Raw genomic sequence first — 230686 nt, 5'->3', positions numbered from 1 at the left:
ATTAATGTCACTTCCCATTTCTCTTCTAGTAGTAACTTCTATTCCATAACTTTTCAATATCTCTGCGAAATTATCTATAGACTTCTTTGTAGATCTTTTAAAAGTATTTTCCTTTATCTCATTTACAGGTATCAAATTGACATGACAAAGCATTCCCTTTAATAATTTACCTAATGATTTTGCATCTTCTTTAGTATCATTCACATCTTTTACTAATGCATATTCAAATGTAATTCGCCTATTAGTTTTGCTTATATAATACTTACATGATTTCAATATTTCATCAATAGTGTATTTATTAGCTATAGGCATAATCTCTTTTCTCTTCTCATCACTAAATGCATGCAAAGAAATTGCAAGTGTCGTACTAAACTCTTTATCTGCCAACTCATATATCTTAGGTACAATTCCACATGTAGATAATGTTATATGCCTTTGCCCAATATTTAGTCCATAATCTGCTGAAACTATTTCTAAAAATTTCACAACATTATCATAATTATCTAAAGGCTCTCCGCTTCCCATAAGTACAATATTTGAAATTCTCTCATTAATATAATTTTGTACCACAAGAACTTCTGATAAAATTTCCCCACTTGATAAATTTCTCACTCTACCATTAATAGTAGATGCACAGAATTTACACCCCATTCTACAACCAACTTGAGTTGATATACATATAGAATTTCCATGTTTATATCTCATAAGTACACTTTCAATTAAATTTCCATCTTCAAATCCTAACAAGAACTTTTCTGTTCCATCTATCTCTGATTTGTAAACTTCTATTATATTAGGCAAACTAATAGTAAAATTTTCTTCTAACTTTGTGATTAATGACTTAGGTATGTTTTTCATACCATTGAAGTCATTAATCCCTTTATAAATCCATGATAATATTTGTTTTGCTCTAAATGCATTTTCATTATTCTCTTTCATCCAAACCTTAAGTTCTTCTAATGTATAATCTAATAAATTATTCATTTATTCACCTACTGTTATTTTTTTTGTAATTTAGCCACAAAGAATCCATCCATTCTTTCATTAGGCATAATAGTTAGAGAACCATCCTTATTGTATACTAGGTTATCTTGCTTACCAACAAATACTTTCTTAATTTCACAATCTTTATATTTATTTAAGAACCATTCTATATTTTCTTCATTTTCTTCCTTATTTAATGTACAAGTTGAATAAACCATAATTCCACCACGCTTTAAATATTGCCAAGCGTTCTCCATTATATCTCTTTGAATTGGTATTATTTGTCTTAAATCTGTTCTTTTCTTATTCCATTTTATTTCAGGTTTTTTCCTTATTATACCAATCCCAGAACAAGGAACATCTATTAACACCCTATCACTACATGAAATTAAATCTGCATTCAGCTTAGTAGCATCATTAATATTGACTTCAACATTAGTAATTCCAAGTCTATCACAATTATCTTTTATTAATCCAAGCTTAGATTCATGTACATCAAACGCTAGTACTTTACCTGTATTTTGAAGTATCTCTGAAATATGTGTAGTTTTTCCACCTGGAGCACTACATAAATCTATAACCTGCATTCCCTCTTCTAATTCCAATAAAGGTGCTATAAGCATTGCACTTTCGTCTTGAACTGTAATTTTTCCTTCTTTAAACAAAGGATTATTTTCTATAGACTTACCACCTTTTATACAAATTGCTTCTGGGCAAACAGAACCATCTTCGATATTATATTCCATTTCCTCAAGCTCATCATAAACATCATCATAATTAGATTTAAGTTCATTAACTCTAATACTAACTGTAGGAATCTGATTTAATCCAGTCATTATTTTTTTTGCAACATTCTCTCCGTATTGTTTTATTAAAAGTCTTATCATCCAAGGTTCAAACGAAAATTTATATGCATATTCATCAATTTTATTTCCTGGGACATTAATGTCATCAGGATTTTTAGTAAAACTTCTAAGTATTCCATTTACTAATTTAGAATCACTTTCAGATATTTCCTTAGCTTCCTCAACTGCTTCATTGCAAGCTGCGTAACTTGGGATCTTATCCAAAAAGTTCATTTGATATATTGCTACTCTTAAAATATTTAAAATATTTTTATTCATTAAATTAATATCTTTAATGAAATTTGCAATAATTATGTCTAATGTTTTTTTTCTTCTTAACACTCCATATACAATTTCAGTAAGTAAAGCCTTATCCTTATCCGATAATTCTACTTCATTTAACTCCTTCGAAAGAACTATATTCGAATATCCACCTTCATTTAAAACTCTGTTTAATATTTTTACTGCTAATTTTCTACAATTCATAATCTACCTCTTCTTAATCATCTTTATTGCTAATAGCAATTAATCTTATTAGTTGTGAGACTGCCATTAATGTTGCTGCTACATAAGTCATTGCTGCAGCATTTAAAACTTTTTCTGCGCCTCTAGTTTCATCTCCATATAATATTCCTCTAGACTTTAAAATACTTAAAGCTCTAGTGGATGCATCAAATTCAACTGGTAATGTAATTAGTTGAAATATTACTACAAGTGAAAATAAAAGTATTCCCAAAGTAGTTAATCCTTTAAATCCTAAAAATATTCCTAAAAAGAACAATATCCAAGATAAACTTGAGCCTAAATTTACAACTGGAACTATTGAATTTCTAATAGTTAATGGTTTGTATTCTTCTTTATGCTGAATTGCATGCCCTACTTCATGTGCTGCTATTCCTGCTGAAGATATTGTTGATCCAGAGTATACCTCTGGAGATAATCTTAATATTTTACTCGAAGGATCATAATGATCTCCAAGTTTACTATTTATAACTTCTATTCTAACATCCCAAAGTCCAGCTTCATCTAACATCATTCTTGCAATTTGCTGTCCTGTATAACCATTAACAATTCTAACTTTACTATATTTTTCGTAATTTGAATTAACTTTAGTTTGTGCCCAAAATGAAATTATAATTGCTGGAATTAATATTATCATTGTAGGATCAAAAATTGAATATAAAGGCATTTAACACCCCTCCATTATCCTAAAATTATATTCTTCTCTATTTCATGACCATTAATATATTGTTCTATAGTTAGTGGTTTGCCATTAGGGAATTGTACTTTCTTTATCATAAGTACACTATCATTACATGCAACCTTGATTCCATCCTTACTAACATCTAAAATTGTTCCAGGTTCTTTTATGATTTTTTCATTCAAAACTTCCGTTTCATATATTTTCATTCTTTCACCTTTATATTGTGTATAAGCAATAGGCCAAGGATTTAAACCTCTTACTAAATTGTGAATTTCTTTTGAAGTCTTATTCCAGCATATACTAGCAATTTCTTTATTTAGCATTTTTGCATAAAAAGTTTCATCTGTTTGTTTTTCAGGTTTTATTGTATTATTTACAATTCCTTCTATGCTTTTAACTAATAAATCTGCGCCTCTTACCATTAGAATATCATGTAATTCTCCAGATGTCATATTTTCCGGAATATTTATTTGATCCTTAAGAAGCATATCTCCAGTATCTAAACCTATATCCATAAGCATTGTTGTATTTCCTGATACTTTTTCGCCATTAATTATAGCCCAATTCAAAGGAGCTGCTCCCCTATACATTGGTAATAATGAAGCATGCAGATTTATACATCCGTACTTTGGTATATCTAACACTTCTTTAGTTAATATTTGACCAAACGCAACTACAATTATAAAATCTGGTTTTAATTCTTTTAACTTTGCAATTAATTCACTATCATCTTTAAGCTTTATAGGTTGATATACTGGAATTTCATGCTTTAACCCTTCCTCTTTAATTGCTGAATAAGCCATTTTCTTTCCTCTTCCCTTTGGCTTATCAGGTTGAGTTAATATTGCCGTAACATCATATTTTTCAATTAATTTCTTTAATGACGGAACTGCAAATTCAGGAGTACCCATAAATACTATGTTCATTTCAAATCACCTCCTATTATGACAAATTTATCTTTTTACTCTGTCTATAAATAAAGTCCCGTTTAAATGATCATTTTCATGTAAAATAGCTCTTGCCAAAAGTTCTTCAGCTTCTATTTCAAATTTTTCTCCCTTTTCATTCAAAGCTGTAGCTTTAACATAATTAGGTCTAACAACTTCTTCGCTTTCTCCTGGTAAACTTAAGCAACCTTCTTCATCTGTTTGTGTTCCATCAGTTTCTAGAATTTCAGGATTTATAAATACTAGTGGACCTTCTCCAATATCTATAACAAATAATCTCTTTAATATTCCAACTTGTGGTGCTGCAAGACCAACTCCATCTGCATCATACATAGTTTCTTTCATATCCTCAATTAAAGTTAATAATCTTTTATCTATTTCATCAACTTCTCTACATTTTTTTCTTAATATTGCATCTCCATATTTTCTTATATTTCTTAATGCCATTTTTATGTTCCCCCTACATCATATTATTCGGATTAATGTCAATACTAACCCTTATTTCATTATATACACTCTTATTTAATTGATAAAGTGTATCTTTCACTTTTTCGCTAAACTCATCATTAAAATGACCTTTTATTATCACTTGCCATCTATAGTTATCCTTTAATTTGGTAATAATGCAAGGTACTGGTCCAAAAAGCGAAACTCCATTACATTGTAAATTATTTGAATCTACTATTAATTTTTTCAAATTCTCTTCTAAAGTATACATGAATTTCTTTAGTTTTTCCTCAAATTTCGATGAAACATTAATCAATAATATTTTACCAAAAGGAGGATTTTCCATCAACCTTCTAATACTTATTTCTTCCTTAAATAATCCTTCGTAGTTTTCTTCTTTTGCATATTTTAAACTATAGTGATTTGGAGTGTAACTTTGAACTATTACCCTCCCCTCATCTTTTCCTCTACCTGCTCTTCCTGCAACTTGAGTTATTATTTGATATGTTCTCTCCGCCGCTCTATAATCAGGTAGATTTAGAGACATATCTGCCGCAAGCACTCCTACTAAAGTTACGTTTTTAAAATCCAAACCTTTTGATACCATTTGAGTTCCTATTAAAATATCCGCTTCTCCATTTTTAAATGAATTGTAAATAGATTCATGTGAATTTTTATGTCTTGTAGTGTCTACATCCATTCTAAGAACTCTTGCCTTTGGAAAGTATTTCTTTACTTCCTGCTCAACTCTCTCTGTTCCCGCTCCAAAAAATTTTACGTATTTACTTTTACACTTTGGGCATGTATTAGTAACTTTTTCTGCTCGACCACAATAATGACATATTAAATATCCATTTTTGTGATATGTCATTGAAACATCACATTCTGGACATTTGAACACATAACCACAGCTTCTACACGATATAAAAGTTGAGTACCCTCTCCTATTTAAAAATAAGATAGCCTGCTTTTTATTTTTCAGAATCTCTTCAATTCCTTGTGAAAGTTTTCTACTAAATAATGATAGATTTTTATTTTTTAGTTCTTCTCTCATATCTACTATTTCCATATGAGGCATTTTCCCACCATTAACTCTGTGTTTCATTTCTATTAATTTATATTCTCCTATAAGAGCTTTATAATAACTCTCAATACTTGGAGTCGCTGAACCTAGAACTAATTTACACTGCTTAAGTTCACATATAAATTCGCTTACTTCTCTAGTGTGATATTTAGGATTATGATCTGACTTATATGTATTTTCATGTTCTTCGTCAATTATAATAAGTCCAAGATTTTGAAGTGGCAAAAATAATGCACTTCTGGCCCCTATTACGAGTTTAGCTTTCCCCTGTTTAACCCTATACCATTCATCAAACCTTTCACCATCACACAGTCTGCTATGAAATAAAGCTACATCCTCTCCAAATCTTGCTTTAAATCTTTCAATCATTTGTGGTGTCAATGAAATTTCTGGTACCAATACAATTGCACTTTTACTTTCGTTTAATGTTTCTTGAACTAACCTAAGATATACTTCAGTTTTTCCAGAGCCAGTTACTCCTTTTACTAAATATTTTCGTGCATTATCATTTAGAATTGTACGTAGACAATTTTCCTGCTCTTCAGTTAATAATTTTTTTTCATCACTTTCATATTTTCGTGTATTGTATCGAAACACTATTTGTTCTTCAACCTTCAAAATTCCTTTATCAATTAATTTGTTTAATGAATATATAGAAAAATTCTTGTTTTTTGTAATTTCAGCTTTAGTATAAATGCCATTGTTATTCATTATAAATTCATATAATTTTATATAATTTTCCTTTTCAAGTTCATCATTAGTAACTTTTCTATTAATCCCAACAACCTTTTTCTTTTTACTAGTTGAACCTTTCATAATTCCAACTGGAATCATAAGTCTTATAGCATCAATAAATTTACAAAGATATTTTTTTCTCAAAAACTTAATTATAGATATATCATCCTCAGTTAACATTGCGTCTTGGTCACATACATCTAAAATTTTTTTCACTTTATACTTTATCTCTATATCTCTATCATCTATTATTGAAAATATAAAGCCCTCAACAGGTTTATTTCTCATTCCAAATGGTACCTTAACTCTAAACCCGATACTTATATTTTGTAATAATTCATAAGGGATTTCATATGTAAAAGGCCTATCTACTTCTAATGCATCACTATTTATAATTACTTCAGCATACATACTTCTTTCCCCCTTACAAATAATTTATATCACATACTTTAATAATATGATATACTAATATTTTTTCTCTCCACATATTCTATTACTTAAGCAATTTAAATTCAAATTACATTACCTTTATAATTTAATATATATTATACTAAAAAAAAGCTGTGACATGTTCTCTTTAAACTCATTCTTCTTATATATAATTCAATCTATCAATACTTCTAAAGCTAGATTTAATCAGAATTTCAAGTTTATAAAATCCCATATTTCCCCATACAAATGAGAAAGAAGCGCAAATTTTAGCGCTTCTTAAGGATAATGTCAAACAAATTGCTTGCGATCTTCTCTTTGCTCATCTTATCTAGCTCTGTTTCTTGTTTTTCAGATAAAATTATTACCTTATTATCTTCTGATGCAAATCCAGTATCACTTGAAGTTATATCATTTGCTACAATATAATCCAAATTTTTTCTTTCAAGCTTAGATTTTGCATTTTCTTTTAAATTCTCACTTTCTGCAGCAAAACCGACCAAAATTTGGTTTGTTTTTCTTTTTCCTAATTCCATTAAAATATCATTATCTCTGATAAATTCTAGATATAAGTCATTATCGCCTTTTTTTATTTTTTGAGTACTATAATTTTTAGGCTTATAATCAGCAACTGCTGCTGACTTAATTACTATATCTGCACTCTCAAAACGCTTTATAACTTCACTTTTCATTTCCTCATTAGTTGAAACACGAATTACATCAATGTTTTTTGGTGGTTCTAAAGAAGTAGGCCCAGAAATCAATGTTACGTTAGCCCCTCTATTTCTTGCTTCTTTAGCAATAGCATATCCCATTTTTCCACTAGATCTATTAGTAATGAATCTAACTGGATCAATAGCTGCTATAGTTGGTCCTGCAGTTACTATAATGTTTTTATTAATCATATCTTTTTTTTCATTAAGTTCCATCAAAACCTTATCTACTATAATTTCTGGCTTTTCGAGTTTTCCTTTTCCGCTTGTGCCACAAGCAAGTCTTCCTTCAGCTGGTTCAACAAACTCATATCCTAACGCCTTAAGTTTTTTAATATTTTCTTGAACTATAGGGTTAGTGTACATATTTGTATTCATAGCTGGAGCAAAAATCACTTTTGCTTTAGTCGCCATTATTGTAGTTGAAAGCATATCATCAGCAATACCATTTGCTACTTTTCCTATTATATTAGCAGTAGCAGGTGCTACTAAAAATACATCTGCTTTTTCTGCTAAACTAATATGTTGAATTTCCCAAGCTTTTGGTTCTGCAAACATATCTTCTGTAACCATATTCTGACTTAATGATTGAAAAGAAAGTGGAGTTACAAATTTAGTTGCTGATTCTGTCATAATAACATTAACATTAATATCTTTTTTTACTAGCAAACTAACAATTTCTAACGCTTTGTAAGCAGCAATTCCTCCACTTACCCCCAGAACTACATTTTTTTTCATCTTATTCAAGACCTTCTTTTACTACTTCATACTTAATCGCATTTTCATTAACTTCGTTAATGGCAATTGTTAAAGGCTTATTTGAATCTATTTCCACCTTTGGATTAGAGCCCTCAATTATTTGTCTAGCTCTTTTTGAAGTTAAAATTACTAATGAATATCTGTCTTGTGTCTTTTTTAATAAATCCACTACTGATGGATTAATCATAGAGTTGTTCATGTATTATACCCTCCTTAGAATCTAATATACTATGTTTTATTCTATCTACTCTGCACTTTTCAGCGCATACTATTGATTCCAGTTTTTCAACTGCTAAATCCACTTCATCATTTACTACTGCATAATTATACCTAGAAACAAAATTTATTTCTTTATATGCAGATTTGAATCTTTTCATTAAAGATTCTTGAGTTTCACTTCCTCTTTTGATAATTCTTTGCTTTAATTCTTCCATTGATGGTGGAAGTATAAATATAAAAACGCCCTCTTCTGTGTTTTCTTTTACTTTTAATGCGCCCTGTATATCTATTTCTAAGATAACATCTTTTCCACTTTCTAACACTTCTTCAACATTAGACTTTGGAGTTCCATAATAATTATCATATACTTCTGCATATTCTAAAAAATCATTTACTTCTATTTTCTCTTTAAACTCTTCTTTAGACATAAAATAATAATTGATTCCTTCTACTTCTCCATTTCTTGGAGATCGTGTAGTTGCTGATACTGATAAAGCTACATCTGGATGTCTATCTAAAAACTCTTTACATATTGTACCTTTTCCCGCACCTGATGGTCCTGATATAACTATTAATAATCCTCTTCCCTTATTTGTCATTATTCATCAACCTCATCAACAACTTCATCTTTAGTAGCTAATCTATGAGCTACTGTTTCTGGTTGAACTGCTGACAAAATAACATGATCACTATCTGTTATTATAACAGCTCTAGTTCTTCTACCATATGTAGCATCTATTAGCATCCCTCTATCTCTTGCTTCTTGAATAATTCTCTTAATAGGTGCTGATTCTGGGCTTACAATTGCGACTAATCTGTTTGCGGAAACTATATTTCCAAATCCTATATTTATTAATTTAATTCCCATTTTTATCCTCCTAATTATTCAATATTTTGAACTTGTTCTCTTATTTTTTCTATTATATTTTTTATTTCAATTACCTTGTTTGTCATGTCTATATCTGCTGATTTAGATGCTATTGTATTAGCTTCCCTATTCATTTCTTGAATTATAAAATCTAACTTTCTTCCTATAGGTTCATTTAACTCTAAAGTACTTTGCATTTGATTCAAATGACTTTTAAGTCTAGTAATCTCTTCATCTACAGCAGCTTTGTCTGAAAGTATTGCAACTTCAAGAGCAATTCTACTCTCATCTATATCTACTCCCGACAATAATTCTCCTAATCGTTCTTCAAGTTTTTTCTTATAATTCTTAGGAATATTATCCGATACTTTTTCAATTTCTTCAACATTATTTTTTATAATATCTAGCTTTAATAAAATATCTTCCTTTAGTTTTTCACCTTCCCTAATTCTCATTTCCTCCATAAGATCAAGCGATGATTCAACTAATGGTACTATTTCACTAAAGATATCTTCTAAATTTTCTTCTTGTTCTGCCAATGTGATTACATCTGGAAATCTAGCTATTTTACATGTAGATACATCATCAATTGTATTTAATTGCTCTTGAATTTGTTTTAAGCAATCATAATAACTTTTTGCAAGTTCCATATTTAAAAGTACTTTTCCAGCATTATTTGCATAATTCTTATAATTAATAAAAACATCTACTTTCCCTCTATTCAATCTTTTACTAATTATATTTCTTATTTTTTCTTCTAGTGCAAACATCATTTTAGGCATTCTAATATTGATATCTAAATATCTATGATTCACACTTTTCATTTCTATTGAAAAACACATATCTTTTCCTTCTTCACTTTGTGCTCTTCCAAAACTAGTCATGCTTTTTATCATATTACTATACACCTCCTTTAACTAACCTTTTGATCAACAAGTCGATAAATAAAGCATAATTAATTTATCTATTCATGTCAATATTTTGTTCACACTTTGTTAACATTTATATTTTATTAATTATTTTTAAACAAAAAAGCTGCTTTCATTAATTTAAAAGCAACTTCTTTATAAATCTATGTATTATTCAAATAATATACTTTTCAAAAATTATATTATATATGTTTTTTCATAAATCAATTCATTCATTATAGAAAAAATAATTTTAACAAGAATATTATCGCTAGTATTATCATTACTATAGATACTTTTTTCTTATCTTCTTTTTTCTTTACAAAAAATATATTATAAACTACATTTATAAACACATAAGCTAATACCCCAATAGTTAATCCATCACCAATACTATATGTAAGTGGCATTAAAGCAATTGTAAAAAACGCTGGGAGCCCTTCTGTTATTTCATTAAAATCGATATTTTTAACTGATCCAAGCATTAAATATCCAACATAAATTAAAGCTGGTGCAGTTGCGCATGATGGAATAGATATAAAAATTGGTGAAAAAAACATCGCTATCAAAAATAATACACCTACCACAATTGCAGTCCAACCTGTTTTGCCGCCTTCTTCAACGCCTGTAGAACTTTCAACATAAACTGTTATAGCAGAAACTCCAAGACAGGCTCCTACAGTAGTTCCAACTGCATCTGTTAATAACGCCCTACCTGCATTTGGTACATTTCCATCCTTATCTAAAAGCCCTGCTCTTGAACTAACTCCAACCAACGTTCCCACGCTATCAAAAAAATCTACAAATAAAAATGTAAATACTGCAGTTGCAAAAACCATTATGTCACTTGGATTAAGTAAATATGAAAAATTCACTTTGCCGGCAACAGGAAAAATACTTTCAAATTTAAATATTCCATTTGGTAAATAAATTCCAAGTTCTGCTGCAACCGTTGGGTTAATCATTGCATATCCCCAGGCAAGTAGTGTACTAACTACAATACCAATTAACATGGATCCTTTTACTCTTTTTTTATCAAATACTGCAATTATCACTATTCCAATACAAGTGATTAATACTGTTGGAAGTGCAAAGTGTCCTAATGCTAAATAAGTCGAATCACTTTTCACAACTAATCCACTTCCTGTAAACCCTATAAATGCAATAAACAGTCCAATTCCTGCTGTTACTGCATATTTCATATTTAATGGAATAGCATTTACTACCCATTCACGTATTTTACATAATGACATTAAAATAAATATAATACCTTCTACAAATACTGCTGTTAAAGCTATTTCCCATGAAATTCCTTTACCTAAAACAACTGAATATGCGAAATATGCATTAAGCCCCATACCTGAAGCCAATGCAAATGGTAAGTTGGCGAATATTCCCATAAGAATTGTAGTGAAAGCTGCTGATAAACACGTTGCTGTTACAAGTGCTCCCTTATCCATTCCCGTTTGTCCTAATATATTAGGATTTACAGCTATTATGTACGACATTGTTAAAAAAGTTGTAATACCTGCTATGATTTCTTTTTTGAAATCAACATTCTTATTAGATAAAATTTCTAATAATCGTCTCGCTTTTTTTTCTTTTTGCATTTTATTACCTCCAAAATAGTTTAAACAAAAATAGTCAATACGAATTATATACTAACCCGAACTGACATACTTTGTTAATCGTCGTACTCATAGCGAGATATTTAAGGTATCTTGTAGAAACTTGCGAACCATATTATCACAATTATATGAGTTGTCCTTTTTACGAATATTATTATATATTTCACGTCGAATGTTGTCAACTTAATTCTAGTTATTTTATGTGCCAATTACGAATGTTACGATTAATAATCATTATATAATTAGGATTTTTTTATATTTTCGTATTTTTACTAAAATATTGCTCAGATTTTATTTTAAATACTACTTGATAAAAAAATTATTATTATATAGATTTTATTCTAATACTTTTTTAAAGTAAATAAAAAACTCCCAGAATTTAATCCAGGAGTAGCAATATCATAAATTATTTTTGGCAGGTCGGCGTATCCTGCATCTCTGATTACTAAGTTATATAGCGCGTGAGGAGCCTTTTCTCACCTCAAAAAATCATCATTCAATTCATTTTTATAATATACTTTCTTTCATTTCGATGCAATTAATTTCTACTAATCTATTTTTATATATTCTTGCATTCATTTTTGAAATTGTGATAGGATACATGGTAGCAACATAAATATACTTATCCTCTAAATCTATTTCCAATCCTAACAGCAAAATAACATTATCTATTTTTTTTACTAGTTCAAGAGAACCTCCATTTCCTCTTTTGTAGTCTAATCCAACATATTCAGGCGCCTTAATTATTTTTTCTATCGTATCTATTATATTATCTTTTATTTTTTTTGTGAGTTGCCTGCCATGTCTTTTTTTTATATGATTTATCACTCCTGGAGAGGCATAAACGGTTCTTGAAAAATCCGGCTCTAAGAGCTCACTTATAGAGATTTTTATTTTACCAACTTTCTTATAAGCCTTATACTCTCTTCTCATAATACCCCTCATTTATATCCTTTTTTTTATTATATATAAATCATTAATATCTTTCTACTTAAACTATGTAAAAAATCATATTCTTTAACTTTAGAAACATATATAAAATGCACAACTTGCAACTTACAATTATAACTTTAAAGCTAATTTTATTACTCTTATAATATAATTTGAATGTCATTAAATGCATGTTTATAATATAAACACCATATATAAATATTTACGCATTCACTTATTTACTAAAATTCATAAACATTCTATCTCCAATTATTAATTGCAGGATACTTATTGTGCATTATATAATAATAATTTCAGGAATTCTAAACCACATGCTTTTTAAATTAATCTTTTAAAGAATTATGCAAATCAATCCTCCATTACCTTCATTAATAATCTTTTGGAGAGTCTTTTGAATTTTAACTTGAACATCTTCCGGCATTTTATATAATTTATTTTGAAGTCCTTCCTTTACTAACAGCTCGAGTGACTTTCCAAACATATTACTTTGCCAAAGAAGAGCTGGATCTGTTTCAAATTGTTCTAATAGTCCTTTAACAAGTTCTTCTGATTCTTTTTCAGATCCCATTATTGGGCTTATTTCTGTCTTTATATCGCATTTGATAAAATGTAGACTTGGAGCACTTGCTTTTAACTTCACTCCATATTTACTACCTTGCTTAACTATTTCTGGTTCCTCAAATTTCATTTCTGAAAGTTGAGGGGCAACCAACCCATATCCAGTCTCTCTTACATCTTCTAAAGCACCCTTCACCTTATCATATTCACTCTTAGCATAAGTTAAATCTTTTATTATCGATAATAAATCACTTTCTGAATTAACCTCTAAATTACAAATTTCACTAAGAATCTTATAGAATATTCCATCCTTAGGTTTCATAAGTACTTGTGCCACTCCATTACCCAAATCAACTTGTTTTATTGCAGCTGTCCCCATAAATTCTTCATCTTCACAACTGTCCAAGCAATATTTAATATCTCTAACTTTTGAAATGTCGTGGCTCATATCCATAATTATGTTGAAAAAGTCTTTCTTTAACCAATGACTTCCATCCAATTTTTCTACCCATTCTGGCATATCTATATTTATTTCCTTTATAGGAAATTCTTTAAGTACATGTTTAAATAGTTCTTCAATATCTTCTTCATTCATATTGTAAACATCCATAATTTGTACTGAAACATTGTATTTTTTCTCCAATTCCTTCTTCAATACTTTAGTTTCCTGTGAATTAGGTTTATTGGTATTAAGTACAACTATAAATGGCTTATTTAAAGATTGAAGTTCAGAAATAACTCTTTCTTCTGCTTCTACATAATCTTCCCTATCTATTCCTGTTATACTACCATCAGTTGTTATTACAAGTCCTATTGTTGAATGATCATTTATAACTTTTCTTGTCCCAATTTCAGCCGCATCTTCAAATGGTATTTCATAGTCATACCAAGGGGTATGAACCATTTTACTTTCTTCACCTTCTAAGTACCCTAATGCTCCTTTGACAATATATCCTACACAATCAACCATTCTTACTTTAAATTTAATTTCATCACCTAAATTTATCTCAACAGCTTCATTAGGTACAAACTTAGGCTCTGTTGTATGAATGCTTTTCCCTGATCCACTTTGTGGAAGTTCATCCTTTGCCCTCTCCTTTTTATAGGTATTATCAATCTTTGGTATTACCATTAAATCCATAAACTTCTTAATAAATGTAGATTTTCCTGTTCTAACTGGTCCTACAACTCCTACATATATGTCTCCCTGGGTTCTATCTGCTATATCTTTGTATATGTTAAAATTATCCACGTGATTCCCTCCTATATTCTTTTTACCAATATATATATATTCATGAATATCTTAAAATATACAGTTTATAAAAAAGAAAAAGGTCTTAAAATAATTTTATCTTACTAATATTTTAGATAAAATTTATTTTAAGACCAACATTAAAGTTTAGAATACTTCATTTTTCTTGTCTCTATTCATAAGTTCATCGATAACTTCTTTTGGATTTCTACCTTCAAATAGAACTTTGTATAATCCATCTGTTATAGGCATTAATATATCTTTTTTTTCTTTTAATTCATAAAAAGCTCTACATGCCTTTACACCTTCAACTACCATTCCAACTTCATTTATAGCTTCATCAACAGACATTCCTTCGCCTATTAATAGTCCAGCTTTTCTATTTCTCGAATGCTTAGATGTGCATGTTACTATCAGATCTCCCATTCCAGTTAATCCATAGAATGTTTCAGCTCTACCATCAAGTGCCATTCCTACTCTGCTAATTTCTTTCATGCCTCGTGTAATAAGAGCTGCTTTGGTGTTATCTCCATATCCAAGTCCATCTATAATACCCGCTGCTAATGCTATTATATTCTTTACAGCTCCACCAATTTCCACACCAATTATGTCATCATTAGTATATATTCTTAAATATGAAGTCATAAACAAATCCTGTATATCTGCTGCATATTCCATATTTTCAGAAGTACTAACAAGAGTAGTCGGAAGCTTAAGCGCAACCTCTTCTGCATGACTTGGACCTGATAAAACAACTACTGGATTTTTAAGTTCTTCTTCTATTACAACTGATAATCTTTTATTGCTTCCTTCTTCAATTCCTTTAGCAATTGATATTATCGGTACATTTTCAGGTATCTTTCCTTTTATTTTTTCACACATGTTTCTAATAACATGTGAAGGTACTGATAATATTATATAATCAGCACCTTCAATTGCTTTATCAATATCGTTAAAAGCTGTTACACTTTCTGGAATTATTAAGTTTTTCATATACTTTTCATTTGTTCTTTTACTATTTATTTCATCAACAACATTTTTATCTCTGTTGTATATGTTAATAATATTATTTTTCTCCGCAAGTAGAACAGCTAAGGAAGTTCCAAAACTTCCGCCTCCTAGAAAAGTAATTTTACTCATAATTATTCCTTTCTCGCTCTATATTCAATTTGAATTCCTGTACCCTTAAAATCAAAACTATCTCTTAATTGATTTTCCAAATATCTTTCATATGAAAAATGTCTTGCATTAACATCATTTACAAAGAATACAAACTTTGGTGGTCTTGTTGCAACCTGAGTAGCATAATAAATCTTCATTCTCTTTAAAGCTACAATAGGTGGTTCTTTCATTAGAACAGCCTTGCTTATGACATCATTTAAAATTCCTGTTGAAATTCTCTTGTTATAATTGTCATAGCAATATTTAGCCAATTGTAAAACTCTATTTGTTCTTTGTCCTGTTAAAGCTGAAATAAATAAATATTCAGCATAACTTAAGAACTTTAAATTTCCTTGTAATTCCTTTTTAAATTTATCTAATGTTTTGTCATCTTTTTCTATAAGATCCCATTTATTAACAATAACCATAATAGCTTTTCTCATTTCATGAGCATAACCTATTATCTTCTCATCCTGTTCAGTTATACCTTCTTGAGCATCGATCATCAATATACAAACATCTGCTCTTTCAATAGCAGCATATGTTCTTACAACACTATATCTTTCGATTTCCTCTTTTACTTTACTCTTTCTTCTAAGACCAGCAGTATCTATTAAGATGAATTTTCCTTCTTCTGTTTCTAAATAACTATCTATTGCATCTCTTGTAGTCCCTGGCACATCAGAAACTATAACTCTTTCTTCACCAAGTAACTTATTAATCAAAGATGATTTTCCTACGTTTGGTTTACCAATCATAGCTATTCTTATGTATTCATCCTCTTCTTCGTCATATATAGATTGATCAAAGTTTTCTACTACTCTATCAAGCATATCTCCAAGACCTAAACCTTGTGAAGCTGATATAGTTATTGGGTCTCCTATACCTAAATTATAGAATTCCCATGCATTATCTTCTTCTTTTAAGGAATCAACCTTATTTACAACTAGAACTACGGGTTTCTTGCTTTTTCTAAGCATTGTAGCTACTTCATGATCTGCTGCTGTCAATCCTTCTTTACCATCAACAATAAATACTATTACATCCGCAGTTTCTATTGCTATATTTGCTTGTCTTCGCATTTGTTGCACTATGATATCATCTCTTTCTGGCTCAATACCACCTGTATCTATCATAGTAAATGTATGATTAAGCCATTCAGCTTCTGCATACACCCTGTCTCTTGTAACTCCTGGTGTATCTTGTACTATTGAAATTCTTTTTCCTGCCAATCTATTAAATAATGTTGATTTTCCAACATTAGGTCTTCCAACCATAGCAACTATTGGTTTAGCCATTAAATTTCCTCCTCTTTATATTCGTTAAGTTTTTGAATTAGATCTTCACCTGTATAATCCACTACTATAACCTTCACATCTAAAGCAGTTTCAATATCTTTAATTTTCATATCATCTAACATAATCTGTTCACTCGAATCTGCTAATTCATATCCTTTTCTAAACATATTATTTGACATTATTAAATATTTACTATTTATTATGCCCTTCATCTGATCTATTATATCTGTCCCTGTTAAAAGTCCAGCTATAGTAATTGTATCTCCAAAATAATTATTTATTATTGGGTAAACATCTAACTTTATCTTAGGATTTTTATTTTTAATTTTTTTACTAGCTTCAACTATCTCTTCATAAGCTAATGTTCCTGTAACAACAGAAAAACTTCCACTCATATTGATATCTAAATCTTCCAAACTATTATCAATTTCATCTCTAAAGCATCTAACCATTCCTATTCCATCTTCAATCTGATGATAATCATCATAGAATTCTTGCTTAGGAATTTCTTCACCTGCAACAATATAAAATTCATCAGATAATCTAACAAATGGTTCTCCAATTTCTTTCATATATGTATCTTGAAGCTCTTTTACTCTTTTAATTTCCTCAATTGATTCTTCCTTAGTATATGTATTTACATGTTTAAGTCCTTGTCTAAACTTTGTTATACCTATAGGAACTACTGCTACATCTGAAATTTGTGGATATAGAGTATATAAATCCTTAATTGTTTTCTTTAACTCATTACCATTATTTATTCCTGGCACAGAAACTATTTGTGCATTCATAACAATTCCTGCATCTGATAATCTTTTCATTCTTTCAAAAACATTTCCTGCAAATTTATTATTTAACATTTGAACTCGAAGTTCTGAATTAGTAGTATGTACAGATACATTTATAGGACTTATATGATATTTAATTATTCTATCAATATCTTCGTCCTTCATATTAGTTAATGTTACAAAGTTACCTTGTAAAAAAGATAATCTTGAATCATCATCTTTAAAATATAGTGTTTCTCGCATACCTTCAGGTAACTGATCTATAAAACAAAATATACAATTATTACTGCATCTTTTAGCTTTATCCATTATTCCGCCGCCAAATTCTATACCTAAATCTTCACCGTATTCTTTTTCAACTTCAATTTCCCATACTTCTCCACTGGATTTCTCTATTTCCAATATAATTTCTTCATCTGCGGATAAAAATTTATAATCTATAATATCATCTATTTCATTATTGTTAATAGATAATAATATATCATTTGGTTCTATTCCAACCTCTTCTGCAATTCCTCCAGATATTACTTTTGTTATAATATTTTTCATTTTTTCACTCCTAATTATAACATACTATCCTTGTTATATTACATTAATAGCATAACTAAGTCAATAAATGCATAGTTATTAATTTATATATAATTTTTTATAATATAAAAAAGAGCTACGTTAAAATCATTTTTGTGAAATATTGTTATTTACTAAATTAACATATAAATAAAATTTATATTTCACATTTTAATTCTTAACACAACTCTTTTGATTAATACATTTACTTTCTTTACAATCTAATTATGTTGTAAGCTTATTTATACTCTGAAAGATAATCGTTATTAAACTTTTATTCATTTAAATCTGTATACACTCCATTTTTAGAAAATATAGTCCACTCACAAATATTAGTTACATGATCTGCTACCCTTTCCAAATACTTTATAACAAATAATAACTGAGTTCCCTTATGAATCAAACTATCATCTAATGTTATTGCATTAAGTACGGCATTAAATAAAGATTTATATAACTCATCTATCTCATCGTCTTTTTCGCAAATTTTATACGCCATACTTTCATCATCTTTAATATAAGCATCTATAGATAAACCTATCATTTCTCTAACCTTTTTTTCCATTCTCCACAGTTCATCTATTCCATCCTTAAATACATTTACATTTCCATTTATTCGTCTTGTTATTTTGCATATATCAACTGCATGATCTGCCATTCTCTCTAAATCTGTTACTATCTTTGATGCTGTAAATACTTTTCTTAGATCAGTCGCCACAGGTTGCTGAGTTGCAATAAATTTAATGCATTCTTCCTCAATTGTTTTTTGCATTTCATCAACCTTATCATCGCCCTTTATAATTTGCTCAGCCTTATCCAAATCAAAGTTTTTTAAGCAAATCATACTCTCGTAAATTTGTTTTTCCACTAAACTTGTCATATTTACTAATTCTCTATTTATAGTTTTAACCCTAGCATCTTGAGATTCCCTTGTCATATTTGTTCTCCCTTCTTAACCAAATCTACCAGTAATATAGTCTTCTGTTCTTTTATCTTTTGGATTATAGAATATATCCTCGGTTTTGCCATATTCAACAACCTCTCCACTTAAGAAAAATGCAGTTTTATCAGCTATTCTTCCAGCTTGTTGCATATTATGAGTTACTATTATTACTGTATATTGTTTTTTTAACTCTTCCATAAGTTCTTCCATTTTTCCTGTTGATATAGGATCTAAAGCTGATGTCGGCTCATCCATAAGAATCACTTCCGGAGAAACAGCTAATGTTCTTGCAATACAAAGTCTTTGCTGTTGACCACCAGACATTCCAAGTGCACTCGATTTTAGTCTATCTTTAGTTTCATTCCAAAGCGCTGCTCCCTTTAAACTTTTTTCAACTATTTCATCTAATATTTTCTTATTTTTAATTCCATGTATTCTAGGTCCATAAGCAATATTATCATAAATAGACATTGGAAAAGGATTCGGTCTTTGGAATACCATTCCAACTCTTTTTCTTAGGTGAATCTCATCATAATCTTTATATATATCTTTGCCTTCAAATAGAACTTCTCCTGTTATTTTTACAATCTCTATCAAATCATTCATTCTATTTAAAGTTCTAAGATATGTTGATTTCCCACAGCCTGAAGGTCCAATAAGTGCTGTGACTTCATTTTTATTTATAGACATATTTATATTTTTTAGCGCTTGATTGTCTCCATAATATAGACACAAATCTTTCGTTTCTATTATATTCATCATTGCCTCCTATTTGCCACTATACGATTTCATTAATTTATTTCCAAGTAATCTTGCTCCAATATTGAATAAAAGAACTGCAATTATAAGTACTGCGGCCGTACCATTTGCTATTTGAGCTGCATCAGGAACTATACCTTCTGAATTTAGCTTCCATATATGCACTGCTAAAGTTTCAGCAGGTCTAAAAAGGGAAAATGCCGATCTGCTTCCACTTAGACTTATTTCATTAAAATTTAAATTCTTTGAACTTAATCCTGCAGTATATAAAAACGCAGCTGCTTCTCCAAATATTCTTCCTGCTGCCAATATAATACCTGTCAATATTTCTCCCATCGCTGTTGGCACTGTTAGTTTTGATATAGTTTGCCACTTTGTTGCTCCAAGTCCAAGGGATGCTTCTTTAACTCTCTTACTTGCTGCTATAATAGCACTTTCAGAAATTCTAGTCATAGATGGTATATTTAATATGCTTACAGATAAAGCCCCTGCAAGTATCGAATATCCCCAATTAGCCATATTAACAAAAACTAATAATCCAAACATACCAATTACTATAGAAGGTAATGAAGACATAGTCTCAAGAGACATTCTTATAAAATTAAGTAAAGGACCTTGCTTAGCATACTCCGCTAAATAAATACCAGCTCCAACTCCAATCGGAACCGTAATTATTAGAGAAACCACTAGCATGTAAAAAGAATTAAATAATTGTGGAGCAATTCCCCCTCCAGTTCCTGTAAGCTTAGGATTTCCAAACAAAAAAGAGGGTTTTAACATACTGCCACCTTTATATAATATATATATAATAAATGCTCCTAACAAAGCTACTATAAAAGCACTTATTGCATAAAATATAACTGTTGCAATTTTATCTATTTTTTTAGCATCCACTATACTTCACTCCTTCTTTCTATCATTCTTACTATTAATATAAATATAAAGGAAATTACAAGTAAAATTAATGCTAATGTCCATAATGCATCATTCCATGCAGTCCCACCAACTGTATTTGCCATATCCATTGTTATAATACTTGTTAATGTAGCCATTGATGAAAAAATACTATCTGGAATTTTTACCGTATTACCAATCACCATTTGTACTGCTAAAGCCTCACCAAAAGCTCTAGCTATTCCAAGTACAACCCCTGTAAGTATTCCTGATTTCGCTCCTGGAATTATTACCCTTGAAATTGTTTGCCATCTTGTAGCACCTAATCCATAAGATGCTTCAATATGACTTTCAGGTATTGTCTTTATAGCATCTATTGATAATGTTGCTATAGTTGGTAATATCATAATTGCAAGTACTAAAACTCCTGCCAATAATGAAAATCCCATTCCACCAAAATTTCCTTTAATAAATGGTACTAATATTGAAATACCTACCCATCCATAAACAACTGAAGGTATTCCAACTAATATTTCTAAAGAAGGCTTGATTATCTTTTTACCAAATTTGCTAGAGATAACATTCACAAAGATTGCCAAGGCAATGGCAATAGGTGCACTTATAATTACTGCACCTATTGATACCAAGGTTGAACCTAAGATGAAAGCTAGAGCTCCAAAGGAAGGCACTGCACCTTTGTTCGGATTCCAATTATTTTTAAATAAAAACTCTGAAACACTATATCCATCATTTACAAAAATTCTTATTCCTTTTGAAGCAATAAATACTATTATTGCTATTGTTATCAATATTATTAATATCCCACATAGTGCTGCAAAGCCTTGACCTAAATACTCATTTTTAAGCCTTTCCTTTAAACTTCTTTTTTCCATCCTCTACTCATCCTTTAATTGAATTATTTTACTTTCATTTCACTTCCTGAAATAAATCCCAAATTATTTATACTATCACTATTATCACTGCTTGTTACAAAGTCAATGAAACTCTTAGTTGCTCCTGTTGCTTCTCCTTTAGTATACATATGTCCCCATGACCAGAATTTATATGAACCATCAGTAATATTTGCCTTGTCAGAAGATACACCATCAATTTTTACTAATTTTAAAGCATCTTGAGCCTCTTTAGTTTGCATATATGCTAATCCTAAATAACTTATTGCACCATCATTTTGCTTCATAGCACTTAATACTGCACCATTTGAATCTTGAGTTACTCCAAGAGAATCCTTTTCTAATTCTTTATTGCCACCAAGTATTGTTTTTTCAAAAGTTGCTCTTGTTCCAGATCCAGCTGTTCTGTGTATTAATAATATTTCTTTATCAGGACCTCCAACTTGTTTCCAGTTAGTAACCTTTCCTGAGAATATGTCTTGAATTTGAGCTGAAGTTAAATTATCAATACCAAGTGATTTGCTTACTGCAACTCCAAATCCTTGTGCTACTACTTTATGATCAACCAATTCCTTAGCTTTATCTGCATCAAGTTTTTCTTCAGCAAATATATCGGAATTACCTATGTTTACTGTACCATCAAGAACTTGCGTAAGACCTGTTCCAGATCCCCCTGCTTGTGCACTTACTTCTACATTAGGATTTTTATCATTAAACTTTTCAACAGTTTGTTCCATTAATGGCAGCAATGCGGATGAACCACTAATTGTTATTGATCCACTTACATCTGTTTTATCACTTGTTTGCGATTGATTATTTTGTGCTTGATTTGATGAGTTGCCACATCCAACCATAGCTCCACCTATCATTGTTAATACCAAAGCACTAACCATAAACTTTAAAGTTCTTTTTTTCATTTTAATTCCTCCATCAATAAATTCGTTATTATGTTGGTTACTTTTTTATTTTTTCCTTATGATTTTATAATATACTCTTTCAGTTAATAATTTATTAGATAAATGTTAAATTATATTGTAAGTATGTTAATAAAATTTAACATTTATTAAAATTAAACTTCTAAGATTGATAAATCTTTAAGTGGCTACACTGTAATTATAATAAGATCTCTTATCCAAAATTAAGATTAACTAAAACTAGCCAAAGCCATCCTCTTAGCAGTTGTCTTTCTTTTAACAATAAAGCAAATAATAAAATATTAAGTCCAAGTAAATATTTACTTGGACTTAATAAAATAATAATTATTTAATTGTTATATTTCAAATTTTGTTCTAACTATATATATATGGAATTTTCACTTTAAAAGTTGTTCCTTCCCGTAGTTCACTTTCAACACAAATATCACCATTAAATGTTTTCACTATATGCTTCACAATTGCCAATCCAAGACCTGTTCCACCTTTTTTCCTTGATTTATCAACTCTATAAAAGCGCTCAAATATTCTTGGCACATCTTCTTTTGGTATTCCTATTCCATTGTCAGTTACATTTAAATGATAATATCCATCACTACTACTATAGCTTAATATCTTTACTTTTCCTTTATTATCTTTTGAATACTTTATAGCATTTTCAATTATATTTAATCCTAATTGATAAAATTTATCTCTATCTCCTAATATAAGCTCACTATTACTATCTTCAAATTCTAGCATTATATCTTTACTTGCTGCAGTTTTTTTCATAATATTTAATACGTCATCAATTACATCACCTGGTAAAAATTCTTCTACATCTGCGACCAAATTACTTTCAATATTTGACAATATTAATATATCGTTAATTAATCGTGTTAATCTTTCCGCCTCTTTATCTATTATATCTAAAAACTTTTCTCTAGTTTCATTGTCATTTACAAATCTCAAAGTTTCAGCAAATCCCTTAATAGATGTCAAAGGCGTTTTCAATTCATGAGATACATTTGCCACGAATTGGCTTCTCATAAGCTCAACCCTTTTCATATCTGTAATATCTTGAAATGTTATAACCTTTCCTATATTTTCTCTTCCATTGATCATTTCAGATTTTTTAATTTTCAAATCTCTTTCTATAGGATGAAGTATTTTTATTTCCTTATCATTCTCATCTTCCTCAGCAATGAAACTACTTATATCATAATCTGTTATATAATCAGATAAACATTGTCCTATAATATTCTTTTTTATTCCAAGAATTAACTCTGCACATGGATTAATTGATATAACATTATTATTATTGTCTACTGCAACAACTCCACTATCCATGCTGTTTAATATAGATTCTATTTTATTTTGCTTTTCTATAACCTCGTAAATTTTTATTTGCAATTGCTCAGCCATATTATTGAAACTACTTCCCAAACTGCCAAGTTCATCATTTGTTTTTACATTCGCTCTTATTTTATAATCTCCATTAGCCATTTTAAAAGTTACACTTTCTAGTTCTTTGACTGGCTCTATTATTCTCCTGACCAGCCTTAATGATAGGAATATCGAAAATAGAACAACTATAAATAAAATTAATAAATAAGATTTAATGTTCTCTTTTTGCAAAACTGTTATTGTTTTTATAGGCACTGCACTCCTAATAATTAGATTATTATCTAATCTAGTAGCATAATACATAAGCTTAACTTTTATAGTATCACTATATCTTGTTGCATAACCCTCACCGTTTTCCATAGCTTCTTTAATTTCTGACCTATCTTTATGATTTTCAGTACTTTTTTCTTCATTATCATACAACACATTTCCATCATTATCTATAAGAGTTAATCTTATACCCATATCATTAATCTTTATATTTGGCATTTCATCAATTTTAGTTTCAATATTATCACCAAATTGAGAAATTAAATTATTAACATTTCTAAGTTCCTCTTTTGTATTTTTTATTTGCTGCATATTTATTTCTATAATAAATGATGATGTCAAAATTAATATTACAAACAGAACTGTTATCATAATTAAACCTAATATCTTATTTTTCATAACTAATCCATAGGATTAAACCTATACCCTACTCCTCTTATAGTTTCAATAAACTTGGGATTTTTGTCATCTTGCTCAATTTTCTTTCTAAGGTATCTAATATGAACGTCTACAGTTCTTGTTTCCCCTATATACTCATATCCCCAGATTTTATCCAATAACACTTCTCTTTTAAGAATTTTCCCTTTATTTTTTACTAATATTTGTAAAAGTTCAAATTCTTTTAAAGTTAAATCAATTTTTTTCCCATCAACATAAACTTCATGACGCTCAAAATTTATTTTAAGATTTTGAGAATCGTAAACTTCCTCATCTTCTATATCAAACGTATTAGTTCTTCTAAGTACTGCTTTAGCTCTCGCAAGCAACTCTCTAACCGAAAATGGTTTTGTGATATAATCATCTGCCCCAAGTTCTAATCCTAATATTTTATCCAGTTCTTCACCCTTTGCTGTTAACATGATTATAGAGGTTTTCTGCATATTCTTATCTCTTTTAATTTCTTTACATACTTCAAATCCATCTATTCCTGGCAACATTAAATCTAACAAAAGCAAACTTGGATTTTCACTTTTTGCCATTTTTAATGCATCTATTCCATTATTAGCTGTAATCACTTCATATCCAGCATTAAGCAAATTAAATTTTAATAACTCAACTATGTGTTCCTCATCATCAACTATTAGTATTTTCTCATTAGCCACATTGCTTCCCCCTTAGCGTAAAATAATAAAAGAAAACATTCTTCCATATGCTCCTTCTGATTTTCTATATGAATGTAACTTTATATCATCACTACAATACGTACATAAATCTATACTATTTATATTATGTTCTTCTACACCTGCTCTTTTTAAATCAGATATTATGCAAATTTCCAAATTAAGATTCCTACCATTAAACATATTATTTTCTTCTATGTTATTTTTCTTTTGGATAAATTTTTCTTTCAATTCCTCAGATACTTCATAACAACATTTTCTTATGTGTGGTCCTATATATGCAATAATATCTTTCCCATCAGTATTAAATCTTTCTTTCATTTTTTCAATGGTTTTAAATGTAATTGATTCAAAAGTTCCTCTCCAACCACTATGAATTGCGGCAGCTGCACCATTTGCTTGATCGAATAATATAACTGGTACACAATCAGCAGTAAATACTCCAATAATAACGTTCTTTTCATTTGTTATTATTGCATCCCCTTCCTCATTTTTAATATTATCTATATTTGATTTATACTCCAATACCTTATCACTATGAATTTGTTTAAGATATATCACATCATCTACATTAAATTCTTTTTGTAAAGAGTTTATTTCATTTATCCCTTCTTCTGTATTTCTATTAAAACTCCTATTCATTTCAGCATTTGTAAATACAACTTCAAAATTATTACAATCTATCACAGTGAAATCTTTTTGTCTATCTAATGATTCTAATTTTAATTTTTTCATTATATATCCTCCCAAATTTATTATAAAAGTATTATTAATATTTTTATAATAAAATAATACAATTTTTAATCTAAATAAATATGAACTTAATACTTCAAGTAAATTTATCCTGCTATATTAATATTAACATTCTCTTGACGATTTAGCACTTTTCTTAACCAAAGTTTAACTTATATCTAACATTTTTTAGACATAAATATAAATACATACTCTAAAGTTTAAATTTAAAAGGATATTGAATTAGAATTTTCAATATCCTTTTATACTATGTTATAAGATTTTTTATCTCTTCCAGGAAAGTATTTATATCTTTAAATTGTCTATACACTGATGCAAATCTTACATAAGATATTTCGTCTACTTCCTTTAATCTAATCATAACCATTTCGCCTATATCCTTTGATGGAATTTCTGTAAGCATACTATTTGATATTGTTTTCTCAATATCATATGCCATATCTTCAATCTGTTTTCTTGATACAGGCCTTTTTTGGCACGCAATAATTAATCCATTAATTATTTTTTCCTTATTAAAATTTTCTCTAGTCAAATCTTTTTTAATTACCAAAATAGGAAAATCCTCTATTTTTTCATAAGTAGTATATCGTTTAGAGCATTTTAAGCATTCTCGTCTTCTTCTAATTGTAGTATTATCATCTGTTGATCTAGAATCAACAACTTTGCTTTCTTCAAACCCACAAAATGGACATTTCATTCTATTGATCACCTCTTTGCTTTCGTATATCATATAATCTAATAACATTATACATATATTTTTAAAATCTGGCTATATATTGTTCTCATTCCCTTCATCTTTTGTTTTCACCAAGATAACATCTGTTCCAATCTTAATTATGTCCTCCCACAAAATTTCCTTTTCCTCTTCTTTTCCGAACCAAGATTTTATTTCTCCCGGTAAAATTAATGATAGTATTTTATTTTTGTCACAATCTATTTTAAAATCTTTTATAAAACCAATTTTAGAGCCTGTCAAAATATCTATTACTTCCATGTTTCTCATAGCGTTAAGTGAATGCAATTCAAGTTCCATATTTATCCCTCCCATAATACTAACTAACATTATTATATGATTACAAACAAAATTTAATTACCAGCTATATTCCGTAAATAAAAAAACTGATATTTTAAAATACCAGTTCTTTTACTCATATTATTTTTATACATGTTTTCTCATATGCTTTAAAGCAGTTTTTTCTAATCTTGAAACTTGTGCTTGTGATATACCTATTTCATCTGCAACTTCCATTTGAGTTCTTCCACTAAAGAATCTTAAATTTAAAATTAATTTTTCTCTATCTGTAAGTTTTTTCATTGCCTCTTTTATTGAAATGTTTTCAAGCCAACTTTCATCTGTATCCTTTGAATCACTAATCTGATCCATAACATATATTGCATCGCCTCCATCATGGTAGATTGGCTCATATAATGATACTGGATCTTGTATTGCATCTAATGCAAATACTACATCTTCCCTTGGTAATTCGAGTTCGTGTGCAATTTGCGAAACAGTGGGTTCTTTATTATTATCCTTTATAAATTTTTCTCTCATTATCAAAGCTTTATAAGCAATATCTCTAAGCGATCTGCTTACTCTAATAGAATTATTATCTCTTAAATATCTTCTAATCTCTCCAATTATCATTGGAACTGCATAAGTTGAAAATTTAACATTTTGTGATAAATCAAAATTATCTATAGATTTCATCAACCCAATACAACCAACTTGAAATAAATCATCAATATTTTCTCCTCTATTATTAAAACGTTGAATAACACTAAGTACTAATCTTAAATTCCCCTTTATAAAAGTTTCTCTTGCGCTTTTATCTCCTGACTTCATTTGTAGAAGAAGTTGTTTTTTTTCTTTTTCTTTAAGTATAGGAAGTTTTGAAGTATTAACGCCACATATTTCTACTTTGTTAATTATCACAAGTATCAACCCCTTCGAAAGTAATAATCCATTGCATTAAACATTATTTCCGATAGGCAATACTTTTATACTTAAAGACAACCTAAATCATTCTACTTATTTCTTTTTTTAGTCTTTTAATTATTTTTTTCTCCAATCTAGATATATAAGATTGCGATATTCCAAGCATGTCTGCTACCTCTTTTTGGGTTTTCTCTCTCGTTCCATTTAATCCAAATCGAAGTCTAACTATTTCTTTTTCTCTCTCATTCAAACTTTTTAATGCCATGAGCAATAACTGTTTATCAACTTCATCTTCTATCAAATTATATACTGTATCATTTTCAGTACCCAATATATCTGATAATAGTAACTCATTTCCATCCCAATCAATATTTAAAGGTTCATAAAATGAAATTTCAGCTTTTATTTTACTGTTTCTTCTTAAATACATCAATATTTCATTTTCTATACATCTGGATGCATAGGTTGCAAGCTTAATTTTCTTTTCTGGGTTAAATGTATTTACGGCTTTAATTAAACCTATAGTACCAACTGATATAAGATCTTCTACATATACTCCCGTATTTTCAAATTTTCTAGCTATATACACTACTAATCTTAAATTTCTTTCTATCAGTATACTTCTAATTGTTTCATCTCCATTATTTAATTTGTTTACTAATTCTTCTTCCTCATCTTTTGATAATGGTGGTGGTAGCGCATCATTTCCTCCAACATAATATAGCTTTCTTCTAAATATTTTAAATTTACATAGTAACCTATTGAAAAATAGAATCAGTTTTTCCATAAATATCCCCCTCTATACTATGCCTCTTGGCAATAGCGCATTAAACTCATTTTCTCCGCTCATTTTTTCTTTACACGGACATATTATTGCGTCTATTAATCCATAAGCAAAATTTTTATTCTCAATTTTTATATTATTAACTCTTATCCCTTTTAAATTACCTCCATATCCTATTGAATTATATGGTATAGAATATGTATTTTTGCCTTCAAATCCTATATCACTTATTATATTTTCTTCAATAAGAATACATGGAAGATTTGTAATTGGTTCTCTAAGTTCATTCCCTGTATCTAAAAAACCATTTAAACAATATTTCTTATCACCGATAATAAATTGTACATTAAAATTATAATTACTAACAAAAATTCTCTCCCTTACATAATCAGCAATTCTAGTATAGATAATATATATGCTCATTGTGCCTATCATAATATACTTAATTGAATACTTCTGTATTTCAAATGTATTCCCTAATATATATATATTTTGCTTTAGTGAAAATAAAAAACATATACCACTAAGCATAAATGTCACTCCTAAAAATACTCCTAATAACTTAATCATATTTATTAAGTTTGTTTTTCCATATGCTATTCGTAACATTATGCAAGCTATCAATATTTCAAAAGGTATAATTCTAAAAAAGTAAAGCCCTGGAACAATTACTACTACTGTGTACATTCCTCCAATAAAACTAGAAGTAATTAATAAAATTAATTTACTTTTATGTTTTATAACTCTCATAGTTAAAGTTAACAAAAATAAATTTACGATGAAATTTTCTAAAATTAAAACATCCACATAAATTATCATGTTAAATCCCCCTATCTGTTTAAACTTTATTATAGACTTATTTCTCTTAAAAATTTGTCGCAATCACATGGATTAAACTTATTTTTTAATTTTCTTTTTTTTCATATATTTACATTTTAATTAACTTTATTCCATTCAAAACTAATTTAATATTAAAAATATTTTTTATTAGATATCTTTGATAAAGTGAATAAAAAAAGATGCGGTTAATTTACCACATCTTTTCTTATGTTATTCTAATGTTTTTTTTGCCTTCTTAAAAAAACCGGTATGTCTAAATCATCTGATTCGTAGCTATTTGAATTTGTTTCTGGTTCCTTTTGCTCAACAGTAGCTGCTACTTCTTGTTTTATAACTTCTTGTACCTGTGTTTTTTTAACTTCTTCTAAGGTTGAACCACCACTAGCATTTTCACTTTCAAATCCCGTTGCTATTACTGTAATTCTTATTTCTTCAGTAAGTGTTTCATCAATTACTGCTCCTACAATTATGTTTGCATCTGGATCAACAGCTTCACGAACAACATCTGCTGCATCATAAACTTCTAATGCTCCAAGATCTGCACCACCAGTAAAGTTTATAATAACATCTGTAGCTCCATTTATTGATGTTTCTAAAAGTGGAGATGATATCGCTTGTTTAACAGCATCTTGAGTTCTTGTGTCGCCTTTACCAAAACCTACTCCCATATGAGCTAATCCTTTATCAAGCATTACAGCTTTTATATCAGCAAAATCAGCATTAATTACCCCTGTTATTGTAATTAAATCTGAGATTGCCTGTACTCCTTGTCTTAAAACTTCATCTGCTAATTTAAACGAATCTAACAATGTTGTTTTTTTATCAGCCATTGTAAGCAATCTTTCATTAGGAATAATAACTAATGTATCAACCTTTTCCATTAAATTTTCAATTCCCATTTCAGCGTGTCTCATTCTTCTTTTACCTTCAAAAGGGAATGGTTTTGTAACAACACCGACAGTTAATATGTCCATAGATTTAGCTATTTCTGCAACAACTGGAGCAGCTCCAGTTCCTGTTCCACCGCCCATACCAGCAGTAATAAATACCATATTAGCACCCTTGATTGATGCTGTAATTTCTTCTCTACTTTCTTCAGCTGCTTTCTTTCCTATTTCAGGATTAGCACCAGCACCTAATCCTTTAGTTAGTTTTTCTCCAATTTGAATTTTTTGATCTGCATTAGAAAGCAATAATGCTTGCTTATCTGTATTTATTGCAATAAATTCAACATTTTTTAATCCTTCTACTATCATTCTATTTACGGCATTACTTCCACCGCCACCGCAACCAATTACTTTTATGTTGGTTAATTCTTGCATATCTGCTTCAAAATCTAACAAAACAATTCCTCCCTTTAGAAAATCTTCTCGAAAAAGCATTTAATCTTTTTTAAAACATGATTTCCGCTTTCATTATTGTGTAAATTTTCTGTTTCACTTATTTTTTTACTTTCATCAATTGGAACTTTACTATTATCTCCTAATAAATTTAATCTATCATACACTTCTTTAACTATTGCTAAAGAAGTTATATTTTCTGAATTTTTTATTCCTAAATCAGTTTTTGTTATAACCTTCGTTTTTCTTTCAAAGATATTATCAACGGTTTCATTTATGTCCTCAAAATAGCTTACTCCATCTCCATATAAAATTATACTACAAATTCTATCATAATGACCAGTCTTTTTTAACTGTATATTAACATGATTTAAAATTTCTTCAATTCTAGCATTTGTAACTTCATAAAATAATTTTCTAGATATATCTATAGTTCCAACTCTAATCTTATCCGGTATAGAATTATCTGTAAATAAAGATTTACAATTTCCTGCATATATTTTTTTTATATTGTCAGCCTCTAAAAATGAAAATCCACCACAAATAGCTAAGTCATTAGATATATTATTCCCACCTACTGATATATTACTTATATTTTTAATAATATTACCACTAAATAGTGCTATATCAACTACTCCTGCTCCTATATCAACTAAAGCTATCTCACCCATAGCATTTTTATCATTCAAAAAAACTTGTTTTCCAGATATTACATTCAACTTTATATATTTAACATTATAGTTAGTTCCCTTAAATAATTCGTAATATTTTTGTATTTCTTTACCCTCTGCAATTATAAAAGTAAGATTTAATTCAAGTTTTTTTCCTTTCCAATTTAATATTTCTTTATGCATCACCTTTCCATCTAATACATAAAAATTTATTAATGAATCTATTACAATTTCATCATCATTTATTGCAATATTTTTTTTACCTTTTTCTAAAGCTCTTCTTAAATCTTTTCCTGTAACTTTTTCATCCTTCAAGCCAATCTCCACCGTAGTTTCAGTAATTCTAACCTTTCTTGAAGAAATGCCAATAGATACATCTTTTATATTTCTTCTTGTTTTCTCTTCCAAAGTCTTAAGTAAATCATTTACAGTAACTCTACATTTCTCAATATCAGTTAATAATCCCTTTTCTACACCTGCAGATTTGCAAAACTCAACTCCCAATATCTCAATTTCATCATCTTTACCTTTAACTGCCATAGCTGCTGATAACTTTTTACTACCAATGTCTAATGATGTAATTATCTCTTGTTGCATGATTACTTCTTTCCCTTCCCGCCAGAAAAAATCTACTGATAAAAATATATTCAACATATTTATCAAATTTCCTCTTTTAATTATGAACTAAAATAAAAAAATTATTTTATTTTATAATATCACTAAAACTATGTACCAATTTTTAATTAAATAATATTTGTTTTTATAAAAACTAAAAATAAGCGGTATGTTTTTTTGACCATTATTTTAATAATTTACACATGAACATTTCTATAAATCTAAAGTTCCAATAACCACTCAAAAAACACATATCACTTATTTTTATAATTATACACATAACTCTGAATTACAATTACTTTTTGTATATTTAAGTAAAACTTTGAGGTTTGTTTCATAAAACATTATATCACTCAATTTTTTGTAAATAATTCTTTTTTTAATTTTTTTAAAGCTTTTTTTTCTATTCTAGATACATATGATCTAGAAATTCCTAAACTTATCGCAATTTCTCTTTGTGTTTTACACTTTCCATCTATTAATCCATACCTCATTATTAAAATAGAACTTTCTCTTTTTGTTAAAGATTCACCTAATTTTTTATATAAAGCCCTAACTTGTAAATTATTTTCTACTTTTTCTAAAACACAATCTTTTTCACTGCTCAATATGTCCATAAGACAAAATTCATTTCCCTCTTTATCAACACCAATTGGGTCCTGAAGGTAAATTTCACCCTTTTGCTTTTTATTATTTCTAAACAACATTAAAATTTCATTTTCAATACAACGCGAAGCATAAGTTGCTAGTCTAGTTCCTTTACTAGAATCAAATGAATCTATAGCCTTTATTAATCCAACAGTTCCAATTGATATTAGCTCATCTACATCTTTATTCGGAAATGAATATTTTTTTACAATATGCGCCACTAATCTTAAGTTTCTTTCTATTAACACATTCTTAGCATTTTTATCTCCTTCTTTAAGTTTTTTTAAATACATTTGTTCTTCACTTTCATCAAGAGGCAAGGGAAACGTATTACTACTTGTTATATATCCCGTCAAAAAAAATGAATTGCACACTAGGTCTATTAAACCATTTAATATAAACACCTTTTTCCTCCATAACAGTGCTTGATATTATAATATGTTTAAATTCAGAAAAAGTTGCTTATTCATTTTATTTATCCCACATTTAATTTCTGTACTATATCTTTAAACACTGGTGCTGCTGTATCTCCGCCTCCTAAATCTTCATTATCTCCATTCTTTGTTGTTGATTCTATATTAGGTGTAAATACTACCATGGAATATTTTTTTCCACCTACACTAAAAAATCCAACAAACCACCCATGTGTCTCTTTATTGCTGCCGGTTGCTGACCCTGTCTTACCACCTATATCTAAATTTGGTGAGTATGCTTTTATCCCAGTTCCTTTTTTAACAACTTGTCTCAATGAATTCTGTATTAATTTTGCTGTAGTTTCACTATAAATTCTTTTTTCATCAGTTTTAAATTCTTTAATCATATTATCGTCTTTATCTAGTATTCCCTCAACTAAATATGGCTTTACATAAACTCCATTATTGGTTATCGAATTTATACTTCCCAACATTTGAACAGGAGTTACATTCATACATTGTCCTATTGATATATTATTCATTCCTGATGACTCACTTGGTTTTACACCTTTTGATTCATTTACATTTCCACTATCTAAATTTAAAACTTTATCATATAATCCTTGCTCCTGCGAATATTTCATTAAATTATCATATCCGACCTTTGATCCTATTTCTGCAAAGATATCGTTGCATGATTTCTCAAATGCTTGCTCAACTGTTAATTTTCCATATGCTTTTTTATCTATTTTGCCTGTAGCAACAAATGTATCATCAATATTTACTAATCCCATGTCTAGTGCAGCACCTAATGTAATTGATTTATATATAGATCCTGGTTCATATCCTATTTGTTGTATTCCTAAATTTATATTAGCTTCACTTTCATCCTTTTGTACCATAGCTCTTATTTTTCCAGTATCCGCTTCCATTATAGTAACACCTATATTGCTTAAATAAGAGTATTCATCTTTATTTAAAATCTCTCTTATTTTATCTTCCATATCCTTATCTATTGTTAATTTTACATTTCTATTATTATCACTTACGTTTACTTGTTGTTTTGCATATACTGCTCTATCATCTAAATAAAATTCACTTTTTGGTTTCTCATTATATTGAAGATAACTATAAAGTTCATCTTCTAAAGATCCTTGCTCCTTATCATTATCTAATATTGTTGAAAGCATGCTACTGACACTCCACGCTTTCTTTGTATCTACTTCATCGCGAACATAAGTGTATATCCCCTTTATATTTTTTAATTTATTAATTTTATTATATGTATCTTCTGAGATATCATAATATATCTTTCCACTTTGTTTCATTATTTCTGTATAATTAAAGTTTGGATTTTCAGATTTCATTATAAAATTTAAAGCCATTAAATCTTCTAATGTTTCTTCATAATTGTTTAAAGTAAAAGGCTTTGTATCTATTACTAACACATATTTTTTATTATATTTCATTAAATCTTTCCCATTTGTATCTAAAATCATATAACTCATATTACTTATATTTTCTTCCTGGTGATTTTGATATGATCCTTGTACTTTTTCAGAAGGATATACTTGTAGTATATATAATCTTGTAGTTAAAATAATTATAACTGTAAGAAACACCGATAAAACGTGTAATAATCTTCTTTTTCTATCAAATTTCTTTGTAAAAATATTAAAACACCTCCCTTTAGCTAAATTGTAGCCTTAGGAATGGTGTTTTATTCATAAATATTTATATTTTATTTTACATTTAAACATATTTAAAACAACAAATAATCATCGTAAAAAATATACATTGAATTTTCAACTTGTTATTGTTCCTAGATTTAAACTGATAAAGTTTTATTTTCTTTTACTAACATGTCATTCTTTTGCAATGGTTTATCAACTTTCACCTTAAAAATCATATGTGCTCTATTAGCAACATTTGTCTCAACATTTTTTTCCACATCAAACATGTCTGAAATTTTTATTTTAAAGTATGGAGATTGTGCTCTTAGCACTTCAATTTCATCACTTTCAAATACTCTATTTTTTTGAAGAATTGTTGCTACTTGAGTTTTTTCATCATATTCTTTAACAATTCCTACAATTTCATAATCTCTAACATATGATGATTCATCATAATTCTGTTCTCCGCTTTTTCCTAAGAAGAATCCTGTATGATACTGCCTATGACTTACTTTATTTAATATATCCATCCATTCTTGCTTAAATTCAAACTTATCTGGATTCTCCCAGTAGCTATCTAAAGCTTCTCTATAGGCCTTAACAACTGAAGCCACATAAAATTCACTCTTCATTCTACCTTCAATTTTAAATGAATATATTCCACTCTTAACAAGTTCAGGTATATAATGAATCATGCACAAATCTTTAGAATTCATTATGTATGTACCATTATCGTCTTCTATTACTGGATAATATTCTCCTGGTCTAGTTTCTTCCATTAAATGATATTTAAATCTACATGCATTTGCACAGATACCTTTATTTGCATCCCTTCCAAGCATATAATTTGATATTAAACATCTTCCTGAATATGCAATACACATTGATCCATGTACAAACGCTTCTATATCACATCCTTCAGGAATATTAGAAGTTATAGTATTTATTTCATTAAATGTTAACTCTCTAGCTAACACTACTCTCTTTACTCCTAGATCATACCAAAACTTAGTTGCAACCCAATTCACAGTATTCGCTTGCGTGCTTAAGTGTAATTCTAATTTGGGTGCCACCTCTTTAGCTATAGAAATTAATGAAGGATCCGCCACAATTATGGCATCTATCCCTAAATCATATAACTCCTTAATATAATCTCCTGCACCTTTTAAATCATGATTTCTTGCAAAAACATTTAAAGTTACATATACTTTTTTTCCTCTATCATGACAATATTTTATTCCTTCTACCATTTCTTCATTTGTTAAATTATTTGAAAAAGCTCTTAAATTAAGCTTACTACCACCAAGATATACTGCATCTGCTCCAAAATCTATTGCTATTTTTAATTTTTCTAAATTTCCAGCTGGTGCTAAAATTTCTGGTTTTCTCATTTTTGCTTACCTCCTCTTTGTAACTGCAATTCCATCACCCATAGGTATTACAGATGTAATTAATTTTTCATCTTGTGTAACCATATCTAAATATGTTCTCATTCTTTTAACTATAGTTATTTTTCTTCTCTTAACTAATTCCTGTGATGCAACCATTCCTCTAAACAAAACATTATCTGCTACAATTATTCCCTCTTGACTTAGTAGCCTTAAACAATGAGGTAAAAAATGATTATAATGTCCTTTACCTGCATCCATAAATATAAAATCAAATGGCTCATTTAGTTTTTCTAAAATTTCTAAACAATCACCTTTTTCAATTTTTATTTTATGACCTAAATTAAATTTTTCTAAATTAGATGTTGCAAGTTCTATCATTTTTTCATCACGTTCAATTGTTATAATTTCAGGTTCTGTTCCTGCTGCTTCATACATTAATATTGATGAAAAACCTACTGCAGTGCCTAATTCTAATATTCTCTTTGGTTTTTTCATACTTGTCATAAATTCTAAAAATACACCTGTTTCTTTTTGAACTATAGGAACACCATTTTCCCTTGCAAGATCTTCTATTTCTTTTAATCGACCCTCTCTATTAGGGATTAAACCTCTAATGTAATCTTCCATATAGTCATATGTAATTTTACTCATTAATTTCCTCCAAAAATTTAATATCCTAATTCTTTCTTTTTATTTAAGAAGTCATCATAGTTATCAGTAAAATAATGCGAACCATCTTTTTGCAATATATAATATATATAATTTGTTTTTGCTGGTAATAAAGCAGCTTTAATAGATTGTATTCCCGGGTTACCTATAGGACCTATTGGTAAGCCTTTATACTTGTAAACATTATACGGCGAATCTATTCCTAAATGTTTGTTTAACACTACATCTACATGATATCCTAAAGCATAAATTACTGCAGCATCAACTTGTAACTTCATATCCTTTTCTAGTCTATTGTAAATTACAGATGAAATTAAAGGTCTATCTGAATCTACTCTAGCTTCTTTCTCTACCATAGATGCTACAGTTATTATTTTTTCTATATCTTCATCTTTTATTTCACTATTAGTATCATTCTCTACTTGTTTCATAACTTGCTTAAATCTATTCAGCATCATACTAATTATATAATTTGCATCCGATTCATTTGCAATTAAATATGTATCTGGATATAAAAATCCTTCTAAATTATATCTTTTATTATCATTCTTTTTGACAAAATCAGGTACGTCATAATTTTTTACTGCATACAAAAATTCCTTTTTGCTGCATAATCCTTTTGCTTCTACAGTTTTTGCAATATCTTCTATTGAATACCCTTCTGGTATTGTTAATTTTACTAACGATTTATTATCATCTGTATTTTCTAAGGAATTTATTAATTCATCTAATGTAGTATCTGTTTCTATTTGATAAATTCCTTCGTTTAGTCTTATATTTTTTTTATCTATACTTAACTTTACCTTTAGCAAAAGTTTATTTGATAGTTTATTTTCATCACCTAGTCTGTTCAATACATCATAAAAGCCTTCGCCTTGTTTAACTTCTATAATAATTTTATCTTCATCGCATTTTAACGGCCTTTGTATTACTTTATTATAAGAAATTATAAAACTTAATGCTATAATAGCTAAAAAAAGTATAAATAATACTATTAGCCTTCTAGATGGTTTAAATTTCTTCATAAATTTTCTCCTAATACAATTAAAGTAAATAGCCCAAAAGACTATTTACTTTTAATTATAATTAATTTAATTAGAGTTTAAAATATTATATCAAAAATTATTTTTTATTTCTACTGATCATTCTTCTTCTTTCAGCAGCATCTAATACTCTTTTTCTCATTCTAATGTTTTCTGGAGTAACTTCAACTAATTCATCAGCATTTATGAATTCTAAACATTGTTCAAGAGTCATTTCGATTGGTGGTGTTAACTTTAACGCATCATCAGCTCCTGATGATCTTGTATTAGTAAGTTTTTTACCTTTACATACATTTATTTCAATATCTTCTGCTCTTGCTGAAACACCAACAATCATACCACCATATACTGGAACACCAGCACCTATAAATAATTGTCCTCTTTCTTGAGCATTATATAATCCATATGCTATTGAGTCGCCTGCTTCAAATGAAACAATTGATCCTCTACTTCTTCCTGGAATTTCACCTTTATATTTTTCATAGCTATCAAATACATGGTTCATTATTCCATTACCTTTTGTATCAGTCATGAATTCATTTCTAAATCCAATAAGTCCTCTAGCTGGAACCTTAAATTCTAATCTTGTATATCCATTTACTGCTGATGTCATATTAACCATTTCAGCTTTTCTAGGTCCTAATTTTTCCATAACTGGTCCCATGAATTCTTCTGGAACATCAATTGTTAAGTATTCAATTGGTTCTTCCTTATGGCCATTTACTTCTCTAAATATAACATTAGCTTTTGAAACTTGGAATTCATACCCTTCTCTTCTCATTGTTTCTATAAGAACTGAAAGATGAAGTTCTCCTCTTCCTGAAACTTCAAAACAATCTGGAGTAAGTTCATTTACTCTTAAACTTACATTAGTTTCAAGTTCTTTCATTAATCTATCTCTTAAATGTCTTGAAGTTACAAATTCTCCTTCTTGACCTGCAAATGGTGAATCATTTACCATAAAGTTCATGCTAAGAGTTGGTTTATCAATTTCAACAAATGGTAATGCTTCTGGTGCTGTAGAATCTGCTATAGTTTCACCTATATTTGCATCAAGAACACCACTTAATGCAACAATATCTCCCATTCCTGCTTCGTCTGTTTCTACTCTTTTTAATCCATTATATGTAAATAAACTACTGATTTTATAATTAGCTGTTGTTCCATCTTGTCTAACTAATGTAACAGTTTGATTTTTCTTAACTTTTCCTCTATGAATCTTACCAATTGCAATTTTTCCAACATATTCATTTGTATCTAATGTAGTTACAAGCATTTGGAATGGTTCATCCATATATCCTTCTGGTGGTGCAACATGCTTTAATATAGTTTCAAATACTGGTGCCATATCATTATTTGTATCTTCTACATTATATTTAGCGAATCCTTCTCTAGCTGATGCATAAAGAATTGGGAAATCTAATTGTTCATCATTTGCACCTAGTTCTACGAATAAATCAAATACTTCATCAATAACTTCTGTTGGTCTAGCATCTGGTTTATCAATCTTATTTATTATAACTATTGGTTTAAGCCCTAATTCTAATGATTTCTTAAGAACAAACTTTGTTTGTGGCATTGGTCCTTCATAAGAATCTACAACAAGTAAAACTGAATCAACCATTTTAAGTACACGTTCTACTTCTCCACCGAAATCAGCATGTCCTGGAGTATCTACAATATTAATTTTAACTCCATCATGCATTACTGCAGTATTCTTTGAAAGTATTGTAATTCCTCTTTCTTTTTCTAAATCATTAGAATCCATTACTCTTTCTTCTACTTTTTCATTACTTCTAAAAACATGACTTTGCTTTAACAAAGCATCCACTAAAGTTGTTTTACCGTGGTCAACGTGCGCGATGATCGCAATATTTCTTATATCTTGTCTTTTAATTAACTCCATTTTAATTCCTCCAAACAGTATTTAAACTGTGAATTTTCTTTAAGATTAGTTTATCCTCAGTCAAGTTTATAAATAAGTAAAAATTTAAGTATATCTTGTAAATAAAGTACATATTATTTAATTTATATTACTTGTTAAATAAACTTGCCAATACTTAATGTAAACCTATAACTGTTTTTTTCCAAAAGAAAATTGGATACATAAAGTACCCAATTTCCTACACAACTATTTATAATAGTACTCTTTCCACAAAAAAAAGTCAAGTCAATTCCAAATTAATTATAAACTTAGCAATTTAAAATTCCATGATAATTGGTAATATCATCGGTTTTCTCTTAGTCTTTTCATAAAGAAATTCTCTAAGTTCATCTCTCATTTTAGATTTCAATGTTGCCCAATCAGTGATTTGCTTTTCTTCACAATCTCTTAATACAACTTTAACAATTTCTCTTGCTTCATCCATGAGTCCTTCTGATTCTCTTACATAAACAAATCCTCTAGATATTATATCTGGTCCAGATACAACTCTACCTGTTTGTTTTTCAATTGTAACAACAACCGTTAAAATACCGTCTTGAGAAAGATGTTTTCTATCCCTTAATACAATATTTCCAACATCACCGACACCAAGACCATCAACAAAAACTTGCCCTGAAGTAACAGTACCATTTTTCTTAATATAATTTCTTGCTAACTCGATGACATCTCCATTTTCAGGAATCAATAAATTCTTTTCTGGTAATCCAAGTTCCATTGCTAATTCACCATGTTTTTTCAAATGTCTGTATTCACCATGAACCGGTATAAAGAATCTTGGTTTAACCAATGAGTGCATTAATTTCAATTCCTCTTGGCACGCATGACCTGAAACATGAATCTTCTCTGAAGAATCATATATAACTTCAGCGCCTTTTTTAAAGAGTTGATTTACAACTTTTGAAACAAATTTTTCATTTCCTGGAATTGGTGTAGCTGAAATAATAACTGTATCTCCAGGCACTACATTAATTTTTCTGTGTTCTGATGCTGCCATTCTAGCCAATGCTGACATTGGTTCTCCTTGGCTGCCTGTTGTTATTATTACGACTTTTTCATTTGGATATTTTGAAATTTGATCAACAGGAATAAGTACATCTTTTTCAAGAGTAATATAACCTAGTTCTATTGCCACTTGAACAATATTTTCCATACTTCTTCCTGATACTGCTACTTTTTTATTATGAGCCTGAGCTGCTGTAATAATTTGCTGTATCCTATGAACATTAGATGCAAACGTAGCAACTATAATTCTCCCATTTGCTTTATTAAATAATCTTAGGAAAGTATCACCAACAACTCTTTCTGTCATAGTATATCCTGGTCTTTCAACATTTGTTGAATCGGCCATCATAACTAGAACACCTTTTCTTCCCAATTCTGCCAATCTTGCAAAATCCATCATTTCTCCATCAATTGGAGTGTAATCAATCTTAAAGTCTCCTGTATGAAGTACTACTCCAAGAGGTGTATGAATTGCAATTGCAACTGAATCAGCAATTGAGTGATTCGTTTTTATAAATTCTACTGAAACACTGCTTAATTTAATTATGTCTTTTGGTTTTACTCTTATTAATTCTGTTGAACTTAGTAAACCGTGCTCCTTTAACTTTGTTTCAACTATTCCAAGAGTAAGTTTAGTACCATAAACAGGAACATTTAGCTGCTTTAACACATATGGCAATGCTCCTATATGGTCTTCATGTCCATGAGTTAAAAATATTCCTTTAATTTTTTCCGAATTCTTTAGAAGATATGAAATATCCGGTATTACAATATCTATTCCAAACATATCATCATCTGGAAATTTCAATCCACAGTCTATTATTACAATGTCTTCCTTGTATTCAATAGCTGTTATATTTTTTCCTATTTCGTTTATACCACCAAGAGGAATTATTTTTATCTTCGCTCTTTCATTTTTCATATTTCCCCTCCTTTTTTCTATATTATTTTATAAACAAAGGCTCTTTCTAAAAATATAAAGTCCTTTTATTCATCATTTAGCTTTTTTTGACATTCTTCACATATACCATAGAACTTTACACTATGGTCTAAAATTTTAAATTTATATTGTTGCTCAATTTCTGTTTCAAGTTCTTCTAATAAATCATCTTGAACTTCTGATACTTTATGGCAAATGTTGCATACAAGATGATGATGTCTATGTGTTTCATCAGAATGCACAATTTCATATCTGCTACATCCATCATTTAAATCTAATCTAGATATAACTCCAAGCTCTTCTAATAAAATAATAGTTCTATATACTGTCGCCAATCCTATTTCAGGACAGTTTTGTTTTACTTCATCATATATTTCTTCTGCAGTTAAATGCTTACCTTCATTCTTAATAATTGCATCAACAATAGATCTTCTTTGAGGAGTTAATTTATAACCCTTTTTTTTTAAATCTTCTTTTAAGGCATTCATATCAATTAAATTTGGTTGATCCATATATAACACCTCACCTAATAATTATTTGTATTAAATTTATATTGTGAAATAATCTTCTAAATTTCAAGACTATTTCACAATTATTTCAATTTATATCTACTCCTCAAATAAACCGTCTTCATTCATAAGAGTATCATAAGTTTCTAATACCATTGCAAATTCATCATCATCATCTTCTAGTGCTACAAACACTTCACTACCATCTTCATCTTTAAAAATTTTAAAAGCATATGCCTCATCACTATCATCAAATGCTGGTGTTGCAACTATATATTGACCTTTTAATTTTTCTATTTCAAAGTATATTATAACCTCAAACTTAACGTCATTTCCGTCTTCATCAGGTATATACACATATTTTGCGTTTTTATCCATATTTTTTTCCTTCCTTTATCCACTTATGTATGTAGCACCATTCTATTATTATAATAAAATGTTAAAAATAACTGCTAATTATACACAATCTATATAATAATATTTATACAACATATTATTATTTTCATCTTTAAATTTATTTATATTCAAAGATTGTCATTAAAATCAAATTATAATATCATAACAATTTAACTTTAAGATGATTTTATCTTGAAATCATATCTAAGTATCCTTGAAGTATATATGTTGATGCTATTTTATCTACAATCTTCTTTCTTTTATTTCTTGATAAATCAGCTTCTAACATAGCTTTGTGTGCTGCAACAGTAGTTAAACGTTCATCCCAAAACTTTATTTCTATGTTTAATTTTTCTTTTATCAACTCTCCAAAAGCCATTGTAATTTCTCCAGATGGTCCTATTGTTCCGTTCATATTCTTTGGAAGTCCAATTACTATAACTTCAACATTATATTCATCACAAAACTTTTTCACTTCTTCAATATCTTTTTCTTTATTAGTTCTTCTTATTGTAGTTAAACCTTGTGCAGTAAATCCTAACGGATCTGAAACTGCTACTCCTATAGTTTTTGATCCTACATCTAGTCCAAGTATTCTCAAATTTCAGCACCTCTTAAAAATTAAGAGTGCCCGTTCTAAACGGGCACTCTCTACTTTATCTCTAAATAAGATTTTATAACTTCTTCTAGTATCTCATCTCTTTCGAGTTTTCTTACTAAAGCTCTTGCTCCGTTGTAATTAGTAATGTAAGTAGGGTCTCCTGAAATCAAATATCCAACTAATTGATTTATAGGGTTATATCCTTTTTCTTTTAATGAATTATAAACCTCTGTTAATATTGTTTTTGTAAGATCTTCTTTATTCTTAGTAAAATCAAATTGCATTGTATGTTCAATATTATTACTCATAACACGGCTGCCTAATGCAGCTCACCCCCTTACTTTGTATCTAAGGAAACGATATCCATATTTATTATTAACTTTATATTTAAAATATATTCACTTAATCTATACTTAGATTATACTCTATATTACCTAAAAAGTATACTATTTTGCCAAAGTTTCAACTATTTTATAAGATTCGCTAATAGCTTCTTTTATTTTTTCTGGTAATTTTCCACCTGCTTGAGCCATGTCTGGTCTTCCACCACCACCGCCTCCAAGAATAGCGGATACTTCTTTAATCAACTTACCACAATGAGCTCCTTTAGCCACTGCATCTTTAGTTGCCATCGCGCAGATAATAACTTTCCCATTGTTCTCACTCATAAGTAAAACTATGCTATTGTCAACCCTATCTCTTACTTTCTCGCAAACCTCTCTCAATGCATCTGCATCAACGTCTTTTAATTCATATGATATTACATTAATATCTTTTATAGCTTTTGCTGATACTATTATATCATCTATTCCCATTGATGCAAACTTAGCCTTTAAAGCTACTATTTCTTTTTCCTTTTCTTTTAATTCCTTAACTTGTTGATCAAGCTTACCTAAAACTTCTTTTTCTGAACATTTTAATTTATTTGAAATTTCTTTTAATAAATCTTTCTTTTCATTCACAAGATTATAAGCTTCTTTGCCGATTACAGCTTCTATTCTTCTGGTTCCTGCTGCAATTCCACTTTCTGATACAATTTTAAACAATCCTATCTTACCTGTATTGTCTATATGTGTACCACCACATAGTTCCTTTGAATATTCTCCAGCCATTACCACTCTAACCTTGTCAGAATATTTATCATCAAATATTCCTATTGCTCCAGTATTCTTAGCTTCTTGAAGATCCATAACCTTTGTTACAACAGGAGTTACACTTGTGATTGCTTCATTAACTAACTCCTCAACTTTAATAATTTCCTCTTCTGTCATTCCTTCGAAATGAGAAAAGTCAAATCTTAATCTATCACTACTTACATATGATCCTGCTTGATGTACATGGGAACCAAGAACTTCAACTAACGCTCTATCTAATAAGTGAGTTGCAGTATGATGTTTCTTTATACTTTCACGTCTTTCTTTATCTACTTCTAAACTCACTTTATCATTAACTTTAACTTCACCAGACAAAACTTCAGCAAAATGAATTATTTTTCCACCAATGTTTTTCTTAGTATCAACTATCTTAGCTTTAAAGCTGTCATTGAATATATAACCAGTATCACCTATTTGTCCTCCCATTTCAGCATAGAATGGAGTGATATCAGTAACTATAATAGCTTTATTCCCTTCAGTTATACTATCTACAAAATCTTCACCTTCAATTAGTACTTTAACTTCTGCTGTCAGCTTATCATTTTCATATCCATCAAAAATAGTTTCAATATCTGCACCTATAGAATCTGAAATTTTTACGTCTGCTCCCATATAATTAGATGTCTTTCTTGCGCTTCTAGCTCTTTCTCTTTGAATTTTCATTTCTTCATGGAAGTCTTCTTCTTTTAAAGAGAGCCCTTCATCTTCCAATATTTCTTTTGTTAATTCCATTGGAAATCCAAATGTATCGTATAACTTAAATGCATCAGCACCTTTAAGAACTTTCTCATTATTTTCTTTTAATTCACTTATAAATCCATTTAAAATTTCCATTCCTGAATCTAAAGTTTCTCTAAATTTATCTTCTTCTATTTTTATTACCTTTTTAATATATTCTTTTCTCGACAATAATTCTGGATATGCACTACTACAATCTCTAATCACTATATCACATAAATTACAAAGGAACGCATCTTTGATTCCTAAAGTTTTTCCATGTCTTGCTGCTCTTCTAAGAAGTCTTCTTAAAACATATCCTCTTCCTTCATTAGATGGCATTATATCGTCTGAAATCATAAATGTTATAGATCTTATATGGTCAGTTATAATTCTTAAAGAAACATCACTCTTATAATCTTCTCCATATTTAACCTTTGCAATGTTACCAACTTCTTTTAATATGTTTTCTAATGTATCAATTTCAAATATGCTATTTTTATTTTGCATTACAACAGCAAGTCTTTCAAGTCCCATTCCTGTATCTATATTGGTACTTGCAAGTTTTTCATAATTGCCTTTTCCATCTCCGTCAAATTGAGTAAACACAAGATTCCACACTTCAATAATTTTATCTGCATCTGATAATTCTACAAATTCTTCTGCATTAGCAGGAACTTCTTCTGTTCTACTAAAATGAATTTCTGTACATGGACCACAAGGACCAGCACCATGCTCCCAGAAGTTATCTTCTTTGCCTAATCTGAATATATGAGTTTTATCTACATCTGTAAGTGTAGTCCAAAATTCATATGCTTCATCATCATCTAAATATATTGTTACATATAATTTTTCCTTAGGAATCTGTAAAACTTCTGTTAAGAATTCCCACGCCCATGGAATTACTTCCTTTTTAAAATAGTCTCCAAAAGAAAAGTTTCCAAGCATTTCAAAAAAAGTACCATGTCTACTTGTTATCCCTACATTCTCAATATCTCCAGTCCTTACACACTTTTGGCAAGTTGTAACTCTTGTTCTTGGCGGTTCTTGTAATCCTGTGAAATAAGGCTTTAACGGAGCCATTCCTGCATTAATTAGTAATAAACTCTTATCATTTTTTGGAACTAGCGAAAAACTATCTATCTTTAAATGTCCTTTACTTTCAAAGAACTTTAAGTAAGCTTCTCTCAAGTCATTTGTTTTTGTAATTTTCATAAATATTCCTCCATGTATGTAATTAGGGATAAGAAAAAACTACCAACTTCAAAGTGCAATATATATTACGGTCAAAAACAAAATATATCTACATAATAACAATTATTACTTGAATATATTAGTAAAGTATAACCTCTAAATACATCAGCATACTAACTTAGCATTTTTGAACATCCCTTGTATATAAAATCAAAAATTATCTAAACAAAATAAAAAGCTTTCTCCCTAAAAAAAATAAGGGACGAAAGCTAAAATTCCGCGGTACCACCCTAATTATGTATAAATTTATACATCACTTAGTAATTTATAGCTCCTAGGTAGCTTCGAAGTAATATAGCAAGAAGTTTTCACCATCCACTTCCTCTCTTAGTGTCTACACTAAATCTACTTTTCCTATTCATCGCTTAATATTTTATTATTTTATTATTTTATCAAAATTATATTTCATATAAATAATTATGTCAATATCCAACTTTATTACCTACATTATTCTTAATTTAACTTTATTTTTAAATTTTGTTAATTATTGATTATGTTTTAAACTTTTAAAACAAATAATAATTTATATCATCATATAGGACTTTTAACATAACAGCGATAGGCACAACCAATATCATTCCTACAAAACCACCAAGTTTATCTCCTATTAATAATAATATTATTATTACAAACGGATGTATATCAGTGCTATCCCCAGTTATCTTAGGGCATAAAATATTTCCCTCTATCTGCTGAATTATAAACATTCCCAGAACAATCCAAAGTGCTTTAATAGGTGAATCGAGAAGTGCTACTACTACTGCGGGTACAGCACCAAATATTGGGCCAAAATATGGTATTATATTAAATATTGCATTTAATATTGAAATCCATAATGGAAATTTAACTCTAAATATTATGAGTAAAATAAATGTTAGTACTCCTATAAACCCACACAATAACAGTTGACTTGCAATATATCTTGTTAATATTTTATCTATATCATTTAAAATTTTTTTAACTATCGTTCTTTTTTCTGTTGGCAATAGTAATAAAACCTTATTATATATTCTATCACCATCGCAAAGAAAATAATACATCATAATAGGAACAATAGCAAAAGTTATTAAATTACTACTAATTTTTATAAGATTATTTATAGCATTTTCAGAAAAATTCGCTAAAATCAAATTCCCTTTTTCTAAGATTTCATTATATAGTGTATTAGCTCCAGGAATATGCGCCAAATTAAATTTTTCATATATGCCTTCTAAAAAACTTTCTATATTATCAAATATATTGCTTACGTTTGATATCTCTGTAAATAATGTTGGCATTATTGAAATAATACAAGTAATGCACATCCCAATTATCATCAATATAACTAATATAGATGCTGCTCTCTTACTAAGTTTAAATTTAGCTTCAAAAATACTTCTAATAGGATTTAATGTGTACGCTAAAACAAAAGATATTAAAATAATATTTATAGTTGTTTTTATCGAACTATTAAAATAATACAATGTAATAAGCCCTAAAATGCATAATAAAATTATTATTAGTAAAATTGTTTTATGCTTTCTTACTTCCATGATAACTTTCAATATTATGAGGCATAGATTTAAACAAAACGCCCTCATTTCCTGTATATAATATGTATTTTTCTCCCAATATGCATCTATTTAATAGAATTATTTCCTTCCCCTTTATCATCTTATCTATTAATCCTGAACTTATTACTATACCTTTTATTGAATAATCTTGTTTATCTATTATCAAGTCCTCCAATACTCCTTTTACACTTCCTAATGTATCTATAACCTCCATATCCTTGATTTCTTTAAATTCTAATCCATTATCTTTTTTTATATCATTTATAATTACATCTTCACCTATATCTATAACATCTTCCATGGCAACATAATCTTTCTTAGAAAACAAAACATGATTTGATATTTTAAAACCCAAAATTTTTCCCAAATAAAAATCTATATACAAATCTTCTATTGTTCCGATTTTTTTACCATCAACATTATAAACTTTTTTTAAATAGAAATCTCTAGTTTTAAACATTATTTCCCTCCATGATTTTAATACTTATATATTACCCATTAAAAAGGAAAATAATTCTTTTTAAGATAAAAATAAATTTCACAATTTATAATAATTTGCCTGTAATTTAACAAAGCCACCTCAAATTTCTTCGAGGTAGCTTTGTTAAATTATAACATCAATATAACTTTAAAGTATACTTTCGATTATTCCACCACCAACTACAATCTCTCCATCATAAAACACAACGGATTGACCTTTAGTTATTGCTCTTTGCTTTTCTTCAAAAGAAACTTTAACTCTTCCATTCTCTAATGGATAAAGGACAGCCTTTGCAGGCTTAGCAGAATATCTAATCTTAGCTTCAACTTTCATTTCTTTTTCTAATTTATCAAAAGGTATAAAGTTAACATCGGTTGCTATTAAATCGGTTTTGAATACTTCATCTTCTGATCCTATTATAACTTCATTAGTTTTTGCATTTATTCCAGTTACAAAAACCGGCCTGCCAAGCGCAAGACCAAGTCCTTTTCTTTGTCCTATAGTATAATATACAATTCCTTTATGTTTTCCAAGTATATTTCCATTTCTATCAACAAAATTTCCCATTCTAACTCTATCAGGTTTTGATTCCGAAATATACTTTCCATGATTATTATCAGATATAAAACATATTTCTTCACTATCTTTTTTATTATGAACAGCTAAACCAATTTCTTTGGCTATTTCTCTTATTTTAGTTTTTTCATAATCACCACAAGGCATTAATGTATGTGCTAATTGATCTTGTGTAAAATTATATAAAGCATATGTTTGATCTTTACGATCGTCATCAGATCTAATCAAAAGATATCTACCATCACGCTTCTCAATTTTAGCATAATGACCTGTAGCAACATAATCTGCACCTATTCCTCTAGCTCTTCTTAAAAGTTCATCAAATTTTAGATGTTTATTACACTCAATACAAGGGTTAGGCGTTTTTCCATCTATATATTCTTGAACAAAATAATCAATAACTTTTTCTTTAAAATAATCCCTAAAATTTAAAACATAAAAAGGTATATCTAATTTATCACATACTCTTCTTGCATCTTCGACAGCTGAAAGGGAACAGCATCCCCCTTCACGTTCTTCGAATTCCTTGTCTTCTTGCCAAATCTGCATTGTCGCTCCGATAACTTCATATCCTTGCTCTTTCAATAAGTATGCTGCAACAGAACTATCTACTCCCCCACTCATACCTACTAAAACTTTTTTCTTCATATTTTCACCTATTATTCTCCATGTACCATATCATGTAAGTCATCGCCATGTTCTTCCATTGGCTTTGCTTCTAAACCATTGTTCACTCTATAATCATTTATAGCTTTATGAATAGCTTCTTCTGCAAGCACTGAACAATGCATTTTTACTGGTGGAAGCCCATCTAATGCTTCTGCTACAGCTTTATTAGTTAATTCCCATGCTTCATCTAAAGTTTTTCCTTTAATTAATTCAGTTGCCATTGATGATGATGCAATAGCTGATCCACAACCAAAAGTCTTAAATTTAACATCTTTAATGATGTTATCTTCAACCTTTAAGTATATTTTCATTATATCTCCACACTTAGCATTTCCTACTTCACCCACACCATTTGCATCTGGTATTTCTCCAACATTTCTTGGATTTTGGAAATGTTCCATTACTTTTTCACTATATATCATATTAATTTTCCCCTTTCTTAATGAAGTCATCCCATAATGGTGACATATTTCTTAATCTTTCAATAATTGGTGGTACAACGTCAAGCACGTAATCTACATCTTCTTCACTTGATCCTTCACCCATTGTAAGTCTTAATGATCCATGAGCAATTTCATGCGGAAGTCCTATAGCAAGTAATACATGAGATGGGTCTAACGATCCTGATGTACAAGCACTACCACTTGATGCACATACCCCCTTAAAATCTAGTGATAGAAGAATAGATTCTCCTTCAATAAATCTAAAGCATACATTCACATTACCTGGTAATCTTTTATCTCCTCTTGGTCCATTTAATCTAGTATATGGAATCTTTAAAAGACCATCCATCAACTTATCTCTTAAAGCAGTTAATTTTTTCATATGTTCTTCTAAATTATTATGAGCAAGTTCTATTGCTCTACCAATACCTACAATAGATGCTATATTTTCTGTTCCAGCTCTTCTATTTCTTTCTTGAGCTCCACCATGAATTAAATTATCAATTTTAATTCCTTTTTTAATATATAATACACCTATTCCCTTAGGTCCATAAATCTTATGCCCTGCTAAAGATAGCATATCTATATTCATTTCTTTAACATCCACTGGTATATTTCCAACCGCTTGCACCGCATCTGTATGGAAAAATACTTTCTTTTCCTTACAAATCTCACCGATTTCTTTTATTGGTTGGATTGTTCCTATTTCATTATTAGCAAACATAATAGACACTAATATTGTTTTATCAGTTATAGCATTTCTTAAATCATCTAAATTTATGAATCCTTCTTCATCAACATCTAGATAAGTGACATCGAATCCATTCTTCTCTAAGTATTGGCAAGTATGAAGAACTGCATGATGTTCTACTTTTGTTGTTATTATATGATTTCCTTTATTTTTGTGAGCAGAAGCAATTCCCTTGATAGCCCAGTTATCTGCTTCCGAACCACCACCTGTGAAATAAACTTCATCTGGTAAACAATTTAATGCTTTTGCAACTTGCTCTCTAGCTTTATCTATAGCTTTTTTTGTTTCTCTTGATATTCCATAAAATGAAGATGGGTTTCCAAACTTTTGAGTGAAGTAAGGTAACATTTCTTCTAGCACTTCAGGCTTAACATAAGTTGTAGCCGAATAGTCCATATATACATTTTTCATAATTATTCACTCCTATCCGCAATCTTGATACCAATATTATTTTTCTTAATTTCTTCATAGTCATCTAGTATGTCTTGCAATGTTATTGAATTCATGACACCATCTATGCTATTTTTAATCTTTTCCCACACTGCTTTTGTTGCACAGCAATCTGAGCTCTCACACTCAACGCCATCAATGCAGTCTGCTATTTCAATTGGCCCTTCTAAAATAGTCATAATATCGCCAACCGTTATTTCCGATGGTGGCTTACATAAAACATATCCACCTTGAGCCCCTCTTATACTTCTTATAATATTTGCACGTCTAAGAGGGCTAAATAGTTGTTCTAAATAGTACTCAGAAAGATTTTCTCTCTTTGATATTGTTTTTATTGAAACAGGGGCATCACCATAATTAGATGCTAAATCAACCATAGCCCTAACTCCATATCTTCCTTTTGTTGAAAGTTTCATTTTCCTCACCCCTTTTTATATTCGATAATAATTTTCATTTATATCTTACCAAAGTACTCGGCTTTTGTCAAACATAATTATTATTTTTTTATTTCTGTCCAATATTTCCTTATACTTTCTTCATATTTATTATGTTGTTCCTCATAATAAACTCTGTCTTTTAATTCTTTTGGTAAGTATTCCTGTTCTACATAATGATTTTTATAATCATGCGGATACTTGTATCCTCCAACTCCAAGCTTCGCTGCTCCTGAATAATGTGCATCCTTCAAATGCATAGGTACGTCTCCAAAATTAATGTTTTCTAAATCATTCATAGCAGAATTAATTGCTAAATAAGCACTATTTGATTTAGGAAGAGTTGATAAATATATAACTATTTCTGATAATATTATTCTCGCCTCAGGTAATCCCACCTTTAACGCTAATTCCACTCCTGAATTAACAACCGATAATGCACTTGGTGAAGAAAGCCCTATATCTTCTGCTGCAATTACACACATTCGTCTAATTATACCCGTTAAATTTCCACCTTTAATTAATCTAGCCAAATAATGAACTGCTGCATTTGCATCACTACCTCTAATACTTTTTTGAAGTGCACTTAATAAATTATAAAATTCATCTCCGCTACTATCACTTCTCATATTAGACTGACCCAAACTTTCTATATATTCTTTTGAAATCTGCCTAACTAATTTGACCTGAGAATTTATTCCCAATTCTAAAATATTATACGCTTTTCTATAATCCCCTTGTGAAATATCTGAAATATATTTAAGTGCTTCATCTGAATACTCAACTTCAATTCCTTTATCTATTAATTTTCTTATGGATTTTTCAAGACCAACTACAATATCAGACGCTTCGAGCGGCTTAAATTGAAATATATTACACCTACTTATTATAGCTTTATGTATAACAAAATATGGGTTTTCAGTTGTACTTGCAATTAAAGTTATTCTTCCATCCTCAATAAACTCAAGTAGTGCTTGTTGTTGTTTTTTATTAAAATGTTGAAGCTCATCTATGTATAAAACCACTCCAGTATAACTAATCAAATTATCCATATTATTAGTTATGTCTTGAATATCTTTTACTGATGCAGTAGTAGCATTTAACTTATAAAACTTTTTATCAACATAATTAGCCATTATATTGGCTAAAGTTGTTTTTCCAGTGCCAGGTGGTCCATAAAATATACAGTTACATATATTCTTGCTATTTATCAAATTGTATAATGGCTTTCCTTTGCTTAGTATATGTTGTTGCCCAACAAAATCTTCTAATTTAGTTGGTCTCATTGAGTCTGCCAACGGTCTCATATTATCACCTCTTTATGCCATTATAATTACATTCAAATCGTATTTTATATATTTTTAAAAATAATAAAGTTTTCCAAAAATTATTTATTTCTAAGATTCCTAAATAAGTAACATTATAGCATAAAAACTATATTATTTTGATAATTTTATGTAAATTTCTAAAAAAGATTAAATTCATGTCCAATTTTTTACACACATTGGTGCTGAACTTTATTTTTAACTATAAGCAGCCAAAGTTATTTTACTAATTGAGAAAATTTCATAATTAAGTTAATTGTAAGTTTATATTTATTATGTGATAAAAAGCATAAAAATAACAAGTCAATATTTAATAAAGTTTATTTTCCAGCCTCTTAGATCCTATAATGCTTATAAAATCATCTTATATTTTTAGTTTTTAATTATAAATTTATAAAAAAAGATTGCACAATAAATTTATTTAATGAAATTATATAAAACTGATACTTTATTTATTAAACAGCTCATTATAAATACTGTTTATACAAAAAAATTTATAAAATTTCATTAAATTAAATTACGCCAATCTATAACACTAAATAATTCAATTTATATTATAATTATATTGGTAACGATCTATGTCCTATGCCTATAACAACCTCATCCAAATGTAATAATCCAATACTTAAAAATATGCAAACAGATATATGTTCTCCACCTCTTGCAATACCAATTTTCCCTCCAACATTTTGTCCGCTAGCTTTGTTAGATATTTGAATTATCGCATCTCTTGTTGCTCCTATTACAGCTCCTTCATGTAAATGTTCTTCCCTAATCAATCCGTTCCTTTTAGATGCAACCAAAGCACTCTCTAATATTTTAGATACAGATGAATTAATATTACCTCCTATATTTACTGCTGTAACTTTTATACCTTTTTGTGAATATATCTTTTTAAATTCATCTTCTTCACTTCTATCGCATACCGCCATTTTTGTAGCAATCTTAGCAATTTTTGTACTATTACTTTCCATATATGAGCACCTCCAATTAGACATAAGCAAAAATAATAAACCAAAAATGCGATGCATATAACGCGTTAGACAAGGATATAAATTTAGCTCATAGCGGTTCCAATTAGCTAAATTTGCTTATAAACAGATAACCAAAAGTAATGCTCGAATTTTTATATTTGGTTAGCAGAATTTTCACACATTGCAATCTTTGATTTTGTGCGAATCGCTTACTCAGCGAGCATATGCAAGTCGGGCTTTCTTTATATGATGCAGAATAAACAAGCATACTGGTATATTATTTTTTTATTGTACCTTAACTCTATATATTATTATATCACACGAAAATTTAAAAAACATTTACAAAAAAAGATATAAAATTTAAGATAAATTTCTTAAATTTCATACCTTTTCTTTATAACATAAAAATATAAGTTATAATTTCATTAATAAAAATTTCCCATTTTTCTAAACTTATTATATCTTTCATTAACTAAAGAGTCTAAGTCCATTTTTCTTAATTCCCCTAAAGAATCTATTAAGCATTTTTTCATAAACTCAACAGTCTTAAGTGGATTTTTATGCGCTCCACCTCTAGGTTCTTTAATTATATCATCAATTATATTGAAATCTTTTAAATTCTTAGCAGTAATTTTCATAACTTCTGCTGCTTCTTTAACTCTAGTAGCATCTTTCCACAATATCGATGCAAATCCTTCTGGCGAAAGAACTGAATATATTGAATGTTCTAACATAAAAACTCTATCAGCAACTGCTAAAGCGAGTGCGCCGCCACTGCCACCTTCACCAGTAACTATTGATATAACAGGTGTCTTTATTCTACTCAATTCAAAAAGATTATTTGCTATAGCTTGACCTTGGCCTCTTTCTTCTGCACCAAGCCCTGGAAATGCACCTGGAGTATCAACAAAACAAATTATAGGTCTTTTAAATTTTTCAGCCTGCTTCATAAGCCTTAGCGCTTTTCTATATCCCTCTGGATTTGGCATTCCAAAGTTTCTTTCTATATTTTCAGAAGTATTTGAACCTTTTGTTATCGCTATAACTGTAACATTTATATCATTAAGAGATGCTATTCCGCCAATTATAGACTTATCATCTCCAAATGCTCTATCACCATGAAATTCAATAAAATCTTTAAACAGATTATCTATATAGTATTTACCTGTTGGTCTGTCTTTATGCCTTGCAATTTCAACACTATCCCATGCTACAGAACTAACTGTAATAAAATCTTTATTCATAATTTCTCACTCCATGTAAAATAAGAATTTTATATATACATGCTCTCATATCTTTTCTTTGAACAATGGCATCAACAAATCCCTTCTCAAGTAGGAATTCTGCCTTTTGGAAATTATCTGGGAGACTTTCTTTAATTGTATTTTCGATTACTCTTCTTCCTGCAAATCCAACTAATGCATTAGGTTCACTTAAAATAATATCACCTTCCATGGCAAAACTTGCAGTTACTCCGCCAGTTGTTGGATCTGTTAATACAGAAATATATAAAAGTCCTGCTTGATCATGTCTAGCTAATGCTGCACTCACCTTTGCCATTTGCATAAGTGAAAAAATTCCTTCTTGCATTCTAGCTCCACCAGATGTGGTGAAAATAATAACTGGTAACTTTTGTTCTGTAGCATATTCAATCAATCTAGTGATTTTTTCTCCTACTACAGTTCCCATACTTCCCATCATAAAAAAGCTATCCATAATCGCACAAGCCACTTCTATACCGTTTAGTTTCCCAATACCAGTAACAACTGCTTCTGAACTTTCTGTTTTAGATTTACTTTTCTTCATTTTCTCTTCATATCCTTGGAAATTAAGAGGATTTGTTGTTTTTAAATCCTTCCAAAGTTCTTTAAAAGTATCTTTATCAAAGAAAATTTTTATTCTTTCTTTTGCGTTTAATCTAAAGTGATGACCACAATTTGTGCAAACGTATTTTGAATTTTCTAAATCCTCATAATAAATCATACCGTTACAATTATCGCATTTTGTCCACATACCAGAAGGAATATTAGGCTTCTCTTCTGGTACACTTTTTTTTAATGCTGACGGCTTTACAGTTGCATATTGCCTTTTTATAAACAAATCCTTAAGCATTCTTCTTCACCATCTTTTCTGCTAAAAATGAAGTATCGTATTCTCCCTTTAAGAATTCTTCACTTTCAAGTATAGAAAGTTCAAAATTAATATTAGTTTGTACTCCGCCTACTGCAAATTCAGATAATGCCCTATTCATTTTAATAATAGCTTCATTTCTATCATTTCCAAAAGTAATTACTTTAGCTATCATAGAATCGTAACAATGAGGTATTTTATATCCGCAGAATATAGCTGAATCTATTCTTACTCCCATACCACCTGGTAAACAAAGTTCCTCGATTTTACCAGGACAAGGTCTAAAATCATGATCAGGATCTTCTGCATTTACTCTACATTCTATTGCATGGCCTTTAAGCTTGATGTCTTCTTGTGTATATCTTAGTTTTTCTCCTGAAGCTATTCGTAGCTGTTCTTTTACCAAATCTACACCAGTAATCATTTCAGTTATTGGATGTTCTACTTGTATTCTAGTATTCATTTCCATGAAATAAAAATTGTTATCTTTATCGAATAAAAACTCTATAGTTCCAGCATTTTTATAATCTACTGCAAGAGCTGCTTTCTTAGCAATTTCGCCCATCTTAGAACGTAATTCTTCAGTCAATACATTAGATGGTGCTTCTTCTAAAACCTTTTGGTTTTTTCTTTGCATTGAACATTCTCTTTCACCTAAATGTATTACATTCCCATATTCATCAGCTAATATTTGAAATTCAATATGTTTTGGTTTTTGAACAAACTTTTCTAAATATAAATTGTCATCACCAAAACAAGCTTTTGCTTCAGCTTTAGCAGTTTTAAATCCCATTAAGAATTCTTCATCGTTATTCGCAATTCTTATTCCTTTTCCACCGCCACCTGCAGATGCTTTTATCATTATAGGATATCCAATTTCCTTAGCTAACTCCAAAGCATGTTCTTCGTTTCTTATTTCTCCTTCATATCCTGGTACTACAGGAACTCCAGAAAATTTCATAATTTCTCTAGCCTTAGCTTTATTTCCTATAAAGTCAATAGTCTCATGATCAGGTCCTATAAATTTTATATTGCATTGCCTACACATCTTTGCAAATTTAGAGTTTTCTGATAAAAAACCAAATCCAGGATGTATAGCGTCAGCTCCAGTTAAAACACATGCACTTAAAATATTAGTTATATTCAAATAACTGTCTTTAGGCATTGCTGGACCAATACATACAGCTTCATCTGCTAATTGTGTATGAAGTGCTTCTTTATCTATTTCAGAATAAACAGCAACTGTACGTATTCCCATTTCTTTGCAAGCTCTAATTATTCTAACAGCAATTTCTCCTCTGTTTGCAATTAGCACTTTTTTAAACATTTCTATCACCTATCCTATAGCAAATAATATTTCAGCTTCACAAGCCACTTTACCATCAACTGTTGCTATTCCTTTTCCAATTCCAATAGGTCCCTTAAGTTTTATAATTTCGCAATATAAATCTAATCTATCTCCTGGTACTACTTTATTTTTAAATCTTACTTTATTAGTACCTGCAAATAACGGAGTTTTTCCTTTAAACTTTTCCATTGAAAGAATAGCAACCGCGCCTGCTTGTGATAATGCTTCAATTTGCAAAACACCAGGCATAATTGGTTCATTTGGGTAATGACCTTGGAAAAATGCTTCATTCGCAGAAACATTTTTATATCCTCTTACAAACATTTTGTCTTCAATATCCATTTCAGTTACTCTATCTATTAATAACATTGGATATCTATGAGGCAAAATTTCTTTTATTTCTTTTATATTAAGCAATTTCTATTCCCCCTTAATTTTGAATAATGGCTGTCCGTACTCTACCATATCTCCATCATTAACTAAACATTTGACAATTGTTCCATCAAATTCACTTTCTATCTCATTCATAAGCTTCATGGCTTCAATTATACAAATAATTTTTCCTTTAGAAATCTCATCTCCAACTTTTACAAATGCTGGGCTTTCAGGAGAAGCTGATGAATAGAATGTTCCTACCATTGGTGAAGTTATAACACTTGTGTTTTCATCATCTTCTTTTTCTTGAGCAACTTCTTTTTCGACTTTTTTTACTTCTTCTTTTTTTACAGGAATATTTTCTGAAGTTGCTATTGAAACAACAGGACTATTAATAGTTTTTGTATTATTTAAATTAGTATCACTAACTCCCCTGTTAAATGACTTATCCATTTTTATATGATCATTCCCATTAGAAAGTTCAAAAAATGCTAAATCTGAAGAGTTGACTAAATTTATAAGTTCTTTAATATTTTCAAATTCCATGACTTAACCTCCTGACTATTCATTCCACTTTTTTAAAACTAAAGTTGCATTATGACCACCAAATCCTAATGAATTAGTTAAAGCATATTCTGCATTTTGCTTTCTTCCAACATTCGGTACATAATCTAAATCTAATCCTTCATCAGGTGTTTCATAACCTATTGTTGGCGGAATAAACCCTTCTTGAAGAACCTTTGCACATATTATTGTTTCAATAGCTCCCGCTGCACCTAAAAGATGACCTGTCATTGATTTTGTAGAAGATATTGGAACCTCAGTATTTTCACCAAACACTTTTTTTATTGCTGCAGTTTCAAATTTATCATTTAATTGTGTTGAAGTTCCATGTGCATTTATATATGAAATATCTTCTGGTTTAATTCCTGCTTCCTCGATAGCATCTACCATTGCTTTTGCTGCGCCACTACCATCTGGTGCAGGTGATGTTATATGATAAGCATCACAAGTTGAACCATATCCTACAACTTCTGCTATTATATTCGCACCTCTAGCTTGTGCATGTTCTAATGATTCAAGTACTACAAGTCCTGCACCTTCACCCATTACAAATCCACTTCTATCTTTATCAAAAGGAATAGACGCTTTCTTTGGATTATTGTCTGTATTTAATGCCTTCATGCTATTAAATCCTGTAACTCCTAATCTAGTTATAGGCGCTTCTGCTCCACCAGCAAGCATTACATCTGCATAACCATGTTTTATTAATCTAAATGAATCACCAATATTATTTGTACCAGTAGCACATGCAGTTACTACTGATGTACAAGGTCCTTTTAATCCATATTTAATTGCTACATTTCCTGCTCCTAAATTTATTATTGTCATAGGAACAAAAAATGGAGATACTCTCTTAGATTTTCCAGTAGCTATTTTACTAGCTTCAGTTTCAATAGTTTCAAATCCACCTATTCCAGATCCTAGCATAACTCCGAATCTATCCAAATTTTCTTTTTCTAAATCTATTCCAGAATTTTTTATAGCTTCATCTGATGCAACTAAACCAAATTGAGCAAATCTATCTAATCTCTTTGACTCTTTTTTACCTATTAATGTATCAGCATCAAAATCTTTAACTTCTGCCGCAATCTTTACATCAATTAAATCTTGATCTATTAAAGTAATGAAATCTATTCCTAATTTGCCTTCTTTAGCATTATTCCAAAATGTATTAACATCATTTCCTATAGGAGTTAGTGCTCCCATTCCTGTAATAACAACTCTTCTTTCCATAATCCTACTCTTCCTCCATTACATTAACATTCCACCGTCAACTTGGATAACTTGACCTGTAACATAGTCTGAAGCTTCACTTGAAAGAAAAGCTACAACATTTGCAACATCTTCTGGTTTTCCTAATTTCTTAAGTGGTATGTTTTTCTTAACTTCTTCTTTATATTTATCTCCTAAAGATTCTGTCATATCAGTTTCAATGTAACCTGGTGCTACAGCATTGACATTAATTCCTCTTGATCCAACTTCCTTCGCAAGAGATTTTGTCATACCAATTACCCCTGCTTTAGAAGCCGAGTAATTTACTTGACCAGCATTTCCTGAAATTCCAACTACTGATGAAAGATTTATTATCTTCCCATGTTTTTGTTTAACCATGATTGGAGTAATGCATTTTAAACAATTAAATACTCCTTTTAAATTTATGTCAATAACAGTATCAAAATCTTCTTCCTTCATTCTAAGAATTAATGTATCCTTAGTAATTCCAGCATTGTTTACCATGATATCTATGCATCCAAACTTTTCTTTAGCTACTGATACAAGATTTTCCACTTCATCTAATTTAGAAATGTCACCTTTTACACTTATAACATCTACACCCATATCTTTTATAAGATTTTCTACTTCCTTGACTTCTTTTTCGCTACTTCTATAATTTAAAACTATATTCGCACCAAGTGATGCTAATTTTAATGCGACTGCTTTTCCGATTCCTCTTGCTGCACCTGTAATAACTGCACATTTTCCTTTTAGCATATAATTGTCTCCTTCTCTTTTAAAACATTTTATTACATATTCTATAAATCCAAAAAAATTAATCTATAATTCCAAAATTTTATGCTTTTAACTTGTTGATTGTATTATCTAATGATTGCATATCTTCAACATTTAAAAGATTAGCACTCTTATTTATTTTCTTAACAAAACCTCTCAATGCTTTTCCAGGTCCAACTTCAATAAATGTATCTACTCCACTATCAATCATATGATTTATAGTCTTTTCAAAAAGCACTGAAGATCTTATATGTCTTTTTAATAAATCTTTAATGTCATCATTTTTATCATATGGAAGTCCCTTAACATTTGAATATACTATTTTATTTACTTCTCCAATATTAGCAGTTTTTATAGTATTATAAAATTCTTCACTTGCTTGTGCTAGTAATGAACTATGGAATGGACCACTAACTTTTAATGGTATTCCTAATCCCCCAAGCTCTTTCGCAATTTTAACTGCTTCTTCTACAGCTTTATTTTCTCCCGAAACAGATACTTGACCTGGGCAATTGAAATTAGCACCTTCTATTATACCAAATTTTCCAGCTCTATCTAATAGTTCTTTTAATTTTTCATCATTTAACTTTAATATAGCAGCCATTGTTCCTAATCCTTCTGGCAATGCACTACCCATTATTCTTCCTCTTTCTTTTACAAGTAATAATCCATCTTCTAAAGAAAGTGCTCCTCCATATATTAATGATGAATATTCACCTAAACTAAGTCCTGCAGTATAATCAGCACTTATTCCATTAATCTCTAATGCTTTTAATGCAATAAGTGAAGCAACAAGAATCGTTGGTTGTGCATTTTCTGTTGCAGTTAATAATTCCTCAGGTCCTTCAAACATTAATTTTTTTATAGGCATATCTAAAATTTCTTCACTTTTATCCAAAATCGCTTTACATTCTGATATATTTTCACAAAGTTCCTTAGCCATTCCAACAGTTTGAACTCCTTGGCCTGGAAAAAGAAAAGCTGTTTTACTTTTATTCATATTTACCTCCAAATAGTTTAAATCTTTCTTCTGCTCCCTTAAACAATTCTTCGATTATTTCTTTACTTGTTTGTTCTTTATTAATTAAACCTGCAATTTGCCCTGACATAAGTGACCCATTATCTACATCGCCTTCTACAACTGCTTTTCTTAATGCCCCTATTCCAAGTTTTTCAATTTCTTCAACTGGCATTCCTTCTTTTTCTAACTTTAAATAAGTTCTTGCAAGTTTGTTTCTAAGAACCCTCACTGGATGTCCTGTACATCTTCCAGTAACTTCTGTATCTATATCATTTGCTTTTAATATTTTGTCTTTATAATTTTGATGAACTGTACATTCTTTTGCTACTAAAAATCTTGTTCCAACTTGAATCCCTTCAGCTCCTAACATAAATGCCGCAGCTACTCCTCTGCCATCTCCAATACCACCTGCTCCTATAACTGGCACATTAACTGCATCTACAACTTGTGGAACTAAAGTCATTGTTGTTAACTGACCTACATGACCTCCTGATTCAGTCCCTTCTGCAATAATTGCATCTGCCCCTGCTTTTTCCATTCTTTTAGCAAGCGCAACTGATGCTACTACTGGTATAACCTTTATATTATGTTTTTTCCATTTTTCCATAAATTTTCCAGGACTACCCGCACCTGTTGTTACAACTGCAACCTCTTCTTCACATACTAAATCTGCTATCTCATCTGCATTTTCTGCCATTAACATTATGTTTACTCCAAATGGCTTATTAGTTAACTTTTTAGTTTCCTTAATTTGTTCTCTTACCCATTCTGTTGGTGCTGCACCTGTTATTATTCCAAGTCCACCTGCTTCACTTACAGCTGCTGCTAACGATGCATCTGCAATTCTTGCCATACCACCTTGAAATATAGGGTATTTTATTTTTAATAGTTCACATACTCTATTTCTTTCCATAAAAAGTTCCTCCTGCCACTAACAATATAACAACATTATCAAATGTTGCATTTACTACATTTAATGGAATAATTTTATTTTAAATCTGACCATATTATAGGATTATATATCTACAATAATAAATAGATTTTACTATTATAAAATTTATTTATCAATCTAATTGCTAAAAATTCAAAATAAGTTCATATTTGGACTAAAAAAACACGTTTATTTTTTATTTTTTTCTACATATTCTACTGCATCTTTTATAGTCTTTAATCCTTCAACCTCTTCAATTTGTATATCATATTTTTCTTCAAGTTCAATTACAATTTGAAATAAATCCAAAGAATCAGCTCCTAATTCTTCAAATGTTGTTTCTAATTTAACTTCATCCTTTTCATTTCCCAATTGTTCACATATAACTTCTCTTATCTCTTCAAATAACATGATATCCCCTCCATAATTCCATTTATATAATAATCATTTTGATTTATATTTACATTTTTACCATTCTAACAGTGTAGATCCGTAAGTTAATCCCCCACCAAATGCAACCAAAATAATTTTATCTCCTTTTTTTAACAGACCTTTTTCATACATTTCATTTAATGCTATTGGAACTGTTGCTGATGATGTATTAGCAACTTTATCCAAATTTATATAAAACTTATCTATATTTAAATTTAATTTTGCAGCTGCTAATTCTATAATTCTAGAATTTGCTTGATGAGGAACTATATATTTAATTTCTTCTAATGAAATATTTGTATCTTTAATAACTTCATTTACAGCTTCTTCTATTGCACCTACTGCAAATTTAAATACTTCTCTTCCATTCATTTTTATATATTTATCTTTTAATATTTTTTCTTTAGAAAAAGGAGTATCAATGTCTGGCCCACCTATAGTCAGTGCATTCCCTTTCTTTCCATCTGCTCTTAAATATGATTTAATAATACCTTTTGTTTCACTTTGTTTCAATACAGCTGCTCCGCCGCCATCACCAAATAAAATGCAAGTTCCTCTATCCGTCCAATCTGTTACTTTAGAAAGAACTTCAGCACCAACCACTAAAGCATTTTTATAGTTCATAGAATTCATCAATCCCTTTGCTATTTCCAAGGCATATACAAACCCTGAACATGCAACACTTATATCAAAGCAAGCTGCCTTATCTGCATCTAAGTTACTTTGCACTAAACACGCAGCTGATGGAATAAACATATCAGGACTAATAGTTGCAACTATTATCAATTCCAAATCTTTTGCATCAACTCCTGCTCTCTCAAGTGCAATTTTAGCTGCTTTTGTAGCTATATCAGAAGTATTTTCTCCTTCTGAAATTCTTCTTTCACTAACTCCTGTTCTTTGAACTATCCATTCATCATTTGTTTCAACAAGTTCACTTATTCTATCGTTAGTAACTACTAAAGAAGGTAGATAAGCTCCAATCCCAGCAATTTTAACATTATTCATAGTTTTCTCCTTTTACTATTTCAATTCATATTTTTCTTTAAAGAAATTATTTATTTTATTTAAAGAAGAAATTAGCATTTTTTCCTCCATTTCACTTAATCCATCTATTGATGTATTAACCATATCTTCATGAAACTTCTCATGGAGTCTAAATGCTAATTTCCCCTTTTTTGTTAGTTTAACTAATACAACTCTTCTGTCTTCTTCTGTTCTTTTTCTTTCTACATACTCTTTTTTGATTAATTTACTAATCGCAGTTGTTAAAGTACCTACAGTAATTTTCAATCTTTGAGCTACTTCCGACATAGTCCTTTCATTATACATTCCAATAGCCTCTATTGTATGCACTTCTGTAATGGAAAGATCTGAAAGTACACCATTTTTCAAAGCATATTCTTCGATTTGTAAGACATCACTAAATAACTGCACCAACAAGTCATTAATCACTGTTCTTCTTATATCCATTCACTCTTCCTCCACCCATCAATGAGACTATTTTTATCATAATAAAATAACATTGGTGCAAAAATATTTTAACATCAAATATTTTGATAATCAAAATATACTACACCAAAAATAAATTGTCAATGTTTTCTTCTTTTCCGTCAAAACCCTAGCTATCTTTTAAATTTAAGGTATATCTGTTATAATAAATAAAAAAAATCACCTAATTTTATATTTAACATAAGGGGGTGTACATACCATGACTAGAAAACTAATTTTAACTACAGTTTTGATGTTAAGTCTTACAACAATGGTTGGTTGCAACTCAACAAAACCCGAAAGTAATACTAGCTCTAATAGTAGTAATGCTCCTGTGCAACAAGAAAAATCAGATGATTCAACTTCTTCTGTAACTTCTGACACTAATACTAACACTAAGCCTAAAGAAGAAGAAAAAAAAGAAGAGACAAAAATCAACAAGGTAAAACTTTCAATTTACAATGTTAATGTTGATACTTTAGAACCTAACGAATGTGGTACTATTGAAGTTGATGAAAACTTAAGTTTAGAAAGTAAACTTAAAGCACTTTCCAAAGCTGTGTCCGAAAAAAATTTCAACAAATTACCTATCGAAATTAAATCTATCGATACTAAGAATAGCAAGAAAATAGCCACAATAAACTTAGTTGATAATGGTGCCAATAAATGGTTACCTAAATTTCAAGGCTCTACAGGTGGCACCTTAACCGCAAATACTCTAATAGAAAATTTTCTTCAATCAAACAACAAATCCAATCTAAAATGGATTGACGGCGTTAGATTTTTATACAACGGCAAAACTATAGATTATGAACATGTAGGTGATTTATCTAATATTCAATATAGAAATTAAAGAACCTTAAAAAGGACAAGTTTTTATAAAAGCTTGTCCTTTTTACGATTTTTAGCGTTTTTGTCTGAATTAATCGCCAAATTATACCAACGATAATACTAATGCAAAAATTATAAATATAATTCCCATAGCAATTAATTTACACAATACTCCAAATATATTTTGTATATCATTTATTTCAACATTTTCTAACTCTTCCGCCTTATATATTAATGTAACTTTATCACCAATTTTATATATTTTATTGCTATTGACAGCATCATACGTTATAGTTCTAATTGCCCCATTTTCTGCCTTAAATCTTATTATTGGTTTATAAACTGTTATATATAGAATTTCTTTTTCTTCACTTATAGACGCTTCGATTTTTTTTTCAAAATCTACAACTTCACCTTCAGTTCTTACCCCTGTTCTCAATAATTTTAATTTATCTATAAAAATCATAATTCCAAGTATTATAAATGTAATTCCAATAGAAATTAATAAAATGCTCACCATAAACATTCCCCCTATACATATATATGAGATGTTTATTGCATTGTTAATAATTTTTTAGAATATTTTCATTAAATAAGTTTATTTTATTTTTAGTAATATTAATAAAATAGATAATTATAAATATAATAAATTTGCATCAAAATAAAAAATATCTACTATTATATATAAGCATATCAGCATTAAAACACAAAGATTTAAAATAAAAACTTTACACCTTATAAAAATACACTCATTAATTAATTTGCACTATTTAAAATTTAAATTTTTTATTAATTCCAACGCCCTATTTTTCTTATTAGTTTTTCATATAAAAAAGATTGTATTTTTTTATTGTTTTATGTTTATTACAAATTTCTAATTGAAAAGACTTTTATATTCTTCAAGTCTCCTTATAGGATTTAATTCCTCATCTTTTTTCATATAATCTAAAAATGATTCGTCTAATTCTATACACTTCTTTATATCTTCAAATGCCAATAAAACTTCTCCTATGTTTACATAAAAACATGCCCTATTGTAATATAAAAAACCTTCATCTTTATTTTCTGTTATACCTTCATTAATTACCTCTATAGCTTTATAAAACTCTCCATTTTCTCTATATATAACAGCTAAATTCAAATAACTATATGGATATTTAGGATTTATTTTTATTGATCTTTCATAACACTTAATACTATCATATGTGGAATTTAATTTATTTAAAATAACTCCTTTATTAAAAAATATCTTATAATTATTAGAATCTATTTTTAATGCTTTATCAATATATAATAACGCTTCTTCATTATTATCTAACTCTTCTAAAATGCACGCCAAATTAGCATATGCCCATAAATCTGTTTTATTCAATTCTATAACTTTTTTATAATTTTCAATAGCTTTATTTTTTTCACCTAATTCATCATATATATTAGCTAGAAAAAAATATCCTTTATCATAATTTGGATCTTTTTCGATTGCTTTTTTATAATATCTTTTTGCCCTATACAATTCATTATTTTCATCATAAATTACAGCTAATCCATAGTAAGCTCTAGCATCATCTTCATCTAATTTCAGTACTTCAAAATACTTTTCTTCCGCCTCATTTTTCAATCCAATCTTATCATATATTAAAGCCATATCCATCAGAAGTTCAATGTCATCTTTTCCAATTTTCAAAGCATATGCTTTTTTATAGAAACTAAGTGCTTTTAACAAATTCTTTTCTATCTTTGAGTTTCTTGCCATATTTAAATAATTAATGTATAAATAATTTTTATTTTTCATTATATTGTTTCACCTTTATTATTTTTAAATGAATAAAATAAATTTTAATTTTTTAGTAGTTATTAAATCTAATAATATTTTAATTTAATACATTATGCTATTTTTTTATTTTATTCTCTTAATATTTATATTTTACTACATTTATTTATCAGCTATATTAATGTAGATATTTTTACAATATCATAATTATTTTTTTATATCAACTATGATAATCCAATTTTTCTTTGGACTGTTTGACTACAGATTGTTTTAAATAAAAAACAAAAAAATAAGTCATATAGATATTAATATTTTTTCTTATCTAGATAACTTATTTTTTATGTTTGTAACTTTTAAATAATGTCTGTTTTTTACATATGTGTTCCTATATCTGTTCTACAATATGCTCCTTCAAATTGAACATACTTAATATTATTGTAAGCGTCTTTTCTAGCCTCTTCAGTATCTTTTCCAAGACCTATAACCGATAATACTCTGCCACCATTAGTCTTTAAAATACCATTTTCAAATTTAGCACCTGCCAAAAACACCTTATCTTTAACTTTTTCATCTATCTTTATTTCATAGCCTTTAGTGAAATTACCTGGATATCCATTAGATGCTAGAACAACATTAATGCAAACTCCATCTTTCCACTTTATTTCTATTTTATCTAGTTCTTCTCTTAAAGCTGCTTCTATAACTTCTACTAAATCACTTTCCATTAAATAAAGAACTGATTGAGTTTCAGGATCTCCCATTCTTACATTATATTCTAAAAGATACGTTCCTTTTTTAGTTATCATAATTCCAAAGAATATAATTCCCTTATAATCAAATCCCTCTTCTTTAATTCCATTTAATGTTTTAGCCATTATATTCTCTTCAAACTCTTTCATTACCGCTTCTGTAACATACGGATTTGGGGCTAAAACTCCCATTCCACCTGTATTTGGACCTTTACCACCATCAAAAATTTGCTTATGATCTTTTCCTGATATAAATGGAATTATTGTTTTCCCGTCTGTTATAGAAAGAATTGAAGCTTCTACCCCTTCTAAGAATTCTTCAATCACTATAGTTTGGCCTGCACCATTAAATATATCCTCTACCATATATGATTTTACAGCTTCTTCAGCTTCTTGTTTATTAGCACATATAGCAACACCTTTACCTGCTGCAAGTCCATCAGCTTTAACAACTGTTGGATATTCACAAATTTCTAAATATTTAAGAGCTTCATCTACATTAGTAAATGTTTCATATTGAGCTGTTTTAACTCCATATTTTTTCATAAATTCCTTAGAAAAACTCTTACTACCTTCAAGTTTTGCACCATTTTCAGCTGGTCCAAATATTTTTAATCCTTCTTTTTTAAATTTGTTTACTATACCCTTTGTTAAAGGATCTTCTGGTCCTACTACAGTAAGATCTACATTTTCATTTTGTGCAAATTTAACTAATTCATCAATATCAGTGATGTTTACATTTTCACATTTATTTTCAATTGCTGTACCACCATTACCTGGTGCAACAAATATTTTTTCTACCTTTTTACTTTGTGCAAATTTCCAAGCTAAAGCATGTTCTCTACCACCGGAACCAATTAAAAGAAGTTTCATAAATACATACCTCCAAAATTTTAATTATTATCTTTTTGAATATAGCTAGAAGAAATTACTTAAATTAATTCTAACATTTTTAATCCCTATATAAATGAAGAAAGTCCTACGAAATTTTAGATTACTCTTTCTAAAAACATCGTAAGATTTTTATTCTTCATTTTAGTTTGTAGAATTAAAATGTACCTTAATATATATTGCAAAAATAAATTACAGTAAAATAAATATAACAAGTTAATTTTAATCAAAAATTTATATTGAAATATATATATTAGTAAACTTTATTATTAATGTTTAAAATGTCTGTATCCTGTAAATACCATCGCAATTCCATGTTCATTACAAGCATCTATTGATTCTTGATCCCTCATAGATCCACCTGGTTGAATTATAGCTTTAATTCCATATTGAGCTGCTTGATCTACAACATCTCTAAATGGGAAAAATGCATCAGATGCAAGTATAGTAGCACCTTTTCCTCTTCTTAACGCATCTTCTGTTGGCCAAATTCTATTAACTTGACCTCCACCAATACCTAATGCGATTCCATTATGAGCAACTACTATAGCATTTGATTTAACATACTTAACTACTTTCATACCAAATAATAAATCTTTCATTTCTTCATCAGTAGGTTTAGATTCTGTTACAACTTTTATTTCTTCAATTAATTTGTTATCTTCTTCTTGAACCAGCATTGCTCCATCCACTGTAACCATATATTTATCAGCTTTTGGAGTATTATTGAACTTAAGAACTCTTAAATTCTTCTTTGTCTTCAATACTTCTAAAGCATCTTCATCATATTCTGGTGCAGCTATAACTTCTAAGAAAATCTTAACCATTTCTTCTGCAGTTTTCTTATCTACTTTTCTATTAAACGCAACAATTCCACCAAATATTGAAGTTGGATCTACTTCATACGCTTTCATATAAGCTTCATAAGAATGCGTTCCAACTGCAACACCGCAAGGTGTATTATGTTTTAATGCACAGCATGATGGTTCATCAAATTCATTAGCACATTTCCAAGCTATATCAACATCTTTAAAATTATTATAAGATAATTCCTTACCATTTAAAGTCTCAAAAGTATTCATTGCACCATCACGCATTGTTGAAGAATAAACAGCTGCACTTTGATGTGAATTTTCACCATATCTAAGACCTTGCATCTTCCTATATGAAACCGAAAGATATTCTGGATATTCTTCATCATCTAATAAGAAATTAGAAATAGCACCATCATATGCACTCATAAGATTAAATACCTTACCAGCTAATCTCTTCTTAGTTTTTAAAGAAGTTTCTCCATTTGATTCAATTTCATCCATAACAACTTTATAGTCATTTTTATCACTAATTACTACAACATCCTGGAAGTTTTTAGCTGCAGCTCTAAGCATTGTAGGGCCACCAATATCGATAAATTCAACCTTTTCTTCAAATTCTAAATCTTCTTTAACTTTTTCAAAGAATGGATAAAGATTTACAACTACATAATCTATAGTATGAATATCTCTACCTTTTAATGTATTCATATGTTCTTCATTATCTCTTATCGCTAATATTCCTGCATGAACTAATGGGTGAAGAGTCTTAACTCTTCCATCTAACATTTCAGGAAAATTAGTAACTTCATTAATTTCAATTACTTCTAAACCATTTTCCTTTAAATATTTATAAGTTCCCCCTGTTGATACAATTTCAACATCTTTAGATACTAGGAATTTAGCAAAATCTAAAACTCCATCTTTATCAAATACACTTATTAAAGCTCTCTTTTTCACGAAAAGGCCTCCTCTTATTCTTCTATCTTAACTCTACCATCACTAACTTTTACTTTACCTTCGCTAAGTAATTTTATTGCTTTAGGTAGTATTATATGCTCTTTTTCTAGTATTCTTTTTTGAAGAGTTTCCGCATCATCTTCAAAATAAACTGGAACAGCTTCCTGAAGGATTATAGCACCTCCATCCACTTCACTATTTACAAAATGAACAGTACAACCTGAAAATTTCACTCCACTCTTAATTACAGCTTCATGAACTTTTAATCCATACATATTAGGTCCACAAAAAGATGGAATTAATGATGGATGAATGTTTATTATTTTACCTTCAAATTCTTTTAATATTTTTCCATCTAAGATTGATAAAAATCCTGCAAGAACTATTAAATCAACTTTACCTTTTGTTAATTCTAATATTTTATCTGAGGATTTTTCTTTATACTCTTTCCTGCTAACAACAAATGTGTCTATATTATGTTTTTTAGCTCTTTCGAGGGCATAAATGCCCTCTTTGCTGCCTATAACCATTTCTATTTTAGCATTAATGTATTTACTCTCTACTGCATCTATTACAGACTGAAGATCTGTTCCTCCTCCTGAAGCTAAAACTGCTATTTTAAACAAACACCTTCACCTCCAGATGTTACATATCCTATTTCATAAGCCTTTTCACCCATTTCTACTAAAGCTTTCTTAATAGATTCAACATCCTTCTCTTCAACAGCAAGAACAAATCCTATTCCCATGTTGAATGTATTATACATATGATCCTTATCTACACCTTTTTCAACTATTCTCTCAAATATTGCTGGTAATGGATATGAATCCTTGTTAATTACAGCAGTAAAATCTGCACCATTAAACATTCTTGGAACATTTTCAATAAATCCACCACCTGTAACATGTGCCATTCCTTTAATATCAAAGTTTTCTAATAACTTAAGTATTGGTTTAACATATATTTTAGTTGGTGTAAGTAATGTTTTCCATACTGGTTCTCCATTAAAATCCTCGTTTAAATCTGGGAATACCTTTCTAACAAGTGAATATCCATTAGAATGAATTCCAGAAGATGCAATACCAATTAGTTTATCGCCTTCTTTAATATTGCTACCATTTATAATCTTATCTTTATCTACTATACCAACTGCAAAACCAGCCATATCATATTCGCCTTCATCATAAAATCCTGGCATTTCTGCTGTTTCCCCACCAATTAATGCACAATCAGAATCAAGACATCCATCAGCAATTCCCTTAACTAAATCTGATGCAACTTCAGCTTCAAGCTTTCCGCAAGCAATATAATCTAAGAAAAATAATGGCTTTGCTCCGTGACATAATATATCATTAACACACATAGCTACACAATCTATTCCAACTGTATCATATTTCTTGTTCTTAAATGCTATTTCAAGCTTTGTTCCAACTCCATCAGTTCCTGAAACTAAAACAGGTTTTTTATATCCTTCTGGTAACTCTACCATTCCTGCAAAACTACCAAGACCATTTAGAACATATTCACTCATTGTTCTAGCTGCATATTCCTTTATTAATTTTACTGATCTATATCCTTCTTCTATATTAACTCCGGCTTCTTTATAAGTAATCATTTATTAATCCTACCTTTCAAGATCTTTTGATATTTCTTCTATTGGCGTTGCTACTGGATAAACACCATTAAAGCATCCCATGCAGAATCCTTCTCTATCTTCACAGCTCTTATATACTCCAGTTTCACTTAAGTATCCTAAATAATCTGCTCCAATCATATCTCTGATTTCTTCTACAGTATGGTTTGCAGCAACAAGTTCACTTCTATAAGGTGTATCTATTCCAAAATAACATGGATATTTAACGCTTGGTGATGCAATTAAGAAACTAACTTCTTTTACTCCTGCACGTTTAAGCGATTCAATTAAATGCTTTGAAGTAGTTCCTCTTACTATTGAATCATCAATAAGTATAACTCTTTTTCCTTCCAAGTTTACCTTTAGCGGATTTAATTTTACTGCAACTGCTCTTTCTCTTATTTCCTGAGATGGTGATATAAATGTTCTTCCTACATATCTATTCTTGATAAATCCAGTATCATAAGGTATTCCAGAAGCTTTTGCATATCCTATGGCAGCTGGTATTCCCGAATCTGGAACCGCAATAACAACATCCGCATCTAATGGGTGTTCCTTAAATAACTGTTCTCCTGCTTTTACTCTTGTTGTATGAACTTCAAGTCCATCAATTTTTGAATCTGGTCTAGCAAAATAAATATATTCAAAAGCACATGTTTGACATTTAGTATTTTCAGAATATCTATATGAATTTACTCCTTGTTCATCTATTATCACTATTTCTCCAGGTTCTATATCCCTTACATATTCAGCACCTATTGCATCTAAGGCACAACTCTCCGAAGCTAGTACATAGCCTTCTTCTATTTTTCCTAAACAAAGTGGTCTAATTCCATGTGGATCTCTAGCTCCAATCAACTTGTCTTTCGACATGATAGTTAATGCAAATGATCCTCTAACAGCTGACATAGCATCAATTACTGCTTTAGCAAAACCTTTTTTAGCACTTCTAGCTATTAAACAAGCGATTACCTCTGAATCTGTTGTAGTATGGAAAATTTGTCCTCCATCTTCAAGCAGTTCTTTTATAACATCAGCATTTACTAAAGTTCCATTGTGAGCCATAGCTATTGGTCCCATTTTAGATGAAACTAATATAGGCTGAGCATTTTCAATGCCTTTTCCTCCAGCTGTTGAATATCTTACATGACCCACAGCTATGCGTCCCTTTAATTTTTCTAAATCTTCTTGCTTAAACGCCTCTGTAATAAGACCTAAACCTTTATGTATATCAATTTTTTCTCCATTTGCAACTGCTATTCCTGCACTTTCCTGTCCTCTATGTTGAAGAGCATAAAGTCCGTAATAAGTCATTGATGCAACATCTATAGTATTATTAGCATAAACGCCAAATACTCCACATTCATCTTTAAATTTGTCATTACTTGGATCCATTATTAATTCAAAATTTGAATTATTCATTTATACAATCCTTTCGTCATTTATTATTTTAGGCATATGAAAAAAATAATAGACCAAAGATGCGACGCTTATTTAGTGTCAGTCAAGAAAGTAAAATCAGATCATAGTGGTGCTATTAGTTGATTTTACTGACGCAGTATGACGCAAAATAGACAAGCATACTGGTCTATTATTTTTTTATTGTGCCTTAGTTTATAATACACAATATATAGTTAAGGCTAAAATCTCCGTAGAGAAAAATCAAGTGCTAAAATCAGAGATTTATGTTCGTATTTCCCTACGGAATTTCTAAAAAATTTTATTTAAAAATTATTTGTTCTTAATTACTTATTCTAAATATTGAAAGTTTCATAAACACTATTTAGAAATTCTCTTTAAAATTTCAACATAGGCATCTTTAACATTACCTAAATCTCTTCTAAATCTATCTTTGTCTAACTTTTCTCCTGTAGTTGCATCCCAGAATCTACAAGTATCTGGTGAAATTTCATCAGCTAAAACAATTGTTCCATCACTACATCTACCAAATTCAATCTTAAAGTCAATTAAGTTGATATTTTGTGCTGCAAAAACTTCTTTTAATACATCATTGATTTTTGCTGTCATATCAAGAATTGTATCTATTTCTTCAAAAGTCGCTGCACCAATTGCTACTGCATGATAACTATTTATTAATGGATCTCCTAACTCATCATCTTTATAAGAAAATTCAAATACTGTAGTTTTAAGTTTATATCCTTCTTCAAGACCTAATCTCTTAGCCATACTACCAGCTGCAACATTTCTTACGATTACTTCAAGTGGTACTATTTCAACTTTTTTGCATAGTTGTTCCCTATCACTTAGTTTTTTAATAAAATGAGTTTTTATACCCTTTTTTTCTAATAGTTCAAATAAGATTGATGTGATTTCATTATTCATAACACCTTTATCTTCGATTTGACCTTTCTTTTCTCCATTAAATGCTGTTGCATCATCTTTGTAATATACTATTACTTCATCAGCCTTGTCTGTTTTATATATCTTCTTTGCTTTTCCTTCATATAACATTTCTAATTTTTCCATTATAGTTCTACCCCTTCCGCATTGTCCTCAATAAATTTTTTCTTCATATTTATTCTAAATTCTTTTAATTTATTTTTTAACTCTTTATTATTAACTGATAACATTTGAACTGCTAGCATCCCTGCATTGTAACTATTATTTATTCCAACAGTTGCAACTGGAATTGATTTTGGCATTTGTACTATGGAATATAGTGCATCTACACCTTCTAAAGCAGCTTTAACTGGAACTCCTATTACAGGAAGTATTGTTTTTGAAGCAATTACTCCTGGCAAATGAGCTGCAAGACCTGCTCCCGCAATTATAACTTGGCATCCTGCTTCCTCAACTTCTTTTAAAGTTTCTTCTAATTTTTCTGGCACTCTATGAGCTGATAAAACAAATGCTTTATATGTTACTCCAAATTCTTTTAAAGCATTAGCTGCACCTTTCATAACTTCTGTATCAGATTTACTTCCAAAAAATATTGCTACTTCCACAAAAAGACCTCCTATTATTTAAAACATCTAATGTATATTTACACTTCAAAATAATTTCAAATGTTTTTACTTCTTACATTCTTGTGAAGAATAAATATTCTTATATTCTTAGAATTTTATGATATGCTCTACAGAATATCTTGAATTTTTCATTGGTTTATTTGAAGTATTCAACTCCAGCTTTAAAAATCTTTTGATCAAAATCTCCCGGAATATTCCTATAAACATTTTCTCCAATTCTTTCTGAGTGAGCCATCTTACCTAACACTCTTCCATCTGGGCTTGTAATTCCCTCTATTCCATACATTGAACCATTTGGATTAAATGGCATATCTAATGATACATTTCCATCAAAATCAACATATTGAGTCGCTACTTGACCATTATCTATTAATTCTTTAATTAAGCTTTCTGGTGCAACAAATCTACCTTCACCATGTGAAATTGCAACTGAATGTATATCTCCAGCTTTTACTTCACTAAACCAAGGTGATTTATTTGAAGTAACTCTTGTTCTTATTATCGAAGACATATGTCTGTTAATATTGTTATAAGTTAATGTTGCCATATCCTCTTTTATATCAACTATTTCCCCATATGGTACTAATCCTAATTTAATTAGCGCTTGGAAGCCATTACAAATACCTAATGCTAATCCATCTCTATTCTTAAGAAGTTTCATTACTGCGTTACTTATTTTTTTATTTCTAAGAGCATTTGCAATAAATTTACCAGAACCATCTGGTTCATCACCTGCTGAGAAACCACCTGGAATCATAAGTATTTGAGCACTATTAATTTCATTTGCTAACCTGTCTATAGACTCATTTAACGCTTCTTTAGTAATATTTCTAAATACTACTTGTGAAACCTCTGCGCCTTCTTTTTCAAAAGCTCTAGCGCAATCATATTCACAGTTATTTCCTGGGAATATTGGAATTACAACCTTTGGCTTCGACGCTTTAATTTTAGGTAACTTCCAAATCTTCACTTCTGTTAAAGGTGTTTCTATTTTTTTACCTGTATCAGGTGTTTTTATTCCAAATACTTTGTTTAATTTTTCTTCATAGACATTTTCTAATTCTTCAATATTTAAATTCAAATCAAATTGCTTTGATGTTATTTGAGCAGAAGCTGTTGTTTTACCTATTACTTTGTATAAACAGTCCTTAAATGTTTCTTCTACATTTACCGCATTCTTAACTTCTACTACTAAGCTTCCATAATTTAATCCGAATAAATCTTCTTTTGTTACATTTTCAATTTCTGCTCCGATTCTGTTTCCAAGTGTCATCTTAGTAATTGCTTCTGCAACTCCACCAAACTTAATTGATGATGCTGATATTACCTTCTCTTCTTGGATTAATCTATATAAAGTTTCTAAATTGTTCTTAAACTTATCAATATCAATTGTTCCATTTTCTAATTTTTCAGTTTGCAATAAGACTAAAGTAGAATCATTTTTCTTAAATTCTGGTGATATTATCTTACCAGCCTTTTCAACTCCTACTGCAAAAGATACTAGTGTTGGAGGTACATCTAAATCCCCAAAACTTCCTGACATAGAATCCTTACCACCTATTGCTGGAATTCCAAGTTCCATTTGAACTTCATAAGCTCCAAGTAATGCTGCAAATGGTTTTCCCCATCTCTTAGGATCAACGCCTAACTTTTCAAAATATTCTTGGAAAGTTAATCTTGCTTTTCTGTAATCTCCTCCCATAGCTGTAAGCTTAGTTACAGATTCAACTACTGAATAATATGCCATGTGATATGGACTCCACATACCAAGATTTGGATTGAATCCAAATGTCATTATTGTAGCATCCTTACTTTCTCCGCCAAGTACAGGTATTTTGGCTGCCATGCCTTCTGCTGGTGTCTTTGCATATTTACCTCCAAATGGCATAAGCACTGTTCCACCGCCAATTGTTGCATCAAATCTTTCAGATAATCCTTGTTGTGAAGAAACATTTAAATTCTTTAATGTATTAATCCATTCTTCCTTAACATTTATCTCTGCTACTGTATATGGATAAGCTTTTGGTGATTCAACAACTACCTTAGTTTTTTGAGTAGCCCCATTTGTATCTAAGAAAGTTCTCTTTAAATCAACGATGTTCTTTCCTCTCCAGAATAATCTTAATCTATCAGTATCTGTAACATGTGCAACTAAATTAGCCTCTAAGTTTTCTTCATTTGAAAGTCTTATAAATTCATCTGCATTTTCCTTAGTTACAACCACGGCCATTCTTTCTTGCGATTCTGAAACTGCAAGTTCTGTTCCATCTAAACCTTCATATTTCTTTGGCACTTTATCTAAATCTATATCTAAACCTCTGCAAAGTTCTCCAATTGCAACTGAAACCCCACCTGCACCAAAATCATTACATCTCTTAATCATTTTAGCTACTTTTGAATTTCTGAATAATCTTTGAAGTTTTCTTTCAGTAGGTGCATTACCTTTTTGAACTTCTGCTCCACATTCATTTATTGAATCTACAGTGTGTTCTTTAGATGAACCTGTTGCTCCACCAACACCATCTCTTCCTGTTCTTCCACCAAGTAAGATAATTACATCGCCTAATACAGGTTCTTCTCTTACTACATTTTCCTTTGGTGCTGCTGCAATAACTGCTCCTACTTCCATTCTCTTAGCTGCATAATTTGGATGATATACTTCTCTTACTTCTCCTGTTGCAAGACCAATTTGGTTACCATATGAGCTATAACCATGAGCTGCTCCTAATGTTATTTTTCTTTGAGGGAGCTTTCCTTTTAAGGTATCTTTAACTGGTACTGTTGGATCTGCTGCCCCTGTAACTCTCATCGCTTGGTATACATAAGTTCTTCCTGATAATGGATCTCTTATAGCTCCTCCAAGACAAGTTGCTGCTCCACCAAAAGGTTCAATTTCAGTTGGATGATTATGAGTTTCATTTTTAAACATTACTAAGTAATCTTCAATACCATTATTGGTTTCAACTTTTACATTAATAGAACAAGCGTTTATTTCTTCTGAGATATCTAAATCTTCAAGTTTTCCTCTTTTTCTAAGTTCCTTCATAGCTATTACAGCCATATCCATTAAAGTTTTATTCTTTTCTTTATCTTCATAAACATATTCTCTTGATTTTATGTATGCTTCATAACTTTTCTTTATCGGTTCTGTAAATACACTATTTTCAATTTGTACATCTTCTAATATAGTTGAAAAAGTTGTGTGTCTACAATGATCTGACCAATATGTATCTATTACTTTAATTTCAGTTATACTTGGATCTCTTTCTTCTTTCTTAAAATAATCTTGTATCATGACAAGATCATCAATACTCATCGCTAATCCTTGTTCACTGTGAAAATCTTTTAATTCTTCCAATGCTTTTTTTGTGAATCCCTCTAAGATTAGAACATCTTTAGGCATGTTTGATATTGATGATAAATCTTTGCTATCTATATCTACTTCTCTTGAATCAACTGGATTTATGTAATAACTCTTAATTTTTTCAATATCACTTTGTGAAATGTTTCCTTTTAATACTACTATTTTAGCTGTTTTTATTTCAACTTTATCTTTTGCTGTTAAAAGAGCTAAACACTCAGACGCTGAATCTGCTCTTTGATCGTATTGACCTGGTAAATATTCTACACCAAAAGCTACTTCTCCTTCATTAGTTGGTAATTTTGATTCGTAAACTATATCTACTGTTGCTTCAGAAAAAATTGTATGTAATGCTTTCTTGTAATACTCTTCGGATATATCTGAAATAATATACTTATTAACAATTCTTATATCTTCTAAGCCGATCACTCCTAAGTTTTCTTTAAAATCATTTAATAAACTTTGAGCCTCAACATTAAATCCTTTTTTCTTTTCAACGAATACGCTTCTAATATCTAACATCTTAATTCCTCCAAAATATCATGAGATTTAGCTTAATCATTACATCATTGTAATAGCGAATATTTATTCGTTACACTTCATTAACTTTCGTATCTATATTCTAAGATTATCATCTAACACGTACATTGTCAACTAAATTCATATTGTTTTTTCTTTATTTCTTTATTTTACCGAACTTAATCTCGTTTTTTTAATAACATAATTCGTATATTTAATTTTTCTTTTAATTATCGCCAACAATAACCGACTTATGATTTTTCTAGAACTTAAAAACCACAAGTATTTTTTTATATAAATTAACAAGATTAAATTTATTTATGATATATATGTTTCTGCAATGTAATAAAAACATTGTCTCAATATAATAGTAATTTTTGCAGCTTAGGCACACGAAAAAAAATAATAGACCAAAGATTCGTAGAATATTTCGCGTCACACAAGGAGGCGAATTCTGCTCATAGCGGGTCTATTAGCAGAATTTGCCGACGCAGTATGACGCGAAATATACACGTATACTGGTCTATTATTTTTTTGATTGTGCCTTAACAAAATATAACAATCCAATACTAATCATAGAACTAGTATTACCAATAACTTAACAATTACTACAAAAAAAAATTACTATAAAAGTATAAAGTTTAACTCTTATAGTAATCTTTTAATCATAATTAACTCTATAAATATTTTAGTTCACTAAGTGCCGTTGTAAAAAACAACAATCACAGAAGACACCATATCTAATAGCAGAATCAAAACAGAAAAATCAAACTTAATTATTTATACATAATTAAGCTCACTCCAATTAAATTTATATAAAAAGAAAGGGCCATAAGAATATCTTATGGCCCTATAGTCTACTATCTGTCGAAGTTTCTATTGTTTCTTTGTTGCTTTCTAGCTCTTCTACAATCTGGACATCTAACTGGATCGTTGTCAAATCCTTTTTCTTTGTAGAATTCTTGTTCTCCAACTGTGAAAATGAATTCCTTTCCACAATCTTTACATACTAAAGTTCTATCTTCCATTATAAAAATCCTCCCTTTTTCCAAAGACATAACCCGATACTAGACCCAATCTCTGAAACAGAGGCGAATGTACAGTATTGATTAAATCTTGAATTATCTTACTCTTTAAGAATACCACACTTTATTCTATAATTCAACACAAATCATAATAAAAATTTTATAATTTTAAACCTTCTCATTTTAAAATTAATTAAAAAAAGTATATAATTTTTAAATTTTTTTAACTTTTTTTCGAATTTAGCATTTTATAATCTTCTATAACGCAATCAATACCTCATTATCATATATTGTAAAAATAACAATAGAACAAACACTTATTGATTAAACATTAAAATGCTGAATTTATTGTTTTGTATCTAAAGCATTTATTCAACTTTTATATTTTATAAAATCAAGTGCTTGTTCTATTAAAGTTTTTATCTATAAAACATCTTCAAATAAATAACAAATCAATCTGTCTGCCTATTTCCAATTATGATATGTCAGTAAATTGACTTAATGAACTCGCTATGAAGGCACTTCCTCGCCTTACCTAATGAATAATATACATAGCAAATTGGACGTGTTATTTATTTTCACCCTCATAATATTATTCAAAAATTATCCCTTCTTGAAGTTGTCCTTTATTCATAGAAACTATTCTATCAGCTATCTTTTTTGCAAAGTTCATATCGTGAGTTATAATCATCATACTCATGCCCTTTTCACTGAGACTTTTTATTAAATTAGCTACTTCTTCCGTCAATCCTGGATCTAACGCCGATGTCGGCTCATCAAAGCACATTATCTTTGGTTCCAATACAAGTGCTCTTCCAATTGCAACTCTTTGTTTTTGACCTCCTGATAATTCAAAAGGATAATTTCCTTTTTTATCTACTAATCCTAAAAAACCAAGAGTTTCTTCTGCTTTTTTCACAGCTTGCTCTTTTGAACATCCTAATACTCTTTGAGGTGCTTCTATTAAATTTTCCAGCACAGTCATATGCGGAAATAAATTATAATTTTGAAATACAAAACCTACATCTTTTCTTATTTCTTTAAGCTCCTTTTTATCCACATATTTTCCATTTTTGCATAATAACTTATCGTTAATTTCTATATCGCCTTCATCACAATGTTCTAATGCATTTACACACCTAAGTAATGTAGTTTTTCCTCCACCAGATTGCCCAACAACAACTAAAATTTCTCCAGTTCTTACTTCAAGGTCTACACCTTTTAAAACTTCTATATTTTTAAATTTCTTTTTTATTCCTCTAACCTTAAGCATTTATGTTCCTCCAATTTATTCATAGTAATTATACTTCTGTTCCACTCTTTTTAATATCTGACTTAAAACTGCTATTACTATTAAATATACCGCACCAACTATTACAAGTGGCATCAATGAAACATCTCTATTTGCTGCAATTTTTCCAAGCTTAAGTAATTCATCTAATCCCAATACATAAACCAAAGATGTATCTTTTACTAAAGTAGTTATTTCATTTGCAACAGGTGGAAGTACTCTTTTAAATGCCTGTGGAAGTATTATTCTAAAAAATGTATCTTTAGTAGTTAATCCTAAAACCTGCGCTCCTTCTATTTGACCATTATCAATAGACATTATTCCTGCTCTAAATATTTCGCCAAAATACGCTCCATAATTTAAAGTAAAAGCTAAAATTGCTGCTGGAAATCTATCAAAGGTAATTCCAACTATAGGCAATCCAAAAAATATAACAATGATTTGTAACAATAACGGAGTTCCTCTCATTATAAGTACATATACCCCACTTATTTTACTTAGCATTAGAGATTTCGAAACTCTCATTACCGCTACAAGTATTCCAAGTGGAATCGATAGTGTTAATGTTAATGCAAAAATTTCTAATGTTACCTTAAGCCCCTCTAATACTTGAGGCATTAATTCTAAAATATAACTCAAAGTTATTCCTCCTCTTTATTGTTCCAAAAAAACCACATCTATTATCCTAAGATATTATTTAATAACAATATCTTGTCCAAACCATTTTTTTGATATTTCTGCTGCTTTACCATCTGCAATAACTTGATCTAAAGCATTATTAAATGCATCTACAAACTTAGTATCGCCTTTTCTTATTCCCACACCATATTGCTCTTGACCAAAGTTATCTTTCAATATTTTATACTTTTCTTCGCCTCTTGCTTTTATATAATATCTAGCTAAGATTTCATCTACAACAATGGCATCTAATCTTTTTGCTTCTAGATCCATTAAAGCATCATTATTATCTGCAAATGTAACAAGATTTCCACCATTAAATTTTGACATTATGTTATCTTTATCATTTTCAACAGCATCTACTGCAGTAGATTGATCTTGTGCTCCAACTTTTTTCCCTGCTAAATCTTCTTTAGTATTTATAGAAGAATCAGCTAAAGTTACTATTACTTGTGTATTATTCAAATATGGCTTTGAAAAATCAACTTTTTCTTTTCTTTCATCATTAATTGAATATCCGTTCCATATTAAATCTATATTTCCATTCTTAAGTTCACTTTCCTTCATACTCCAGTCAATAGCTTGAAATTTAATTTTTTTATTAAGCTTCTCACCAACTGCTTTTGCAAGGTCAACATCAAATCCAACTAATTCTCCACTATCATCTTTAAATCCCATTGGTACAAATGTATCATCTAAACCTATTACCAATTCATCTTTATCTAATGTACTTGCTTCTGCTTTAGAATTACCCGATTTATTTGCAGCTGAATTTCCACCACATGCTACTAAACTTGTTCCTAAAGTAACTACAACTCCAACAATAGCTAACTTTTTAAGTAATTTATTTATCTTCATAATTATTTCCCCTTTGCATCGCTTTTTCTATTCACTACTTTATCATACTAAAGTAAAAGAATCAAGCATTTTTTCTGTTTTCTTTCATGTATTTCACCTACTAAATTAAATTGAGAAAAAACAATATATAATCTATAAATTATATATTGTTTTTTCTCATCCTCGTCTAAAAAAAGTCTAACAAATACATATTAATTCTGAATTTAATCTTTATTATGTTATTTTCCTACTCTATTTAATGCATTTTCTAAGTTATTCATATGAGATGTAAATTCATCTACTGTATCAGTAATTTTAGTTTCATCAACAGGATTTTCAAAACTATCTGATTTTTCCTTTGCATCATTAACTTTTTCATTTACTTTATCAAGTTCATCCGATATGTCATCAAATTTAGCTTTTATATCCTCACTTTTCCCATCAACATCAGCATCATTTATTGCATCAGTTAATTCATCAGCCTTATCATTTAATTCATTCATCATTCTTGTAGTATCACTGTCAACTTCATCTGCCTTGTCCGAAATCTTTTTAGGCGTAGATTTCAACTTATCCATTAGATCTTTCATTTTTTCTGAATTAAATACTTCGTTGACTTTATCACCTGATGGTTTTTCATCAGTATTTTCTTTTGTTTGAATTATATAATCATCTTTAAAACTACATCCAAATAAAGAAAAAGATAATACCATGCACATTAATATACTAACTATGTTTTTTTTCTTCATTTTTTCACCTCAGCTGTTTTTTATACTGATAAGTATATATTAATACTTTTTTTTCACTATTTCAACACAGCTAAACAAAGCAAGTTTTATCACAAATTCTCTTAGTAACATTCAGAAAATAACAAATCCATTTACCTGTCTATTTTTTATCATAGAAATCTCGACTTGAATTTGCTCACTGAGTAAGCGATTCACAGCAAATTTGACTTGTTATTTATTTTCATGCTCCTTAATTAAATCTTTCATTAAAGTTATTTTTTATTTCTAAATATGAACAAAAACAACAAATAGCTATATTTATCTATTTGTTGCTTAATTATTTTTCTTATATTTATTTGTTTATAACGCCTTTTAATGTATCCGCTATTGCAGCTATATTTCCTAGTGATGACAATGTCTCATTTGGTAATATAAGCTTATTAGCAGGACTGTTCGCCATTTCCTTAAGCGCTTCAATTTGTTTTAATGCAATAACTCGCTCATCAGTACCAGATTCTATAATGGCGGTATTTACTTTCCTAATAGCTTCAGCTTCTGCAATAGCAATTTGTTCTATTGCTTTAGCTTTACCTTCTGCTTCTAATAATTGAGATTCCTTTAATCCTTCAGCTCTTCTTATATTTGCCTGCTTTTCTGCTTCTGCTTTTAAGATTTGAGACTGTTTTTCACCCTCTGCTTTTTCAATTTGCGATTGCCTCAATCCTTCCGCCTGAAGAATCATAGCTCTCTTATCTCTTTCAGCCCTCATTTGTTTTTCCATAGCTTGTTGAATTTCAGCCGGTGGTATTATATTTTTAATCTCTACAGAAAGTATTTTTATACCATAAGCATCAGTAACTTCATCTATAATACTTAAAAGATCTAAATTTATTTTGTCTCTTCCTGACAATACTTCATCCAATGTCATGTTTCCAATTATATTTCTCATATTTGTTGTTGAAGAGTATACTATTCCCGATTTAAAATCCTCTATATTATAAACAGCATCTCTTGGATTTAACAATTTATAAAAAATAACATTATCAACAGAAATTTTAACATTATCTTTAGTTATAACTGATTGTGGTGGCACATCTAGTATTTGTTGTTTTGTTGATACTCTTCTTCTCACAAAATCTACAAATGGTAATATAAAATGCCATCCTGGCTCCAAAATCCTATCAAATTGCCCAAACCTTTCTACTACATATAAATATCCTGTATTTACAATTTTAATTGACGATAACACTACTATTAATATCAATATTAATAGTACTCCTAGTATTACTAGTAAAGCCATTTCCAACTCCCCCTATGCTTTTTTTATTTTTAGTTTAATACCTTCAATCCCTGTAATAACAAATTTTTCACCTGGATGTATTACCTCCCCTTCATTTATTGCAGTCCAATATTCTCCATTAACTTTAATCTGAGCTTTATCAGAAATTTCATTTTCACTCTTCATTACTTTTCCAATATAAGTTTCTTCCATAAGTAATGTTTTTTTACACATACGTATATTTTTATTCTTCAGTATTGGATATCCTATTATTAATGCCACGATACTTATTATTGCAAAAATTATTATTTGCATCATAAATGACATTCCAAATATTCCACATATAGCTGCTACTATAGCACCTATAGAAAATAACACAAAACAAAAGTTACTGGTTAATATATCTATAACAAATGTACAAATTACAATAATTAACCAAAATACAAGCAAATTCATATTATCGCCTCCCCCTATCAGTAATAATATTCTCATATTGCTTTTTTTAGTATTAATTCTAATTAATTTTATTACATATATAATTTTCAAATGTATCTTATTTATTTTAAAATTATTCCAAATCCAATTTCTATAAATATATGTTATTACTATACATAAAAATATCTAAATCTTGACGATAATAAAGAAAAAGATTACTATAAAGTGAAAAAGCATACCAAAATTATCAATGTTATACATAACTAAATTATAATAGTTAGTTTAAATAAATTTATTTCACCAAGTAAAAGTAAATTATGTATAAAAAATTTTAAAATCGTAATTTAAGAATTTATTGCTAGAAGGAGTGATTATATGGACTTTATTAAAGTAGCGGCTGCCTGTCCCAAAACTAGGGTTAGTGATGTTGATTATAATGTTGACAATATAATTAAATGTATAAATGATGCAAAAAATAAAGGAAGTAAATTTATAGTTTTTCCAGAACTATGCGTTACATCTTATACTTGTGGTGATTTGTTTTTACAAGAATATCTATTAAACAAATCATTATATGGAATCAAGGAAATATTATCTGCCAGTAAAGATGATGATATGCTAATTGCAATCGGTGCTCCACTTATTTCAAATAGCGTTTTATATAATTGTGCTTTTCTTTTATTCAAAGGATCTATTTTAGGAATAGTCCCAAAATCTTATATTCCTAACTATAGCGAATTTTATGAAAAAAGATGGTTTACTGAAGGAATCTCTATAGAAAATGATATAATTGATTTACCTTATCAAAAAAACATTCCATTTGGTACAAATTTAATTTTCTCTTCTAATGTAGCTAATTTTGGAGTTGAAATCTGTGAAGACTTATGGGTAGCAATCCCACCAAGCTCTTACCTTTCTCTTATGGGTGCTCATATAATTGGTAACTTATCAGCCTCTAACGAATTAGTAAGTAAGATGGATTATAGAAAAAACCTTATCGCAAATCAAAGTGCTCGAACTATGTGCAGTTATATTTATGCTTCTGCTGGAGTTCATGAATCTACAACTGACGTTTTATTTAGCGGACATCTATTAATAAGTGAAAATGGTTCTTTATTAAAAGAAAATAAAAGATTTCAAAGAGATAATGAAGTCATTTATTCTGAAGTCGATGTATTTAAATTAAAATCTGAGAGAATGAAAAATCTTAGCTTTAGAGATTCTTCTAAAATGATACATAAAAAACCACATTTAATCGAATTTGAGTTTAGTAATACTTCATTAAAAAGTTTTGATAGATTTATCGATAGACATCCATTTGTTCCTAGCATTGAAAAAGAAAGAGAAATGCGTTGTAAAGAAATTTTCAATATACAAGCTTCAAGCTTAGCCAAAAGGCTAGAACATACAAAATCCCAAAAAGCGGTGATTGGAATTTCAGGTGGATTAGATTCTACTTTAGCTCTTCTTGTAATTGTTAAAACTTTTGAGCTTCTGAATTTAGATAAAAAGAACATCGTAACTATAACTATGCCTGGATTTGGTACTACTGATAGGACTTATAATAATGCTCTAGATTTATGCAGAGAACTCGGAACTGATCTTAGAGAAATAAATATTGTCAAAGCATCTCTTCAACATTTTGAAGATATAGGTCATGATAAGGAAATACATGATGTTACCTACGAAAATGTTCAAGCTAGAGAAAGAACTCAAATTTTAATGGACATTGCAAATAAAGAAAGAGGCCTTTTAATTGGTACTGGTGATTTATCAGAACTTGCACTTGGTTGGTGTACTTATAATGGAGACCATATGTCAATGTATTCTGTAAATCCTTCAATTCCAAAAACACTAGTTAGATATTTGGTTAAATACGTGGCTCAAAATGAATCTAATGAAATTGTTAGCCATACTCTTATGGATATATTAGATACACCTGTTAGCCCTGAATTATTACCTAAAGATAAAAATGGTGAAATAACTCAAAAGACCGAAGATATAGTTGGCCCTTATGAACTTCATGATTTCTTCTTGTACCATTTTATAAAACACGGATCTACAAAAGAAAGAATCTTTTTCTTAGCTAAAACAGCATTTAAAAATGATTATAGCGAAGAAGAAATTAAAAAATGGTTAGATAAATTCATGTATAGATTTTTTACTCAACAATTTAAAAGAAGCGCTCTTCCTGATGGTCCTAAAGTAGGTAGCATTTCTTTAAGCCCAAGAGGTGATTGGCGCATGCCATCCGATGCTGTGCCTTGGAATTAATTTTTTAATATCAGCCTATTAAAAAATTTTAAATTATTGCTAATGCTTTAGGCTTATTTATAAAAATTTACACTTTTACTAAAAAAGTTCCACCTTTTTTATTGAATTGTGGAATTTTTTTTTTAGTAGTGCTAAAATATATGTTATTAATAAACAATGGCAATAAGCCAATATAGATGTGGAGGAATATAAAATGGGGAAAAAAACAGATATAGACTGGAGTAAATTAGGATTTGATTATATCAAAACAGATTTTCGTTATATTTCAGTTTGGAAAGATGGAAAATGGGATGAAGGAAAACTTACTGAAGACAATATGCTTCATATAAGCGAGGCTTCTACCGTCCTTCATTATGGTCAAAGTTCTTTTGAAGGTTTAAAAGCTTATAGAACAAAAGAAGGAAAAGTACAATTATTCAGACCAGATAGAAATGCAGCTCGTATGAATGATAGCTGTGACAAACTTCTTATGCCACATGTACCTGAAGAAAAATTTATCGATGCTATTATGCAAGTTGTAAAAGCTAATATAGACTATGTTCCACCTTATGGTACTGGTGCTACTTTATATATTAGACCTATCATTATGGGTGTTGGACATAATATAGGAGTTAAACCTGCACCTGAATATATATTTACAGTATTTTGTATGCCAGTTGGACCTTATTTCTCTGGTGGTTTAAAACCTTGTAAGTTTATTGTTCAAGATGAATATGATAGAGCTGCACCTCACGGAACTGGTAAACAAAAAGTTGGAGGTAACTATGCTGCATCATTACAAGCTCACGCAAAAGCTGCTAAAGATGGATATGCAGATTGTATTTATTTAGATCCTGCAACTCATACAAAAATTGATGAAGTTGGAGCAGCAAACTTTATTGGAATAACTAAGAATAATGAATTTGTTACACCAAAATCATCTTCAATTTTACCAAGTATAACTAAATATTCTTTACTTTATATTGCTGAACATTACTTAAAGATGCCAGTATATGAAAGAGAGGTCTTTGTTGATAATTTAGATGAATTCAAAGAAGCAGGTGCTTGTGGTACTGCTGCTGTAATAACACCAATCGGTGCCATTGATTATGAAGGTAAAAGACATGTATTCCATAGTGAAACTGAAGTAGGTCCTACTATAAAAAAATTATATGATATTCTTTACGGAATTCAACTTGGTGATGTAGAAGCTCCAGAAGGTTGGATTTATGAAGTAAAATAATAAATTTAACAATAAATAGAGAAAAGACATTTCAATATGTACTTTTCTCTATTTATTATTGCACATATCTATTTTAAATCTTTATAAAAAATAATCTTAATGACGCATTCAAATCTTTCTTTAGTAATATTATATATTAAATCCAAAATTATCTTAATATTCAGTAAACTTTTCCAATAACATTTCGATTATATAAATAAGGCACATTAAAGAAAATAACAAGTCCAAAATATCATGATTATTTTTATAATATGCCTAATAGCTCAAATTATAAATATTGTGTTCATATCTAAAGGAGGAATATGTATGTCTAATAAAATCAACTTAGTTTCAAATAACAATTGCATTATAACTGCAATTAGTACAAATAATAATATAACTAAAAGACCATATACTAATAATACGTATATTGCCTCTACCAAAAAAACTAATAACTCTAACTCCTTTAAAAACACTTTAAACTCTCTTAAATCCAATAAAACACAACATTCTGATTCAAAAACATTCTCACCTGTAATCTCAAACAATATAGATGATGAAATAAAACTTCATAATCAGAAATGTTGTAAAACAATAACTTCTAATTCTAACGAAGATATTTTAAATGATTCTACTTCTGAAAAGAATGCATTAACAAATAAACTTAATGATTCTACAAACAATTCTAATATTGACATGTACACTATATATGAGAAAATTTCCAAACTTAATTCTCTAAAAAAGATTTAAAAATCAAGTATAGTTTTCTTAAGTTAAAATCAATAACAAGTCCATCTATCATGATTATTTTCCATCATAAAATGCTTGATGCGCATACACTGACAGAATAAGCGGCCATCATCAAATCATAGATTTAAGTTCTCTGCTCATCATCAGATTGCTCTAATAGAACTGCTATGAATCAAATCTGCTTCCTTGCCTAATGAAAGATAATCATAACATTTGGGACTTGTTGTTTTTCATATGCTTAAAATTTATTGAAAATAAAAATTTTAAGATAACTATTTATTTTATATTTTAATTTACATATAATACTGTATTAATAAATTTTAATATTTCCTTGAAAATTTATTTTTATTATCCATTCACATTTAAATATGCCTTTATATAATTTTTAGCAAATATTAATTATATAAATTTTTATTTATAACTTCTTCAATTTGTTTTCTTGGTGCAAATCCTATTATTTCATCTACAACTTCTCCATTTTTAAAAAACTTAATTGCAGGAATGCTTTGTACTTGATATCTTATTGAAGCAACTGGACTTCTATCAACATCAATAGTAGTAATCTTTATATTACAATTTTCATTTGATATTCTCTCTAGTATAGGTGCTACCATTTTACAAGGACCACACCACCATGCCGAAAAATCTACTAAAACTAATTTTTCTTCTTCTAAAACTTCCTTTTGAAAATTTTCATCATTTATATTTGTAATCATGAACACACCTTCCATTATTAATTTTTTTCTTTTAATCAATAAAATTTCAAATTACAATTCTATATACAATTTTTTCTCCTTATGTATTAAGGTATTCATTTGTTCTAATTTTTGTTCAATATTAATAATACACTAAATATATATCTTCTCATGTCAGCTTGCATTCCCCCATATAATTTTAGTGCGCCTAATATTAAAATTCTTTCTTTTTAGGAATAAAATTTAATTAGCTTGTATATAATTTAAATATTGCGATACATAATTTTCCATTTGTAAGGTGGTGTAATATTGATCAAAAAAACTTTTTATATAATTAATTTTATTTTAGCTATAACATTGCCTATTTTATCATTAAATTTAATAGAAAGTAACTCAAATCCTAATGACTGTTTCCCGTTTATTTTTATATGTTTAGGGCTTTGTAATACTTTCCTTGGCATTAATTTATTAAATGACAATAAAAAATTGCTAAGTATTTCAAGCTTCATGTTAGCAGGATTTTTTTTTATCTTAGTTGGAAGCAAAATATATATATATGGATAAACAAACTAATAATTATGCTTAAACTTTGCAATATATTCTATATTAGAAAGAAGCTGTATTCTTTTTCGGAGTATTGCATTTATAATTGAGCTGTAGGCATTTCTTCAGCCGAAGTTGTTCCATTCATGCTTGTCATCAATTTGCTTGAGGAACATGCATGAATAGGTGCAACTTCGACTGGTAGAAATCCACAGCCAAATTATATAGCAACCGAGAAAAAGAATACAGCTTCTTTCGGTAAGTCATCACATAAGTTTAAGTTATAAGTTATTCATCTATAGTTATATTAATTTTAAAATTTCATCTTTATGTTTATATAATTCTTTATTAAATACTCCTCTGATTTCTACGGGTTTACTACCAAATATTATAACATTTCCCTGGAAATATATAGCTTCATCTACATCGTGCGTTACTAAAATGACCATTCTTTTTTTTCTCTCTAATATAGTCTTAAATTCATCTATTATTGTATACTTCAACTTATAGTCTAAAGATTTAAATGGTTCATCCATTAAAATTATTTTAGAAGGTTTTCCAAAAGCTCGTGCTATATTAACTCTTTGCCTCATTCCACCACTTAATGCATTTGGATATTTATTTTTAATATTGTTTATACCTACTAAGCTTAATATTTTTTCTATTTCTTTTTCTAATAAATTTTTATCAAAATACTTTTTTAATGTAAGTTCTAAATTTTCCTTAACAGTCAGCCATTCTATCAATCTGTCCTCTTGAAATATATAACTTATATCTCTTTTCAAATATCCACTTATATCGCCAGCATCTATTTCTTCCAATCCTGCTATAATATTCAAAAGTGTACTCTTACCACATCCAGATTGCCCAACTATACAATTTACCTTTTCATCATTAAATTCTAAATTAAAGTTTCTAAAAATGTTTTCATTTCCATAAGATTTATTTAAATTGTTAATATCTATTTTCATTTATTCCACCTATATATCTTTTTTTGTAAAAACCTATTTATCAACTCAAATATTAATGATATAAACATAATAATTATAATCCATGCAAAAATCCCAGATACATTAAAATTAACCTTTTCTAATTGTATATGAGTTCCTATCCCAAATTTAGGTTGACCATGTATTTCTCCAGCAATTACCACCTTAAATGTCAAAGAAAATGTCGATACAAAAATACTCATAAAATAAAATTTCATAACCGGAAAATATATTTTTTTTATTTTATCTATTAATTCAACTTCATAAATTTCGGTCATATCTATTAATTTTTTATCAATTTGCATAATGCTATTTCTTACACCTTCATAAAGAATAGGAAACGTAATAGCAAACCCAACTACAAATGGTGCACTATCTTTAGTAAACCAAACCAAAGCTAAAACAACAAGTACCATCGTTGGTATTGTTTTAACAAAAGAATTTAAAGGGCTTAATAAATACTTAAAAAAGGGATACACTACTGAGAGTACCCCTAAAATCATAGAACATCCTAAAGCTAAAATATAGCTAATAGCAGTTCTATAAAAACTACTTAATACTATTTTAAAGAAATCTGGTTCATTAACAATCTCTACAATAGATTTAATTACCTGTTGTATTCTTGGAATGTATATATCATTATCAATTATTATTGCACTTACTTGCCATAATGCTATAAAAAATAAGCATGATATTAAGATATATACTCTACTTTTCCATGAATATTTCATCATCAGGTAAACTTCCTCCTATTGTTTTAGGATCAAATGAATTTAGCTTTTCAAAATACGTTTTATATTCCTTATATGATTCTTTAATTGGAACATATTTTATATTTGATTTATCTATAGATTTCATTATTACAGGCTTTTTAGCTGAAACTCCTATTTCTTCACAGTAATCTCCTAAAGTTTCTTTATTATTATATGCCCACTCTGTACTTATTTTAATTTGATTTAAAACCTGGTCAACAAAATCCTTATCCTTATCATACAAATCACTCTTCACAATTATTGTTGATTGTGGATATCCATATTCTGAATTATTTATTTTTTTCCATTCCTCATTTAAATCTAACATTGTTTTGAAATTTGAATTTTTTGCTTGAACTGTAGATAATGCTGGTTCTGGTATAACTGCATAATCTGTTTTTCCAGATAAAATAATTGGTGCTAATTCATTTACTCCTTCTACGTAACTAAAAGTAACATCCTTATCAACATTAATTCCTTTATCCTTAAGTATAGTTTTAGCAATTATATCTGGAGTTAATCCCTTACCTATGTTATAAATCTCTTTTCCTTTTAAATCTTCAATATTTTGATTTTCTTTAGTTGTTCCAATATAAAAAGATCCCCATCCAACAGTTCCCGCTATTTTATATTGCTTATTCTTATTATACGCAGTAGCCGCTAAATTAGAAGGAACAATTGCTATATCTGGCTCACCCTTCATTACACTTGTAGATAAACTATCTGAATTTTGTTCTATAGTATAATTAACACTATATCCTTTTTTAATCTCTGGCTTTTCCTTTATAAGTTTAGCTATTGATATAGCTGGAAGTCCATCTGGGATTACAACGCTGACTTCCTTAGTTTCTGTACTTTCTTTATTAGAAGTTTCATTCTGTGCAGTATTGTTTCCACAACCTGCAAAAGTTAAAATTGCAAATAACATAATTAAAAGCAATGACAATTTCTTTTTCATTTTTATCTCCCTTCATATATATAAATTAAATCTTCTATTATTATTTTCTACCAACTTATAATATCATAACGATAAATCATATTCAAAAAATAATAAAGATTCTTAGGCTTTATACATAATGGAATAATAATACATAAAACCTAAAAATATAGCTTACACTTTGTAAAAATACACAAAATTAAACATAAAATAATCTTATTCTCTCACAATAATATATCAAAATATTCTCCAAAAGAAATAGGATACATATAATAATATATGCATCCCATTTCTTTTATTTTTATGTACAAGTATAAATTTATTTTTATTATCTATATATATCGACAATCATACCTTGAATTTCATCTATTTTAGATGCAATATTAATATTATCCTTCTCATCAGAAAGTAGTGATTGAGTTAATTCTTCCAATCTAGCATCAATACTATCTACAGTAATAAAATATTGAGTTTGCCAAAAACTAATATCCTTTTTAGTTTCATACATAAACTTTAATATTGATTCTAAGTACTCTTTTATCATCTTTTTATACATAACTACATCAACATATGTTTTAGTTGTTATAAGTCTGCTACCTCTTTTTTTTATGTCTTCAATCATCTTATTCAATTGTTCCTCTGATTTTTTGTGTCTTTCTTGACTAAAACTTTGCGAAAAATCTTTTTTTTCTGAAACAATCTTTCTTTCAGACGTTACGGTTCCTCTTCGTACTCTACCAATTTCCATCTCCACTCAATCCTTTCTTAATATAAATAAATTATAGCAAATTTCTTTTTTATTCTCTACTCAATTATGAATCTTTCCATGTTTAAAATTTAAATTACGAATGTTTCAATTATAAAAGCTTACTATTAAATTTTGTGTTTTGTAAACTATAAAACTGATTTATGTTTTGCATTCAACATAAATCAGTTTTATTCAATAATATTTTAATTGCAATTAATAATTTTAAAGTAATAGATTAATATTATATTCTTCAAGCCAAGTATTTACCTGAATTAAATATGCAAGTAATTGAGGACCTGTCATTAATTGTCCATACCAAGGTGACTTATATGATTCACCTCTAGTTCTTACAATTTCTTTAACAACTTTATCATCGATTATTTCATGTATTGGCGATGATTTCTTATCTAAAATATCAGTTAACATCTTGCAGACTATATCAGTATATATTGGATTATGAGTTTTTGGATATGGACTCTTTTTTCTATAAACTATTTCTTTTGGTAATATACCTTCAAGAGCTGCTCTTAATAATCCTTTTTCTCTTCCTTTATATAATTTTACTTCAGCTGGTAAATTAAAAGCATAATCAACTAATCTAATATCTGCAAAAGGAACTCTTACCTCTAAGCTGTTAGTCATACTGACTCTATCTTTCCTATTAAGAAGGTTTACCATAAACCATTTTAAGTTCAAATATGATACTTCCCTCATTCTATAATCTCTTTTACTTTCATCATCAAGATGTGGAACTTTACTTAAAGATTTCTCATATTGAGTTCTAACCAATTCTTCTATTGGCATACTTTTCAAGTTTTCATTTACTATAGCTTTTCTATCATTAACAAATCTTGACCAAGGAAAAGTATCTAGATAAAACATTTCATCTCTTGTAAACCATGGATATCCACCAAAAATTTCATCTGCGCATTCTCCTGAAAGACCAACTACAAAATCTTTACGAATTTCTTTACAAAATAAAAGTAATGATGAATCAATATCTGCCATACCAGGCAAATCCCTTGCAATAACAGCGTCCCTTAAAGCCAATGCTAAATCAGTATGATTTAAAACTACTTTTTTATGATTACTTCCAATGAATTTTGCCATTTCTTCTGCGTAGAATTCATCAGATGTAGGTTGAAACAATGAAGATTTAAAATATTTATCATTATCCTCGTAATCTATTGAATAAGTTGTAAGTTTCTTTCCTCTATTTTTAAATTCATTAGCAGCTATAGCTGAAATAGCTGATGAATCTAATCCTCCTGATAAAAATGTACAAACTGGTACATCTCCAACAAGTTGCCTTGTTATTGCATCAACTAGTAATTCTCTAGTATGTGCTATAGCTTCTTCTGGTGTTTCTTTAAATTCTTTCGCTTCTACAGTCCAATATTCCCATTTTTTAATACTGTTATCACTAGAAATTAAAAGACAATTAGCAGGCGCAACCTCTTTTATATTTTTGAATATTGCACTTCCTGGTATTACTGCTGGTCCAAGTCCAAAAACTTCTGTTAATCCTTCTCTATCAACTTCTCTTTTTACTTTAGGATTAGCTAGTATAGTCTTAATTTCAGAGCCAAATACTAATGTATTATCACATATAGTATAAAATAAAGGTTTTACTCCCATTTGATCCCTAGCTAAAAACACTTCATTTTTTCCTTCATCAAAAACTGCAAATGCGAATATTCCAATCAACTTATTAATACAATCTTTTCCCCAGCATATATACGAAGTAAGTAAAACTTCAGTATCAGAATAAGAATCAAAAGCAAATCCTGCTTTAATTAAATCTTTCCTTAAATCTTCTGTATTATAAAGTTCGCCATTATAAACTAACGTATATTTTTTCCCCTCAAAAGTCTTTGTCATAGGCTGCAAACCACCTTTTGGGTCTACTACTATCAATCTTCTATGACCTAATAAAACATTTGGAGAAATGTAAAATCCCTGTGCATCAGGACCTCTTCTCTCTAATGTTTTTACCATCTTTTTCAATATATCTTTATCTTGAACTATGTCCTGCTTAAAATTTACTAATCCAGCAATGCCACACATTCATTTCACCCTCTATTAGTATTTACATTATTAAAATATGATTATATTTTTAGTTTGTGCAAATTTGTGACTTAAAAATAATATATATATCTATCGTAAATATTAATCTTTTTAACTATAAACAATTGCTGAATTACTAAAATTTTCATTTGATATAATTGGGATGTGCCTTAAAGAAGTCTTGTTCCTTCTTTATCTTGAATTATTAATTTTTGTTTCATTAAGCCACCAAGAGTCATTTTAAAGTAGTTCTTACTTGTATTAAATTCCGCCTTTATATCCTCTGATGATGACTTATCATTAAATGGCATAAATCCTCCATTTTCTTTTAAATATTGAAGAATTTTTTGACTCAACTCTTCTCTTGCATCAAGTCTCTTTTTTCTTGTAGTAACTCCAAGAGTTCCATCTTCATAGATTCTTTTAACTCTAACCTCTATTTCTTGACCTGGATATATGTAATCAAAATGCTCATTAGCCAATATCAATCCTCTGTATTTACCGTCTATCGCAACATTCAATGTTCCATTTTCACATGTATCATAAACTATTGCTTTAACTTCATCTGAGACTTTGTACTTGCCTTCTTCAGCTAAATCTAAATAAGAATCTATTTTTGTTGTTCCAGCTAATCTATCAGTTTTATCTGTATACATATAAAATAAATATTTCTTTCCATCTTTAAGTTTGAAACTTTGTTCTTTTAGAGGAATAAAAAGATCCCTACCAAGTCCGATATCTACAAAAGCTCCTATTTCTCTTTGACTTACAACTTCTAAATAACCAATTTGGCCCACAGTTATGTATGGTTTCTTCAATGTTGAAATCATTCTATCTTTAGAATCTCTATATATAAATACCTCTAACTTATCTCCTTCCTTAATGTCATGATTTTTCACATCACTATTAGGAAGTAGTACTTCATCTCCAAATTTATCCTCAAGATAGTATCCAAAATCAACCTTTTTACTCACTTTTAAATTAGCGTATTCTCCAAGTATTATCATTTTTCATTTCCTCCATCAGCTATTTCTGCTTCATTAATTTTAATCTATTATAATTAAAAATACATGTTTTATGCATTCTATAGATATTTACTCATCTTAAGTAATTGTTTATTATCTAAGTTCATTGCTTAATTCTATATAACTTAAACATGCATTTCTGTTACCTTTTATTTCTTCTTCTGTTAGTTTTCTAACTGCTCTTGCAGGATTCCCTATAATTAAAACTCCATCATCAAATTCCTTATTTTGAGTAACTAAACTTCCTGCCCCCACAATAGTATTATTACCTATTTTAGCTCCATTTAGTATTATCGCACCCATTCCGATTAAAGTATTGCTGCCTATTTTACATCCATGAATTATTGCTCCGTGTCCAATAGTACATCCCGCTCCAATTTCTATATTATTTGTTTTATCAACATGTAATACTGAATTTTCCTGAATATTAGTCCTCTCTCCTATAACTATACTTTCTTCATCTCCTCTAATAACTGCCCCAAACCAAACATTTGATTTTTTCCTCAATGTTACATCTCCAATAATAACTGCAGTTTCAGAAACATAAATCTCTTCTTCCAATGTAGGTTTCTTATTCATAAAGCTTTTTATCATATTTTCCACCTCACTTAATATTTTGTGAAACAAAATAAATGAATGATTAATGATGAATGATTTAAGAATGTTTTCCTTTGCAAAATTTAAATTTATTAAGTGCAAGCACTTTAATTTAAAATCCAATAAGATTTTTTCCTTAATTATTCATATTCATCATTAATCAAAATGCTTCGCATTTTTTGAATGTGCCTAAATACTAAAGTTATTTTATCATTACATAGACTTGTTGTCATTATTTTATGTTCTTACCTAATATTATATATTATAAATAATTTTTAGAGGTTATAGTATTGGGTAAAAAGAAATCAACTACGAATAAGTTTAATTTGAACGATTTAAAATTCTACTATGGTATCCCTCATGCACATTGTGCTTTCTCAACTGGAAAGGGTACTCCTATGGAAGCCTTTGATTATGCAAGGCATAACGGTCTTAATTTTTTAATTTTAACAGATCACAATAATTATTTAACTAAGCCAGTTAGAGTAAAAGGAAATGAATTGAGTAAATGGGAAGCTGCTAAATACCTAGCATCACGTTATAATAAAAAACATGATAACTTTTTAGCAATAATAGGATTTGAAAGTAAAACTAATCCTTTTGGTGACATCAACATAGTAAATCCTAATAGATTTTTCACCGGAACTGTAAACAACTTCCAATTACTCACTTTATGGATGCTCAATAATCCTTCCGCCTTTATATCGATTAATCATCCTCATAAACAAATAGAAAACTTAGAATACAATCCTATATTAAATAAATTGATAACATCTATAGAAGTTGGAAATGGTTCACATCCAAATAAATATGTACGATATGAAAAATATTATTATTTTTTACTTGATAATGGATGGAAATTAGGTGCCATAAATGGCCAAGATAATCATAGGTTGAATTTTGGTGACGATGAAAATTTAACCTGTGTAGTTGATACTGAACTTACAATTAATTCGTTAATTAATGCATTTAGAAATCGTCGAACTTATTCCACTGAATCTAGTACATTATCTATGTACTTTACTATAAATGATAATTTTATGGGAAACATAATACCTTTTAATAATGAATACTTACAATTTTCAATTTTTGTTCACGATTCTGTTCATAAAATATCAGAAATTCATATTATTTCTGCTGGAGGAACCGCAATAAAAAAAATATGTGATTTAAATTTAGATAGAATAAAATATCTGTATAATCATGAACCATCACCAAATGAACATTGGTACGTGATTAAAGTAATTCTTGACAATCATAAAATCGCCATAAGTTCCCCTATCTTTAGAGAATAAAGAAGTCGGTTTTTAATCCGACTTCTACTTATTTTTATTTCTTACTCTATTTGGTTTAGCTTTAGGTTTAATTATAATTTGTTTTTCGTTCTTTTTAGCCTTACCTGTTTGCATAATATCCATAAACCATAAGAAAAATAAAACAGGAAATAGTGGTAATATATATCTAACATATACATTATTTGTAGGTAAAAACATTTGAGCAATAAATAAAACAATTGCTATAGATAGTGGAATCCACTTGTTTATACGTACCTTAGTAAATATAAATTTCCTACATAATACATAAATCCCTAATATGATAACTAGGGTTAATATAAATGAAAGAATTGTAAATAAAATACTCATTAGTCACATATCCTCCTCGAAAAGTCTATATAATTAATATTAGTTTAAATTTATAATATTATCAAGCATTCTCAAAGCATTATTTAACATATTATAAATATTTTTCATTATATATGCATATAATTTTTTATCAAAATATCAAAATTATAAATTTATTTTTACAATATTATAGTTTTTGCTTTAATTTTAGCTTAATATTTGATAAAATAAAAAAAATGGACTACAAAATTATTAAGAGGTGATACAATGGCTTTAGTTTCAAATGCTCATTTGGATGAATTAGATTTACAAATATTAGAATTATTAATAAAGGATTGCAGAACTCCATATTTAGAAATCGCAAGAATATGTCATGTTAGTGGTGGTACTATTCATGTTAGAATGAAAAAAATGGAGGACTTAGGAATAATAAAGGGATCCAGAATCGTTTTAAATCTTGCTAAATTAGGATATGATGTATGTTGTTTTGTTGGTATATATGTAGACAAAGCCTCTTCTTTTAATTCAGTACTTGATGAAATGTCTAAAATAAAAGAAGTTGTTGAACTACATTTAACTACTGGTAGTTTTTCTATGTTTGCCAAAGTTGTGTGTAGTAATATATCTGACTTACAGGATGTTTTACTAAATAAAATTAACGTAATTACTGGAATACAAAGAACTGATACTTTCATTTCTTTATCTCAACCAATAGATAGAAATATTTCTTTATAAATTAATTTTGTAAAGAATAGCAAGTATAAAAACACATTTTCTGCTTATACTATATTTATATAAAAATGAAGGATGTGTTTTTATGAAAGTTTTAGATTCAATTGCACTTTTACTAATGATTATAGGTGGTGTCAATTGGGGATTAATTAGTTTCTTTCAATTTAACTTAGTTAGTTCTCTTTTCGGAAGTTTTTCATCATTAACTAGAATTATTTATGCATTAGTTGGAATTGCAAGTTTATATTCAATTTCATTTTTTGCTAAAGAAAGAGCTTCTTAAATTGTTAATCTTACATATAATAAGTATCGCTTCTTAAAAGAGTGATACTTTTTTTATTAATATTTAAATCCTTATAAGAAATTTTTAATGTAAAATTAATTTTTTTTTTTTACTTTATGGTATATAATATAGTATATTCTACATGTTAAGTTTACTAGGGAGGTTAGTATATATTTGCATACTATGTTGGATTTTAATTACTATACTTTAATATTTTATTTTGCATTTTACTCTTTTTCAGGTTGGTGCTTAGAAGTATTATATTATTTTAAAAATGAACATCGATTTGTCAACAGGGGATTTTTACACGGACCATTTTGTCCCATATATGGTTTTACTATATCATCTCTCGTTATAATTTTAGATAGTTTTAAAAATAATATTTTAATATTATTTTTATTAGGATTTTTCTTAACATCAGCGTTAGAATATTTGACTGGATTTGTTTTGGAGAAAACTTTTAAAGCTAAGTGGTGGGATTATGCAGACGATCCATTCAATATACATGGCAGAGTTTGTTTACCTTATTCTTTATTTTGGGGAACTTGTGAAGTTGGTGTAATACGAATTTTACATCCTATAGTTAATGAAGCGGTTATTCATATTCCAAGAATGTTTGGCAATATGTTTGTTTATGCTTTAGTTATATATTTTATTGTGGATCTTGGATTCACTTTATCTTCATTAGCACAAATTAATAGATTTTATCCTCTTCAATTTGCATCATCTAATTTCTTTTTTGAAAAACCTTTTCTAGTATTCAATTCTACACGAGAAAAGGCTCTCGATAAAGTAAAGAACTTTGAAACTGTCTTAGATAAAGTTAGATTTAATTTTAATAACAAAAAATTTCATAATTTACGTAATATTTCATCAAATCCATTTAATCATATATTTAAAACATTAAAAAATAAATTAAAAAAGGATTAAGGTAAAATTACCTTAATCCTTTTTTCTTTATATAAATAAAAAATAACAGATAAAATACTATACTATTTTATAACAATTACATTTGTAAGTTTTTAATCATAACTTGTAAAAAACAATTATAATTAAGACTTACAAATATGCTAAATATAAAATAACCACACCATTAATCTGTTATTTTTCACAATTATATTACATTCTATTTCATTTTCTTTATCTCATCAAACAACTCTATTGCTGCATTTCTTGGACCTTCCTTTTCTTGCCCTGGCACTCCTAAGCAAGTTCTGATTTGACCAACTTTAACTTGACCACTTTCAAACATAGCCTTAAAATATTTATCTATAAGAATATTTGTTTCCTCTTGCTTTTGTGCTGGTCCAAATGGATTTGCAAAAAAGGATTCTACAAGTCCTTTCTCAGTAGTCGTTCCTTTTGCCATTCTAGCACCTGCTTTAAATACTTTTATAGCTTCTTCAGGCGTTGTAAAATAATTTAAGTATTTTCCACCTTCTTCAGCACCTTCATAATTATTAGCATAGAAGAAGAAATTCACTGGATGTCCCTTAGTTATTTCCTTATATGATGATACTGGTACAACTAATCTAGCATTAACTTTGTCAGGATTCATAAATATACTTCTATCCATTTCTTTAAATGCATAACCTTGATCCAAGTCATCTAATCTAACAAAAGCGCCTATTTCTGTGCCATAACCATTGATTACACCATCTTCTATCTTAAATGTACCCATATCATCAAAGATTATAGTCATATCTGAAATATAATCCTCACTTAAACTTCTAAATGCCTCTAAACTTTCTGATTTACCAGCACCACTGTCCCCCATAATAACAACATTAGCTACGTCTCCACTCTTAAGAAGAATGTTGACCATAGATCCATGTATTGGTAAGAATCCTCTTTTTATCATTATTAAGTTATAAAGAGTCAATGTCATTTTCTTTATATAGCCAAAGTAATCAATTTTCTCTGAATGATTAATATATCCAAGCATTATATTATTTTTTTCATCATCATAAAATACTGTTTTAAGTTCTTCTCCTTCATCTTTAGCACCAAATACATATACAATATCTGGCTTTCTACCTCTTGTCTCTTCAGTTCTTGCCATTTCAAATAGATTACATAAAGTTATTCCATGTTCCATAAAATCTCTATGGAAATAAATGAAAGTAAGTAGTCCTCCAATTTTAGCTGGATAACAGAACCAATGATCCTTATTAATATCAGCATATTTTAATGGATTCTGGTCTACCTCAGCAAACATACCATCTCTTGTATTTTTCTTTGGATAAGTTATAAATGGAGTTTCTAAAAGTATATGATCTATAAAAGGTATATCCTCTAAAGCTTCATATCCTTCTGGTCTTGCCCATTCCAACTCATGTATCATAATACATGCATTTCCTCCAGCTGGAATTTGTCTGTAGACTTTTGGTTGATATCCTACAACATGCATTTCAATTTTTCTATATAAATTTAAAATTAAAGTTGAAAAATTAGCATTTGCTTCTGTAAAGCTAGCAGCTGCTAGACCTTGTTGTACTTTATATCTATGAACTATTGTATATCTTTCAAGTTTTCTCCAAAAAAGATAAAAATCTTCTATAAATGCTATAAATCTGTCTTTATCTTGTAAAAGTGATTCATAACGCTCATTTATATTAATAACTTCTTCTAAATTCATAACTGTTAAATATTTTATAATTTGTATCAAATCTCTTCTAATATCTATAAGACTGTCTGTTTCTAATTCTTGTTTTAAATATCTATATGATAATGAATTCTTCTTTTTAGCTCTTCTCAAATAGACTTCTAAAATTCGTCTAAATCCACTACTTTCTAGTATAGATTCAAAACTATTACAGTACTTAGCCGTAAAGTTTATCATTACCTTATCATTGCTCATTGAAAATTCTTTTTTCATTAATTAACCCCCCGATATGAATTTTTTAATACTTATAAATTGCATTTTTTCATTGAATTCCTGCATATTGATTTAATTATATCATATTTTTTGCAATATTCAACCTATGTTTTTTGCATTTTTGTATCATTTGTAATTACTTACAGCTAAGTTTTTTCATCTATCATCGCATTGAAATCGTATAAATAAACTTTATAATTTTATGTTATATTATATTAATAATAATGAAGTTAAATTTGATTTTTATAAATAATACATATTATTTTATTTTTTTATCGATGCTTGTTCGTGATGTGATTATTGAATTTATTATTGAATTATATTCCCCCTTTTCTTGTTTACAATATTTTACTATAATTGTAATATATATCATGTAAATTGTTGGCATTATAAATTCTTTTAATAATATCTACGTTTATATTTTTTTAATATTATGCTGGAATAGTTTATAGATAGGAGCGTTAACTTAAATTTATGATTAAACATTATCGAATTAATTACAAACATTCATTTCTGTACTTAGTTATCATATTATTTTTTACTTTAATAACAGGATATAATATTTTATTAACCTCTGAAGACGATTCCTCCCAACTACAATCTAATAAAATGCTTGTACACTATATAGATGTAGGCCAAGGTGATTGTATTCTTATTCAAGTAAACAATAAAAATCTCTTAATCGATTCAGGTCCAAAATCAGATAAGAAAAAGTTTTTAAATTATTTGAATTCACTTAATTTAAAAAAACTTGATTACGTAATTGCAACTCATCCCCATGAGGATCATATTGGTAATATGGCTAATGTAATTAACTCCTATAAAATTACTGATTTTTATGCACCAAAGATTCAGTCTAACACAAAAACCTTCGAAAATATGGTAGATGCTTTAAAATCAAAGAAATTGAAAATAAACGTAATAAAACGTGGAACTAATACAATTAATCTCGGTAATAATACACGGGTTACAATATTTTCTCCAACAAAGAATGATTATGAAAATTTAAATAATTATTCACCTGTAATGAAAATTGAATATGGTAAAACATCATTCTTATTTACTGGAGATGCTCAAAATGATATAGAAAAAGAACTATTGTCTAATAATGATGACATAAGTGCTGATATTCTCAAAATAGGTCATCATGGTTCATCAACATCTACAAGTGAAAATTTTCTAAAAAAAGTTAATCCTTCAATAGGTGTGATTTCTGTAGGAGAAGGTAATGTTTATAATCACCCAAACGATGATATCCTTGAGCGTTTGAAAAAAAACAAAATTACTATTTATAGAACAGATACAAATGGTACTATAATATTATCTTCTAATGGTAAATTAATAACAAAAAAGTAAATATAATACTTTCTAATAGATAATTTTTTTGGTATTAAGTAATTCATTTACTATTTTATTGTTTTTTTGCATCAATATCTCTTTACTTATATATAAGAAATATTGACATCAAATATTCATTGAGCTATCATAGAATTATTGTTAAAGTGTACGCAATCGTGATAAATACATGATGCACAATTTTAAATAAGGGATATAATAAACTATAGGCTATCTTAATGCTTAATTATTATTCTTTAAATATCCCTAAAATACATGAAAAACTAAATTTATAGGAGTGAAAAATATGTCAAATAAAATTAGAACAAGATTTGCACCTAGCCCTACGGGTTACATGCATGTTGGTAATTTAAGAACAGCTCTTTATGCTTATCTTATCGCTAAACATGAAAATGGAGATTTTATCTTAAGAATAGAAGATACTGACCAAGAAAGATTAGTTGAAGGTGCTGTTGATATTATATATAACACACTTAAGTTAACAGGTCTTAATCACGATGAAGGCCCAGATGTTGGTGGAGACGTTGGACCTTATGTACAAAGTGAAAGAAAAGATATTTATCTTGAATATGCAAAAAAATTAGTTGAAAAAGGTGAAGCTTACTACTGCTTCTGCTCTAAAGATAGATTAGATATGCTTAGAGAAAATGCTGAAGCTCTAAAAAGACCATTTAAATATGATAAACATTGTGCTCACCTTTCAAAAGAAGAAATTCAAGAAAACTTAGAAAAAGGTATTCCTTATGTAATAAGACAAAACAACCCTACTACTGGAACTACTACTTTTGATGATGTTATTTATGGTAAAATCTCTGTAGATAACTCTGAACTCGAAGACATGATTTTAATTAAATCAGACGGTCTACCAACTTACAATTTTGCTAATGTAGTTGATGATCATTTAATGGGTATAACTCATATAGTTAGAGGAAATGAATATCTTTCTTCTTCACCTAAATATAACAGATTATATGAAGCATTTGGTTGGAATGTTCCTGTTTATGTTCATTGTCCTCCTATTATGAAAGATGCTCATAATAAATTATCAAAAAGAAATGGTGATGCATCATTCGGAGATCTTATGGATAAAGGTTACCTAAAAGATGCTGTACTTAACTACATAGCTTTACTTGGATGGAACCCTGGAACAAACGAAGAAATATTTACACTTGAAGAATTAGTTGAAAAATTCGACTATAAAGATATAAGTAAGTCTCCTGCTATTTTTGATGATGCTAAACTTAAATGGATGAATGGAGAATATATAAGAAAACTTAGCTTAGATGAATTCCATGAGCTTGCAATACCACAATATAAAAAGGTATTAAAGAAAGATTTTGACTTAAAAATAATCTCTGACTTATTGCACACAAGATGTGAAGTATTAAGTGATATTCCGGAACAAATAGATTTCCTTGAAGAATTACCACAATACTCAACTGATCTTTATGTTCATAAAAAAATGAAGAGTACAGTAGAAACTTCATTAGAAAACTTAGAAAAAGTATTACCTCTTTTGGAATCTATTGATGAATCTAACTGGAATTTAGATTACCTTCATGAAAAAGTATTTGAATTAATTAAATCTTTAGAAATCAAGAATGGACAAATGCTATGGCCAATAAGAACTGCTCTTTCTGGTAAATCATTCACTCCAGGTGGTGCTTTTGAAATCGCAGTAATCTTAGGAAAAGAAGAATCATTAAATAGAATGCATAAAGGTATTGAACTTTTAAAGGCAAACTTATAAATTCATAAAAATACAGACCTAAAGATTTTATCCAAAGGTCTGTATTTTTCAATAAAAATATCCTTGATAAAAATATTTTTATACAGCTGATAATAATTATTTTTAAAACTACCTTAGTAATTTAAATACATTATCTCTATTGATATTTAAAGATTGAAATTCCAATGCATAAGCATTATTATAAATTGATTGTTGCATTTGCAGTTTTGCATCTTTTTCATATTCACTTATCCCACCCAAATTGAATAATTTATTAATTGAAATTATTGATTCTGAATATTCATCCATAAATTTAGTGTATACATGGTTTTTTTTATCATTTACATCTTTTATAGCCTTCTGTACTGGCTTTAATATTCTTTCTTCAATTATAGAAGTTTTTTTTAACAATGTTTTTACACTTATCTTACTTTCAAAATGTTTATTATTAAACATATTCTTTTCATCTTTTTCCTTTAACTGGCCATTATCTACTGAACCTGTATCTAATGTTATATTAAAAGAACTTGATAATATTATATTGTACTTTCCATTTGAATCCTTTATAGGAATAGCATTATCTGCTATAGTATTACTTTCTTCCTTAGATTTATTCATTAACTTTGCTAATCCATTCAATAACTTTTCTGCCTGCTTTTCGATATCACCTTTATCCTTATCATTCAAATTAGGATTTTTATATTGCTCTGATAATTCTCGAAGTTCATTACCAACTTCTTGTATAGCACTTAAGCTTGTTTCTTTTTCTTGTAAAATCAACATTCCATTTTGAATATTTTCTTCTGAGTCTTGACTCATTGCTAACTGCATTTTCATATTTCTTATCTTCTGTTTCATAAGTTCATCTTGATTTTTTTTATTATCTTTTTTTTCAATACCAGTAATATTGCTACTTTTATTTAATGCACTTTGAGTCTTTCTGTAATTATTGTATTGCTTATTAAATTTATACATAATACTTTCTTTGTTATTTACATTCATACTTCTTGCATCTAAACTTATATTATACATAATATTTCACCTTTCAAATAAAATTTTTAGGAATTAATATACTCCATAAATTTCTGATTGCTTAATTAATATATTGATTTAGTAACTTAATAAATTAACCTCTTAAAATTTTATAAATTCAATTGCTAATTTATCATAATTATACGATAATTAAACATATAATACAAATTATTGAAACAGATATTGAAAATACAAATTATTATATACATAATGATTAAATTATATTTCATTCTATACTTTATATAATTTAGTTTCATTACTCAGATACATGTGAGCATATATAAAAAGGGACTCCAAAATCATGGAGCCCCTTTTTAAAAGTAAGGTACTGTACTTACTTCTATAAAGAAATCTAGTGTTTACATTTAATTTGTTTATTAATTTCCTATCTTTAAATTGTCGTCAAACATGCTTTCACTTTCATCATTGTTATTAAAATCAATTAAGTCATCTATGCTTTCATCTTCTATAATTTCTTCAAATATATATTTTTTCCAATTTATATAGATATAATATAGATTTACGACATCTTGCTCATTATAAAGAAGAATCTTTTCAATTTTCTCCTCTGGCATTCGTTTAAAGTAATTTTTATCTTTCATAACCTTATGAAAAGTTTTTGCTAAATTAGAGCCACTTATTACTTCACCTTCTCTTATGATATCAAATATTTTTTCTAAATTTTTAAGCCCTATAGATGAACTCTTATCTTTCTCATATTCCTTCTGAATATCAATTGAATCAAATTCCTCGTCAAAATTGTAATAAATCTTATTTTCATTAAAAAGATAATTAATAACTGTAAAATCATTATTACCTGAAAAAGTCACTATGGCTTTCTTTCCTTTTTTCTTCATCTTTATGAAATAATTTCTTGCAAGATATAATATATCTATAGCTTCATCCCTATCCTCAATCATATATTGAGTAACTAAAATCTTACTATTCCTCTTATCAAATTCACATGCTCCAAAAACTCCAATACACTTGGGTTTTTTATACACATAATGTTCAAGATCAAAGAAAATAAGATCTTCAGGATTATACTCCCTATCTTGAGGTTTTATCATAAATTCATCACTATATTCTTCTACATTCACCTTGTTCTCACGAATAATCACAGTACCACTCTTTCCTATAGAAATTGTATATCTTCAATATCTAAATTGTATATTACATCCTTTCTCTCAACTATAACATTAACTTTTTCTATTAACTCTCTATCTTTTATCACTTTCTGTAACAGCTCTTTTGTTGGATTCATACAATAAGGATGTCTAACCTTCTTGAACATAGTATAATCTCCAGCTGTATCTCCATAAGCATAACTTTGTTGTAAATCAATATCATATTTTTTCACAAAATTATTTATTGCCTTCTCTTTGCTAATACTGTCCCACATAGGAGTAACATCACCTGTATATATACAATTTTCATCTACTGTATATTGTGCTCCTATATGGTCTGTAAAGCCATATTTTTTTGCCATTTCACCTACAAGTTCTGAAGGTGACCCTGATATAATAATCAAAACATGATTATTATCTTTATGCCATTTTATCCTATCCCTTGTAAACGTGTATACTCTATCACCTTTTTGTTCAACAATTTTCTTTGCTATATATTCCATACGATATTTTTGCAACCCTTTAATAGCTTCAACATATATATCTACCATTTTTAAAAGATAATCGTCATAATCACCTTGTCTTCTATCCCATCTCATGAAATCTTGCCTTACATCATTATACCATCTTTCAGGCCCTATAATTTCATATTTTACCATTTTTTTAAAGACTTCTGTTATTAATCCCTCTCTATATAAAGTACCATCTAAGTCGAAAAAAGCACCTATCCGCGACATTAACTCACATCCTCTTCAGTTTTATTAATATTCAAATTTTATTATACTTTATTTTTTCAATTCAGAAAAGATTCAAATATCCATATTAGCTGCTCTTTACTACATTATATTTTTTTATATTAGGTATGGAACTACATATAGATAATTAAGTTTGAAATATTTCTTAGTTTATGTAAAATAATTGGTTTCTTTCAAATAAACAGTAAAATAGTTCTATAATTTTTACAAATCGCTCAAATTCATGTTTAAGAAATTTTATTGTTCATTCTAAATTTTATATTCATCATCTAGTATTATTAATTTAAACTTAAAATCGAATATTTATAATGAAATCATTTTACAAAAAAGTTGCAATTTCATTTATATCTTTTCTAATTTTTCTTCTAAGATTATCATCCGCTGCATATCCAATTGCTATCGCAAGCCTAATCCTCTTTAATTTACTAATATTTAAAAGCCTTTTTAATTTTTTTTCATCAAACCAACCTAAAATGCAGGTTCCTAAATTTTGTTCTGTTGCAGCTAAACAAATATGTTCCGCTGCAATTCCTATATCTACCGACCTATAATCTTGCTGCTTAATCAATGCCCCTGTTCTTGATGTTAAATTTCCGCCTTCTTCTACTACTATAATAAATGCTGGACATTCAGTAGTGAACTTATTCATAACTTTATCTTGCAAACACATTGCCACCTTAGGTGATAGCTCTTTGTTATTTACTACAACAAAATGCCATGGCTGGCTATTGCATGCAGATGGTGCTAATCTTGCCGCTTCAATACACTTAATTAACTTTTCCTTTTCTACATGTTTATCTAAATATTTTCTGCAACTTTGACGTTTATTTATTAAATTCAAAAATTCTTCCATAAAAATCCTCCTTTTATAATATTAATTATTCTAATCGCTCTTTTTTAACAAGCTCTGTATTTTTTTCTTTAAATTTTAAAAATAACTTATTATAATATATTCTTATAGTTGCCATTGTAGGAGATGCAAGTATCATTCCAATAGGACCAAAAAAACCACCCCCGATAGTAACTGCAAATATAATCGCAAACGGACTTATTCCAACTTTCTTTCCAATAAGTTTAGGTTCAAGATACCAAGCATCAAATTGTTGAATTGCTACTAATAAAATGACTACAACTACAGCTCTCATGGGAGAAGTAAAAACAGTAACCATAGAACTAATGATAATTCCTATTAATGGTCCAAAATACGGAATCATATTAGTAAATGCAACAACCACTGCAAGTAATGGTGCATATGGTGCTTTAACTACAACAAGACCAATTAATGAAATTCCTCCTATTATCGAAGAATCTATTGCCTTTATTCCAATATATGTTCCTATCATATGATTATATGTTCTAATAAAATCTATTAAATAAGTTCCCTTTTTTTCTTTTAAAATCATATAAACAATAGTTCTAGCTCTATTTACAAACTTTTCTTTATCACCTAAAAGATATACTGAAATTAAAAATCCTAAAATGACATTAACTAAATTTGATGTAAATGATAGCAAGTAGATTACAGCGTTTTGTAATAATTCCACTGTAAGATTTCCAACTTGAGTTGATGTTTGTTGAATATTGCTTAATAATCCAGCTTGAGTTATTAATTCATTAACTCTTTCATTTTTCAAAATATCATTAATCCAATTTTGTACAACTTTAACATAGACAGGTACATCCTTAGTTATATTTAATATGCTATCTATAGTACTTGGAATTGTAAAAAACAATCCTATAAAAACCATTGCCACTAGTATAAAATACGTAAGTGCTATTGATATAGATCTTTTTATTTGAAATTTCCTTTCAAATAAACTGACTACCGGATTTAATATATATGCACAGATTAGTGAATATATAAATGGAGACATAATAGATATTGTTTTCTTTACCAAACCAAAAAAATAGTCATAATTATCAATCAGTTTATATCCTACAACTCCAATCAATGCAAAAATTAGAATATCCCTATACTGAATATTTCTATTTATAAACATATTTCGTTTCCTCCTCCCTTTAAATTCTTCCATTATAATGTTTAATTATATCATACATCCATTTTTATTGTTACCAACATAAATTTGTAATCTAAATAAGTAATTTCACTTTTAATAAAAAAAACTAAAATATTGGTAAAATCCTATGAACATTATGGTTTTAAAATAAATATATAATAGTATAAAAAAGAACGTAATTACATTATAGCCTTGCAATCACGTTCTTTAAACAGAGTGAAATTAAATTCACTCTATATTACATTTTTTCTACTACATCTATTCCTAAAAGTTCTAGACCATTTTTTATTACTTGTAATGAAGCCTTAACTAAATTTAATCTAGTTACTTTTAAATCTTCATCTTCTAAATTTAATACTGAATGTGCATTGTAGAATTTATTAAATCCTTTCGCTACTTCAATAACATATCTTGTTAAAATAGATGGCTCTAACTTATCTAATGCTAAAGTTATCATATTATTAAAGTTAGCTATACTCTTAACTAATTCAAATTCTTCTTTTGAAGATAACTTACTATAATCAACAGTACCGTTGCAATTAGTTGCCCTATTTAATATGCTATTACCTCTAGCATATGAATATTGTACATATGGACCTGTTTCTCCTTCAAAAGATAATATTTCTTTCCAATCAAATACAATATCTTTTTCTCTAGAGTTTTTAAGATATGTAAAGATTACTGCACCAACACCAATCTTCTTTGCTATTTCTTCTTTATTTTGAAGCTCTGGATTCTTTTCATTTATGACTTCCATTGTCTTTTCAACTGCTTCTCTTAATAAATCATCAAGTAAAACTATTGATCCATTTCTAGTTGAAAGCTTTCTATCTGCAAATTTAACTAATCCAAAACCTACATGAACACAATCTTTTGCCCATTCATGCCCTGCAAGTTCTAATACTTTAAATACTTGCTTAAAATGTAATGCTTGAGGAGTTCCAACTACATATACGCATTTATAGAAGTCATAAGTCTTCTTTCTGTACATAGCAGCAGCTAAATCTCTAGTTGCATATATTGATGCTCCATCAGCTTTTAGAACGATACATGGAGGCATATTGTAATCATCAAGCATTACAACTTGCGCTCCATTGCTTTCTACAAGTAATCCCTTATCTTTTAATTCATTAACTACTACATCCATTTTATCATTATAGAACGCCTCTCCATTTAATGAATCAAATTTAACATTTAGAATATCATATACTCTTTCAAATTCCTTTAAGCTTAAATCTCTAAATCTCTTCCAAAGTGCTGTTGCTTCTGCATCTCCTGTTTCTAATGCTTTAAAGTACGCTCTTCCTTCATCTTCTAAACTCGGGTCTTTTTCTGCCTCTTGATGGAACTTAACATATATTCTAAGCAACTCATCGATTGGTGCTTTTTCTAACGCTTCTTCATCTACCCATCTATTATATGCTGATATTAATTTACCAAACTGAGTTCCCCAATCACCTAAATGATTTAATCCTACAGTATCATATCCTTCTTTTTTAAACATTTTATATAAAGAATTACCTATAGCTGTAGTAAATAAGTGGCCAACATGAAAAGGCTTTGCTATATTAGGTGAGGAATATTCAACACATACAGTTTTCCCTTCACCCACATTTGATGATCCATAACTATCTCCATCTTTCAAAACTTTTTTAATTGTATTTTCTGCAAATACACCCTTATCAACAAAGAAATTAACATAAGGTCCAAGATTCTCTATTTTTTCAAATCCATCAGTATTCATAGCTCCCTTAAGTTCTTCTGCTATCATGTTAGGTGCTTTTCTCATAATTTTTGATAGTTGAAAACATGGAAATGCATAATCCCCCATTTCTGGTTTTGGTGGAATTTCTATCAATCTTTCAATAGTTTCAATATCTAAATCCACATGAGTTTTAATTAATTCTGCAACTTTAACTTTATAATCCATAAATATCCTCCTTAAATTTTTTCAATAAAAAAAACGTCTCTTATAAACAAAGAGACGAATTATTCGCGGTACCACTCTAATTGCATTCTATTATACATTAATATAAAATCAGAACTAATATTATCTTATTTAATCAATATTAGTTTTAAACGGTAAAATTAATATAAATAAAATACCACTTAAATTTTAACGCAATTTTATATGCGACCATCCTTACTTAATTTCAGGTGATTTCTCCAAGGCTCTCTTCCTGTCAATATATCCTATAGGGCTTACACCTTTTCCCTACTCGCTTAAGGAATCTATTAAAGTACTTTCCTCTTCATCGAATGTTTCCATATTAATCTTCAATACATTATACAAATTTCATTAAAAATTGTCAACTTAATCATAAGCTAAAAAATACTATATATAAGAAATACAAGTTTTTCTAACCAATTATTTATTATCCCTGCTGGTATTGATATTATTCTGCCTCCAGCAAATATAAGCAATAGCATTATTAACATTTGATATTGATAAAATCTTTCTTCAAATCTATAAAATGTATCCGGACGTAAATCTCTCAAAAGACTAAACCCATCTAATCCTGGTATTGGAATTAAATTAAATAATCCAATATTTACATTTATCATAATTGTAAGACTTATCATTGAATGTAGTACACCTGCCAACGCATCTGGCAAAAATCCATATACAAATCTTAAATACATTCCTAAAATTAACGATGATACTATAGCAACTAAAAAATTAGCAATTGGTCCCGCTAAACTTACTTTTAAATCATCTTTATAATAATTTTTATAAGATGAAGGATTAGTTTGCACTGGTTTTGCCCATCCAAATTTAAAAAGCAAAACTGCAAAAAATCCTATTGGATCAATATGCGCAATTGGATTTAAAGTTAATCTACCTTGAAATCTTGGAGTCTTATCGCCTAATTTATCTGCTACTAACGCATGAGCATATTCATGAAATGTAAATGCAATAAGCATTCCTGGAATCATTAAAATAATACTAAGTATTGAATCCATATTCTCCTCCTTTTTTGATTGTGCATTATACACATATGTGTTGTATTATATCACAATTCTACTTGAATTTTATAGATATATTGATAATTTAGGCACATGAAAGAACATAAAAAGTTCCAAATGTCATTATTATTTTTCATCAGGCAATGAAGCAGATTAGTTTCATAGCCGACCTATTATACTAATATACTGAATCGCTTACTCAGTGAGCATATGCGAATCGAGCTTCCTCTGATGAAAAATAGGCTTGGCAGATGAACTTGTTATTTTTTTAAATGTACCTTATATAATTAACATTATTAATTATACAAAATAGATGAAAGCATATTTATAACATAAATTATTGATATACTTTCATCTATATATTTATTTAACTTACTTTTTTGAGCTAGTTGTTCCTAAGTTTTTATAGGATAGTTTTCCGTTATTATCCGCAGTTGCTATGAAGCCTTCTTTAATTTGAATAAGCGTTCCATCATACTCTACTTCTTCTCCTGTAGTAAGATTTTTTACTTTTCCCATGAGACAATCATTAACCAAAATCTCACCCTTATTACTAAAATAGATATCCTTTCTATTCACAACTGCATCAAGTGTTATTGTCTTCCATGATGATGTATTTTCATCAACCTTACCATATATTATACTTGATATCTTATCACCATTAAGTTCACCAACATACACTACATCATCTCTGTCTATTCCAAGAAGTGCTAACTTTTTATTCGAATTAAATGTTAATTGCTTATTAGGGCTTGTAACAAAGAATTTACCATTTACTTCATCTTCATAAACTAATCTATCTTCATGAGGTATTACTTGCATATTACCTAAAATATTAGTTTGAAGATTTACCTTATTTAGATCATTATTTATATCTATTCTATAAACATTGCTCTTTAATCCGCCTTTATAAACATCTATGTAATAAACACCAGTTATAGTAGATTCAGTTATTTTCTTAACTTCCATATCCTTTTCATAGGAACATATATTACTAACAAATGTTTCTGTAGAGTTCTTAGGGTTATATGTTATAAGCTGAATTTTTGATTCTCCATTTACGTCAACTTTTTCAGCTATTATAAGTCTATCTCTATCTGATAACCATTTATAATATAGAATTTCTCCATTCTTTTCTGTTTCTACCTTATTAATTGTTCCTGTTTTTGTATCTTCCATATATAAACTACTATCTTTATCGTAACTTAAATAAGTTCCACCATAAGATATATTAACATCTTGCGCATCCTTTTGAATAGTTGCATTAATGCCTTTTGTCTTATCCTTTTGTGTTTCCATTTTTATACTCTTAAAATCCGATGACTGCTTAAACACAAAGTTATTTAATATAAATAATACGCCAACTTGTAATATTAAAGATAGTGTTGCCCAAGCAATTATCTTTCTAGACTTTTTCATAACTCGACCTCACCTTCTGCTTACTTAACAATAACTGCTGTTGGGATAGTTCTTTCACCCATGCTATATGATGGTGTATTGATAACCTCTCCATCATAATACATTGTTGTTGATTTTCCACCATCTAGATTCATTGCATTAACTGCACCTAACTTATATATAACCTCTTGAGCTTCTTTTAATGTAGCACCTAAGCTAGTTACACCTCTACCATCTATGACTAATAGAATTATGGCTCCATCTTTTCTTTGTCCTATTACTGTCCTTGGTGCTATACCCCAGCCACCATCTCCACTCATAGGTGTCATCTTACCATTAATAACTAATGATGGTCCAAAACTTAAAGCTTCTTGAATTCCTTGTTCTTCAAGGTCGGCTACAGAATATTTTCCTACAATCATTACACCTTCTTTAGTCATTCCAATCAAATCCGTTGTACCATTTTCACCCAAATCATTATACACAACTTTTCCGCCACTCATTATTAAACCACTTGGGAATCCACCATTTCCAGTCCAAAGTGAATTTGATGATTGATCTGTAAATGCACCGCCATTTATTGCAGCAACAGCATTATTATTCTCAGCAATCTGAGATGTTGTTTCTCCTTCTACTTTTAATTTAGAAGTATATCCAATTTTAACTCTTGTTGGATCTTTTACCACAAGATAATATCCTGTATATTTAGAATTGTCAGCAATATTATAACGTTCAATTGTATCGTCTTTTACTTTTGGAATTTGAATTTCAGATTTATTAGTTGTTTCATCACCTGTATCTGATGAATTTTGTCCTAAAATTTCCTCTATTTTTTTATCTGATAAAAACCATTTAGCTAAGTATTGATGATTCATTGAAGTCATAGCTGCTCCAACATATGTACTCTTTGCATTGTCAAACGGCCCATATAATAGTAAAAAAGGAAATGTGAATGCTGTGAAAAGTAATTCAAAAGCTAGAAATGACAATAAAGCCACAAATGAAATTTTGTTTACTTTTTTTCTTTCCTTTTTTAATTTTGACCTAGACTTTAACTTTATATTCTTATTTTTTATATTTTTATTCATTACATTATCCTCTCTAGAAATGCCTTTTGTCTACTCACATCTTTTAAAATATACCAAGACTAATTATATAATACTTCTATAGAAATTACAATAATTTCACTTTTTCTATTTTATATTATATATTAAAACTTCAAACGATAAATTTATATAAAGTTATGCTTTATTTTATTATTTGCGGAAGTTTAAAATATTATTTTCTATTTTGATATCCTTCTATAAAGCACAATATAATTATGTAGGAAATCCAAAAATTATATTACTCTAATACCTTTTACATTTGCTAAACATGGATGTTGATTACTCTGAATTACTAATTAATAATTCTTAAGCAAATATGATTGAAAGTAAACTAGATTTTAGGCACATGAAAACTTTACTATCTATATTTTTATTATGGTATAATCTATTATAGGAGGGTGCTACATTATGGAAGAGCAAATTTTAAATGAATTACAAAAAAATAACGATTATGTATCTGGAGAATCTCTAAGTTCTACTTTAAATGTATCAAGAACTGCAATATGGAAACATATTAAAAATTTAAAATCCAAAGGCTATATTATCGAAGGAATATCAAATAAGGGCTATAAATTATTATATTCTCCTGATTTATTAATCAAAAACGAACTTTCTCCTTTATTAAAAACATATAAGATTGGAAAAAATATTGTTCACTTTGATAGTATAACTTCCACCAATATCAAAGCAAAAGATCTTGCTAAAAATAATGCTGAAGATGGAACTATAGTCATTGCTGAAGAACAAAATCTCGGAACTGGACGTTTCAATAGAAATTGGATTTCTCCTAAAGGTGGAATTTGGTTTACTTTAATTTTAAGACCAACTTTGCCTCCAACGGAAGCTCCTAAAATAACCCAAATTGCTGCTGCTGCTATTCACAAATGTTTAATAGATTTAAATATTAACACTCAAATAAAATGGCCTAATGATATATATTTAAAAAACAAAAAACTTTGTGGTATATTAGCTGAAATGAAATGCGATATGGATATTGTTCACTATCTAGTTTTAGGTATTGGTATGAATATTAACATAGATGAAAGTTCATTTGATTCCACTGTAAAATCAACAGCCACATCATTAAAAATTGAATATAACAAAGAATTTTCAAGGAAAGAAATTTTAGCAAATTTTTTAAATCATTTTGAACAATTATATAACGATTTCTTAGAGAATCTTAATCTCTCTGAAACAATATCAATATGCAGAGAAAATTCAAATATCTTTGGAAAACAAGCAAAGTTGATTACGCATAATAATGAAGAAATCATAACTTGTGTTTCATTATCAAATACCGGTAACCTTATTGTTAAAGACAGTAATGGTATAGAAAAAGAAGTACTTTCCGGGGAAATAAGTTTTAAAGGAATGCTAAAATAAAGTTTAAAAAAGGAATCGAATTTAAAACTACATTCGATTCCTTTTATTTTCATTGTTTTGCAACTAATCATTAATTTCTTTTACTATTTATTAAGTACTTTTTGAATATTTGATTTTAACACACTTGCAGATTCTTGTAATCTTTTTAATTCTCTTTCATCTTTAAGTTCCGGATTAACAATTCTTACCACACCACTACTATTCACAATTGTTGGAATTGCTAAATAAACATCATCAATACCATATTGTCCTTCCATCAAACATGATACTGTCAATATAGTATTCTCATCTCTTAATATAGCTTCCACTATTCTAGTTACTGCTAATGCTACTGCAAAATAAGTTGCATTTTTCCTACTTATTATTTCATATGCAGCATTTTTAACATCACTTTCAATTACTAATTTAACTTCATCATCCCACTCTAAATTAAACTTTTTAGCATATTCATCAAAACTTTCCCCTGCTATACTTGCAGTACTCCAGCTTACCACTTCACTATCACCATGTTCTCCTAAAACATATGCATGAACATTGTTATTATTTACATTTAAGTACTTACCTATTACATATTTTAATCTTGATGTATCTAATACAGTACCTGATGCAATAACCCTTTCCTTTGGAAATCCTGATAATTTATAAGTTATATATGCTAGTACATCGCAAGGATTACTTACAACTAATAAAATTGCTTCTGGACTAGCTGCCGCAATTTCTGGAATGAATCCTTTAAAGATATTATAATTCTTTTCAATTAAGTCTAATCTAGTTTCTCCTTCTTTTTGAGCTGCTCCAGCTGTAATTATAACTATATCTGAATCTTTAGTCTCACTAATATTTCCTGCATAAATATTAACTGGCTTTACAAAAGATGTTCCATGAACCAAGTCCATAACTTCTCCCATAGCTTTATCCATATTAATATCACATAAACATATTTCAGTTGCTACTCCACTATTCATTAAAGCAAATGCTGTAGTCGCTCCTACAAATCCTGCTCCTATTATTGATACCTTACGTTTTCTTTCTATCATTATTCGCTCCTCCTAAGTATGCCTTAATAACATTACTATTCCCATTTAGTAAAATTATTATTAATTTCTATTAATTAATACGTGATAACGTAAACAGTTAACGTTTATATCAATTAATAGTTATTCTCATTATAATGTATATTAAATTAAATAACAAGTAAATATTAATCTGCTCTTGATTATATTCTTCTTTTCTCTGCGCAATTTATTTGAATTTTCCCGTAAATACTATATAATTAACTTAATGACCTATTTTTAATAATTTATGACTCATGTACAAATACGGAGGTACAATTTAATGAAATTATTGTTTTTTGATACAGAAACAACAAGTGTAAAGCCAGGCAGCATATGCCAATTAAGTTATATAACTGTTGACGCTAGTGTAAAGCCACAAATTACTACAGGCAAAAACTTTTTCTTTACAGTTGATGAAATGGATCCTTCTGCACAAGAAATTCATGGATTTTCATTAGAAAAACTTTATGAATTATCTAATGGACAATACTTTGAAGATTTAGTTCCAGAATTTATTCAAGATTTTGAAGAAGCAGATTTTTTAATAGGACATAATGTTAATTTTGATGTTAGGTTTTTAAAACATGAACTTTCAATACTAGGCGAAAATTTCATTCCTAAAAATACATTCTGCACTATGGCTTATTATAGAGATATTTGTAAAATTCCAAAGGCAAATGGAGAAATTAAAAATCCTAAATTATCTGAAGTAATTGACTGGCTTAATATATCAAGCACACAAATTGCTGAAACATCTGAAAAATTATTCGAAGGCAGCGGTAATTATCACGATGCAAGATTTGATACAGCCGCAGCATATTTAACTGTGATAGATGGTTTGAAAAAAGGATACTTTCCTAAAGGATATTTTACTAATCTTCTACAATCTAAAAATAAATAATATTAGTTTTAAAAATAGAAGACTATTATAACAAAATATAGCACATGTATTTTGTGTATAATATCTTCTATTTTTTATTGCTTATCATTAACACCTTGCTAAAATAATCATATATTATAATTATATTTGTATTACTCTTAATCTAATGTTTTAATTTTGTCAGGAGCATATAAATAAAAACAACACTTTTAAAATTGTGTTGTTTTTGAATATGCCTAATATTAAGTTATAATATAAAATTTAATTACTTTTGTCTTGTTTAATATTATAAATGAGGTGGTAAAATGAAAAAATATGTTTGTGAAGTATGTGGATATATATATGATCCTGAAATTGGTGATCCTGATAATGGAATCAAACCTGGTGTAGATTTTAATGATCTACCTGATTATTGGGTATGTCCTATATGTTCTTTCAACAAAGATAATTTTTCTATTGAAGAGTAATTTCAAATATATATAAATATTAAATAATATATATTAAATTTAATATGTTTTATAAAACTAATTTTATAACTTTCCTTACAATTCCCCTATGTGATAAATTTATAGTGAGAAGACTATAAGAACTTTTTTTAATATTGTTCCTATAGTCTATTTATTTAAATATTTATTCAAATATTTCCTTTTGATACCTTTTAGTTGTCTCCTTATCCATTGCTTCTACACCTTCTAGTGGATATTTAATTCCCAATCCTTCATATTTATTTACTCCTAATAAATGATATGGCAATAATTCAACTTTTTCAACATTGGGAATCTTATCAACAAATTCTTTAAGTTGTTTTAAATGTTCCTCTTTATCTGTTATTCCTGGAACTATAACATGCCTTATCCAAATCTTAGTGTCATTTTTTTTCATCGCTTCTAAAAATTTTAATGATTCATCAATTTCCATTGAAGTTATATTTTTATATCCTTCTCTTGTAATATGTTTTATATCAAATAAAACTAAATCAGTATATTTTAATATTTCATCATATTCTCCAAATCCATATCCTGCTGTATCAATACATGTATTGATATCTTTCTTTTTGCATAACTTTAATACTTCCAAAAGAAATTCTGGCTGTCTTAAAGGGTCTCCTCCTGAAAATGTGACTCCACCGCCACTTTTTTCAAAGTAAGGTTTAAATCTTTCTATTTTTCTTACTAATTGTTCTGGAGTATATTCCTCTCCTCCATTTGGTGACCATGTATCTGGATTATGACAAAACTTGCATCTCAATGCACATCCTTGAAAAAATACAACCACTCTTATTCCGGGTCCATCTACTAACCCCATTGATTCAATCGAATGAATTTTTCCTATAATCATTTACCCAACCTCCATTTTATCAAGGCACAATTAAATAAATAACAAGTCCATTTGCCAGTCTATTTCCCATCATAGGAAGCTCGACTCGCATACGCTCACTGAGTAAGCGATTCACACCAAATCAAAGATTTGGGTTCTCTGCTCATCGGCAAAATACCATAATAGGCTAGCTATGATGGCACTTTCTCTCCTTGCCTGATAAAAAATATCCATGGCAAATTGGACTTGTTTCTTATTTTCATGTGCCTAAAACTTTGCATATTCATATAATATATTTGCAAACAACATAATAACTTTTTTTATTTTGCTATATAAGTAAAACCTTGGATTTGAAAGTGTTATCCAAGGTTCTACAATTATATTTCTATCTAATATTTAGTCATTTTAGTATAAATACTTATAAAAAATCTCAAATAACTAAATTACATTTTTGCATGGAATGTTCTACTCACAACATCTAGTTGTTGTTCCCTTGTTAATTTAATAAAGTTAACAGCATATCCCGAAACTCTGATAGTTAATTGAGGATATTTTTCTGGATGATCCATAGCATCTAATAATGTTTCTCTATTAAATACATTAACATTTAAGTGATGAGCATCTTGAACAAAATATCCATCCATCATTGCACTTAAATTAGTTATTCTATCTTCTAGTGATTTACCTAGTGCATCTGGAATAATTGAGAATGTATTAGATATACCATCTTGTGAATATTCATATGGCAACTTAGCAACTGAATTTAATGATGCTAATGATCCACTTTCATCTCTTCCATGCATTGGATTAGCTCCTGGTGCAAATGGCTCTCCCTTTTTTCTTCCACATGGAGTAGTACCAGTTTTCTTTCCATAAACAACATTTGAAGTTATAGTTAATACTGATTGAGTATGATATGCATTTCTATAAGTCTTGTTTTTTCTGATTTTTTTCATCATATTTTCAACTAAGAAAATAGCTATTTCATCAACTCTATCATCATCATTGCCATACTTAGGGAAATCTCCTTCTATTTCAAAGTCAATTGCTATTCCCTCTTCATTTCTTATTGGTTTTACCTTGGCATATTTAATAGCTGATAACGAATCTGCACATACTGAAAGCCCTGCTATACCGCAAGCCATTGTTCTAAATACATCCCTATCATGTAATGCCATTTGTAAACTTTCGTATGAATATTTATCATGCATATAATGAATTACATTTAATGTATTAACATAAAGATTAGCTAACCAATCTGTCATAACATCAAATTTTTCCACAACTTCATCATACTCTAAATATTCTGAAGTTATCGGCTGCATCTTAGGACCTACTTGAATCGCCAATTTTTCATCTTTACCACCATTTATAGTATAAAGTAAAGTTTTAGCTAAGTTAACTCTTGCTCCAAAGAATTGCATTTGCTTACCAACTTTCATTGCTGATACACAACAAGCTATTGCATAATCATCACCCCAGTAGGTTTTCATTAAATCATCATTTTCATATTGTACAGAACTTGTATCAATTGAAACTTTTGAGCAAAAATCTTTAAATCCTTGTGGTAATTGAGTAGACCATAAAACAGTTAAATTTGGTTCTGGTGATGGTCCTATTGTATATAATGTATTTAAAATTCTAAATGAATTCTTAGTAACTAATGTTCTTCCGTCTAATCCCATTCCGCCAATTGATTCTGTTACCCAAGTTGGATCTCCTGAGAATAATTCATCATATTCTGGAGTTCTTAAGAATTTAACTAATCTTAATTTCATTACAAAATGATCTATTATTTCTTGAGCTTCTGTTTCTGTTATAATTCCATTCTTTAAATCTCTTTCTATATAAATATCTAAGAATGTAGAAGTTCTTCCTAGTGACATTGCAGCTCCATTTTGCTGCTTTATAGCACCTAAGAATCCAAAATATAACCATTGAACAGCTTCTTTAGCATTACTAGCTGGTTTAGATAAATCAAATCCGTATCTTTGCCCCATGCCCTGTAATTCTTTTAATGCAACTATTTGATCTGAAATTTCTTCTCTTAATCTGATAACATCTTCATCAAGAGTATTGACTTCTAAACTCTTCTTCTGAGCTAATTTATCTTCAATTAATTTATCTATTCCATATAATGCAATTCTTCTATAGTCGCCTATTATTCTTCCTCTACCATAAGCATCTGGAAGACCTGTTACTATGCCACTTTTTCTAGCTAATTTCATTTCATCTGTATAAGCATCAAAAACACCTTGATTATGAGTTTTTCTGTATTTTGTAAATATTTCTGATATTTTTGGATCTACTTCATAACCATACGCTTTAGCAGCATTTTCAGCCATTCTTATTCCGCCTTGAGGCATAACAGCTCTCTTAAGCGGAGCATCAGTTTGCACTCCTACAATTTTCTCAATTGCTTTATCTATGTATCCTGGTTCATATTCATTTATTCCAGATATCGTCTTAGTATCTACGTCTAAAACTCCACCATTTTCTCTTTCTTTTTTAAACAATTCACTTACTTCAGCCCATAATTTATTTGTATTCTCAGTAGCATGAGCTAAAAATGAATCATCACCCTCATATGGTTTATAATTAGTTTGTATAAAATTTCGAACATCAATGTTTTTTTCCCATTTTCCGCCTTTGAAATCATCCCATTGTTTAAACATAATGTTTCCTCCTTTGTATTTGTAACTATACAAAAATCGTTGATTTATATTACAACTTCATTGTAATATAAATTCATACAAATTAAAAGTTTTTTAAAACTTTGATTTAAGCCTTTGAAATCCTAATATTTATTTTTATGAGCTGTATAATTATATATGTTTATTTTTCACAATTAAAAATATATAAACATTTTTGCATTAATTCATATCGTTTTTGCATTGTTATTATTTATCAATAGATATATATTGATTATCTATATCTATTGATACCGATTCATCGTTTTTACTTTCAAAAAGCAATTTATGTTTTATTTTATTTTTAGCTAAATATTAACCAATTATACTCACATAAACTCACTACATTTAAAATAACATTCAAAAAATAACAAATCCCTTTGCTAAATTTATTTTCTTTCATGTGCTTTATTTGATGTTAATCTCATCTTTATATGCTTTCATGGAATGTTCTGCTTATAACTTCTAATTGTTGTTCTTTTGACAGTCTGCTGAAGTTAACAGCATATCCTGAAACTCTAATTGTTAATGTTGGATACTTATCTGGATTTTCCATAGCATCAATTAATGTTTGTCTATTAAGAACATTAACATTTAAATGATGAGCTCCTTGTACAAAATATCCATCTAAAATTGAAACTAAATTATCAATCTTTTGTTTTTCATCTTTTCCAAGTGCATCTGGAACTATTGAGAATGTATTAGAAACACCATCCTGACATATTCCGTTATATGGTATCTTAGCCACTGAATTAAGAGATGCTAATGCTCCATTCTTATCTCTTCCATGCATTGGATTAGCTCCTGGTGCTAACGGTTCACCTTTCTTTCTACCATCTGGAGTTGTCCCTGTTTTTTTACCATACATAACATTAGATGTAATAGTAAGTGCTGATAATGTGTGTTTAGCATCTCTATATAATGGATGCTTCTTAAGTTCATTAGAGAATTTAGTAACTAACTCTACTCCTAAATCATCTGCTCTATCATCATCATTTCCGTACTTAGGGAATTCACCCTCTACTTCAAAATCTACAGCTATGCCCTCTTCATTTCTAATTGGTTTAACTTTAGCATACTTAATTGCTGATAATGAATCTATAGCAACTGAAAGTCCAGCAATACCAAACGCCATCAATCTTTCTACTGCTGTATCATGTAATGCCATTTGACTCGCTTCATAAGCATATTTATCATGCATACAGTGAATGATATTCATTGTATCTACATATATTTTAGCAACATATTCTAATACCTTATTGTAGTTTGATTTAACTTTATTAAAATCAAGGATTTCTTCATCTGTAAGTTTTTCAATTCCTGGAACTACTTTAATACCTTTTAATTCATCTACTCCACCATTTATAGCATATAAAAGTGATTTTGCAACATTAGCTCTAGCTCCAAAAAATTGCATTTGTTTACCGACTTTCATAGCAGATACACAGCAAGCTATAGCATAATCATCTCCATAAATTGGTCTCATGACTTCATCGCTTTCATATTGAATAGCATCTGTCTTTATTGAAATTTCTGCACAATATTTCTTGAAGTTTTCTGGTAATCTATCTGACCATAAAACTGTAAGGTTTGGTTCTGCACTTGTTCCTAAATTTATTAAAGTATGAAGATATCTATATGAGTTCTTTGTTACAAGTGGTTTACCATTGATGCCCATTCCTCCGATTGATTCAGTTACCCAAGTTGGATCTCCACCAAATAATTCATTATACTCTGGAGTTCTTAGATGTCTAACTAATCTTAATTTTATTATAAGTTGGTCAACTAATTCTTGAGCTTCTTTTTCAGTTATTAATCCAGCTTCTAGATCTCTTTCAATATATATGTCTAGGAAAGTAGATGTTCTTCCAAATGATGTTGCAGCTCCATTATTTTCTTTAATACCCGCTAAATATCCAAAGTATAAAGCTTGTACAGCTTCTTTTGCGTTGCCTGCTGGTTTTGAAATATCTATACCATATCTAGATGCCATTGATTTTACGGCTCCTAATGCTCTTATTTGTTCACTAACTTCTTCTCTTTTTCTTACTAATTCATCAAGCATATCACCATGTAAACTATCAAGATCTTTTTTCTTTTCTTCTATTAAATAATCAATACCATAAAGAGCAACTCTTCTATAGTCACCTATTATTCTTCCTCTACCATATGCATCTGGTAATCCTGTTAAAAGTCCTGCACTTCTTGCAGCTCTTATTTCCTTTGTATATGCATCAAATACCCCTTCATTATGAGTCTTTCTATATTGTGAAAAATGTTTTTCAATATCTCCATCCAATTTATATCCATATTCCTCTAACGAACTCTTAACCATTCTCATTCCACCAAATGGATTTACAATTCTTTTAAGTGGAGCATCGGTTTGAAGACCAACTATTACTTCATTATCTTTATCTATGTATCCTGCTTCATAATTATCAATTCCTGATACTCTATCAGTTGCTACATCAATAATTCCTTTTCTAACTTCCTCAACAATTAGTGCATATGCTTTTTCCCATACTCTATCCGTTTTTTCTGTTGTAGACTCCAAGAAACTAGAATCCCCTTCATATAATTTATAATTCTTTTGTATGAAGTTTCTTACATCAACTCCTTCTTTCCAAGTTCCATCACTAAATCCTTCCCATTGCTTAAACATCGTATTTCCTCCTTAAAATTCTTTTTGAATTTATTTTCTTAATTGTACCTAATATATAAAAAAAGCCGACTGTCTGGGCTTTTCTGCCCAGACGGTCGGCTTTTAATAGTCATACTTCATGTGGTAACTCCACTTCCGTCAGTCATATGACTAATTTCTTATAATTATAATAATACCAAAACAATTAACTTGTCAATAAAATAATATTATAACAAATATACAAATTTTAATTTTCTTAAATATAACTTTCTATTATATATGATAAATTTCGGATTATATTTATATTAACTAAAACTTTGGTATATAATATTGATATTAATCTTATAATTTTTATTTTATTATTGACTTTGTTTACTTTTTTATCTAACTAACACAAAATTGACATAAATTAATGGTATAATTACCTAAAATATTTTACTACACATCCAAAGGAGAACTAAAATGAACAAAAAATCTAAAAAATTTATATTTTCTTTTTTAGCATTACTATTAGTTTTATTTATAATATATAGTGTGCTTTCTCATTATAATTTCTTCCAAAACAACCTAACTATTATTAACGATAAAATTTATTCTAGATCGTTACCTACAAACACTTTCAAGAGTACATATACATCCAAAATTAATTTTAATGATATGCCTGTAACAAACGTTAATGACATAACTTTAAATATTTTAGATAAAAAAAATATAAAAAATGTACCTATGTTGCTCAAAGCTCAAAGATATTATATCCCAGTTAGCTTTATATGTAATAAACTTAATTATCAAGTGCAAAACTCTGATGATTCTATAATTTTAAAAAATACAGAACATGAAATTTCTCTAACTGAGACTTCATATACTAAAGATGATAATACTAATTCTTTACGTGGTAATTTATTAAAGAAAGATAATGAATACTTTATATCAATTTCTGATATAGAGCAACTTTTCGATCTTATTGCCGTTTTTGATTTTGATAATAAAACTATAAGTTTACTACCTAATAACATACAAACACCTGAAGAATCATCTGTTGCATATACACAAAAAATAGCTATGATTAGATTTGAAGACTTCACCTGTGGAGACTCTAATTTTGTGGACAAGAATCAAACAAGAGTAAAGTGCATGGTTAATTTACTTTATTCGCAAGGCATAAAATTCCATGTAGCTTGGATTCCTAGATTTAAAGCTCCTACAGATAATATTGATAATGACATGTTATCAAATGATAACATAACAAATGTTGCCTTTATAGACTTGTTAGATTATATGGTAAATAAAGGTGGTGAAATAGGACTTCATGGCTATACTCATCAATCTGGTAATGATAGAAGTGCCGTAGGTGAAGAACTATCTAAAGATGTTAATAATACAGAAGAAGAAACTAGATCTGTAATTGAAAATGGTATCGACACTGCAAGTGCTTTAAATATTCCTATAACATTCTACGAAAGTCCACACTACAGAGATACTGAACTTCAGAAAACTATAATAAGTCAATATTTCCAATTTGTTTTCGAACCATTTGATAATAATAAAAGAAATATTTATAAAACAAAGACTAATAATTTATTTGTACCAACACCATTAGGCTTCATACAAGATCCTAATGATAACTGTATAGTTGATGGCCTTAATACAAATAATCCTGACGTATTGCATAGCTTTTTCTATCATCCATCTATTGAAGTTAGTTTCATAAACTTCAATACAGACAACAACACTTTAAATGTTCAATATGATGAAAATTCTCCATTACAAAAAATGGTTAAAGCTATTAAAGATAATGGATATACTACAGTTCATATTGATGAACTTATAAAAAAATAAAGTACTATTCCTTCAATCATAGGTATTGCTAAACATTAAAGTTTAGCGATATCTTACCGAAATTAGCCACATATTTGTTCCATAGGACTAAGAAAATTTCGCTGGGAATATCTAAATGTTAGATTGTACCCACTTCAATTTGCTCCAAATATAAAATTTGGACAAATTAAAGTGTGACAACCTAACATTAAGATATTCCAACAGCTTATTTTCAATGCCTATTTCACAAACATGTGGCTAATTTCTTTGTTTGTATATTCATCCATAAAAATTCATAGTATTAATAATTAATTCTTAATATATTGAAAGCTTATAACCCAATTCATTAATCAAAGTAGATTGTTATTTTATTATAATAAATTAGACCTATGTGGTAACCACCGAAAGAAATGGTATTAAGTATATTTCAAAGTATAAATCTAATTAGTAATTTACTTATCTATATGTCTATTATATTTCTTTTCATTGCAATAACTTTAAGTATTTCGTATATAGATATCAAATATAAATTTATATCATGTATTAAATATATATAAGCCAAAATGAAGCCTCTGCATTTTGTTTGTATAACTAGAGATTAGGCACATTCAGAACAAAGAAATGTTACACATATATGTTTCGCAGGCATTGGAAAATGAATTGTTGGAGTTACTAAATGAGAGGTTGTTCACTTATTGATTGTCTAAAGCTTGCCTTTGGAGCAATCTGTAAGTGATGCAACCTCTCATTTAGTAACTCCCAATGAAATTTTCCTAGTCCTGCGAAACATATATGTGTAACATTTCGGTTGGTATCACGAAACTTTACTATTTCGCAATACCTGTAATTTGTGACACTTTTAATTATTTAGCTCCATATTGTTTATAGTAATCATCAATTCTGCTTTTTATTTCATCGTTAATAAGTACAGTTCCGTTAATTTCTTTATTATATAAGTACTCTATAACTTCAGCCATAGTTACTATAGCACAAGTCTTGAATCCAAATTTTTCTCTTATTTCAACTAATGCTGATTGTTCTCCTTGTCCTCTTTCCATTCTATCAACTGATATTATAAGACCCTTAACATCAACATTTCCTTGGCTCTTTAATATTGGCATTGTTTCATAGATTGAAGTTCCTGCTGTTGTAACATCTTCTACAATTAATACTTTATCTCCATCTTTTAACTTGCTTCCTAAAAGTATTCCTTTATCTCCGTGGTCTTTTACTTCTTTTCTATTTGAGCAGTATTTAACATCAATATCAAATTCACTTGAAAGAGCTATTGCAGTTGTAACTCCTAATGGAATTCCTTTATATGCAGGTCCAAATAATACATCATAGTCATCTCCAAAATGCTCTTTGATAGCTTCTGCATAGAATTTTCCAAGTCTGCTTAGTTGACTTCCTGTTTGATAATTTCCTGTATTTACAAAGAAAGGTGTCTTTCTTCCACTCTTAGTTACAAAATCACCAAATGTTAATACTCCACACTCTATCATAAAATCAATAAATTCTTTTTTATAAGCTTTCATCTTTAACTCCTCCGTTACGTTTAAATATGTATTTTCTTCTACACACATAAAATATTAGATATGCCTTATATTATTCCTACAATTTCATTTATGTCTTTAATTCCTTGTTCCTTAAGGAATTGTTCCATTTCTTCAATTATATCTTTCCCTGCCATCGGATTTACAAAGTTTATAGTTCCTATTTGTATTGCACTAGCCCCTGCCATCATAAACTCAATAGCATCTTTACCGCTAGATATTCCACCTAGTCCTATTACTGGTATTTCAACTGCTTGTGCTACTTCATAAACCATTCTAAGTGCAATTGGTTTTACTGCTGGACCTGAGAGACCTGCTGTAACATTATTAAACACTGGCTTTCTTTTATATACATCTATGGCCATACCTTTTAGTGTATTTATAAGTGAAATCGAATCTGCTCCTGCTTTTTCGCACTTCACAGCCATATCTACTATATCTTCTGCATTGGGTGATAACTTAACCATTAGTGGTTTCTTAGCTATACCTTTAATTTTCTTTACAACATCATATGCTACATCTGATTTTATTCCAAACGCCATACCACCATGTTTTACATTAGGACAAGATATGTTAAGTTCAATCATATCTACATCTGTATCATTAATCTTACTTACAGCTTCCTCATAATCTTCTAAACATCCTCCACCAATATTAGCTATAACATTAGTGCCTAACTTTCTCATATGTGGAAGTTCATTTTTTATAAACGAATCTATTCCTGGATTTTGTAAGCCTACTGAATTCATCATTCCAGAAGCAGTTTCAACTACTCTTATTCCTTCATTGCCTTCTTTTGGATTTATTGTAAGTCCCTTTGAAGATATGCCTCCAAGAATCCCTACATCATAAAAATTATTAAATTCTTCACCAAAACCAAAGGTCCCTGATGCAGCTATTACAGGATTTTTAAACTCAACTCCATTAATATTTACTTTTAACATTTCAATTCCTCCTTTGGTTTTATAATTCTACATAATATCCATCAAAAACAGGACCATCTTTACAAGTTCTCTTATGCCCATCTTTTGTCTTACACGTACACACTAAGCAAGCTCCTACTCCACAGGCCATATGTTTTTCCATAGATACATATACACTAACATTTTTTTCTTTACACATCTCTACTACTTTTTTCATCATGATTTCTGGACCACAACATAAAATAGTATCATATTCTTCCACATTTAAAATATCCGTAACAAAACCTTTATGTCCATGTTTACCTGTGTTAGTAGAAACCTTGGCTTCATTCACATATTCCTTAAGTTCATCAATCAAATATACATCATCTCTAAACCCTGCATATAAATCAATTTTTTGTTCTTCATTCTTATTTCTTAATCTTTTTGAAAGTTCAAGCATAGGTGCAGTTCCTATCCCTCCGCATACCAATGCAACACGTCCATAATCTTTTTCTAAATCAAACCCATTCCCAAGAGGTCCTGTAAGACTTATTTCATCATGCTCTCTAAGCTTTGCAAATTCTTTAGTTCCTTCACCAACAACCGCATATAGAAATGTTAACTTATTTTCTGTCTTATCACATATACTTATTGGTCTTGGAAGAAATGTTGCTCCATTAAGTTTTAACATATAAAATTGTCCTGCTTTTATTTTGCTCTCATCTTCCACAATTAATTTATATATATCCTTACAAATTTCATCATTTGATATTACCTTCGCATTTCTATAAGTTATAGCCATACTTTACCTCCTATTATTGTATACTCTAAAATTAAATCGCGCATTTTAATTTATACAAACTCTAAATTGTATTAAAATTTTTCTTTAACTACTATAAAATTATGCTTCCTTTACGGCTTTTCTTATAGCATCTCTCATCTTTATAGCTTCTTCTCTAGCACATAATGCAAATTCTTCAGGCTTATTAGCTTTTTTATATGCAAGTAATATCCCTCTTGAAGAATTAACAACTCCACCATTTCCATTATTTAAATACAATGCTACATCCTCTGCAGTTCCACCCTGTGCACCATAGCCTGGAATTAGAAAGAACATATTATTGTAGTTTGCTCTTATTTTTTTACCTTCTTCAACATGAGTACATCCAATAACTCCACCTATTGCAGTATACCCACATTCTCCTACGCAATTTTTAGCCATTTCTGTTATTTTATCTGCTACTATTTCAAAAACTTTTTTATTTTCAGTTGTATCTAAATATTCAATATCCTCTGCTCCAGGATTAGATGTTCTTACTAAGCTGAAAACACCTTTATTTCCTTTTTCCAAATAAGGTAAGTAAGGCTCTATACTATCCATTCCCATGTATGGGCTTAATGTTATAAAATCCGCTTCAAAATCTCCCTCAAAATGAGCTTTTGCATACATCTTTGCAGTAGCCGCTATATCTCCTCTTTTGATATCTGCTATTATTATTTCATCCTTTTCTCTTAAGTAGTCTAGTGTATTTTTATATGCAACTAACCCTTCAATTCCTAACGCTTCATAATATGCAATTTGAACTTTAAAACATGCTGCTACATCATAAGTTGAATCTATAATTTGTTTGTTAAATTCAAATATCGCTTCACCTGGTGTTCTGCCGTTTTTAATGTGCTCTGGCACATAATCTAAGGCGGTATCTAGTCCTACACAAACAACACCTCTTTTTTCAACTCTATCATATAATTTATCAATTATGTAACTTGTCATTTTAAAGTCCTCCTAATTTTTTCAAATCTATTTGTATAAAAGTTTATATTTTTACACTTATATTATTTTTTATATTTGATTGAACCACCTTTTATTGTAGCTACTACCTCACCAAAGAATTCCATTCCTTCAAAAGGTGTATTTTTGCCCTTTGACGCGAATTCTTCTTTATTTATTTTTATTTTTTTATCTAAATCTACTATAACTAAATCTCCATCTACACCAATGCTAACTTTTCCTTTATTCATTCCTAAAAGTTGAGCTGGATTATAAGACATTAATTCACTTAGTTTATTTAATGAGATATTATTTTCTTTAACTAATTTTGTATAACAAATTGGAAATGCTGTTTCTAATCCGACCATTCCTGGAGAACCCTTTTTCTTTTCTTCTTCAGTATGAGGCGCATGATCTGTTCCTATAGTATCAACCATTCCTAATTTTATAGCTTCTATAATAGATTCAACATCTTCTTTTTCTCTAATTGGTGGATTAACTCTATAATCATTTATATCTCTTGTAAGCGCAATATGATGCGGTGTAACTTCTAAAGTTACATTTGCTCCGCTCATTTTTCCATCAATAATATGCTTAATACTTTCTTTAGTACTTACATGGCACATATGAAGTCTAGCGCCACTCAGTTTAGCTAACTCAACATCTCTCAAAGTCATCATATTCTCAGCTATTCTCATATCTACCTTTGAAAACTCTGGACTTTCAGCATGAGACATTATTACCCAATTATTTTCCTTTGCAATTTTCATAGCTTCAAGCATTATATTAGAATTAGAAACTCCAACACCATCATCCGAAATAGCTTTTATTTCTTTATCATTCTGTAATTCTTGTAAATGACTTAAAGTAACTCCATCAAAATTCTTTGTAACTGATAAACATTGATGTATATCTATCAAATTAAGTTCTTTTGATCTATTTCTTACATAATCTAATGTCTCTTTAGAAGAGCATATAGGTTTAGTATTTGCCATTAAGCAGACCCCAGTATATCCGCCTCTTAATGCAGCCTTAGAACCACTTTCTATATCCTCTTTCCATGTAAGACCTGGATCTCTAAAATGTGCATGAGTATCAATAAATGCAGGCATTAAAGTTTTTCCTTTACAATCTAAGACCTCGACATTATCTTTCTTAATTTCCTTGGATATTTCTTCTATCAAACCTTTTTTAATATATATATATCCAGTAAAATCTTGAGTTGCATCTATAATCCTTGCATTTTTAATCAAAAGATCCATTTTTAACACTCCTTGCTTTAATACTCATTTTGAATATGTTTAAAGTTTTGTTATTTCGTCGCAATATTCACATCTATACCTTCCAGTTTCTTTATCTACTAAAACAAATGAATGTGGCACATAAGTCTCTACACTTGTTATGCATCTTGGATTCTTACACTTTATAATGTTTTGTACTCTAGATGGTAATGTAGGACTAACCTTTTTAACTATATTCTCATCCTTCACTTCGTCTATAGTTATTGTAGGAGAAAGTAATCCTAGTACTGTGTAATCTATATCTCCGCAATTTTCTATTTTAATTATATCTTTCTTTCCAAGCTTCTTACTATCCGCATTTATTATTAATGCCACACTATAACCTTGCTTATCTAATTTCAAATAATTAAATATTTTAATTCCTTTTCCGGCTTCAATATGATCAATTACTATCCCATTTTTAATACTTGTTATCTCTAACATCTACATTACCCCCAATAGTTTAATAATTAATGCCATTCTTACGTACATGCCATATTCAGCCTGCTTGAAATATGCAGCTCTCAAATCACCATCTACTTCTTTAGCAATTTCATTTATCCTTGGTAATGGATGCATTACTATCATATCTTCTTTAGCCATCTTCATTTTTTGATTATCTAGTATGTAACTATCTCTAAGTCTTAGATATTCTTCTTCATTAAAGAATCTTTCTTTTTGAATTCTCGTCATATATAATATATCAAGATTTCCAATTACATCATCTAATCTTTCTACTTCTACATATTCAATATTATTTTTTTCTAAAACTTCTTCTCTTATGTATTGAGGAATTGATAATTCTTTAGGTGAAATTAGTACAAATTTATTATCTTTGTATCTTGACATTGCTTTAATTAATGAATGTACAGTTCTTCCAAACTTTAAGTCCCCACATATTCCTATTGTGTGACCACTTAATCCATTTTTTAAACTTTCAATTGTTAATAAATCCGCTAATGTTTGAGTTGGATGTTGATGTCCACCATCTCCTGCATTGATTATTGGAACATTTGAATAAAGACTTGCTACTTTGGCGGCTCCTTCTTTTGGATGTCTCATAGCTATAATATCTGAATATATAGATACGATCCTTATAGTATCATCCAATGTTTCTCCTTTAGATACTGAACTGGATCCTGGTTCTGAAAAACCTAAAATTTTACCTCCAAGTCTCATCATTGCTGCTTCAAAACTTAATCTAGTTCTTGTGCTTGGTTCGTAAAATAAAGTTGCTAAAATTTTGCCATCACATATGTGTGCAAATTCTTTTGGACATGAAATAATCTGATGTGCTAACTTAAAGATTTCACCCAATTCTCCTACTGTGAAATCCATTGGTTCTATCAAGTGTTTAATATTTTTTGACATTTATCTTCACTCCTTCTTAACCTCTCCGTGTTAATTTAAAGGTAAAAATTATTTTAGGCATATGAACTAAATCAAATGTATTGATTAGTTATTTTTTTAATATACCTTATAAAAAAGCCTTCCTTATATAAAGGAAGGCATAATAATCCTAAATGTGTTTTATTACATAACTTCCTTATCGATCTCTCTGGACCAAATTAAAGGCTTTTCTTTTTGTAAGGATAACATTTTATTAAGTCTGTGTCAATAAAAATAATAAGTAACCCATAAAACATTATGTGTTACTTATTATGTACATATGTTAAATAACAAATACGTTTGCTAACAGATCTCATTTGCTAATCATTAACATATAGTTATTTAGAAATTATTAATTATATCATCCCACATCATTTTTCCGCACTTAGCAAGTGTTACTGTTCCATAAACACTATTGGGAACACCCATTGAAAGAACAGTAAATGTATATGCTCCCTTTTTAGTACGAATTAATGCAGTATCATTTTCAACATTAGATTTATCTCCAGTTTTACTCGATATTTCATATTTCATATCATCTGGTATATAAAGTGCTAATTTATTTTTCATTTGCTGCCTTTGTAATATGTCAATAAGCATTGTACTATTTTCTCTATTCAAAAAACTCGCATTATATAAATGTTTCCATATCTTTGATAAATCCAATGCAGTTGTTATATTCTCAGTTCTATTATCTTCTTCACTTTCATCAGATGTCTTTCTATTTAATTTAGTATTTTTTAATCCTTGAGCTGCTATATCTTGATTAATTCTATCTTTTCCAACTATGCTTATAAACTTATTAGCTGCTGTGTTATCACTTTGTATAAGCATTGCGACTAATAATTCAAATAAAGTATACTCTCTATTATTAAATTCATGAAGTATTCCTGTTCCATAAACTTTATCATTATCTTCAATTTTAATTTTATCTAAAAATGAAGCTTTCCCATCTTCCACATATTTTATTACAGATACTGCTATTGGAAGTTTAATACAGCCTGCACCTGTCATTTGCACATTTTCATTATATCCATAACTATAATTGCCTTGCAAATCTTCAAAAAATAATGAATATGTTCCTATTCTAGATTCTAAATACTGTTTAATTTCCTTCATAATCCCCACCACTTTCTAAAATACTGTTACTGCATCTTAAGGCATATTTAAAAATAGAAAGTCATAATTCCAACTAGCTTGACCCTTTATTTTTTCCTATGCCTAAATATATTATTAGTGCTAATTATAAAATTAAAATTAATACTTTATTTTATTAATCAGCAAATGATATCCCTATTTTTTTTGCTATAGTTACTAATTCACCATTTGGATCTACTTTTTTATTATTTCCAATTACATTTTCTAAACTATCATAAGTAATTTTATTACCTTTCAAGCAAATCATGCTTCCAAAATTCCTATTATTAATAAGTTCTACAGCTGCAACACCATATCTTGTTGATAATATTCTATCAAATGTACATGTAATTCCACCTCTTTGAAGATGCCCAAGCACTGTACACCTAACTTCTCTTCCATTAACCATTTTCTCTAAATCTTCTGCCAGTTTATTTCCTATGCCGCCAAGTCTTATTGGATCAGGACTATCAGCTACAATTTTAGCAACCATAACGTCTCCATTTTTCGATTTTGCACCTTCCGCTACAACTATTATTGTAAACAGCTTTCCTTCCTTTTTTCTTTCCTCTATCTTTTCTATGATTTTATTAATATCATATGGGATTTCAGGTAATAAAATAACATCTGCTGAGCCAGCTATTCCTGATTCTAGTGCTATAAATCCGGCATTTCTTCCCATAACCTCAAGAATCATAATCCTATGATGTGATTCTGCAGTTGTGTGTAATCTATCCAAGGCTTCCGTTGCTATATCTATTGCCGTATTGAATCCAAATGTTATATCTGTAGAACCTAAATCATTATCTATGGTTTTCGGAACACCTATAACCTTAACTCCTTTTCTTGAAAAATCTCTAGCTGATGTTAGTGTTCCATCTCCTCCTATTACAACTAAAACATCGACGTTCTCTTTTTTTAGATTTTCAATTGCTACATCTGATACATCTTTTTTTATTATCTTTCCATTTTCCTCAACTTGATAATCAAACAAATTATCTTTATTCGAACTATAAAGAATTGTTCCGCCTCTTGATATGAGGCCTGATACAGACGATAAATTCAAAGGAACAAAATCATTATTATATAATCCCTTATAACCAAATTTATATCCAATAACTTCATACCCATAATTTAATATTGCTGATTTTGTTACAGCCCTTATAACAGCATTTAATCCTGGACAATCCCCCCCTCCAGTAAGTAATGCTATTTTTTTTATATCGTCAGCCATTTTAACTCCTCCTATACCATAATTTTTTTCACAAATCTTACTACAAATAAATTTTCATTATTTTCTGACCATTTGTTAAAAAATTTTTTCAATCTTTTGTTGTATAAAAAAGAGTACAAATACACTAGTATACGATTACTTTCATTTACTTAATAATACCACAAACTCTAATTTCTGAAAAGAATCAATTTACAATTATTCATTTTTTAAGAAATAATGTAATCTTTCTTACATAATTTAAATTAACAATATTTTTAATGTTATTATTAAAGTATCTTTTTTAAAGTGTATCTTTAAATTTATTTTTTATTTATGAAATTTATTTATATTATGATGCATATAAATAAGACTTTTTGTACATATAGAAATATAAATTTTCTTTTGAATGTCTTATTTAATAAACCTGATAACCTAATATATATAATTATATATTTAAGATTTAAACTTATTCAAATATATTAAAATTATAAAAAAAATAGAACTAAGACTATTTTCTATCTTAGTTCTATTTTTTATAATTACTTAATAATATTAGCAAATATAAATCAACATTCTAACATTTTGTTTTACAACTTATCAATATCTCTACTTAACAGTTCTACTATAATAAGAATATAATTTAATATTCTAAAACTTATGTTCATAAATTATATATATTACAATTTAACAAATCCGAAAAATGTAAGTATAGCCAACACTATTCCTGCTCCAACTCTATATACAGCAAAAACTCTCATAGGCTTCTTCTTTAAATAAGCTACAAACTTATCCATAACAACTATAGAAACTATAAATGCAACAATAAATCCAATAATCAATGCAATCCATAAAGTCATATTCATACTAGAAAAATCAAATTCAGAAAGATCTTTTGCACTTGATCCAACCATAGCTGGAATTGCTAAAAAAAATGAAAATTCAGCAGCTATTGGAGTTGAAAGTCCAGAAACCCAACCTCCCATTATAGTTGATGCACTTCTTGACATTCCAGGCCACATTGAAAGCACTTGAAATAATCCTACTTTTATTGATTGCATAGGCGTTATGTCATCTATACTTTTTGTAGCATGCTTCTTATTCTTTCTAAATATATTTTCTATTATTATTAATAAAATACCACCAACTATAAATGCAACAATTACATCTTCCGGCTTAAATAGACTCTTTATTTTCTTATAAAATAGCATTCCTACTATTCCCGCTGGGATACTTCCTATTAAAACATTTATACCAAAATTAAAACCTGTTTTTCCTTTTTTCCCACCTGTAAATATGTAAATGAAGAATTCAATTACACTATCTTTTATCTTCTTCCAATATAAAACTACTACTGCTAATATTGCACCTAATTGAATTACCACCTCAAACATGTCTACAAATTCACCTTTGAAATTTATAACATTTGATACAAGTATCATATGCCCCGTAGAAGATACCGGAATAAACTCCGTTAACCCTTCCACTATAGCTATAATAATAGCTTTTAATATAAATAAAATATCTAATCCCACTAATTATCACTCTCTTTCCATTATGTTTCCTATTAATTATAATAACATATCTATATATTGTAAACATAGCTCATATTTAGACACAATCCAAAAGATAATAGATTAGTATGCTAATATATTTTTCACCATACCGCATCAACAATTTAAGCTAATATATCCGCTATGATCATAAATTGCTTACTTGTCTGTCTCAAAATACACTTTACATGATTTGGTCTATTATTTATTTTCATGTGCCTTAAAAATTATATACTATCTTTTCACTACATCTAAAATTTTCTTTTCTTCCTCTTCTAAGTCTGGGACATAACTCTTTAATAATGTAAAGTTTCCAACTAATTCATATTCTCCAAGAGTTGCAGGAATTAAAATACTATCTCCCATAAGTATTTTTTCTTCTCCTCCATGATATTTTATTGTTCCATTACCTTCAACACAAGTGAATAAATAAAATCTTTTTTCATCACTGTCTTCTTTAACAGAATCAGTAACTTCATACTTTTGTATAGTAAAATACTTACTTAAGCAAAGATATGTTTTGTCATATCCATTCTTCTTAATAACAATTCCTTGTGAATTTTCTCCTTTAAGATTAAAATCGATAACCTCTAATGCCTTATCTACATGTATTTCTCTTCCTCTGTTGTAGTCATATACTCTATATGTAGTATCACTACTTTGTTGAATTTCAGCAATTAAAACACCTTCACATATTGCATGAACTAATCCACTTTGGACATAAAAAAAATCTCCTTTTTTTACAGGAATCTTGTTTAAGTATTTATCCAACTTTCCTTCATTAATTGCTTTTTTAAATTTTTCCTTATCGCAGTCTTTAGTCCCAACTATTAGTGAAGCCCCTTCTTGAGCATCAACTACATACCATGCTTCTGTCTTTCCCGAATCTTTTTCAACCCTATTGGCATACTCATCATCAGGATGAACTTGAACTGATAACTTGTCTTGAGCAGTTATTAATTTTATTAAAAGTGGAAACTCCTGAGAGCTTATCTCTTTACCTAAAAGTCTCTCTCCATATTTTTTTATTATTTCATCAAAAGACTTTCCTCTTAATTGTCCATTTATAACTGTACCAGTACCATTTTTGTGGCATGCAATATCCCAACTTTCTCCTATTATACCACTAGGAACATTATCTCTAAATTTCTCTAAATCTTTTCCTCCCCAAATTCTTTCATAATATAGATTTTTAAATTTAATTGGATACATCTTTTTCCCCTCACCATCATTATTTAGATTTATATTATTTTAAGCAATTTATAGTAAAGCACATCAAAATAAACAACCACCTAAAATTGCCATGGATATTTTTCATCATTTTAATATTAAAATAACCATTATTAAAGACATACCTCAGAAATTCAATTTAAACTTCTGAGAAATCTTAATCTCTCATACTATGTTTTAATATACATATTGCTATTTAAATTTTTTAGAAAAGTTAAGTTACTATTACTTATTTTCGTGTAAATTATTTTTTAGCAACATATATATTAATAAAATAATTTAAGATCTGACAATGTTAACTTAGATGTGCTCTTTTTATTATATTCACCTGATAATGCTTTAACTCTATTATAATTCTCAGTTATTTTTGTTTTATCATCTTCACTTATTTTATCATTAATCCCTTCATATGAGGCCTTCAAATTAACTTTTCCTCTATCTAAATCACCTTCAACAATTATGTAATAACATGCCGCATTATTCAATGTCAAAACATCATTTTTATTTATATCATATGCACTTCTTATTTCCTTAATAGCATCATCATTTTTTCCCTTATTTAAATATAGACTTCCTAAAGCTCGATGATATTTTGCAACTTTTCCATTTAATGAAATGCTCTTTTTTAATAATTCCATAGCTTCATCAACTCTTTGATTATTAATTTTTATCAATGCCATATTGTAATATATATCAGCATCACTTGGATTTATCTTTGAAGCCAAATTGTAATAATATAAAGCTTTAGTGCTGTCCTTAACGGTATTTTTGTAGTACTCTGCAATCTTAATTATAATACTATTATTGAAAGGTTCCTTATACAAAGCAGTCATAAAATATGGTTCTATCGCATTAGCTTTGTTTTGCTTTATCATTATTTCAGGTATTAGTGATGTATAATTTTCTATATAATTCCTATTACATATTACACTTCTTTGTGCATTTATGAAAGCATCTTTGTACTTTCCTTCAGCCAAATTCTCATAAGCAGCAGCGTAGTATCCTATAAATGAATCTGGATTATTGCTTGCTATGTTATTTAAAACTTCTTCTGCTTTTTCCATTTCACCTGTATTTTTATAAACATTAACCTTAATAAGATTTAAACTTATATAACCAGCATCTTTATTTTCTAATTCACTAATTAGTTTATTGGCATCCTTAGATGTTTCCTTGTTTAATGCATAAATTTCTGCCATCCATATCTTGTATGCAAGTTCATTAGGATTTTTCTTTTGCAAAGTTGAAATTTTGTTTAAAATATCCCATTTACTATTTTGAGAAATTTGTGTAATAACATCTAGTATTTTTATTTCATTTTTATCTTTGTACCATGCATCTTTTAACAAAGCTAGTCCCTTATCAAAGTTATCAATCAACATATTCATTCTAGCTAAAACAGCTAAATCAGCTGCATCATCTTGATCTACTTGATAATTCCCCAAAACTTCTTTTGCTTTGTCTTTTTGCCCATTTATTATGTATACTGTAAACATTGTTTTTAATAGATTTTTATCATTAGGATAATCTTTCAAAAACATTTCTCCATATTCTATGGATTTTTTATTTTCGCCATTCATAAGATATGTAAGAACTATATCATTTATTAATTCTTTATCTTTATCCTCAATCGTTTCTTTTCCTTTGTCTTTTGTATCTACAATTTTATTTCGTGTTTCATAACTCTTTTGTAAGATTTCATTTGATTTTACAAATTCACCTTCAGTAGAATAAATTTCCGCTATTTTAACATTCCATATTGGCCATTGATCTTCCTTTTGCAACTCTTCATATTCTTTAATTGAAGCATCATATTTCTTATTATAAAATGATTCTTCTGCTACATTTGTAGCAATTGATACATCTTCTTTTTTAGTCCCCATTAAAGACTTTGTTACTGCAACAATTCCTGTAGCTATACTTAAACAAAGGAACATTGTTATAGCCGGAACTAAATACTTTGAAGATTTAAAAATGTTCTTATGTTCTTTATCTGAATTTTCCATGAATGATCAGCACCTTACTATCTTCTAAAATTAACTTGTACATATTTTTTATTCTAACAAAATTCTATACAAAAATCCACTTTTCATCCACTCTTCATGTTTTTGTAACATTTACATTCAATTTAGACACATAAAAAGAGATTATCACTTACAATTATATAAATTTAAAATGATAATCTCTTTTTTAGTTTATAGAATTAATTTAGTCAACCTATTTAACTATGTTTTTATTAAACATTGAATCTAAAGTTAACTACATCTCCATCTTCCATTACATACTCTTTACCTTCAAGTCTGAATTTTCCCTTTTCTTTAGCTGCTGCTTCTGAACCACATTCAACTAAATCATTATATCCAACGACTTCTGCTCTAATAAATCCTCTTTCAATATCAGTATGGATCTTTCCTGCAGCCGCAGGTGCCTTAGTTCCTCTTTTTATTGTCCAAGCTCTAACTTCTTGAACTCCTGCTGTTAAGAAACTCATAAGTCCTAGTAATTTATAACTAGTCTCAACTAATTGATCTAATCCTGATTCATCCAAACCATATTCTTTTAACATTTCAGCTTTTTCATCATCTTCAAGACCTGATAATTCTTCTTCTATTTTAGCACTTACAACCATAACTTCTGATTTTTCTTCTGCTGCATATTCTTTAACTTTCTTAACATAATCATTATCAAAGTTACCTTCCATAACGTTATCTTCAGAAATATTGCAAGCATATAAAACTGGCTTTGAAGTTATTAAGAATAAACTTTTTACAAATGCTGCTTCTTCTTCAGTAACTTCTAATGTTCTAGCTGGCTTATTTGCTTCTAATTGTTCTTTGACTCTTTCCATTATTGCATATTCAGTCTTAGCAGTTTTATCACCTGATCTTGCAAGCTTAACTGTCTTTTCCATTCTTCTTTCTAAAACTTCTAAATCTGAGAATATTAATTCTAAGTTTATTGTTTCTATATCTCTAATAGGATCAACAGAACCTTCAACGTGAACAACATTTCCATCATCAAAACATCTTACAACATGAACTATTGCTGCTACCTCTCTAATGTGAGATAAAAATTTATTTCCTAAACCTTCACCTTTTGAAGCACCTTTAACTAATCCTGCTATATCATAAAACTCTATTGCAGTATATACTTTTTTCTTTGTATTGTACATTTTTTCTAAAACATCTAATCTCTTATCTGGTACACTTACAACACCCACATTAGGTTCTATTGTACAGAATGGATAATTAGCTGATTCCGCTCCAGCCTTTGTTATTGCATTAAACAATGTGCTTTTACCTACATTTGGTAAACCTACCATACCTAATTTCATCTATGTACATTCCTTTCTAATCTCTAACTTTTAGCATTTCTTTTATACACCTTTAAAAATTATACTCTAGAACGTTTTTTATTTCAACTTATGTTATAAAATTATGTTTTTATAGCAGGATTTAACCTATAAAATTTACCATGATTATTAATAAATAAATTACAAATACTATCTTTGACAACTTAGTTTATAAGATTTGAGGTGAATATATGAGGAAATACTTAAAATTTACTATTGCTTCTTCACTTGCAATGAGTCTTGCTTTAGGTTCTCTACCTCATTGTACTTATGCAACAGATGATGAAGAAAATAGTATTAATGAATGCTTTCAAGAAGACGGTGATTTTGGAGATATTACAGACATTGATAATATACGTGATATCTTTTCTTTCTTTAGTGATGAAGGCGAATTAAATTGGTATTATGTTGGAAAAGGTAAAGATCAAATTGCTGAAGGACCTAAGGAATCTATTGGATTTTTAAAAGAAAATTCTGCTTATTATTTAGGTGATACATCAAAAAAAGTTATTTACCTAACCTTTGATGAAGGCTACGAAAATGGTAATACTGGTAAAATTTTAGACTCATTAAAAGAACTTAATATTCCAGCTGCATTTTTCGTCGTCAAACCTTATATCGACAAAGAGCCAGAACTTGTAAAAAGAATGGTCGCTGAAGGTCACATTGTTGGTAATCACACAGTACATCATCCATCAATGGCTTCAATACATGACAAAGAGAAATTTAAAGAAGAATTTACCGGTGTTGAAAATGCTTATAAAGAACTTATAGGTCAAGATATGCCAAAGTTTTTTAGACCTCCAATGGGTAAATATTCAAAGCAATCTTTACAAATGACAAAAGATTTAGGATATAAAACTATATTTTGGAGTTTTGCTTATAAAGACTGGTTAGTAAATAATCAACCTTCTGAAGGGCCAGCTATAGAAAAAATAAGTAAGGGTGGTCATCCTGGATGCATAATGCTTCTACATGCTGTTTCAGATACAAATGCCAAAATACTCAAAACTGTACTTAAGAACTTTCAAGCTGAAGGTTATGAATTTAAATCTTTAAATGACTTACCTACAGAATAGCTACTAATACATCAAATTTTAGCTTAATGTTTATTTTTAAGAACATACAATAACTATATATTAATAAAATTTCATATAAATACAAACTATTTAAAGAAAGGATGTTTTAATATGGTAGTACATAAAGATGGTGCAGATAATCCAATGCAAAAAGGAGTTAGAAGACAAAAGCTTCATGATAAACAAAACAATGTAGGAGGAAATCCTAAAAACAAACCTGAATATGAAAACTTTAAGGGAGAACCTATTCAATAGCATATAAACAAAGAAGATATTTGACTGCTTACACTTTTACAATCAAATATCTTCTTTATGCAAATTGATTTGTTATTTTTTAGGATAATCCTTAAGTAATATAAACTATTATTTTATTACTATTTATAAATAACTGAATCTACAACTTCACTAATAGCACTTTTTTCCTTAATTGATTTTTCCATTATTTCATTCAATTCATTATCAATTTTCTCAAAAAATTCTTCGCTTCTTAATGCATTTAAATTTACTTTAACATTTATTATAGAACTTTCTATAGATGCATGAAGTAAAATTGCTGAAATCCCTAAATCTGACAACAGCATCTTATTTCCATACTTAGCCATTATCTTTAAATTTTCATAAAATCCTAAACTTTCTCTCAATAAAGCTAAAGGCGCTTCCATAGATTTAATTGTATTTTCTTTTATAGCAGATTTTCTTTTTTCCTTTTCTTCTTCACTATCCTTTGGAAATTTATAAGAATCCATTAATTTTAGGAAGTTATTTCTATCCTCTTCCATAAGATCTAAACTTCTTAAAGTGAATTCCTTAGATTCTTTTTGAAATTTATCTATCATTTTTTGTTCACTATCACTTAATGATAAATAACTCTTTTTACCTACTGTTAATGAATATACCATAGAATTTAATGATGCAGATAATGCCGAAACAAGTCCTGCCACACTCCCACCACCTGGTGCTGATAAATCTGATCCTAATTCATCTAAAAAAACCTTAATACTTTCATCACAAAACTTCATATATATTGCCCCTATCTATATATCTATATTTTTTCTACGCCTTAACTTTAAGGCATATTTTTAAACTAATCATACTAACAACATAATTATTTTTCACTTAATTCTTTTTATTATTCAATATTTTTATTATCTAGGATAGATATTAAATACCCTAAGTATATCCAGAATATCATTGAAATAAAGCTAACCACATATATCAATGTACTTTCAAACAAATTTACTGCTAGAATACCTATGACCATTGCTGTTAATGTTGACATCTGCAATTTTTCTTTTCTTATTAAATTATCTAAGCGTTTCATTATAAAAGTTAAAATCATTCCAAAAAATGAAAGAAGCAATAATAACGAAACACCACCATTTAATGTTGCAGTTTGTATGTATATATCATGCAGTCCCCCTGCTTCTAATCCTGGTAAATCATCAGTCTCACGTGCATTTCTAACTGATTCTAAAAATTGTCCTTTTCCAACCCCAGTCAAAGGATGTTCTTTTATTACTATAGATGCAGAAGTCCAAAGACTAGTTCTTCCACTTGTGAAATCCCTAACTCTTTCATTACTGTTATTATAACATGCTAATCCAATTAATATTGCTAATATAAATGGTACTGTTGTTAAAATACGTCGTAAATATTTATTCTTATTATATACAAAGATAAAAGTATATAATACAGCTACTACTAATAAATATGCACTTCTTCCATGCGACCCAATCATAGTTACTACTTGAAGTATTATATTAAGCATCCAAAAAATCTTTATTTTATGGCTATTGCTCACATTATAAAGATATATACACATTACAATAGCTATCGATGATGCTATAGAAAGAGCATTTTCATTTTCAAATATCCCCTTCGTACCACCAAATGCAATTTGACCAATTTGTATAGCTTCTCCTGAAAATCTAAGAACTAGAGACGCTATAGATGCAAAAAACATAAATATTACATAAAAATGCGTTATTATATTCATTTCTTTGATCAGTGCTTTTTTATTTCTAAAAACATCTATTGTGAATATACCCATAAATAAAATTAAATTAAATATCCACATTTTAATATCATCACTATTTTTATAAACAAAAATAGTAAATATCAAAGTGATTCCCATAAAAAGAGCTAACGGAATATCAAACTTATAAATTTTTCTTTTTTTATAATCTTGGATTATCATTAATAAAATTAAAATTATTCCCCACGCAAGTGCTAAGTCTTTTAAATTTATTAAACCTGGCACATCTTTTAATATAGTTACAAAAATTAAGCTAACAAATAAATATAACAGCTTAAAATAAAATTTATTATCTATAAACTTATAAATATTCTCAATTATTTCTTTCATATACTTCTTTATACACTCCTTTTAGCTTTTCAACTAATACTTTCTCTGAATAGCTAAGAATTGTTTTCTCTCTTATTTTGTATTTATCATAAGTTTTATAATTATCTTTGATTTTTCTTAATGCATTACTAAGATCAGATATATCACTCTTTTTAGCTATTATACCATTATAATCTTTTATTATATCTTCTGCTCCACCATTATTTGCTCCAATAACAGGTTTACCACATGCTAAAGCTTCAATATAAACAACTCCAAAAGTTTCATGTTCAGATGGCAGTACAAATGCATCACATTTCCTCATTTCTTCTGAAACTCTTTTCCTTGATAATGCACCCAAAAGTTTTATTTGTTTTTCCATGTTTAGCGTTTTAATTAGTTTCTCTAATAATGTCTTAAGAGAACCATCTCCACCTATTTTTAAAGTTACATTTTCATCTCTAAAACTTTCTGCAAATGCTTTAATTAAATCTTCCATACCTTTACCTTCTTCAAGAAAAGCACATGAAAAAAACTTAAATTCATTTTCTTTTTTCTGAGATACTTTTTTGTCTTTATCAATATCTAGAATATCTGTTTTTAATTTGCTTGGCTTATTATTAAATTCATCCAAATATCTTTCTGAATTAATTTTTAATTCATTATTCTCATCGCATTCATCAAGATAAAATAGCTTTAAATCTACCATATTATGAATAACTTTAATATCTCGATCTACATATTTCTGCATTTCCCTTTTTAATCCACTTCCAACAGCAATTAAACAATTTGCATTTTCATACGCATTATAAATATATTTCTTATAGCTCTCTTTTACATACTTTGCATATTTCAATGAAGAATGCTCTGTTAATACCAATGGAATATTATATTTTTTACTTATATATGTAGCTGCTATTCCACCCCAAAAAGCAGAATGAGCATGTATGACATCAACTTTCCCCTCATTTTTAATAATTTCTTGATAAAGTTTATCCATTCTTTTATTAAAACTTTTAAACATAAGAGGGCTTTTAGGAAAGTAATTATAATCTTTATATCTATAAGTCCTAAGATCATCTTCTATATTAAAGCTTATGCCTTTTTTTTCATCAATCTTTCCAAACATAGTAATCGGCCAAATTTCATTATAAGCAACCGTAATTTTTTCATTACTATTTGCAAGTGCTTTAAATTGTTCCTTAAAAAAACTTCCATGGACCTTGTTTCTTGGAGAGGAATACCAAGATGGAATAACCATTATATGCATTTAATCACATCCTTCTAATATATTATTTAATCTCTCCACTACAGAATTCCATTCATAATTAAAATCCGGATCACATTCTAGTTTCTCATTTTTATGCATATATATCATCTCATAAATCTTTTCTTTTATTTCTCCAGTATCATTTTCAGTAACAATACACTTTTTACTATCTTGAACAACCTTTTTAATAGGATCATTTTTATCGCCATAAATTACAAATATTCTACCTTTCGCTCCAAAATAATCATAAATTTTAGCTGGTATTTGTTTAGAATTTTTATTCCCAAACAGTAACAATGCATTTCCATTAAGCATATATTTAAGTGCTTCGTCAAAAGGTATTCTTGGAGAAACTTTCGCTATTTCAAGGTTTTGTAATCTCTTTTTACCGTCGATATCATCTATATTTCCAAAAAATAAAACATTAAGTAAATTATATGATTCCCTATCCTCTTTCTTTATTTCTTCAAGTGCTTTTATAAAAGGCTTTATATCCCTGAGCTTCGAAAAAATTTCTCCTGTATATATCATATTTAACTTATCTTTTTTTATAAGCTTTGGTGCTTCTTCAGAAACTAATCTCTGATATAATTTAGAATCAAATCCACGATTTAAAATAAATGTTTTTTTAGTTCCATCTCTAAGTTCTTCATAATCTTTTAAATATTCATTTCTGTTAGCTTCTGTTACAAATATAAATTTATCTGCTAAATTAACTATGTTTTTTTCCATTTTCTTTTCTAAAACCTTTTTAAGAATAAAAGATTTTTGCCTTGTTGAATCCTTAAGCCATGGATCACTCCAATAAGTAATCCACGGTATATGTTTATATTGTTTTTTTATGTAATAAGCACATAAATGCGAAGAAGGAGGCTCATGCATAGAAAAAATAACATCTATCTTTTCTCTTTCAATTAACTCTTTTCCGTAAACCGCTGCCTTTTTAGCCCATCCATAATACATATCTGGTATTACTAAGCCATTCTTTACTTTTCTTAAAACCTTCCTTAAAATGCCACTTTTATTCTTAATTGATTTATTTTCATTATTTCCTTTAGACTCAACTGGCTTTATAGGCATTAATCTCTTGAATACTGCTCCCCCGTCAACAAGATGAAGTCTTATTTTTTCGCTCATCATACAACTTAATGCTTCATCATAGTATATTGAGTTTTTAGGAAAGTTAACAGTCAAAAGATGAACTTCATTCCCCTTAATTTCACTTAACTTATTTAAATATTGTAATGTTTCAATAGCAGCTGAATTATTTATTAATGGTGAATAACAGGCAATAAATAATATTTTCATATATCCTCCTATCCATATCAATATTTAAGATTCTATTTAGGCACTATCAAATAACTAACAAGATCATGTGCCTTATCTTAAATAATCTATCTTCTTATCTTTTTCATTATTGCATTTTTTATTTCTACGATTTCTTCTACTTTAAACATATAACATAATACGAAATAAATAATCCCCCCAACTATAGCTCCTATTATAAGAATAACCATTGGCTGTAATTTGCCATTTAAGTTAGCTCCTAAAATATAGAGTACAGCTCCCATAATTAGCGAATTTAATATTACTAGACTTATTTTTTTGATCATATCTTTTATTCTAAAAATTTTTTCAAGTTTTATTATACTTCGAAGTAAAAGCATCGACGTTACTAACATTGCTATAGATGAAGCTAACGCTATTCCAATTATGCCAATATATCTAGATAATGTTATACTTAAAACTACATTTATAATAACTCCTATAACTCCATTTACTGTTGTTATCTTAGTTTTTCCCATTGAGAATAATGTAGAGTTTAATACATCTCTTATTCCTGTAAAAAATATTCCAAGTCCATATCCAAGTAAAGAAAGTGTTGTAATATGTACTGCATATTGAGTAAATTCTCCTCTTGCATATACAACACTTACTACCTCTTCACTAAATATCATAATTGCAGCTGTAATAGGAATAAGCAGTATCGCTAAATATAAAATTGATTTTTTTAATATGTTAATAAAGCCACTCTCATCATAATTACTTCGCATATTAGCCATAACAGGATATACTACACTAGTTACAGAAGTTACAATAATAGTATTTATAAAAATTATTAACTTTTGCGCATAATTTAGTGCTGAAACTGATCCATTAGGTAAACTTGATGCAATTTTCGTATCAACTACCATATTTAAAGAATTTGCTCCTGCACCAACAATAACTGGAAGTATCAAAATAACAATTACTTTTAATCTTTCATCTCTAAAGTTTGCTATAAACTTATATTTATATCCATGCTTAACCAATGATGGTACTTGAACAGCTACCCTAAAGAAATTTCCAATTACATTTGCAATTGTCAATCCAACTATATCATAATTCTTAAATAATACTAAATATAATATCATAGGTAGATTAAAAAATAACCCCAAAATTGACGGAATTACAAAATCTTCATTTACTTGTAATAATGCTGTAAAACATGCATTAACTGATAAAAATAAAAGATTTAAAAGTGTAATATTTAATAATCTAACAGCTAATAACTTTGTTTCTTCTGAAAAGTCAAATATATTAACTATTTGCCTTGAAAAAATAATTGTTCCTATAAAAAAAACAAATGATATAACAAAAAGTATGTTTATTACATTATTTGCAAACCCATACATTTCCTCGTTACCATTTTTAGCTTTAATTTTACTTAGCGTTGGTAAAAATGCTGTTGATATTGCAAGTCCAACTAATGTGAATAATATCTCTGGCACAGATACAGCAATATTATAAGCATCTGTATACATTCCTGCTCCAAAATTCTTAGCAATAAGCATATCTCGTACAAATCCCAAAACTCTGCTTATTAAGGATACTATCATTATTATAAATGTGGATTTTACTAAAGTGCTTCCTTTTTTCATCTAATCACCTATTTGCTGTTTTATGACTTTTCATAGACATTCATAAAATTAACAGACTGAAATACACTACCTATTTTGCACAAGTTACAAATCATAATTTCTGAATTATAATTAAATAAAACTGTTATCAAAAATCGTTCATACTACTTAATACAAAATAGACAGTACTATTTATCTTTTCTTTTTTAATTCTATCTTGATATATAAATAACTATTTTAATTTTTATTTTTCAATACTAATAATAAAAATTTAGGTATTGAAATTAATCTTTTTATTCTAAATGGTTCTTTTATTACTCTATATAACCATTCTAATCCTAAAGATATCATCCATTTAGGGGCTCTCTTAAGTTCTCCTGCAAATATATCAAAAACTCCCCCTACACCCATAAATACTTTAGTATTTACAATAGGCATAATCTTTTCAATAAATATTTCTTGCCTTGGCGATCCCATCGCTACAAAAATAGCCCATGGTTCACTTAATTTTATTTCTTGAATTATATTCTCACAATTATTTAAATCAAAAAAACCATTATGAGATCCTACAATCTTTAAATTGGGGAACTCGGTCTCAATATTTTTCACACATTTTGTTAATACTTCTTCTCTAGAACCTAATAAATAAATGGACTTTCCTTCTTGATTTGCTTTAATAAATATTTCTTTTACTACATCTATTCCAGCTATTTTTTCTTTAACTGGTGAATTTAATAATTTTGATGCTAAAACTGTTCCCACTCCATCGGGTATTATAACTGAATTTTTATCATTAAAATTCTGTTTAAGCTTGGGATTATTTAATCCATTAAATAATACTTCTGGATTTCCAGATATTATATTTACTTTACTTAATTTTTCTATGTAATTAATTAAACTATCTTTATCTTCATTAAAGACTTTAAAATCTAATATTTTGGTAAACATATTATCTCCTAAAATTCAAATAATTTTAATATGTAATTATTATTTTGATGCTCTATTTAACATTTGATCAATTTCTATTACTATTTCATCCTCTGGAGCCAACTTTTTAGCAATCTCTAAATTAAGTTTAGCTTGTTCTGTATCTCCCAAATTAATGTAACACATTATAATATTTGTACAGATTTCTACTTCTTTAGATGCTTCAAATGCTTTCTTAAAATATTTTATTGCTTCTTCATATTCTCCAAGACAAGCATAATTCATTCCTAGTTCATTAACAACTTCAAGTATGCCTGATTCAATAGAAATGCTCTTATTTAAATAATGTATAGCTTTATTATAATTTTCTAACTTTCTATATGAGACTCCTAAATAATAATATATTAAAGGATTTTCATTAAATTGTTCACTCAATGGAAGTAATAATTCAATTGCTTTTTGTGGATTATCTTTTACAAGTTCAATAGCCTTTTCATAGTCACTTATATTATCAATATCCGTTATTATTATGTCAATTTCTTTACTTCTTTTTCCTCCCTTATTTATATATTCATTTATTTCCACTTCTGCACCTTTATAATCGCCTTTATCTTTCAATATTAAAGCATTATACAGATGTGGATGTGGACATTTATTAAATTTCTTCTTACATTCATCAATATCTTCTAGTAATAACTCACTAAACGTTGAATCCTTTTCTCTTATTGCTTCACCAACAGATAAAAGTTTTGTTAAAATTTCTTCTTCTTCAGCATATCTATAAAGCCCTTTTAATAATATGTATGCATCATCTAATCTATCTTGCTTTATTCTATCTGCAATTAGGCTTTTTACACATTCTTCGGACTCTGGAATATAAGATAATATCATTCCATAATCATCATTATATCTAATATTTTTATCCGCCCCAAAAGCAATAAACATTCCTTCTATAAAATAGTATATAGGTAAATTATGTATCTTAATTTCATCATTTGCATTAGATGCTACATATTCAGCACTTATAGGCATATATAAATCCTTATTTTTAAACTCTACATACTCTGGAATATTAACACTCCTTTTGAACCCATCCAAATTCATTTCTAAAAATAGCATTTTACTTAATTTATCTTTATACATTGTCTTATAATTACTCATTATGCACCTCTTGTTTAAGTCATATTTTTAAAAATAACAAATCAATATAATAGTCTATTTTACATGATACTTCTTCACCATGCTCACACAATAGCTAACTATGAGATAAATCCTCACAATTATTTCATGTAAAATATACATTGCATCTTAACTCATTATTTTATTTCATGTTCCTAATTGTCATTATCAATACTTATCAATTATACACTTTATAATAGTAATTGTTGAGCATAAATTTCATAAGTATTCATTAATAACAATCTTTAATATATTTTATCATATAAAAAACAAAGGATAAATAAATTCCCATATTGTAAAGAAATTGCTATCATCTTTTAGATGATAGCAATTTATATAGAAATTAAATTAATTTAATTTATCATTAATTATTTCCATTACTTTTTCTTTAAATCGTGTAATATCTTTTTCTGCATTTTCTAAGCTATCACTCTTTACAGCTAAATAAATCTTCATCTTTGGTTCTGTTCCTGATGGTCTTACTACAAAATATGAACCATTTTCTAATATATACTTTAATACATTAGACTTAGGTAATTCAATAGTAGATTTAACATTATTAACAATATCTTCTTCAGTACTTAACTTATAATCTAATCTTTTGATTATATCTATATTATCAACCTTACTAATTGGATTATTTCTTAAAGCTTCTATACAAGCTGATATCTTTTCTTGTCCTTCCTTACCTTTTAGTTCTAATGACACTAGAGTTTCTTTAAAGTATCCATACTTCTCATATAATTCAATTAGTGCATCATAAAGACTCTTGCCTTGTTGCTTATAATAAAGAGCCATTTCACACACTAACATTGAAGCAATTACAGCATCCTTATCTCTTACAAAGTTTCCTGCAAGATATCCATAACTTTCTTCGAATCCAAATAAATAAGTTTTATTCCCTGAATCTTCAAATTGTCTAATCTTCTCGCCTATATATTTAAATCCTGTTAATACATCTATAAGTTCTATATCAAAATCTTCTGCTATACTTCTAGCACCTTCTGTTGTTACAATTGTTTTTATAACAACTCCATTCTTTGGTAATTTGTTAGTTTCCTTTAAAGAACTTAATACATAATGAGTTAAAAGTAAACCTGTTTGGTTTCCTGTTAAAACTTTATATTCCCCAGTACTATCTTTAACTACAACACCAATTCTATCACAATCTGGATCTGTACCAAAAATTATATCTGGATTTTCAGTTTTAGCCATATGAAGTGCTAATTTAAATACATCTGGATTTTCTGGATTAGGATAAGATGCTGTTGGGAAGTTACCATCTGGAGCTTCTTGTTCTTTAACTACTTTGACATTACTATATCCTAATTGTTTAAGTACACTTCTCACTGGAACATTTCCTGAACCATGAATTGGAGTATATATAACATTTAATGCACTTGCCTTTTCCTTAACTAAATCTGTTCTTATAGATAATCCTTTAACTTTTTCATAATAAACATTATCTACATTTTCTCCAATATAGTTTAATAATCCTTTTTGTACCGCAGTTTCTTCATCTATATTTTTAATTTGTGAAAAATCATCTACTGCATTAACAGAATCAATAATTAATTTAGCTTTTTCATCTGTTACTTGTCCACCAAATTCATCATATACCTTATATCCATTATATATCTTTGGATTATGTGAAGCAGTAATTACTATACCACCACTACATTTTAATTCTCTTACAGTAAATGATAAAACTGGTGTTGGTCTTAAACTTTCATATAAATATACTTTTATATTATTTGCACATAAGTTAAGAGCTGCAGATTTTGCAAATTCCTTAGACATATTTCTTGAATCATATGCAATTGCAACTGAAGGTTCTTTGAATCTATTATTTAAATAATTTGCAAATCCTTGTGTAGCCTTTGCAACAGTATATATATTCATTCTATTAGTACCTGCTCCAATTACTCCTCTTAATCCACCAGTACCAAAATCCAAGTCTTGATAAAATCTATCCTCAATTTCTTTTTCATCACAGATATTTTTCAACTCGTTTTTTGTTTCCTCATTAATAATCTCTGAGTTAATCCACGTGTTATATTTTTCTTTGTAATTCATGTTTTATTCCCTCCCCATTTTTTCTCATTTATTATTATACAATATTTACCGATAATAAAAAATAGTCTAATTAGGTTTTAATCTCAACTTTTTAATATTTAGTTAAAATACTGTTTAATATTAATGATTAAAATATTAAGTAAATTTAAAATCCACATTTATTCTACTAAATTATACTAAATATAGCCTTAACAAAACAGCCTTTTAGACATTATAATATAAAATTAATTAATATTATATTTTTTATTTATTATAATTAAGGCATATTAAAATAATTTTTTAATATGCCTTAAATTTAAATGTATTAATTTATTATTAAGACTGTGATTCTTCTTCATCTTCACCTGGTTCAAATTGTTGGATAGATACAGAAGCAAACACAGTTTTTAAGTCATCTACAATTGATATTTCACTTCCAACTTCTAAATCACTTAACTTATACACACTACCTATTTTAGCTTTTGAAACATCAACCTCTATAGACTTTGGTAAATCTTCTGGTTTGCATGATACTTTTACAGAATTCTTTTGTGCTTGTAAAACTATGCCTTTTGTGCTTAAGAATTCTTTACCCTCAAATTTAATTGGCACTTCTGCCTCAATATTTCCATTTCTATTGATTTCTTCTAAATCAATATGCATAACTTTATGAGTTACTGGATCCTTTTGAATATCTTTTATTATAGCTGTTCCATTATACCCATTTAAGTCAAAGTTTACAACTCCATGTTCACCTGTTATTGAAAGCTCTTTATCCAATTCCATCGCACCTATTTCAAACATCAAACTTCCTAATTTCTTACCATAAACGACACCTGGAATCTTTCCTTCTCTTCTTTTTCTTCTAGCTGAATGAGCTGCATTATTTATTCTTTTATTTAAAGTTAATTGTTCCATTTATTTATCCTCCTTAAATTTCGCCGATATAAAACAAGAAGTCAAAATGCTATCTATATCTTTAACACATTATTAATAAATATAATTACATCAAAATATTAGATTGATGTATATTCAAAAATGGCATTAAATAAAAAAAGCATGCACACTTATTATTTAATATCGTTTTTAATAATTAAGTCATTATTTTTTAATTATTTCTCATTTAAGGTAATTTTATTCACATATAGAACAGTAATTTTAAATAAATCATATAAAAACTAATATTGAAACATGTTATTAAAAAATAAGTCATTGTTTTAATGCTAGTGAATACGTAACATTAAAACAATGACTTATATATTTTTTCTTATTCAAAAATTAATCCCAATATCTATTCTTCAGTCTCTTCTTCTTCTTCTTGTACTCTTTCTTCTTCACTTATTGATCCAATGACAGTTGAAATATCATCAACAATTGATACATTCTTCCCCATATTTAAATCCTTAAATGTATATACAGTTCCTGCACCCCCATTTGAAATGTCAAGTTCTATATCCTTTGGTAAATCCTTTGCTATACATGATACTTTAACTAAATCTCTTTGTGTTTGCCATACTAGTCCCTTGCTTTCTAGAAGACCCTTACCAATAATTTTAATTGATACATCAGTATGCATTTTAGCATTTGCGGCAATTTCTTCTAAGTCAAGATGTATTATCTTATGTTCAACTGGACTTTTTTGTACTTCTTTAATTACAGCTGTACCTTTCTTTCCATCCATGTTAAAAGTTATTACACCATGTTCCCCAGTAGCTGTAAGTTCTTTTTGTAGTTCCAATGAATCTACTTCAAACATTTCATTTCCAATTTCTTTTCCGTATATTATTCCTGGAATCTTTCCATTTCTTCTTTCTTTTCTAGTTCCGTGACAAATTGTTTTCATTCTTTTACTTAAATTTAATGCTTCCATAGTAAACATCCTCCTAAAAATTATTCTCTTAATTTATTAATTTTTAACTTGTCCATTTTTTAGGATTCTTTGTTCACGTAGGAGCAAAATACATAGATGAACTGCTTGTATAATTTTTAATGCAAGCAGTTGTACTAAAATTGATTCCACTCAAAGAATTATTAAACGTTAAAATCAACTTAGCTTTACATTTAAACATTTATCTCGCCTCTAATATATTGAATTTTGTTTTTTAGCATATAAAATAACAAGTCAATGCACGATATGTATTTTTGTTCACGACAAAAGCAAACTAATAGTAATTTGTTGAGAAAACATACGATTAAGTATGACTTAAAAACAAACTACAATGTGACTTGTTATTTTTGAGTATGCCTCATATAACCATTATACCACTTTTATCCAAATCCAATTATTAAACAGAATTTCTTTAATATACGTTTGTATCCTTCTTATCATTTATTTTCTTCCATTTATCTAGCTTCTTTCAATTTTAACTCTACTTCCTCCAATTCCACATTCCGCTGGCGTAATTAAAAGCTTAACTGGAATTCTATTTTTTATACTTTCAACATGACTTATTATTCCAACCTTTAATTTATCATTATGAATTTTTTCTAGCGAACTCATAACCACATCTAGCAACTCGTCATCCAACGTTCCAAAACCCTCGTCTAAGAAGAACAATTCCAATGGTGCAGTTCCTTTTAGCTGAATTTGTGCTGATAATGATAATGCTAGAGATAACGATGCTAAGAATGTTTCCCCTCCAGAAAGTGTTGATGCATCTCTTGCAGCTCCACCATTTTTATAATCTCTAATTATAAATTTTCCATTTTCATCTACTTCCAATCCATAATTACCATGTGTTATTTCTTTTAATCTCTTGGATGCTTCTAACGAAACATATTTTAATTGATGTGATGCCACAAACTCAACAAATTTCTTTCCCTTAAATAATTTTTCTAAATCATTTAACAGCGCTAATTTATGGTCTAAACTTTTCTTTTTGTCTAAAAGTTCTTTTAACTCTTCAACTTTAGCTTTTATTCCCTTGACCTCTTCTTCAAGTTTAATTTTAATTTCATTGTGCTGCTTATATTCCTCATTCTTTTGAAGTCTTATAGCCATTATTTCCTCATATTGCTCTTTTGTTATTTTTCTTCCATCTATTTTTTTTGATAAACTTTCAAGTGCACCTTTTATTTTAGATAAACTATCCTTATACAATTCTACTTTTTCTTTATATTTATCAAGTTCTACCTTATCAATTATATTATTTTTAACTTCCCCTAATGTTTTAAAACCTTCTGAATCTATAGCTATTTCCAACTGTGCATGATTTTCATTTACTCTCTTATTAAGTTCATCACATTTACTGTTTGTTTTTATCAATGTCTCATTACATGATTCAAATTCTTTTTCTATTTTTGTTTTATTATTTTCACAATCGCCAAAAATTTCATTAATATATTTTATTTCTTTTTGAAGGTCAGCCAATAATTGATTTAAGTTTTTTTCTTCCCCAACTTTTGTTTTTATCAATTTAATTTTTTCTTCTTTATTCTTTTCAAAACCATAAAGATTAGCATTATTTTTAGCCAATTGTTCTTTTATAGCTGTTAATTCATTGTTAAAATTCACTCTCATTTTATCTAGTTCTTCTAATTTTTTTCTATTGCATTTTATCGTATTAGCTATACTTTCTCTACGTTTTTCACTTTCTTTTATTTCATCATTTTTTTTCTTGAAATTATCAACATTAATTTCATCTTTTAATAACACCAATTTATTTTGTATTAAATCTAATTCCTTTAAATCATCATCAATGTCTTTTTCAATTTCACTTATTTGCTTAGTACTTGCCATTACAACTTTTCTAAGAGCATTTATTTCTCCGCTTTCTGCTATTATTTCATTATTAATTTTATTGATTTTTCTCTCTAAATCTTCTTTTTCTTTTGTATATATTTCTAGTGAATTCTTTAATTTTTCAAATCTACTTTCTAATTCTTCTGTTGAATTTTCCTTGAATTCACTTCCAAGCTTATCGATTTCTTCTTTATTTAGTCTTATTTTATTATTAAAATTATCAAAACTATTTTCATACTTAGCTATATCATGATTAATATTATTAATAAAAGATTCTTTATTATTTATCTCATCTTCTATTAATTTTAAACTTGATACTTCTATAGGTTTTATATTTTCCTTAAAATGATGAACCGATCCACAAACTGGACATTCTTCGCCTTCATTAAGCTCTTCTCTAAGCTTTTGTGCTAGATTTTCTCTTAAAACTATTTTCTGCTCATCTTTTAATTTTTTAAGTTGTTCATTTATTATAATTAACTCTTGTTTTTTTGCTAATATTCTATTCTCTAAATCTTTAATTTCAACATGTGCGGAGGTTATTTCTTTATTTAATTTATTATAATTTTTCCATTTATCTCTGTTAATAACTAATACTTCTTGCAATTGTAATAAATCTTTTTGTTCTCCAGGACAACTTTCTATCAAATTCTTTAGTTTTTCACTTTCAGCCTTTAAGATTTCACTCTTTTCTTCAAGTTTAGCTTTTAGTTTTTTTCCATCAATTATATTTTTGTCATTCTCTTTTACTATTGAATTTTTCTTTTCCTTATTTTTGTTAATAATTAAGCTTAAGTTATTGTATTTTTCTTCCTCAATCATACCTTGCTGTACTTTTTCCTTAAAACTTTCATCAAGCCTTAATTTCTCATATGTCTTTTCATCTTCTTTTATTTCATTATTTTTAGAAACAATACTTTCATCTATATTTTTAAGTTTTATCTCAATTTCCTTATTCCTATGTTCTAACTTTTGAATTTCTATGTTTAATAAATTTATATCATTTTGTATTTTATATAATAATTTTTCTTCTTCTATAGCATCCTGTACTTTTTGTTCATGCAATATCAATTGGGGAAGTTTATTTTCCTTATCCTCTTTTGCCTTAATCCATGTTTTTTCTATATTTTCTTTTTCTTCTATGATTTTGCTTATCGTTAGATTTAATGCTTTTAATTCTTCCTTATTATTATTAAATTCATTAACCGTATTTTCATAAGCATTTATGTATGGTATAACTTTTTCTCCTGCTTCTCCTAATTTAATTTTCTCTAAAAATTGAGCTATCTCTTCTTCTTTTTCTTTCAATATTTCTTCTTTATTTTTATATTCATCAAATTCAAGACTAAGCTTCCAAAGTTCATCTGATTCTTTATATTGCTTTTCTATGTCTTCCAATGACTCCTTTAATCTTTCTAATGTTTCTTTAGAATTCTTAAGTTCTTCTTTCTTTTCATTCAATTTCTCTACAGTTACATCATCATATCCACTAAGCTGTCCAATTAATATATTATTATTAGTTCTTTCTTTACTAATTTGACCATTTAATTTTTTAGAAAGATTTTCACCATATTTTTGAAGATTGAACAATCGTTCAAGCATTTCTCTTCTTTCCTTACCCTCAAGTTTTAAAAATTCACTAAATTTTCCTTGAGGTAAAACAACAGTTCTTGTAAAATCATCTAAATTAAGTCCTATTATTTCCTTAACTGTGTCATTCACAGTTCCCACCTTATCAGCTAAAACTTGTTGTTCTTCCACATTAGTTATATCAATTATTTTGCACTTTCCTGAGATTGCATTACCTTCCTTATTTCTTTTAAATTCTCTTTCTGCAATATATCTTTTAACTTCTGCACCAGATATTTGAAACTCAAAACTAACATTTAACCTATCGCAATTTGTATTAATATAATTAGAGCTCTTTCTCGCAACATCTCCATACAAAGCTAAAGTTATACCATCTAAAATAGTGGACTTTCCACTTCCTGTTGGTCCAAATATACCAAAAAGACCTCTATCAGTTAACTTTTCAAAGTCTACAGTTTGTTCTTCAACAAAACTATTAAGGCCTTTAATTCTCAACTTAATTGGTTTCATCTAAAGCACTCTCCTCGCTTACAATTGATAAAAGTAAATCTACAACCTCTTCATCAGGTTCCACTTTTCGTTCCTTTTCATAAAATTCTTTAAATATATCTTCAAATGACTTTTCTGATAGATTCAAACCTTCACTATCATCCATGCTCAATCCTTTTACTTTAGGCATTATTTCAAGGATATCTTTCTTAAATTCCTTCATTTGCTTAATTTCGTCTTCTCTTATATACCTATCTGTTTTAACTTCTAAATAAACCCAACATTCTTTATCTTTATTTTCTTCACACATTAAAATTGCTTCTTCAATGCTATTACATTTCCATACTTCAATTGGTTTATATACTTTTAATGAAATTTCTCTTATTTCACATTCTTCATTTACCTTTGCATCAACAATAAAACATTTCTTTTCAAAGGAAATTTCTTTCTTATTGTAATGAATTGGTGAACCACAGTATCTTATTCTTTTTTGTGTACCAGGAACTACCTGCGGCTTATGAACATGACCTAAAGCTACATATTGAGATTCTTTAGGAAAACATTCTCCATCAACAATATAACTTCCCCCTAGTTGAATGCTTCTTTCAGAACCACCTTCTTCGCTCCCCATAGTAAATAAATGTGCTATTGCTAGATTTATAGTATCTTCTCTGTAATGCTGTTTCAATGAATTAAATAACAAAAAAATTCTATCACTATAAGATTTCACTTTTTCTTCTTCCTCATCCATACCATCATACAGAACTTCATTAAGTCTCTTTTCACTTGGATAAGGTACCGTTAATATAACAGATCTTTCACCATTTACTTCAATCTCAATAAATCCCTCTCCAGAATCTAAAACTTTATGTTTACCATATTGTCCACAAGGAACTACAGTTTTAGGAGTTCCAACCATAATAATTCCATGGTCACGAGCAAGTGGTCCTGCTGCAACTAATCTATCTGGATTATCATGATTTCCGGATATAACTAAAGTAAGTCTCTCTCCATTTTTAGATATTCTCTTTAAAGTATCATAAAACATCTTTTCAGCTCTCGCTGGAGGATTGGGATTATCATAAATATCTCCTGCAATCATTATTAAATCTATATTGTTTTCTTGAACAATATCTACAAAGTCATTCAAGAATTGTTCCTGTTCATCCATTCTGCTTTGTCCTTCTAAATTTTTTCCTAAATGCCAATCTGCTGTATGTAATATTCTCAAATTCCTACACCCTTTCTATTAAAATGTATTTCTTAATATATAATGATATTATAACGTAATTTAAAATCTTTTCTCCAATCATGTAAAATATACATTCACTACTCCAAAATTACAATTGCTTTAAACATCTGTTTCATTTTTTCTTCTTTGTTTTTCATATTGTTTATTTTCTTAAATTTCTTCTTTAAATTCATTTTTAAATTTTCTATATATTTTATAGTAAATGGCAGATATTCTTCCTTTTCTTTTATATATTCTTTTGAAAAAAATTCTTTACTCAATACAGTTGAAAATAATATTAACATTATACAATTATCTTTTATTAAGTTTTTTAACTTTTGATTTTCTCTTTGCATAACAAAATCATCAACTACATTAATTGTAAAATTAATAAGTTTGTTTACTATACAATCTAATTTATAGTTTACTGCAAGTTGTGATATTATAGTTACATGCTCATTGCTCAAATCTTCTCGTACATCTTGAAGATCATCTGCAATTTGCAACAATACTCCATAACCAACGCAAAATTTAATTTCTTCACTTGATAATTCACCATTAACAAGGTAACCATCAACAAGCACTGATGCTCCTCCCTTTTTTATTGATATACCTAAAATATCTCTTTCATATGGAATTGTCATTTCATCTTGCTGATTCAAACTAAGGACTTGACCATTTTGTATTTGCATCAGGCTATTGTATACCTTAGGATACTTTTCCCTATTAAAAACTTCTTCAATATTTTCAATTAATTTATATACTTTTTCTTCACACTCATTATTAGAACATATATTATATCCTTGCAGTCTTCGATATAATCTGCTATTAAAGTCTATCTTATCATTAATATCAATATCTGTATTATCTAAATAATTGTCTGTGTAAGGATAAAGCATACTATAACTAAAAACAGCATTTGAAAGTTCTATCTTTTCCTCTTTAATTGCTTGGATAATATTAATAATCCATACATTTCTCATAGCTTGACCAATGTCATTCATATCAATATCTTCATCAAAGTCTTTAGCTTTCTCAATAAATGTTTTTGTAATTTCAAAAAAGTCTTTTCTTAAAGTATTCTCAAAATCAATGTCAAAAATATAACTATTCTCTGTAAATTTATTGATAATTTGATTTAACTGTTCATTCCATATTTTTGTATCGTCATTAATATCAAATTTACATATTTGATTTATAAGTTTATCTATTAAATTATCAAATCTAGCCTCTCTAACTTTCTTTTCACTATAGTTTATTTTCTTTTTATTAAGTTTTAAATAACTGCTGCTATTCCACCACTTATCTCTAATTAAATTATAGTAATAATTTAATTCATCATTTACTTGCATACTTTTCATTGTATTATTCATTGAACTCTCCTAAGTATTTTTTTTAATGTGCCTTATAAGTTCTTAAACCTCTAATATTCATGAAACCTCTATTAATCAAAAAATATTTTCAACACTAATTTTCTATTTTATTTTAAAAATTAAACAACCATGGAATTAGCCTAATTATATCCATGGTTGTTTATAATTCTACACATAATAAAATAACATATGCATAAATTACTCAATTATTCTCATTTATTCATCTTCATTAAGTATTTCTTGAACTTCTTCAATACTTAATCCAGTTGCTTCAGCAATTTCATCTACTTCCTCAAATCCCATTAAATCATGCGCTAGTGAAATCATAAGTTTCTTAACATTTTCTTCAACTCTTGGCGGTAATTCTGACATGTCCGCTATATTTTCAGTCAAATCAAAATACTCTTCTTCATATTCTGATTGTTCACTTTGTCTAAAAAGCTTTCTCTTCCTAGCCTTTTCTCTATCATATTCATTAAGATATACAAGCTTATTATTATCAACTTCTAAATCTTCATCTGAAAATATATTTATACCTTCTTTTTCTAATATGTACGCGGTTACTCCCTTACCTTTAATTTTATTACCCGTAAATGTTCCATCATATACAAAATTGCATCCACATGAAGGACTTCCTTCTTTTAATATAGCATTAGTTGCTCCTACTTGGTTTGCAATCTTTAAAGTTTCATATGCTCCATCTAAAAATTGTTTTGTTACATCTTCACCTGAATTGCTTAAAGCTCTACCTTTTCCTTCAACAACTTCTTGTACACTAGAATTTAATTCTACTGGATTTCTTGGCGTAGGTAATCCACCTAATTGTTCTGGACATACTAAAACTGCTTTTCCTTCTTTAAATAATTTTAAACATCTTTCATTTAAATTATCTTTTCCATTATATTTACAATTAACTCCGCACAAGCATGCACTTATTATATACATAACATCACCTCCTATTTAGCAAATGGACTTGTTATTTTTTGAATATGCCTTAAGCTTTAAGCTCTACCATAGTAACTCCATCTCCACCTTCACCATATACACCTAGTCTATATGATTTAACATGTGGGTGTCTCTTAAGCATATCATTAATGGCTTTTCTAAGAATTCCAGTTCCTTTACCATGTACTATAGTCACTTCACCTAAATTAGCCATGTAAGCATCATCTAGATATTTATCTGCTTTATAACATGCTTCTTCTGCATCCAATCCTCTTAAATCTACTCTAGATTCTACATTACTTAAATTAAGCTTTACTTCTCTCTTCTTTCTTACTTTTTCAGCTTTTGTTTGGACAGTTTTTCTTAAATCTTTTGCCTTAACATTTATTTTCATTATACCAGCTTCAACTTGAACTTCTCCTCTACTGTCTGGCATAGAAATAACAATTACTTTTTGATTTAGAGAAGGTAAAAATGCTTCCATTCCAAGGATAATATTAGTTATAACTTCACCCTCATTTTCTTTCATTTTATGAAGACCTTTTTCTTTATTTTCTAAACTTTCCTTAAGCTTTTTACGTTCTTCTTCAAGTCTCTGTCTTCCACCACCTGAAATTCCCATCTTCTCTAGGTCTCTCATTGCCTTTAAGATTTCATCAGCTTCATCTTTTGCATTAGCTATAATTTCTTTTGCTTCTCGTCTAGCATCCATATAAGCTTTGTCTCTTGTAATTTCTAATCTCTCCAGCTTATCTTCAAATCTCTTTTTAAGTTGCTCCGCCTCTTCTTTAAGAATCTTAGCTTCTCTTGCATCTCTCTTAGCAATAATACTCTTTTCTTGGAGATCTCTAATTAAATTTTCAAATTGTAAATTTTCTTCTGACATATAAGATTTAGCTCTTTTTATTACACCTTCTACTAATCCTAATCTTTTAGAAATTTCGAAAGCATTAGACTTACCAGGCACTCCAATAAGTAATCTGTATGTTGGTCTTAATGTTTCTATATCAAATTCAACAGAAGCATTCTCAACACCATCTGTCTTTAACGCATATGCCTTAAGTTCACTATAGTGAGTTGTGGCAATTAATTTTGCACCTCTACTTCTTAAAGTTTCTAAGATAGATACTGCAAGTGCTGCTCCCTCTGCAGGATCTGTGCCTGAACCAATTTCATCAAAAAGAACTAATGATTTATCATCTACATGTTTCATAATTTCAACAATGTTTGTCATATGAGATGAAAATGTAGATAAACTTTGTTCTATGCTTTGTTCATCTCCAATTTCAGCAAAAACTTCATTAAAGAAAGCTATTGACGAATTATCTCTAGCTGGTATTAAAAGTCCACTTAATCCCATAATATGAAGAAGTCCAACAGTTTTTATAGTAACAGTCTTACCACCAGTATTAGGTCCTGTTATCATAAGTGTATCAAAATCTTCACCTAAATAAACATCAGATGGCACAACTTTATCATTTTCAATTAAAGGATGTCTTCCTGATAATATATTAAATATACCATCTTCCCTAACTATTGGTTTTACAGCATTTAACTTAGATGCATATCTTGCCTTAGCAAATATAAAATCAAACTCAATAAGTATTTTTAAATTACTTAAACATTGTTCTCCGCTATCTTTAACCTTTAATGAAAGAGCTGTAAGTATTCTATCTATTTCCGCTTTTTCCTTAAGTACTAATTCCCTTATTTCATTATTTAAATTAACTAAACTCATAGGTTCTATAAAGAAAGTCGCTCCAGTTGAGCTTTGATCATGTACAAGTCCTGGAACTGCACTTTTATATTCTGACTTTACAGGAAGTACATACCTATCTCCTCTCATAGTATATAAGTCATCCTGTAAGTACTTTGAATTGCTTTTAACTATAGAACTTATCTTTTCTCTAACTGAAGAATTCTTTTCCTTAAGACTTCTTCTTATATTATATAGGGTTTGGCTAGCTTTATCGCTAATTTCTTCTTCTGACACTATTGATCTTTCTATTTCATTTTCTAAACTCTTTACAGGAACTAGTATATAAGCTAAATCTTCAAGTCTTTCATAAGCTTTTTCTACTTCCTCTCTTTGAAAGAACTCTTTCATATTTCTAGAAGCTCTAAGCATACCTCCAACTTTTAATAACTGCTCTGGTGTTAAAGTTCCACCCTTTTTAGCCCTTTCTATTCCTTCATGTATATCAAAAAGACCTTCAAGTGGTGGATTTCCCTTTGTAATTAGAATTTCCAGTGCTTCATTAGTTTCTTCTAATTTATTATTAATTTCATACAAATTATTATAAGGCTCTAAAGCATCAATTCTCGCCTTACCTGCATTTGTACGTGCATATTTTTTAATTTTCTCTTTAATTTTATAAAATTCTAGTACTCTTAGAGATCTTTCATTCATTTATAACACATCCTTATCACTGTACACTGTTAGAATATTCAAAAATAACAAATCATTATACTAGTCTATTTTGCATAATACCTCATAAGTATATTCACTTAATAGTCTGACATGATTTAAATATACATCGCATCTTTAACTTTGCATTTTTTTCATATTCCTAATCATCTTTATTCTACGCCTCTTTTATAATGCCCCTTAGTATAAACCTTATTTTCAGCTTTCCTACCAGTATTAATTTGATTTAAAACATCTTTTACTTCTTCATAACTTTCGTCCGTAAAATCAATTCTAAAATTATTGACATTGAAAGACTTTAATTCGTCTATTTCTTCAATTAAGTTTATAGGTAATGAATTTAAAATATGGCTTCTGCAATTGTTATCTGTTAAAACTCTAAAACTTTCATTCATTCTATCTACTAAAACAAACTTATCCTTCATGCATTCACCATTACAATCTTTTTTAGCAGACTTATTTCCAAATGCACTTCCTATTGGACAATATTCACTAACCATAAGTTCAGTTTTACCATAAACATTAATTCCAACACTACAATTCATATTTTTCATTACTTCTTTGATTTCTTTTCTGTTTAATTCCAAACTCAAACATGGAATATCTACATCTTCAGCATAGAATTCTGCACTTTCTCTATTAAAAATATTTAACTTATAGTCACTTATTATAAATAGTTTGTCTCTATATATTTTGATTATTCCGGCATTAGACGTTATTATCCCTGTTATATATGAACTTACTTCATTAATTACTTTTAAAATCTCAGTAAATTCTTGTTTTATTATATTAGGTACTCTTAAATAAATATTCTTTTCTTCTTTTCCTTGTTCTAATAATTCCTTTAAATCATTTTTATTTAAAGCATTCTTATGTCTGCTAAAAAAAATGTCTAAGGCTATATTTTTGACATTATTGTTTTCCATTAAAGCAGATAATTGTTCCTTTGTAATACAACTATATATTAATCCTAAACTTTCATTAGATTTTATACTTTTAGGCTTTATAGATTCTTGAACTCTTTTTCTCCTAATAGATGTATCCTTTAAAATCTTTTCAAATAATTCTCTTCTCAAATTATTTATAGATGCTATTCTTATAAATCCATCATCAAAATATGTAAATTCTATTTTATCGAACTTATAAGGAATCTCACCAGATTTCTTTAAAGCTTCCTCTACTCTTTCTTTAGTTAATGGCTTATTAGTTGCCTCTTCTACCATTTCTCCATAAACTTTATATTGTTTATTGTTAAACTTAGCTGTAATAATTAGTGGTGAATTAACTTTAAATTCAACTTCTCCCTCAATAGAAATCTTTCTTTTATATGGTTTTACACACTCTTTCAAATCATCATATAATCTTTTATCAGACATCTTAAATAATCTATAGCCTTTTTTATATCCACCTATTGGGAATAATTTAACCTTATCACCTTTAGATGCTTGATTCACTTCCTTGCCATTGCATATTATCTTGCTTAAAGTGAATCCATCATCATTAAATCTTATTCCATCGCCTAATCCAACATTCGTTTCTAACACCACTTCATTGTTGTCAGTAACTTTACCTAAATATACACCTGTATTTTTAGGATAATTATAACTCATCATATCTTTTCCTACATTTTTATATAGATATGCTTTAGCAAAACCTTCCCTATTAAACAATTGAGCTAATTCATTTTTCCCCTTATTTAAATCAAACTTTTTATGCTTTTCTACTTTATCTATGGCTTTTCTATAATTTCGAATAACACCAGCCACATATTCTGGCTTTTTCATTCTACCTTCAACTTTTAAAGATGAAGTTCCACTTTTTATAATATCTTCTATATCTTCAATGAAACTTGTATCCTTTGGACTTAAAAGATAAGCTTTTCTTTCCCCTAAAGTTTCCCCTTTTAAATTATATTGCATTCTACATGGCTGAGCACATCTTCCTCTATTACCACTTCTTCCCCCGATCATAGAACTCATTAAACATTGTCCTGAATAACATACACACAATGCTCCATGAACAAACATCTCTGTTTCAATCCCTAAATCTTTTGATATATATTTAATTTCATCTAAAGAAAGTTCTCTAGATAGGACTATTCTATGCAAACCTTTTTCTCTAAAATATAAGGCACCTTCACCATTATGTACTGTTATTTGAGTTGATGCATGTAATTCAAATTCTGGATATACACTTTTTATCAAACTAATAAGTCCTGTATCCTGAATTATTAATGCATCTACTCCAATTTCATATAAATATCCAACATACTTCAAAGCTTCTTGTAACTCACTTTGTTTTAAAAGTGTATTCACTGTTATATGAACCTTAACTCCATAGCTATGTGCATAGTCCACTGCTTTTATCATAGTTTCATTATCAAAATTTGAAGCATAAGCTCTTGCAGAAAATTTACTTCCCCCAAGATATACCGCATTTGCGCCATTATTTATAGCTGCAATTAAACTCTCCATACTACCTGCTGGAGCTAGTAATTCAATTTTATTCATAACATTCCTCTTTACATCATATATTTATTCTTTTAGTATTAGCTAACACAATACATGGTTAACTTTTATTTTTATATCATATTTAAACTTAAATTGTATTTTTATTAAATCAGATAAGTTTTACATTTGTATATTTTAACTTATTAAACTATACAAATGTCAAATAAATTTTATCATTCCATATTAAATCTTAACCATTGAATATAAATGCGTCAAGTTTATATAAAAATATTAATAGTTTCATATAAATAATTATATATATTCCTTAATAATAGTAAATTAATAAATAGGACACATATATGTGCAACAGGGATTTGAAACTTCCCTGTACTCAAACATATATGTATCCTATTTCGTTTTTTACTTATTATAGTTTTATTATTACACTGCTATTTTTTTCTTACAATAGGTCCTACTTGTCCTTTTTTTATTTTAGCAATTTCTATTTCTGTATCTATTACCTTAGCTTGCAATTCAAATAATTTATGTTTAGATTTTCTTGATTCATCATTAAGCTTTTCATTTTCGCTACTCAAAGCTTCTTTTTCTTTCTCTAACATTAATATAGATTTTTCTAAATGAGTTAATAACTTGTTCTTTTCTTCTAATTCTTCTTTAATTTTTAATAATGATGTATCTTTAACAGTAACTTCTTCATTTAAATTTTTTAACCTTTCTTCTTTATCCTCTATTTCTTTATACTTAAGCTTTATTTCTTTTTTATTTTCTTCATTTGCTATGTGTGCCTCATTCTGTAACTTCTCATTGTGTTTATTAGCAAGTTCTATTTCTTCCTTTAAAGCTTCTATTTCTTTATCATATTGTTCAATTTCATTAGATAATTCGTCATTTACATCTCTTATACTTACTAATTCATTATTTAAAGAGACTTGTTCTCCTCTTAATTTATTAATTTCATTGTCTAAACTTTCCTTAATTTTATTCAATGAATTTAATTTATTTGTAAGTTCACCATTTTTATCATTAAGTTCGTTTACTTTCTCTCTATATATTGAAATTTCTTTATCTGACTCATCAAATAAATCATTTAATTGTTTGTTTAACTTTTCCTTTTCCAAATCACTTTCTTCTACTTTTTTTAATAATTGGATATTGCTATCTTTTTCAATGTCCAATTGTTTATTTAACTCAGCTTCTTGTAATATTAATTTCTCTATTTTATTTTTTAATGTTTCTTTTTCTGAATTCATTTTTGTATTAAGCTCATTGTTAAGATTAATTTGTTGCTCTAGTTTCTTCTTGCATACATTAAATTCTTTATCACATTCATTATATAAAACATTTAGGTCTTCTAGCTGTTTTTTACATAAGTTATATTCTTTATTTAACAATTCATTTCTACTTATCTCATTTTCTAAACTTAGTTTTACTTTTTCTAACTGTTCTTGATTGTTTACTAAGTTTATCTCAAGTGTTTTATTGTTTTCTTTCAATGATAAGTTTTCTTTATTCAAAATATTTTTAGCATCATTTAGTGTTTGTAATTCTTTATTTAATCTATGTTCTTTATTTTTAGCCTCATCTATTTTTTTATGAAGAGCTTTATTTCTTTCTTTACATTCAGTAACTTCTTTAGTTAACATCTCATTAGAATTTTTACTCTTTTTAGCTTCAATCGTTATTTGCTTATTTTCTTGGTTTAATTTAATCTTGTCAGTTTTTAATTCATTAATCTGAGAATTTAATTCATCGATAGTTTTTTTCAAACCTTTGCACTCTTCACTTAATTCTGCTTCTTTTCTTCCAAAATCATTTTGAGTATTTATTTTTTCTTTAAGAATACTTTCTAATTTCAAATTAATCTCATCAACTTTTTTCTTTAATGAAAGATTTTCTGCATCAGCTGATGCCTTAGCCTTTATAGTATCTTCTAATTGTGAATCACACTCATAAAGTTCATCTGCAATATTTACTGCTGCCAAAACTGTTGCTGCACTTGTGCTAAGAGTTGATTTTTTTGACGCTATTTCTTTAATTCTCCCATCAACATAATTTGCTAACCCCATTAAATACTTTTCATCTTTTTCCCCTTTTAAATTATAATTCATACCATTTATATTAACTGTCACTTTGATCATAATAGCACCTCGTAAAATTCTTTATTATCTTTAATTATATGGCATATTAACTAATAAAACAATTATGTAACCTTAAGTAAAAAACGAATTTTTCAGTTTACTTGTTAAAATTTATTCATTTTGAGTATGCAAATGAAATTTATATGTTAATTTTAAAAATATTTTCTTAGTTTTTATTTTTTGTGCTATACTTATTGTGATTATCTAAAAACCTTATATTTTTGTTACTTAATTTAAGGTTCACTTAGGCACATGAAAATAAATAGTAGACCAAAGTTCGTAGCATATAACGTGCTAGACAATGAAACAAATTTTGCTTATAGGGAGTTCTATTAGCAGACTTTGCCAACACAGTATCATTTATATTCACGTATACTGATCTATTATTTTTTGATTAAGCCTTAAAATATGTTAAAGAAAATTCAATTAGGTGGTGAGTACAATAAATATCAATTCTATTTTAAGCATATTTTTATCAAAAATTACGGCATTTCTTGCAAAACATATTGTAAAAGGTGGAAGTAATTTCCCTGGTAAAATAGCATTAAAACTTGATAAAACAATTTTAAAGACAGTCAGCAAGGGATACAAAGTAATTTTAGTAACTGGAACTAATGGTAAAACAACAACAACTAGTATGATTTATAATATTTTAAAGGAAAATGGTCTTAATGTTATTACAAATAATACTGGTGCTAATTTATATCCTGGTATTGTAGCTTGCTTTGTTTCAAATTTTTCTTTTTTCAAAAAGAAAAAATCGCCTTACGCTGTTATTGAAGTCGATGAAGCTAATGTTAAATTTATTACAGAGCACTTGACTCCTGAAATAATAACTGTAACTAATTTATTTAGAGACCAACTAGATAGATATGGCGAAGTTTATACAACTTTAGTTAAAATTTTAGAAGGTGTTTCTAAAGTTCCAACATCTAAATTAGTTTTAAATGGAGATGAATCTTTACTAGGTAAACTTAATATAAAAAATCCGTGTGTATACTATGGTTTTAACACTCCAATTAAAGAAAATGCTTCATTAGATTTAAATGCTGATGCAAAATTTTGCAAGTTTTGTAAGGCCCCATATAGTTATAACTTGGTAACTTATAATCATTTAGGTGATTTTTACTGTCCCGAATGTGGCTATAAACGACCTGATCTGTCTTATGCAGTAAATAAAATTTTTGATTTAACAGCTGAGAATTCTTCTGTTTTAATAAACTCTACTGAAGTTTTTATAAGTCAATCAGGTGCTTATAATATTTACAATGGTTTATGTGCCTTTGCAATAGCTAAAGAACTTGGCGTTGAAGATTCCATAATAAAATCTTCTCTTCAAAATCAAAGTTCAAGTTTCGGTAGGCAGGAACAAATAACTATAGATGATAAAGATGTACAAATAATTTTGGTGAAAAATCCAGCTGGATATAATCAAGCGTTGGATACACTTTCTCTTAATAAAAATGAATTTTCAGCAGTGTTTATGTTAAATGATAACTATGCTGATGGACGTGATGTATCTTGGATATGGGATGTAGATTTCGAAAAAATTTCTACATTAAAGATAGAAGATATTTTCGTATCAGGAATGAGAATGTATGATATGGCTGTAAGATTAAAAGTTGCAGGCTTAAATGTTGATAAATTTATTTTAGAAGAAGATTATGAACAATTAACTAATAAAGTTAAGCAATCTAAATCAAAAAAGATATATATTCTTGCAACTTATACTGCAATGATTAATTATAGAAAGTACCTTCATTCAAAGGGTTATATTAATAAATTATGGTAATAAAGGAGGCCTTAGACTTATGGAATTAACTATTTGTCACCTATATCCAGATTTATTAAATGTCTATGGCGATGTAGGTAACGTGCTAATTTTAAAACATAGAGCTACACTTAGAGGAATTGATATAAATATAATTAATTGCTCTCTAAATGAAACTATAGATAAGGACAACATAGATATTATTTTCTTCGGTGGCGGTCAAGACTATGAACAATCTATAGTTTCAAATGATTTAAATACTGTAAAAAAAGAAGCTATAACAGAATATATAGAGAGTGGTAAAGTTTTTCTTGCCATATGTGGAGGCTATCAATTATTAGGTAAATACTATACTGCTCCAAATGGAGAAAAAATAAATGGACTTGGTATTTTAGATATTTATAGTGAAGGTGGAGATACTAGATTTATTGGAAATACTGAAATATATAATGAAAAGTTTAATGAAACTTATGTAGGTTTTGAAAATCACTCTGGAAGAACATATATAAACAATCATACTCCACTTGGAAAATGCATTCACGGATATGGTAATAACGGTTCTGATGGTTATGAAGGCTGCATATATAAGAATACCTTTGGTTCTTACTTCCATGGTTCCTTTTTATCAAAGAATCCTGAATTTGCAGATAGACTTTTAACTTTAGCTCTTCAAAATAAATATGGCAATGATATAAAATTAGAATCATTAAAAGATGATTTTGAATTAAATGCAAAAAAAGCTATAATTGAAAGATTAAAATAATAAGAAACTTAGAAAACATAATAAGGACAGCAGATAGTTTTATATAACAAACATCTACTGTCCATATTATTTATATTCCTAACATTAAATATTTTCAAAAAAAGCATACTTTCAGAATTTAACTACATAATAACCATCGTTCCTATGTATACCTTTTCAAAAAACATTAAATTAACACTCTTAAAAATATATTATTATGGCTTCATCTCAATTCCTTTCTTTTCAGCACCATTATTATCATAATGGTGTCTAAATGATTGTTCTATTTCCTCTAATGATTTGCCATATGTTTCTGGTGCACATTTATAGATGAATATACCGCCTATCACTGACGATGCTATAAATACTACGAATGCTCCAGATAAACCAAAGTTTGCTAATAATATAGGGAATACAAAACCTACTATAAAGTTAGCTACCCATAAAGCAAATGCTGATATCCCCATTCCCAAACCTCTTAATCTTAATGGGAAAATTTCTGATATTAATAGCCAAGTTAATGGTCCAAGAAATGCTTGGAAGAAAGCTATATAAACAATAGTACATATTATTACAACAAAAGGAAGCATAGATGAACCTTGTAAGACATTTGTAACAACAGATAACGCTGTCATCGCTATAGTAGTTCCAGTTATTCCAAGTAAATATAACTTTCTACGATGATATTTATCACCAACACATTTTACAAAAAATATAGCTGCTATAACAGACATTAATCCATTTCCTATATTAGCAATTAATGCTACCTTTGTACCAAATCCAGCTTGTTCCAAAATTGATGTTCCATAATACATCATTATATTAATTCCAGCAATTTGTTGTGTAATACCTATTCCAACTCCAATTAACACAATACGACGAATCCAAGGAATAGATAAATCTGAAAATGATGCCTTGTCTAAATGTTTTTCTGCTTCAATATTCTTATTTATTTCTTCTAATTCTGCTTCTGCTTCTGCTTTATCACGAATTTGTTTTAAAACTTCTAATGCTTTTGCTGCTTTTCCATTAGATGCTAACCATCTTGGTGTTTCAGGAAGTACCATCATTCCAAACCACAATACAATTGCTGGAATAGTAGCAAGTACTATCATATAACGCCATACACCAGCATTATCAGCAAAAAGATTTCCTAATACAGCATTTATAACATAAGCTACCAATTGCCCAGTTACAATCATCAGTTCATTTTTAGATACTATACTGCCTCTTAAATGCATAGGTGCTAACTCTGCTAGGAATGTTGGCACAATAACTGATGCCCCTCCTACAGCTAACCCTAAAATAAATCTAGAAACAATCATAATATTTGCATCAGGTGCAATTGAACAAGTTATAGTTGCAAAAAAGAATATAATAGCTAACATTCTTATTATTTTTTTTCTACCATATTTATCAGATAAACGTCCTCCAATTACCGCACCAAACGCTGCCCCTAATGTTAATATACTTGTAACAAGACCTTCATTCATAGGGTTCAAATTCAGTTGATCAGGTCTTTTCATAAAACTTAATGCTCCATTAAATACACCTGTATCATATCCAAATAATAAACCTCCAAAAGTTGATATAACTTGTATTTTTCTCAAATTACTTTTTTTCTTAATGTTATAAGAACCTTGTTCCATTCTAATTCCTCCTTATCTATTTTAAATAATTAGGATCATTCAGAATTACGCAAGTATTTTTGTAATTTTTTTTTCATATCAATACTACTTTTCTTTATATATGTTATAGATGCTTTATTCTGATTTCAACATATTAGGCACATGAAAGCAAATAATAAACTAAATATATTTCATGTAAAACACTGAAATATTTTTGACTCATAGCGAACTATTAGCAAAAATTGCCGACACAGTATGACTCAAAATAATCTATCATACTGTTCTATTATTTTTCATTGTGCCTTAGTAACTTACATCTATTTAATCGTAAGGTAACTAAATATTATCATTATATTATTTTATAAAAAATATTAGTTACCAAACTTAATAGATTTTGTTCATTTGAAATCATTTATAAAATTTTAATTTGTTTTTAAAATCCTATTTTTTCTTTAATGTATTTTCTAGCTTTCATTGCATATTCAAAAGGATTTGCAATTGCTGGATCCTGCTCCGCTTCAACTAATAGCCAGCCTTCATAATTGTTTTCTTCTAATGCCTTAAATATTGGCTCAAAATTTATGCATCCATCTCCTGGTACAGTAAATGCACCTGCTCTTACTCCCTTTAAGAAACTCATTTTTTCTTTTTTAACTTTTTCTAAAACCTCTGCTCTTATATCTTTTAAATGAACATGTTTAATTCTGCTAGCGTATTTATTTAATATTGCAATTGGATCTTCTCCTGAATAAACCAAATGACCTGTATCGAATAATAAATACACTAAATTTTCATCAGTCATGCTCATTAATTTATCAATTTCACCAGTAGTTTGTACTCCAGTGCCCATATGATGGTGATAAACAATTTTCATTCCTTTATCTTCTGCTAATTTTCCAAGCTTATTAAGACCATGTGCCAATAGATTCCATTCATCTTCATTAAAATGATATTTTCCATCAAATATTGGAGTATCCATTTGGCCTTGAATACTATGCCCTTGCTCTGAAACAACTATTACTTTTGCGCCCATTTCATTTAAGAAATCCCTATGCTCTATAAATGCTTTTTCTGTTTCTTCATAAGGCTTAGTAGTTAAAAATGAACTAAACCAAGCACTTGCAATTTGAATGTTTCTAATCTCTAAAGCTCTTTTTAAAACGTTTGTATCCTTAGGGTACTTATTTCCAACTTCTGTACCACTAAATCCTGCAAGAGCCATTTCACTAACAGCTTGTTCAAATGTATTTTCTTTTCCTAAATCAGGCATATCATCATTAGTCCATCCAATTGGGCATATTCCAACTTTTATTTTTTTACTATCAAACATGTTAACTCCCCCTATTCTTTATTATTAATATTTTATTTCCGATACTTTAACTGGTCTATTTTCGTGTAAAGATTTTGTTGCTGCATCTCCTATTAATACAGCTTTTAACCCATCATCAGCACTTACTGATACGTCTGTATCATTTACAATTGCATCAATAAATTCTGTAATCTCTTCTGCATAAGCTTGCATATATCTTTCTAAGAAGAAGAATAATGGTTTTTCACCAGTCACTCCATCTTTAGTTGATACTACTGCTTTAGAAGTGCTATCATTTCCTACTGCCACCTGACCAAGAGATCCAAATACTTCTGCTCTTTGGTCATATCCATAAGCTGATTGTCTTGAATTATCGATTACTGCTATTGCACCATTGGCCATTTTTAAAGTTATAATTGCTGTATCAATATCTCCTGCTTCGCCTATAGCCTTATCAACTAATACATTACCTGCTGCATAAACCTCTACAACATCACTACCTAAAAGATATCTAGCCATATCAAAATCATGAATTGTCATATCTAAGAATATTCCTCCGGATACCTTTACATAATCGATTGAAGGTGGTTCAGGATCTCTTGAAGTTATTTTAAGAATATGTGGTTCTCCAATTTTACCTTCAACAACTGCATTTCTTACTGCTCTGAAATTGTGATCAAATCTTCTATTAAACCCTACTTGATATTTAACTTTAGATTTGTTAAGTTCATCAATTACTTCTTTAATTCTTGCTAAGTCATGATCAATTGGTTTTTCACAAAATACATGTTTACCAGCTTTTATTGCTTCTATAGAAATTTTCGAATGAGTATCTGTTGATGAACATATAAGAACCGCATCTATTTCTGGATCTTCTAATATCTTTTTATAATCCTTATATACATTTGGAATTCCTATTTCTTTTGCCCAGTTTTCTGTAGCTTCATTTAAAAATACATCAGCTATAGCTTTTACTTCAGCATTTTTAACATACTTTGAGATACTTTCCCCATGTACTTTTCCAATTCTTCCTGTACCAATAATTCCAACCTTTAACATAAAACATCTCTCCTCTAATATTTTTTTGCATTTTTAAGTTGATTTTGACTATATTCAAAAGCGTCGTTAATAGACTTTTTGCCTGACACTTCAGCTAATCCAACATGCCACCATGACTCGTATCCATCAGTCATTGTCTTTGGTAAGACTTTAATATCAATTAAAGTAGAAATCTTTTCTTTCTTTGCATCATTTAATGCATTTTCTAACTCTTCAAGCGTTGTTGCTGTATATGTTTTAACTCCATATCCACTTGCTGCTTTAGCAAAATCTATAGGTATTAAACCTCCATTAAGTTCTTCTGTGTCATTATTTCTATATCTAAATTCTGTAGCAAGATTGCCTATTCCATTAGACATTTGTAGATTATTAATACATCCAAATCCACAATTATCAAATAATAATACATTTATCTTTTTATGCTCTTGAAGTGAAGTTACTAGTTCTGAATGTAACATTAAATAACTTCCATCCCCTACCATTGTATAAACTTCTTTATCTGGATCTGCTAATTTACATCCTAAACTTGCAGCTATTTCATATCCCATGCATGAATATCCATATTCCATATGATATGAATTTATTGCGTCAGTCTCCCACATTCTTTGTAAATCACCTGGCAAACTTCCAGCTGCTCCTACTACAATTGCATCTTTATCAATATTTTTTCGTATTAAGCCCAGTGCAGCTGTTTGAGTAATTGTTCCATTAGTTAACTCTTTAAACTCTTCTACGCTACTTTCATTTCTAGCTTTTATAATAGGAACAAAATTGTCTGTATATTTTATATTAACTAGTCTATCCATTTCATTTTTCCATGATTGTTTTGCATTTTTTATTTCATCTATATATGATGAAATATATTCTTCTTTTTCAAGACGTTTGTAAAGATTCTCTATACAAACTTTAGCGTCTCCAACCATTTTATAGGCATCTAGCTTACTTCCATGAAATTTTGATAAATTTATTGTAATAAAGTCTACATCTTTATTTTTAAATAATGCTTTTGATGATGTTGTAAAATCTGAAAATCTAGTTCCTATTCCAATTACTAAATCAGCATCTTTAGCAATTGTATTTGCTGCTAAATTACCGGTTACACCTATGCCACCCAAATTAATACCGCAGCTTGATTTAACAGAACTTTTTCCTGCTTGAGTTTCTGCTATCGGAATGTTAAACCTTTCAGCAAATTTTTCTAATACTTCTCCTGCCTCAGAATATCTTACTCCTCCACCACAAATAATTATTGGTTTCTTTTTATTTTTGATTAAATTTACGCATTCGTTAAACTCTTCTTCTACTGCTAATGGTCTTGTAATTTTATAAACACGTTTTTTAAAGAAATATTCAGGAAAATCAAAACTTTCACCTTGAACATCTTGTGGTAAAGCTATACATACAGCCCCTGTTTCTGCTGGATCTGTAAGCACTCTCATTGCATTTATCATTGCAGACATTAATTGTTCTGGTCTAGAAACTCTATCCCAATATTTACAAACAGGTTTAAATACATCATTTGTTGTAATTCCCATATTATAAGATTGCTCAAGTTGTTGAAGTACTGGATCTGGCTGCCTTGTAGCAAATGAATCTCCCGGGAACATAAGTAATGGAATGTTATTTACTGTTGCAGCAGCCGCAGCCGTAACCATATTAGCTGCTCCTGGTCCTATTGATGTTGAACAAGCTATTATTTTTCTTCTATTATTTTGTTTTGCAAAGGCTGATGCAACATGTGCCATGCCTTGTTCATTTCTTCCTTGATAAACTTTTAAACTTCCAGGATTCTCATCTAAAGCTTGTCCCAAGCCTACAACTATGCCATGACCAAATATCGTAAACACTCCATCAATAAATCTATCTTCTTTTCCATCAAATGAAATATATTGATTATTTAAAAATTTAACTAGTGCTTGAGCTGTTGTCATTTTAATAGAATTCATAATTTCATCCCCCTTTATTATCTACAAGGCCATATTTTTGCATCCTTTTCCCAAAGCCATTTGTGTTCTTCTACATCTATTCTGTCTGTCCAAGGATTATTTTCAAGATGTCTAATCATCCAGCAATAGTACATTGCATAACCAGGAGCTGATGTTTGAGGATGAACATCTCCACCAATTATTGTTGCAAAACTATTATCAGATATTTTATATGCATCTTCTCCATTCAAACACAATCCGAAACCTTGTGGTTTATCAAATTTATAAAAATAAACTTCAGGTTGTGGATGATAATGTGGTGGATAACTTGACCATTTACCTGGATATGTTATAACTTCTCCCATAACCATATTAGAATATGGTGCATTATTATAATCAAATACAGTTCTTACGACTCTTCTTGCTGTTCCCCCCCAAGTTCCTTCCCCAAAAATGTCACTTCTACAATCACTTGGTGAATAGAATTTAGACGTAAAATCTTCTAAATTCTCAGTACTTTGAACTATTATTTCACACTTTTCAAACACCTCTATAGAAACTCTTGTATTTCTTGGAACGTGTAAACAGCATGGATCTTCATCAAATACTGATTTTCTTTCCATTTCTCTTGAATTTTCAAGCCAGTTTATTTTAATTTTTCCTGTCAGAAGTAGTATTGCTAATTCTTTGTTGCTTTCTAAATACTCCTTCTTTTCCCCTTCATTTAAATTTTCAACTGTTATATCCATTAACATTTCTTTATTTTTACCATTAACTTCGCATAAAATATTTTCTCCATGCTCTAATTTATCTAAATTATGAACCATTTTATTTTTACCTCCTAAGCTCTAGCAATCATTTCTCCATATTCTTCTTTTTCTTCTTTTATAAAGTTTTTTATATCATCTACAGTTGGCATATCCTTTGAGCAACTATGGCTAGCTACTAACATTGCTGCTGACGCACTTCCAAATTCTAAAGCGTCCATTATATCCCAATCTTCTAATATTCCATATATAAATGCTGATGCATATGCATCTCCACCACCAAAAGATTTAAGTAATTTAACAGGAAATGGCTTGATTTTAAATGAATTTCCATCATTAGTGTAGGCAGTTGAACCATCCTTTCCATGTTTAATTACAACTATTTTATTGCCATAATTTAACCATCTTTCAGCTGTTTCTTTATCTGAACTATGTCCTTTAATAATTAGTTTTTCCATCAAATCAAATTCTTCTCTTGAACCCATTACAATATCACTCTGTTTTCCAACAGTTGAATAATATACAGCTATTTCATCATCACTTTTCCAATTATAAGATCTATAGTCTACATCAAAGATTACAACTGTATTATTTTTTTTAGCAAGTTCTAATGCTTTTAATACAGCTTCTCTTGATGGGCTTTTTGCAAGAGCTGTTCCTGATATTACTATTGCTTTAGTATTTTTGATATACTCTTCATCCACTTCGTCAACATTTAATTCTAAATCTGCAACTCCTTCTCTATACATTAAGATGCTACTATCAGTTGGACTTGCTATTTCCGTAAATGTTAACCCTAAATTTTCTCCACTATTCGAATACTTTATTTGAGAAATATCTATCCCTTCATTTTTAAAGAAATCAACAACAAATTTTCCAAATTGATCATCTGATACTTTACCAATAAATCCGACTTTTTTTCCTAATCTTGAAACACCAACTGCTATATTTGCTGGAGATCCACCTAGATATTTTTTAAATGTTTCACTTTCCGAAAGTGGTCTGTTGATATCAACTGGATTAAAATCAATTGCAACTCTTCCTATAGGTACTATATCTAGTTTTCTTGTTTCATCAAATTTAATATATTTCATTTTCAACTTCCTCCTTATGCTTTATTTATGCTTCCAAATATTTCAATGTGTTTTCTTATATTTTTATACGCTCCATCAATTTCTGCTTGATGCAACTTAAAATAATCATAATCATCTAATTCATCATTTAAATTTTTTACACTTTCCTTTACTGAATTAAAAGTAGCTGTTGCAATATTAATCTTTTTAATTCCCATAGTTGCACATTTTCTAAAATCGTTTTCAGAAATTCCAGAACCTCCATGAAGTACTAGAGGTACTTCTAAACTACCTTTTAATTTATCAAGTATATCAAATCTTAACTTTGGCTCTCCTTTATAAATTCCATGAGCATTTCCTATAGCTACTGCAAGAGCATCTACTTTAGTTTCATTGAAAAATCTCACAGCATTCTCTACATTTGTTACTTTTATATTTATATCCTTACTTCCATCTTCACTTCCACCAACTTGTCCAATTTCAGCTTCAACTGAAGCATTATATGAAGTTGCAACATCTTTTACTTTATTAGTTATCTTTATATTTTCTTCAAGGCTTAAGTGTGACCCATCTATCATTACTGATGTAAAGCCTAAATCTAACGCTTTTCTTATGTTTTCAATTGTTAAACCATGATCAAAATGAACTGCTACAGGCACTTTAGAATTTTCCGCTGCTTTTACCATCATTGGGCCAATTAATTCTAAAGGAGAATGCTTTAATCTTACCTCTGCTATTTGCATTATTATTGGAGAGTTTAACTCTTCCGCTGCTTTTATAGCTCCTAATATCATTTCCATATTAGCTACACTAAAACTCCCAACTGCAAAATTTTCTTTTACTGCGCCCTTTAAAATCGTTTTCATATTTGCTAAAGACATATTTATCACCTCCAAAGTGACTTATATATTTCAACAATATTACCATGTGTAATATTTTTAATAGTATTGCTTGGACTACCGCTTTCAAGAGCATCATCTGCCATTTTATCCAAGTTATCAAAAAATCTTTTCTTATCTATTCCATACTCTTCTAAGCTTGGTATTAATAATTGATTACATAAATTGTTTACAGCTTCAACAAATTCTTTAGCTGCTACTTCATCAGTCATACTATCATGACATATTTTTATTGCTCTTGCTAAATCTGCAAATCTACCATAAGTACCGTCAATTACAAATGTTAAACATTCTTTTAATAACATTGCATTTGAAATTCCATGTGCTACATGAAATAATGCTCCTATAGGTCTGCTCATTCCATGAACTATTGTTACTGATGAATTATTAAAAGCTATTCCACCTTCTAATGCAGCTATAGACATCTGAGTTCTAGCTTCCTCATTATTAGGATTTTCAAAAGCTATAGGTAAGTATTGAAAAATCCTTTTTACTGCTGATAATGCAAATACGTCTGAAAGTGGTTGTGCTTTCCTTGATGTATATGCTTCTATTGCATGTGTTAAAGCATCTATTCCAGTTGCGGCTGTTACGTTTCTTGGAACTGTCATTGTAAATTTAGGATCTATAATTGCTAATCTTGGAAGTAATGAACCTCCTTTTATAAGCATCTTTACGTCATTTTCAGTATCAGAAATGATAGTAAATTGAGTAGCTTCTGATCCTGTACCTGCAGTTGTTGGAATTGCTACTACTGGAGGTAATTTATTCTCTATCTGTTTTCCCATATAATCTGATATCTTTCCATTATATACTGTCATCATTGATATAGCCTTTGCTGAATCTATAGGACTTCCACCTCCGATAGCTATCAAAAATTCACATTTTTCATCTTTATAAATCTTTGTTCCATTTTTTATCATTACATCGGTAGGTTCACCGTTAATTTCTTGATAAATTTTATAACCTATATTTTCTTCATCTAAGATACTTGTTAAACTCTGCACATTTCCTAACTTAACCATAATGTTATCAGTAACTATTAATGCTTTTTCACCAAATGATTTTAGATATTCTTTACTATTTTTCAGAGCATCTTTTCCAGTTAATATTTTATTAGGTGTCATAAAACTATTTGACATTTTAATCACTCCGTTCTTTTTTGGTTAACTTTTGATTAACTTGTTGTTATCTTATGATTTCATTATAAACACATCTATGTAACATGTCAATAATTTCCTTGAAACTTTTTACAATTTTTTGAGTAATTGCTTTCACTTTTAAATTCTTTAGTTTATAATATTTAATTAGTATAATAGTTTTAATTAATTGGAGAGTGAATTTTAATGCGTTCAAAAAGAATTGATCTAATAGAGCAATATATATATAAATATAAGACTATATCTCTTGATAAATTATGTGAGGAATTTAAAATGTCAAAAAACACAATTCGTAGAGATATAGATGTCTTGGTTAACAAAGGTGTAATAAAAAAAGTTTATGGTGGTGTAACTATAAACACTAATAAGGAGCTTTTATCATTTGAAGAGAGAACAATAAAAAATAACTTTGCCAAATCATCAATCGCTCAAGAATGTGCTCAATTTGTTGAAGATGGTGATTGTATCTTTATAGATTCTGGCACTACTACACTTAATATTGTTGAATATTTGAAAGACAAAAAAAATATCACTATATTTACAAATAACCTCAATGCCATTGTGCAAGCGATTCCATATGAAAACATTGAAATAATATGTCTTTCCGGAAAATTAAGTAGAAAAACATCATCTTTTACTGGTTTAAACGCCTCTGATGTTTTATCTACTTATAATTTAAATAAAAGTTTTATAGCTTGTACTGGAATATCACTAGAAAATGGTGTCACAAATACTTCTCCTGATGAATACAAAATAAAAAAAGCAGCTGTTGCCAAAAGTTCTAAATGTTTTTTACTTGTAGATTCATCAAAATTCGATGTTGTATCATTAATGACATTTTGTGATATTAAAGATTTAGATTGTATTATTACTGATACTTATCCACCAAAGAAATATATTGATTATTTTAATAATTATAATATTGAACTTGTAATTGCTAATGAAGAAAATAAAAAGTAGCTCAATGCTACTTTTTATCTTCTTCATTACTTATTTAATTTTGATTATTTTCTTTTATATGCCTTATTTATTAATTACATGATTGCTAATTAAATAATCCATTTCCCAATCTTCAATTTCATCAATTGTTTTAAATTCATAGCCTAATTTCTTATAATTATCAATAATATCTTGAAGCGCTGTAGTGGTGGTTTTTTTATTTTCTAAATCGTGCATCAAAACTACTTCTATTTTATATTTTCCACCATATCTGTTAATATTGCTTTTTATAATATTGCTTGCAACTTGGCTCGCAGTAGCATCACCTGAATCAACTGTCCAATCTAAATAATATATATTCTTGTTTTTCAATTCATTTTTTATTTCATTCAATACATTTGGATTACAAATTGTATTAGTTGATCCTCCTGGCATTCGCACCATATTATAATTTTTTTGTTTTCCTATAGTCGTATTTATTGCTTTTATACAAGAGTTTAAATCTTTAATATAGTAATCTTTTGATGAATACAATTCCCTGTAAGCATGATTGTTACAATGAGGTATTATTGACATATTAAGATCCGATAATCTTTTCATCGTAACTTTATTTCTATTTACATTTGTTCCCACAACACAAAAAGTAGCTCTTACTTTATTTTCACTTAATACATCTAATATAGCATCGGTATTGTTTAAAGATGGGCCATCATCAAAAGTGAGGTATACTATTTTTCTCTCATAATTTTCAGCTGCTCTAACATCATATGAATAAATTCCAATTGATAAGGCTATAATCATTAGTATTAAAAAAAATTTCGATTTTTTGTTCATTAAACCACCCCTTTCCTACACTATTTATAGTTTGTTCAAAAAAAAAATATATATATTAGTAATTACAAGGAAATTTTAAGTGAAGCTTTGTTATTATCTATACTTTACTTGTTATTTTTTTGAATATAGCTTATACTAAAAATGTTTTAATATATATTTAATATAGAAGCGGAGAGATTTGACTTGAAAAAAAATTTAATTTTAAAAACCCTTATATTAACACTTTCTCTTTCTTTATTTAGCCCATTAACTATGGCAAGCTATGCTACAGATACTAAAAAAACTGAATCTTCAACGCAAGGTTTACCTAATATTAATGCACAATCAGCTATAACTATTGATTTAGAGACTGGGGAAGTAATTTATTGTAAAGATGCCGATAGCAAAAGATATCCAGCTAGTACAACTAAGCTTTTAACTAGTTTGTTATTCGCTGAAAATAAACAAAAAAATGATGAAATTGAATATACAAAATCAGCAAAAGAACAACCTGAATATTCATTAAATATCAATTATATGCATAATACTATGCAGGTTGGTGATAAGATGTTAGCAGATGATGTCATGAAAGGCTTATTGCTCTTTTCTGCAAATGATACTGCATACATGATTGCAGATAATGTTGCCGGTAATTCACAAAGTTTTGCTGATTTAATGAATAAAAAAGCAAAAGAACTAGGTGCTAATAACAGTCATTTTATTACTGCTAACGGATTACACGATGACAATCATTATACCACAGCATATGATCTTTCATTAATTGCTAAAGCAGCCTTTGCAAATCCTTGGGTAAGAGAAACTATGGAATTGAAAACTGCTCCTATAGATATAAAAAATTCTAAAATTATATTAGAAAATAGAAATTTAACCTTAGGGAAAAATGGTAACATTGCCGGAAAAACTGGTACAACTAATGCTGCAGGTGGTTGCTTAGCTACTGTCTATGACAGAGATGGCAGACAATTAATAGGTGTTGTTCTTAAAAGTAAACAAGTTGACAATGCAGATATGACAAAATTTAATGACATGGATTCAATTATGGATTACAGCTTTGCTGCTACTAAACAAACATACAAGTCAAAAGGTAACGAAGTTGGAACTACAGATTTACAATATAAGCCATTTGGGTTTTTCGGACCAACAAAGACTATCACTGTACCACTTAAATTAACTCAAGATGTGTCTTATTACCCAAATAGTATAAACGATGCTGAATCTCAAATCACATATAACCAAGCAAATAATGCTAGTGCATGGAAACTACTTTTTAATAAAAATACTAAATTAACATATTCAACAAGAAATCATTCAGAAGAAGTTACTGGAACAGTAGATATTTCATTAGGTTCAATTATAAAAGACAATATACTTATATATATTTCTACCTTAGTAGTTATAGGAATTGTTGGTACTTTAATTGTTCTTATTAGAAATATGATTTCTAATTCAAGAAATAGAAGAAGTCGTTATAGAAGAAGAAGATATTAATCTATATTGGTGAACAACTTATTCTAAATTATAAAAAATTTAATTAACTAAAATTTAATCTAAGGTTATCTGTAGAGTTTCTCAATTCTATAGATAACTTTTTTATATACTTTAAATATAATGTTCTATTATTATAAAGTAACCTATTCCTCTTAAGAATAATATAATACAATAATACATTTCTTTCTTATTTTCAAGTCATTATAATACATTTTTATTTATTCTCCTTTTTATGAATTTTATGTAATAGATATATATATTAAAACATGATATAATCAGTAAGAAATTATTTAAATATGTATATGTGTAACTACACTTTACAACAATATTTTTATAATGCAATTAACCTTAAAGGAGGATCATACATGGATAAAATTGATTTTGAAGGCAGTGTAATATTAAATCCAGTTCCTGTTGTTTTAGTTACCTCAAGAAATAAAGAAGGAAAAACTAATGTATTTACAGTTGGATGGACTGGAACTATAAATACAAAACCTCCTATGCTATATATTTCTATAAGACCAGAAAGATTATCTTATGAATACATAAAGGAAACTTTGGAGTTTGTAGTTAATTTACCTAGTTCTGATTTAGTAAAGGCAGTTGATTATTGTGGAGTTAGATCAGGAAAGAAAAATGATAAAATAAGCGAAATGGGATTTACTTTAAAAGAAAGTCACCACATATCTGCACCTTTCATAGATGAATGCCCAGTAAATATTGAATGCAAAGTAAAAAATATAATTCCTCTTGGTACCCATGATATGTTTATTGCAGAAGTTGTTGGCTCTCACGTAAATGAAGACCTATTAGATGAAAAAGGTAAAATTCATTTTGAAAATGCAAATATGATATCTTACTGTCATGGAGAATATTTTCCATTAAGTAAAAAACCAATCGGTTCTTTTGGCTTTTCAGTTATGAAGAAAAAAACTAAAAAACGTAGAAGATTTGAAAACAAAAAATCTAAGTAGCAATACCTACTTAGATTTTTTCTTATATATATTAAAAATTGAAATCTACATTAAAACTATGTACTGTATAACTAAATCAATTTATAAATCATATTACAATATATACACTATTCCATTAAACTTTTAAACCCTTTTCCAAGAACTTCACTTGTTTCATTAACTGTAACAAATGCTTCTGAATCATTATTTCTAATAAATTGTTTTAATTTAATAAATTGGCTTCTAGTTAATACTGTTAAAATAACACAATTATCTTTACCAGTATATCCACCCTTCCCATAAAATACTGTACATCCTCTATCTATATCCTTAATAATATAATCTGATACTATCTTTTCCTTGTTTGTAAAAACCATAACTTGCTTTGATACATTAAGTCCATCTATGAATTTATCTATTAAAGTTCCAGTTAAATAAACACTTAATAATCCAAATAATCCAAGTTCTACTCCAAAAGTGCACATTGCGAGCAATATTACAATAGAATCAGAGATTAATAGTGCTTTCCCAAAATCCAAATGAGCATATTTATTTAATAATTTTGCTGTTATACTTGTACCTCCAGTTGTAGCATCTTGAGTGAGCATTATCACAGTTCCTAATGCTAAAAGAGCACTTCCAAATATTGAAGCAAGCATTAAATTATTTGTGAGTGCAAATGTTTTATAATGCTTTTCTATTATAGATAATACAATAGACAAACTAAATGCCGCGTATGCACTTTTTAATCCAAAACTTCCACCAATGAGTGCAAATGCCAATATGAATAATATAATATTACATACTATCATTACTATTCCTGTTTGAATTCCTAGCATATTATTAATTACTAATGCTAATCCAGATACACCACCGCATGCTATTTGATTAGGAAAAAAGAAAAATTCAAATGAAAACACAATTATTGCTACGCCTAATGTTATGATTCCATATTCTTTTAATATTTTCATTTCTGCCTCCTTAGTTATTTTACTTATTAATCTAATGTTTTCCTTAACATACATTATATATTAACATATAATTAAATTTATCCATACATTTATTTTGCTTCAAATTCTCATTTTATATAAAACAAATAAAAAAATAAGGTTTGCTAGGTAAAATTCCTGCAAATCCTTATTTTAAAATAATTATATAATATTTTTTACTAATTTTTATTTTATATATGTAAAATATATGATGCTAAATTATATATAATTGGTGCAATAACGACTGTCATTATCCCCGCAATTCCTATAGAAAGACTGCTCATAGCACCTTCTACTTCACCAATTTCCAAAGCCTTACTAGTTCCTACCGCATGAGATGCAGTTCCCAAAGATACTCCAATAGCTACTCTGTCTTTTATATTAAATATCTTGCATACAGTTGGTCCAATTATAGCTCCAATTATGCCTGTAATTATAATTGCAAGTACTGTTACTGGTATTAATCCTCCGAGTTGTCCACTTACTGCTATTCCTATAGGTGTTGTAACTGATTTAGGTATCAATGACTTAATAACACTGCCATTTAAACCAACTAAAGATGATACAACAATTACAGATAATATTCCTATAACACTTCCCATGAATATCCCTATCAAAATTGCAGCCGCATTCTTTTTTAATAAATCAAGTTGTTTATATAATGGTACTGCAAGTACTACAGTTGAAGGTCCAAGGAACATATTTATGAATTGGCCACTTTTATTATATGTATCAAAATCAATTTTGAATGTGAATAAAAAACCTATTATAAGTACTATAGCCAAAAGTAATGGGTTTAAAATAGGCATTCTTGTATATCTATTAATTAGTATTCCTATTTCAAATGCAGCTATTGAAAGTACCAATCCAAATAAAATATTGTTAGTTATTACTTCCAATAGTTTCACCTTCTTTCATTCTAAAATTCACTTCATCTGTTACTAAATTAGCTGATCTTTCTTTTGTTCTTTTTGAAACTGCTTGCACTATTACACCTGTTGATCCTATTATAATTACTGTTGTCGAAATACATACTATTAATAATTGCCACCATGTTGATTTTATTATTTGCATTGAAGTCATAAGTCCGACACCTGCTGGAATAAAAAAGAATGATAAATGATCTAATAAAAAATTTGTTACATTTGAAATATCATCTACCTTAATTATTTTTGTACATAGTAAAACGAATAATATTATCATTCCTAATATATTACCTGGTATTGGGAGATGTAATGCTGATGATAGTAATTCTCCTAAAAGATAAATACCAAGAATAATTAATGCTTCCCTAAATAATTTCATAATTTTCGACCTCCTATTATTATAATTTACCACCATTATAGCAATAAGTAAAACCGTTTATTACTTTAAGTAAAGGTTCTCTTTTGTAGAAATATGACTGTATTTTAATCTTTTAATCATATATTGCCTTTTAATTGGTCAGTCCAATTTTTTTAACAAAAAGTTGCACTTGCTTTTGATTATCATCTTGATAACCAAAAGCAAGTGCAACCTTTCAAATATAATACTTTTCATTGTAATATTAACTTTTTTCTTTCACAAGTTTCTTCTCAATAAATGCCACAATCTCATACATTACAAATGCAATTATTGATAGAATTACTATACTCATCATTACCATATCCAATTGGGCTACTTGTCCACCGTAAACTATCAAAAATCCTAAACCCTTTTTTGCTACTAAAAATTCTCCCATTATTACTCCTACCCATGATAATCCAACATTTATTTTTAATGCTGAAATGAAAATTGGAACTGAATATGGAAATATCAAATATCTTAGTGTTTGTAACTTTGATGCTCTAAATGTCTTCATGAGCATAATTTTTTCCTTGTCTATTTCATTAAATCCACTTAATACATTTATAATTGTCGTTATAACTGAAATTAACAAAGCTACAACAATTATAGCTTGTATACCATTTCCAATCCAAAAGATTATAATTGGTGCTAATGCTACTTTAGGAAGTGCATTTAGAACTACTAAGTATGGGTCTAATACCTTTGACAAGCTTGGACACCACCATAAAATAACAGCAATTAAAACTCCCAAAATTGTACCTAAAGAAAATCCTAAAATTGTTTCATAACATGTTATTTCAATATTCTGAAATAAGCTTCCATCTTTATATAACGAAATGCAAGATTTAATTACTCTACTTGGACTTGAAGTTAGAAATGGATCGATTAGTTTAAAATCTGCTGCTACTTGCCATAAAGCAATAAAAATAACAAGTATAAGAATTCTTACAATGACAATTTTTCTTTTTGAATCTTTAATTTTTTTTAAATATCTCTTATGTTCTTCACTAATATCATCTTTTTTTTTCAAGTTATTTTGTTGAATTTCTTTTGTATACTTTTCATATTCTTTACTCATTATCTTAATTCAACTCCTTCCACAATCTATTAAAATATCCGCTAAATTGTGGATTTTTTCTCTTTTCAAATGGTGTTAAATTAGATACTGCAAAATTTATTGGAATTTCTACTTTTACTCTTCCAGGTCTTTTTGATAATACTATTACCTTTTTAGAAGTTGAAATTGCTTCTCCAATATCATGCGTTACCATAATTGCAGTTTTCTTTTCTTTTTTTATTATTTTATAAACATCATCACATACTAAAAGTCTAGATTGATAATCTAGTGCCGAAAATGGTTCATCTAAAAAAAGTATTTCAGGGTTTAATGCTAAAGTTCGTATTAATGCAACTCTTTGTCTCATACCACCAGAAAGCTCACTTGGATAATGTTCTTTAAATTTAGTCAATCCATACGTATCTAATAACTCATTTGCTCTTTCTTCTGATTTATTATTTAATTGTTTTTTTATTTTTAATCCAAGTATTACATTTTCCCAAACAGTATACCATTCAAACAAATGATCCTTTTGAAACATATATCCTATTTTGTCTAAATTTTTTTCTATGTCTTCTCCCTTATATAAAGCATGTCCTCCTGATGGCTCTATTAATCCACTTATTATATTAAGCAATGTAGATTTTCCACATCCAGATGGTCCTAAAATAGAAACAAAATCTCCTTCTTCAACTTCAAAATTTATATTTTCTAACGCTTGTGTCTCACCTTTAATAGAATGATAATTCATAGATATATTTAATATTTTTAATAAACTCAAATTAAATCACCACCTTATAATTTTATGTGGCATTTATTTAGGCACATGAAAATAAATAACAATTCCAAAATTGCCATGGATATTTTTTATCAGGCAAGGAGACAAAATGCCATCATAGCGGGTCTATTATAATATTTTGCCGACGTAGCATGATGAAAAATAGACTGGCAAATGGACTTGTTATTTATTTGATTGTGCCTTAATTGCTTGCTGAGCATATGAATTATCTACTATCTTACCAAACTCTGGTCTTTGAGGTATTAAACTTTGATCATAATCCTGAATTATATCCATAAGTCTATTTAAATCTGTTTCTTTAATCTCTGGTGTTTTTGCTATAGCATCAATTTTTTTATAATTATCTATAACAGTCATTATTGTTTCTTTATCTGTACCTGGGAAATATTGAATTATACTATCTGCAACTTCCTCTGTGCTATGATTGAAAAACCATTGTTGTCCTTCATAAATTGCATTTGTGAAATTTTGAATTACCTGAGGATTTTTATCCATATATGATTTTGTGGTAAAGTAGCAAGTATAAGGAATAACTCCAGATTCCTCACCTATAGATGCAAGTATATTTCCAGTTCCTTCTTTTTGAAGAACTGAAGCTGTTGGTTCAAATGAAGCTACATAATCTCCAGTACCACCTTTGAAAGCACCAGCAGTTGCAGCAAAATCTATATTGGTAACCATATTAACGTCTGATTTAGGATTGATATTATTTTTTTTCATAGCATATTCAAAAGCCATTTCAGGAACGCCTCCAGGTCTTCCACCTATAATATTTTTCCCTTTTATATTCTGCCAATTAAAGTTATCATCTTTAGTCCTACCAACTAAAAATGAACCATCCCTTTGAGTTAATTGTGCAAAAAGTACAGGATAATCTTCTCTTCCTTGATTATTAATATAAATTGTCTGTTCCGGTCCACAAAAACCTATGTCTGCCGAATTACTTAAAACTGCCTGCATTGTTTTATCTGCACCTTCTCCAGTCTGTAAGTCAATATCAATTCCATTTTGTTCAAAAAATCCTTGGCTTATCGCAACATACATAGGTGCATAAAAAACAGAACGAGTCACTTCATTTAATCGTACAATAGCATTACCTTTATTACTTGTTTTAGATTTTCCACACCCAAACATGAATGCAGATGTTATAGCTGTCACGCCTGCTAATGCTAAAGCTGATAATATCTTAAAGTTTTTGTTCATTAAGGAAACATCTCCTAATAATATTTCATGCTGTATAATATGAAATTTAATAAAATATTGTTCTACTTACTTAACTTCTTTTAAACAAAGTATTTTGGAATAACTATATAATTTTTTAATAAAAATTAACGCATACAACAAAAAAGATGATTTTTAAAAATATAAAAATCATCTCTTTTGCTTTTAAATTCATTAATAAACATTTATGTCAGATATACAATTATATTATTAAGGCACATAAAAAATAACAAAAAACGATATGCCCTTATTATTTTCCTTCATATCCCTAAAATTAACTTTTATACATTTAATCCTGAATAAGCTTCTTCTCCATGTAAAGTAACATCTAATCCTTCTGCTTCTTGATTTGGAGTAGTTCTTATATTCATTATCAAACTCATAACCTTAAGTATTATAAAAGTTACAACCGCTGCATATAATGCAGTAGCACAAGTTGATATCAAATGAGCTTTTAATAACTCAAAGTTACCATATATTAATCCATTAGCACCTGCTGGATTAATTGATTTTGATGCAAATATAGCAGTTGCTATAGATCCCCAAATTCCGGCTACTCCGTGACAGCCAAAAGCATCTAAAGCATCATCATAACCTAATTTTCTCTTTAATATAGCTATAGCAAAAAAGCTTAAAGAACCTCCAACTAATCCTATGAATACTGAAGATATAGGACCTACAAAGCCAGCCCCTTGAGTTATTGCAACTAATCCCGCTATAGCTCCACTTATTATGCCTAATGCTGTAGGTTTTTTATAAAGAATCCATTCGCACGCTACCCATGCAATTGCTCCCGCTGCTGCCGAAGTATTTGTTGTAACAAAAGCATTAACTGCTATGTAATTCATAGAAAGAGCACTTCCTGCATTAAATCCAAACCATCCAAACCATAAAAGTCCTCCCCCAAGTATAGCCATTGGTATATGATGTGGCTCAGTGCTTGGTCTTTTTCTCTTTCCAATAACTATTGCTGCAATAAGTCCAGAAACCCCTGAATTTATCTCAACAGGATTTCCCCCTGCAAAATCAAGAACACCTAAATTCTTTAACCATCCATTAGTTCCCCATACCCAATGAGCAATAGGATCATAAACTAATGTACTCCATAAAATAATTAATATTAAAAAGGCTGGAAAAGTCATACGTTCTGCAACTGATCCGGAAATAACAGCTGCAGTAATAGCTGCAAACATTAATTGAAATACAACAAATTCTAAATGAGGTATAGTTGCTGCATAATCAGCATTAGGTACAATTCCTACATTTCTTAAAAAACTCCAATCCAATCCGCCAATTATACCTTTTACGTCAGAGCCAAAAGCCAAAGTATAGCCTATAAAAATCCATTGTATAGATATTAAAATAAGTGCTGCATAATTCTGAACTGTAATACTAAGCACATTCTTACTCTTTACCATACCACCATAAAATAAAGCTAAACCTGGCACCATTAACATTACTAATGCTGCACAGATAATTACAAATCCCATGTCTGCGCCATTTAACAAATCCATTTTTATTCCCCCTTGAATAATATTAATCGTTTTTTCAATGTGCCTTATTACTTATATTCTGAAATTCTTTATAAAAAAAAGGCGCATTCACTCCAAAAAGGGTAGATTTATCAACCGATATCTCTTTCCTTTTAAAATGAAAACGCCATTGTTTTCTACAATTTTTTTAATTTACTTATATGATTTTACCTTCATAAGTTTCATATGTCAATAATAAATGTAATATTTTTTTCATTTGTTATTGATCCTTGTATAATTTTATTACAATCTATAATTTAAATTCATTAATCTTTTCTTCAAGTTCTTGTGCCATATCTCTTAAGCTATTAGAACTGCTAACAAATTCTTCCGTTGAAGCTGTTACTTCTTGTGCTGATGCTGTTACTTGTTCTGCTCCAGCAGCTGTTTCTTCTAATATTGCAGATAAATTTTCTACCTTTTGTACAACATTATCCTTCATATTATCTACAGAAATTACTCCTTGTGCTATTCGATTTACTTTCTCTGATAAATTATCTATAGATGAAACTATCTCTGTAAATATTCCTTGTGCTTCTTTTACAGCTTCTTCTTGATTATTTACAGTTTCACTTGTTGCAAAAACTTTGTCAACTGCTAATTCCGATTTACTCTTTATTTCTTTTATTATCTTATCTATATTTTTAGCCGCAACTGAAGTTTCCTCTGCAAGTTTTCTTATCTCATCCGCAACCACTGCAAATCCTTTTCCAGCTTCCCCTGCTCTCGCAGCTTCAATTGCTGCATTTAAGGCTAATAAGTTAGTTTGTTCTGTAATTGTACTTATTGTTTGATTCATTACTCCTATTTTTACTATACTTTCTGAAACCTCATTTACAACACTTTTAACAGCTTCAGTACTTTCTTTAGTTTCATGAGACTTATCTATTACTGTTTCTACAACACTTATACCACTTTGACCTAAGTTATTAGTTTTTGCAGCCATTTCATTAACATTTTCAGTTACTTTTTTTATGTCATCCATTGCACAAGATAATGCTTGAACATTTTCTGATATGTTTTCTAAATTATTAGCTGACTCCATAGTTCCACTAGATATTTGAGTTATTGTTTCACTAACTTGACTCATTGATGATGCTATTTCTTGACTCATATGTGCTGAACTTATTGCATTATTATTTACATTATCAACTGAGCTGTCTACATTTTTTATTAATCCCGCAACATTTTCCTGCATCTTATTAAAACTGTTTTCTAAAATATTAAATTCATAGATAAAACTATCTACATTAATATTCTTATCAAACTGGCCTCTTGACGTTCTTTCCATACCCTCTTTTACAACATTTATTCCTTTACTTATTCTCCTAGCAATTAGTAAAGTTATTATAGATGCAATTATTATTAAACAAATTATAGTTAAAATTGTTGAAACCATAGAAGTATTTTCCGATGACCTTAATTCTTTTGACGGCATTTTTAATATCAATTTCCATCCTGTTAATTCTGATGTTTGGAAATATCCTTCATATTTGTTATTATTATAATCAAATTTAAACTCTCCATTATTATTATTTACGACATTATTCCAACAATTGTATTCTGTTGGTTCTGTTCCTGCAATTTTAGATTTATCACTATCAGAAATAACTACACCACTCTTATCTGTAATAATGAATTCTCCTGTTTGCCCATACTTAATACTTGACAATTGATCTGATAAAGAAGTTAAATCTATGTCAATTGCCATAACTCCAAGACATACATTATCTTTAATCACAGCTTTATATATTGTTATTGCATTTTTACCTGTTAATGTATCTTTATATGGACTGTGTATTGTATATTGATTTGATTTTTGTACAGCTTCTTTATACCATGCTTTTCCTGTAGCATTATAACCTTCTGGAAGTTTTACATCTAATATTTGAAATAACCCTCCCGTATTATCTGAATAATATAAATTTAGTATACTTCCATCTGTATTTTTTATTAACTTCATTTGATCTTTTAAATCAGTGTATGGTGATTCTTCCAAACTTAATTTATTATTTTCTATTAAAGTATCCAATATTTTTTCATAATATATAATCTTATTATTTATTATTCCTTGTCCTATATTACAAAGTAAACTTCCATTCTCATCAAAACTTTTTTCATTTGCCACTTTTAATGTTGTTGTAGAAATTCCTCCTAAAATTAAAACTGGTATAGAAGCCATCATAATAATTGTAATTAACAAGTATGTTTTAATACTTGTTGATTTAGTTTTACGTTGTTTTTTTTTCATGCTTACACCTCATATTTTAACATTATTACTCATATTTACATTATACCCCATAATTATCTTTATTTTTTATTTTTATTCATTTTTAATCATTTTATTATGTAAAACGCTATCATATTGATAATTTATTATTTATTAGCACTAAATTACACTCCTTTCAAAACAACTATAATTTAAATTTTACATATAAAATTCAAATTATAGTTGTTTTGAGTAATAAATTTATCCAATAAAAAATGGAATGTCCATCTATTCATTCCATATAACAAGTACTGAAAATATTATATATAGATTTAACATTCCATTTAAAGATAAAAATATTCACTTTTTAAAATTCTACACTATTTATTTCTTTTTAAATACACCTATACGCATATCTATTGTAATTGTTAACGAATCATACGCGTCTAACTTTTCTTTATTCTCTTGAGTTGTTTTCCAATAATGTGGTGTCATTTTTAACAAACTAACTATCTCTTCTTTATTTAACATAATATCAAATGTAACATTAGATTCTTTTATGTACTCATTCTCATCAACACTAGCTTTATATACTTTGTCATTCAAATGTACCTCTGAATAAATAATATTTCTAAGTTGTATTAAATGATCAGTTCTAGGAAGAACTCTTACAAATATCCCATTATCCTTTAAAACTCTATTACATTCATCGATGTCTATAGGACTAAAAACTGAAAGTATACAATCTATAGATTTATCACCTGCTGGAATATGAAAATTGTTACCAACAAACCAAATACAAGTCTTATTTGCTTTCCCTGCATACTTTACTGCATCTTTTGAAACATCCATTCCATAATAATTAGCTTGAACATCTTTATTATCTATGTAATCTTTCAAGCTTGTTAAATAATAGCCTTCTCCACATCCTAAATCAAGAATATTATATTTACCATTATCATAATCTTTCAAGTGTTCATAAATAATTTCATTGATTTTATCACATAATGGTTTATAGTACCCCCTAGATAAAAAGTCTATTCTTGCTAAAACCATGTCCTTGGAATCACCTGGATTTTTGCTTCTTTTCTGATTACTAATTAATAAATTTACATAACCTTCTTTAGCTATATCATATGTATGGTTATTTATGCATTTGTAAATTTTATTCGAAACATCTTTAATCAACTTTTCTTTACAAACAGGACAAAGTAACAATGTATCATTTAAAGCATTAGTCATATTATCTTCAGCTCTCTTTCCATATCTTACAATCTAGTTATTAAATAAATTCTATTTTCCAATTAAAATATCCAGTTTCTTCATTGTTCTCATACTTAAAATAAGCTGAGAATGTATTTCCTTTTTTACTTTTTAAATTTCTAAAGCCAACTTTTCCATTCTTAAGTAAAAGTTCAATCATTTCCTTAGACACACTTTTCCCAAAAGACTTAATATATTTATCATCTTTCCATATTGTGAATTTACATCCATTTTTCCAATTGCAACATCCAAAGCTCTTTTCTCCCTCAACAACTGGATTCCCACAAACGGGACATGGTCCTAAATTTTCCACATCCTTTGGTATTTCTACTTTAAATCTTGATAACGCACCTGTATCTTGTTTTATTAACTCTACAGACTTAATTGTGAAGTCTTTTATCAATTTCATAAAATCACTTTTACCAAATTTACCTTTTTCAATATCAGAAAGAGTTTTTTCAAGTCTACCTGTATACTCCAAATCCAAAAGCTCTTTAACTGGAAATATTTCAACTATATTTCTTCCAAGATCAGTACATATAAGACTTTTTCCCTTAGTTTTTAAATAACCAATATCCTTTAATTTTTTTATTGTTTCTGCACGTGTAGCAGGTGTTCCTATACTAAATCCACTTAATATAGCCTTCATCATTTCTTCAGAATCTTCTTTTCCTTCTACGCCTTTGCCACATGTCTCCATAACTCTAAGTAACGTTTTTTCAGTATGATGCTTCGGTGGCTTCTTGGTAACTGAATTCACTTTAACTTTTATAATATCCACATTCTCATCTACCATAACTTGTGGAAGAATAACATCTTTACTCTCTATTTTTTCTACTACCTTCCAACCTTCAACAAGCTTTACTTTTCCTTTTGAGATAAATGTACCCTTGACTTCTGAATTATTGGCTTTTAAAGTAACCTTTGTTTCTTCAAATTCAGCTACTGGCATAAATTGCATTATAAATCTATTTTTTATAGCTTCATAAACTATTTTCTCATCTTGACTTAATCCTGTTGCTTTAATATACGTTGGCGTAATAGCACTATGGCTTTCAACCTTCGAACTATCAAAAATTCTTTTTGATGCCACAAACTTAATATCTTTTTCATAAGGAAGACCTGCTTTATGCGTTTCCAAAACCTTTTTAGCTCTATCCTTTAAACTTTCTTCTAAAACTATACTAGCAGTTCTAGGATATGTTGTAAGTTTTTTTTCATAGAGAGATTGTGCAACTTTTAAAACTTTATCAGATGTCCATCCTTTATATTTACTTGTAATGTATCCTTGAAGATTTGATAAATTAAATAAATACGGTGGATATTCTTTTTTAAGTTCTGTCTGTTTATCTATTATTTTAGCAGTTCCACCTTCTAGCAATGGAAGCAACTTATTTAAGTCTTCTTTTTTCTCAAATTTTTCAGATTCATTTTCATAATAAAGGCCTTCAAATTCCTCATTATTTGAGTTTTTAAAATTGGTTGATAATTTATAATAGGTTGTAGCTGTAAAATTCTCTATTTCTTTGTCCCTATCATAAATAATTTTTAAAGTTGGTAATAAAACTCTTCCAATATTTATTGTTTTATTTTCTTCAAATTTATATTTTAATGTGCTCACAGACGTCAAATTTATCCCTATAATCCAATCACTCCATTGCCTGCCAATACCTGCATCTTGTAATGATTGCATTTCTTTATTATTCTTTAAAGAATCCATCCCTTTTTTTACTTCATCAGGTGTCCATTCATTTAATAACAATCTATATATTGGCTTATTAACCTTAAAGTAATCAAATAATTCATCTGCTATAACTTGCCCCTCACGGTCAAAATCCGTTGCTGATATAACACCATCAACATCTTCCTTATCAATTAATCCCTTTATTATTCCAAGTTGCTTTTTAGCACCTTTATCTTCCACACTTCTATCTATGCTATCGCATTTTACCTTATATAAAAAGTTCTCTGGAATGAAGGGGAATTTTTCAAATCTCCAGCCTTTCATATTTTCATCATAATCTTTTGCATCATATAACTGCAAAAGATGTCCAAATGCCCATGTTATATAATAGCCATTGCCCTCAAAATAGCCATCTTTCCTAGTTTTTATCTTAAAAGCATCTGCAATATTCTTAGCAACAGATGGTTTTTCTGCAATAATAACTTTTGCCATGCTATTTTTCTTCCTCCTTGGGTATTATTTTCAGCAATATCTATCTTAACACTAAACTCGAAATAAAACCAGTTACAATATATTAAAACTGAATTTATAATATTATACGACTAACATTTTAGGCACAATAAAAAAATAACAATTCCATCTGTCAAGTCTATTTTTCACCAGATGAAGCTCGAATCGCATATACTCACTGTGTGTTCTCTTAGTAAGCAACCATCATCAAATCATAGATTTAGACTTTCACTTACCTGCTTCCTTGCCTGATGAAAAAATAATCTTGGCATTTTGGACTTGTTATTTTTTTCATGTGCCTTATTTTTACGTGCTTAAATACAATTTACATTTCATTAAGCATCCAAACATAAAAATTTAAAGCACCAGCATATATTAACCAAATTAAATATGGTAGAAGTAATACTGCCGCCTTCGTTCCAGCCTTCTCATAGAACCTTTTAATTGTCAAAATAACAAATAGAATTAATATAATAAGCTCAATAAAAGCCAATCCATAAAGTCTAAATCCAAAAAATATAAATGTCCATAAAAAGTTTAATAGCAATTGTATTCCAAAAACAAAAATTGCAGAACTAGTATCAATTCCTTCATATTTCAATATATAAACTTTATATAATGCTATTCCCATAAGTATATAGAGTATTGTCCATATTATTGGAAATATCATTGCTGGTGGTGCAAACGCTGGTTTCACCAATCCTTCATATACCACTTTCATATTCGGCATGAGCACTGATGTTATTCCTCCAATTAAAAGAGGAATAGCCACACATACAATTAATGGAATAATTCTAATTTTATCACTTCTTGATTTACCTCTCATATATTTACACCTCTAAAAATAAGTTAGGCAGATAAGGCACATGAAAATCAATACTCATCTGCCCTATTATTAAAAGTATATGTTTATCATGTTAAAATATGTATATAGATAGATATGTAAATCAAAACTTATGTACTAGATAACCCAAATGGAGTTCTTGAATTTTCTTCCTTGCGTGAAACAAAATATGTGCCTCATCTTTGGCATATTATTTTTTTATGTTCCTTATTCGATATATATATCAGAAAATTCTACATCTACCTTTTCTTCTAATGAATTAATGGCTAATTCTTCATGCATAAATTCATACTTATTAGTTTCATTAATTCTACACATAGTAATTATAAATCCATTTCCTTTACTCTTGGATATTAACTTTATATTCCCACCTTGTAATTCAACTAATGCTTTAGTTAAAAACAATCCAAGTCCACTGCCTTCTTTGAGTCTATTAAAAGCTTTATTTAGTTTTGTAAATTTATCAAATATATATGGAATTATTTCTTTTCCTATCTTCATCCCATCATTTTTAACTTTAATGCTAACGGTGTTCTCTGATTCAGAATATATATTAATTTTTATACTGCCACCTTTTTTTCCATACTTAACCGAATTAGAAAGTATATTTAATATAATTCTAGTTATCATTTCTTTGTCACAGTTAACATAAACTTCTTCCTCTTCTGAATCAAATATCAAAGTGTTTTCTGCTAGCTTTATATATTTATTACACGAATCTGAAATATTTTCAACCAATTCAACAATATTATATATTTTAAAATCTGGTATAATATATCCTTCTGAAACTTTATTTGCATCTATAAAATTATTTATTGTTCTAATGAGCCTTAAGCAATTTTGCTTAATCACCATTCTATTCTTTTTTATTCCCTCCATATTGCCTTCTGACAAATAAAGATTATCAATTTGCAGTGCTGTAAAGATTGAATTTATAGGTGTTTTTAATTCATGAGAAATATTTGCAAAAAACTCCTGTTTTAATCTATCTTCTTCTAAATATTCTTCAAGTTCCTTTGTTGCTTTTTCATTCTCATTTATATCGCTTATATCATGAATATAAACAATCGTAGTTTCCTTATCTTCATAACTTAAAAATATATCAACATCTAAATTGGTATATTTCATTTTTGCAAAAGGAATATAATTATGTGCTTTTTCTAGATCTTCTAACGTTATATCAAAATATCTTTCTATAAAATCATTTAAATCCATGCCTAAATTTTCATCATTACTCATGTTTAAAGTTCCAACTGTACCTTTATTAATATATTGAAGCTTATTGTAATAAAATAAAAATATACCTCCATAAATTGAATCTACTAATTTATTATACTTATCCTGACTTTTCTGAATCATTAAATTTGTCTCATTTAAAATCGTATTCCTTTTTTTTAAAACTGAGTTAAGTTCCTTTTTTGTCTTAGTTGCTACTTCTATATTATTGTTTATTTTCTGTAAAGAATCTTCTAAATCTTTACTTATTACATAATTATAAAATTTATAAAATGCAATAAATTTAATTAACATTGTAACTATAGCTATCTCTTTGTTTCCAAAATTTAATGATATTATCCCAACATAGTTAAATACTATAGAGAAGATATATAATAATATTTTCTTCAACTCCTTAATAGGCATCTTTTCAAAAAAACTTAATGTATTCAATAATGTAAATAAGCACATAAGCAAACTCATAATAATGTTCACCGCAATAATACATGGTAGAAAATATATTTTATGCTGAGCCATTGTTAAATATATCTCATTATAAATCCACCAAAATATCAATATTAATGTAGCATAATTTATTAATAATATTATTCTTTTAAATATGCTACTTCTAAATTTAAGAATTTTATTTATCTGATAGTATTCTAAAGTAACTTTTCCACTATATAAAAGTAATATATAGTAAATAGACGTTCCTCTATTTAAAACTACAATTTCGAATATATTCAAAAGAATCAAACTAGTTGAAATTACATATACTATATTAAAATTTTTCATAAAAGTTCTTTCAACAAACTTACTTTGTATTATATTCACATAAACAAAAGTCCCTATTATTGCCGCTTGAGTCAAGTTATTAATCAATGTATAAAATTCCAAGTCTTCTGTAACAATAAAATATATTCCTATGAAAACCATTAGTATGAATTCAACTTCTATAATATTATTAATCTTTACTTTATTATGTATTTTATTTAACCATACAAGATTTTTAATATTATTCATACATATTCTCCTTCATCTTTTTAAATTCCATTGTTACATTTGTTCCTCTATCTAAGTTTTTTTGTATATATATAATTCCATCTTGTAATTCAACTAACTGCTTAACAACAAATAACCCAATTCCAGTACCACTTTTAACATCCCTAACAGAATTTTGTCCAACTGCATATCTATTAAATGCTTTATCTATAAATTTTTGGTCCATTCCACTACCATTATCTTTTATCGATATCTTAACATCATTTTCCTCTTCAGTTATTATTACATATATCTTACCATTGGTTTGTGTAAACTTTACTGCATTAGATACTAAATTTAAAATAATTCTATCCATAAATTCTTTATCAATATCTAAATAGCATTCTTCCACGTTAGTATCAAAAATCAAATCAATATCATTCCATTTCACATAATCAACTAATGACATTACCTTTTCTTCAATCATATCCACAATATTAACTTTCTCCAATCTAGGAACTAAATAATTTGAATTTATTCTTGAATTATCTATTAGATTGTTAGTTAATTTAATTAAAGAAATACAATTTTGCTTAGATATCGCATTGTATTTTTTTAATGCGTCTAAATTACCTTTTTCAATATATATCTTTTCTACTTGAGCAGCTGAATAAATCACATTTATCGGTGTTTTTAAGTCATGACTTATACTTGATAAGAATTGAGTTCTCATGCGCTCTTCATTTTTCTTATTTTCTATCTCTTTTCTTATCTCATCAGTTTGAACCTTTGATGTATTATCTTTTATTAATATTAATTTTTTAGTTTCATCTGAATAATTCGCCAGAAATTTACTTTCGATGAATTTCTTTTTATTTCCTATACGAAATATTGCATTATAATCCTTATTTTTAATATCACTTGGCATAAACTCTATATACTTATTTATTTTTTTATTTATAATTCCTCTTGCTTCATTGATATCTGCAAATTTTAGAAACTGTTCATTCACAAATATAATTCTATTATTTTCTGAATTTAAAATTATAATAGGATGAGGCATAAATCTAAAAAATGTTGAGTATAAACATTCCTTGCTTTTTAATACATTTATCGAATTTTCTAATTGCCTGTTCTTTATTACTATTCTATGATTTAGCTTGTCCAGCTCTCGGTTTTCTTCACTTAATGATTTAGATAATTCTTTATAAGGATCTCTTATAAAATTAATTACAATAAAATTGAAAACTATTCTAAAATTTATTAAATGTATAATTTCAACTAAAATATTAATTGCAACCTTGTTGTAACTATAATATCCGTATATCTCTATAATAATAATTAATATAGTTGAAAACATATAGGCTTTAACAATATCTATTTCGTTTTGCTCTAATTTTTTTGAGAACATTGTATTTATAAATATTTTCAAAAATAATGGTATCTCAATAATCCAATAAAATATTCTTATAAAATCAAATAATGTCTTATCATATTTAATCAATATTAAACTTATAGTAATCACACTAAATATTAAATATGGCATTCTACTAATCTTTTTTTTACTATATATGTATTCCCCTAATGAATAACATGTAAGTGTCTCAAGTAATAATATAGTTTCACTACTTAAATCTATGTATCTTATATAATCACTAAAAATATTCCCACTATTAATATTTTTCATAAACCCTATTGATGATATCATAATCATCAAAGAAAAAAATGCCCATATTATCTTAGAAACATATTGTTCAGTATACTTTTTAATGTGATTTAACAAAATAAATAAAGCAATGCTCATAACTATATAGTAAGCTCTAAATATTAATGCAAAATTTAATTTTTGTCCATTAAGTATAAGATTTAATATAAAATAAGATAATATACTAGTTATGTATATATATATAATCCTATATTTATCTAATAACAATATATTTAATATTTTACTATTTTTCTTCATTTTATCCCCTATTTCATAAAAATTACTTCCTAAAATTAATAATTATATTTATATATTACTTTATTTTACTTAATATGTATACCAGATAAGTATATTCTAATAAAATAAATAGGGCTATCTAAAAATACCAACTTAGCATAATATACTGATTGCTTTATACTATAAAAATCAACATATTTCTCTGAAATTTATTTTTAAACCTCACCTATTTTAGATTTCCAACTTATATATATCAATACACATAAAAAATAACAGACCAAAAATGAATTCATATTTCATGTCACACAACGAAGTAAATTCTGGTCATATCATAAAATTTACCACCGAAGTATGATGCGAAATAACAATCATTCTAGTCTATTATTTTTTAATTGTATATAAATCTAATGACGTAATATTTCACTTTGAAACAATTTCTTCATTATTGGTTCAGCACCTTTATTCATTATACCTTTAAATAATATTCCAAGTATTAACGATACTCCCATGCAACCACCTAATATATACAAATCTTTAAACAATATTGGATATACTATTCCTGCCATAACCTGCCTCATTCCATTTGTTGCATATGTAAAAGGCAGATATGGATATATTTTGTGGAAGATTGATGGAGTAACTTCAATAGGAAAATTTCCACTGGATCCTGCAAGTTGAAGTACTAAAATAAATACAATAACCGCTTTACCTACATCATCCAATAAACTGGCTGCTGTATAAATCATTGTTATGAAAACAAGACTCACAAATATTGAATATAAAACGAAAATTATTGAATGAACTGCATAAGCTTTTAATATAAATAGTGCACCCAAACTCGCAACTAGTGCTTGTAATATTCCTATTGTATAAAACAATAAAAGCTTTCCTAAATACACTTGATATGGTCTAATTTTTGTTCCTTCTTCAAATTCCTGTACATGCAATGATAACAAAGCTGATCCTATTAAACCACCAACCCATAAGCACAATACTATATAGAATGGTGCACTTGATGATCCATAATTAGGCCATGGAAATAATCTGTTATCATCAATTTCAACAGGACTTGCCATAAACGCACTTTGTGAATTCCAATCATTAGTTAACATATCTATTGCATCATCTAAATCATTGTTATTATCCATTTCCTTAAGTTTGCTAGATAAATCATGAATTTTTTCCTTCATATCTGGAAATTTATCTTTTAATTTTTTAAGTTCATCATTTGATAAATCTGATGCGTCTTGAAATGAACTTAATGAATTTTCTATCTGTGGCAATGAATCTCTGCTTTCTTTCACCAAGCTCAATCCATTATCAATAATCTCTCTAACTGAATTAAATGCTGAATCAACACCTGGCACAATCTCAGAATCATAACTATCAATTGTATCTGAAACTAATTTATGAACTTCATCTAATAAATCTTTTATATCTTTAAGCATTGGAATATCTAACTTTTCACCATTATCTAATTTTTTTATCTCTTCATCGATTTTATCAATGGCTATTCCTAGTTTTTGGTCAATAGTATCCAACTTATCTAAAGTACTTGAAATTATTTTACTTGTTTCCTTCAAACTATCTTGCATGCTTTTTAAAGAATTTACTTGCTGCTTAACGTTATCTTGTAATTTTTGTATTTCTTCTAAGCCTTGAAGATTCTTATTTATTATAGGATTAGGAATTTCAATATTCGATACCTTATTTATAAATTCTTGTATACTTTTTAATTTATTCCTAGTTTCTTTGACTGTAGCTTGTGTTGCTTTTGCTGAATCTGAAGCTACTAATAGCGTCTTTTTAGCTGACTCTGGTAATATATTGTTATCAAGATTACCTACTGCTGCGCTTGATGTATCAAGTAAATTTTCAGATGTAACTAAATCCTCTTTTACTATTGGCGAAATATCACTTAAATCACTTTGAGCCTTATCTAAATATTCTTTGCTATTTTGTAAAAAATCATCAGTAGAATCAATTGTATCGGATACTGTTGGAATCATTTCGTCTACTTTTACTAGCAAGTTTTTTAATTCTGTAGTCCCATCAATTGAACTGTCTAAAAGTTCCTCAAGCTCTGGCATATTTTTCTCTAAATCATAAACATTGTCCACTGCTTGTCTGATATCAGGTTTGTTATTTTGCAATTCTATTCCAGATTCATTACAGATTTTAAATATTATTCCTGAAACAGTTTTTACAATATTCTCATCCAATTGATTTTTTAATGTTTTTATTCCGGCATCAGTCAACTTAGGTGCTATTGCATTTTTCTTCTCATTTACAGTATATATCAATTTCGGCTTTATAACTTGCTTGTCAACCACTGTAGTAACATCTTCAGAAAAATCTTCTGGTATTTCAATAGTTGCATAATACTTTTCCAATTTTAATCCATTTTCAGCAGTTTGCTTATCTACAAATTCCCATCCTAACTTATTGTTATCTTGTAGATTTTCAATTAATTCTTTTCCTATATTTATATCTTCATCTTTAAAAACTGTCCCTTTATCTTCATTAACCACTGCAATTTTAATACCATTTGTATTTGCATATGGATCCCAGCTTGCCTTTATATTTATCAAAGAATATAATGATGGAATAATTATAAGAATTACTATCATGACTGCCGCTGCCCAATTTGTACATATTTTCTTTATATCTCTTTTATAAATTCTAAATATATTCTTCATAATTTTAATCCCTCTGTTATCTAGATACAAGTTATATTAAACACAATCAAAAATAATATCCCCAGTATTTAGCATCATATTGCATCAACAATTTAAACTAATAGGACAATATGAGCTATAAATTACTTCCTTGCGTAACACAAAATATACTTATCATCTTTGGTCTATTATTTTTTCATGTACCTTAACCATTCATTATTGAACTTTCTTTTAATTTTTTTATAAAAATATCAATTTTATTATTTACTCTCTTTTTAAAGCAGATTCCAATAATAATTGATCCAATCATAAATACACATAATATAGCAGTATCCTTAAATAATATGGAATATACTATCCCCGCCATTATCTGCCTCATTGCACCTATGCAATAAGTAAATGGAAGAAAAGGAAATATATTTTGAAAGATTGTCGGGTTAACTTCTATTGGAAAATTAGCACTAGTACCCGCTACTTGTATTATTAATAAAACTATCCCCGCTATAATCCCTCCATAACCAAAAACGCTAACAGATGTATAAACTATTATCATGAAAACGATACTTGCAAATATACTATAACATATAAACATTATAGGATGTACACAATAACTTCCTAATAAATATAATGCTCCAGTACTAGCTACTACTGCTTGGCCTATTCCAATAAACAAAAATAAAAACATCTTTCCAAAATAGATTTCATGAGGCTTTACTTGAATTCCTTCATCTAATTGGGTTTCTTCTACTTTAAGTAATATAGACAGCATATATGCTCCAATCCATAAACATAAAGTAGTATAAAACGGTGTAACAGTTGATCCATAATTCGGCCATGGATATAATCTATTATCTTGAATTTCAACTGGACTCGCCATAAAAGAACTTTGATCTTCCCAATTATTAGTTATAAGTTCTAATAATTCATCAATATCTTTTTTGTTGTCTATTTGTCTAAATTTATCAGCCAATTTATGAACCCTATCTTTTATACCTGGAAATTTATCTTTTAATTTATTTAATTGCTCATTAGATAAATCTGATATATTGGTAAAGGTGCTTAATACATTTTGTACATCTGGTAAAGTATCCTTATTTTCTCCCAATAAAGTTAATCCATTATCTGTAGCCTCTTTAATTGATTTAAATCCTTTGTCAACTGCTGGTACAAATTGTGAATCATAACTATCAACTATATTTGATGTTAAAGTATGAACATCATCTATCAATTTTCTTAAATCCTTAAGATTGTTAGTATCTAAAAGTTCACCATTATCTAATTTTGCTATATCCTCATTGCTCTTAGTAATGATTGAATCAAGCTTGTCATCAATTTTATCTAGCTTGTCCTGAACATCAGAGATCTTTTCGCTTGCATCTTTTAAATTTTGCTGAAGATCCTTTAACAATTTTACTTGTTTATTAAATTCATCTTGCAATTTTTGTATTACTTCCACACTTTGAAGTGATTTATTAATTGTAGGTTTTTTTATATTTATTTTATCTATCTTATCTATAAATTTTTGTATACTATCAAGTTTACTCTTTATATCTTCAACTGTTACCTTCGTAGCCTTTGCTGAATCTGAAGTTATGAGTAATGCTTTTCTAGCTGTCTCTGGCAATATTTTTTCATCAAGATTTCCTAATGCTACACTTGAATTATCTAATATTTTTTCAGACTCAACTAATTTGTCTTTAATAAGAGGAGATATGTCCGATAAATCACCTTGAGTTTCTTCCATCATATCTTCATTGTCTTTTAAAAATTCATCTGTAGCATCTATTGTGTCTGATACTGTTGGTATAATTTCATTTATTTTATTTAATAACTCAGAATCACTTTTAGTTCCATTAATAGCTCCGTTCAAAATAGATTCAATCTCTGGCATATTTTCATCTAATTTATAAACATCATCAATTATTTTTCTAAGTTCTGGCCTATTGTTTTGAATATCTATTCCTACTTCATCACATATTCTAAGTATTATTCCTGATACAGTCTTTTTTATATTATCATCTAATTGACTTTTTAGTGTTTTTACAGCAGCATCTGTAATTTTAGGTGCTATAGGATTTATTTTTTCATTAGCTGTATAGATTAACTTAGGTTGTTTAATATCTTTTTTAAATAATGTAGTAACACTTTCTGAGAAATCCTCTGGTATTTCAATTGTTGCATAATACTTTTCTGAAAGTAAACCTTCTTTTCCTGTTTCCTCATCAACAAAATTCCATTCTAACCTATCATTATCCTTAAGCTTATCAACCAACTCATCCCCAAGGTTTATGCTTTTATCTTTAAAATTTGTTCCTTTATCTTTATTAATAATCGCAACCTTCATTCCTGAGGTATTCGAATATGGATCCCAACATGCCTTTATATTTATTAATGAATATAGAGATGGAATAATCATCAACATTAATACTACAACTATAGCTATCCAATTTGTAAATATATTTTTTAAATCTTTTTTAAAAATTCTTATTGCGTTATTCATATTTTATCCCTCTGCTATAAAGATTCTTTGTTTATACATTATAACACCAAAATGACTGTAAGTCATTTTTTAAAAATATAGTTTTATATTATATTTTCAAAAATTCCTTTTATCAGTTAAACACAATATATTATATTTGTCACCTATTCTACATTAAAATACATATTATTAGAAATGTATCTCTGCATTAGGCACACGAAAAAAATAATAGACCAAAAGATGAGTAGTATATTTTGCATCAGACAAGGAAACTGATTTCGCTCATAGTAAGCTATTAGTGGAATTAGCTGACGCAGTATGTCACAAAATATACACTCATACTGGTCTATTATTTTTTGATTATGCCTTAATACATTTCTAATAATATGAAAATTATTTTTAAAATATGCAACGCTATATATGCACACATCAAAATCAATTATTTCTAATCAGATTATCATAGTGTGGCACACTATAATCTTATAATAACATTTGAAGAAAGGCACCTACATTTCTGAAGGTGCCGCATTATATACCTATATCTATTTATTACTTAAAGTCTTTTAGCTTTGCTACTGATTTGTAATGTATCTATGGCATTTGTTTGAACATAATTTGAGTTATTAGTATAATATGCTATCTTATGTAGGTTGAGTATTCTTTGTTGAACCAGTCAGATAAATATTTTAGTCCAAGAGCTAATATGCTTAACAGCAAAAACATGTAATTTGTACCATATATCTATAAATAAAAACTCACATCTAATTACAAATTTCAGGAAGTAATAAATATGATTGATATTTAGACCCAGTATATATAGTAACATCCGAATTCCAATTCCTTTCTTCACTTGTATGCATCATTAATGAACATCCACTCTGATCTTGACTTCCTATTTCTAATACTATTGTATGGCCCTCTTCAATAACCATCGCACTATCCCATATTTCTATATCTAAAGGATATACTTCACCTGGTATTAACTTTTCTATTTTGTCAAAGGTATAATAAGGCTTATATTCTGTAGAACGTGATTCATCTATTCTTCTTAAAGATGCACGAAGCCATCCTTGACTTATAGGATAATCAGCAGTATAGCATCCTGAATTAACTACTTCTTTACCATCTGGTGATATATCACGTAATGTTACAAAAATGTCCATATCATCAGTAGACGATGATACATACACTCTTAATTTCATTGGACCTACAAGTTTCATTTCATGTTTTAATGGAGATGTTTTAAATATGACACGATGACAATTTTCTTCATCGATTACAAAAGGCTTTCTCATAGGTATTTCCCATTTTGCAGATTCTTTATTTCTATCTCCTTCGTAAGATACTTTACTTTCCATAGTTTGAATACTTTTATTAAGTTTAAGAGAAGATGCATTTAAATAATAGCGTGTCCAATTAGTATTTTTGAGAGGATATTCATCGCAGTAAATCCAAGAGAACTCTCTACCACCCCTTGGCATTGCAATTTTAACTTTAGGCTGATTCATTAACCCAGTTTCTATTCCTTTCAACCAATAATCAAGGAATTGCTTTTGCATAGCTCGGCTATCTTCATTATAAAATTCTGTAAAGTGACTTCCAATATGCATTTCCAGCCATTTATTTTTAGAAGAAGCATTTTTAAATCCCATTATATTTCCCCTTGAAAATAGTCCTGAACCAAACCAGTTCCCTGCAGATATAAAAGGCACAGTAACTTTATCAAGGTCACAAGATCGCTTTTTCCACCACTCATTTCGCAATGGAGATTCTTTAGCACATGTCATAATGTCAACTCTATTCTTTTCAAGTTCATTTTCAGGCATTATTCCTTTTCCATATTGTCTTGGCATAATATTATTTTCCCACCAAACTGAAAGGAATCCATTATTTAATATTCCTCCTGCATATATTAAATCTGCATATAAGTCAGGTACTCCTTCCCATACTACCATACAAGCAAGATGTGGTGGCTGCTCTTGTGCAACACTCCACTGTGTTATAGCATAATATGAAAAACCCAACAGTCCCACTTTACCATTACTCCAAGATTGTGTTCCTGCCCACTCGATTGCATCATAATAGTCATCTTTTAGAGATTCCGCAACTACTTCCAGAGTTCCTGGTGACCCATTAGAACCTCTTTCATCAATACGCACAACAGCATATCCTTGTGGAACCCAAAATTCCGGATCAGGTGTCCCAGCAGTATTTAAAGGACTTTTATCTTGCACCTTAGAATAAAAAACATGTGAAAATTTAGTATGATTTAGATAATGAATATCTTTTCCATATGGTCCTAGTGTCATTAACACTGGAAATTGTCCTTCCGCATCTGGCTGATACAAATTAGCAGCTAAAAAACTACCATCACGCATAGGAATCTTGATTTCTTTCCATACCAATTTGTAAAAGTGATTTGTTCTTTGATTTATATTCGTATTTTTATCATTCATATTATATTCCTCCATTTTTGTATTTATATTACTTCTAGTACACTTGTACTAATATTATATCTATTGATTTTAATTGTCAATACTTTCATTATATTGATTTTGTTTCTTCTGGAGGATATCATTATAAAAAGAGGTGAAAAAATGAGTGGAAATTTAAAGAAACAAATAATAGAAAAAGCTATAGAACTTTTTAATGAAAAAGGATACGAATCAGTTACTATGCGTGATATTTCAGGAGCTCTACAGATAAGTGTTGGAAATCTAACTTATCACTTTAAAAAGAAAGATGATATTTTATATGCAATAATGATTGAACAATATAATGATCATAAAAATAGAAACTACTCTACCAACATATCTCTTCAAGATTTTAATTCTTTACTAGTAGAAATTATGGATCATCAATTAAAATATTCTTTCTATTTCAACAATGTAGTAGAAATGGGAAAAAAATATCAAGAAATTTCCAAACTACAAGTTAAAGGGAAAATATACTTTAACACTCTAGTCAAAGGTATAATACAAAATTTTGTAGATAATGGATGGATGAAAAAAGAACAATATGAAGGTATGTATGACAATCTTTCCTTTGCTATATTCTCAATTATTATGTTCTGGCCACAGCAAAATTCATTAAAAGATGATGAGTTATCACATAATAAAAATCTTCTGTCAATTATTTGGAGTGTTCTTATTCCAAACTTAACAGATAAGGGGATTAATGATTTGCATTATAATTTATAATTATATAAGAACTAAGCACTTTAGATGATTAATTACAAATAACTAACCTTAAATAATATATTTATTATTTTTTATTGTGCCTTACTAAAATTGAGGGATTATAAAAATTATTTTTTAAATTTTGATTTTAGAAACATAATTTATAAGTTAAAGAGCCTAGAATCAAGCACTTATGCCGATTCTAGGCTCTAATAAGTTGGTGCAGGTAACGGGACTTGAAGTCGTGGACTATTTTTTTCTAAACACGCATATCTTCAAGGCTGTACCCCGCTAATAAATTTCGTGCTAGTAATTATTTGCTAGTAATATTTATATTTTTTATTTTGCATAGTAATATAGCTATTTTATTGAATAATTTTATTTTGATAAGACAATCCTTGTATCAGCAACATTATAAAACCATTCTTGCAGCTTCTTCTCTGTTATATAGCATTCTTGACCTATTACCTTAACTGGAATTGTTTCTGTTTTAATGAATTCTAAGAATTTAGTTCTTCCCATATTAAACATCTTCATCAAGTCTTTTTTATATAAAACTCTCAAATCACTATAAAATTCATTCCCCATAACTTGAGTTTTAGATACTTTATTTTTACGTCTCTTCTTATTTTCTTCTCCCTCAAAATACTCAATCATTTGCTGTTCGGTTATATAATAATCTCTACCAATATACACTACTGGTGGTTTATCTTCACTACTCATTATTTCATTCATTTTAAATCTGTCACAATTAAATAATTTCATCAACTCAGCTCTGCCTAATACTTTAATAGACTTTAGATTTTTTAAACCTGCTAAAAGTTCTAACTTTACTTCTTCCTTCCATTGTTCCTTTAACTCTTCAATTATTTCTTTTTCTGTCATCATACATACCCCTATAAGCATATTTCAGCAGTTATACTGATGATAGAAATAATTGATGTTGATTATATTGGTCTACCTTAAGAATTAAAACTCTCCATTTTGAGTAAGAAACTTAAATTATTTTTCACACATATATCTAAAATAGCCAATCCTTACTCGAATAAATAGAATAAGGTATAATTTTTTATTAAAACTATACCCTGAATATATAATAAAAGCATTTTATTTGCTACTCATCATTCAACTACTTCCTAAGAAGAATAATATTAGGTTAAACAATACAAAATAGATAATATAATTTTATGTACTGGAGGAAATTAAATGAATGATAGCTTAATCCCTGTTTGGGATAAAAGCCTAGAAAAAAACAAAATAAGATATTTTACAAAAGAATTGCTAATAGAAAGCAATAGAGCTGCTATCAGAGAAAAACGAAACCGAAAATTTTCTGAAGAATATCTATATACTTTAGAAGATGATAAACCATATATTGTTGCTGATTCATCATTTCATAAGAAAGATGAAATGAGAGTATTAATTGCATTTAACGGATATGATTATGATTACTTAGATATGTCACTTTTAAGGTTTAATTCTCTCCCAATTGGAACAGTCTCTGACGATAATTGTATAATCCCAGAAGACCCAACTATAACTGAGGAAAAAAGACCATATTCTGCTGGGCGTGAGTGGGAAGAAAAAGTAGTAAAAAAGCCCGTTAGAAAACAATACAATTTTAGAAAGGAAGTATTAAGTGCTTATTCAAATCAATGTGCAGTTTGCACCGTGAACATTCCAAAGATATTACGGGCAGCTCATATAATTCCTGTGGTCAATAGTTCTGATGATACTGTTAATAATGGCATCTGCTTATGTATTAATCACGAAGTTTTATTTGATTCTAATGATTTAAAAATAACACCTAATTATGAAATAGTTATTAAAGAAAATTCAAATATAAAGGTTGAGTTTAATAAAATACGACTTCCTCAAAATCTTGAAGACTATCCCTCAAAGGAGAATTTAACTAAACGTTATTATAACAAATAATATTTTATTTGTGCATAATCACCGAATTATACTATTCATTCACAAAATAGTAAGCACTTTACGCTTAAGTAGCATAAAGCAAGGTATAGTTTTTTATTAAAACTATACCTTGCTTTTAGAAATACTGTTAATTTTTATTTCTACGTTTTAGAAATTCCAATATCTTAACTGGATTTAAAATTACTCCGTGATACTCAAACTCCTTCAATCTCATCATACCACCAAATAATTCAATCTCATTTTTCTCTTGTTTAGGCATGATTACTTTTGTATTTTTCAGTAAATCAATTGTAATTTGTTTCTGTTCTATAATTGTTTGTGCTAATATCAATTGGCTCTTTAAATGAAGTACATTAGCTTTTAATTGAGAAACTGCTAAATTATTATAGTCTTCATAAATTTCAATTTCTTTATTATCTATAAAGTCTATATATATATTTAAAAGATCTCTTATATTTTTCAAAGCTACTGTTTTGTCTTTAGGAATAACTCTAAAAAGGATTCTATCAGCTTCACTTTTCATCTCTGATTCTGAATCTATACCAACATCTTCTAAAAATTGTACAAAATATACTAAATATTGCTTGTAAGCTGTTTTAATAGATTCATTTAAATTAAATTCAAAAGATATTCCTTCTATATTACCTTGTAGTAAAATTTGAACCTCTTCAAAAATAGGCTTTATTTTTTCACCTAAACTAATTAATTCATCTTCAAACGAATTATCAGTACATTCTATCCTTTTAATAAGTTTAAAACCATTTAAAGGGTCATCTTCCTCTATTAATTCAAAAGATATATTATTATATTTTTTGCACACTTCTTCAATTTCATTTACTATATCAGGTATTGCATAAATCCTTGCCCACATCGCAAAATCATATACGAATTTCATAAATACAAAACATTTTTCTTTTTCTAAATTAATACCTGCATCAGCAGAATCATTTTCTGTTATTGTTGCTGGTATATATTTTTCTTCCAAAGGTATTTCTATTTCTTCTACTTCCTTTAATAAATCCACAATTTTTTCATGCATTATTAAATTTATTACTTCTTCAGAATGTAACCTTATCCATGAATACTCATCTTCCGCTCCTCTCCTATAAGTATTTCCATGGGACAACTTATCTTCAATACCATTCACACTAATTATATAACTTTCATATTTTACATCTTTATTTCTTAAAAACTCAAATTTAACCATAACCATTCTCCAATACTAATCTATAATATTTATATTTTAATGCATTTCACATAATTATTATATCATACCTCTCTTCCATAATTTAGACTATATGTATATACTTAATCACATCTCATTGATTTCATATCTCGCAACTCTTCTATAAAAAGTTGATGCTTTAATTCCCAACTCTTTCATACTAGCTCTTGCAGTTATTTCTACAGCTCTCCATCGATTATAAATTGCTACAAATTTATCCCTATCAATATCAATAGACTTTCTGCCTTTATACTTACCTTCTGCTTTAGCAATCTCAATACCTTCTTTTTGTCTTGCTAAGATATACTCCCTTTCCAATTGAGCTACTGCTCCAAAAATAGTAAGCATAAATCTTCCTGTTGGTGTGTCTGTATCTATGATTTCTTTTTGACTGATAAAGCCTACTCCTTTCTTATCTAATTTATCTATAGGCGTTTGCGAAACGTCGCAACCCGCATAAATGCGGGATATTTTTTAACAAAATAAAATAACTCCTCACTGATTTATGGTAAAATTGAATTGCCTAAAAACAAAAACACCATATACCTCAGAAAGGAGTTATATACATATGATAACATATAAACAACTTTCTTTGGCAGATATTTATTCTGATTGCAAAGAAAAATTTGAAAATGATAAATGCCAATTTCTTTCTTTACTCAAAAACACTATCGATCTTGATGAGTTAGTTCCTGCATCCTTCATCAACCATTTTTACGCTTCCACAGGAAGGCCGCGAAAATATCAGCTTTATGCTATGATTAGAGCTTTAATTTTACAACGTATTTTTTCTATTCCTACAGATGCTCTTTTAATTATTTTCCTTAAATATTCTCAAGAACTAAGAGACTTCTGTGGCTTTTTAAAAATTCCAGATTCCTCTAAGTTTACTCGTTTTAAGCAGGACTTTCTTTTGGACTTACAATCCATGTTCGATAATCTTGTTGATATTACTGAACCGATATGCCAAAAGATTGATGCAAATCTTGCTTCCATGACTATTTTTGATACTTCAGGTATTGAAGCATTTGTCACTGAAAATAATCCTAAATATGCTAATCGCATTATAAAACAACTTAAAAACTTTAAGAAAGTATGTGGATTAGATGACTCTTACGATCCTTATAAAGCAGCTTATGGCTCTATGCCTTCACACGCTTCAGCCAATCCTGCCATCCAACAGATGTATATTAATAGACATTTTTGCTATGCTTTTAAATTCGGCATCATTACTAATGGCCTCGGTATCGTAAGAGATATTTCATTCTATAATAAAGATTTTCTCAAATCACATCCTGATATTATTGTTGAGAAAAAATCTGATTCACCTGATGAAGATAAATCTCTTGAAGATTCTAAAGCTCTTATCCCTGTTCTTAAAGATTTTTTTAACAAGCATCCACTAATAAATCCAAAAATCTTTTTAGGTGATGCTGCTTTTGACAGTATTCAAATTTATCGTAATCTTCTTCTTGAATTAAAATTTGATAAAGCATATATTCCTTTAAAAACTAGGCTGACATTAGAAAATGCTGATTGCCATTTAAACGAAGACGGCATTCCATGCTGTCCGCATGATCCTTCTCTTCCAATGAGGCGTGAAGGTAGTAAGAGTCATATTCGTTCTGGAATTCCATCAATGAAGTTCGTATGCCCTAAAATGAAATGGTTATATGATAAGGAAACAAAAAAGAGCAAACGTGTAACTTTATGTGAAAATCCATGTACAAATTCCTTATGTGGACGAATGTTTTATATTTATCCTGAAAAGAATCTGCGCGCATATCCTGGGATAACACGAGGAACCCAAGAATGGAATAATACTTATAAAATTAGAGTAGCTGTTGAAAAAAATATCAATCATTTCAAAGACAGTTACTGCGTTGCAGGTCGTAAAACCCAAAATGAGCAAACACTTCATGCTGATTTACTTCTAGCTGGAATAACTCAACTAATAACAGTCATCGTAGCAGATAAAATACATAAACATGAATATATACTAAGCCTTAAGCCATTAATAGCATAAACTTTATTTGTAAAAATCAAAATGTAGTTTTGCTTTATTTTGTGCGCCCTTTTTTAGCTAATCAAACCATTGGAATTGTATAAAAGCAACTTTTCCATCAATTAATGATGTTTTTGCAATTTCTAATCAATTTTTATTCAGTTTTATAAATGAGTTTCGCAATTACCTATTCTATATTAAGTTCAGCTGAGATTTCTGATGTCATATCTGTGCTTTTGAATAGAAAAGTTAAGGGAATCTTTGGTTAAACGTACCCCATTAGTGGATAAGTGCAATAGTTAAACTTAATAGAATTTTAGCAGAACTAATAAGTACTTTAGTTTAACTAACAAGTGCCAAAGAGTAACTAAGTAGTTATAATAATATTATTTTAGATAATAAGATTGGACTACTATAGGTTCAGATTAACTAAATAGTACTTAAGATAAACTAACTAGAATAAAATCGTAACTTCCTAGAGCTATTCATTTCTTCTTACTTTTATTGAACTATGCCAAACTCCATCAAAAACTTTAAATTATATAAGTATTTTCATTATAAATATTGAAAACAGCGATGAAGTATTAATGATTTTAAAGATAGCTGCATTTTTTATTATCTGCTTTGAATTTACTGGCATACCCCATTAATCAATAAAAATATTACTTACATTCTGAAAATTTTATCTGCTTAAACTTTATGAATAACTGTAATAAAATGTACAAGCAACTCTTTACTTGTACATTTCATTTATAACTATACTTCTTTATTTATGACCTATATTTTCCACCAAATCATCTAAGTTATAATAATAAATCCCTTTATAAACTATACCTTCATGTATTGTATCTGGTGTGTTTATTATATCCTCAAGTTTCCACCCTGCCATTACTCTATCTATTACTAGATGGTTATCTAAATCAACATAATCTGCTAATTCACTCTAACATTCAAACTCTATACCGTCATAAATTATAGGTCTAACACCTGATACTGGAACATCTACTGCATCATCAAAAGTCCATCCATCATTTAATCTTGTAAAGTATACCTCCATCGGTATATTATAGTCTGCTGCAACTTCAGTAAACCTTTCGCATTTTCTTCCTCTGAATTTAAATTTACATGCACATGACATATTATCACGCATCCTTTCTTGAATTATTTATTAAATTTATACATTAAATAATCACGCTTACTATTTAGGTTGATTTCATTATTTTCAACTTCAAAATGTATCTTATTGCTCACATCAAGTTTTGTAAATCTGTCTTTATACGCTTAAATATTCTATTAACTGCACCAAAATCTGCACCTTCTGATGTAAAATTACAAACTACATATTGAAACCTCTAGCTCAGTAATAAAATCCATACCCCATATAAATTAAAATAGACACATTACTTAGAGTTTAGATGTACTCTAAGTAATGTGTCTTACATATTATTAAAAGAAAACGTTGTACCCCTCTAGGAGTTGCACCTTAATAATTGTCTTGTAGCACTAGTAGCAAAGTAACTTAGCATAAAACAATATAGCACAGTAAAAAAAATATTGTAATATTATTCTTACTGTGCTAAAATAATTTCATATAGTGTAAATACAAATAAGCTTAAGATAACATCTGCTTTGTACTGCAATACAATACAGATAAACTTAAACAACAATATTGGACAAGCCCTTCTTGAACAATCTTCTAAAACGAAAGAAGGTGATTATATGAAAATGCCAACTAAGATACTAGTAATGATTCTAATTATATTACTTGTAAATTTAGCATTTCCTATTTACTGCTACTAACAGTACCTAACTAATGAAAAAGTATTTACACTATATAGACTAGTCAGTGTTGGTATCACTGACTTTTATTTTGTGTATAATCTCTATACTTCTATACACATATAATATCACCGTAAACATATTTAGTCAAATATTTTTTACGAAACTACGTAAAAGTTATTGCAACTTAGGTAGTTTTTACGTGGGTTAGATATATTATTTGTTTTCGTAGATCGAAAGTTAGATGTGTAATTTTAATTTATATAACTAAAGTAACATCCTGCTAGTAGCACTTGTTATGCGATAGTGCTATGAAGTAACTGGCAAGTTCTATGGCAAAATAGGACTAGCTTGTTTATATTAAATAATTAATATGTTTTATATATTTGTGGTTAGAGTTACAGGTTAAAATGAAAAGATGTAACCTCTTTTGTTGAAGTTACATCTTATTGTGGTTAGTTTGCTAGGTAGAATTGAATAGAACCTGGATTGTCAACTGAAACAGATTGACCTCTCTCGTGTGAGTATACTACTGAAGCTTTAATCTTGCCTGAAGCTACGTATGAATCGAACTCTTGACGTGTTAGTGAAGTCATACTAGAGTTCCAATCTGCTGTCTTACATACACCTTGCTTTGTGTAATCTGGTACATCGCTGTGTGCGCTGTCTGTGTATACCCCATTTCTTGCTAGGAAGTAGCCATCTACATTCATACCATGAATCATATTACCATCTGAACCAAGGTAATACCAATTTCCTCCGTCTTGAATCCATTTACTCATTATAAATGATAAGATAAGAATGCAAGTAAATGATCATATAAGAATGTACAACTTAGTTTGAATAAATTATAATTACTCAAGATTTATTGGGGGTAATTATGATTATAAAAACTAATATTTATTCAGAACTTAAAATTAATACTTTAGAAGATCTTCATAAATTAAAGCCGATTATGGAGGTAAACAATTTGAAAGTAAATAAAAGCCAAATAGCTAGAGAACTTGGAGTTGATCCTCGAACCGTAGGAAAATATTTAAATGGATATGTCAAACCTACCACTAGAAACTGCAAATCTAAAATAGAAGCTTTTGAACCTATTATAAAAGAGCTTCTTAGTAAAGATTCAATTCAAGTATTTTATTATAAGCGCATTTTATGGCAATATCTTAAAGATAATCATGGACTAGATTGCGCGCAATCTTCGTTTAGAAGATACATTTCTAATCACTCAGAATTTAATGAGTACTTTAATAATAGGAAAAAGGGGCATATATCCACTACTTCGCTTATGAGGTATGAAACTGAGAAAGGAAAACAAGCACAATTGGATTGGAAAGAAAATATAGAGTTTATTTTAACTACAGGTGAAGTTATTAGTATAAATGTTTTTGTTTTAATCCTTTCATACTCAAGATTTAGAGTATATAAATTATCTCTTGATAAAACACAAGACGTACTATTTTCTTTTTTAGATGAGTCATTCGAATCATTTGGAGGAGTACCAGAAGAAATACTTACAGATAACATGAAAACTGTTATGGATGAAGCTAGAACTAATTATTCTAAAGGAAAAGTAAATAATAAATTTCAACAATTTGCAGATGACTATGGATTTAATGTCCGTCCCTGCATAAGCAGGAAGACCGAATACAAAGGCTAAAGTTGAAGCTCCTATGAAACTATTAGATGAAATAAGAGCATATAATGGAACCTTAGATTATGAAGGTCTGCATAAACTCGTTTCAGATTTAAACAATCGAATTAATAGTACATGCCATACATCAACTGGCAAAATACCTATATTACATTTAGAAAAAGAAAAAGATTTCTTATCTGAACTGCCTAAAGAGCAGATAAGAAATCACTACAAAATAATCACCACAAGTGTTAAAGTAAATCGTCAAAGCATGATTTCATATAAATCAAACCAATATTCTGTACCACCAGAATATATAGGCCAAAAACTAAAACTTCAAGTTTATGATGATCAACTACATGTGTATTATAACACAAATTTAGTTACTATTCATAAAATACAAAATCAGAAATTAAATTATCAAGCTGAACATTATGCTGAAATTAGTGCTTTAACATTTAATAAAAATTCATATGAAATGATAGAAATAGCTAGAAATAATTTAAAAATGATAGGAGAAGTATACCAAAATGAATAGTACATATACACAACTTATAAATAATTTAGAATATTTGAAAATGAAGCAAATGATTACTCATTTGGACGAAGTTATTGATTTTACAACAAAAAATAATCTATCTTTTGTTGATGCTCTTATTAAACTTACAGCTCATGAAATTGACTGTAAAGAAGCAAATATGATTAAATCTATGGTTAAGGTTGGAGCTTTTCCACATCAAAAAGAAATTAAAGATTTTGACTTTAATTTTCAACCTGGAATTAATAAAGATCAAATATTAGATTTTTTAACACTGCGTTTTTTAGAATCAAAAGAAAACATTGTATTTTTAGGTTCTAGTGGTGTTGGTAAAACACATCTTGCGACTTCTATAGGAATCGCGGCTGCGAAGCGACGTTACAGTACTTATTTCATTAAGTGCAATGATTTATTACAACAACTAAAGCGAGCAAATCTAGAAAATAGATTAGATGCTAGACTTAAGCACTTTAGTAAATATAAGCTTCTTATTATTGATGTATTAGGTTATTTACCTATAGATAAAGAAGATTCAAAATTATTCTTCCAATTAATCGACATGAGATATGAAAAGAAAAGTACCATCTTAACTACCAACATAAATTTTAATTCTTGGGATGATATTTTTTATGATGCTGTTATAGCTAGTGCTATTTTAGATAGAGTTTTACATCACGCTCATGTCGTTACAATTAATGGCAAGTCTTATAGACTGAAAGATCATTTTAAGCAAGAAGAAGATTAAAAAACTACATTCTTAAATGATCAAAAAGTTACATTTCTAGCTTGACATTTATATACTCATAAGCATGTGCTTTGAACTTGGGTCAAACCACAATACGTATGTACACTCAAATGATAGTAGAAAGCGTAATGCAGTTAATACACTATAATCTACACTTTAAGTAGCACGGTTAAATCGCCATGCTACTTTTTCTTTACGTCTTCTTTATCAAAACTGTTCCATTAGAGTGGTGCGTGCTTTATGATACATAGATTCAAATCCCGTCGGCACTTTATTAATTGTATATTTTTCCAAATTTCAAATCCAAAATCTAAAATATTTAGAAAGAAACTGTAAATATAAAAATACACATTATATAAAGTGAATTGAATAATCTACATTGATATATATTAACATTCTTATTTCTTATTTATGTTCACCAAGTAAACACTATTTTTACAACCTTCTCTTATAATTTTTCAATCCCATATTGCAGGTAAGCCATGCTACTAATCTGCTAGTAATCTGCTAGTAATATGCCCTATAAAATTAATGTTTCTTGCGGTTATTTGCTGTTGGTTACGGAAATAGAAATATAAGCTAAAAAGCCTAGAATCAAGCACTCATGCCGATTCTAGGTTCTACTAAGTTGGTGCAGGTAACGGGACTTGAACCCGTACGTTATATAACACACGCCCCTCAAACGTGCCTGTCTGCCAGTTCCAGCACACCTGCATAACCATTCCAACAAATTAATCATAATTCATTTTCATTTAAAATTCAAGTAGATTTATACATTTCTTAAAACTAAATTTAAATATCAAAAGAATTGTATACACCTAAACAAAATGTACATTCCAAAGACTTCCTATTATATTTAAGATTTTAGATGTATCAAAATAACCTTCATCCTTACCATAAAGATATTTATATACGCTATAATAAGTATTTACTTTATCTACATATTTTTTAGTTTCTCCAAATGGTATATAATCAATGTTTTTTCCATCTCCTGAATATTGTTCATTCTTCAGCCAATTTTGTACATTAGTTGGTCCTGCATTATATGCTGCAATTGTTAAATCTAAGTCCCCATTGAACATCTCTTTTAATCTTTTAAGGTACCAACATCCCATTTTTATATTGTATTCTTCATTATATAAATCATCCTTAGAAAATGAACTATATCCCATTTCCTTAGCTGCCCATTCTCCTGTTTCAGCAGTTATTTGCATAAGTCCTACTGCATTTTTATGCGAATGTGCATCGTCATCAAATTTACTTTCAGTTTTTATTACCGCTAATACGAACATTGGATCTAAACCATATTCTTTGCTATATGTATCCACATATTCTTTATATTTATAAGGGAAAAACTTTTTTTCTATAACATACCTAGAACATGCTACGATTACTAATAAAACTATTAGCATACAAAAAATATTTCTCAGGATTTTCATTTTTTTCTCCTTACTCTAACTTATTAATTTCATAAAATCGATCAAATCATAAACCTGCTTTTGAGTATCAATTAAATCATTGTTATTATCAATGATAATATTAGCAAATTCCTTTTTTTGTTCCATAGACATTTGTGCATTCGTTCTATTAACCACCTCATTTTTGGTTAATTTGTCCCTATCCATTACCCTTTGAATCTGAACTGATTTATCTGCACATACAAGTATTACATAATCCATTTCTTCATGAAAGTTGTTTTCTATTAAAGTAGGTGCATCTAATACTACTATTTTTTCGCCACTATTTTCATAAGATTTCATATCACTTTCTATACTTTTCTTAATATATGGCATGATAATACTTTCATATTTAATTCTTTGTTTAGGGAACCTAAATATGTGATTTCCAAATTCTTTTCTTCTAAATTCCCCTCTCCAATCGAAAAAACCCACTCCAAATTGTGTTCGCACTAATTCTAATATCTCAGTATTGTTTTCAAGAACTTCTTTAGAAATAGTATCAGCATCTATGACTTTAATACCCTCACTTTTTAGAATTTTAGAAACTGTACTTTTACCAGTACCAATTCCCCCCGTCAAACCAAATTTTATCATTTTATATAAACCACCTTTTTAATTACTTATATATAATGAATGATTTATGCTTGAAATATAAATATTATTCAAGCACATTCTAATTACCGTTTTAAACTTTTGAATAATCATTCATTATATAATCTATTTATTTTGCTTCATACCAAGTGCTTCCTGAGTTAACATCAACATCAAGGTCAACTTTTAGTTTGATTGCCTTCTCCATTTCTTCTACCACTAGTTTCTTAACTTCTTCAAACTCATCTTTCTTTGCATTCAAAATAAGTTCATCATGAACTTGAAGTATTAATTCACTTTTTAATTTCTTTTCGTTCAATTTCTTATATACATTAACCATAGCAAGCTTTATTATATCTGCTGCACTTCCCTGAATTGGAGCATTCATAGCTAATCTATCACCTAAAGCTTTTACTATTTTATTTGAAGATTTTATCTCTGGTATAAATCTTCTTCTATTTAATATAGTAAGAACATATCCCTTATCCTTAGCTTCCTCTACTACATTTTCTAAATATCCCTTTATTTTAGGATATCTATCAAAGTATATTGACATATATTCTTCTGCTTCTTTTTTAGAAATTTTCAAATCTTGAGCTAAACTAAACGCACTTATTCCATATACAATTCCAAAGTTTACAGCCTTAGCTCTACTTCTCATAAGTGAAGTAACTTCCTCAACTGGAACCTTAAATACTTCAGAAGCTGTCTTTGTATGTATATCACTATGATGTTTAAATGCATCTATCATATTGGCATCATCAGCGATATGTGCAAGCACTCTTAATTCTATTTGTGAGTAATCACAAGAAACTAGTATATCCCCATCTTCCATTGGTATAAATACCTTTCTTATTTCTTTACCCATTTCATGTCTTACTGGAATGTTTTGAAGATTTGGTTCAGTACTTGATAATCTTCCTGTTGTAGTAACAGTTTGATTAAAATTAGAATGAATGCGTCCATCTTCGTCTATAACATTTTTTAACCCTTCAACATATGTAGAATTAATCTTTGTAATCTGTCTATAATACATTATCTTTGGAATTATTTCATGTTTATCCATTAATTTTTCTAAAACTTCTTGATTGGTTGAATATCCTGTTTTAGTTTTCTTAATTACTGGTAAATCTAATTTTTCAAACAATATTTTACCTAATTGTTTAGGAGAACTTATATTAAACTCTTCTTCAGATAATTTATATATTTCAGCTTGAGTTTCCTCTATCTCCTTTTTAAATTTCACTTTTAATTCATCTAACATACCTTCATTTATGTTAAATCCTATACTTTCCATCGATGAAAGTACATATATTAATGGGTGCTCAACTTCATAATAAAGTTTATCCATATCTTCTTTGTGAAGTCTTTCTTTTAATTCCTTATAAAGAATTGGCAAATACGTTGAAAGCATTCCCTTAAAGCTAATCCCATCTCCACTTGGATTATCACCTATATAATGATTTACTAATTCTAATATTTCATATTGGCTTTTTGAAGAATCAATTAAATAAGATGCAATTGCAGTATCGAAATCAAATCCTTTAATTTCAATATTATTCTTGTTTAAAAATGTAATAAAATTTTTTCCATCATGGATTACCTTTTTAACATTTTCATCTTCCATACATTTCTTCAAAATTTCTAAAGATTCATGCTTGTTTTCAGCATTTATATGTTTAAAATTTATTATATTTCCATGGCTTTCCTCACCAAGAATTAAATATTCAAGTTCCAATGTAGAATATTTAGATGCATTTTCTAATGTATAATCTATATAAATTCTTTCACTTTTATTTAGAAGTAATTCCTTCATTTCTTCAATAGTATCTATATTCTTAATTTCTATATTACATGCCTCTTCAGGCTCATCATTTTTAAATTTAGATAGTATTGATTTCATTTCAAGTTTAACAAGCATTTTTTTAATTTCTTCAATATTTTCTTTTTCACTATTATGAATATCTTCAACGGTTAATTCTATAGGAACCTCTCTCATTATAGTTGCAAGTTTCTTTGAAAATACTGCCTGTTCCATATTATTCTGTAAATTTTCTTTAAGCTTCTTTCCTGGAATATTATCAATATTATTAAGTACTTCTTCTATAGATCCATATTCCTTAATAAGTTTAAACGCTGTCTTTTCACCAACTCCTGGTACACCTGGAATATTATCAGACTTATCTCCCATAAGACCTTTAACATCAATAAATTGAGTTGGCGTTATTTCGAATTCATCCATAAATGATTTTATATCATATGATGCAGTTTCAGTAACTCCTTTTTTAGTTATTATAACTTTAGTATTTTCAGAAGCTAACTGAAGAGCATCCTTATCTCCTGTAACAACAAAAACTTCAGTATCATTATTTTCAGCAAATTTAGATACTGTCCCAATTAAGTCATCTGCTTCAAATCCTGCTAGCTCAAAAATCTTAATTCCCATAAGTTTAAATAAATCTTTTATTATAGGAAACTGTTCTGCAAGCTCTGGCGGCATCATTTTTCTTCCTGCTTTATATTCTGCATATTCCTTATGTCTAAAAGTTGGTGCCTTTAAATCAAAAGTAGCAATTATACTATCAGGATTAATCTCATCCTTCATCTTAAATAACATATTCATAAAACCATAAATTGCATTAGTATTTATTCCATCGCTATTTGTAAGAGGAGGCAATGCATAAAAAGCCCTATTCATAAGTGAGTTCGAATCTAAAATTAACAACCTTTTCATTAAAATCCTCCTAAAGTATATTAGGCACATTCAAAAAAATAACAAGTCTATCTACCAAGCCTATTTTGCATCATGCTACGTTAGCGGATCCCTCTAATAGCCCGCTATGAGACAAATCCACTTCCTTGCCTGATGCAAAATAATCATGGCATTTTGGACTTGTTATTTTCTTTCATGTGCCTTATCAAAATTCTTTTCTACATAAATTTAGTAGTGAGACTATCCCCCTACTACACAAATTTAGTTATATTTAAAATTGTAATTATTAGTTTTATTATACTATATTGTATAACTTAAAGTATACAATATAAATAGCTAAATAGAATATATATGATATTCTTACCAAAATCGTTTAAAACATTCATGTAAGTTTGATAATTGAACTAAATAATGTAATAATAAGATTATGAGTCATATAAAAAATATAATTGTATTTATATATATGTTTAGAAAAATACTTTACACAAAATGAGTAAAAGTAACTTAATTTATTAGAAAATTAAAATTTTGAGGTGATAAATTTGTTTAATGATTTACTATTAAAATATGCAAGACTTGCAGTTATTAAAGGTATAAACTTACAAAAAAATGGATTATTGATTATAAACAGTCCTATTGATTGCAGTGAATTTGCAAGAATGATTTCTAATGAAGCTTATAAAGCTGGGGCATCTGATGTTGTTATAAATTATAATGATGAAAAATTCACTAAAATCAGACTTACTAATTCTAGTATTGAAACGCTCTCTTTCACACCAGATTTTGAACGTGATAGATATGATTACTATGTAAAAAAAGGTGCTGCATTTTTAACTATTTCTGCATCTGATCCTGATATTCTAAAAGGAATAGACTCCAAAAAAATATCTGCTGTTCAAAAAAGCAGACGTACTGCCTTAAAAAACTATTTTGAAGCCGTTACTGCTAACAAAAATTCTTGGTGTATAGTTTCAATTCCAACTGAAGGCTGGGCTAAGAAAGTATTTAGCGAAGTTAGTTCTAAAGAAGCTATAGAAAAATTATGGGATTCAATTTTTACTGTTATGCGAATTAAAGAAAACGATCCTATAG

At 28.5% G+C, this 230686-nt stretch carries 195 protein-coding genes, 1 tRNA gene, 2 pseudogenes, 2 riboswitches and 1 other annotated feature (2 of these 201 only partly in view); of the genes and pseudogenes, 28 read left to right on the top strand and 170 right to left on the bottom strand.

Annotation, left to right across the window (positions count from 1 at the left end):
- The 64 genes from rlmN to CLSA_RS06380 form a co-directional block, all read right to left on the bottom strand.
- Positions 1-984 carry the 5' portion of a dual-specificity RNA methyltransferase RlmN gene (rlmN, locus tag CLSA_RS06695; protein ID WP_022744655.1) on the bottom strand. 60 nt of this gene lie to the left of the window's left edge, so 984 of the gene's 1044 nt are visible here — the first part of the coding sequence; it begins with the start codon at positions 982-984; its stop codon lies beyond the left edge, outside the window.
- A 14-nt stretch (positions 985-998) separates the two neighbouring features.
- Positions 999-2315 (bottom strand): 16S rRNA (cytosine(967)-C(5))-methyltransferase RsmB, encoded by a 1317-nt coding sequence (rsmB, locus tag CLSA_RS06690; RefSeq protein ID WP_022744654.1) that lies wholly within the window; start codon positions 2313-2315, stop codon positions 999-1001.
- Between the two features lie 13 nt (positions 2316-2328).
- Entirely contained in the window at positions 2329-3018 is a 690-nt protein-coding gene (locus CLSA_RS06685) for a zinc metallopeptidase (protein WP_022744653.1), read from the bottom strand.
- Positions 3019-3032: 14 nt separating this feature from the next.
- The gene (fmt, locus tag CLSA_RS06680; protein ID WP_022744652.1) at positions 3033-3959 is read right to left on the bottom strand and encodes a methionyl-tRNA formyltransferase; all 927 of its coding nucleotides are present in this window, start codon (positions 3957-3959) and stop codon (positions 3033-3035) included.
- 27 nt (positions 3960-3986) lie between these two features.
- Entirely contained in the window at positions 3987-4427 is a 441-nt protein-coding gene (gene def, locus CLSA_RS06675) for a peptide deformylase (protein ID WP_022744651.1), read from the bottom strand.
- Positions 4428-4440: 13 nt separating this feature from the next.
- A complete protein-coding gene (gene priA / locus CLSA_RS06670; protein ID WP_022744650.1) occupies positions 4441-6657 on the bottom strand; it encodes a primosomal protein N' in 2217 nt (738 codons plus the stop codon).
- Positions 6658-6944: 287 nt separating this feature from the next.
- Positions 6945-8126 carry a bifunctional phosphopantothenoylcysteine decarboxylase/phosphopantothenate--cysteine ligase CoaBC gene (gene coaBC, locus CLSA_RS06665; RefSeq protein WP_022744649.1) on the bottom strand — a complete coding sequence of 394 codons (1182 nt, stop codon included), beginning with the start codon at positions 8124-8126 and terminating at the stop codon, positions 6945-6947.
- Between the two features lies 1 nt (position 8127).
- Positions 8128-8346 (bottom strand): DNA-directed RNA polymerase subunit omega, encoded by a 219-nt coding sequence (gene rpoZ / locus CLSA_RS06660; protein ID WP_022744648.1) that lies wholly within the window; start codon positions 8344-8346, stop codon positions 8128-8130.
- The gene (gmk, locus tag CLSA_RS06655; RefSeq protein WP_022744647.1) at positions 8327-8965 is read right to left on the bottom strand and encodes a guanylate kinase; all 639 of its coding nucleotides are present in this window, start codon (positions 8963-8965) and stop codon (positions 8327-8329) included. The genes rpoZ and gmk overlap by 20 nt, the downstream gene beginning before the upstream one ends.
- Complete coding sequence (remA, locus tag CLSA_RS06650; RefSeq protein ID WP_022744646.1) at positions 8965-9234, bottom strand: extracellular matrix/biofilm regulator RemA; 270 nt, start codon at positions 9232-9234, stop codon at positions 8965-8967. The genes gmk and remA overlap by 1 nt, the downstream gene beginning before the upstream one ends.
- A 14-nt stretch (positions 9235-9248) precedes the next feature.
- A complete protein-coding gene (locus tag CLSA_RS06645; protein ID WP_022744645.1) occupies positions 9249-10130 on the bottom strand; it encodes a YicC/YloC family endoribonuclease in 882 nt (293 codons plus the stop codon).
- Positions 10131-10378: 248 nt separating this feature from the next.
- Positions 10379-11752, bottom strand: a complete 1374-nt coding sequence (locus CLSA_RS06640; protein WP_022744644.1) for an NCS2 family permease — start codon at positions 11750-11752, stop codon at positions 10379-10381.
- Positions 11753-11822: 70 nt separating this feature from the next.
- Positions 11823-11922: riboswitch (purine riboswitch) on the bottom strand.
- A gap of 355 nt (positions 11923-12277) precedes the next feature.
- Positions 12278-12703: a PBECR3 domain-containing polyvalent protein gene (locus tag CLSA_RS06635; protein ID WP_022744643.1), complete on the bottom strand. Its 426-nt coding sequence runs from the start codon at positions 12701-12703 to the stop codon at positions 12278-12280.
- 349 nt (positions 12704-13052) lie between these two features.
- A complete protein-coding gene (gene spoIVA, locus CLSA_RS06630) occupies positions 13053-14531 on the bottom strand; it encodes a stage IV sporulation protein A (RefSeq protein WP_022744642.1) in 1479 nt (492 codons plus the stop codon).
- Between the two features lie 147 nt (positions 14532-14678).
- Complete coding sequence (locus CLSA_RS06625; protein ID WP_022744641.1) at positions 14679-15671, bottom strand: NAD(P)H-dependent glycerol-3-phosphate dehydrogenase; 993 nt, start codon at positions 15669-15671, stop codon at positions 14679-14681.
- Between the two features lie 2 nt (positions 15672-15673).
- A complete protein-coding gene (gene der / locus CLSA_RS06620; RefSeq protein WP_022744640.1) occupies positions 15674-16990 on the bottom strand; it encodes a ribosome biogenesis GTPase Der in 1317 nt (438 codons plus the stop codon).
- Positions 16990-18327, bottom strand: a complete 1338-nt coding sequence (locus CLSA_RS06615) for a DUF512 domain-containing protein (protein ID WP_022744639.1) — start codon at positions 18325-18327, stop codon at positions 16990-16992. The genes der and CLSA_RS06615 overlap by 1 nt, the downstream gene beginning before the upstream one ends.
- A 292-nt stretch (positions 18328-18619) precedes the next feature.
- On the bottom strand, positions 18620-19282 hold the full coding sequence (gene phoU / locus CLSA_RS06610; protein WP_022744638.1) for a phosphate signaling complex protein PhoU: 663 nt from the start codon (positions 19280-19282) through the stop codon (positions 18620-18622).
- 15 nt (positions 19283-19297) lie between these two features.
- A complete protein-coding gene (pstB, locus tag CLSA_RS06605; RefSeq protein ID WP_022744637.1) occupies positions 19298-20047 on the bottom strand; it encodes a phosphate ABC transporter ATP-binding protein PstB in 750 nt (249 codons plus the stop codon).
- A 9-nt stretch (positions 20048-20056) separates the two neighbouring features.
- Positions 20057-20941 (bottom strand): phosphate ABC transporter permease PstA, encoded by an 885-nt coding sequence (gene pstA, locus CLSA_RS06600; RefSeq protein ID WP_022744636.1) that lies wholly within the window; start codon positions 20939-20941, stop codon positions 20057-20059.
- The gene (gene pstC, locus CLSA_RS06595) at positions 20941-21834 is read right to left on the bottom strand and encodes a phosphate ABC transporter permease subunit PstC (RefSeq protein ID WP_022744635.1); all 894 of its coding nucleotides are present in this window, start codon (positions 21832-21834) and stop codon (positions 20941-20943) included. The genes pstA and pstC overlap by 1 nt, the downstream gene beginning before the upstream one ends.
- A gap of 23 nt (positions 21835-21857) precedes the next feature.
- Entirely contained in the window at positions 21858-22769 is a 912-nt protein-coding gene (locus tag CLSA_RS06590) for a phosphate ABC transporter substrate-binding protein (RefSeq protein ID WP_022744634.1), read from the bottom strand.
- A 372-nt stretch (positions 22770-23141) separates the two neighbouring features.
- On the bottom strand, positions 23142-24839 hold the full coding sequence (locus CLSA_RS06585; RefSeq protein ID WP_041716143.1) for a sensor histidine kinase: 1698 nt from the start codon (positions 24837-24839) through the stop codon (positions 23142-23144).
- Between the two features lie 2 nt (positions 24840-24841).
- Positions 24842-25543 (bottom strand): response regulator transcription factor, encoded by a 702-nt coding sequence (locus tag CLSA_RS06580; protein ID WP_022744632.1) that lies wholly within the window; start codon positions 25541-25543, stop codon positions 24842-24844.
- Positions 25544-25555: 12 nt separating this feature from the next.
- Positions 25556-26296, bottom strand: a complete 741-nt coding sequence (gene pgeF / locus CLSA_RS06575; RefSeq protein WP_022744631.1) for a peptidoglycan editing factor PgeF — start codon at positions 26294-26296, stop codon at positions 25556-25558.
- Between the two features lie 265 nt (positions 26297-26561).
- The gene (gene nrdR / locus CLSA_RS06570; RefSeq protein WP_022744630.1) at positions 26562-27011 is read right to left on the bottom strand and encodes a transcriptional regulator NrdR; all 450 of its coding nucleotides are present in this window, start codon (positions 27009-27011) and stop codon (positions 26562-26564) included.
- A gap of 72 nt (positions 27012-27083) precedes the next feature.
- Positions 27084-27347, bottom strand: a complete 264-nt coding sequence (locus CLSA_RS06565) for a YlmC/YmxH family sporulation protein (RefSeq protein WP_022744629.1) — start codon at positions 27345-27347, stop codon at positions 27084-27086.
- Between the two features lie 126 nt (positions 27348-27473).
- Entirely contained in the window at positions 27474-28247 is a 774-nt protein-coding gene (sigG, locus tag CLSA_RS06560; RefSeq protein ID WP_022744628.1) for an RNA polymerase sporulation sigma factor SigG, read from the bottom strand.
- 82 nt (positions 28248-28329) lie between these two features.
- Positions 28330-29037 carry an RNA polymerase sporulation sigma factor SigE gene (gene sigE, locus CLSA_RS06555; RefSeq protein WP_022744627.1) on the bottom strand — a complete coding sequence of 236 codons (708 nt, stop codon included), beginning with the start codon at positions 29035-29037 and terminating at the stop codon, positions 28330-28332.
- Between the two features lie 12 nt (positions 29038-29049).
- Positions 29050-29853 carry a sigma-E processing peptidase SpoIIGA gene (locus CLSA_RS06550; protein WP_022744626.1) on the bottom strand — a complete coding sequence of 268 codons (804 nt, stop codon included), beginning with the start codon at positions 29851-29853 and terminating at the stop codon, positions 29050-29052.
- Between the two features lie 236 nt (positions 29854-30089).
- Entirely contained in the window at positions 30090-31217 is a 1128-nt protein-coding gene (gene ftsZ, locus CLSA_RS06545) for a cell division protein FtsZ (protein ID WP_041716141.1), read from the bottom strand.
- A gap of 14 nt (positions 31218-31231) precedes the next feature.
- On the bottom strand, positions 31232-32482 hold the full coding sequence (locus CLSA_RS06540; protein ID WP_041716494.1) for a cell division FtsA domain-containing protein: 1251 nt from the start codon (positions 32480-32482) through the stop codon (positions 31232-31234).
- A 371-nt stretch (positions 32483-32853) separates the two neighbouring features.
- Entirely contained in the window at positions 32854-33552 is a 699-nt protein-coding gene (sigK, locus tag CLSA_RS06535) for an RNA polymerase sporulation sigma factor SigK (RefSeq protein WP_022744623.1), read from the bottom strand.
- Between the two features lie 71 nt (positions 33553-33623).
- Positions 33624-35060, bottom strand: coding sequence for a penicillin-binding transpeptidase domain-containing protein (locus CLSA_RS06530; RefSeq protein ID WP_207713846.1), 1437 nt, complete (start codon positions 35058-35060; stop codon positions 33624-33626).
- A gap of 329 nt (positions 35061-35389) precedes the next feature.
- The gene (locus CLSA_RS06525) at positions 35390-36625 is read right to left on the bottom strand and encodes a peptidase U32 family protein (protein WP_022744621.1); all 1236 of its coding nucleotides are present in this window, start codon (positions 36623-36625) and stop codon (positions 35390-35392) included.
- Between the two features lie 6 nt (positions 36626-36631).
- On the bottom strand, positions 36632-37276 hold the full coding sequence (locus CLSA_RS06520) for an O-methyltransferase (RefSeq protein ID WP_022744620.1): 645 nt from the start codon (positions 37274-37276) through the stop codon (positions 36632-36634).
- A gap of 17 nt (positions 37277-37293) precedes the next feature.
- Complete coding sequence (gene mltG, locus CLSA_RS06515) at positions 37294-38319, bottom strand: endolytic transglycosylase MltG (protein WP_022744619.1); 1026 nt, start codon at positions 38317-38319, stop codon at positions 37294-37296.
- Positions 38320-38416: 97 nt separating this feature from the next.
- Positions 38417-40243 carry a translational GTPase TypA gene (gene typA / locus CLSA_RS06510; protein WP_022744618.1) on the bottom strand — a complete coding sequence of 609 codons (1827 nt, stop codon included), beginning with the start codon at positions 40241-40243 and terminating at the stop codon, positions 38417-38419.
- 295 nt (positions 40244-40538) lie between these two features.
- The gene (locus CLSA_RS06505) at positions 40539-42206 is read right to left on the bottom strand and encodes a ribonuclease J (protein ID WP_022744617.1); all 1668 of its coding nucleotides are present in this window, start codon (positions 42204-42206) and stop codon (positions 40539-40541) included.
- 65 nt (positions 42207-42271) lie between these two features.
- Positions 42272-42736, bottom strand: a complete 465-nt coding sequence (locus CLSA_RS06500) for a Fur family transcriptional regulator (RefSeq protein ID WP_022744616.1) — start codon at positions 42734-42736, stop codon at positions 42272-42274.
- 96 nt (positions 42737-42832) lie between these two features.
- Positions 42833-43111, bottom strand: coding sequence for a DUF1292 domain-containing protein (locus CLSA_RS06495; RefSeq protein ID WP_022744615.1), 279 nt, complete (start codon positions 43109-43111; stop codon positions 42833-42835).
- Positions 43112-43316: 205 nt separating this feature from the next.
- Positions 43317-43730 carry a Holliday junction resolvase RuvX gene (gene ruvX, locus CLSA_RS06490; RefSeq protein ID WP_022744614.1) on the bottom strand — a complete coding sequence of 138 codons (414 nt, stop codon included), beginning with the start codon at positions 43728-43730 and terminating at the stop codon, positions 43317-43319.
- 50 nt (positions 43731-43780) lie between these two features.
- Entirely contained in the window at positions 43781-44038 is a 258-nt protein-coding gene (locus CLSA_RS06485) for an IreB family regulatory phosphoprotein (RefSeq protein ID WP_022744613.1), read from the bottom strand.
- Positions 44039-44176: 138 nt separating this feature from the next.
- Complete coding sequence (alaS, locus tag CLSA_RS06480) at positions 44177-46816, bottom strand: alanine--tRNA ligase (protein ID WP_022744612.1); 2640 nt, start codon at positions 46814-46816, stop codon at positions 44177-44179.
- A 234-nt stretch (positions 46817-47050) separates the two neighbouring features.
- Positions 47051-47226, bottom strand: a binding site (T-box leader).
- Between the two features lie 135 nt (positions 47227-47361).
- Complete coding sequence (locus CLSA_RS06475) at positions 47362-48387, bottom strand: AI-2E family transporter (protein WP_041716135.1); 1026 nt, start codon at positions 48385-48387, stop codon at positions 47362-47364.
- Positions 48368-48868, bottom strand: a complete 501-nt coding sequence (locus tag CLSA_RS06470; RefSeq protein WP_022744610.1) for a PRC-barrel domain-containing protein — start codon at positions 48866-48868, stop codon at positions 48368-48370. Before CLSA_RS06470 ends, CLSA_RS06475 begins: the two co-directional genes overlap by 20 nt.
- Before the next feature lie 168 nt (positions 48869-49036).
- On the bottom strand, positions 49037-50113 hold the full coding sequence (gene mnmA / locus CLSA_RS06465; protein ID WP_022744609.1) for a tRNA 2-thiouridine(34) synthase MnmA: 1077 nt from the start codon (positions 50111-50113) through the stop codon (positions 49037-49039).
- 11 nt (positions 50114-50124) lie between these two features.
- Positions 50125-50556: a Fe-S cluster assembly scaffold protein NifU gene (gene nifU / locus CLSA_RS06460; RefSeq protein WP_022744608.1), complete on the bottom strand. Its 432-nt coding sequence runs from the start codon at positions 50554-50556 to the stop codon at positions 50125-50127.
- A gap of 1 nt (position 50557) precedes the next feature.
- Positions 50558-51739 (bottom strand): cysteine desulfurase NifS, encoded by a 1182-nt coding sequence (nifS, locus tag CLSA_RS06455; RefSeq protein WP_022744607.1) that lies wholly within the window; start codon positions 51737-51739, stop codon positions 50558-50560.
- A 2-nt stretch (positions 51740-51741) separates the two neighbouring features.
- Positions 51742-52194 (bottom strand): RrF2 family transcriptional regulator, encoded by a 453-nt coding sequence (locus CLSA_RS06450; RefSeq protein ID WP_022744606.1) that lies wholly within the window; start codon positions 52192-52194, stop codon positions 51742-51744.
- Between the two features lie 80 nt (positions 52195-52274).
- The gene (locus tag CLSA_RS06445; protein WP_022744605.1) at positions 52275-53519 is read right to left on the bottom strand and encodes a replication-associated recombination protein A; all 1245 of its coding nucleotides are present in this window, start codon (positions 53517-53519) and stop codon (positions 52275-52277) included.
- Between the two features lie 578 nt (positions 53520-54097).
- Positions 54098-54511 (bottom strand): HutP family protein, encoded by a 414-nt coding sequence (locus CLSA_RS06440; protein ID WP_022744604.1) that lies wholly within the window; start codon positions 54509-54511, stop codon positions 54098-54100.
- A 425-nt stretch (positions 54512-54936) separates the two neighbouring features.
- A complete protein-coding gene (locus tag CLSA_RS06435) occupies positions 54937-55755 on the bottom strand; it encodes an acetyl-CoA carboxylase carboxyltransferase subunit alpha (protein WP_022744603.1) in 819 nt (272 codons plus the stop codon).
- Positions 55748-56623, bottom strand: coding sequence for an acetyl-CoA carboxylase, carboxyltransferase subunit beta (gene accD, locus CLSA_RS06430; protein ID WP_022744602.1), 876 nt, complete (start codon positions 56621-56623; stop codon positions 55748-55750). Before accD ends, CLSA_RS06435 begins: the two co-directional genes overlap by 8 nt.
- Positions 56616-57968: an acetyl-CoA carboxylase biotin carboxylase subunit gene (locus CLSA_RS06425; RefSeq protein ID WP_022744601.1), complete on the bottom strand. Its 1353-nt coding sequence runs from the start codon at positions 57966-57968 to the stop codon at positions 56616-56618. The genes accD and CLSA_RS06425 overlap by 8 nt, the downstream gene beginning before the upstream one ends.
- 9 nt (positions 57969-57977) lie before the next feature.
- Positions 57978-58406 (bottom strand): 3-hydroxyacyl-ACP dehydratase FabZ, encoded by a 429-nt coding sequence (gene fabZ / locus CLSA_RS06420; RefSeq protein WP_022744600.1) that lies wholly within the window; start codon positions 58404-58406, stop codon positions 57978-57980.
- Positions 58407-58409: 3 nt separating this feature from the next.
- Positions 58410-58910 (bottom strand): acetyl-CoA carboxylase biotin carboxyl carrier protein, encoded by a 501-nt coding sequence (accB, locus tag CLSA_RS06415; protein ID WP_022744599.1) that lies wholly within the window; start codon positions 58908-58910, stop codon positions 58410-58412.
- A 15-nt stretch (positions 58911-58925) separates the two neighbouring features.
- Positions 58926-60161 carry a beta-ketoacyl-ACP synthase II gene (gene fabF, locus CLSA_RS06410; RefSeq protein ID WP_022744598.1) on the bottom strand — a complete coding sequence of 412 codons (1236 nt, stop codon included), beginning with the start codon at positions 60159-60161 and terminating at the stop codon, positions 58926-58928.
- A gap of 18 nt (positions 60162-60179) precedes the next feature.
- Positions 60180-60920, bottom strand: coding sequence for a 3-oxoacyl-[acyl-carrier-protein] reductase (fabG, locus tag CLSA_RS06405; RefSeq protein WP_022744597.1), 741 nt, complete (start codon positions 60918-60920; stop codon positions 60180-60182).
- Positions 60921-60999: 79 nt separating this feature from the next.
- A complete protein-coding gene (fabD, locus tag CLSA_RS06400; protein WP_022744596.1) occupies positions 61000-61938 on the bottom strand; it encodes an ACP S-malonyltransferase in 939 nt (312 codons plus the stop codon).
- The gene (gene fabK, locus CLSA_RS06395; protein WP_022744595.1) at positions 61931-62872 is read right to left on the bottom strand and encodes an enoyl-[acyl-carrier-protein] reductase FabK; all 942 of its coding nucleotides are present in this window, start codon (positions 62870-62872) and stop codon (positions 61931-61933) included. The genes fabD and fabK overlap by 8 nt, the downstream gene beginning before the upstream one ends.
- Before the next feature lie 207 nt (positions 62873-63079).
- On the bottom strand, positions 63080-63301 hold the full coding sequence (locus CLSA_RS06390) for an acyl carrier protein (protein WP_022744594.1): 222 nt from the start codon (positions 63299-63301) through the stop codon (positions 63080-63082).
- 57 nt (positions 63302-63358) lie between these two features.
- Positions 63359-64330: a beta-ketoacyl-ACP synthase III gene (locus tag CLSA_RS06385; protein WP_022744593.1), complete on the bottom strand. Its 972-nt coding sequence runs from the start codon at positions 64328-64330 to the stop codon at positions 63359-63361.
- Between the two features lie 15 nt (positions 64331-64345).
- Positions 64346-64795, bottom strand: coding sequence for a MarR family winged helix-turn-helix transcriptional regulator (locus CLSA_RS06380; RefSeq protein ID WP_022744592.1), 450 nt, complete (start codon positions 64793-64795; stop codon positions 64346-64348).
- A 238-nt stretch (positions 64796-65033) separates the two neighbouring features.
- On the opposite strand from CLSA_RS06380, the gene CLSA_RS06375 reads away from it, so the two are divergent.
- Positions 65034-65666, top strand: coding sequence for a hypothetical protein (locus tag CLSA_RS06375; protein ID WP_022744591.1), 633 nt, complete (start codon positions 65034-65036; stop codon positions 65664-65666).
- Positions 65667-65747: 81 nt separating this feature from the next.
- On the opposite strand, the gene CLSA_RS06370 is transcribed toward CLSA_RS06375, so the two are convergent.
- From CLSA_RS06370 to CLSA_RS06290, 17 genes are all read right to left on the bottom strand, one after another.
- Positions 65748-66164 (bottom strand): DUF3592 domain-containing protein, encoded by a 417-nt coding sequence (locus CLSA_RS06370; protein WP_022744590.1) that lies wholly within the window; start codon positions 66162-66164, stop codon positions 65748-65750.
- Between the two features lie 354 nt (positions 66165-66518).
- A complete protein-coding gene (locus tag CLSA_RS06365) occupies positions 66519-67436 on the bottom strand; it encodes a tetratricopeptide repeat protein (RefSeq protein WP_022744589.1) in 918 nt (305 codons plus the stop codon).
- 350 nt (positions 67437-67786) lie between these two features.
- Complete coding sequence (gene purD / locus CLSA_RS06360; protein ID WP_022744588.1) at positions 67787-69037, bottom strand: phosphoribosylamine--glycine ligase; 1251 nt, start codon at positions 69035-69037, stop codon at positions 67787-67789.
- 287 nt (positions 69038-69324) lie between these two features.
- Positions 69325-70827 (bottom strand): bifunctional phosphoribosylaminoimidazolecarboxamide formyltransferase/IMP cyclohydrolase, encoded by a 1503-nt coding sequence (gene purH / locus CLSA_RS06355; RefSeq protein WP_022744587.1) that lies wholly within the window; start codon positions 70825-70827, stop codon positions 69325-69327.
- A 14-nt stretch (positions 70828-70841) separates the two neighbouring features.
- A complete protein-coding gene (gene purN / locus CLSA_RS06350; protein WP_022744586.1) occupies positions 70842-71453 on the bottom strand; it encodes a phosphoribosylglycinamide formyltransferase in 612 nt (203 codons plus the stop codon).
- Positions 71441-72442, bottom strand: a complete 1002-nt coding sequence (gene purM, locus CLSA_RS06345) for a phosphoribosylformylglycinamidine cyclo-ligase (protein ID WP_022744585.1) — start codon at positions 72440-72442, stop codon at positions 71441-71443. The genes purN and purM overlap by 13 nt, the downstream gene beginning before the upstream one ends.
- Before the next feature lie 9 nt (positions 72443-72451).
- A complete protein-coding gene (purF, locus tag CLSA_RS06340; RefSeq protein WP_022744584.1) occupies positions 72452-73882 on the bottom strand; it encodes an amidophosphoribosyltransferase in 1431 nt (476 codons plus the stop codon).
- A gap of 357 nt (positions 73883-74239) precedes the next feature.
- On the bottom strand, positions 74240-74947 hold the full coding sequence (gene purC, locus CLSA_RS06335) for a phosphoribosylaminoimidazolesuccinocarboxamide synthase (RefSeq protein ID WP_022744583.1): 708 nt from the start codon (positions 74945-74947) through the stop codon (positions 74240-74242).
- Positions 74947-75426: a 5-(carboxyamino)imidazole ribonucleotide mutase gene (gene purE / locus CLSA_RS06330; RefSeq protein ID WP_022744582.1), complete on the bottom strand. Its 480-nt coding sequence runs from the start codon at positions 75424-75426 to the stop codon at positions 74947-74949. The genes purC and purE overlap by 1 nt, the downstream gene beginning before the upstream one ends.
- A 157-nt stretch (positions 75427-75583) precedes the next feature.
- On the bottom strand, positions 75584-79330 hold the full coding sequence (locus CLSA_RS06325; RefSeq protein WP_022744581.1) for a phosphoribosylformylglycinamidine synthase: 3747 nt from the start codon (positions 79328-79330) through the stop codon (positions 75584-75586).
- 857 nt (positions 79331-80187) lie between these two features.
- Positions 80188-80355, bottom strand: coding sequence for a zinc-ribbon domain-containing protein (locus CLSA_RS06320; RefSeq protein WP_022744580.1), 168 nt, complete (start codon positions 80353-80355; stop codon positions 80188-80190).
- A gap of 589 nt (positions 80356-80944) precedes the next feature.
- Positions 80945-81625 carry an amino acid ABC transporter ATP-binding protein gene (locus CLSA_RS06315; protein WP_022744579.1) on the bottom strand — a complete coding sequence of 227 codons (681 nt, stop codon included), beginning with the start codon at positions 81623-81625 and terminating at the stop codon, positions 80945-80947.
- A 15-nt stretch (positions 81626-81640) separates the two neighbouring features.
- Positions 81641-82282 carry an amino acid ABC transporter permease gene (locus CLSA_RS06310; protein WP_022744578.1) on the bottom strand — a complete coding sequence of 214 codons (642 nt, stop codon included), beginning with the start codon at positions 82280-82282 and terminating at the stop codon, positions 81641-81643.
- A 54-nt stretch (positions 82283-82336) separates the two neighbouring features.
- Complete coding sequence (locus tag CLSA_RS06305; RefSeq protein ID WP_022744577.1) at positions 82337-83179, bottom strand: amino acid ABC transporter substrate-binding protein; 843 nt, start codon at positions 83177-83179, stop codon at positions 82337-82339.
- A 218-nt stretch (positions 83180-83397) separates the two neighbouring features.
- The gene (locus tag CLSA_RS06300; RefSeq protein WP_022744576.1) at positions 83398-83907 is read right to left on the bottom strand and encodes a hypothetical protein; all 510 of its coding nucleotides are present in this window, start codon (positions 83905-83907) and stop codon (positions 83398-83400) included.
- 331 nt (positions 83908-84238) lie between these two features.
- Positions 84239-85186 carry an SPFH domain-containing protein gene (locus CLSA_RS06295; protein ID WP_022744575.1) on the bottom strand — a complete coding sequence of 316 codons (948 nt, stop codon included), beginning with the start codon at positions 85184-85186 and terminating at the stop codon, positions 84239-84241.
- Between the two features lie 12 nt (positions 85187-85198).
- Positions 85199-85621 carry an NfeD family protein gene (locus CLSA_RS06290; RefSeq protein WP_022744574.1) on the bottom strand — a complete coding sequence of 141 codons (423 nt, stop codon included), beginning with the start codon at positions 85619-85621 and terminating at the stop codon, positions 85199-85201.
- Positions 85622-85975: 354 nt separating this feature from the next.
- Between CLSA_RS06290 and CLSA_RS06285 the strand changes: the two genes are divergently transcribed.
- From CLSA_RS06285 to CLSA_RS06275, 3 genes are all read left to right on the top strand, one after another.
- Entirely contained in the window at positions 85976-87874 is a 1899-nt protein-coding gene (locus CLSA_RS06285) for an NAD(+) synthase (protein WP_022744573.1), read from the top strand.
- 193 nt (positions 87875-88067) lie between these two features.
- The gene (locus tag CLSA_RS06280; RefSeq protein WP_022744572.1) at positions 88068-89096 is read left to right on the top strand and encodes a branched-chain amino acid aminotransferase; all 1029 of its coding nucleotides are present in this window, start codon (positions 88068-88070) and stop codon (positions 89094-89096) included.
- A gap of 306 nt (positions 89097-89402) precedes the next feature.
- Positions 89403-89825: a hypothetical protein gene (locus tag CLSA_RS06275; RefSeq protein WP_041716132.1), complete on the top strand. Its 423-nt coding sequence runs from the start codon at positions 89403-89405 to the stop codon at positions 89823-89825.
- 395 nt (positions 89826-90220) lie between these two features.
- Here CLSA_RS06275 and trxA read toward each other — a convergent pair whose 3' ends face one another.
- The gene (gene trxA / locus CLSA_RS06270) at positions 90221-90541 is read right to left on the bottom strand and encodes a thioredoxin (protein WP_022744570.1); all 321 of its coding nucleotides are present in this window, start codon (positions 90539-90541) and stop codon (positions 90221-90223) included.
- 288 nt (positions 90542-90829) lie between these two features.
- Here trxA and CLSA_RS06265 point away from each other — a divergent pair, with 288 nt between their 5' ends.
- Positions 90830-91084: a hypothetical protein gene (locus tag CLSA_RS06265; protein WP_041716131.1), complete on the top strand. Its 255-nt coding sequence runs from the start codon at positions 90830-90832 to the stop codon at positions 91082-91084.
- Positions 91085-91365: 281 nt separating this feature from the next.
- Here the strand turns inward: CLSA_RS06265 and CLSA_RS06260 are convergent, their stop codons facing one another.
- From CLSA_RS06260 to CLSA_RS06230, 7 genes are all read right to left on the bottom strand, one after another.
- Positions 91366-92034 (bottom strand): ABC transporter ATP-binding protein, encoded by a 669-nt coding sequence (locus tag CLSA_RS06260; protein WP_022744568.1) that lies wholly within the window; start codon positions 92032-92034, stop codon positions 91366-91368.
- Complete coding sequence (locus CLSA_RS06255; RefSeq protein ID WP_022744567.1) at positions 92031-92786, bottom strand: ABC transporter permease; 756 nt, start codon at positions 92784-92786, stop codon at positions 92031-92033. Before CLSA_RS06255 ends, CLSA_RS06260 begins: the two co-directional genes overlap by 4 nt.
- Positions 92761-93762, bottom strand: a complete 1002-nt coding sequence (locus CLSA_RS06250) for an ABC transporter substrate-binding protein (protein WP_022744566.1) — start codon at positions 93760-93762, stop codon at positions 92761-92763. The genes CLSA_RS06255 and CLSA_RS06250 overlap by 26 nt, the downstream gene beginning before the upstream one ends.
- 307 nt (positions 93763-94069) lie before the next feature.
- Entirely contained in the window at positions 94070-94489 is a 420-nt protein-coding gene (locus tag CLSA_RS06245) for a YaaR family protein (RefSeq protein ID WP_022744565.1), read from the bottom strand.
- Positions 94490-94711: 222 nt separating this feature from the next.
- Complete coding sequence (gene asnB, locus CLSA_RS06240; protein WP_022744564.1) at positions 94712-96556, bottom strand: asparagine synthase (glutamine-hydrolyzing); 1845 nt, start codon at positions 96554-96556, stop codon at positions 94712-94714.
- 170 nt (positions 96557-96726) lie between these two features.
- On the bottom strand, positions 96727-97563 hold the full coding sequence (locus CLSA_RS06235; RefSeq protein ID WP_022744563.1) for a CvfB family protein: 837 nt from the start codon (positions 97561-97563) through the stop codon (positions 96727-96729).
- 111 nt (positions 97564-97674) lie between these two features.
- On the bottom strand, positions 97675-98175 hold the full coding sequence (locus CLSA_RS06230) for a gamma carbonic anhydrase family protein (protein ID WP_022744562.1): 501 nt from the start codon (positions 98173-98175) through the stop codon (positions 97675-97677).
- Positions 98176-98468: 293 nt separating this feature from the next.
- Here CLSA_RS06230 and CLSA_RS06225 point away from each other — a divergent pair, with 293 nt between their 5' ends.
- Positions 98469-99473 carry a CehA/McbA family metallohydrolase domain-containing protein gene (locus CLSA_RS06225; RefSeq protein ID WP_022744561.1) on the top strand — a complete coding sequence of 335 codons (1005 nt, stop codon included), beginning with the start codon at positions 98469-98471 and terminating at the stop codon, positions 99471-99473.
- Between the two features lie 24 nt (positions 99474-99497).
- Here CLSA_RS06225 and CLSA_RS06220 read toward each other — a convergent pair whose 3' ends face one another.
- On the bottom strand, positions 99498-99821 hold the full coding sequence (locus CLSA_RS06220; RefSeq protein ID WP_022744560.1) for a hypothetical protein: 324 nt from the start codon (positions 99819-99821) through the stop codon (positions 99498-99500).
- Between the two features lie 246 nt (positions 99822-100067).
- Between CLSA_RS06220 and CLSA_RS06215 the strand changes: the two genes are divergently transcribed.
- The 3 genes from CLSA_RS06215 to CLSA_RS06205 all read left to right on the top strand — a co-directional run bounded on the left by CLSA_RS06215 (position 100068) and on the right by CLSA_RS06205 (position 101745).
- Positions 100068-100535 (top strand): Lrp/AsnC ligand binding domain-containing protein, encoded by a 468-nt coding sequence (locus CLSA_RS06215; protein WP_022744559.1) that lies wholly within the window; start codon positions 100068-100070, stop codon positions 100533-100535.
- Positions 100536-100617: 82 nt separating this feature from the next.
- Positions 100618-100815: a DUF378 domain-containing protein gene (locus CLSA_RS06210; protein WP_022744558.1), complete on the top strand. Its 198-nt coding sequence runs from the start codon at positions 100618-100620 to the stop codon at positions 100813-100815.
- A gap of 183 nt (positions 100816-100998) precedes the next feature.
- Positions 100999-101745, top strand: coding sequence for a putative ABC transporter permease (locus tag CLSA_RS06205; RefSeq protein ID WP_041716493.1), 747 nt, complete (start codon positions 100999-101001; stop codon positions 101743-101745).
- Between the two features lie 196 nt (positions 101746-101941).
- Here the strand turns inward: CLSA_RS06205 and CLSA_RS06200 are convergent, their stop codons facing one another.
- On the bottom strand, positions 101942-103693 hold the full coding sequence (locus CLSA_RS06200) for a phosphoenolpyruvate carboxykinase (ATP) (RefSeq protein ID WP_022744556.1): 1752 nt from the start codon (positions 103691-103693) through the stop codon (positions 101942-101944).
- Between the two features lie 474 nt (positions 103694-104167).
- On the opposite strand from CLSA_RS06200, the gene CLSA_RS06195 reads away from it, so the two are divergent.
- Together CLSA_RS06195 and gltX are read left to right on the top strand one after the other, a co-directional pair.
- Positions 104168-105049, top strand: coding sequence for a ComEC/Rec2 family competence protein (locus CLSA_RS06195; RefSeq protein ID WP_022744555.1), 882 nt, complete (start codon positions 104168-104170; stop codon positions 105047-105049).
- Between the two features lie 286 nt (positions 105050-105335).
- Entirely contained in the window at positions 105336-106799 is a 1464-nt protein-coding gene (gene gltX, locus CLSA_RS06190) for a glutamate--tRNA ligase (protein ID WP_022744554.1), read from the top strand.
- Between the two features lie 108 nt (positions 106800-106907).
- Here gltX and CLSA_RS06185 read toward each other — a convergent pair whose 3' ends face one another.
- The 9 genes from CLSA_RS06185 to CLSA_RS06145 all read right to left on the bottom strand — a co-directional run bounded on the left by CLSA_RS06185 (position 106908) and on the right by CLSA_RS06145 (position 117163).
- Positions 106908-107810, bottom strand: coding sequence for a hypothetical protein (locus tag CLSA_RS06185; RefSeq protein ID WP_022744553.1), 903 nt, complete (start codon positions 107808-107810; stop codon positions 106908-106910).
- A gap of 377 nt (positions 107811-108187) precedes the next feature.
- A complete protein-coding gene (locus CLSA_RS06180) occupies positions 108188-108931 on the bottom strand; it encodes a ribonuclease H-like domain-containing protein (RefSeq protein WP_022744552.1) in 744 nt (247 codons plus the stop codon).
- Between the two features lie 14 nt (positions 108932-108945).
- The gene (locus tag CLSA_RS06175; protein ID WP_022744551.1) at positions 108946-109674 is read right to left on the bottom strand and encodes an HAD-IB family hydrolase; all 729 of its coding nucleotides are present in this window, start codon (positions 109672-109674) and stop codon (positions 108946-108948) included.
- Positions 109675-110011: 337 nt separating this feature from the next.
- The gene (locus CLSA_RS06170; RefSeq protein ID WP_022744550.1) at positions 110012-110545 is read right to left on the bottom strand and encodes a nitroreductase family protein; all 534 of its coding nucleotides are present in this window, start codon (positions 110543-110545) and stop codon (positions 110012-110014) included.
- Positions 110546-110570: 25 nt separating this feature from the next.
- A complete protein-coding gene (locus tag CLSA_RS06165; RefSeq protein ID WP_022744549.1) occupies positions 110571-111692 on the bottom strand; it encodes an AI-2E family transporter in 1122 nt (373 codons plus the stop codon).
- A 256-nt stretch (positions 111693-111948) separates the two neighbouring features.
- Positions 111949-113640, bottom strand: coding sequence for an arginine--tRNA ligase (argS, locus tag CLSA_RS06160; protein WP_022744548.1), 1692 nt, complete (start codon positions 113638-113640; stop codon positions 111949-111951).
- Between the two features lie 395 nt (positions 113641-114035).
- Entirely contained in the window at positions 114036-114674 is a 639-nt protein-coding gene (locus CLSA_RS06155) for a site-2 protease family protein (protein ID WP_022744547.1), read from the bottom strand.
- A gap of 375 nt (positions 114675-115049) precedes the next feature.
- Positions 115050-116096 carry a hypothetical protein gene (locus tag CLSA_RS06150; RefSeq protein ID WP_022744546.1) on the bottom strand — a complete coding sequence of 349 codons (1047 nt, stop codon included), beginning with the start codon at positions 116094-116096 and terminating at the stop codon, positions 115050-115052.
- A 20-nt stretch (positions 116097-116116) separates the two neighbouring features.
- Positions 116117-117163, bottom strand: coding sequence for a phosphodiester glycosidase family protein (locus CLSA_RS06145; RefSeq protein WP_022744545.1), 1047 nt, complete (start codon positions 117161-117163; stop codon positions 116117-116119).
- A 426-nt stretch (positions 117164-117589) separates the two neighbouring features.
- Here CLSA_RS06145 and CLSA_RS06140 point away from each other — a divergent pair, with 426 nt between their 5' ends.
- Positions 117590-118564, top strand: coding sequence for a biotin--[acetyl-CoA-carboxylase] ligase (locus tag CLSA_RS06140; RefSeq protein WP_022744544.1), 975 nt, complete (start codon positions 117590-117592; stop codon positions 118562-118564).
- Between the two features lie 83 nt (positions 118565-118647).
- Here CLSA_RS06140 and CLSA_RS06135 read toward each other — a convergent pair whose 3' ends face one another.
- The gene (locus CLSA_RS06135) at positions 118648-119601 is read right to left on the bottom strand and encodes an L-lactate dehydrogenase (RefSeq protein WP_022744543.1); all 954 of its coding nucleotides are present in this window, start codon (positions 119599-119601) and stop codon (positions 118648-118650) included.
- Positions 119602-119899: 298 nt separating this feature from the next.
- Between CLSA_RS06135 and CLSA_RS06130 the strand changes: the two genes are divergently transcribed.
- Both CLSA_RS06130 and rd read left to right on the top strand, forming a co-directional pair.
- Entirely contained in the window at positions 119900-120520 is a 621-nt protein-coding gene (locus CLSA_RS06130) for a 3'-5' exonuclease (protein WP_022744542.1), read from the top strand.
- 284 nt (positions 120521-120804) lie between these two features.
- The gene (gene rd, locus CLSA_RS06125) at positions 120805-120966 is read left to right on the top strand and encodes a rubredoxin (RefSeq protein ID WP_022744541.1); all 162 of its coding nucleotides are present in this window, start codon (positions 120805-120807) and stop codon (positions 120964-120966) included.
- A 163-nt stretch (positions 120967-121129) separates the two neighbouring features.
- Here rd and pflA read toward each other — a convergent pair whose 3' ends face one another.
- The 3 genes from pflA to pflB (CLSA_RS06110) form a co-directional block, all read right to left on the bottom strand.
- Positions 121130-121837, bottom strand: a complete 708-nt coding sequence (gene pflA / locus CLSA_RS06120) for a pyruvate formate-lyase-activating protein (RefSeq protein ID WP_022744540.1) — start codon at positions 121835-121837, stop codon at positions 121130-121132.
- A gap of 422 nt (positions 121838-122259) precedes the next feature.
- Positions 122260-124491, bottom strand: a complete 2232-nt coding sequence (gene pflB, locus CLSA_RS06115) for a formate C-acetyltransferase (protein WP_022744539.1) — start codon at positions 124489-124491, stop codon at positions 122260-122262.
- 445 nt (positions 124492-124936) lie between these two features.
- Positions 124937-127168, bottom strand: a complete 2232-nt coding sequence (pflB, locus tag CLSA_RS06110) for a formate C-acetyltransferase (protein ID WP_022744538.1) — start codon at positions 127166-127168, stop codon at positions 124937-124939.
- Between the two features lie 78 nt (positions 127169-127246).
- Positions 127247-127324: riboswitch (ZMP/ZTP riboswitch) on the bottom strand.
- A 285-nt stretch (positions 127325-127609) separates the two neighbouring features.
- Here pflB (CLSA_RS06110) and CLSA_RS06105 point away from each other — a divergent pair.
- Complete coding sequence (locus CLSA_RS06105) at positions 127610-128986, top strand: DUF2334 domain-containing protein (protein ID WP_022744537.1); 1377 nt, start codon at positions 127610-127612, stop codon at positions 128984-128986.
- A gap of 842 nt (positions 128987-129828) precedes the next feature.
- On the opposite strand, the gene pyrE is transcribed toward CLSA_RS06105, so the two are convergent.
- From pyrE to ychF, 13 genes are all read right to left on the bottom strand, one after another.
- Positions 129829-130503 (bottom strand): orotate phosphoribosyltransferase, encoded by a 675-nt coding sequence (gene pyrE, locus CLSA_RS06100; RefSeq protein ID WP_041716129.1) that lies wholly within the window; start codon positions 130501-130503, stop codon positions 129829-129831.
- A 65-nt stretch (positions 130504-130568) separates the two neighbouring features.
- On the bottom strand, positions 130569-131465 hold the full coding sequence (locus CLSA_RS06095; protein ID WP_022744535.1) for a dihydroorotate dehydrogenase: 897 nt from the start codon (positions 131463-131465) through the stop codon (positions 130569-130571).
- Positions 131466-131484: 19 nt separating this feature from the next.
- The gene (locus tag CLSA_RS06090; protein ID WP_022744534.1) at positions 131485-132228 is read right to left on the bottom strand and encodes a dihydroorotate dehydrogenase electron transfer subunit; all 744 of its coding nucleotides are present in this window, start codon (positions 132226-132228) and stop codon (positions 131485-131487) included.
- Between the two features lie 99 nt (positions 132229-132327).
- A complete protein-coding gene (gene pyrF, locus CLSA_RS06085; protein WP_022744533.1) occupies positions 132328-133200 on the bottom strand; it encodes an orotidine-5'-phosphate decarboxylase in 873 nt (290 codons plus the stop codon).
- 62 nt (positions 133201-133262) lie between these two features.
- The gene (locus CLSA_RS06080) at positions 133263-134459 is read right to left on the bottom strand and encodes a dihydroorotase (RefSeq protein WP_022744532.1); all 1197 of its coding nucleotides are present in this window, start codon (positions 134457-134459) and stop codon (positions 133263-133265) included.
- Between the two features lie 39 nt (positions 134460-134498).
- The gene (locus CLSA_RS06075) at positions 134499-134921 is read right to left on the bottom strand and encodes an aspartate carbamoyltransferase regulatory subunit (protein ID WP_022744531.1); all 423 of its coding nucleotides are present in this window, start codon (positions 134919-134921) and stop codon (positions 134499-134501) included.
- A complete protein-coding gene (gene pyrB / locus CLSA_RS06070; protein ID WP_022744530.1) occupies positions 134922-135848 on the bottom strand; it encodes an aspartate carbamoyltransferase in 927 nt (308 codons plus the stop codon).
- Between the two features lie 360 nt (positions 135849-136208).
- Positions 136209-136985, bottom strand: a complete 777-nt coding sequence (locus CLSA_RS06065) for a serine hydrolase (RefSeq protein WP_022744529.1) — start codon at positions 136983-136985, stop codon at positions 136209-136211.
- Positions 136986-137139: 154 nt separating this feature from the next.
- Entirely contained in the window at positions 137140-138237 is a 1098-nt protein-coding gene (locus tag CLSA_RS06060) for a 6-phosphofructokinase (RefSeq protein WP_022744528.1), read from the bottom strand.
- Positions 138238-138893: 656 nt separating this feature from the next.
- Entirely contained in the window at positions 138894-139748 is an 855-nt protein-coding gene (locus tag CLSA_RS06055) for an undecaprenyl-diphosphate phosphatase (protein ID WP_022744527.1), read from the bottom strand.
- A 252-nt stretch (positions 139749-140000) separates the two neighbouring features.
- Complete coding sequence (locus CLSA_RS06050) at positions 140001-140978, bottom strand: type I phosphomannose isomerase catalytic subunit (RefSeq protein WP_022744526.1); 978 nt, start codon at positions 140976-140978, stop codon at positions 140001-140003.
- A 284-nt stretch (positions 140979-141262) separates the two neighbouring features.
- Positions 141263-143002 carry a tetratricopeptide repeat protein gene (locus tag CLSA_RS06045; RefSeq protein WP_022744525.1) on the bottom strand — a complete coding sequence of 580 codons (1740 nt, stop codon included), beginning with the start codon at positions 143000-143002 and terminating at the stop codon, positions 141263-141265.
- Between the two features lie 230 nt (positions 143003-143232).
- Entirely contained in the window at positions 143233-144330 is a 1098-nt protein-coding gene (gene ychF / locus CLSA_RS06040; RefSeq protein WP_022744524.1) for a redox-regulated ATPase YchF, read from the bottom strand.
- A gap of 209 nt (positions 144331-144539) precedes the next feature.
- Here ychF and pdaA point away from each other — a divergent pair, with 209 nt between their 5' ends.
- On the top strand, positions 144540-145427 hold the full coding sequence (pdaA, locus tag CLSA_RS06035) for a delta-lactam-biosynthetic de-N-acetylase (protein ID WP_022744523.1): 888 nt from the start codon (positions 144540-144542) through the stop codon (positions 145425-145427).
- Between the two features lie 111 nt (positions 145428-145538).
- A complete protein-coding gene (locus CLSA_RS23390) occupies positions 145539-145682 on the top strand; it encodes a clostri-philic family protein (RefSeq protein ID WP_022744522.1) in 144 nt (47 codons plus the stop codon).
- A 119-nt stretch (positions 145683-145801) separates the two neighbouring features.
- On the opposite strand, the gene CLSA_RS06030 is transcribed toward CLSA_RS23390, so the two are convergent.
- The 18 genes from CLSA_RS06030 to zapA form a co-directional block, all read right to left on the bottom strand.
- On the bottom strand, positions 145802-146446 hold the full coding sequence (locus CLSA_RS06030) for a cyclodeaminase/cyclohydrolase family protein (protein ID WP_022744521.1): 645 nt from the start codon (positions 146444-146446) through the stop codon (positions 145802-145804).
- A 110-nt stretch (positions 146447-146556) separates the two neighbouring features.
- A complete protein-coding gene (locus tag CLSA_RS06025) occupies positions 146557-147792 on the bottom strand; it encodes an O-antigen ligase family protein (protein ID WP_022744520.1) in 1236 nt (411 codons plus the stop codon).
- The gene (locus CLSA_RS06020) at positions 147776-149041 is read right to left on the bottom strand and encodes a glycosyltransferase (RefSeq protein ID WP_022744519.1); all 1266 of its coding nucleotides are present in this window, start codon (positions 149039-149041) and stop codon (positions 147776-147778) included. The genes CLSA_RS06025 and CLSA_RS06020 overlap by 17 nt, the downstream gene beginning before the upstream one ends.
- Complete coding sequence (locus CLSA_RS06015; RefSeq protein ID WP_022744518.1) at positions 149042-150349, bottom strand: glycosyltransferase family protein; 1308 nt, start codon at positions 150347-150349, stop codon at positions 149042-149044.
- Positions 150350-150435: 86 nt separating this feature from the next.
- Positions 150436-151962, bottom strand: coding sequence for a murein biosynthesis integral membrane protein MurJ (gene murJ / locus CLSA_RS06010; protein ID WP_022744517.1), 1527 nt, complete (start codon positions 151960-151962; stop codon positions 150436-150438).
- 216 nt (positions 151963-152178) lie between these two features.
- Positions 152179-152889 (bottom strand): WecB/TagA/CpsF family glycosyltransferase, encoded by a 711-nt coding sequence (locus CLSA_RS06005; RefSeq protein ID WP_022744516.1) that lies wholly within the window; start codon positions 152887-152889, stop codon positions 152179-152181.
- 39 nt (positions 152890-152928) lie between these two features.
- A complete protein-coding gene (locus tag CLSA_RS06000; RefSeq protein WP_022744515.1) occupies positions 152929-154029 on the bottom strand; it encodes a tetratricopeptide repeat protein in 1101 nt (366 codons plus the stop codon).
- A gap of 366 nt (positions 154030-154395) precedes the next feature.
- Positions 154396-156123, bottom strand: coding sequence for a phospho-sugar mutase (locus CLSA_RS05995; protein WP_022744514.1), 1728 nt, complete (start codon positions 156121-156123; stop codon positions 154396-154398).
- Between the two features lie 315 nt (positions 156124-156438).
- Positions 156439-157020, bottom strand: coding sequence for a 50S ribosomal protein L25 (locus tag CLSA_RS05990; RefSeq protein WP_022744513.1), 582 nt, complete (start codon positions 157018-157020; stop codon positions 156439-156441).
- A gap of 373 nt (positions 157021-157393) precedes the next feature.
- The gene (locus CLSA_RS05985; protein ID WP_022744512.1) at positions 157394-157972 is read right to left on the bottom strand and encodes a 50S ribosomal protein L25; all 579 of its coding nucleotides are present in this window, start codon (positions 157970-157972) and stop codon (positions 157394-157396) included.
- 73 nt (positions 157973-158045) lie between these two features.
- On the bottom strand, positions 158046-158171 hold the full coding sequence (locus CLSA_RS24225; RefSeq protein ID WP_257788107.1) for a hypothetical protein: 126 nt from the start codon (positions 158169-158171) through the stop codon (positions 158046-158048).
- A 278-nt stretch (positions 158172-158449) separates the two neighbouring features.
- Complete coding sequence (locus CLSA_RS05980) at positions 158450-161944, bottom strand: AAA family ATPase (RefSeq protein ID WP_022744511.1); 3495 nt, start codon at positions 161942-161944, stop codon at positions 158450-158452.
- Positions 161931-163154, bottom strand: a complete 1224-nt coding sequence (locus CLSA_RS05975) for an exonuclease SbcCD subunit D (RefSeq protein WP_022744510.1) — start codon at positions 163152-163154, stop codon at positions 161931-161933. The genes CLSA_RS05980 and CLSA_RS05975 overlap by 14 nt, the downstream gene beginning before the upstream one ends.
- A 98-nt stretch (positions 163155-163252) precedes the next feature.
- Positions 163253-164527: a hypothetical protein gene (locus CLSA_RS05970; RefSeq protein ID WP_022744509.1), complete on the bottom strand. Its 1275-nt coding sequence runs from the start codon at positions 164525-164527 to the stop codon at positions 163253-163255.
- Positions 164528-164743: 216 nt separating this feature from the next.
- On the bottom strand, positions 164744-165472 hold the full coding sequence (locus CLSA_RS05965) for a 2-thiouracil desulfurase family protein (protein WP_022744508.1): 729 nt from the start codon (positions 165470-165472) through the stop codon (positions 164744-164746).
- A 49-nt stretch (positions 165473-165521) separates the two neighbouring features.
- Positions 165522-167882, bottom strand: coding sequence for an endonuclease MutS2 (locus tag CLSA_RS05960; RefSeq protein WP_022744507.1), 2361 nt, complete (start codon positions 167880-167882; stop codon positions 165522-165524).
- Between the two features lie 170 nt (positions 167883-168052).
- The gene (locus tag CLSA_RS05955; protein ID WP_022744506.1) at positions 168053-170410 is read right to left on the bottom strand and encodes a U32 family peptidase; all 2358 of its coding nucleotides are present in this window, start codon (positions 170408-170410) and stop codon (positions 168053-168055) included.
- Positions 170411-170799: 389 nt separating this feature from the next.
- Entirely contained in the window at positions 170800-172509 is a 1710-nt protein-coding gene (zapA, locus tag CLSA_RS05950) for a cell division protein ZapA (protein ID WP_022744505.1), read from the bottom strand.
- Positions 172510-172942: 433 nt separating this feature from the next.
- On the opposite strand from zapA, the gene CLSA_RS05945 reads away from it, so the two are divergent.
- Positions 172943-174301 (top strand): Mur ligase family protein, encoded by a 1359-nt coding sequence (locus CLSA_RS05945; RefSeq protein ID WP_041716491.1) that lies wholly within the window; start codon positions 172943-172945, stop codon positions 174299-174301.
- A gap of 19 nt (positions 174302-174320) precedes the next feature.
- Complete coding sequence (locus CLSA_RS05940) at positions 174321-175043, top strand: type 1 glutamine amidotransferase (RefSeq protein WP_022744503.1); 723 nt, start codon at positions 174321-174323, stop codon at positions 175041-175043.
- A 194-nt stretch (positions 175044-175237) separates the two neighbouring features.
- Here the strand turns inward: CLSA_RS05940 and CLSA_RS05935 are convergent, their stop codons facing one another.
- From CLSA_RS05935 to CLSA_RS05900, 8 genes are all read right to left on the bottom strand, one after another.
- Positions 175238-176671: a sugar porter family MFS transporter gene (locus CLSA_RS05935; RefSeq protein WP_022744502.1), complete on the bottom strand. Its 1434-nt coding sequence runs from the start codon at positions 176669-176671 to the stop codon at positions 175238-175240.
- Positions 176672-177083: 412 nt separating this feature from the next.
- Positions 177084-177980 carry a myo-inosose-2 dehydratase gene (gene iolE, locus CLSA_RS05930; RefSeq protein ID WP_022744501.1) on the bottom strand — a complete coding sequence of 299 codons (897 nt, stop codon included), beginning with the start codon at positions 177978-177980 and terminating at the stop codon, positions 177084-177086.
- Positions 177981-178004: 24 nt separating this feature from the next.
- The gene (gene iolG / locus CLSA_RS05925) at positions 178005-179018 is read right to left on the bottom strand and encodes an inositol 2-dehydrogenase (RefSeq protein WP_022744500.1); all 1014 of its coding nucleotides are present in this window, start codon (positions 179016-179018) and stop codon (positions 178005-178007) included.
- A 14-nt stretch (positions 179019-179032) separates the two neighbouring features.
- A complete protein-coding gene (gene iolD / locus CLSA_RS05920) occupies positions 179033-180964 on the bottom strand; it encodes a 3D-(3,5/4)-trihydroxycyclohexane-1,2-dione acylhydrolase (decyclizing) (protein WP_022744499.1) in 1932 nt (643 codons plus the stop codon).
- Positions 180965-180981: 17 nt separating this feature from the next.
- Positions 180982-181770 (bottom strand): 5-deoxy-glucuronate isomerase, encoded by a 789-nt coding sequence (locus CLSA_RS05915; RefSeq protein ID WP_022744498.1) that lies wholly within the window; start codon positions 181768-181770, stop codon positions 180982-180984.
- A gap of 14 nt (positions 181771-181784) precedes the next feature.
- On the bottom strand, positions 181785-182804 hold the full coding sequence (gene iolC, locus CLSA_RS05910; RefSeq protein ID WP_022744497.1) for a 5-dehydro-2-deoxygluconokinase: 1020 nt from the start codon (positions 182802-182804) through the stop codon (positions 181785-181787).
- 14 nt (positions 182805-182818) lie between these two features.
- Complete coding sequence (locus tag CLSA_RS05905) at positions 182819-183664, bottom strand: class II fructose-bisphosphate aldolase (RefSeq protein ID WP_022744496.1); 846 nt, start codon at positions 183662-183664, stop codon at positions 182819-182821.
- Between the two features lie 5 nt (positions 183665-183669).
- Complete coding sequence (locus CLSA_RS05900; RefSeq protein WP_022744495.1) at positions 183670-184824, bottom strand: iron-containing alcohol dehydrogenase; 1155 nt, start codon at positions 184822-184824, stop codon at positions 183670-183672.
- 204 nt (positions 184825-185028) lie between these two features.
- Between CLSA_RS05900 and CLSA_RS05895 the strand changes: the two genes are divergently transcribed.
- Entirely contained in the window at positions 185029-185802 is a 774-nt protein-coding gene (locus tag CLSA_RS05895; protein WP_022744494.1) for a DeoR/GlpR family DNA-binding transcription regulator, read from the top strand.
- Positions 185803-185865: 63 nt separating this feature from the next.
- Here the strand turns inward: CLSA_RS05895 and CLSA_RS05890 are convergent, their stop codons facing one another.
- Positions 185866-186615: a polysaccharide deacetylase family protein gene (locus tag CLSA_RS05890; RefSeq protein ID WP_022744493.1), complete on the bottom strand. Its 750-nt coding sequence runs from the start codon at positions 186613-186615 to the stop codon at positions 185866-185868.
- Positions 186616-186798: 183 nt separating this feature from the next.
- On the opposite strand from CLSA_RS05890, the gene CLSA_RS05885 reads away from it, so the two are divergent.
- Both CLSA_RS05885 and CLSA_RS05880 read left to right on the top strand, forming a co-directional pair.
- Complete coding sequence (locus tag CLSA_RS05885) at positions 186799-188103, top strand: D-alanyl-D-alanine carboxypeptidase family protein (RefSeq protein WP_022744492.1); 1305 nt, start codon at positions 186799-186801, stop codon at positions 188101-188103.
- 365 nt (positions 188104-188468) lie between these two features.
- The gene (locus CLSA_RS05880) at positions 188469-189077 is read left to right on the top strand and encodes a flavin reductase family protein (RefSeq protein WP_022744491.1); all 609 of its coding nucleotides are present in this window, start codon (positions 188469-188471) and stop codon (positions 189075-189077) included.
- Between the two features lie 107 nt (positions 189078-189184).
- Here the strand turns inward: CLSA_RS05880 and CLSA_RS05875 are convergent, their stop codons facing one another.
- The 16 genes from CLSA_RS05875 to CLSA_RS05800 form a co-directional block, all read right to left on the bottom strand.
- Complete coding sequence (locus CLSA_RS05875) at positions 189185-190027, bottom strand: YitT family protein (protein ID WP_041716125.1); 843 nt, start codon at positions 190025-190027, stop codon at positions 189185-189187.
- A gap of 209 nt (positions 190028-190236) precedes the next feature.
- Positions 190237-190944: an LrgB family protein gene (locus CLSA_RS05870; protein ID WP_022744489.1), complete on the bottom strand. Its 708-nt coding sequence runs from the start codon at positions 190942-190944 to the stop codon at positions 190237-190239.
- Positions 190928-191350 (bottom strand): CidA/LrgA family protein, encoded by a 423-nt coding sequence (locus CLSA_RS05865; RefSeq protein ID WP_022744488.1) that lies wholly within the window; start codon positions 191348-191350, stop codon positions 190928-190930. The genes CLSA_RS05870 and CLSA_RS05865 overlap by 17 nt, the downstream gene beginning before the upstream one ends.
- Before the next feature lie 241 nt (positions 191351-191591).
- Positions 191592-192383 carry an ABC transporter permease gene (locus CLSA_RS05860; protein WP_041716489.1) on the bottom strand — a complete coding sequence of 264 codons (792 nt, stop codon included), beginning with the start codon at positions 192381-192383 and terminating at the stop codon, positions 191592-191594.
- Positions 192384-192453: 70 nt separating this feature from the next.
- On the bottom strand, positions 192454-193209 hold the full coding sequence (locus tag CLSA_RS05855; protein WP_022744486.1) for an ABC transporter ATP-binding protein: 756 nt from the start codon (positions 193207-193209) through the stop codon (positions 192454-192456).
- A 180-nt stretch (positions 193210-193389) separates the two neighbouring features.
- The gene (locus tag CLSA_RS05850) at positions 193390-194430 is read right to left on the bottom strand and encodes an ABC transporter substrate-binding protein (protein ID WP_022744485.1); all 1041 of its coding nucleotides are present in this window, start codon (positions 194428-194430) and stop codon (positions 193390-193392) included.
- Positions 194431-194729: 299 nt separating this feature from the next.
- Entirely contained in the window at positions 194730-195962 is a 1233-nt protein-coding gene (locus CLSA_RS05845; protein ID WP_022744484.1) for an ammonium transporter, read from the bottom strand.
- 268 nt (positions 195963-196230) lie between these two features.
- Positions 196231-198231, bottom strand: coding sequence for a methyl-accepting chemotaxis protein (locus CLSA_RS05840; protein WP_022744483.1), 2001 nt, complete (start codon positions 198229-198231; stop codon positions 196231-196233).
- Positions 198232-198573: 342 nt separating this feature from the next.
- Positions 198574-199431, bottom strand: a complete 858-nt coding sequence (locus CLSA_RS05835) for a putative RNA methyltransferase (RefSeq protein ID WP_022744482.1) — start codon at positions 199429-199431, stop codon at positions 198574-198576.
- A gap of 40 nt (positions 199432-199471) precedes the next feature.
- On the bottom strand, positions 199472-201628 hold the full coding sequence (locus tag CLSA_RS05830; RefSeq protein ID WP_022744481.1) for a type IA DNA topoisomerase: 2157 nt from the start codon (positions 201626-201628) through the stop codon (positions 199472-199474).
- A gap of 343 nt (positions 201629-201971) precedes the next feature.
- Positions 201972-202472 carry a TspO/MBR family protein gene (locus tag CLSA_RS05825; RefSeq protein ID WP_022744480.1) on the bottom strand — a complete coding sequence of 167 codons (501 nt, stop codon included), beginning with the start codon at positions 202470-202472 and terminating at the stop codon, positions 201972-201974.
- A gap of 225 nt (positions 202473-202697) precedes the next feature.
- On the bottom strand, positions 202698-204728 hold the full coding sequence (locus CLSA_RS05820) for a sensor histidine kinase (RefSeq protein WP_022744479.1): 2031 nt from the start codon (positions 204726-204728) through the stop codon (positions 202698-202700).
- Positions 204721-206649, bottom strand: a complete 1929-nt coding sequence (locus CLSA_RS05815; protein ID WP_022744478.1) for a sensor histidine kinase — start codon at positions 206647-206649, stop codon at positions 204721-204723. Before CLSA_RS05815 ends, CLSA_RS05820 begins: the two co-directional genes overlap by 8 nt.
- Before the next feature lie 383 nt (positions 206650-207032).
- A complete protein-coding gene (locus CLSA_RS05810; protein ID WP_022744477.1) occupies positions 207033-209327 on the bottom strand; it encodes a YhgE/Pip domain-containing protein in 2295 nt (764 codons plus the stop codon).
- A 184-nt stretch (positions 209328-209511) separates the two neighbouring features.
- Complete coding sequence (locus CLSA_RS05805) at positions 209512-211806, bottom strand: YhgE/Pip domain-containing protein (protein WP_022744476.1); 2295 nt, start codon at positions 211804-211806, stop codon at positions 209512-209514.
- A gap of 740 nt (positions 211807-212546) precedes the next feature.
- A complete protein-coding gene (locus tag CLSA_RS05800) occupies positions 212547-214241 on the bottom strand; it encodes a CocE/NonD family hydrolase (RefSeq protein ID WP_022744475.1) in 1695 nt (564 codons plus the stop codon).
- A 141-nt stretch (positions 214242-214382) separates the two neighbouring features.
- Here CLSA_RS05800 and CLSA_RS05795 point away from each other — a divergent pair, with 141 nt between their 5' ends.
- Complete coding sequence (locus tag CLSA_RS05795; RefSeq protein ID WP_022744474.1) at positions 214383-214985, top strand: TetR/AcrR family transcriptional regulator; 603 nt, start codon at positions 214383-214385, stop codon at positions 214983-214985.
- A gap of 357 nt (positions 214986-215342) precedes the next feature.
- Here CLSA_RS05795 and CLSA_RS05790 read toward each other — a convergent pair whose 3' ends face one another.
- Positions 215343-215852 carry a hypothetical protein gene (locus CLSA_RS05790; protein ID WP_022744473.1) on the bottom strand — a complete coding sequence of 170 codons (510 nt, stop codon included), beginning with the start codon at positions 215850-215852 and terminating at the stop codon, positions 215343-215345.
- Positions 215853-216170: 318 nt separating this feature from the next.
- Between CLSA_RS05790 and CLSA_RS05785 the strand changes: the two genes are divergently transcribed.
- Entirely contained in the window at positions 216171-216899 is a 729-nt protein-coding gene (locus CLSA_RS05785) for an HNH endonuclease (RefSeq protein WP_022744472.1), read from the top strand.
- 127 nt (positions 216900-217026) lie between these two features.
- Here the strand turns inward: CLSA_RS05785 and CLSA_RS05780 are convergent, their stop codons facing one another.
- Entirely contained in the window at positions 217027-218106 is a 1080-nt protein-coding gene (locus CLSA_RS05780) for a hypothetical protein (protein ID WP_022744471.1), read from the bottom strand.
- Between the two features lie 105 nt (positions 218107-218211).
- Positions 218212-218502, bottom strand: a complete 291-nt coding sequence (locus CLSA_RS05775) for a recombinase family protein (protein ID WP_236903359.1) — start codon at positions 218500-218502, stop codon at positions 218212-218214.
- A 190-nt stretch (positions 218503-218692) separates the two neighbouring features.
- Between CLSA_RS05775 and CLSA_RS05770 the strand changes: the two are divergent.
- Positions 218693-220061 (top strand): annotated as a pseudogene (locus tag CLSA_RS05770) (transposase).
- An 834-nt stretch (positions 220062-220895) separates the two neighbouring features.
- Here CLSA_RS05770 and CLSA_RS24220 read toward each other — a convergent pair.
- The 3 genes from CLSA_RS24220 to CLSA_RS05760 all read right to left on the bottom strand — a co-directional run bounded on the left by CLSA_RS24220 (position 220896) and on the right by CLSA_RS05760 (position 222690).
- Positions 220896-221018, bottom strand: coding sequence for a hypothetical protein (locus CLSA_RS24220; RefSeq protein WP_022744468.1), 123 nt, complete (start codon positions 221016-221018; stop codon positions 220896-220898).
- Positions 221019-221072: 54 nt separating this feature from the next.
- On the bottom strand, positions 221073-221267 hold the full coding sequence (locus CLSA_RS05765) for a hypothetical protein (RefSeq protein WP_022744467.1): 195 nt from the start codon (positions 221265-221267) through the stop codon (positions 221073-221075).
- Between the two features lie 1096 nt (positions 221268-222363).
- A complete protein-coding gene (locus tag CLSA_RS05760; RefSeq protein WP_022744466.1) occupies positions 222364-222690 on the bottom strand; it encodes a putative cell wall binding repeat protein in 327 nt (108 codons plus the stop codon).
- 98 nt (positions 222691-222788) lie between these two features.
- On the opposite strand from CLSA_RS05760, the pseudogene istA reads away from it, so the two are divergent.
- Together istA and istB are read left to right on the top strand one after the other, a co-directional pair.
- A pseudogene (gene istA / locus CLSA_RS05755) lies at positions 222789-224085 on the top strand (IS21 family transposase).
- Positions 224078-224830 (top strand): IS21-like element helper ATPase IstB, encoded by a 753-nt coding sequence (gene istB / locus CLSA_RS05750; RefSeq protein WP_022744465.1) that lies wholly within the window; start codon positions 224078-224080, stop codon positions 224828-224830. The pseudogene istA and the gene istB overlap by 8 nt, the downstream one beginning before the upstream one ends.
- A gap of 629 nt (positions 224831-225459) precedes the next feature.
- Here the strand turns inward: istB and CLSA_RS05745 are convergent.
- The 4 genes from CLSA_RS05745 to polA all read right to left on the bottom strand — a co-directional run bounded on the left by CLSA_RS05745 (position 225460) and on the right by polA (position 229615).
- A tRNA-Leu gene (locus tag CLSA_RS05745) sits at positions 225460-225544 on the bottom strand.
- Between the two features lie 104 nt (positions 225545-225648).
- Positions 225649-226269, bottom strand: a complete 621-nt coding sequence (locus CLSA_RS05740; RefSeq protein ID WP_022744464.1) for a lytic transglycosylase domain-containing protein — start codon at positions 226267-226269, stop codon at positions 225649-225651.
- A 15-nt stretch (positions 226270-226284) separates the two neighbouring features.
- Entirely contained in the window at positions 226285-226884 is a 600-nt protein-coding gene (coaE, locus tag CLSA_RS05735) for a dephospho-CoA kinase (RefSeq protein ID WP_022744463.1), read from the bottom strand.
- 127 nt (positions 226885-227011) lie between these two features.
- The gene (polA, locus tag CLSA_RS05730; RefSeq protein ID WP_022744462.1) at positions 227012-229615 is read right to left on the bottom strand and encodes a DNA polymerase I; all 2604 of its coding nucleotides are present in this window, start codon (positions 229613-229615) and stop codon (positions 227012-227014) included.
- 521 nt (positions 229616-230136) lie between these two features.
- Between polA and CLSA_RS05725 the strand changes: the two genes are divergently transcribed.
- On the top strand, positions 230137-230686 hold the 5' end (the start) of the coding sequence (locus CLSA_RS05725; protein WP_022744461.1) for an aminopeptidase. Its footprint extends 677 nt past the window's final position; 550 of the gene's 1227 nt are visible here — the first part of the coding sequence; the start codon lies at positions 230137-230139; the stop codon falls past the right edge of the window.

Source organism: Clostridium saccharobutylicum DSM 13864, from assembly GCF_000473995.1.
GTDB classification, from domain to species: domain Bacteria; phylum Bacillota; class Clostridia; order Clostridiales; family Clostridiaceae; genus Clostridium; species Clostridium saccharobutylicum.
This window is presented reverse-complemented; position numbering and strand designations above follow the sequence as displayed.

Bases quoted from the DNA above. Each gene is read 5' to 3' on its own strand.
- rsmB (WP_022744654.1), bottom strand. From the start codon at position 2,315: ATGAATTGTAGAAAATTAGCAGTAAAAATATTAAACAGAGTTTTAAAT.
- CLSA_RS06685 (WP_022744653.1), bottom strand. From the start codon at position 3,018: ATGCCTTTATATTCAATTTTTGATCCTACAATGATAATATTAATTCCA.
- fmt (WP_022744652.1), bottom strand. From the start codon at position 3,959: ATGAACATAGTATTTATGGGTACTCCTGAATTTGCAGTTCCGTCATTA.
- def (WP_022744651.1), bottom strand. From the start codon at position 4,427: ATGGCATTAAGAAATATAAGAAAATATGGAGATGCAATATTAAGAAAA.
- priA (WP_022744650.1), bottom strand. From the start codon at position 6,657: ATGTATGCTGAAGTAATTATAAATAGTGATGCATTAGAAGTAGATAGG.
- coaBC (WP_022744649.1), bottom strand. From the start codon at position 8,126: ATGAAAAAAAATGTAGTTCTGGGGGTAAGTGGAGGAATTGCTGCTTAC.
- rpoZ (WP_022744648.1), bottom strand. From the start codon at position 8,346: ATGAACAACTCTATGATTAATCCATCAGTAGTGGATTTATTAAAAAAG.
- gmk (WP_022744647.1), bottom strand. From the start codon at position 8,965: ATGACAAATAAGGGAAGAGGATTATTAATAGTTATATCAGGACCATCA.
- remA (WP_022744646.1), bottom strand. From the start codon at position 9,234: ATGGGAATTAAATTAATAAATATAGGATTTGGAAATATAGTTTCCGCA.
- CLSA_RS06645 (WP_022744645.1), bottom strand. From the start codon at position 10,130: ATGATAAAAAGCATGACTAGTTTTGGAAGAGCACAAAGTGAAGAAGGA.
- CLSA_RS06640 (WP_022744644.1), bottom strand. From the start codon at position 11,752: ATGCAAAAAGAAAAAAAAGCGAGACGATTATTAGAAATTTTATCTAAT.
- CLSA_RS06635 (WP_022744643.1), bottom strand. From the start codon at position 12,703: ATGAGAAGAGAGTATAAGGCTTATAAGAAAGTTGGTAAAATAAAAATC.
- CLSA_RS06625 (WP_022744641.1), bottom strand. From the start codon at position 15,671: ATGAGTAAAATTACTTTTCTAGGAGGCGGAAGTTTTGGAACTTCCTTA.
- der (WP_022744640.1), bottom strand. From the start codon at position 16,990: ATGGCTAAACCAATAGTTGCTATGGTTGGAAGACCTAATGTTGGAAAA.
- CLSA_RS06615 (WP_022744639.1), bottom strand. From the start codon at position 18,327: ATGAAAAATATTATAACAAAAGTAATATCTGGAGGAATTGCAGAAGAG.
- phoU (WP_022744638.1), bottom strand. From the start codon at position 19,282: ATGACAAGGGAATCTCAAGATGCTAGGGTTAAAACTATAAATAGAGAA.
- pstB (WP_022744637.1), bottom strand. From the start codon at position 20,047: ATGAATATAATAGAAACGAAAGATTTGTGTCTATATTATGGAGACAAT.
- pstC (WP_022744635.1), bottom strand. From the start codon at position 21,834: ATGGAAAAAAGAAGTTTAAAGGAAAGGCTTAAAAATGAGTATTTAGGT.
- CLSA_RS06590 (WP_022744634.1), bottom strand. From the start codon at position 22,769: ATGAAAAAAAGAACTTTAAAGTTTATGGTTAGTGCTTTGGTATTAACA.
- CLSA_RS06585 (WP_041716143.1), bottom strand. From the start codon at position 24,839: ATGAAAAATAAGATATTAGGTTTAATTATGATAACAGTTCTGTTTGTA.
- pgeF (WP_022744631.1), bottom strand. From the start codon at position 26,296: ATGAAAAAATTAAAATTAGAATCATTAGATAGACAAAAAGATTTCACT.
- nrdR (WP_022744630.1), bottom strand. From the start codon at position 27,011: ATGAAATGTCCATTTTGTGGGTTTGAAGAAAGCAAAGTTGTTGATTCT.
- CLSA_RS06565 (WP_022744629.1), bottom strand. From the start codon at position 27,347: ATGGAACTTGAATTGCATTCACTTAACGCTATGAGAAACATGGAAGTA.
- sigE (WP_022744627.1), bottom strand. From the start codon at position 29,037: ATGGAAAAACTGATTCTATTTTTCAATAGGTTACTATGTAAATTTAAA.
- CLSA_RS06550 (WP_022744626.1), bottom strand. From the start codon at position 29,853: ATGATAATTTATGTGGATGTTTTAATTTTAGAAAATTTCATCGTAAAT.
- CLSA_RS06540 (WP_041716494.1), bottom strand. From the start codon at position 32,482: ATGCAACAAGAGATAATTACATCATTAGACATTGGTAGTAAAAAGTTA.
- CLSA_RS06530 (WP_207713846.1), bottom strand. From the start codon at position 35,060: ATGATTTTAGATACAAATGGGAAAGATTTAATGAAATATAATAAAAAA.
- CLSA_RS06525 (WP_022744621.1), bottom strand. From the start codon at position 36,625: ATGAGAAAACCAGAAATTTTAGCACCAGCTGGAAATTTAGAAAAATTA.
- CLSA_RS06520 (WP_022744620.1), bottom strand. From the start codon at position 37,276: ATGAGTAAAATTACATATGACTATATGGAAGATTACATTAGAGGTTTA.
- mltG (WP_022744619.1), bottom strand. From the start codon at position 38,319: ATGAAGAAATTTAAACCATCTAGAAGGCTAATAGTATTATTTATACTT.
- typA (WP_022744618.1), bottom strand. From the start codon at position 40,243: ATGGAGTTAATTAAAAGACAAGATATAAGAAATATTGCGATCATCGCG.
- CLSA_RS06505 (WP_022744617.1), bottom strand. From the start codon at position 42,206: ATGAAAAATGAAAGAGCGAAGATAAAAATAATTCCTCTTGGTGGTATA.
- CLSA_RS06500 (WP_022744616.1), bottom strand. From the start codon at position 42,736: ATGGATCAACCAAATTTAATTGATATGAATGCCTTAAAAGAAGATTTA.
- CLSA_RS06495 (WP_022744615.1), bottom strand. From the start codon at position 43,111: ATGGATAAAAACGCAAAATATGTGTATATACCTGATGAAGACGGAAAT.
- CLSA_RS06485 (WP_022744613.1), bottom strand. From the start codon at position 44,038: ATGAGTAATAATATTGAACATACAATGCAATTTGATTTTACTAAGAAT.
- alaS (WP_022744612.1), bottom strand. From the start codon at position 46,816: ATGAAAATTACAAAAACAAATGACTTGAGAGAAGCTTACTTAAAGTTC.
- CLSA_RS06475 (WP_041716135.1), bottom strand. From the start codon at position 48,387: ATGGAAGTAAGAAAGCATAAAACAATTTTACTAATAATAATTTTATTA.
- CLSA_RS06470 (WP_022744610.1), bottom strand. From the start codon at position 48,868: ATGTTTAAAACTAGAGATTTCTATTTAAAAAAAGTTTATAATGTTGAT.
- mnmA (WP_022744609.1), bottom strand. From the start codon at position 50,113: ATGAAGAAAAAAGTTTTAGTAGGTATGAGTGGGGGAGTAGATAGTTCT.
- nifU (WP_022744608.1), bottom strand. From the start codon at position 50,556: ATGATATATAGTGAAAAAGTAATGGAACATTTCCAAAATCCAAGAAAT.
- nifS (WP_022744607.1), bottom strand. From the start codon at position 51,739: ATGAAAAATGTATATATGGACTATTCGGCTACAACTTATGTTAAGCCT.
- CLSA_RS06450 (WP_022744606.1), bottom strand. From the start codon at position 52,194: ATGAAACTTTCAACAAAAGGAAGATATGGAGTTAGGGCTATGGTTGAT.
- CLSA_RS06445 (WP_022744605.1), bottom strand. From the start codon at position 53,519: ATGAGACCGTTGGCAGACTCAATGAGACCAACTAAATTAGAAGATTTT.
- CLSA_RS06440 (WP_022744604.1), bottom strand. From the start codon at position 54,511: ATGGAAAGTAATAGTACAAAAATTGCTAAGATTGCTACAAAAATGGCG.
- CLSA_RS06435 (WP_022744603.1), bottom strand. From the start codon at position 55,755: ATGAATAAAGATTTTATTACAGTTAGTTCTGTAGCATGGGATAGTGTT.
- accD (WP_022744602.1), bottom strand. From the start codon at position 56,623: ATGCTTAAGGATTTGTTTATAAAAAGGCAATATGCAACTGTAAAGCCG.
- CLSA_RS06425 (WP_022744601.1), bottom strand. From the start codon at position 57,968: ATGTTTAAAAAAGTGCTAATTGCAAACAGAGGAGAAATTGCTGTTAGA.
- accB (WP_022744599.1), bottom strand. From the start codon at position 58,910: ATGGAATTTGAAAATATTAAAGAACTTATAAATTTAGTCAACTCTTCA.
- fabF (WP_022744598.1), bottom strand. From the start codon at position 60,161: ATGGAAAGAAGAGTTGTTATTACAGGAATGGGAGCACTAACTCCTATA.
- fabG (WP_022744597.1), bottom strand. From the start codon at position 60,920: ATGCTAAAAGGAAAATGTGCAGTTATTACAGGTGCAGCAAGAGGAATC.
- fabD (WP_022744596.1), bottom strand. From the start codon at position 61,938: ATGAATAAAAGTAAAACAGCTTTTCTTTTTCCAGGCCAAGGAGTTCAA.
- fabK (WP_022744595.1), bottom strand. From the start codon at position 62,872: ATGGAAAGAAATAGAGTATGTGAACTATTAAAAATAAAATACCCTATA.
- CLSA_RS06390 (WP_022744594.1), bottom strand. From the start codon at position 63,301: ATGTTATTTGAAGAGATAAGAGAAGTTATATGTGAACAATTGGGAAAT.
- CLSA_RS06385 (WP_022744593.1), bottom strand. From the start codon at position 64,330: ATGAATAATGTTAAAATTGCTGGGATTGGAGCTTATCTACCTTCTTTA.
- CLSA_RS06380 (WP_022744592.1), bottom strand. From the start codon at position 64,795: ATGGATATAAGAAGAACAGTGATTAATGACTTGTTGGTGCAGTTATTT.
- CLSA_RS06375 (WP_022744591.1), top strand. From the start codon at position 65,034: ATGACTAGAAAACTAATTTTAACTACAGTTTTGATGTTAAGTCTTACA.
- CLSA_RS06370 (WP_022744590.1), bottom strand. From the start codon at position 66,164: ATGGTGAGCATTTTATTAATTTCTATTGGAATTACATTTATAATACTT.
- CLSA_RS06365 (WP_022744589.1), bottom strand. From the start codon at position 67,436: ATGAAAAATAAAAATTATTTATACATTAATTATTTAAATATGGCAAGA.
- purD (WP_022744588.1), bottom strand. From the start codon at position 69,037: ATGAAACTTCTTTTAATTGGTTCCGGTGGTAGAGAACATGCTTTAGCT.
- purM (WP_022744585.1), bottom strand. From the start codon at position 72,442: ATGATTACTTATAAAGAAGCCGGAGTTAATATAGAAGAAGGATATAGA.
- purF (WP_022744584.1), bottom strand. From the start codon at position 73,882: ATGAATAATTCAAATTTTGAATTAATAATGGATCCAAGTAATGACAAA.
- purC (WP_022744583.1), bottom strand. From the start codon at position 74,947: ATGGAAAAATTAGAAATGTTATATGAAGGAAAAGCAAAGAAGATATAT.
- CLSA_RS06325 (WP_022744581.1), bottom strand. From the start codon at position 79,330: ATGTTAGATATTAGAAGCGTATTCGTTGAAAAGAAAAAAGGATTTAAT.
- CLSA_RS06320 (WP_022744580.1), bottom strand. From the start codon at position 80,355: ATGGAAGATAGAACTTTAGTATGTAAAGATTGTGGAAAGGAATTCATT.
- CLSA_RS06315 (WP_022744579.1), bottom strand. From the start codon at position 81,625: ATGCTTAAGGTTAGAGGAATAAAAAAGAAATTTAAAAATATAGAAGTT.
- CLSA_RS06305 (WP_022744577.1), bottom strand. From the start codon at position 83,179: ATGAAGATAAATAAATTACTTAAAAAGTTAGCTATTGTTGGAGTTGTA.
- CLSA_RS06300 (WP_022744576.1), bottom strand. From the start codon at position 83,907: ATGAAGAAAAAAAACATAGTTAGTATATTAATGTGCATGGTATTATCT.
- CLSA_RS06295 (WP_022744575.1), bottom strand. From the start codon at position 85,186: ATGGCTTTACTAGTAATACTAGGAGTACTATTAATATTGATATTAATA.
- CLSA_RS06290 (WP_022744574.1), bottom strand. From the start codon at position 85,621: ATGAATTTGCTTGTATTTTGGTTAATTATTGTAATTTGTACATTTGTT.
- CLSA_RS06285 (WP_022744573.1), top strand. From the start codon at position 85,976: ATGGACTTTATTAAAGTAGCGGCTGCCTGTCCCAAAACTAGGGTTAGT.
- CLSA_RS06280 (WP_022744572.1), top strand. From the start codon at position 88,068: ATGGGGAAAAAAACAGATATAGACTGGAGTAAATTAGGATTTGATTAT.
- CLSA_RS06275 (WP_041716132.1), top strand. From the start codon at position 89,403: ATGTCTAATAAAATCAACTTAGTTTCAAATAACAATTGCATTATAACT.
- trxA (WP_022744570.1), bottom strand. From the start codon at position 90,541: ATGATTACAAATATAAATGATGAAAATTTTCAAAAGGAAGTTTTAGAA.
- CLSA_RS06260 (WP_022744568.1), bottom strand. From the start codon at position 92,034: ATGAAAATAGATATTAACAATTTAAATAAATCTTATGGAAATGAAAAC.
- CLSA_RS06255 (WP_022744567.1), bottom strand. From the start codon at position 92,786: ATGATGAAATATTCATGGAAAAGTAGAGTATATATCTTAATATCATGC.
- CLSA_RS06250 (WP_022744566.1), bottom strand. From the start codon at position 93,762: ATGAAAAAGAAATTGTCATTGCTTTTAATTATGTTATTTGCAATTTTA.
- CLSA_RS06245 (WP_022744565.1), bottom strand. From the start codon at position 94,489: ATGGAAATTGGTAGAGTACGAAGAGGAACCGTAACGTCTGAAAGAAAG.
- asnB (WP_022744564.1), bottom strand. From the start codon at position 96,556: ATGTGTGGCATTGCTGGATTAGTAAATTTTAAGCAGGACATAGTTCAA.
- CLSA_RS06235 (WP_022744563.1), bottom strand. From the start codon at position 97,563: ATGATAATACTTGGAGAATACGCTAATTTAAAAGTGAGTAAAAAGGTT.
- CLSA_RS06230 (WP_022744562.1), bottom strand. From the start codon at position 98,175: ATGATAAAAAGCTTTATGAATAAGAAACCTACATTGGAAGAAGAGATT.
- CLSA_RS06220 (WP_022744560.1), bottom strand. From the start codon at position 99,821: ATGAGTATTTTATTTACAATTCTTTCATTTATATTAACCCTAGTTATC.
- CLSA_RS06215 (WP_022744559.1), top strand. From the start codon at position 100,068: ATGGCTTTAGTTTCAAATGCTCATTTGGATGAATTAGATTTACAAATA.
- CLSA_RS06210 (WP_022744558.1), top strand. From the start codon at position 100,618: ATGAAAGTTTTAGATTCAATTGCACTTTTACTAATGATTATAGGTGGT.
- CLSA_RS06205 (WP_041716493.1), top strand. From the start codon at position 100,999: ATGTTGGATTTTAATTACTATACTTTAATATTTTATTTTGCATTTTAC.
- CLSA_RS06200 (WP_022744556.1), bottom strand. From the start codon at position 103,693: ATGAAAAAAGAATTTTCAATGAGCAATGATAAGGTAATGATAAACTTT.
- CLSA_RS06195 (WP_022744555.1), top strand. From the start codon at position 104,168: ATGATTAAACATTATCGAATTAATTACAAACATTCATTTCTGTACTTA.
- gltX (WP_022744554.1), top strand. From the start codon at position 105,336: ATGTCAAATAAAATTAGAACAAGATTTGCACCTAGCCCTACGGGTTAC.
- CLSA_RS06185 (WP_022744553.1), bottom strand. From the start codon at position 107,810: ATGTATAATATAAGTTTAGATGCAAGAAGTATGAATGTAAATAACAAA.
- CLSA_RS06175 (WP_022744551.1), bottom strand. From the start codon at position 109,674: ATGTCGCGGATAGGTGCTTTTTTCGACTTAGATGGTACTTTATATAGA.
- CLSA_RS06170 (WP_022744550.1), bottom strand. From the start codon at position 110,545: ATGGAAGAATTTTTGAATTTAATAAATAAACGTCAAAGTTGCAGAAAA.
- CLSA_RS06165 (WP_022744549.1), bottom strand. From the start codon at position 111,692: ATGTTTATAAATAGAAATATTCAGTATAGGGATATTCTAATTTTTGCA.
- argS (WP_022744548.1), bottom strand. From the start codon at position 113,640: ATGGATTATAAAGTTAAAGTTGCAGAATTAATTAAAACTCATGTGGAT.
- CLSA_RS06155 (WP_022744547.1), bottom strand. From the start codon at position 114,674: ATGGATTCAATACTTAGTATTATTTTAATGATTCCAGGAATGCTTATT.
- CLSA_RS06150 (WP_022744546.1), bottom strand. From the start codon at position 116,096: ATGAAAAAGTCTAGAAAGATAATTGCTTGGGCAACACTATCTTTAATA.
- CLSA_RS06145 (WP_022744545.1), bottom strand. From the start codon at position 117,163: ATGAATAAAAATATAAAAAATAAGAATATAAAGTTAAAGTCTAGGTCA.
- CLSA_RS06140 (WP_022744544.1), top strand. From the start codon at position 117,590: ATGGAAGAGCAAATTTTAAATGAATTACAAAAAAATAACGATTATGTA.
- CLSA_RS06135 (WP_022744543.1), bottom strand. From the start codon at position 119,601: ATGATAGAAAGAAAACGTAAGGTATCAATAATAGGAGCAGGATTTGTA.
- CLSA_RS06130 (WP_022744542.1), top strand. From the start codon at position 119,900: ATGAAATTATTGTTTTTTGATACAGAAACAACAAGTGTAAAGCCAGGC.
- rd (WP_022744541.1), top strand. From the start codon at position 120,805: ATGAAAAAATATGTTTGTGAAGTATGTGGATATATATATGATCCTGAA.
- pflA (WP_022744540.1), bottom strand. From the start codon at position 121,837: ATGATTATAGGAAAAATTCATTCGATTGAATCAATGGGGTTAGTAGAT.
- pflB (WP_022744539.1), bottom strand. From the start codon at position 124,491: ATGTTTAAACAATGGGATGATTTCAAAGGCGGAAAATGGGAAAAAAAC.
- pflB (WP_022744538.1), bottom strand. From the start codon at position 127,168: ATGTTTAAGCAATGGGAAGGATTTAGTGATGGAACTTGGAAAGAAGGA.
- CLSA_RS06105 (WP_022744537.1), top strand. From the start codon at position 127,610: ATGAACAAAAAATCTAAAAAATTTATATTTTCTTTTTTAGCATTACTA.
- pyrE (WP_041716129.1), bottom strand. From the start codon at position 130,503: ATGAAAGCTTATAAAAAAGAATTTATTGATTTTATGATAGAGTGTGGA.
- CLSA_RS06095 (WP_022744535.1), bottom strand. From the start codon at position 131,465: ATGTTAAAAGTAAATATTAATGGAGTTGAGTTTAAAAATCCTGTAATA.
- CLSA_RS06090 (WP_022744534.1), bottom strand. From the start codon at position 132,228: ATGGCTATAACTTATAGAAATGCGAAGGTAATATCAAATGATGAAATT.
- pyrF (WP_022744533.1), bottom strand. From the start codon at position 133,200: ATGACAAGTTACATAATTGATAAATTATATGATAGAGTTGAAAAAAGA.
- CLSA_RS06080 (WP_022744532.1), bottom strand. From the start codon at position 134,459: ATGGATCTTTTGATTAAAAATGCAAGGATTATAGATGCAACTCAAGAT.
- CLSA_RS06075 (WP_022744531.1), bottom strand. From the start codon at position 134,921: ATGTTAGAGATAACAAGTATTAAAAATGGGATAGTAATTGATCATATT.
- pyrB (WP_022744530.1), bottom strand. From the start codon at position 135,848: ATGTCAAAAAATATTAAACACTTGATAGAACCAATGGATTTCACAGTA.
- CLSA_RS06065 (WP_022744529.1), bottom strand. From the start codon at position 136,985: ATGAAGGAAATTAAACAGTATTTAGAATCTAGAATAGGAACATATTCA.
- CLSA_RS06060 (WP_022744528.1), bottom strand. From the start codon at position 138,237: ATGGCTGACGATATAAAAAAAATAGCATTACTTACTGGAGGGGGGGAT.
- CLSA_RS06050 (WP_022744526.1), bottom strand. From the start codon at position 140,978: ATGTATCCAATTAAATTTAAAAATCTATATTATGAAAGAATTTGGGGA.
- CLSA_RS06045 (WP_022744525.1), bottom strand. From the start codon at position 143,002: ATGGAAAATTCAGATAAAGAACATAAGAACATTTTTAAATCTTCAAAG.
- ychF (WP_022744524.1), bottom strand. From the start codon at position 144,330: ATGAAATTAGGTATGGTAGGTTTACCAAATGTAGGTAAAAGCACATTG.
- pdaA (WP_022744523.1), top strand. From the start codon at position 144,540: ATGAGGAAATACTTAAAATTTACTATTGCTTCTTCACTTGCAATGAGT.
- CLSA_RS23390 (WP_022744522.1), top strand. From the start codon at position 145,539: ATGGTAGTACATAAAGATGGTGCAGATAATCCAATGCAAAAAGGAGTT.
- CLSA_RS06030 (WP_022744521.1), bottom strand. From the start codon at position 146,446: ATGAAGTTTTGTGATGAAAGTATTAAGGTTTTTTTAGATGAATTAGGA.
- CLSA_RS06025 (WP_022744520.1), bottom strand. From the start codon at position 147,792: ATGAAAGAAATAATTGAGAATATTTATAAGTTTATAGATAATAAATTT.
- CLSA_RS06020 (WP_022744519.1), bottom strand. From the start codon at position 149,041: ATGCATATAATGGTTATTCCATCTTGGTATTCCTCTCCAAGAAACAAG.
- CLSA_RS06015 (WP_022744518.1), bottom strand. From the start codon at position 150,349: ATGAAAATATTATTTATTGCCTGTTATTCACCATTAATAAATAATTCA.
- murJ (WP_022744517.1), bottom strand. From the start codon at position 151,962: ATGAAAAAAGGAAGCACTTTAGTAAAATCCACATTTATAATAATGATA.
- CLSA_RS06005 (WP_022744516.1), bottom strand. From the start codon at position 152,889: ATGTTTACCAAAATATTAGATTTTAAAGTCTTTAATGAAGATAAAGAT.
- CLSA_RS06000 (WP_022744515.1), bottom strand. From the start codon at position 154,029: ATGAGTAATTATAAGACAATGTATAAAGATAAATTAAGTAAAATGCTA.
- CLSA_RS05995 (WP_022744514.1), bottom strand. From the start codon at position 156,123: ATGAATTACAAAGAAAAATATAACACGTGGATTAACTCAGAGATTATT.
- CLSA_RS05990 (WP_022744513.1), bottom strand. From the start codon at position 157,020: ATGGAACAATTAACTTTAAATAAAAGAATAAATAATGCAGCTCATTCA.
- CLSA_RS05985 (WP_022744512.1), bottom strand. From the start codon at position 157,972: ATGGAAGCATTAAATTTAAGTAAAAGAATGAAAACAATTTGTCACGGA.
- CLSA_RS24225 (WP_257788107.1), bottom strand. From the start codon at position 158,171: ATGTTTAAATGTAAAGCTAAGTTGATTTTAACGTTTAATAATTCTTTG.
- CLSA_RS05980 (WP_022744511.1), bottom strand. From the start codon at position 161,944: ATGAAACCAATTAAGTTGAGAATTAAAGGCCTTAATAGTTTTGTTGAA.
- CLSA_RS05970 (WP_022744509.1), bottom strand. From the start codon at position 164,527: ATGAATAATACAATGAAAAGTATGCAAGTAAATGATGAATTAAATTAT.
- CLSA_RS05965 (WP_022744508.1), bottom strand. From the start codon at position 165,472: ATGTATATAATAAGTGCATGCTTGTGCGGAGTTAATTGTAAATATAAT.
- CLSA_RS05960 (WP_022744507.1), bottom strand. From the start codon at position 167,882: ATGAATGAAAGATCTCTAAGAGTACTAGAATTTTATAAAATTAAAGAG.
- CLSA_RS05955 (WP_022744506.1), bottom strand. From the start codon at position 170,410: ATGAATAAAATTGAATTACTAGCTCCAGCAGGTAGTATGGAGAGTTTA.
- zapA (WP_022744505.1), bottom strand. From the start codon at position 172,509: ATGATCAAAGTGACAGTTAATATAAATGGTATGAATTATAATTTAAAA.
- CLSA_RS05940 (WP_022744503.1), top strand. From the start codon at position 174,321: ATGGAATTAACTATTTGTCACCTATATCCAGATTTATTAAATGTCTAT.
- CLSA_RS05935 (WP_022744502.1), bottom strand. From the start codon at position 176,671: ATGGAACAAGGTTCTTATAACATTAAGAAAAAAAGTAATTTGAGAAAA.
- iolE (WP_022744501.1), bottom strand. From the start codon at position 177,980: ATGTTTGATAGTAAAAAAATAAAAGTTGGAATATGCCCAATTGGATGG.
- iolG (WP_022744500.1), bottom strand. From the start codon at position 179,018: ATGTTAAAGGTTGGAATTATTGGTACAGGAAGAATTGGAAAAGTACAT.
- iolD (WP_022744499.1), bottom strand. From the start codon at position 180,964: ATGAATTCTATTAAAATGACAACAGCTCAAGCACTAGTTAAATTTTTA.
- CLSA_RS05915 (WP_022744498.1), bottom strand. From the start codon at position 181,770: ATGGTTCATAATTTAGATAAATTAGAGCATGGAGAAAATATTTTATGC.
- iolC (WP_022744497.1), bottom strand. From the start codon at position 182,804: ATGAAATATATTAAATTTGATGAAACAAGAAAACTAGATATAGTACCT.
- CLSA_RS05905 (WP_022744496.1), bottom strand. From the start codon at position 183,664: ATGTCTTTAGCAAATATGAAAACGATTTTAAAGGGCGCAGTAAAAGAA.
- CLSA_RS05900 (WP_022744495.1), bottom strand. From the start codon at position 184,824: ATGTCAAATAGTTTTATGACACCTAATAAAATATTAACTGGAAAAGAT.
- CLSA_RS05895 (WP_022744494.1), top strand. From the start codon at position 185,029: ATGCGTTCAAAAAGAATTGATCTAATAGAGCAATATATATATAAATAT.
- CLSA_RS05890 (WP_022744493.1), bottom strand. From the start codon at position 186,615: ATGAACAAAAAATCGAAATTTTTTTTAATACTAATGATTATAGCCTTA.
- CLSA_RS05880 (WP_022744491.1), top strand. From the start codon at position 188,469: ATGGATAAAATTGATTTTGAAGGCAGTGTAATATTAAATCCAGTTCCT.
- CLSA_RS05875 (WP_041716125.1), bottom strand. From the start codon at position 190,027: ATGAAAATATTAAAAGAATATGGAATCATAACATTAGGCGTAGCAATA.
- CLSA_RS05865 (WP_022744488.1), bottom strand. From the start codon at position 191,350: ATGAAATTATTTAGGGAAGCATTAATTATTCTTGGTATTTATCTTTTA.
- CLSA_RS05850 (WP_022744485.1), bottom strand. From the start codon at position 194,430: ATGAACAAAAACTTTAAGATATTATCAGCTTTAGCATTAGCAGGCGTG.
- CLSA_RS05845 (WP_022744484.1), bottom strand. From the start codon at position 195,962: ATGGATTTGTTAAATGGCGCAGACATGGGATTTGTAATTATCTGTGCA.
- CLSA_RS05840 (WP_022744483.1), bottom strand. From the start codon at position 198,231: ATGAAAAAAAAACAACGTAAAACTAAATCAACAAGTATTAAAACATAC.
- CLSA_RS05835 (WP_022744482.1), bottom strand. From the start codon at position 199,431: ATGACTAATGCTTTAAATGATACATTGTTACTTTGTCCTGTTTGTAAA.
- CLSA_RS05830 (WP_022744481.1), bottom strand. From the start codon at position 201,628: ATGGCAAAAGTTATTATTGCAGAAAAACCATCTGTTGCTAAGAATATT.
- CLSA_RS05825 (WP_022744480.1), bottom strand. From the start codon at position 202,472: ATGAGAGGTAAATCAAGAAGTGATAAAATTAGAATTATTCCATTAATT.
- CLSA_RS05820 (WP_022744479.1), bottom strand. From the start codon at position 204,728: ATGAATAATATTAAAAATCTTGTATGGTTAAATAAAATACATAATAAA.
- CLSA_RS05815 (WP_022744478.1), bottom strand. From the start codon at position 206,649: ATGAAGAAAAATAGTAAAATATTAAATATATTGTTATTAGATAAATAT.
- CLSA_RS05810 (WP_022744477.1), bottom strand. From the start codon at position 209,327: ATGAAGAATATATTTAGAATTTATAAAAGAGATATAAAGAAAATATGT.
- CLSA_RS05805 (WP_022744476.1), bottom strand. From the start codon at position 211,806: ATGAATAACGCAATAAGAATTTTTAAAAAAGATTTAAAAAATATATTT.
- CLSA_RS05800 (WP_022744475.1), bottom strand. From the start codon at position 214,241: ATGAATGATAAAAATACGAATATAAATCAAAGAACAAATCACTTTTAC.
- CLSA_RS05795 (WP_022744474.1), top strand. From the start codon at position 214,383: ATGAGTGGAAATTTAAAGAAACAAATAATAGAAAAAGCTATAGAACTT.
- CLSA_RS05790 (WP_022744473.1), bottom strand. From the start codon at position 215,852: ATGATGACAGAAAAAGAAATAATTGAAGAGTTAAAGGAACAATGGAAG.
- CLSA_RS05785 (WP_022744472.1), top strand. From the start codon at position 216,171: ATGAATGATAGCTTAATCCCTGTTTGGGATAAAAGCCTAGAAAAAAAC.
- CLSA_RS05780 (WP_022744471.1), bottom strand. From the start codon at position 218,106: ATGGTTAAATTTGAGTTTTTAAGAAATAAAGATGTAAAATATGAAAGT.
- CLSA_RS24220 (WP_022744468.1), bottom strand. From the start codon at position 221,018: ATGGCAGGGTGGAAACTTGAGGATATAATAAACACACCAGATACAATA.
- CLSA_RS05765 (WP_022744467.1), bottom strand. From the start codon at position 221,267: ATGTCATGTGCATGTAAATTTAAATTCAGAGGAAGAAAATGCGAAAGG.
- CLSA_RS05760 (WP_022744466.1), bottom strand. From the start codon at position 222,690: ATGAGTAAATGGATTCAAGACGGAGGAAATTGGTATTACCTTGGTTCA.
- istB (WP_022744465.1), top strand. From the start codon at position 224,078: ATGAATAGTACATATACACAACTTATAAATAATTTAGAATATTTGAAA.
- CLSA_RS05740 (WP_022744464.1), bottom strand. From the start codon at position 226,269: ATGAAAATCCTGAGAAATATTTTTTGTATGCTAATAGTTTTATTAGTA.
- coaE (WP_022744463.1), bottom strand. From the start codon at position 226,884: ATGATAAAATTTGGTTTGACGGGGGGAATTGGTACTGGTAAAAGTACA.
- polA (WP_022744462.1), bottom strand. From the start codon at position 229,615: ATGAAAAGGTTGTTAATTTTAGATTCGAACTCACTTATGAATAGGGCT.